Below are 230,686 nucleotides of genomic sequence, written 5' to 3' on the forward strand. Positions count from 1 at the left end.
CTCGATATCTCTTTGTTTGATCACAGTTTTCAGTGCCGATACTGCTGTAGTTGCATAGAAGATTGTTTGCTTTAGTTGTGTCAGTTTTTAGCATTCAGTCAATTGGTCTTTGTCAGGTTATTGAAGGCCACTCAGCAAAGTTACTATACGCCATGCTGAAACTACCCGGCTTGATTTGCAAAGTGTTCGCATCAAGTACCCTGTCACCGAAGGCAATCGACCGGAATCAAGCTTAAGGGTTTTGCCAAGTTATTAATATAATGTTGAGAAGCATTAGCACCGGTGTGATCAAGCCGACATTTCCGAGATATAGCCATCCCATAGGTTGAATGCTTCGGAAGGCGCGTGGCGGTTTGAGTTTGGAGTTAGTTGATATCGGCGGGGACGGAAGAACAGATTGATCTGTCATCCGCGGACAGGCACCTCTGTGCCTGATATTGAGATTTGAACCTGCCGAAATTTTTTTCTCGGTTGCGTGTCGGTGGATGCGATACTTTGATCGCGTTGTTTGGACTTTTGCGAGCACGATGTTCAGCGTCCGGTACCAGTTTTGCAATAGAGGACTCTGGCCATGGATGCCAGGGAACCGCATACTTTGTTGTTCCGGAAGTGGACTCGTTTCGTAGACTACTCCAAGGGCTCATGGAGGCCGCTCCGAATTCGCTAGCGAATGGGGGAGAATGACTTTCTATATCGCCACCGACTGATTGAGTGGGCAGGGCTCCCCTAGCTCTGAGGGCGAGTTAAGAAGCAACATATCGATTGGTTGCTGGATGTCTGGAATGGACCGATCTACGACAGCATCGACAAAACCTGTTGAGTTTCGGTTTTCTGTCTGGAGGCATCAGGGATTTGGTAAAAAAGAAAACGGCCGCTAAGGCATGAATGTTCGCTTGCCGGCCTAAGGGAATTATTGGCCAGCGCATCTTCGACTAGGCAGAGATGTCCCATCAATACGCCAGCGCCTGCCTTCGCCTCTTCTACGGCCAAACTATAGAGCGAAAACTGCGGGCCGTTTTGTGGTTCTTTCAGAGTAACGCCAGTTGCCTCTGACCAAATGCTCCAGTCATCGGCCCATGTCTGATCTTGAAGAAGGATCATTGTATCAAGCGCATCCCTGCGCTCCGAAAGTTCTGGTGCGCAAACGGGAACGATTTCATCGGCACAAATGGGGATTTGGGTGTCAGTTCCGTCAGGATCTCCGATGAAAATCGCCAGGTCGAACAGTTCCCGTGACAGGCTAGGCGGATGCTCCATCGCCGTGACCGAAAAGTTGATTTCGGGAAAATGCACCCTGACCCGGCTCAACCTTTTCGGCAACCAAAGCTGCGCGACAGATGGAAGGGCCGCAATATGAAAATCTGCTTTGGGCTTGAGGTCGCGCAGCGCGCGCGTGGCATCCGCCAGCCCGTCGAAGGCGGATGTGAAGCTTGCTTCCAAAGACGCGCCTGCCTTGGTCAACGCGATGCCCTGCGCGTTGCGGCGAAACAGCGGGGTGCCCGCCCAGCTTTCAAGTGTTTTGATATGCTGCGATATCGCGCCGGGCGTGACGTTCAACTCCTCTGCTGCGGCGACAAAGCTGACATGCCGCGCCGCGGCCTCAAAAGCACGCATGGCATTCAACGGAGGCCCTTTAGGGCGCTTGGGCACTACGCTCATTTTCCTAGCCTTAGTTTTTCTACGCCAAGAAATAGCAAATCTGATTTGCGCTGTCACGGTTTCACCGTCAAAACATCCTGAAAAGGAGGACGGCCAATGACACTTGCAGAACGACACTGGGTGCCAAGCACAAGCGAAACACTGGTTCAGGACATCGTACGGAAAACGTCAACTGCAACATCTGACGGTCTTCTGGCGCGGATCGAAGCACTGTCCGAACAGAACCGCATGATCCACGAGGATGAGTGCTTCAACCTCAACCCCGCAACCAACGTGATGAACCCCAAGGCCGAGGCGCTTTTGTCCTCAGGCATCGGATCACGCCCGTCTTTGGGCTATCCCGGTGACAAATACGAAATGGGGCTGGAGGCGATTGAGGAAATCGAAGTGATCGCCGCCCAGCTCTGCGCGGATGTCTTCGACGCCAAATATGCAGAGGTGCGTGTGCCTTCTGGCGCGATTGCAAACCTCTATGGCTTCATGGCGACTTGTAAACCAGGGGACACGATCATCGCTCCCCCCGCTTCGATCGGAGGCCATGTCACGCATCATGTTGCTGGCTGTGCGGGTCTCTATGGGCTACGCACTATCGAAGCTCCGGTCAACGCTGATGGCTATACCGTCGATCTAGAGCGGTTGCGGGCTTTTGCCTTGGCCGAGACGCCTAAGCTGATCACAATTGGTGGCAGTCTGAACCTGTTTGAACATCCTGTGGCTGAGGTACGTGCGATCGCGGATGAGGTTGGCGCCAAGGTCATGTTCGACGCCGCGCATCAATGCGGTATTATCGCGGGGCGCGCGTGGTCGAACCCTCTGACCGAGGGCGCGCATTTCATGACAATGAGCACCTACAAGAGCCTTGGCGGACCCGCGGGCGGGCTGATCGTGTCCAATGATCCCGCAATCGCACAAGCCTTGGATGCGATTGCCTTTCCCGGCATGACCGCAAATTTTGACGCAGCAAAAACCGCGGCATTGGCCGTCACGATGCTCGATTGGAAAGACTTTGGTGCGGCCTATGCGACGGAGATGATCGCCATGTCGCAAGCCTTGGCTGTCGCTCTGGATGCGCAAGATGTGCCTGTATTTGCGGGCGCCCAAGGGTTCACCAATTCTCACCAATTTGCAGTCCTGGCTGAGCCCTTTGGCGGCGGGCAGGCGGCCTCGAGGGTTCTGCGCCAAAACGGGTTTCTTGCTTGTGGAATCGGCTTGCCGTTGGCGCCGGTTGAGGGGGATATGAATGGTCTACGGATTGGCACACCAGAGCTTGTCCGCTGGGGTTTGACGTCGGCGGATGCCGAGCATCTGGCCGCTTTGATCAAACGCGGGTTGAGAAACGAGCAGGTGGGCGTTGATGTTGCGTCCTGGAGACGCGAATTTCGAAAGCTCTGCTTTGTCCATTAACAGCATCCGGGCACCGGAGCCGCCGCAGCAAGCATTAGAAAAGTCACAAATACATAGAATCGGAGCATGTCCAGATTTCGCATACGCGGCGAATGGCAGGTAAGCCGTCTGCAACCGCATCATTGAAATGATGTGGCCAATGTCCGGATTGGACCGGGCATGTCGATGGTTCAGGAGCGACAGGGTGGGGGAACCGCACTGCGGCGAATGTCTAATAGGAACCCATATTGCCAAATGCTGCTCAATGCAGGAATGACTGCTTGCGCGATCACCGCTAAACAATCAGAAATCAAACTGAGTGTTTCAAAGCTAATTCACCACAATTTCAAAGTAGCAGCCTTAATCGGAACTCCTCACGCATCAAACACATAGGCAAACCGGATATTGTCCGTTGCCAATTACATATGCAATGCCGGCTTGACCACGGCGCACATTTTTTAGTCAGAGTTTCAACCGGAAAACCAAGAAAACCATGTGCTGGGTGGCAACGGTCTTTGCGACCGGCCAACAGCGGTGAATTTTTTGATCATAAGCTCTGCCGTCTCAACGTTTTAAGGTCCCCTAAGAAGGGAATAACAGTGAAGGCGCCAAAATTTGGAATGCGATTTTGTAGAGTTTCAAGATTTTGAAGGGCAGCCGTATCACCCGCCCATTTTTGATGTCGGTCAGGTGCGTACTAAATTGATGAAGTACGCGGGCGTTCTTGAATGGTCTTGGGGAGCTATTCCGGTGAGGTGACGCGGAACACCATTTGATCATAAACCTGCCAGCGTGGTGTCGAAATTTAGAGAATCCTAGCATAGTAGACCGAGCTTTGCGCTGGAGGCGTTCGCTTATGTAGTAAGTTTTCGATGAAACAGATGCGTCGCTTACGCAAGGGACCATTGCCGCCCTTCTCTTGAAGGAAATACGTTTGCTAGTGAATGCGCACGGCCCCCCAGTTATTCACCAAGCGTTACTCTTCTAAAAGTTCCCGAATATTGGCATCTAACTGCGCCGTGAAACCTTTGTCATTGCCTGGGTTGGCAGCGCAATGGCCCCAAGGGGAATTGTAAGGGCGGAAGATGGCGCGAGGTATGTGGCGGGCCTCAATTTCATTGTCCACTGGTGGGAAATAGAGATCCTGAGTACAAGGCATCAGAATGGCACGAGCCTTGATGGCACCTAGCGCCAGTTTGTAATCCCCATTGTAAAGCGACCCGGTTGAGATGTCGCCTGCCTGCCATGTGGCAAGCTTTGCCAGTAAGTTGTTGGCATCCCAGCCCTGCACATGGTTCTGTTCCCAATCCTGCATCAGCTCTTCTATCGATTGGAATCCCAGCTGCTGATATAGCCCCTCGCGATAGAAGGTCTGAGAGAAGGCCCAGCCTGCATAAACTCGGCCAAAGGCGCTAAGTCCGGCCTCAGGGGGGCTGTCATAATTGCCGCCGTTCCAATTCTGATCCGCGCAAAGAGCAGCCTTGACCCCTTCGAGGAAGACAAAATTATGCGGCGAGGTTTTGGCCGAGGCGCAGAAAGGCAGGATCGCCTGGACCATGTCCGGGTATTGCGCCGCCCACTGGTAGGATTGGCAGCCCGCCATTGACCAGCCAGCGACTAGGGCGATTTTCTCGATCCCCAGGTGATCATGGATCAACCGATGCTGGGCAGCGATGTTGTCCCACATCTGCACCAGCGGAAATCGCGGGCCGTCCTGCGGCGCGGGCGTATTCGATGGCGACGATGAGCGACCATTACCGAACAGGTTCGGGCTGACGATAAAATGGCGGCTTGGATCAATCGCGCGACCCGGGCCAAAGAACCCCTCATTACGGGAATTAGTGCCGGTATAAAAGGTGGGCAGAACGATGACGTTGTCACGGGCGGCCGACATTGTACCGTAGGTCTGATAGGCAAGCTTGGCATCCTTCAATACCTCGCCCGACAAAAGCGGAAAGTCGCCCAGCTCGTAAATCTCAAAATCCGGCACCACCCGATCCTTTCCTGGCTTAGTATAGCCGCAGATATTCCTGCACTTCCCAATCGGTGACCGATTGGTGATACCGCTCCCACTCGTCGTTTTTGTATTCGAGATAGGAATTACGCATCACCGGGCCCATCACATGTTCCGCCATGGCATCGCCACGCAAAGCCTCAATCGCGTTATAGAGTGTTCGCGGCAATCGGCGGATTCCGAGCTCGGCAAGTTCAGCTTCGGTCTTTGAGTAGAGATCAAAATCCGTTGGTTCGCCCGGATCGGTCTTTTCTTTGATCCCCTTCACACTGCAGCTCAGATGCATCGCCATTGCCAGATAGACGTTCATGGTCATGTCGCAGGCACGGTTTTCGATGCAGTGACGGCTTTGCGGCAGGCGGAACTGGGCCGAGCGGTTGTTGAAGCCATATGTGATATTGGTCGGAGCCCAGGTGACGGTGCCGCCTTCAAAACCGCCAACGCGCGGCACCAACCCGTTATAGGAATTCACGGTCGGACAGGTGATCGCCGTGATTGCTTCGGCATGCTGCATCAGCCCGCCTACGGCCCAGCGGCTTTCGTCGCTCCAGTCGCCTTCAGGGGTCTCAAAAATGTTTTCGCCGGGGCGACTTTCATGCTGCATCGACATGTTGATATGCGCCCCGGACCGCCAGTCCCCCACAGTTGGCTTGGGCATGAAGGTCACAAACAACCCATGCTGTTTGGCCACCTCTTTCAACGTGATGCGCAGAAAAGCCAACCGGTCGGACATTTCCAGCAGGTTGGTATAGTGGAAATCAAGCTCAAACTGGGAATATGCGCCCTCGGCCACCACGTCATGCAGGTTCCATCCCAAACCTTCGATGATGTCGATCAGGGTTTTAAGGAATGGCATCGAGTCGATGGAATACTCAACATCATAGCCAAATGCCTGACGACGCGGACGAAGCCCATCTGCAGGGTCATCGTCAAATGCCTTTACCGGCTGCCCGGCGTCGTCATATTTCATCACGATAAACTCGGGTTCTACCCCGGCGTAACCAGTGTACCCTTCCAGCGCCGCCTCGTGCATGGCGCGTTTCAGGGCCTGACGCGGACAAACGTTGTAAGGAGCGTCTTCCCAGTAGAGATCCGAGAAGATGATCGCCATCGATGTGTCCCACGGACAGACGTAGACGGCATCGAGATCCGGAACCACCACCTGATCGCTGTCGGCGGGGCTTAGCTCGGGCACGTAAGAAATCGAATGCACCGCGAACTGTGGCCCTTTCCCAAGGCATAGCAGTTCAAAATCACTCATTGGTACGGGTTTGGTTTTTGGAATGCCGTGCAGGTCAATCCAGGCGGCCATCACGTATTTGACGCCGGCCTCTTCCAGACGCTGCCGTACTTCTGCGATACGCGGGCGGTTACGCTCAACAGCGTCGTGGAAAGTCTCGTAGTAGATGCGGGTGCTGGCATTATCCTTGGGCATTCGGCGTCCTCCCATCGAATGGCAATCAGATTTGGTTCACCGAGGGTGACCCCTCAGTGTTGGTACTGGTTTCGGGTTATTCTGTCGCTCAGCGGTTAAGATGTTCAGCCGGGGACAAAATCGTCAGGGTCGATGCCCGGAACCTGCGTGATCCCGGCAAGCTGTTTCCAGTTGTGGGGGTAGGCGGCATAGAAGATCACGCATTTGCCGTCCGACTCGTAGGAAATGTGGTTGTCCTTGGGGACAAACAGCACGTCACCACGATTGCAAACATAGCTTTTGCCATCGCAAACAAGTCGGAACGTGCCCTCAAGGCAATAAATGATCTCGTCGCAGGTCAGATCCCAAGGCACCTTGATGTTGTTCAGGACGTTGATGCCACCGCACATGGACTTGCTGAATTCGCTGGTGACCATCGGTTTGATGTAGGTGTCGCTGTCGCCCATCGAGTCGTAGCGATTTTGAACCAGATCGAATTTGAAAAGTTGAGGTGTGTCACCCATTTGGTCAGCCTTCCTGTGCCAGGTGTTTCAGTATGGATTCATTCAATTCGACCTTGTAACCATCGGGGTCCTCGCAAAAGGCGATGACCCTTGTGCCGTTTTTCATTGGCCCCGGTGGGCGGGTGATGTTTACCCCCGCCGCTGCCAGCTGTTCACACGCGGCATAAACATCCGGCGTTTCGATGCAGATGTGACCCCAGCCGTCGCCTTTGTCATACGGCGTGCCCTGATCCCAATTGGCGGTCAGCTCCAGCATAGGAAACTCGGCCTCAGGCCCATAGCCGATAAAGGTATTGGTGAATTTGCCTTCGGGATAATCCGTGCGCCGCTGCACTTCCATACCCAGAATTCCGCAATAGAAATCCAGTGACTTCTCCATGTCGGTGACCCGCATCATCGTATGGGCCAGACGAAACCCTTTGGATATGGACTTGTTCATCGATATTGTTCCTTCTTGCTTAAGCACCGGCCACGTCGCGCTCGATCAGATCCTGGAAGGCGCGCACGCTGTCCTCCCAAGCGGGCGACAACAGGCCCCCATCCTCGGCGACCGGGGATTTGCGGCCTTCAAACATGCGTTCAACCATCTCGTGATCTTCCTTGTGGACATCCCACCAAAGGTTTCTGAGGGCTTGTATTTCCTCGGCGCTCAGCTCCTGACCTTCTGTCGTGTAAAGTGCTCGGTACTGGCGCATCTTTCCGGGACCAATGGGCACGTTCAGATAGACGCCCAGCTGATCCGGAAAATAGCGGCCCAGAATGAAATTGGGGTACAGGGTCAGATAGCGAGAGCTGACACCCAGACTGCCGGATGTGCCCAATTCTTCGTTCAGATCCACGGCGCTGCCGATGCAGGTGCCATCGGTGATGGTATAGTGGTTCTCCAACGGCTGATCAGTGGTTGAGGCATGGACAAACTGAACGTGGTAGGGCTCGATAAAGTTCTCCATGATCAGCTTCCAGTTGGTGCCAATCTCACCAAAGTCGAGTAGGCCAATTGGTTCCACTCTGGTGAAATCCATCCCCTCCAGCCGGCTGATCAAAGGCGCGGCATAGTCTTCGAAATCAGGCGCGTTCCCATCCAGATTGACGAAAATCCAATCATGCCAGACATGGGTGCGTACAGGCTTGAGGCGATGATTTTTGATGTCAAAGCCGTCGAACTCCTGCTTACCAGTTCCGGCAAAATGAGGTGCAGCCCGCAGGCGGCCATCCAGGTCATAAGCCCAGGCATGATAGGGGCAGCGGATCAGCTTGCCGACGTTCTTAGGCTTGTCGACCAATGTCATGCACCGGTGCAGGCAAACATTGTGAAACACTTGGATGTCGCCATCACGACCGCGCACCGCCAGCAGTGGCAAGTTTGCGCAGGTGACCGGATGAGCGTCGCCGGGGTTTGCCATCTGATGCGCAAACCCGATGAATACCCAGTTCTTGGCCAGGACAGTCTGGCATTCCCGTTGCCAGAACTCTTCGCTGCGATACGCCCCGGCGGTCAGCCCGTGTTGAGGCCCTCCAACGGGCTGGGCTCTATCCTCGGCAATTGTCATTTGTCCTCCCTTCGACACTGCCACCTGTACCCGTCGGTCCAGCGACAGGCGCATGGTTTTTCCGTTTCTCGCGGTCTTCCTACTTGCCGGCTTTGTCCCGCCGCGCCGGGACTTGAGGTTTCGACTGCGAATATCGCATTTTTCGTCTAGCGATATTTCGATTTTCGCGACTAATTGGGATTTTGGGGCAAGAATCGGAAATGATCTGGTCAAAAAGCGGCATGATGGTACGAATTTCGAATAACGAGGTCGTGTGGATTGCGAGAGTCGCAATTCCAACGGGATTTTACAGAAAATATGGCAATAGGCCCGCGTCACCGTCCTTGGAAGCTGCGGTGTCCAGGGCAAAGGATGTCGTTTTCTGCACTTCCTGCCACAGAATTCACAGGGGAGAATTGCGGATTTCGATGTCCTCACCTAGTCTCAGCTACGAATGCAGCAATCGAGCATCGGGTATATGGCAGTCAAAAAGCAATCAAACATGCGCGCCACCGCACAGAGCATTAGGTCCCCAAAGGATGACTTGAACCAACAGATCATCCGGCTGTTGCAGCAAGATGGTCGGATGGCTTTTTCGGAAATTGCACAGCAGTTGAATGTGTCCGAAGGAACCATCCGCAACAGGGTGAGCGGTCTGCGAGACAATAACATGTTGCGGATCGTCGCGATGTCGGATCCCGTGGCCACAGAGTACACAACCGACGCGATGATTGGGTTGAATGTGGCCGTTGGCGTGACCCCACGCCAGGTGGCGGAGCGGCTTGAAAAGAACCCTCGGGTTGTTTTCATTCTGTGGGTCGCGGGTCGATATGACCTGATCATTGAATTGGTCAGCGACGATGATGACGCATTGAAGGAATTTTTGGAGCATGAAATCCACGCGAATGACGATATCGCCAATGCCGACGTTATGCCGGGGCTGAAGAACTTCAAGAATCAGTTCCTGCTAAAGCAGGATGTGAGGGAATGATTAGGGTCAGGATTCATAACCAATAGATGACGGTCTCAGCTAGCGCGATTGCTGACGGGAAGACCTCTGGGCATCTGTCGAAGTGTGCCGCCACACGGCGCCAATCTTTGAGCCTGCCGAACATGATCTAAATCCGATTACGCCGTTTGTGTCGGCGTTTGCCGTGCTTCACGGTTGTTTTGCGTTGCTTTCGACCCGTGATGCAGGCGCGCATACCTTTGTCTTTCTACGCGTCTTTGAACCTTCCGGCGTCATAGGCACGATTTCCAAGCAACCAGGCGACCTTCGGCGAGCTGCACAGCTGCGCTCTCGCGCGGATGTAGCCACTGACTTGGCCAGCGATGACGAAAAGGTTAAGCAGCCTCCTTAGTTGTCACAGATAGCTTGCAGTTTGGTGTTCATGCCACCGTTGGTTCGACCAATCAGGCAGCCACGTCCCCTTTTTTGCGGCCATGCTGGTCGCGGTATGGTGTGCCTTCAAATAGGCCGCATCAATCATCACGGTCTTTTCCTGGCCGTGTTCGGCAACCAGACCGTCGATCATTTGGGCACAGATGCCTTTCTCGCTCCAACGTTTCCACCGACTATAGAGCGTCTTGCGCTGGCCGTAGACCTCCGGTGCATCTCGCCATCGTAATACATTGCGATTGATGAATGTAATTCCGATCAGCACCCTTCAATCATCGTACCATGGCCTGCCGTACGACTCAGGGAAGAAAGCGGAAAGCTTGGCCATCTGTTCGTTGCTCAGCCAGAAAAAGTCGCTCTTGTTACCGGTCCCTTTTCCAAACCGTGAATCATGGTGCGCAAAAAAATTAATGTATCCTACCCTAACAGTTGCGTGAGATTTCGCGTCTGGGTCTAAGAAAACTTTGCTCTCTTAGCTGTCTCAATTCAATACTGAAACACGTGGCTTTTTGGCGGAGAGTTTATTGCGATTTAGTGTAGGCATTGCTGTGTCAATTCTGGTGGCTGTGTCTATCGGAGTGTCGACGTTTATTGTTCATTCCCTGTGGTGGACAACAGCGCGCGACAATAGCCGCATGCTTGCAGCAGAAATAAACGGCCAGATCGCAAACACGGTCCGTATCGAGGTGGGCGTGACACTCAGGTCGGCCGAAGCCGCCTGGGCGGCCGTTCGTACGATCTTTGTTCAGAACGTCATCGCGACGCGACAGGCCGACAAGCGGGAGTTTGTTTTTCTGTCACAATTGCAGGCACAGCCGAATATCTCATGGATGTTTTTCGGCTGGCCTGACGGGAATTTTTTTGCGTCACATCGCCTGGGTGACGGTGGGCTTGAGATGATTGAAATCGATGAGGGAATCCGCGACCGAATGCTGCGGAAAGACCGCTACATCTTCATTCCCGGTGACATACAGTTCGAAGAGCGGACCTTTACCAATACATCCTATGATCCGCGCGAACACGCCTGGTTTAAAAACTTCATGGGCCTCAATTCCTCTGGGTGGATCGAAGCGCGCGACCTTCCGGATAGTGACAGAACCGTTTACGCCTTTGCCGGTCCGATAGACGTCAATAGAGCGCGACAAGGCGTTCTGGCAGTTGCGATCGAAACGGATCGTTTGTCACGGTTTCTTGCCACGCTTGCGCCCGGCGAATTTGGCGCGGCGTTTATTCTGAACGCCGACGGAGAAGTTATTGCGGTCCCCGATGCCGAAGCAGATGAGGTTACTCCGGCGCGCATGGGCGAGGGCAAGCTTTATGAAGTCGCCATGATCTCGGGCGAAAGGCTGTTGGCGGACCCACAGGAAAATGCCTCCGGCACATTGACGCAACGTGTCGTCATTGACGGCGTGCCTTATGCGGTGGCGCTGACTCCCCTGGGGTTTTACGGCTGGCGCGTTGCCACAGTCATACCCGAAGCAGCCTTTCTTTCGGGGATCGACGAGACGCTGATCAATCTGATCTACGTTTTGATCATTGTGGTGATAGTGGCAACCGGATTAGCGATCTGGCTGATCCGCAAAGTTGTGGCAAATCCGCTGGCACGCATTGCCGAAGACCTCGGCAAAATTGAGCGCTTTGACGTGGAGCAGATTGAACGCAGACCGTCCAAACTGTCTGAGCTTTCCAATCTTTCTGCGGCCACCGCCAGCATGGCAGCTGGTTTGTCGGCATTCCGAAAATACGTACCCACAGATCTCGTGCGCATGCTGCTTGCTGAGGGTATCAAGATACAGCCAGGTGGAGAGGTGAAGCAGATCTCTGTATTGTTCTGCGACGTCACGGGTTTCACTGGGCTGTCCGAGAAACTTGGCCCCAAGATTGCCCAACTGATGGAGCCCTTCTTCAGCGCGGCCTCGACGGCTATCGCTCACAATGGTGGGACGATCGACAAATTCATGGGTGATGCTGTGATGGCGTTTTGGGGGGCGCCGCGCAAGGATGTGAACCACGCTGAAAACGCCTGCCGCGCGGCATTGGACCTTGTCGCTGCAGTGGACGCGTCCGGAATTGAAGATGATGACGGCACTCCCTTGCGAGTTAGGATCGGACTGAACAGCGGCGAGGCTTTGGTCGGAAATATCGGATCAGAGCAGCGGTTGAACTACACCGCGATTGGCGATGTTGTGAACGTTGCCAGCCGGTTGGAAGGAGCCAACAAAGATTATGGCACGCTGATCCTCATTGGGCCGGAAACGAGACAACAGGCGGCCGACACAATCGTGGTGCGGGAACTGGACACGCTTACCGTATTTGGACGCATTGAAGAGCTTGTGGTCTACGAACTGATAGCGATGTCAGATGGGCGTGGCGGATCATTTGCCTGGATAGAGACCTATGAACAAGGCCTTGCGCACTACCGGGCAGGGCGGTTTGAAGAGGCTCTTGCCGCATTTGAGGGTGCAGACCGAAAACGAAATGGAGATCCCGCCTCAGTCGCAATGATGGCCCGTGCCCAAAGCCTGTTAGACAAGCCTCCACCAGAAGACTGGCGCGCAATTACCAAAACCAAGAAAACGTAGCAGTCACACCCGATCAAGATAAGATGTTTAGGTCCCCGGGGCTTTCGCGGGCATGGTATCTACTGATTGCGGGCATGAGGACAGTGATTTGGGTAGCGTTTCGGGAAAGTCCGTCAGGTCGCGTGTTGAGTTATCTGATGTCGGCGCGTAATCAAACCAATCATATGAATCGAACACTCTCGTAGCTTACGCCGCGCTCGGTTCCAAAATCTCTGACGACGGACACATGGACGAAGCCGAAATCATGATCGGTGACAAAAAACAATGGCTGTGGCGAATGATCTACGACAATAGAGACGTGCTCGATTTTCTTGTCCCAACCCGCAGAAAACTAAAAGGGCAAAGCGCTTTGTCAAAAGACTGGTTGCCAGGTTTCGCGAGCCGGGCGTGGTCATAGCCAACAAATTCCGTAGCAATACTAAACCGGTCAAAGTACTTGCCTAAGTTACTGACCATCGCGCACACAAAGGCCTATACAACACGACCGAAGTCCCGCACCGGCCAAAAAAGGCGAGAAGAAGTATTTGGCTAGTTTAGATATCACAGACAGTCACAGAGGTTGCTATCCGCGCATGACCAGATCCAACTGATTTTACGTCCTCGCTGCCATCAACTTACCATGACTTCATACCGCCACGCCGCGGTCAGCCTCTGAGCCTAATACACCGCTGATATGGCCGCATGATCCAGCCATTTTCATTCAATCATAATCTAACGTCAACAACCTAGGAGTAAACTATAACTTGCATTTAGCAACGCAAATTGGGTCGAATGGCCAAGTTCCAATTCGAAATTATCAAACGGTCGAACTGATGGGGCTCAAAACCGTATCACTAGCCTTAAGATACGAAGTAAGATGTTATTTCTCCCACTCCTTTTACAAAATGAGTTTGCGCTTCCGCGTTAGGCAAATGGTCACCCAGCGCATCTTTGGTTTGGGCAGAGATGTGGATGTGCCCCGACCTGCCTGTAGCCTCGAGACGGCTGGCAAGGTTCACGGTTTCCCCCCAAACATCATAAATTGACCGTTTTCGCCCAATCAGACCAGCAATGACCGGTCCGGAATGGATACCTATGCGGATTTGCAAACCCGCGCTACTAACTGTGCTGTCAGACATCGTTCTAAGGATGTCACGTGCAAAGTTTACTGCCGCGTGGGCGTGGTCCTCGCGATGCAACGGAATACCCGATGCCGCCATGTAGGCGTCTCCAATCGTCTTGATCTTTTCGATACCGTGCAGGGTGGCCAGGTCGTCAAATGCAGTGAACAAGTTTGACAATTCCAGGATCAGGTCACCGGCGTCCATGCGGGCTACTAGTGGTGTAAATTCCACGATATCCGCGAATATTATGGTGGCGCCGACGAAACGATCAGCGATGTTTGTCTCGCCATCGTTTAGTCGTTTGATAACCGGCGCGGGCAGCATCGAGTGCAGCAATTTGTCTGCCCTGTCACGTTCGTAGGTGATCTCATTTGTGAACGCCAATTCCTTGGCGCGCCAGCGACTGCGTTCCATGCAAGCATCGACGCGCGCGTGCAACAACACAGGATCGATAGGTTTTGGCAAATAGTCTTCAGCGCCGACACTGATACATTTGGCGATAGCGTTTGTCTCGTTCAGACCTGAAATCATGACCACGGGTATTTCGCGCCAAGACGGATCTTTTTTCATTCTTTCGAGGACGTCGATGCCATTTACCACTGGCATTAGGATATCCAACAGAACAAGGTCGAAGCCCTCGCGATCTAGTGCTTCAAAAGTTTCGCTGGCCGAGTCGACCGATCGCACACTGTGTCCTCGGCGCTCTAGCAAACGAGTCAGGATTTCCCGATTGGCCGCCTCGTCATCGATTACCAAGATACGCCCGGTCAGAGCTTCGCGACCGGCATCTGAGCTCGCAAGGCTGCGTTCAAGGCTGGCCGCAATTTCCTGATCCCGGTCACTGTCCTCAGCGCTTGGCGGAATTTCCGCATCACTGATGGTGCTGTCGATCTGTAGCGCCAGCTTACGCGCTTCGCTCAGGATCGCGTTTATGTCGCTGCGAGCGGAAGGCTTCAGATCTGCCTCGAAATCATCCAGAACCATTTCCGAATACCCAATGATCGCATTGATCGGAGAGCGTAAATCATGCCGTAATTTTGCCTGCGCGTCTTTGTCGGCGGTGACTTGGTGCGCACTTTTCCCTAACAGTTCGACCAACTGAACAAGGTTGCTGGCGGCGGCGCCAATCTTTTGCAAATCCTCTAGCGCAGCCTCTGGTCCTGTTCTGCGTACTTCCTCGATCAGCAGATTATGAAACCCAACAATCGCTTCTGACGGCCCATTGAGGTTCTGGGAAATGCGGGTGGCTAATGCCAACTTGTCTTTTCGGGTCTCTGAATCCATGCCGCGCTACCCGTCCAGCAGTTTTTCAATAATTTCCAGTAACCCGGGCAGTTCGATCGGTTTGGTATAGAATTCGTCGCAACCGGCATCCATGGCCTTGTCACGATCACTCTGCATCGCATGGGCGGTCAAAGCGACAACTGGGATAGCGTTTGTATCTGGGTTTGCTTTTATCTGTCTGGTCGCCTCCCACCCGTCGATCACGGGCAGGCTCATGTCCATTAAAATCAGATCCGGTTTATCCGATAGGGCTTGTTCAACACCGGCCTGACCATCGCGGGCAGATACGGTTTCGTAGCCTTTTCTCTGCAGCCGGCGCGACAGCATATCGAGGTTCATATCGTTGTCTTCCACAATAAGTATCTTTGCCATCGCCTTAATCTTTCCGACTTATGAATAATCTTGTAACTGGCGTTTCAGTGCCGCAATCAGATCACCTCGACCGGTATCTCCTTTGCGGATGACCTCATCTGAATGGGCTTTCAACCAATCCAGTTCGTCCCGCGTCAGGTCCTTGGACGTGGCTACGATAACCGGCAAATCTGCAAGCTCATCAGTTGTGCGAACCGTTTTGAGAACATCGAAACCGTCCACATTCGGCATCATAATGTCCAATACCATCAGTGTCGGTCTTTTGGATTTCAATTGGCTGAGCGCGCCGTGACCGTCTGCCGCCTCGCGTACCGTCCATCCGTTGCGCGTTAGGATGCGGCGAAACAGGTTTCGCGTTGACATATCGTCGTCAACGATCAGCACGTCTTTGTCGCGTCCGGAGGCGATAGCATCCAACGTTGCGATCAGCCGCGCTGGATCAATTGGTTTAATTAGGTGTTCGATCGCTCCGAAGGCAAGGCCCATGTCGCGATCCGCGACAATCGTGGCTAGGACAACGGGCGTTTCGCACAGCTTCGAGTCTGCCTTGAGTTCCTTCAACATAGACCAGCCGTCGCGTTCAGGCATGATAACGTCCAGAAGAATGACGTCAGGCTTTTGCGAGCGCGCGATTTCCATGCCCGCCGCTGCGTTCGATGCCAGCAAGACATCATACCCTTCCTCGCGCACGATTTTTGCCACCGCGTTCCGTGCGTCTTCTTCATCATCCACTATCAGAACGCGGCCCAAAGCAGTGTCCGGTGACGTTTCGCTGTATTCGTTAGTCGACGTAGAAATGGTATCGTAGCGGGCTGGGATTTCGAAAGAGAAGGTCGATCCAACACCCTCTTTGCTATCGACAGTAATATGCCCGCCCATCATACGCGTAAATTCCTGCGCAATGGCGAGCCCTAGCCCAGTGCCTCCGAAATTCCGCGTAGTAGACTGATCAGCTTGCACGAACGCTTGGAACAGCTTGTCGCGTTGCTGCGGCGTCATTCCGATACCTTCATCTCGCACCGCAAATCGAAAGAAATCTGTATCATTTTTCCGGAGTTTAGAGACGAGAAGCTCAATCTTACCACCTTCGGTGAACTTCGCCGCGTTGGACAACAGGTTGAAAAGGTTCTGCCGGAGCTTGGTTTTATCAGTTTCGATCTCGTCAGTGTCTGCGAGATCACAAGAGAGAACCAGTTCATTTCTGTTCTTGCTCACCAAGGGAACCACCGTCGACGCGACTTCGTCCAACAAGGGCCGCAGTGCGAAGCGTTCCGGGTACATTTCCATTTTGCCCGCTTCGATCTTGGACAGATCAAGAACGTCATTGATGAGCGAGAGCAGATGTCGCCCGGATGCCATGATCTTCTCCAGATCATCGGTCGCTGTCTCGAACCCCATATCCTGCGCATCTTCGGACAGCATTTCGCTATAGCCGATGATTGCGTTCAACGGCGTACGCAACTCGTGGCTCATGGAAGCCAGGAACTGGCTTTTGGCTGAACTGGCCGCGATCGCCTGCGCGTTGGCTTCTTCAAGTTGTTCCTGTTTGGACTTAAGGTCAGAAATATCGCTGTAAACAGCGACCGTGCCCCCGTCGGGTGTCTGGCGTTTCGACACCTGAATCCATGCGCCACCCAGCAAGACTTCTTGGCGATCCCCGTCAGGTCTGCGATGTCGTGCAAGTCGGCTGCTAATCCACTCTTCGTCAGGCACACCATTGGTATCAACCGATTTTCGTTCCAGTTGTAGCCGCAAGATATCCTCGAACCGCGTGCCCGGCCCAAGTATGTCGTCCACATGTGCGAAAATGCTGCGGAACCGGTCATTGTAGAGTATGAGCTCATCTTCGTTGTCGAACAACGCAAACCCGTCTGGAATTGTTTCAATTGCTGTCAGAATCGTATTGCGCTGCGCACGCGCTTCTTCTTCTAGTTCGCGCCGCTTATCCTGACTGTCGCGAAGCGCTCTTAGCGCTTGGGACATTCGGCCTAACTCATCAGGACCTTCGGGCGGTAGCGCGACATCCCTTTCACCCCGGATTAGGCCTGAAATCGCAATGTTGATTGCATGCAGTGGCACAACGATCGACCTCAGAGCACGCCAAGTAAGAAGCGCTCCCAATATCACAATAACAACACATGCAATGATCGCGCGATTCATCGCTGCCTTTGCGGCAACCGTTGCTTCATTTCTGGTTTGGTCGGCGCTTTCAGATAGGTCATCGACCAATTGCGTCAGCGTCTTGTCGACGGCATCACTGGCCACTCGGGCCTGTGCAAGTAAAGTATTTCCCAGCACTCTGTTGCCGTCGGTGTAAGCATCGGCTGCTTGCATGGAAGTTTCGTAATAGGAGTTTGCCTGCTCCTGTACGCTGGCTGCGGACTCGGGTGCAAAATCGGAGAGCTGTTCGAGGCTGTTATTGAGCTTTGTACTTGCTTCGTTGGCTCGCCGCTCAGAAAGGGTCAGTAAGCTTACAGAAAGATCCGTCAGCCAATACCTCATCTCTCCAAATTGACGATCTGCCTGGCCTGCCACTTCCAGTCGGTGAAACTCAGTATTTGCGTCTTGTATGCGGGCTTGGTTGCGGGCCAGATCGTAGACCATCACGATGGTGCTCACGACCAAAGCAGCTAACAGTAGCGCCGACAGTGATCCTATGCGCACCGGAATAGTATTTTCGGACACCCACCGCCAATTGTTACTCACACCAGATTCTTGTTTCATCTAAAAAGGGTTATGCTAATTGCACCTGCCAGGTTACCAAGTTGCCCACCTTCCTTTGGGAAACCAGTCACATCCGTTTCACCCGCTGGCGATCCGTGGCATGAAAGACAGGACTCAGAGTAGTATTCTGGAATCAGCATACGGAAAGCAGGTGTTCCAGAAACGTTAGTTTCTTCGAAAAATGGCTGCCCTTCGGTCCAAGATGAGTCCTTGAACTTTTCTTCTATGACCGAGTTTTCCCAAGTATCCGGACGGGCCATGCGATTGCGGACAAGTTCCGAAGGCGCCGTTACCTTGACCATGGCAGACGTGCCAATTTCATCAGCGAACTGTTCATTTACTAACCGCGCAAAAACGGCTGGAATAAATCCTTTGAATGCCACCCCCTCGGCATTTATTAACTCTTGGTTTGCGTCGATTACCGTGACCATAGCGTCCAGCTGCGTTTCTGTAAGCTTGCGCTCCAGTGGGTCCAGCCCATCATGCAGCGGCGGTTCCCCATTGGCCTCCAAGTAGGCCGCAATAACTTGCTCGTAGAACACATCACCGGACAGCCCTTTGTCGGTGATATCCGGATTGTTGATTAGGTCTTGACTGTTCGACACGACACTTCTGCCGGCCCGTAGCACTGCCGCCAATCGGTTGCCCGTTTCAACTTCTTCTGCGGTTTGCGCCGCAACACCGTCCAGACTAAGCGGACAGATTGTACTCAGAACTACCGCTGCTTTCAAAATTAGTTTTTTCAATAGACCAACGCCCCCACGTAAAGACGAGTGCAGTGACAATAAGATAGACTAGCAAAAAATCGCCAAACTGTCTTATGAATTCGGCCCGAATGGAGTGTGCAGCCAAAAATGGCGTGTAGTTAATGACTGCTGAGCTAGTAATCACGCTGCTTGTGCGCCAAACAGCTTTGCCCGCATATCGGACGCCGAGCGAAGTTTCGTGAACGCCGGCTCCAAGCCCTTATCTACGACCTTCTCGCCGTGGCTCTTACGTGTTCCTGGTTTCTGTCTCATCTCCACTCCTTGGCAGTTACGACGTGCCAGAAACCCTCTCTTATCAAATCACCCTAAACTGTCTCATTGGCGCTGACGTCCGACAGGGATGACGTGTTGCCCTATTTCCTTAAAGCCGAGGATCACCATGCCGGGCCCGCAGACATGCATGGGCACGGAGGGGAATGGAAGGTTTCGAAACAGCGCTTGGAATGGGGCATTCTGAAAGCCGTGCAGGAAGGGGCCAAGGAATTCGGCATCCAACCGCGCGCAGATTTCAACGATGGCAGCAACGAAGGGACCGGGTTTTTTGAGGTCAATCAACGCAACGGTGTGCGTTGGAACACGGCCAAAGGCTTTTTGCGCCTGGCGATGAAACGGCCCAACTTGCGCGTTCTGACCCATGCTGAAGCCGAGACGCTGTTGTTCGATGGCAAGCAGGTGACGGGCGTACGCTACCTGCACAAGGGCGTTCAATATGACGCCTATGCCGGGTCCCAGGTCTTGTTGGCGGCGGGCGCGATCAACACGCCTAAAATTTTAGAATTGTCAGGCGTGGGCCAGGGCGATGTGCTGTCTGAACATGGCATCGTTTTGCAACGCGAAAGTCAAGGCGTGGGTGAGAACCTGCAGGACCATTTGCAAATCCGCACTGTGTTCAAGGTCCAGAACGCAAAAACCCTGAACACGATGGCGAATTCGCTGCTTGGGAAAGCAAAGATTGCATTGCAATACGGCCTGACGCAATCAGGGCCAATGTCGATGGCCCCCAGCCAATTTGGGATGTTCACAAAATCCAATCCCGATCTGGCCACACCCTACCTGGAATACCATGTGCAGCCGCTGTCCACCGACAAGTTGGGTGATCCGCTTCACCCTTTCCCTGCGATTGCTGTCTCGGTCTGCAACTTACGACCTGGAAGCGTGGGCACCTGCCATATTCAGTCGAAAGACATCGAAGAACAGCCTGATATTCGCCTGAACTACCTTTCGACTAAAAACGACAAACGTGTTGCAGCGATATCCGTGCGACAGGCGCGGAGAATTATGACGGCGAGCGCTCTGAAACCCTATCAGCCTGAAGAAATCTTGCCTGGCCCGGCGATGGAGTCAGAGGAAGACCTTGTGAAAGGTGTAGGTGATATCGCTACGACTATTTTCCACCCTGTCGGAACCTGCAAGATGGGCTCGGATGCATCTGCTGTGGTCGGCGCGGACCTCAGGGTGCATGGACTGTTGGGATTACGGGTGGTTGACGCATCTATCATGCCAAAAATCGTATCCGGCAATACGGCCTCCCCGGTTGTGATGATTGCGGAGAAAGCGGCAGATATGATCCGCGAAGGAACTTGATAAGTGACGTATTTGCGACGTTCATGCCTAGACTAGCTTTGCTAGTGGATGGCACTCCAACTCACACCCAAATCCGACAGATGCCTTTGAACCCGTCCGGGATAGTCAGACACGATTGCGTCCACGCCCAGATCAATCATCTTGTCGATGTCTTCGTGTTCATTGACAGTCCACACTGCGACGCACAGGCCCAGCTTCTTGGCAAGAACCACGTTTTCAGCAGTCACATCCGCAAAATACGGACACCAAAGCGCACCGCCCGCTTCTTTGACCAACTTTGGAATTTCATCGCGACGACCGCGAAAGTCCGGACAAACTGCTTTTGATGAGTCTTCGCCCACATCGTCCGCGTTATCGGGAAGCTGCGTCAGGTACGAAGACGGCATATCGGGGGCCTGTCGCTGACATTCTTCCAAGAGATTCCAGTCAAAGCTGTGCAGAACCGCACGCGACGACAAACCCTTGGCGCGAACGTCTTGAAGAACCCGGCCGACGAAGCTCTGTCTGTAAACCGCATCATGTGCCAAATCAGGATCTGACTTTAGTTCGAGCATCAGACAGGCATCGCGGTATTTTGGGTCATCGACCAATTTCAGCAGGTTCATCAGCGTTGGAACACGAACACCGTCCATTTGAGCCTGGTCTGGAAAGCGACGACCATAAGCCGAATGCCCGTCCAACCGCCCGATGTCGAATTGCTGAATCTGTTCGACGGTCAACGAAGAAACCTTTGGCTCTTCTCCGACCAAAAATCGACCATAGGCGTCACGAAATGTCGGCGCGTGCAGCCGGTGGTTATGGGTTATGACCGGAACGTCATCTGCCGTAAGCACGACGTCAAATTCCAGGAGCGGGACGCCGATGGACAGCGAAAAGTCAAAGCCAATCATACTGTTTTCTGGTAAAACGCCGCGTGCTCCCCGATGCCCCACAACCCGGATCAGGTTTTCACCGCCACGAAAGGCTTCAACCTGTGGAAACGTCATCAGTTTTGCAGCCTTTCACCGGTTGAATGGTCAAACAGGTGCATATTTTCTGAGGCGATCGAAAACCGCATGTTCGGATGCTGGCCTTCGATTGGGTGGACACCCGGAAGGCTTATCGTAATCGCGCTGCCAGAGCCTTTGAGCTGACCATGCAATAGTGTGTTTGCCCCCAACGGTTCCGCAATCTGAATCGTAGCTTCCAGCGGACCGTTTTCATCCAACAACAGATGCTCTGGCCGTATGCCCAACTTTACTGCGATATCAGGCCCCTGAGATGCGCCAACCTCAATTTCTCCGATCTTGACCGTCCCGTTTTCACGGCGGGCGTCAAACACGTTCATCGCAGGGCTGCCAATAAACTGCGCCGCGAAGAGAGTTCTGGGTGTTTCGTAAACTTCCAGTGGCGTTCCAATCTGCTCGGCGATACCGCCATTCATCACGATCATTCTGTCGGCCATCGTCATGGCCTCGACCTGGTCGTGCGTAACGTACAGGGAGGTGACTCCAAGCTTTTCCTGGAGCTCACGGATTTCCAGGCGCATCTGAACACGCAGTTTGGCATCGAGGTTCGAGAGCGGCTCATCAAACAGGAAGACTGCTGGTTCGCGGACAATGGCACGGCCCATGGCCACTCTTTGGCGTTGACCGCCCGACAGTTGTCTGGGCTTACGATCCAGCAAAGGTTCCAACTGCAATAGCTTGGCCGCGGCAGTCACCTTTTGATCGATCTGATCTTTGGGCAGTCCGGCAATTTTCAGACCGTAACCCATGTTCTGACGCACGGACATATGCGGGTAGAGCGCATAGTTCTGGAACACCATCGCGATGTCCCGATCCATAGGCTCTTTGTCGTTGGCCCGTTCCTCGCCGATCCGGATTTCCCCGGACGTAACCGTTTCCAACCCTGCCACCATTCGCAGCAGCGTGGATTTACCGCAGCCCGAGGGGCCGACGATCACGATGAACTCTCCGTCTGCGATATTGACATCAATACCGTGGATCACATCCGTCGGGCCAAAACTCTTTTTGACGTTCTCTAGGGTTACTGTTGCCATTTCCTATTTCTCGCTATCGACAAGGCCGCGGACAAAGAGCTTTTGCATCGACACCACCACGATGACTGGCGGGATCATCGCCAGAATTGAGGTCGCCATGATTGTGGGCCAATGCGCAAAATCGTCACCCGATGGGAACATCTGTTTGATACCCATCACGATGGTGTTCATTTCTGGATCAGTGGTGATCAGCAGCGGCCACAGGTATTGGTTCCAGCCGTAGATAAACAGGATCACAAACAGCGCCGCGATATTGGTTCGACTCATGGGCACTACAATGTCGATGAAGAACCGCATCGGTCGCGCGCCATCCACGCGGGCAGCTTCGGCCAGTTCATCAGGGATCGTCAGGAAGAACTGACGGAACAGAAAGGTCGCTGTTGCCGAGGCAATCAAGGGAAAGATCAGACCGTAGTAGCTATTGAGCATGCCAAACCCGGCCACTACCTCGAATGTTGGAACGATCCGCACTTCGACCGGCAGCATCAGGGTCAGAAAAATCAACCAAAAGAACGTCGTGCGGCCGGGAAACTTGAAGTAGACAATCGCAAAAGCGGACAGTAGCGAGATGATGATTTTACCCACCGCGATGCCAATGGCCATCACCAGACTGTTGAACAGCATCGTCGCAACCGGCACGTTTACCCCTGAGAACAGCGCCGCTTTGTAGTTCACCGAGAACTGATCACCCGGCACCACGGGCATGGGCGGCGAGACGATGTCGGCCTGGGTCACGGTCGAAGCCACAAAGGCCAGCCAGATCGGGAAAAAGATGATCAAAACGCCTAGGATCATGAATGCATGGGTAAACCAGATGCCTACGCCGCGTTTTTCGACCATTCCGTGTTGTTGGGCTGCCATCAGTAATGCACCCTCTTTTCCACGTATTTGAACTGAATGACGGTCAGCAGGCCGACAACAATCAGCAGGATGACAGATTGTGCCGATGATGACCCAAGATCCTGACCAACAAACCCATCTGAGAAGACCTTGTAGACTAGGATCGTCGTCGCCTGTTGTGGGCCTCCGCCAGTGATCGTGTGGATCACTCCGAAGGTCTCAAAGAAGGCATAGACAACATTCACCACCAGCAAGAAGAATGCAGTCGGAGACAGCAGCGGCAGCACAATCGTGAAGAACCGGCGCCAGAAATGCGCGCCGTCAATTGCCGCCGCTTCGATGACCGAGCGGGGAACGGATTGCAGCGCTGCAAAGAAGAACAGGAAGTTATAGCTGATGCGGCCCCAGGCCGAGGCGACAACAACCAACCCCATAGCTTCGGTGTCGTTAAGAACATGGTTCCAGTCATAGCCGAGCTGGCTGAGATACCACGCCACCACGCCAACACGTGTATTGAACATGAACAGCCACAGCACACCAGCCACGGCGGGGGCCACAGCATAAGGCCAGATCAGCAATGTGCGATAAACACCCGAACCTTTAATGAGCCTATCTGCGATAACTGCGAGAAATAGCGCCGGAATCATTGAACAGAGCGTCACAAGCGTCGAAAATACGGCGGTTGTGACGAAAGATGCGCGATAATACTTGTCGCTCAGCAGGAACTCAAAGTTGCCGAGCCCCACAAACTGCGACGACAGACCGAACGGGTCGGGAATGAACAGGGACTGCCACACCGCCTGACCGGCGGGATAAAAGAAGAAGACGGCGGAAATGATGACCTGTGGGGCGATCAGCGCCAATGGCAATAGCCAGCCGCGAAAGGTGACGCGTTTTTCCATCCTGAATTTCCACCGAAGAAAGATAATGCGGGCCCGAAAAGGACCCGCATGAAGTTATGACTTATTGATTGGCGGATTCGAATCGGCGCAGCAGCGCGTCACCACGTTCCTTCGCGCTATCCATCGCTTCCTGAGCAGTTTTCTCACCGGCCCAGACGGCCTCAAGCTCTTCGTCGATGATACCGCGGATCTGGTCGAATGATCCCAGACGCAGACCTTTGGAATTTGCGGTCGGCTCTTTCGCGGTCATCTGGATCACAGCGATGTCGGTGCCGGGGTTTTCGTCATAAAAACCTGCCGCACGGGTCGCATCACCCGCTTCGGCCGTGATCGGAAGGTAGCCGGTGTTCTGGTGCCAGGCCGACTGCACGTCGGACGATGACAGGAAGCTCAGGAACTCTCCGACGCCCTTGTACTCCTCAGGGTCATGACCTTCCATTACCCAAAGGGATGCGCCACCGATTATGGTGTTCTGCGGCTCACTTGTGACGGCTTCCCAGTAGGGCAGCGGACGGACGTCAAAGTCGAATTCGGCCTCTGCCTTGATGCCCGCGTAACCTGCCGAACTTTCAGTGAACAATGCGCATTCGCCTGACCGGAAGTTCGCGCCACCTTCGTTTCTGCGACCGGTATAGATGAACTTGCCATCCTTGGCCCAGTCACCCATCGCGGTCAGGTGTGCCACCTGCGCCGGACCGTTCAGCATCAGTTCGGTATCCAGACCGGCAAAACCGTTATCCTGCGATGCAAACGGAACGTCGTGATAGGCCGACATGTTTTCAAGATGGATCCAGCTTTGCCATGCGGTGACCAGCGGGCAGTCTTCGCCCCCGGCCTTGAGCTGTTCAAGTACGTCTCCAACCTTTTCCCACGTGGACAGATCCGTGTCTGGATCAACGCCAGCCGCTTCGAACGCGTCTCGGTTGACCCAAAGAACTGGCGTGGATGAGTTGAAGGGCAGCGAAAGCATGTCCCCGTCAGTGGTTGTATAATATCCTTTGACGGCACCGATATACGCGTCGGGATCAAAAGACGCGCCACTTTCAGCCATCACTTCGTAGACGGGCCGGATCGCACCTTCGGCTGACATCATCGTTGCCGTGCCGACCTCGAATACCATCAGGATTTGCGGCTGCTCACCGGCGCGGAAGGCAGCGATCCCCGCGTTCAGGGTTTCCGAGTAGTTGCCCTTATGGCTTTCAACCACGACATACTCGTCCTGACTGGCGTTGAATTCTTCCACTTGGGCTTTGACAAGCTCACCAAGGCGGCCGGTAAAGGCGTGCCAGAACTGAACCTCGGTTTGTGCCATTGCCGCCACTGGGGACAATGCAGTTGTTACGGCGAGAGCGCCGAGAAAATTCTTTTTCATGATTCCTCCCATGCATCAGGTTCGATGCTTCGTTGAATGCCGACCGCAACGGGTAAACGGCACACATGACGATTTCACGACGTTAACGTTACAGAAATATAATTCAAGCCCAATTTACTGGATAAAAAAATAACATAGTGTTATGAGGCGAGGGCGGCAGATTGGGATCGGTAATGAGTCAAATTCTTAGGGTCCGGCAGTTAGAAGCTCTTATGGCTGTAACAACCAACGGCTCTGTCACGGCGGCAGCGACCGACCTGGGGGTGAGCCAGCCAGCCGTCAGCAGGTTGCTTTCGGATCTTGAAAAGTCACTTGGGTTTCAGCTTTTCGATCGCCGCGAAGGCCGGTTGGTGCCGACGCAGGAGGTTCGGTATCTTTTGCCTAGCGTCGAGCGTGTTCTGGAACTTATGAGGCAAATCTCTGACGTCAGCCAGGACATCACACAGCGCAAAGCAGGGCACATCCGTGTTGCATGCCTGCCCGGGTTCGCCACCAGCCATTTGCCTGATGTTGTCGCCAGATTCTTGAAGGATCGACCCGGCGTCACCCTGACGATCGAACCTGACAGACCTGAGCGCATTCTTGAATGGATGATCGGCGAGCAGTATGATTTCGGGATCACCGACAGCTTTAACGGTCACCCCGCTGTCGAAAGCTGGGATATCGAGGTCCGGACGGTTTGTGTGTTCCCCACCGGAAGTGAATTGGAAAACCTCTCTGAGGTTACACCGACGGACCTTGTAAACAGCAAAATTATCCACACACGACGCGACAGCGACTTTTTCGGGCGGCTCTCAAAAGCGTTTCAAAGTGCCAATGTGGAGTTAAATTCCCATATTGAAGTCAGGCAGTTCACGGCGGCATGTGAATTGGCCGTGAAGGGCGTTGGCGTCTCCGTCGTGAGCGAACTTGACGCCGTCCAATACGCAGCGCACGGATTAAGCTATCGACCGTTCAAGCCATTCTTGCCGCATACTCTCTCGCTTGTTCGCCCAATTTTGAAACAACCTTCACTGGTGACCCTGGAATTCATCGAGCAGTTCCGAGACAGCCTTGAGCCTTTCAAAGCAGAATAGGGCCGTCGAAATTAATTCTTGCAACCGGTTGCAAAAATATTGATTGTGTCACCTGAGAATTGATTCGGGGGACCGTATGTTGAAGATCGGATTGCTGGGGGCCGGACGTATTGGTCGCGTGCATGCGGAAGCGATTTCGGCACACCCCCAAACCGAATTGACAGTTATTTCAGACGCGGTGAATGATGCCGCTGTCGGATTGGCTGCTGAGTACGGGGCCAGGGTGCAAAGCTCTGACGAGATTATCGGTGATTCCACGATTGATGCGGTTCTGATCGCAACGCCTACAGATACGCATTCCGACTTGATCGAAGCGGCAACGCAGGCCGGCAAAGCGGTCCTGTGCGAAAAACCAGTCGATCTGGACCTTGAGCGAGCAAAAATTTGCCAAAAAGCCGCGGGCGCGACTGGCCAACCGGTCATGCTTGGCTTCAACCGTCGCTTCGACCCAAATTTCCAGGCGCTCAAAGCCGCCTATGATGCGGGCGAGGTCGGTAAAGCTGAACTCTTGTCCATTACGTCGTTTGATCCGGCGCCGCCTCCGGTAAGTTATGTCAAGGTATCGGGCGGGTTGTTCCGGGACATGATGATTCATGATTTTGATATGGCCAACTACCTGACGGGGCAAATTCCTGTCACCATTTCAGCCGTGGGAACCTCGGTCGTCGATCCGGAAATAGGGCAGGCCGGTGACGTTGATACGGCTGTGGTAACAATGGCTTACGCGGATGGTAGCCTCGCTGTTATCAAGAACTCGCGGCGGGCAGCATACGGATATGATCAACGGGTCGAACTGCTAGGCTCAAGAGGCCTTTTGCAGGCGCATAATGTCCTTGAGAATTCAATTGTTAAATCAACGGCCGACGGTGTGACCGGAGCGAAGCCAACATACTTCTTTCTTGAACGCTACATGGCCGCTTACCGCGCCGAATGGGATGCGTTTACGCGTGCCATTCAGTCCGGCTCGGACGTGCCGGTAACACTTGAGGATGGTGTCGCGGCGTTGGCAATGGCCGAAGCCGCAACGCGCTCGGCGAAGTCCGGAAGGCCCGTGGCGATGGAGGAAGTTTTTTGAAACCGGTTGCAAAATGATCGGATTTCCGGAAACTGAAGGAAGCCCGGTCACCGATCGGAGCAGACGAGATTCGGTTTAGCCGAATGGCCGGGCAGACCCGGCACCAAGATTGAATTTTCTATTGGGAGGAATGGAAATGAAAAAAATCGTAAAAGGTGTGCTGATGGCCAGCGCAGTCGCATTTGCCGGCGCCACAGGCGTTGCGGCAGAAGGCGAGAAGTATATTCTGGTCAGCCATGCTCCGGACAGTGACAGCTGGTGGAACACCATCAAAAACGGTATTGCCTTGGCGGGCGATCAGATGGGTGTTGAGGTCGAATATCGCAACCCGCCTACCGGTGACCTTGCCGACATGGCGCGGATCATCGATCAAGCCGCAGCTTCGGGACCCAATGGTATCATCACTACGCTGGCCGACCCGGACATTTTGGAAGGTCCGATCAAAGCCGCCGTGGATTCCGGTATCGACGTCATCATCATGAACACTGGCACGCCGGAAAAGGCGCGCGAAGTTGGTGCGCTGATGTATGTCGGCCAGCCGGAATATGACGCTGGATTGGCCGCTGGCCAGCGCGCCAAAGACGATGGCATCGGCTCGTTCCTGTGCGTGAACCACTATATCGTGCAGCCATCCAGCCAAGAACGCTGCCAGGGCTTTGCAGACGGTCTGGGCATTGAACTGGGTGAGCAGATGATCGACGCGGGTCAAGACCCGGCCGAGATCAAGAACCGAGTTCTGGCCTACTTGTCGGCAAACCCCGAAACGGAAGCCGTTTTGACACTTGGCCCGACATCGGCTGACCCAACCATTCTGGCGCTGGAAGAAAATGGCATGGCCGGTGACATCTACTTCGGCACCTTCGATCTGGGTGGTGAAATCGTCAAAGGCATCAAAAGTGGTGTGATCCAGTGGGGCATCGACCAGCAGCCCTTCCTGCAGGCCTACCTGCCAGTTGTCGTGATGACGAACTACCACCGGTACGGCGTTCTGCCGGGCAACAACATCAACTCTGGCCCCGGTTTCGTGACCGCTGACGGGTTGGAAAAGATCGAAGAGTTCGCGGGCGAATACCGCTGATCTTCAAAACGGTGCGGACGCATGAAGTGTGTCCGCACCACCTGATGCACGCATTCAGACGAACGCGCCAAGGAGGCAACAATGGCTGAGTCAGCGCAATCCGCAGTCGGTGGTGACGAGCGGGTAAAAGAGATCTCACCCCTGCGCCAGGCCCTGATACGCCCCGAATTGGGCGGAATGGTCGGCACAGTCGCGGTATTCACGTTTTTCCTGCTGTTTGCTTTTGACAGCGGCATGTTCACCAGTCAGGGCGTGATGAACTGGTCCGTGGTTTCCGCGCAGTTCATGATCATCGCCGTTGGTGCCTGTTTGCTTATGATCGCGGGTGAGTTTGACCTTTCCGTCGGCTCAATGATCGGGTTCGCAGGCATGATGATCGCGATTTTCTCGGTCACTCTTAGCTGGCCGGTCTGGATTGCCATCATGGTGACCTTTGTGCTTTGCGTCTCGATTGGGGCGTTGAACGGCTTTATCGTCGTACGCACCGGGTTGCCCAGTTTTATCGTAACGCTGGCCTTCCTGTTCATCCTGCGTGGCTTTACCATTTTCCTGCCGCAAACCATCGAGCGGAAGACCATCATTGGCGGCATCCGGGATGTGGCCGAAGGTGACTGGCTGGCATCGGTGTTTGGCGGCAAGATCGGGCAGGGCTTTTTCGTCTGGTTGGGCGATAATGGCATAATAGAAACTTTCGAACGCGGTACGCGCGAGGGTCAACCGGTGGTTGATGGGATCCCCATGCTGATCATTTGGGCCATCGTGCTTATCATCTTCGGCCATGTGCTTCTGACCAAAACAAAGTTTGGCAACTGGATCTTCGCCTCTGGCGGTGACGCTGAGGCTGCCCGAAACTCGGGTGTTCCGGTCAACAGGGTCAAAGTTCTGATGTTCATGTTCACCGCCTTCTGCGCGACGGTTTTTGCGACTTGTCAGGTGATGGAATTCGGTTCCGCCGGCGCGGATCGTGGGTTGCTGAAGGAATTCGAGGCGATTATCGCCGTGGTGATCGGCGGTGCGTTGCTGACCGGCGGTTATGGCTCGGTTCTTGGGGCGGCACTTGGGGCCCTGATCTTTGGTGTGGTGCAGCAGGGGCTGTTTTTTGCCGGGGTCGAAAGCTCTCTGTTCCGGGTGTTCCTGGGCGTGATCCTGTTGGGTGCCGTGATCCTGAATACCTACATTCGTCGCATCATCACAGGAGAACGCTGAGATGACCGAAGATACCAATTTCCATCACGGTGATGTGCAGGGTCAGGATCCGATCATCCGGATGATCGACATTGAAAAGCACTTTGGCTCTGTGATTGCTCTGGCAGGGGTCAGCTTTGATCTGAAGCCGGGTGAGTGTCACTGCCTTCTGGGTGACAATGGTGCAGGTAAATCGACATTCATCAAGACGATGTCCGGGGTCCATAAGCCGACAGCTGGCGAGATCATCTTTGAAGACAAACCCATGCATTTTGAGGACCCGCGTGATGCCATTGAAGCCGGGATCGCAACAGTACACCAGCATCTGGCTATGATCCCGCTGATGAGCGTCAGCCGCAACTTCTTCATGGGCAATGAACCCACGCGCAAAGTCGCCGGGATCAGCTTTTTCGACAAGAAGTTGGCCGACGAAATCACCATGGAAGAGATGCGCAAAATGGGCATCAACTTGCGTGGTCCCGATCAGGCTGTTGGTACGTTGTCAGGCGGTGAACGTCAGACGGTTGCGATTGCACGGGCCGTGCATTTTGGCGCTAAAATCTTGATTTTGGACGAACCGACATCGGCTCTTGGCGTGCGCCAGACTTCGAACGTTTTGGCGACCATCGACAAAGTGCGCAGTCAGGGTGTGGGTGTGGTGTTTATCAGCCACAATGTTCGGCACGCGCTGGCGGTCGGCGATCGGTTTACAGTGTTGAACCGGGGTAAAACTCTGGGCACTGCCAAACGGGGTGAGATTTCGCCCGAAGAACTACAGGACCTGATGGCAGGTGGTCAGGAATTGGCCCAGCTGGAAGGGTCTTTGGGCGGAACGGTCTGACGCGGTCCCGCGCAGACCCAGCTTTCGAAAAACTGGTATTCAACGGACTGGCCGGGTGGCCTTGTGTTGAAAGGGATCAATATGGGCAAAACTATCAGACTGACCGCAGCGCAAGCTCTGGTTCGCTACCTGGGCGCGCAGATGAATGAGGCAGGAGAGCCGTTTATCGCAGGTGTCTGGGCTATTTTCGGCCACGGCAACGTGGCTGGCCTGGGTGAGGCACTGCATGCTGTGAAAGACAGCCTGCCGACCTATCGCGGCCATAACGAACAGACGATGGCACATTGTGCCATCGCGTATGCGAAGCAGATGCGGCGCACGCGTGCGATGGCGGTGACGTCGTCCATCGGACCGGGTGCGACCAACATGGTGACAGCCGCCGCCTTGGCGCATGTGAACCGGTTGCCGGTGCTGATCATCCCCGGCGATATCTTCGCGACGCGTGGTCCTGATCCTGTGTTGCAGCAGATTGAGAGCTTTGGGGACGGAACGGTCAGCGCAAACGACTGTTTTAAACCTGTCAGCCGTTACTTCGACCGCATCTCAAGGCCAGAGCACCTGCTAACCGCACTGCCAAGGGCTTTCCGCACGATGACGGACCCGGCCGACTGCGGACCGGCAACACTGGCCTTCTGTCAGGATGTTCAGGCCGAGGCCTACGACTATCCTGCAAGCTTCTTTGAGCCCCGCGTCTGGTATCAGCGTCGCATTCGCCCCGACGAAGGCGAACTGGCCCGCGCCGTCGCTGCCATCAAAGCGGCAAAGCGCCCGATCATCGTGGCCGGGGGCGGAGTTCACTATTCGGGCGCGACGGACGCGCTGCAGAGTTTCGTGGAAACGCACAATATCCCGATCACCGAGACACAAGCAGGCAAATCCGCCCTGGCATGGGATCATCCACTGAACCTTGGACCCGTGGGCGTGACCGGTGGCGAACCGGCAAACTCGGTCTGCGCTGAGGCTGATTTGGTATTGGCGGTTGGCTCTCGCCTGCAGGATTTCACGACCGGCTCGTGGGGTCTGTTTTCGAACCCACAGCGCGAAATGATTTGCCTGAATACCGCTGCCTATGATGCTGAAAAGCACGGCGCGATGCCCCTGCAGTCAGATGCGCGCGTTGGGCTTGAGGAGCTGGGTTCGGCTTTGCAAGGATACCGTGCCGAACCTGTGGCGGATACGCTTAAGGCGGATTGGTACGGCAAGGTCGACAAACTGACCGATGCCCCTGGCGACGGCAATGCGCTGCCGACCGATATGCAGGTGGTTGGTGCGGTTCAGCGAGCCTCGAACAACGATACTGTCGTCATGTGCGCGGCGGGCACCATGCCCGGAGAACTGCACAAGCTGTGGAAGGCCCCGCGTCCGGGTGCCTATCACATGGAATATGGTTTCAGTTGCATGGGGTATGAGATTGCTGGTGCGATGGGCATCAAGATGGCGCAACCGGATCGCGATGTGATCTGCTTTACCGGCGATGGCACCTATATGATGGCGAATTCGGAAATGGCTTCGGCTGCGATGATGGGCATCTCGTTCACCGTTGTCATTACCGACAATCGTGGCTTTGGCTGTATCAACCGTCTGCAGATGGGCACAGGTGGAGCCGAGTTTAACAATCTGCTGGATCATGCTGTGCACGAGAACCCCTCGGCCATCGATTTCGCGGCCCACGCCGCGGCAATGGGCGCGACTTCGGTCAAGGTCAGCTCGATTGCGGCACTGGAAGACGCGCTTGCCAAGCGTGGCGATGTCAAAGGGCCTTATGTGGTGGTCATCGACACCGATCCGTACCCCTCGACCGAATACGGCGGGACGTGGTGGGAAGTGGCGGTTCCGGAAGTCAGCATCCGCCCCGAAGTGAACGAAAAACGCGCGGCCTATGAGCTGGCGATCAAGGAAAGAAAGACGAAATGAGCGTGAAAATCGGGATTTCTCCGATCGCCTGGCAGAATGATGACCTGCCGGACCTGACCGCGGCGTATACGATGGAACAGGCGCTGAAAGAGGCGCGTGAGATCGGATACACCGGTGTGGAGCGTGGTCAGCGGATGCCCAGCGATACCGAAGGGTTGCGTGCCTATCTGGAAGGCAATGATATAGCGCTCTGTGGCGGGTGGTGCTCGGGTGCCTCGCTGGTCAACGATTTCGAGGCGGAACGTGAGGCTGTGCGGGAACAGGTTGAGCAGTTTGTCGCCCTGAACAGCCCGTGCATCGTCTATGCCGAATGCTCAAACACCGTTCAGGGCCAAGCGGGTACGCCGGTGAACAACCGACCCAGGCTGACCAAAGACGAAGTATTGGCCTATGCCGCCAAGATCACCGAGCTGGCCAAATGGATGGCCGATCAGGGGATGCCGATGGCCTATCACCATCACATGGGTACCATCATCGAGACCGAAGATGACGTGAACTGGTTGATGGAAGGTTCGGGCCCGGAGGTGAACCTGTGTTTTGACACAGGACACTTGTTGTTTGGCGGCGGCGATGTGATGGCGACCCTCAAACGCTGGGGCGATCGTGTGCATCACGTGCATTTCAAAGATATCCGCCCGGCTGTGGTGCAGGACGTAAAGGAGAATGATCGCAGCTTTCTCGATGCGGTCGTCGCCGGAGCATTCACCGTACCAGGTGACGGGTGTATCGACTTTCAGGCCGTGGCGAATGCGCTCAAATCCTTGGATTACAACGGATGGATCGTTGTGGAGGCCGAACAGGACCCGGCCAAGGCTCCGCCATACGAATATTCCAAGAAAGGCTACGAGCACATTCTCGACGTCTGTGGACAGGCAGGATTGGAGGTCCAGTCGTAACAAATCTCCATACGGGGTTAACACCGAAGCCATGAAAAGGAGAAGATCATGGTAAATCAGCAGCTAGGTTTTGTCGGCTATTTCGACCGGGAATCCTGTGATCTGGATGAATTCAAGGTGTTGACCTCGCAGAACCTTACAGCCGATGTCGTCCCGTACGCCGCCACGATCGAAAAGAACGTTCCAGTCTATGACATGGACGAGCTGCGCCCCTCGCTGGAAAACGTAGGTAAGCGCAAGGCTCTGCTGGCCGAGTGGGGACATGTGTTGGACAAATCGTCGGGCGTGATCGTTCTGAAACGTGCGTTCGCCGATACGTCCGTAATTGACCGCGCAACCGATGTCTTTCGCCAGATCATAGTTGACGAAAGACAAAGCGGCGCGGGAGAGGGTGACCACTTTGCGGCGTCCGGGGCCAATGATCGGATCTGGAACGCCCTGCAAAAGCAATGTCTGCGCGACCCCGAGGGCTTTGCCCTCTATTTCGGGAACACGGCTGTTGCTGCGGCCTGCGAGGCGTGGTTGGGGCCAAACTATCAGGTCACGGCACAGATCAATCAAGTGCGTCCAGGCGGTAAAGCGCAGCAGGCGCACAGGGATTACCACCTTGGATTTCAGAGCGCAGAAAGTGCTGCGCGCTATCCAGTGCACGCACATCTTGTTACGGCATCACTGACATTGCAGGGGGCGATTGCCCACTGCGACATGCCAGTCGAAAGCGGGCCAACCAAGCTGCTGCCGTTCTCGCAGATTTATCCGCCGGGCTACCTGGCGTTTCATGACGAGGGCCACCGCGCGCATTTCGAAGACTGCTATATCCAGCTGGCGCTGGACAAGGGGGATGCTGTGTTCTTCAACCCGGCACTGTTCCATGCGGCTGGTGAAAATCGCAGTGCGGATATCGACCGGATGGCGAACCTGCTGCAAATCTCATCCGCCTTTGGCCGCGCAATGGAAGTTGTTGACCGACGGTCTATGTCCGAGGTGGTGTTTCCATCGCTTGTTGCGTTGAAACAGCGCGGCGCGTTGGTCGCTTCCGAATTGGACGCGGCCATTGCTGCCACAGCCGAGGGGTATCCCTTCCCAACCAATCTGGATACGGACCCGCCCGTAGGTGGCAACGCCCCGGAAAGTCAGGCCGATATTCTGCGTCGTGCTGTGTCTGAAGGCTGGACCGAAACACAATTGGCCGAGACATTCTCGGCGCTGCAAACAAGGCAAGCTGCCTGAAGGAATACGGGCGGGTCTTCAAAGCCCGCCCCACACGGAGAAAAACACATGGCCGACTTGCTCAAAAAGCCCTTTGGGACCAGAGGTAAAGTGCATAACATCACTCCGGCAAGTGCCGGGTGGCGGTACGTCGGGTTTGCGCTTTACCACCTGCGGGCAGGCGATACAGTGGCCGAGGCAACGGGTGATCGCGAGGTCATTCTGGTCATGGTCGAGGGCAAGGCCCGCATCGCCGGAGCTGAGCGGGACTGGGGTGTTCTGGGCGATCGGATGAACGTTTTTGAGAAGACGCCGCCGCACTGTCTTTATCTGCCGGACGGCACAGAATGGACGGCCACAGCCGAAACGGATTGCGTGATTGCAGTGTGTACAGCCCCCGGAAAAGGTGGCCACGCGGCCCGCCGCATCGGCCCCGAAGGCATTACGTTGACCGAGCGCGGCAAGGGCGTAAATACGCGCTATATCAACAACATTGCGATGGAGAATGAGGACTATGCTGATAGCTTGCTGGTGACCGAAGTTTTTACGCCAAACGGGCATTGGTCATCGTATCCCAGCCATCGACATGATGAAGATGATTTTCCGCGGATCACCTATTTGGAAGAGACCTACTACCACCGTCTGAACCCGGCGAATGGGTTCGGGATTCAGCGTGTCTATACCGATGATGGGCACTTAGATGAGACTATGGCTGTATCCGATGGCGATGTTGTTTGCGTGCCCCGTGGTCATCACCCATGCGGCGCACCTTATGGGTTCGAGATGTATTATCTGAACGTTATGGCCGGACCGCTGCGCAAATGGCGCTTTGTTCCGGCCCCCGAAGTTGAATGGATCATGGAGCGCGACGCGTAACGCCCACGCCTACCTTTGCACAGGGGCACCAAAGGCCCGAATGACCATGCGGGCTGCCGCCTCAACCGGGTCGTGGGTCTCTTTCAGGATCGTCACGCGGTCAAATCTGTCAGGGTCTCGGTTGACTGCCTCGCGCAGCGCGTTGCCAAATGCCATGCGCAGTTCTGTCCCGATATTGAACTTGCAGATCGACGTTTCCCGCGCCAACCGGCTGCGTTGTTCCACAGGCACGCCAGAGCCGCCATGAATGACCAACGGAACACTTGTCGCAGCGTCGATTTCGGCAATGCGGACCTCATCCAAACCACCTTCTTTGTTCTGTTGCAGATGAACGTTTCCGACTGAGATGGCCATTGCGTCCACGCCGCTTTCACAAGCGAACTGCGCGGCCTCGTTTGGGTCTGTCCCGTTCGATCCTTCGCCGCCGGAATAGCCGACAAAGCCGATCTCACCTTCGCAGGAAATACCGGCCGCATGGGCCATTTCTGCAATGGCTGCTGTTTCGTCGATGTTTTGCTGCAATGGCTTACGCGATCCGTCGAACATCAACGACGTGAACCCGCTGTCCAATGCGATCTTGCAGTCCTCGAATGTATAACCGTGATCCAGGTGGGCCACGACCGGAACCGAGGCACTTTCCGCCAGGAAGCGAAACATCTTACCCAAAACAGGCAGGGGTGTGTGCTCGCGACAGCTTGGGCCGGCTTGTAGGATCACCGGCGCATTTTCAGCCTCGGCTGCGGCTACATAAGCGCGCATATCCTCCCATCCCAGCGTAACAAGCCCGCCAACAGCGTAGCCGTTTTCGTATGCGGGGGTGAGGACGTCTTTGAGCGTGGCGAGGGTCATTTGAATTTGGCAATCATGTCTTTGATGCCCGGAATGGTCTCGACCTGATAGGCATGGGTTGGTTGAAAGTACTGAACCAGCGAACGCTGAGTCAGACCGCCCAGGATGGTGAAATAGTACATCTCGTATCCCGGCAGAACACAGCAGGGGTGGTACCCCTTGTCGATGCAGATCGTTGAGCCGTCGACGATGTGGTACGCATCGCCCGGTTCGTTGTCCTCACGCTGCAACATCTGAAGGCCCGATCCCCAGTTGGGTTTGAAACGGAAATTGTAGGTCTCATCGTGCCGCGTCTCGTCGGGCAGACGGTTCGTGTCATGCTTGTGGCTGGGGAAGCCGGACCAACCGCCCTGACCCACGGTGAACAGCTCACTGATCAGCAGACGACCCACTTTGTCGTGCTGTTTCTGGCCGAGGATGTGTTTAATTTTGCGATGAGTTTTCGTGTCGTCGCTGCCGTATTGCACAAGGTCGTGTTCACGCACATCGAACGGAACCAGTACCTTGTCGTACTTGGCGCCCGCTATGAAGATTTCGGTTTCATCCGACACGCAGACCAGTTGGACCTTAGCGCCGACCGGCACATAAACGCCTTCCGGATCCCCATCCCAGACGTCTTCGCCCCGCTTGCCCAGCTTGGCGAACTGCTCGCCTTCTACATCGACATCGACACTGCCCGTGGCAGGTACGATACACGTCTCATAACCGGGCACCTGATACTCGAACGCTTCGCCTTTTTTCAGTTTGACGATGTTGAAGTAATTCAGCGGAACCGTTGGATCATCGGCGTCGACGATCGGTTTGTTCTGATTGTCAAAGGGAGCGATGTGCATGAGGGGTTCCTATGTCGTTGGGCCGGGATGGGCGGCAAGAAATGCGTCCAGTTCCGGAGTTGTTGGCATGGCCGGGGCGCAGCCGGGCTTGGACACGACGATTGAGGCGCAGGCTGAGCCGCGCATAACTGCTTCTTTAGGCTCGCTTCCAGCGGCGATCGAGGCCAGCAGGCCGGCCATGAAACTGTCGCCAGCACCGTTGGGTTTGACTGCTGTGACGGGATAGATGCCGGTTTCGATTTCCTGCCCATCCACCAGAGTTACCGCGCCTTTTTCGCCCATCTTGTAGATCACGATCCGGCCCGGTTTCGCCGCCAACTCCTTGGCTTTGGCGAAGCCTTTGTCGATGCCGCCTGCCATGAACCCAAATTCTTCGTCATTGCCGACGATTAGATCGCTTGCTTCGCCCGCGCGCGACAGGACTTCGGCGGCAACCTCGGGTGATGGCCAACTGTAGGGACGGTAGTCAATGTCAAAAATCACCGGCAACCCCGCCTTGCGGGCGTTGTCGAACGCGCGAAACGTGGCGCTGCGCGAGGGTTCAGCGGCAAACACCGTTCCGGCAGATATCACGGCTGAAAATTTGCCGTAGTCGACCTTGTCCATGTCATCCTCGGTCACCTGAAAGTCGACTGCGCCGTTGCGGTAGATGACATTTTGAAATTCTTCGATCCGGCTTTCGTAAACGGCCAGAGACATGCGGTATTCACCGCCGACGACGCGGATATAGGACGTGTCTACACCGTAGTGAGCAAGTTTATTCAGGCAGAAGCGGCCAACCGCATCATCTGAGACCGAAGTGATCAAGGATGCCTGGCTGCCCAGTTTGACCAGTCCGGCGCAGATATTTGCTGATGACCCGCCCAGATCGGCGTGAAACGTGTCGGCGTCTTCGCTTTTGACACCAACGGGATCGGCATACAGGTCCATGCCCGCGCGTCCAAAGACCGCGAACCGGTTTCCTTTGATACCGTCTATCAAAGCGCTCACGTCATGTCCTCCGGCAAAAATGGGCTGGCGAGGATCGTTGGTCCTTGCGTTGAATCGATTCACACGATACTGATTTTGCAACCGGTTGCAAATACATTGTTCGGAGCCGTTGCAGATGCCTGAAATCGGAATTGGAATTATTGGCGGCGGCTATATGGGCAAAGCTCATTCAGTCGCGATGTCAGCCGTAGGCGCAGTGTTCAACACAGCCTTGCGGCCACGACTTGAGATGATCTGCGCCTCCACGCCCGAAAGCGCCGAGCGATACCGCGCGGCTTACGGCTTTCGTCGCGCGACCTCGGATTGGTCTATGCTGGTCAATGATCCGGCAGTTGATGCCGTCGTGATTGCCTCGCCTCAAACAACGCACAGACAGATTGCAGAGGCCGCATTAGCCTTGGGCAAGCCTGTGTTGTGCGAAAAACCCCTCGGATCTTCTTTGGATGATGGGCGCGCAATGGTTGCCGCGGCCGAAGCCACGGGCGTCACCAATATGGTCGGGTTCAACTACGTCAGAACGCCCGCAACACAGTTTGCCCGTCAGTTGATCGCCAACGGTGAATTGGGGGACATAACCTGGTTTCGCGGCGAGCATACTGAGGACTTCTATGCCGACCCCGACGCCCCGGCTACATGGCGGACGTCCGGAATGGCCAACGGCACGATCGGGGATCTTGCCCCACATATGATCAACGGTGCTTTGGCCCTGATCGGTCCAATTGTCGAGGTTATGGCCGAAGTCGAAACGGTTCATAGTGAACGCCCAGGCGGCACTGTCACCAATGATGACCACGCGCAGATCATGTGCCGGTTTGCCAATGGTGCGATGGGCAATATCTATGTCAGCCGCATCGCGACGGGGCGAAAGATGGGCTATGCCTATGAAATTACAGGCACCAAAGGCGCAATCCGGTTCGATCAAGAAGATCAGAACGCCCTGTGGCTTTATCGGCGCGAAGGACCAGAGGAAGAAAGAGGTTTCACTAAGATCCTGACGGGTCCGGCGCACCCCGACTACGAGCCTTTCTGTCAGGGCCCTGGTCATGGAACAGGTTATCAGGACCAGATCATCATCGAGGCCAAAGATTTTCTTGAGGCCATTCACACGGGCAAATCAATCTGGCCCACATTCCGAGATGGGCATGAGGTCAACTGCGTCCTTGCTGCTGCGCTAATGTCGTCAGAGCAGCGGCAATGGCAGGACGTCAGCACCGTCTGAACACAAAAACTAAGAGATCATCTAAGAGAGACGAGAACCATGGCAAAGCTGAAATGGGGCATGATTGGTGGTGGTGAAGGCAGTCAGATCGGACCCGCACACCGGTTAGGAGCGTTGGCGGATGGGATGTTTGAATTCGCTGCGGGTGCTTTGGATCACCGACCCGATGTTGGGCGGGAATATGCGCAAAGACTTGGCGTGGCGGCGGATCGCGCCTATGGCGACTGGCAGGAACTGCTGGCCGGGGAAAAGGACCGTTCCGACCGGGTTGATCTGGTGACAATCGCCACTCCGAATTCCACCCACTTTGAGATTGCCAAAACGTTCCTTGAAGCCGGGTTCAATGTGCTTTGCGAAAAGCCAATGACAATGACCGTGGAAGAGGGCCAAGAGATCGTTCGCGTTGCAGAGGCCTCGGGCAAGATTTGTGCCGTGAACTATTGCTATTCCGCTTATCCGATGGTGCGCCAGGCGCGCGCGATGGTTCGCGCCGGGGATATTGGCAAGGTGCGTCTGGTTGTGACGAATTTCAGCCATGGCCACCATGGCGACGCGACTGACGCCGATAACCCGCGGGTGCGGTGGCGCTATGATCCAGCGATGGCGGGTGTGTCTGGCCAATTCGCCGATTGCGGTATCCATGCGCTGCACATGGCCAGTTTCATCAGTGACGATGAAGTCAAAACCTTGTCTGCAGATATGGCGTCTACGATTTCAAGCCGCGAACTTGAGGACGATGCCATGGTCAACTTCCGGACCGAAGGCGGAGCTGTCGGGCGGTTGTGGACCTCTTCGGTGGCAATTGGGCGTCAGCACGGGTTTGATATTCAGGTGTTTGGCGAAACCGGAGGCCTTCGCTGGACGTCCGAGCAACCCAATCAGTTGATTTATACGCCTGTAGGTGGCCGCACGCAGATCATCGAAAAGGGCGAGGGCGGTCTTCACGACGATGCGCAACGATTGTCCCGTGTGGCGATTGCCCATCCCGAAGGGTTCCCGCTGGCCGTTGCCAACATCTATTGCGATCTTGCCGACGCTATTCGCGGAGAGGCGCGTGATGGTCTGCCTACACCTGCCGACGGAGTGAGGTCGATCGCAGCCGTGCATGCCGCAGTGGCGTCGGCGAAAAAAAACGGGGCATGGACGGACGCGCGCCCACCGATGTATCGCTGATCAGGGTCGGGGCCGCAATGTGCCCCGCTCGATCACACGGCAGGGGAAAATACGGGCCTCGGGGTAACGCTCAGGGTCTTTCAGCATCTCTTCGACCAGATCGACGGATGCGGTAATGATTTGTTTGATCGGCTGATGAATCGTCGTCAGGTTCACGCTTTCCCAGCGCGACATCTCCATGTCGTTCAGGCCGATGATGCCGATGTCTTTGCCCGGTTTCAGCCCGTGATCGGATAATGCGGACAGGGCACCTATGGACAGAATGTCGTCGCCGCAAAAGTACCCTTCTGCAGGGCCTTCCGCCAGTTGCTGAAGCATTTCTTCTCGCCCGGCTTCAAATGAATAGGCGCCTGCGAAGCAATGCGTCACTTCGAGTTCCGGGTGCTTTTCAACTTCTTCCATGAAGCCGCGATACCGATCCATCGCCGATGTCGCATCTTTCGGGCCGCCCAGATAGCCGATACGACGATACCCCCGCGACGACAGCTCGCGCGCGGCCATGCGTCCGCATTCAACGTTGTCTATGCCTACAACATGCACCTCAGGTGAGGTCGCAGATCGACCGAAAGTGTGCACTACCGGAACACCTGCATCGTGGAACGCCTTGGCAAAGCTTGGGGGCAAGGTAGATGAGGCGACGATGGCAGCATCCACAGAATACTGCCGCAGCATTCGGACCGAATTTGTCGGCTCGGTTTCGTCGGTCAGGTTCACGATCAGCGGACGCAGGCCGCGTTCCTGCAAAGCGCGGGTGAACTGGTCAAAGACCTCAAGAAAAATGGGGTTGTGGAAGTTGTTAGAAATCAAACCGATCAACTTGGTGCGTCCGGTTGTCAGCGAAGAAGCCAACGCGTTCGGGCTGTACCCCAGTTCGGCTGCAGCCTTCTCCACCTTACTACGTGTCTTTGGTGATACGGACGCGCCTTCGGTAAAAGTCCGCGATACGGCAGAGCGAGATACACCGGCCAGTGCGGCCACTTCTTTGAGGGTCACACTCATGGCTGGCACCGATGGGTTCGGGGGTGGCTTTCAGTCAAATTCATGGGAAAATACTACGCCTTATTGCGTCGGGTTTGCAATCGGTTGCAACGCTGTACTGAAAAGACGTTGGGTTCCTTGCAAAGGGGCATGCCAAGGCTTTGGCACTCCGACTTGGTTGCAATCTGTGGGTCCAGGCGTTGTGTCGAAGGTGGTATCAGCAGGCGCACCTTACTTAACAACACTGACATTACGTGGCCAGCAACTTGAGAATACCCCTTTTCCGACCTCATTGAAGCAATGACCATTCAAGACGGTTATCTCCGCACACTTCAGCCCGAGCGCGCATTGCCCCGCCTTTGGTGGGCATAGTGACGATTGTGCCTTCTTTGACGGGCGACAAGGGTGTTGTCGTCCATTGCAGTCTTTGTTCCGGGGTAACATGCTTAAGAGGGCGCTGCAGGCTGGGTTCTTCGTAAAAAACGGGGCGATGAGGTGCATAAACGTTCAGGGAAGTCATCTTGTAGGCGGTGAACACATCAAACGGCTTGCTCCGTTTTATGGCCGCCCGCATGGAATACCGCCACGCATCCAAACCTGCTGGTGACACATAGAGAATAGCTATTGCACCGGCCATAGAATGCAGCCTCAGCCAATTACTGTTCTCAGTCGAAGCGAGTGCAAGGTTGTAATGCGCGCGGTGGCTGAAACGTTGAACATAGCGACGTGTCCAGGGAAAGCAGCCGAAGGGCGAAACCCCCAAATAAACGACGTCCGCATCTTTTGGAATTTCAGGAATGGTCAGGTCTTCGGTCAACGCGGAGACATCATCCTCCAGAACCAATGCCGGGAACGTTTTGAGTGACTCAAGCGCTGCAAGGTGGGCGCGGGCGCAGTTTAACGCATGGCTTTGTCCGGTGCTGCCTTCTGAAAATGAAAAACTGATGCCGTGCTTGTTCATCAAGTTGGTCATTTGAAGCCGCCTGCTTTTGTTATCGGGTAAATTGATGACCCGGCAGTCTGCAACGATTGCGCTCAACTTTTTCATTTTGGTGTCCGTCAGCTGCGCCACGCAATTCGCGCAGCCCATGAATGATCGTGGATCGGGGGTTTCAAGATGCTTGAGCATCGGCTCTGTTGCAATCGTTGCTTTGGCCTATGTATGGCATGGGACATGGGCCTGAACCCGCCTGGCAACGATTGTCAGGCAAGAGACAAAGTTGGGCTGTTCTTGCATAGCTCGGACGCCTGCCAAAACAGAACATCCTCAAAATCCTGAAGCGCCTGAGATTTCTCCTGCGTTGCGGGGTACAACAAACCAAAGGTCATCCAACGCTCTGGTACGATCGGAACCAGGGCCAAACGTTCTTTTGTTTCCTGTGCTGCGACCAACTCGTCAGCAATGGTTATACCGGCGCCTTCCGCGACAAGCGAACAGGCAAGTTGGGACGCCGCGACTTCGCAGGTATGTCTGGGATTGACGCCCGCAGACCGGAAGATGTCATCGAGCTGTTCGCGCAATAGAAGCCCGTTCATCAGCCGAATGACCGGCTCGCGGGCGAGATCAGTGGCGGTTACCGACTTGCGATCAGACAATGCATGCGCAACCGGCAAAACGGCCTGCGCCCGCACCCGCAGCAGGGGTTTTGTCCTGACGCCCGGATGCTCGACCGGCAATGCTCCGATGCCGATGTCATATTCACGTCCGGCAAGCCATTTGCTGGCCTCACGTCGTGCCCGGATGTCCAGGGTTACGTTTGTATCAGGGTGGGCTTGCAAAAACATCGCAAGTGCAGGCGCCGAAATTGCCCGTGCGATACGCGGCATCGTGACCACGCGCAGTGTTTCCGTACGTCCGGCTTTAATCTCTGCAGCGATGCGGGGCACTTCATCAAGGTTGTCCAGGATACGCCCGGCTTCGCGGTAGAATGCCAACCCTTCGCGTGTCGGAGTCAAGTTGCGGCCACTGCGGTCAAACAGGGTCAGGCCCAATTCTGCCTCAAGCCCGGAAATCAGTCGGCTGATTGCAGGCTGACTCAGGTGCAGGATTTCAGAGGCAGCAACCAGCGTTCCTTCGGAAAGGGTGGCACGAAAGGCGCGAAGGGCTTTGATGTTCATCAGGCAGACTCTTTACTATTTTGCAAGTTAAGATAACATCTTTGCATTTTTATTAACACTGAATTTAAGCTAATTTTGATCGCATCTTAGGGAGGATGCTATGAAGCGTAGAACAATTCTCACTGCTGTTCTGGCGGCAGTAACCGTGGCTGCAACAGCAACAGCAAGTTTCGCAACCGACTGGCCGAAGCGCCCGATCAACCTGGTCGTTCCTTACAAAGCTGGCGGCGGTACAGACGCTTATGCCCGCGCTATTTCGGCAGCAGCCGAAGGCATCCTGAACGTTCCAGTTGTCGTCGTGAACAAACCCGGCTCGGGCGGTCTGAATGGTGCGAACTCGGTCGTGGGTGCACGCCCCGACGGCTATACATTGATGATGACTTCGGGCGGTTCGTTCCTGTTGTCGACCATGACACGTGACACCGATATCGATGCACTGGACAGCTTTGAGTTTGTTGCTCAGGTCGGTCAGCTGCAAACGTCGCTGATGGTGCCGCTGAACAGCCCGTTCGAGTCCGTTCAGGACGTGATCGACGCGGCCAAAGCCAACCCCGGTCAATTGCGTTGGGCCCATTCGGGTCGCGGAGGCTTCCACCACGTTGGCGGCATGGGCTTCCTGGCCAGTAACGACATCGAAGCTCAGGACGTACCGTTCAAAGGTGGCGGACCGACCCGTGCTGCACTGATCGGTGAACAGGCGGACTTTGGTTTTCTGGGTGTTCAGCAGCTCGCAGGATTTGAAGAGCAGCTTCGCGCCCTGGCGGTCAACAGCCAAGAACGTGATGGCATCATGAAAGATGTGCCTGCGTTTGGCGAGCTGGGCATCCCGTTTGCCGCTGTATCTTCGCCGGTAATCGTTTTCGCTCCGAAAGGCACACCGGCCGAGGTCGTTGCCGCGATGGAAACCGCGCTGGAGCAGATCGCCGCGAAACCCGAATTTGCCGAATTGCTGGCCTCGCGCGGAACAGGCCCGGTCTATCAGAATGGTGCGGACGCAAAAGCAACGCTGTCCGCCATGAAAGAGGACGCCGCTCCCCTGGTCGAAAGTCTGACCAACTAAAGTCCTCGGGGCCGGGTGGATATTCTTCCCCCGGCCTTTTTTTATCTAACGCAATCAGGGAGGAACGATATGCGCGCCTATGCAGAAGGCCTTGTGCTTGCCCTTGTTTCCATCGTTGCCATTTGGGGCGCCTGGCAAGTGCCAGCAGCTTCGCCGGGGGATACCTGGGCTGGTATCGTACCATTTTCAGCATCCATCGCGCTGCTGTTTCTTTCCGGCCTGTTATTGTTAGGTGCGGTCCGTCAACCGGCTGGCGATACCGGTCAGGAACAGGATGACGGCGCAACCCTGCAGATCATCGGTCTGTTCATCATCGCCCTGATCTATCAGCAGTCATTCCGCTGGTTTGGCTATCTTTTGCCAACAGCGATTGCTGCGCCGGTCGTTTTGTACTTTTTCGGAGTTCGAAGCTGGATCGGTCTGGCGGTTTCCGTCGTTCTGTGCCCGTTGATCTTCCACCTCATCTTTTTTGTGCTGCTTGGTGTGTACCCGCCTTATGGCGAGGTCTTTGACCTGCTCAGCTGGATACAGGGGTAAATCGTCATGGAAATTTTTCCCGCACTTCTTTCGGTCATAACCGACCCCAGTTTGCTGTTTGCCATCGTGCTGGCTGCAGCTGTGGGCATGGTCGTTGGGGCCACGCCCGGTCTGACCGCATCGGCAGCGATTGCCATGCTGCTGCCCATTACCTTTTACATGTCGCCACTATTCGCGCTCGCCTTCTTGTATGTGATAGGTAAATCCGGTCGCTATGGTGGCTCGATCGCGGCTATTCTGTTCAACACGCCGGGCACTGCAGCCAGTGCCGCGACACAGATTGACGGTTATCCCCTTGCTCGCGCTGGTCAGGCAGGCAAGGCGATGAAGGTCGCGACCATATCATCAGTCATCGGTGATCTCATGGGGGATATCCTGCTGGTCGTCGGCGTCGGTTTTATTGCGGCTATCGCCCTAAAGCTTGGCCCGCCCGAAACCTTTGCAATCTACTTTGCAGCCTTCGTGGTCATCGGTTCGGTCATCGGCAGTTCAATCGTCAAAGGGTTGGCATCTGCCCTGATGGGTATTTTGATCGCTATGGTCGGATTGGACCCAATCTCAAGCGAAGAGCGTTATACCTTTGGCTCGTTCGACCTGTCCAACGGGATTGGCCTTGTGCCCCTGATGATCGGCGTATTCGTTCTGGGCGAGGTTTTTGCCCAATTGGAAACGCGCCGCAAGGCAACCGGTGAAACCAAAGAAAATGAAAGCACGGAAGACGGCAACAGCCTGACATGGGAAGAGTACAAACCTTGCTTGCCCCATGCGTTCCGTGGTGGCTTCATCGGTGCAGGTATCGGTGTGCTCCCAGGTTTGGGTTCGGCTATTGCGGCCTTCATTTCGTACGGTGAAGGCAAACGCCGCGCCAAAAACCCCGAGAAGTGGGGCAAGGGCGCGCTGGAAGGTGTCGCAGCACCCGAAGCCGCAAACAACGCGGTGTCCGGTCCGTCGATGGCCCCGCTGCTGACGCTGGGCATCCCGGGGTCTACGATTGGTGCGATCCTTTTGGGTGTTTTCCTGATCCACGGCATCCAGGTAGGGCCAACCCTGTTCCTGACTGACAAAGAGCTGGTCTACAAACTGTTCGCCTGCGGGATGCTGGGTATCGTGGCCTATGGTCTGATCGGTTACTTCGGTGCCACTCAGGTTGCACGAATTATCCTGAAGATTCCGATCAATGTCCTGTACCCGCTGATCTTCCTGACCGCGTTTGTCGCAGCTTATTCTGCACGTGGATCAATGTTTGACGTCACGGTCATGACCTGTGCGGGCTTTGCAGGCTGGCTGATGCGGAAATACGACTTCAACGTAGCGGCATTTGTCATTTCGTTCGTGCTGGCCAAAGGTGCTGAAGAGACATTCCGTCAGTCGTTGTTGATGTCGGATGGTGGCGCCCTGATCTTCGTTGAACGTCCAATCGCTTTGGCCTTTCTGGTCATCGGTGCTGGGGCAATTGCCTTCCGCATCCGCGGGATCATGAAAGAACGCAAGATCGCAAAGGGAGCGTTGGAAGATGCTTGAGCACTCCCTTTACCGCGACTGCTTTTCCAGCGCCGATATGCGGTCTGTCTGGTCGGAACACGCCACGATCTCGGCCTGGTTGAAAGTTGAACAGACGCTGGCCCGTCACCAAGCGCTGGAAAACCAGATCCCGCAAGAGGCTGCAGATGCATTGGACGCGGTGTCAGTCTGCAATCTGGACACCGAGCGGTTGCACGAAGACATGATGCTTGTCGGGCGCCCGATCGTTGGTCTGGTCGAACAATTGCGAAGACAGGTCGGCGACTATGCAGAAAAGGTCCACTATAGGGCAACCACGCAGGACATTATGGACACTGCACTGGCCCTGCAAATGAAGATCGGTCTGGAGCACATCCAGACCGGGCTGCAAAGACTAACCACCGCTATTGAGCAACACATCGATCAGCTTGGTGATACTATCATGATCGGCCGCACGAATGGACAGCATGCCTTGCCTATTCGGGCTGAAACCAAACTGACCGTCTGGAAAGTTGAACTGCAGCGGCGTGCACAAGCGTTGGAAGAAGCAGGCGTTCGCGGACTGAATGTCCAGATGGGTGGCCCTGTTGGCGATCTGCGCGGTTACGAAAACGGGACCGGACATCGCATCAAGGAAGGCGTTGCGGCCACTTTGGGTCTGAATGTAGTCGAACCCCATTGGCAAAACGCCCGTGACGGGCTTGCCGATGTTGTAACTGCACTGGGAGGGTTGTGTGCGACGCTGTGCAAGATCTCGCATAACGTCAATCTGTTGTCCTCATCGGAAATTTCCGAATGGTCCGAGGTACATGAAGCCGGTAAGGGTGCGTCGTCGGCCATGGCGCACAAACAGAACCAGCGCGCGTCAGAATTCGGAGAGGCCGTCGCCCGGCTTGGACGACAGCGGGCTGAACAGATCGGCGAATTCACCACCCATCAACACGAACGTTCGGGTGGTATGTGGATTGGCGAATGGATCGTTATTCCCGAGACGTTCTTGCTGACTTCGGGCGCATTGTCATGGGTCGAAACGATCTTTGCGAACCTGGTTGTGGATTCTGAATCCATGGCCCGCAAGGTTAACGACTTTGAGTATAGTACGGCTGGGAAATCGCACTGAAGCGATAAGACTGGTCATATCACCGCTCGTTTTCCGAGCGGTGATTGACGATGCGGGATATGATCACTGGGTCCTGCGCCTGAATTGGGGCTTTCGCTTTTCCAGAAAGGCATTCATGCCTTCTTGTTGGGCCGGCAATCCATAAAGCGCGTGATACATCTGCCGCTCGAACCGCACACCCGATTCAAGTGTGCTCTGGTCGGCCATGTTTACGCAAGTACGCGCCATACTGACGATATCATCAGCGTAATCTGCAATGGTTTCGGCCACCTCTTGCGCGGTGTCCAAAAGGGTGTCCTGCGGGACAACCCGACTGACCAAGCCCATCTGCAGGGCCTCTGACGCGTCGATCATGCGCCCGGTCAGGATCATGTCCATAGCTCTGGCACGGCCGATCAGCCGCGTAAGTCGCTGCGTGCCGCCAATGCCGGGAATGCAGCCGATTTTGATTTCGGGCTGGCCGAATTTGGCATTGTCCGAGGCCAGAATGACGTCACACATCAGCGCAACCTCGCACCCGCCGCCCAGGGCATAGCCACTGACCGCTGCCACCTTGGGCAGCCGAAGCGCCGCAAACCTGTCCCATTCGGCAAAGTAGTCACTTGCCTGCATGGTCGCGTAGGTTTGCACCGCAAGCTCGCCGATATCTGCCCCGGCGGCAAAAGCACGATCATTACCGTTTAGGATCAGGCAGCCGATGCCGGGGTCCTCGTCGAATTCGGTGGCGGCGGTCAGCACCTCGTGCATGAGTTGTGTATTCAATGCGTTCAGCTGATCGGGCCGATTGAGGCGGATCGTTGCGACCCGCCCCCGTGTTTCGGTTTCGATTGTCTCAAACATGATCAGCTATCCCAAATTGCGCCGTAAGCGGGAATGCCAAGGCTTTCCAAGTCATGTACAACCTTGCGGGTCAGCTTTTGGTTCGAGATCACGATAACCGCTTCGGCCCCGCTGTCGCGAACGGCTTGCAAGGCAAGGGCCGAAAGGTTTGGTTTGCCGTCTTCGTCGGTGTCCCAGATCAAAGGCTGCTCGGTATTTGCTTCGATATCGTCAACAAGCGCGTCACCATAGGTTTTGCGCGGGCTTCGGGTGGACCAGATCAGGCGGTTCGGCACCTCTTTGGCCAGCAGATGCGGCAGGATCGGCCCAATGCCCGAACCGGTGCCCACATAAACCACTTTTTTGAAAAGCACCTCGATCCGCGCCACACCAGATGTCGTGATACCCTTGACCCAAACCTTGTCTGGCGGGTTGTCGATAAAACGCCCGGTCCAGTCCCCGGCGCGGCTGATGGCCAATCGATAGCCCGACCGGTCCGGAGCGGGGATATTGGCGAAAGAGTGATACTCACCAAACGGGGTGTGGCTGATCGCGTTCGAGCTGCCGGGGAATGGCGTATCTCCATAGTCGAAATGCGCAATTACCGCATGGTTTGACGGCTTTTCGATCCGGACATTCACGCGTTTCAGGGTCAGCCAAGGGGACAGGATCGACAGGGTGATCAGGCAGAGCATCCAGAAGGCCGAGCTGTGCAACAACATGCCCCCCATTTCCTTTGTGATCGAGATCGTCTGCGCCCAAAACAATCCTAAAACCGTCCAGCCGACAAAGCGGTGCGTTTTCTCGAACGCATTGTGAAACCGCGCGCGGATCGGGCCGAGGGCCGAAATCACCATCAATGTCATCAAGACAACCATTGTGGCGCTCAGGCCCAGTGTCAGGTCTGAGGGCAAGGCGGCTCCGTTGGCGCGGTTCCAAATTACCGCAAAAAAAAGAAAGCCGAACCAGATGGTTCCAGTGACGGCGCCGCCGGAATGCAACCCGCCAAAGTGGAACACCTTGCCAGCCCCCCAACGGATCCATAGTGGCCATGATGTGGGAATGCGTGTGGCCAGCCAGAACAGGGCGTTGACCACCCGCTGTTGCCGGATCAGGATGCCGAGGCTGAGGTTGATCAGCGCCATATCCGCAATCGGGCCGAGCGTGAATGCATTCTCAGCGAACCAAGTCCCATCGCGCAATCCAACCACAAAGACGGCCAGATTCACCAATGCAACCAGCATCACCAGGCGGCGGTATTCCATCAGGGCCGGGTGGCGGGTCACCCGTCGCCAATTCAGGCCGCCTGTGTCTAGATTTGTCGTCTGCGTCGTCATCAGTTCAACTCCGCACCAGTTTTCGCGATATGGTTGCGCGCCAAATCCAGCAAAAGACGCTTGTCCAACTTGCCGCGCGGAGTGCGGGGCAGCGCGTCCATCGGGACCACAACGGCGGGGCTGCAGTAGTATGGCAGGCGATCCGAGACGGATTGCGCCGCCTGCTTGGGGCAGGCCGACGACGGTGAGATGAAGCTGACCAGATTGCGGCTGTCATATTGCAAGGTCACCGCCTGCTGACAGCAGGGCGAGGCCTCAAGCGCAGATGTAACGCCGTCCAGCTCAACCCGAAAGCCCCGTACTTTGACTAGGTCGTCAATGCGCCCGAAATGTTCTAACTCACCGGTCTTCGTCCAGCGTCCCAGATCACGGGTGCGGAACATCATATGTCCCGGTCGAAATGGGTCGGGTCGGTAACGCTCGGCCGTCAGTTTGGGGTTGGCGAGGTAACCGGCTGTGACGCAATCGCCGCCGGCCCACATCTCGCCCTTTTCGCCGATGGGCAAAGGGCGCAGGTTGTCGTTCAGAACATAGACCGTGTTGTTCGGTGTCGGGCGCCCGATCGACAGAACCGGTTTGTCGGGGTGATGCGGTTCGGCCGTATTGATGATGGTGGTCTCGGTCGGACCACAGGAATTGTAGAAAGTGCAAAAGGTTGACCAGCGATCGGCCAGCGGGCGGGGGCAAGGTTCGCCCGCTACGGCGACAGCTTTGACCTGCGTGCAGCGGGTCTGGTCCAGTGCATTCAGGATCGAAGGTGTGGCGATCAGTACATCCACCTTCTCGGCCGTTTCTTGAATCGATTTGCCACGGATCACCAATGTTGCGCCATTGGACAAAGCGCCAAGGATCTCCCACGCTGCCATGTCGAATGAGATCGACAGGATCTGTCCGACCCGCAAGCCCGGTCGCATCCCCAGATCCCCGGGGGCGGTCAGCAAGATATTGGCCAGGTTCCGATGGTTGACCTGTACTCCATTTGGAACGCCGGTTGTGCCGGACGTAAATAATATCATCGCCAAATCGTCGGCGCTGGCCAGATAGGCAGGGCCGGGGGCCGGTGCGTCCAGCATCGGGTCAAACATCGTCGTATCAATGGTGATCAGGGTCTGATCCAATCCAACGGGGACTTGGTCTGCCAGTTCGCTTAGGCTGAGGATTATTTTTGCACCTGTTACCTTCGCAACATGGCGTAAGGTTTCCGTTGGCGCGACACCAACATGCTGCGGAATATAGGCGGCCCCAAGCTTTATGGCGGCGACGATACCTACGACCATCTCGACCGAACGATGAAGGAACAGGCACACCGCGTCGCCGCGTTTCACGCCATGGGCGCGCATGACATTTGCCAATCGGTTCGAGGCTACGTCCAGCGCCCGGTAGCTAAGGTTATGGTCCGCGCATTCCACCGCGTTGGCATCGGGTTGGTCTCGCAACGATTGGCGCAGCGCGTCGGCGATAGTGGCATGGCGTGGCGGAACCTGCGGCCCCCAGCCAAAGGATAGAAACAGTTCTTGATCTTCGGGGCTGAGCGCGTCCAGCGCACCTGGTTTTTTTGTGCGAGTTAGATCTGTCTGAGATAGGGGGGGGTAGTTTGTCTGGGGATCGGGTGCGATGAGGTGCATGGCATTCTCCAGTTCAAGAAGGGGTCACACCTTAGTGATAATGGGAAAAATTCCCATTAAAGGTCACATTCGATCACATTTTGAACACGAAAGCGTTGAATTCGTTAATTCTAGGAAAATGTTATCAACTACCAATCCGTGACGAGTTCCCAAATGTCGAATGATCCCAAACCTCCTCTTGAAACCGCGCTGTCTGCGTTGCTGGTCCCACTGGCACAGGCAATGGTTGCGCATGGGGTCACGCTTGGCTCTGCGACCGAAGCTCTAAAACTGGCCTTGCTGACGGCAGCTGAGCAAAGCACAGATGGAAAGCTAAGCGACAGTCGCGCCAGTCTGTTGACGGGTCTGCATCGCAAGGATGTTAAAAGGCTACGCCACATCGACGATGATGCCCCGTTGAAGCGCAGTTGTAATGCGGCGGCACTGGTCATCAGCTATTGGTCGACGGCGCCCGAATTTCTGGACGACTTGGGCGCGCCTCGGATTCTAAGCCGTAAAGGCGACGAAACTGGGCCGGGATTTGATGATCTGGTGCGGCGCGCGCGTGTGGACATGGCCCCAGGTACCGTTCTGGAAACCTTGGTCGTTCAAAAGAATGTGGAACAGGTCGGAAAAGGCGAGCTTCGCCTGTTGTCCCAAGCCTTTCTTCCTTCTGCTGGAAGCACTGAACAAGTGGCGGCCTACGAGGCGACGCTGTCTGCGCATTTGGCAGTGGCAACACAGAACCTGCTGGCAGAAGCGGATGCCCTACGCAATTTTGACCGTGCGGTGCGGTATTCTCATCTGTCGTCAGAATCGATTGAAGAGTTGCGTCTATTCTCGTCAGACAGAGCGCAAAGGCTGCTGCAAGAGATCAATTCCTTGGCCCGCGAGCTGCAGGATAAAGACAGTAATGGCGATCACAGTGGTCGATTTGCAGCGGGCGCTTTTGTCCTGCCCTCGCCGCAAAATGCGCAAAGTAAAAACCCGATAGAGGATGAGTAAGTATGGGTGTTTTTTTTCGTGTGCTCGCGGCGTTTTTCATGGTGTCTTGGCTGCCTGCTCCGATTCAGGCCGAAGACAAAGGTGAAACTGATCGTGAAGGTGGCATTATCGGCACCGGTATCGTGGGAACAATCACCGATCTGGGCAGCATCCATGTAAATGGGCAGCATATTCTGTTCGATGACCAGATGCCGGTGGCCGACTCGGTTCCACTGATCTCTGCGGGTGATTTGAAACCGGGTCATACTGTTGCGGTTATTGTAGCGCAGGAAAATGGCGGGTGGCACGCAAAACATATCCGTCAGGTCCTGCCTCTGGTCGGACCAGTGTCCAGCGTGCAGGACGGCCAGATATCGGTTCTTGGAACCGAAGTTGCGTTTGAACGGCAGGCAGACATTCAAGTCGGCGATTGGGTCGCTATAAGCGGATTGTGGCAAGGTCAGTCAGTGCGCGCTTCACACATCGAAAAACTGACAAGCGTTGGGCATCGGGCGCGGTTGTCCGGCACATATCTTGGGTCTGACCCTCAGGCCCAAACAGTGATCGGGGCAAGCGTCGTCAGTGGGCTTGAGCCGCAACATCTGTCGCCGGGTGATCTTGTTCGAGTTGTCGGGCAGCCAACACGCGACGGGATTGTGGCCGAGCGTCTAGAAGCCGGGCTGTTCGCCGGTGCGGTCGGCGTTGTTCAGGTTCAGGGCTATTACTCGGAACCCCAGCCCAGTGGGTTGTATACGGTGCTGGGAAGTGGCTTGATCGCCTATAGCGATCAGCCCGAGATGATAGACCCGAACACCCTTGTTATCCGCTGCGGCAACGGCAGCGGGCTGGTGAATGCAGGCAGCATAGGTGCTTTCGCTCAGCTGGGATGCTGAAACGTGAACTCTGGTTTTGGCTTTCCGGCGACACGTTTGATCCGGGAGGGTTTAGTCGTGCCCTCAATCTAATCATAAGGTCTGATCCGTGTGGATCCGGCCGGAGTTTTGAAAGCACGAAAGCGTTTCAGAAATGAAACGCGAGGTGACTTGCCCCAAAGGCTAAGCTGAACTTATCGTCGCACGTAGGATAAGCACCCTGCGGGCAGCGCAGGGTAAAACTCTGGGAAAGCAAGTTTTCAAGAAGGTATGCCAGATGTCTGAAAGCACCCCAACGCGCGACGTCGTACTTAGCCAGGCGCAATCCGACAAATATTGGGGGGATGGGTTTCTTTTTCCGCTGACCATCTTTTCCGAAAAGGAGGCTGCCGAAACCCGCGCTGAGCTTGAGCGGATTGAGCGGGAGTGGCTTGACGCGGATTTGCCCTTGCCGTTGAACACCTATAAACGGGTCAACGCACATCTGGTGATGCCGCTTGCGGCGCGTGTCGCGACGGATCCCCGCGTATTGGATGTAGTTGAGGGTGTATTGGGGCCGGATATCATGGTCTGGTCAGCTGAATTCTTCATTAAAGAGCCGCACACAGCCCATACCGTCGGGATGCACCAGGATTTGACCTACTGGGGTATGGGTGAAACCCCGGATCAGGTCACCGCGTGGATTGCGTTGTCGCCGGCAACGGTTGAAAGTGGGTGTATGGATTTTGTGCGCGGCAGCCACAAGAACCCGATCCTTCCCCATAAGGACACTTATTCAGACACCAATCTTCTGTCGCGCGGACAAGAGGTTGCTGTGGATGTCGCCGAGAAAGACAAGACCCACATCGAATTGGCACCAGGGCAGATGTCTCTGCATCATGGGCTGACGATCCACGGTTCGGGTCCCAATCAATCGGGTGACCGGCGTATTGGTCTTGCGATCCGCTATCTTAACCCGAATGCCAAGCAACTGGTTGCCGAGCGAGACTATGCCATGCTGGCGCGCGGGCAGGACGGCCAAAGCAATTTTGTTCATGTCGAGCCACCAACCGAGTTGTTTTCTGCTGATGCGCTTGCGCTGTACGACAGGGTTCGCAGCGATCAAAGCGCAGCGCTGGCAGAAGGTGCAAAAGACTCAGTACCGTTATATGCGTCGTCCTGAAGCGCTTGCGCAAACGATGGTCAACTGCAGTTGAATCAAAGCCCGATCGTGGCGCAGGGTTGCATTCAGGGGTATATTGCTGTTTCTGAGGCGGCGAAAAGCAAATCAGATATTCTCGGATCGCGGCTATGACAAAAACAGCATTAGTGACTGGTATTACAGGGCAGGACGGATCTTATCTTGCTGAGCTATTGCTGGAAAAAGGGTATGAAGTCCATGGGATCAAGCGCCGTGCATCTTCGTTCAACACACAGCGTATTGACCACATTTATCAGGACCCGCATGTGCCCAATCCGCGCCTGCACCTGCATTACGGTGACCTAAGCGATACATCGAACCTGACGCGCATCATTCAAGAGGTTCAGCCGGACGAGGTGTATAACCTTGGCGCACAGTCCCACGTGGCGGTCAGTTTTGAATCGCCCGAGTATACCGCTGATGTCGACGCAATCGGTACGTTGCGCCTGCTCGAGGCGATCCGCTTTCTGGGTCTTGAGAAAAAGACACGCTTTTATCAGGCGTCCACGTCCGAACTGTACGGATTGGTCCAGGAAACACCGCAACGCGAGACAACGCCGTTTTATCCGCGTTCCCCTTACGCAGTGGCCAAGCTGTATTCCTATTGGATTACAGTGAACTACCGCGAAGCGTATGGCATGTATGCCTGCAACGGCATCCTGTTCAATCACGAAAGCCCACGCCGGGGCGAAACCTTTGTGACGCGCAAGATCACCCGTGGTCTCTCCAACATTGCACAAGGTCTGGAAAGCTGCCTTTACATGGGCAACATCGACAGCCTGCGCGACTGGGGGCACGCCAAGGATTACGTCCGGATGCAATGGTTGATGCTGCAACAGGACGCCCCCGAGGATTTTGTTATCGCAACGGGTGTGCAGTATTCAGTGCGGCAATTCATCGAATGGTCTGCCGCTGAACTGGGCGTGACGCTTGAATTCTCAGGTACAGGCGTCGATGAAATCGCTACGGTCAAATCCGTCGAGGGTGATAGTGCACCTGCGTTGAAGCCCGGCGATGTCATCATGCGCATCGATCCGCAATATTTCCGCCCGGCCGAAGTGGAAACATTGCTTGGCGATCCTTCGAACGCCAAAAACAAACTGGGCTGGGAGCCGGAACTGACGGTTCAGCAGATGTGCGTTGAAATGATCACCGAGGACCTGAAGACAGCCAAACGGCATGCCTTGCTGAAACAGCATGGTTATGAATTGCCGCTCACTCTGGAAAATGGCTGAGGCGGGGGGCATGCGCAAGATCTACGTCGCCGGGCATCGCGGCATGGTCGGCGGCGCAATCCTGCGTCGCTTGCAAGACCGTCAGGCATCAGGTGAGGCGCTGGAACTTGTAACACGGACCCATGCGGAACTTGATCTGACCAATCAAGCCGCTGTCGCCGATTTCATGCATGCCGAGCGCCCAGACGTTGTCATTCTGGCGGCGGCTAAAGTCGGCGGTATCCATGCCAACAACACCTACCCGGCTGATTTCATTTACAAAAACCTGATGATCGAGTGCAACGTGATCCATCAGGCGTTTGCCGCGGGGGTCAAAAACCTGCTGCAGTTGGGCAGTTCCTGCATCTATCCGCGCGCTGTGCCGCAGCCAATGCGCGAAGATGCCCTGCTGACAGGTGTGCTAGAGCCGACAAACGAACCCTATGCCGTGGCAAAGATTGCCGGAATCAAGCTGTGTGAAAGCTACAATCGGCAGCACGGCGTGGACTATCGTTCCGTGATGCCGACAAACCTGTACGGACCTGGCGATAATTTTCACCCTAAAAACAGTCACGTCCTACCCGCCCTGATCCGCCGATTTCACGAGGCACAGCGGAATGGGCTGGAAGAAGTTATCATCTGGGGCACAGGTAAGCCCCGGCGCGAGTTTCTGCATGTTGACGACATGGCTGAGGCGTCTTTGTTCGTAATGGACCTACCGAGTGCTGCATATGAGGCAAATACCCAACCCATGCTGAGCCATATCAATGTGGGATGTGGTGAAGATATATCAATCGCGGAACTGGCAGCGATGATTGCAAAGATCACCGGGTTCACCGGGCGGATTACGCAAGACGTCAGCAAGCCGGACGGTACCATGCGGAAGCTGATGGACGTTTCCCGGCTGGCAGATATGGGATGGCGCGCGACTATCGGGATCGAAGACGGTATTCGCGAAACCTATGTCTGGTTTCTGGAACAAGCCGAGGCAGAACTTCGCGCGAAGTGACCGCCCGGACAAAGATCCGGGCAGTCTGGCGGATCAGAACCAGTGGCCAATTGCTATGGCCGTTGGAGGTAAAGCGGTCGCGTCAGAAGCAGACGAAAGAACTTTGTACACGACCTGAGTTTCGGACGGTTCATCAAAGCCCATGAACCTGTTGATCGCGCCCCCACTGCCGCTGATTGCCGGGTTGGTGCCAGTAGCAAAGGCAGCCGGGAAAACCCATGTTGCAGACGAGCTCGCATACAGTGCACCTTCGGTGTTTGTGCAGGTCGTTGCATCCAGTGAAGCGGTGCAAATCTGGGTACCATCAGCAAACCGGACGAAATCACCACTCGGTGTGGCTCCTCGTTCAATCACGGCGCCGGTTGGGGTTCCGCCGCTTTGCGTGACCGCCCCCAAAAGATTTCCGGGCCCATAGCCATAGTCAGCCCGCATCAGACGGCCCGCAGTTGTATCTTCCGCGCTGTTTTGCACGGCCGTGCCAGAGGCCACCCCGGACGTTGGATCAAAGCTCAGCGCTTCGGACCAATTATTCCCATCCGGCGAGACCTTGATGGAAAAGCCTGTGCTACCGGACAGACCCATTTCCGCATGTCCGGTCCAGTTGGATTGAAACAAAAGGGATGCGGTCTCACCCGCATTTGCCTTGTTGATCTTCAGTTGATGCCCGGCACCTTCGTGGCTCAGCAAGGTTGCCGGCGCGCGCACCGAAAGACGGTTGGTCGTGTCATGCCCGGTGGCAATTCCGACGCCTGGCAGGTTCTGCGTCGTGGTAGGGGGTTCGACCCATGCCGACCCGTCCCAAATTGTCAGACGATTATTCTCTTGGTCCCACGCGCGCCAGCCCGATTTCGGCGTTATGAAATGCCAGCCATGGTCTAACCAAGCTGCAATTTCTCCCTCATGATCCGACCAATCGCCGGAGGGCGTCGACCCAAGGGCATAAAGCTCACCCTGTGCCGGAACTGCGGGCGGGGTCGAGGCATTAGTAGACTCAATGCAAAGCTGGACAACCAGATCAAGGCGTCTCAGGGCTTCATTATGCGTGACGTGCTTTTGCGCTTGCGACGGTTGCAGGAATGGCAGGTTCAATCTGGGCGAATTTTGGGACAAAGGGCATTCTCCGTTGGTTGTCGGATCGACAATTGCGTTGCGCGCCAGACTGCCGCGCCTCACATGAATCCCGCCTGACCTATGCGAACGCTCGGTTAATGCCGTGCCAATTTTTTGCCTGAGCGAAGGGCTGTCCAACCACCCCAGGGCTTTTGATCCACACCGAAAGAAAAAGGCAAACTGCAATGCCTGCAGTTTGCCCTTAATTCGATACCGTTTACCTCGTTTTCGAGGCCACAATCCCTGGTTACTGGGCTGCCTGACCCGTGGCGACAACGTCGTGCAGGTATTTTTGCAAATCCTCTCGAAGGTCATCGCGCGCCAGCGCAAACGCGACTGTTGCCTGCAAGAAGCCCGCTTTGGACCCGCAGTCAAACCGCTGGCCGTCGAATTTGTATCCGAAAACCGGGACACCGTTTCTGATATCTTCGGCGATTGCGTCCGTCAGTTGGATCTCGCCGCCACTGCCCAATTTGTTCTGGTTAAGGTTGTACAGAACCGATGGGCGCAGAATGTAACGACCGATTACCGCCAGATTGGACGGTGCTTCCTCGGGTTTCGGTTTCTCGACCATGCCGCGCGCGCGCACCGATGTTCCGATGTTATCGCCCACATCCAAAACGCCGTAAGAGCTTGTCTTTTCTGGGGGAACTTCCATGGTGGCAACCATATTGCCGCCGGTTTCTTCATAGGCTTCTATCATCTGCTGCAAGCAGGGCTTTTCCCCTGCGATGACGTCGTCGGGCAGCATGACCGCAAATGGTTCGTCTCCAATCAGGCGGCGTGCGCACCACACGGCGTGACCCAAGCCCAAAGCTTTGTGTTGCCGGATATAGGCGATAGCCCCGCTTTCCATGTTGGTCGCATTTAGCGTTTCCAACAGGTCGTCTTTGCCTTTTTCCTTAAGCGTTTGTTCAAGGATTTGGTTGTGGTCAAAATAGTCCTCAAGCGCTGACTTTCCGCGGGACGTTACAAAAATGAATTCGGTAATCCCGGCCGCCCGGGCTTCGTCGATTGCGTATTGAACCAGCGGGCGATCGACCAGGGTCATAATTTCTTTAGGTACCGATTTTGTCGCGGGCAGAAAGCGAGTACCAAGACCCGCAACCGGAAAAATCGCCTTTGTGACCTTACGTGCCATGCTACCTCTCAGCAAAAGTCTTGTCCGTATGAAAGTGTTTTGTCGACGCCACCTCATATTGCGCGCGGTTAGAACAATCAACGCAATTAGGCAAAGCCGGTCAACTCGGAGAGATCGTGCCACCGTTAAAAACGGAAGTCAAAATGCTCTGCTCATGCTGGCGGCAACTTAACCTTTGAAGTTGTCGATATTGGGGCAAAGTAGATGAATTTGCACGTATTGGGCGCAATGAGGAAACAAAAATGAGTCGCCAAAACGCCCAAAAAATTGAACTTGCCCCGAAGGCAATTACTTGCTTCGGGGCAAGCGGGTTTATGCCTTCGCCATGATCGCCTCGAGCGGGTCGTGTTCGGCTACAAAATGATTAGGCTTCACTTCACTCAGCCGAGGAACATAGTCATTCTCACCAGCCGCCAAACGACTTGGGAGGAAACGCAACGCAGCTTTCGGATCCATCGGTGAGGGCAGTTCGCCCGGCAGTTTCAGGCGCGTGCGGCTGCGCTCCACGTCCGGGTCCGGAATTGGCACGGCCGAGATCAGCGATTTGGTGTAGGGGTGGATCGGATCGGAACAGATCACTTCTCCGTCGCCCAGTTCCACGATCCGGCCCAGATACAGCACCATGATCCGGTTCGATACCGCCCGCACGACCGACAGGTCGTGACTGATAAAGATCATCGACAGGCCGAACTCTTTCTGCAATTCGCGAAGCAACTCCACGATCTGCGCCTGAATCGACACGTCCAGCGCCGACACAGCTTCGTCGCAGATGATCAGCTTGGGTTTGTTGATCATCGCTCGCGCAATGCCGACGCGCTGGTTCTGACCGCCCGAAAGCTCGTGCGGGTAGCGGTTGATCATGTTGGCCTTCAGGCCGACCCGTTCCATCATTTCGGCGACCAGCTTCTTGCGTTCCCGCTCCGTCAGGTCAGGGCGATAGGTCTTCAGCGGTTCCGCAATTGAGGCGGAGATGGTCATACGCGGATCAAGGCTGGCCAGCGGATCCTGGAACACGATCTGCAAGTCCTTGCGGTACTTGTTCAACTCGGCCCTTCTAAGTCCGACAATTGGATGGCCCAGCCAACTGACATTTCCCGCACTGGGTTCGATCAACTGCAGAACGGCCCGCGCCAGTGTTGACTTACCGCAACCGGACTCGCCCACAACTCCCAATGTTTCGCCCTTGCGGATGTCAAAACTGACACCATCGACGGCCTTCAAAGGTACTTTTTGCCCGAACAAACCGCCCGAGACGTGGATTGGGAAGTGCACTTTGACGTCGTCGACTTTCAGCAGCGGCTCATCGATTTTTTCCAGCGCCTTGGGTGCGTCACCGGCGTCGATGCGGGGCATCGCGGCCAGCAAAGTCTTGGTGTAGTCGTGTTTGGGCGCCCGGAAGATTTCACGCGTCTCGCCGGCCTCAACGAATTGACCCAGCCGCATGACCTGAACGCGGTCGCACATGCGTGCGACAACGCCCATGTCGTGCGTAATCAGCGCAATCGCGGTGCCTTCGTCCTTTTGCAGGCGTACCATCAGGTCCAGAATGTCGGCCTGAACGGTTACATCCAGCGCCGTTGTCGGTTCATCAGCGATCAACAGCTTTGGATTACACAACATGGACATGGCGATCATGACCCGCTGGCGCATACCGCCGGACAGCTCATGTGGATACTGATCCAAACGCCGTTTGGCTTCCGGGATGCGAACACGGTTCAGCCATTCCAGGCAACGTGCCCGAGCGGCCGATCCTTGCAGCCCCTCGTGAACCTGCAGAACTTCGCGCATCTGCTGACCGACCCGCAGGTGCGGGGTCAGGGCGGTCAGGGGATCCTGAAAGATCATGCCGACATCGTCGCCACGGATCTGGTTCAGCTTGTTGACCGGCAGGTTCAGAATTTCCTGACCGTTCAGCATGGCGGAACCGGTTGCCTGCCCGGCAGGTGGCAGCAGGCCCATCGCGGCCATGAATGTCTGGCTTTTGCCGGACCCACTTTCGCCCACGATGCCCAGGCATTCGCCTGGATTGATGTCAAAACTGATGCCTTTGACGGCCTCTACAACGCCGTCGGCGGTGTTGAACTGGACGCTCAGGTCTTTTACGGAAAACAGGCTCATATCAGCGATCCTTCGGGTCCAAAGCGTCGCGCAAGCCATCACCTATGAAGAACATGGTGATGATGATTGCGACGTAGAATGTCAGTGGGAACAACAACTGCCACAGCGTGCCATAGCCCATCGTCCCGGCCCCTTCGGCGATCAATCGACCCAGAGAGGTATAGGGTTCGGAAATCCCAAGGCCGAGGAACGAGATGAAACTTTCGGTCAGGATCATCTCAGGCACCAGCAGCGAAGCATACACAATCACCACGCCCAGAAGGTTGGGCAGGATATGGCGATACATGATGGTGAATTCGCTGACCCCAGCTGCGCGCGCGGCCTCGATGAACTCTCGGTTCTTCAGGGTCAGAGTTTGCCCCCGAACAATTCGTGCCATCGTCAGCCAGCCGACCGCGCCAAGAGCAATAAACAGCATGACGAATGATCGACCCGCGACAACCAGCAAAAGGATGATTACCAGAGTTGCCGGAATGGCCAGCAGGATATCGACGAAGCGCATCATAACACCATCGGTGCGGCCACCGATATACCCTGCGGCAATACCGTAACATGTACCGACGATCAGGGCGGTTGCGGCACCGATCAGACCCACCAGCAGCGATGTCGTCGTCGCCTGAATGATGCGGCTGTATAGATCGCGCCCCAGATCGTCGACGCCGAAGAAATGTCCAGTCTCTGCGGACGGCATTCCCATGCCGCGTACGTCGCCCATGACGTTCCAGTCGATTTCCTCGTTGCTCCAAACGGCAAAGTAGGGGCCAATGATCGTGAACAACACGATCATCGCCAGAATGAACAGGCTCGCCATGGCGGCTTTGTTGCGAACAAAACGCATCCGTGCGTCCTGCCAGAGTGAACGCCCCTGAATGACCGTGTAATCGGTGATGTCTTCGGCCAGGTGGGCGGCTTTTTGTGATTTACCAAGCATTGCCAGCCCCTCAGTAACGGATTTTCGGATCGAACCAGGCATAGGCCAGGTCGGTCAGCAGGTTTACGAGTACGGTCAGGACGCCATATAGGATCGTGACACCCAACAGCACCGCGTAATCACGCGATAGCGCGGACCCCACATAGGCCTGCCCCAGTCCACCGGTCGAAAAATAGATGTCCACAAAGACCGAACCCGTCAGTACGTAGACGAAAACCGGACCCAGATAGGACACGACGGGCAGCAAGGTTGGTTTCAGTGCATGGCGCCAGATCACGGTTCTTGTCGGCAGACCCTTGGCGCGAGCCGTGCGGATGAAGTTCGAGTTCAGAACTTCAAGCATCGATGACCGCGTGATCCGCGCAATGGATCCCATGTATGAAGTCGCAAGCGCGATAACGGGCATAATCAGGTACGGCCACTGGCCGCCATTCCAGCCACCGCCCGGCAGCCATCCCAGCCACAAGGTGAAGGTCAGGATCAGGATCGGACCCATGATGAAGTTCGGCAGCGCCTGCGCTGCGATACCCAAGCCAACAGCGAAATAGTCGATCCAGCTGTTGTGCTTGATCGCCGCGGCAATCCCCAGCGCGACTCCGACGGTTGTTGCCACCAGGAAGGACAGCGAACCGTAGGTCAGCGAGATCGGGAAACCCTGCGCGATGATGTCATTCACATCCCGGTCCTTGAACTTAAAGGACGGGCCGAAATCAAAATGCACGACGATGTTGTACAGATAGTCCCACAGCTGTTTCCACAGCGGTTGGTCCAAACCGTACCGCGCCTCGATATTGGCCAGCACAGCGGGCGGCAGTGGCCGTTCCGAGGTGAATGGTCCACCTGGCGCGAAGTGCATCAGAAAGAAACTTGCAACGATCAGCAAAAGGATCGTTGGGACGGCGATCAGCAATCGCCGGACGATATAGGCAAGCATTTCATGCCCCCATTATTGGCATTGCCCCGGAAAGAACTCCGGGGCAAAGCTTGGTCTAAGGAAGATTATTCGGCGGTTTTGTAGAGGTTCTTGGAATACCAGTTCTGCTCTACGTTTTTGACCGGCCAGTTACCGACATCGCTGTCCATCATGTAGACGCCAGCATAGTGATAGATAGGGATAACGGGCGTCTCTTGCGCGATGATACGCTCGACCTCGGTGTAGAGAGGAGCGGCATCGTCAGAGGTTTTGGCTTCGGACAGCAGTTCATCAACGCGGGCGTTGTTGTACTTGCCGTCGTTATAGCCGGAGTCCGACTGTAGCAGATCGAGGAAGGTCGACGCTTCGTTATAGTCGCCACACCATGCGCCACGGGCCAGATCGAAGTTCTGGTTTCCGCGTTCTTCCAGGAAGATCTTCCATTCCATGTTGGCCAGCTCGGCATTGACGCCCAGCTTTTGCTTCCACATCTGGCTCAGGGCCACGGCAACTTTTTTGTGCGCTTCCGAGGTGTTGTAAACCATCTCAAAGCTCAGTGGGTTGTCGGGACCATAACCAGCTGCGGCTAGCAGTTCCTTGGCCAGTTCGTCGCGCTCGGCCTGCGACATGGACGCCATTTCTACGTCTGGAACGTCAAAGCCTGCGGTTGCTGCCGGGGCAAAGGTATAAGCCTGCGGCTGCCCACCTGCCATGATGTTCTCGGTGATGATCTTACGATCAACTGCCAGCGACAGCGCCTGACGGACGTTCGGGTCCTTGAAGGCTTCGGGGCCACCATCGGACAGGTTGAACGTGTAATAATAGTTACACAGGCGCGGGAAGCTGATTGCTTCTTCCGGATGCTCTTTTTGCAAGCGTGGGAACTGACCTGCGGGAACTTCTGTGCGGTCCAGCTCACCTGCCAGGTAACGGGTCAGCGCGACGTTTTCGTCGTTGATGACCAGTGCCACGACTTTTTCGATGATCGTGTTGTCGTTGTCCCAGTAGTTTTCGTTCCGCTCACGAACCGAACGTTCCTGCGGCAGATGCTCGGTCAGGACGTATGCACCGTTCGATACGATGTTTTCAGGCTTGGTCCAGGCGTCGCCAAACTCTTTGATAACTTTCTGCGGGGCAGGGAATGTGGTCGAGTGTGTAGTCATTTGTGGGAAGTACGGCAGCGGTGCGCTGAGCGTCACTTCAAGCGTGTGGTCGTCGATGGCTTTGACGCCTAAGTCGTCAACCGACTTGTCACCTGCGATGATTTCAGATGCGTTCTCGATTGACATCAGTTCCATGAACCATGCATAGGGCGAGGACAGGGCGGGATCGACGGCACGTTTCCAGGCGAAAACAAAATCGCTGGCGGTTACCGGATCACCATTCGACCACTTCGCATTGTCGCGCAGGGTAAAGGTGTAAACGTCTTTGGAGTCGTTGGTGGTGTAACCGGTGGCAACACCGGGGACCAGATTGCCGTCTTCGTCCTGGTTCATCAGGCCTTCGAACAGGTCACGCACGATCTCGGCGCCGGAAACATCCTCAACAACTTGAGGATCGACCGAGCTGTGTTCGTCCAGAATACGATAGGTAAAGGTTTGGTCATCCGCCAACGCTTCGCCGGTAGTCGGATGGGTTCCGGCGGCAAATGCAGCACCGGTTATCATGGTCGAGGTCAATAGCCCCGCAAGAGATGTACGAATATACTTGTTCATGTTTTTCAACTCCCGTTTTTTATTCAGCAACCCACGCGCATCCCTTCAGGATGGCTGAGGGCCACCATGTTTGTCCGACCCAGAAAGAGACCGGGACTGGTTCGAATTTTGCTTTTTCAGATCGCAATGAACACCGCGTCGCAGTCTTTCGGTTTGCAGTCGGGAACGTGTTTGCAAAAGTCGCCTTTCACTGATGTCGAACGTGGCATTATTTCAAAAAAGGTTAAAGCCTTTGCCTTAAAATTGGGCAACCAGAGGTGGAATGTGAATGGAAAAGGGGGTGCAGTGGAAATTTTATGTTGAAACTCGGAGGCTTCGTGACATTTTCGTGAAGGGTACCGATTTTCGTTTGGTTGTTTCCGTCGGGTCAAACAGCTGAGTGGTATCTGGATCAGGGCGAATCGCTACTGTTTCAGGCTGGCCTTCATTCCCGCATCAGGAAAGCAGGTAGGAGCTTGGCCGATCGATTCTTGCCAGCGTCCGATCGAGCGACGGGTTTTGAAACCCGGTAGGCCATCTGCTCCGCCCACGTCGTGTCCTTGTTGTTCCAGTTTGCGCTGCATGGCAGCGATATCGGATCGGTACATGGCGTCGATCTTGCCCCAGCGACCAGAAAAATCGCCAACGCCATATTGAATGCGGTCTCCGACGTGTCCAACGAACAAGGCATACAGATCGCTTTTGTTGTATTCCTTGAGGACATAGAAGTTCGGCGTGACGACAAAGGCAGGTCCGTTCCGCCCTGCGGGCATCATCAAATACCCCTCTCCGGCCAGTTCATGTTTTGGAAACGGCTTGCCTGACACGCGTGCAATTCCCATTGCGGCCCAGTCCCTAATGGGTCTGCCTTGGTCAGGGCCTTCCAGCGCGCAGGATATGGTGTCAGGAACAACGACTTCGAACCCCCAATCGCGCCCGGCCCTCCAGCTATGCTGCGCCAGATAGTTCCCGATAGAGGCGATTGTATCTTCGGCTGAAGTCCAAATGTCAGCTTTCCCGTCCGCGTTCCCGTCGGCCGCATAGGTCAGGAAATTGGAGGGCATGAATTGCGGTTGGCCCAAAGCGCCCGCCCAGCTGCTTTTCATTGTGCCCGGCGGTGCATCGCCCGCTTCGGCGATTTGCAGCGCCGCGATCAGCTCTTTGGTAAAATAGTCAGCGCGGGTACTCATGAACCCTTTGGTGCCCAGCACCTCGAAAGTGTTGTGTCGAATGGGAACTTGCCCATAGCCGCTCTCACGACCCCAGATGGCCAGAATGATGCGGGCGGGCACGCCTGTTTCGGTCTCGACGCGCGCCAAGGCTGCGGCGTGTCGCCGGGCCATCTGCCGCCCGACGGATGTCGCGCCCTGAACGGAACCCGCGTTGAAGTATCGACCCGGAGAGCCAAATTCAGCCTGTTTTTGCCGTTTCGGGGTTTTGATCGGTTGCCCCGGAGGCACCAGATCCGGCAATTTCCAGTTCAGCGTCACACCGTCAAAGGCTTGTTGCATTGTACGCCTGGAAACACCCTTGGCTCTGGCCTTTGGCCAGATAGTTTCTTGCAGCCAGTACTGGAATTGTCTTTCAACCGCAGCATGATCTTGCGCGGTTGCACTTGTGGATAGGCACCAAAGACCCAGGACGAACATGATCCATCGCATCGCTTAAGGTCTGGCTTGGTCAAAGCCGCAAGTCAACAGCGGTTTTCCCGTGGTTTTGTCTGCGCCTATTCCCGCCGTTGATCAGGGTCGGCGGCAGAGCACCAACCTATTTGGGAAAAAGCCTTGAGAAATTTCATTTGTCTGCCGATAGTTGGCGCGAGAGATTGCTTTAGGAGGACAATCAGGCGTGGCCCTATTCCGAATGTCACCAAAGGCGATGCAGGTTGTGATTGTCGCTGCAGCTCTCTCTGCTACGGCGCAAGCTGCCGGCGCAAGTGACAGTTTCATGGACCCACAAGGTCCGATTGCCGCTGTCCAAAAAGTGCATCTTTTCCGCGCAACTGTCCTGATCCTGTTGGCGGTTGTTCCGGTTCTTGTTTTGGTGCCGCTGATTGCCTTTCGGTATCGGCGGCGCAAAGAAGGCGGAGCCATATACCGGCCCAAGTGGGATTTCTCCGGTCCGTTGGAGTTCGTTATGTGGGGCGTGCCGGTCCTAATTGTCGTGCTGCTGTCTTTCTATCTGTGGAAGGCGACGCACAGATTGGACCCATATTCGGATCGCTTTGGCGAAATGCCTGCGCTGAACGTTCAGGTCGTCGGCTTGGATTGGAAATGGCTGTTCATCTACCCCGATCTTGGCATCGCCAGCGTCGGAGAGCTTGGCATCCCCGTCAAACAGCAAGTCGCAATGACACTGACGACCGATACTGTGATGCAGTCCTTTATGATCCCTGCTTTGGCAGGCCAGATTTATGCAATGCCCGGTATGACTACGGAATTGCATGTCGTGTCGGATGTGGCTGCAACAATGCAGGGCGAGAACACCCAGTATAACGGGCGCGGGTTCACCAAACAGAAGTTCCAAACCGTTGCCATGTCCGTCGAGGAATTCAACGAATGGGTCGACAAGGTGCGCAGTAACGGCATTGCGCTGAATGACGAGACCTATCGCATTTTGGCCATGCGGACGGACCGGGACGAGGTGCAAGCCGCGTTGGGAACCGCGCAAATGCCAGATAACGCGTTGTATTTCACGCTGGAGGACAGCAACCTGTTTCATTCAATTGTGCATCGGTATCACGGCAACAATGCTCTGACCGCCGACCAGCAGCCAGGGACGGTAGAATTCGGGCAGGAGGCGCAGCAATGACCACCAATGGTTCTGGCTTCTTCGGCCGCCTGAATTGGGACGCGTTTCCGATTACAGGGCTTATTCAGAATCCCAACACGAACGAGATTGTCGCCAACACTGCCGCTGCGATAGTGATTGTCGGTGTCATCGTCGTCGTTGGATCATTAACGTGGTTTCGCCTTTGGGGACCATTGTGGCGCGATTGGCTAACCAGTGCGGATCACAAGAAGATCGGCATCATGTACATCGTCTTTGCAATCGTCATGCTTGCGCGCGGCGTTTTGGAAGGCGTGGTAATGCGGGCGCAGCAGGCGGCCGGTCCGGGCGATGGATTTCTTGAGGCCGAGCATTTCGCCGAGCTTTTTAGTACCCATGGCACGATCATGATCTTCTTTGTCGCCGTTCCTTTTGTGTTTGGGTTGGCAAATTTCCTGATCCCGCTGATGATCGGTGCGCGGGATGTGGCTTTCCCCGTGATGAACCAGATTAGCCTTGGGCTGACTGTCTCAGCCGGGATGATGCTGATGGTGTCGCTTGTGGTGGGCGAGTTTTCGACTGGCGGCTGGACAGCATACCCGCCGTACACTGGTGCGGCGTTCAACCCTGGTGTCGGTCCAGACTACTGGATCTGGGCGATCGTCGTCTCTGGTGTCGGAACAACACTGACGGGCATCAATTTTGCTGTCACGATCTATAAGTTGCGCGCACCTGGCATGAAATTCATGCGGCTGCCGATGTATTGCTGGACAATTATCTGTAGCTCAATCCTGATTGTCTTTGCCATGCCGCCTCTGGGTGTTGCCGCCCTGATGCTGGCAGCGGACCGGTATCTGGACTTTCATTTTTTCACCAACGACCTTGGCGGCAACATGATGAACTACGCCAATATGTTCTGGCTGTTCGGTCATCCCGAGGTCTATTTGCTGGTTCTGCCGGCCTACGGTATCTACTCTGAGGTCTTCGCAACCTTCTCGGCCAAGCGCCTGTATGGCTACAACTCGCTGGTAATCGCCACCATGTCGATCGCGGTGTTGTCATTCACTGTCTGGCTGCACCACTTCTTCACCATGGGTCAAAGCGCGCTGATCAACGCCGTGTTTGGCATCGCGACAATGCTGATCGCTATCCCGACCGGCGTGAAGGTCTATGACTGGATGGCTACCCTGTTCCGCGGGCGCATCCGGTTTTCGGTGCCGATGCTCTACGGGTTATCTTTCTTGATGCTATTTGTCATCGGCGGGCTTTCCGGTGTGATCCTTGCCAACCCAACAGTGGACTATCAGGTCCACAACACGTTATTTCTTGTCGCCCACTTCCACAATGTCCTGTTGCCGGGGGTGCTGTTCGGATTGCTTGCCGGATACAACTATTGGTTCCCCAAAGCTTTCGGGTTCCGCCTGAACGAATTCTGGGGCCGCGTCTCGGTTGCGTTGTGGACCGTCGGGTTCATGCTGACATTCCTGCCGCTGTATTTCGTCGGCCTGATGGGAATGCCACGCAGGTCTTTCAGTTGGGAGGACCCGAGCTTCCACCCGTACATGATCGTCGCCGTCGTCGGCGCGCTAATCATATTGGCGGCTTTGCTGTCGGTGATCGTGCAACTGTGGGTTAGTATCCGTGATCGGGAAAAGGCACGCGTTCCAGTCGGTGATCCGTGGGATGCGCATACGTTGGAATGGTCGATCCCGGCCCCGCCGCCTTCCTACAATTTTGCCATCATCCCCCATGTGACCGATCGAGACGATTTCGCCGCCGCGAAAGAGCGCGGCAACGCGTATCCGTCGCCTGATGCCTATGAGGATATCTCGGTTCCGTTAAACACTGGCATAGGGTTCAGTCTCTGCGTGCTCAGTGGGGTTTGGATGTTTGCGCTGGTCTGGTGGATTTGGTGGTTGGCAGCGTTGATGACAATCTTGATGCTTGCATCCTTTATCGCGTGGACGTTTAAGGCCGAAACAGAGCGGGTCATCCCGGCAGACGACGTGCGTAAGCAGCACGAAGCCTGGTTGGATCTGGTTCACAATTCTACGCCCGTTGACCGTGATCACGAAACTGCCCCGGAAAATCGCGGATTGGCCCGCTCTGATCTGGAGGCCGTGACATGAAACGCGCGCCCACCCACAGCTATCCCGGCCTGAACCTTGGACGGCGGCACGCAAGTGCCGACAAGGCAAGCGAAGTCGTCACCTTTGGGTTCTGGGTCTTTCTGATGAGCGATCTGGTCTATTTCGGGCTGATGTTCGCGATCTACATCACGATGATCGACGCACAGGCAGGCGGACCCGGGCCGCACGAGCTGTTCGACCTTAAAAGCATCTTTGCGCAGACACTGATCCTTTTGACCAGCAGCCTTACCGTGGGTCTGGCGTTGCTTGCGCTCAAATACAATCTTCCGCGGTGGCGGATCATATTCTGGTTCTTCGTGACTCTGGTTCTTGGTCTCAGTTTTCTGGTTCTGGAGATCCGCGATTTCATGGCGATGGCGGAAAAGGGCGGTATCCCTCAGCGTAGCGGTTTTCTGTCCGCGTTTTATGGCTTGGTACCCCTTCACGGCCTGCACGTTACAGCAGGGTGCATTTGGCTGATCGTGCTGGGCATTCAGCTAAGGGTCTTTGGCCTGACTGATCTCCTGATGTCACGCGTGGTGCGGCTGGCGTTGTTCTGGCACTTTCTGGACCTCATCTGGATCGGCATCATCACGATCGTTTATTTCGGAGGGCTGACTTATGGATAAACGTAGCGAAATGCATCGCCGCGAGCGCCGCCGTTATGTGATCGGCTATGGTGGGTCGCTTTTGTTGACCTTTGCAGTTTTCGGAATCGCTTATCGTTACGGCATTGAGACAAAGGGCGTTTACCTTGCAATCAGTCTGCTTGGGTTGGCTCAGCTGATCGTACAGCTGGTTTATTTCCTGCACATCGACCGACGTCGCAGCAGCCGCGAAGATCTGGACCTTATCCTGTTTTCCACGATGGTGCTGCTGATCATCATTCTTGGAACTGTTTGGATCATGGGTAATCTGGCGGTTCGGATGCACACGTTTCCAATGTGACGTTCGGCCAAGCCAAATGAAGGGGGCTGGTTCATGAAATCTCTTAAGGTCGTTGGCGCGGTGGTCATCTTGGGCGCAATTGCCGTCGGGCTGCTGTTGTACTGGCGCCATCAGGAACGATACCCTTCGACCGATGACGCCTATGTGGGGGCGAACATCATATACGTGGCACCACAAGTCACCGGTCAGGTTGCCGAAGTGCTTGTGATTGAGAACCAGCCGGTCAAAACCGGGGACTTGCTGTTCACAATCGACGATACGCAATTCAAAGCTTCGGTCGATCAGGCCAAGGCCAACCTCGACAGCGCGGTGCAGCAGGCGCAGTCTTACGGTACGCAGATCGCGGCTGCACAAGCAGTGGTCGACAGCACGCAGTCGGCCTACAATACGGCTCAGAGCAATCTGGAACGTGCTAAGGCGCTGTTTTCAGATGGTGATCTGGCGCAGGCGTCACTGGATCAGACCAGTTCGGAATTTGCGCGCGCCGCGGCGCAACTTACCACAAGCCAATCCGCCCTGTTGGCCTTACAAAGTGGTTTGGCGGCCAAACAGGACGATATACTGTCATCGCAAGCCCAAGTGGAAATTGCTCAGGCCAATCAAAATTGGACCAAGATCTTTGCATCGGCAGATGGGTGGATCGCCAACTTGACTCTCAGGCCCGGATCGTCGGTTTCAGCTAACGCGCCGCAGTTTTCGATCGTCGAGTCGTCTGATTGGTGGGTGGATGCCAATTTCAAAGAGACATCACTGCCGCGCATTCGTCCGGGTCAGCAGGTCACGGTAAAGATCGACATGATGCCGGGCGTCACCCTGACGGGCAAAGTTGCGTCAATCGGACGGGGGTCGGGGGATACGTTTTCGCTTCTGCCGTCCGAAAATGCCAGCGGCAATTGGGTCAAGGTGACGAGGCGCTTTCCGGTGCGGGTTGAACTTGATCCCACGGATGCCCCATTGCGCGTGGGCGGCAGTAGCAAGGTGACCGTGGATACCACACCGCAGGCCCAAAAATGACATCCCCGGCAGCAGGCCACATCAATCCGGTGATTGTGGTTGCTGTTGTCCTCAGCGCTATTCTTGAGGTGCTCGACAGCACTATCGTCAATGTCGCGCTGCCTCATATTCAGGCCGCTTTCGGCGCGACAACCGATCAAGCCACATGGATACTGACAAGCTATATCGTATCGGCCGTTGTGGTCATGCCGCTGACGGGCTTTGTCGCCCGCCGTGTTGGCCGTCGACGCCTGATCCTGACTGCTGTGACCGGGTTTGCGACGATGTCGGTCATGTGTGGCCTGTCCTGGAGCCTTGAGACCATTGTTGCCTTTCGCCTGGCGCAAGGCATGTTCGGGGCGTTTCTGATCCCGTTGTCCCAATCCATTCTATTCGACGCCTATCCCCGTGAAAAACGTGGGCAGGCGATGGCGGTCTTCGGTTTGGGAGTCGTCGTAGCACCGGTGTTGGGCCCCACAGTAGGGGCGATCCTGACCGAGTATTTCTCTTGGCGGATGGTATTTTTCGTGAACCTGCCGGTAGCCGCGATGGCGTTGCTTTTGTTGGCCGGAGAGTTGCCGGATGACGAAACCGAAGAGGTTCGCATCGATTGGAAAGGCCTTGCTCTTCTGGCCATTGGCATAGGCTGCCTGCAATTTGTTCTGGATCAGGGAGAGACCAAGGACTGGTTGTCATCACGGGTCATTCAGGTTGCCCTCATCGCGTCGGTTTTGGGCGCGGTTGGGTTTATCATCCATGTGCTGACCACGGAAAAGCCGGTTGTCGATTTGCGGTTTTTCGCGGATCGCAATTTTGCGCTGTGCAATCTGGTTATCGCCGGATTTGCCATTTCCCTGTTCGGAGGTATCGCGATCCTGCCGACTTTCGTTCAGAACTTGCTGGACTATCCAGTCATCACATCCGGACATCTGTTTATACCGCGAGGCGTCGCCGCCGGGCTGTCGATGGTGCTGACCGGCGCTGTTCTGGTTACGCGTTTCGATCCGCGTGTTCTGGCCGGGCTGGGTATGCTTTTGACGGCTGTCAGCAATTTCATGATGGGGGCGCTCAACATGGATGCTGGATTTTGGGAGCTTGCCTGGCCAGGGGCGGTAAGCGGTCTGGGAATGGGGCTGGTGTTTGTGCCGATGTCGATATTGGCGTTTGAAAGCATCTCCAAGTCGCGGCAGGACGAGGCATCCGGCCTGTTCAATGTGACCCGTCAGCTTGGATCATCAGTCGGAATTTCCTTGGTCGGAACTTGGGTCGTTCGGGGCCTTCAAACAAACACTGCAGTTCTCAGCCAAAACGTGACGCCTTATAACCCCGCCGCCCAAGCCTATCTTGCGCCACTGAACCTGACACCGGACAGTGCGCAGGGGGCGGCCATTCTGGGGCAGGAGATCGCGCAGCAGGCTGAACTGATTTCATATCTAACCGTCTTCAACAATCTGGGGCTTTTGGCTTTGGCGACCATTCCGCTGCTGTTCTTTTGCAAAGCACCTAAACCTGGAACGCAGGCGTCAGTGCCTGCACATTAACGCATCAGGAACAAGCCAAATGCCAGCGCCGCCCAGCAAAGACCCAGGCTGAGCAATATATTGGCCGCCGCCAGCGCGACGGTCCGTTCGCGTCTGAGTTCCAGCGACTGATAGGCAAAACTGGAAAACGTCGTGAAGCCGCCGCAAAAGCCAAAGACCAAGCGTTTTTGTTCTTCGCCCATCTCTATTGGTCCGCCGAGATAGCCGATCCACAAACCCAGCAGCAGGCTACCCAGAACGTTTACAATCAGGGTCGAAAACGGCAGGTCATGAACAATCCGCAGTGCGATCCAGTGGCGAAAAACGGCCCCTAAACCGCCGCCCAATCCGAACATGGCGTGCAGGAACAATTCGTTCATTCAGTCGCCCTCGGTGGATGAAAGCGCCTTCCGATTGCCTCACCCAGAATGGCTGCGGCCAGTCCCACCGCGATTTCAAACGCGGCGGCCGAAGCCGCAACCCAGATGTTAGACAAGGCCAACCGCTCCAATTCGGAAACAAAAGAGGAAAAGGTCGACAGGCCACCACAAAAGCCGACAGCACCAAGATGCAGAACATGGGCATGGACGCGGTTTCGCACCGAATACAGCCATCCCAGTATGAAGCAGGCCACTATATTGATGCCAAAGGTCTGAGTCAGAAATCCGGCATGCGGCATGCTCACCGAGAACAACTCGCGCAGCAGCGACCCAACTGCGCCACCAATGAACACGGCTCCGAACATCAATGCCGTGGTCCGAACATGCGTTCGTTTTTGTGTCACAGCCTGCTGTCCTGCCTCTATCCCGTTTCTTCGGGCATAATAGCTGATGTTGCCCGGATCAACCGTGACCAATGTCCGGACTACATTTCACATCTTCGCCCGTTTGCGTGAAGGCGGGCACAATCGCTTGCAATCTAACAGCGATTTGCCCCACGTTTGGCAAACACCTCGCCTGCTGCAGCAGGCTGGCAAGCACGCGACCCTGGGAGAGCACGAATGATTGTACGCAGACTCTATTACTTCATTGCATATGTGTGTCTGCCGCTGACCCTGTTGTGGGGTTTTTTCTGGCCGCCCGCCCATTGGTTGCTGGTGGTGCTTATTCCATATGCCGTGATCGGCCTCTATGACATGCTGACGACCAAACACAACGTGCTGAACAACTATCCGGTCCTGGGGCATTTCCGGTACATGCTGGAATTCGTCAGCCCGGAAATCCGGCAGTACTTTGTGGAAACCAACGAAAGCGGTCGCCCTTTTAATAGGATCGTACGATCGCTTGTCTACTCGCGGGCCAAAGGACAGGTGGATACGCAGGCGTTTGGTACGCAATACGACGTCCTGTCAGTCGGATATCATCGTGCTAACCACTCGCTTGCGCCCAAGCATGTGGATGAAAGCGAAGAACGGATCATGCTGGGTGGGCCGCAATGCACGCAGCCATACAGCGCGTCGCGGCTGAACGTCTCCGCCATGAGCTTTGGGGCACTCAGCGCCAATGCGATCCGGGCTTTGAATGGCGGCGCCAAGGACGGAGGATTTGCGCACAACACCGGGGAAGGCGGCCTGTCCCCGCATCATCTGGCCGAGGGTGGCGACATCATTTGGCAGATCGGAACAGGCTATTTCGGCTGCCGCACGCCCGAGGGTGGTTTTGACAAGGACCTGTTTGCCGAGAAGGCCAAAAAGGACGTTGTCAAAGCGATTGAAATCAAGCTGTCTCAGGGGGCCAAACCCTCGCATGGCGGCGTATTGCCTGCGGCAAAAGTGGATCAGGAGATCGCAGAAATCCGCGGCGTACCCGAACATCAGGACGTAATATCTCCGCCCGTTCACTCGGCCTTCGAAGGTCCGACAGGGCTGATCCATTTTGTGCAACATCTCCGGGAAATGTCTGGCGGCAAGCCGATCGGATTTAAGCTTTGTATTGGTAGACCGTCCGAGTTTATGGCGATTTGCAAGGCGATGCTGGAAACAGGAATCCTGCCGGATTTCATCACAATTGACGGTGCCGAAGGCGGTACCGGTGCTGCCCCGGTCGAATTCACCAACCGGTTGGGCATGCCGCTGAACGAGGCGCTGATTTTCGTAAACAACTGCCTGCGTGGCGTCGGTTTGCGCGACAAAGTCCGGATCATCTGTTCGGGTAAGGTGGCCACCGGCTACGATATGGTCGAAAAATTCGCGCTGGGGGCAGATATGTGCAACGCGGCGCGCGCGATGATGTTTGCCGTAGGATGCATTCAGGCGCTGCATTGCAATACGAACCGCTGCCCGTCCGGCGTGGCCACTCAGGACCCGATACGGGGCAGGGCGGTCAATGTTCCGCAAAAACGCCAGCGCGTACACCGCTTTCACGATGCGACATTGGAAAGCTTCCGCGAACTTTTGGGCGCTATGGGCAAAGACAAGGTGTCGGACCTTCACCCGGTAGATATCCGCCGTCGTACGGCAGACGAGCGGGAACGGTCTTATGCCGAACTCTATACCCTTATTGACGAAGGCGTTTTGTTGACCGACACAATTCCGCCCGACTACGCGGCCGATTGGAAACTCGCCTCGGCGGACCACTTTTAATTTTTTTGGCGACATCGCCAAGGATTGACGTTTTCGATCCGTCATACTCAGTGTGATGCGTATGAAAACATCGGATGAGGACTTGGCCAGGGCCGCTGCGGACGGGGACGCTGATGCGTTTGCGACCCTGTTGCAGCGCCACTATGACCGGATCTTTCGTCTGGCTTTTCGCCTGACCGGACGGGCTGATCAGGCCGAGGATCTGGCACAGGATATCTGTGCGGCGTTGCCCACCAAAATCGCGGGTTTTCGGGCGCAGGCCAAGTTCACAACCTGGCTTTATCGCGTTGTCGTCAACGCGGCCGAGGACGCCCGGCGTCGCCAAGCAAGTCACAGTCGCGCTGCCGCAGGGTGGGGTGATGTGGAGCAATTGCGACGGGCAGAAGCGACCGAGACGGCCCAAGCAATGGATTGGTTGCAGCGCGCCATGCGGTCTCTGCCACTCGATTTGCAAGATACTCTGGCCCTGACATTAGAGGATGAAATGACACACGCCGAAGCTGCTGCAGTTCTGGGTGTGTCCGAAGGCACCGTGTCCTGGCGCATGTCCGACATTCGCAAACGTCTGCGCGCCCTACGACAAGAGGAATTGGCACAATGACCGATGATCTTGATGACTTCAAAGCCTTGATGGATGCTGCGACGCCGGCACCAGATGCCGAACGGCGGGCGCAAAACTTAAAACGGGCTCAGAAAAATTTTGCACACAGCCAAGGATCGCATGCTGCGATGCGTCCGACTGTTAAGCGAGGCCCAATGGCCCGCATGACAGAAGGAGCGAAATCCATGTTGAATGCTTTGTCCCATCGCGGCGCCCTAACCGCGACAACCGCAATTGCCGCTGTTGCGCTGATTATGTTCGTGCCGCAATCCCGCGACATCGTTGTGCAGCCACTATCGCGCAGCGAAAGCCCTGCGCCCGCACCCGAAGCAGATTCTGCCGCATTGGAAGAACCCGTCGTTGAGGCCCCGGTCGTTGTTGAAGAGTATGCCGCGCCCGTGCGATCCAAAGCGGCCGCCCCTCAGCAAGGCGTTTCGGGCTTGGTTGCTGAAAACACTGCGCGACTTGGCGTCACTTCGGGCGATGCCACTCATATGATGGTTGAACCAGAGGTGGGAATTCTGCCCCTCTCGGATACCGAGGCGTTTTCAAACGCTGAAGCCAATCCTCTGAAAGTCACCAGTGAAGAGCCTGTTTCCACCTTTTCAATTGACGTTGATACGGCCTCATATTCGATCGTCCGGTCCTCTCTTATGCGCGGCCAGCTTCCACCCAAGGATGCCGTCCGTGTCGAAGAGATGGTAAATTATTTTCCTTACTCGTACCCCGCACCGGAAGGGGACGCGCCGTTCCGGCCGACGATCACAGTAACACCGACGCCTTGGAATGAGGGTACTCAGCTTGTGCATGTCGGTATCCAAGGGGCATTGCCGCAGATTGAGGACCGACCACCGCTGAATCTGATCTTTCTGATCGATACGTCGGGATCGATGCATGATGCCAACAAACTACCACTGTTAAAACAATCGTTCCGTTTGATGCTGTCAGAGTTGCGAGACGAGGACGAGGTCTCGATCGTGACCTATGCCGGAAGCGCGGGGCAAGTTCTGGAACCCACCGCGGCCGTGGAACGTGACAAAATCCTCGGCGCGCTCGACCAGTTGGAGGCAGGCGGTTCGACCGCAGGTCAGGCTGGGTTGCAACAGGCATATCAGGTAGCCGAAAGCATGAGCGCCGACGACGAGGTCACGCGCGTCATCCTGGCAACGGATGGCGACTTTAATGTTGGCTTGTCTGATCCTGATGCGCTGAAAGACTTCATAGCAAATAAGCGAGACAGCGGTACGTTTCTGAGTGTTTTGGGTTTTGGCCGGGGTAATCTGGATGATGCCACGATGCAGGCACTTGCCCAGAACGGAAACGGACAGGCCGCGTATATCGATACGCTGAGCGAGGCGCAAAAAGTCCTGGGCGACCAGTTGACCGGCGCATTGTTCCCAATCGCAAACGACGTCAAAATCCAGGTTGAGTTCAACCCGTCACAAATCGCCGAATATCGCCTTATCGGATACGAGACCCGCGCGTTGCGTCGGGAAGATTTCACCAATGACAAAGTTGACGCCGGTGATATTGGGGCAGGTCACTCGGTCACGGCGATTTACGAGGTCACGCCTGTTGGTTCAGACGCCATCCTGAACGACCCGTTGCGCTATGGTGCCCAATCGGTGCGCGATGGTTCGGATGAGATCGGGTTTTTCAAGCTGCGTTACAAAATGTCGGGATCTGACCAAAGTCAGTTGATCGAACAGCCCATTGCGGCGCTGCAGGGCGAGGCTACAGACGATGTCCGCTTTTCCTATGCCATCGCCGGATTCGGGCAGTTATTGCGCGGTGCAGAGTATCTGGGGAACTGGTCCTACGACGATGCGATCGGATTGGCAAACGCTGCGCGTGGCGAAGATCCCTTTGGGTACAGGGCCGAAGCTGCCACGCTCATGCGGCTTGCGCAAACGTTGTCAAGGTAACAGCGGGCAATGGGGCGCTGCGTTGGGCAGCGCCCGTGTCCTGTCAATACGATCTTTGGTTGTTGGCCGCATGTGTATTGATCCGGCGCACGCTCCACTCTACGGCGTCGCGCATGGTCCTGCCCAAAGCCTCGTCAAAGGCTTTCACAAGGTCAGGCGTCGCATCGCTGGCAGAGGCAACAACTTCCCGAAATGAACTGGACGCGATGATCTTGTCTTCGAATTCATCAATGATCTTAATGTTCATGCGCACTTCGACGCGAATGGTTTTTGTCCCCTCAACATCGCTGACGACGAACCCCTGAAATTCGCGCAGGTCCGGAACGATGACATAATCTGCGCGCAGACCCACGGTTGAGCGACCAACAGCGGCCACCTTGCCGCTGTTTTCATAGCTTTCGACCAACAGCGCCTGTACGATAAGCGGTGCACGGTCGACCCATCTGGCGCGCGGTAGATATTGCACCTGCAATGGGGTTGGCTGAACAGCGATCTGATCGGTATTGACCGCGGCCGTAGCCGTCGGTTCCTGTACAACGATTTGTTTTTGCACACGCGGTAACGAAGACGAAAAGGTGCTTTTGGGCGTCAAGAGATACAGGTCGTTTGGCTTGGAGGCCTGCCTCAGCGTACCCAACCCGGTGCATGCGCCCAGCGACACCAACGCCAGAACCAAAAGAAACAGCCTGATCATTGGCGAAACTCCGAAGCTTGGGTTCCCAGTAAGAACCTTGCTGGGTCACGTTCGACTTTGTCTACCAGCCGATCCAGGCTGATCACCAGTCGTTGCGACTCTTCTATGAAACGTGTGAATTGGGGCAGGCCGACGCGGAGGAAGTCGGACAATTGCCGCCGATTGTCCTGGACGATGCCGTCGATGGTCCCCAGTAACTCGGATGCCGATCGCGATGCATTGAGGATATCTGCCGAAATCTCGTCCAGCTTGCTTGTGACATTAGACACCGTCGAGGCGACCTGATTGGCCGCATTGCGGATATCGTCCATGACTGCGCCGACGTCTTTGTTGATGACCTCATTGGCCGAGTCAAAAGCGCGTTCCGCAGAAGCCAATGTGGTGTTTGCTGTATCCATCGCTGCCGTGATCGACCCCAGTGTTTTGTTTGCATTCACAAAGGTCTCGGTCGCGGTCGCCAAGGCAACGCTGCCTTCGTCGGACAGGCCGGTCAGGCGTTCTGCCAATGTTGAGGCCCGATCGATAAATGGTTTCACGTCGTCCTGTATTATGCGATCGACGGTTTCGATTGTAGTCTTGGCGCTGTTCAGTGTTTCTGTCGCGGACTCGGATGCAGTTTTTACGCTTTTGAGTGTGTCTGTCCCTGTCGTCAGCGTGGTTTCGGCTGTGTCGGCCAATTTATCAAGCCGCGTTGTAAAGTTGCCGAGTTGCTTGGCAGCGCCGCCAAGGTCGGTGGACAAGCTTTCGAAATCTGTCAGCGTTTTGTCCAGCCTGCCGGACGCAGAAGCCAGGTTGTCCAAAATTTTGCTGACGGATTGGCGATTCTTGTCGTCAACGACCGAATTCAGACTCTCAAGCAGGGTAACCGCCTCATCCAGAACTTTCGGGGCACCTTCGAACAAGGATTGAATCGCGCTGCGCTTGCTTTTGATTACGCTGTTTTCCGGCAAGGGTTTGTCGCCGCTTTTGCCGCCCGTCAGCTCAACATAACTGACGCCAGTAACACCCAGAGATTGTAGCTGCGCGATGGTATCTTCGGTGACAGGTATGTCGGCATCTACTTCAAGCTTAACGCGCACCTTTGAAGGATCGTCCTCGTCCAGGTTCAACGAAATCACCTGACCAACGGGCAAGCCGTTGAAGCTTACGCCGCCCGCAGAGGAGAGGCCCGATACGTTTTCGAACAGAACGTCGTAATATGCGTATTGGCGCGACACCTCGAATTTCGCGAGCCATAGGAAAAACCCGAAGGCACCAAGGATGCCCGCGATTGTGAACGCGCCAATCAGGATATAGTTTGCCCGGGTTTCCATAGCCTTTACCTGTCCTGCCCCTTCTCTTGCGCCGCGCGGGCCCGGGGGCCGGTGAAATACTCTTGAACCCAAGGATGGTCGACTTTGGTCATTTCTTCAATCGGACCTTCAACCAGAACCCGTTTTTCTGCGAGCACTGCGACCCTATCGCAAATGGCATAAAGACTATCGAGGTCATGTGTGACCATAAAGACGGTCAAGCCTAAAGCATGCTGCAATTCACCGATCAACTCGTCATACGCAGCCGCGCCGATTGGGTCGAGACCGGCGGTTGGCTCGTCCAGAAATACGATCTCGGGGTCCAAAGCCAAGGCGCGGGCAAGGGCGGCGCGTTTGCGCATCCCGCCGGACAATTCGGAAGGCAATTTCCCGCAACTCAGTTGCGGCAAACCGACAAGGCTGATCTTCAGGTTACCAAGCGCGCACATCAGGTTTTCGCTCAACCCCGTATGTTCGCGCAGTGGGGCCATCACGTTCTGCAAAACCGTCAGCGACGAAAACAGCGCCCCGTCCTGAAAGGCAACACCCCAGCGGCGCTCGATCCGGCGGCGTTCCTGCTCTGGGCCGTTCAATACGTCGACACCCAGCACTTCGATGCTGCCCGCCGCGGGTCTGTTCAAGCCCACAATCGTGCGCAGCAGAACCGATTTGCCAGTTCCTGATCCGCCGACAATGCCCAAAACTTCACCACGCCACACATCCAGATTTAGGTTCTGATGTACAACTTGCGGACCGAACTGGTTTGTAAGATTGCGAACGCGGATAACCGCTTCGCGTTGAGCGTCGGATTTAGAAGTTTGTTCCAGCGTCGTACCGTCCAACTCAGACCTCCATCACCGAAAAGAAGATCGAGAACAAAGCATCCAAAGCGATCACCAGAAAGATGGATTGCACAACCGAAGCCGTGGTTCGTTGCCCGACGGATTGGGCAGACCCCTTGACCTGCATGGCCTGCCAACAAGCAATTACGCCGATGACCAAAGCAAAGAAGGGGGCCTTGATCATGCCAATGGCGAATTGCCAAATACCGGTGTTCTCTTTCAGGCGTGTGACGAACATGCCCGGGCTAACACCCAGGTCAATCCAACTCATCAATCCGCCGCCGATAAGGGCGGCAAGGTCGGCGATGAAACCAAGGATCGGCAGCATGATCAACAGGGCAACAACACGCGGGATCACCAACACCTCGATTGGGTCCAAACCCAACGTGCGCATTGCGTCGATCTCTTCCTGAACCTTCATCGAGCCAATCGAGGCGGTAAAAGCCGATCCTGAACGCCCCGCAACGATTATCGCTGTCAGCAAAATGCCGAGCTCACGCAAAACTGAGATCGAAATCAATTCGACCACGAAAATCTCGGCGCCGAACTGCTTTAGCTGGGTTGCGCCCTGAAAGGCCAGTACGACGCCGATCAGGAACCCCATAAGGGCAACGATCGGGATGGCCTTGAGGCCGGTCTCTTCCATTTGCGAGACCAAGGCCGCTTTGCGCAGACGGCGCGGCATTAGAATTGTACGGACAAGGCGATGCAGCGTCAGACCCAGGAAGCCCAGCAGGGATAGCATGTCTTTTCCGGCCTGGGCGGTGCGTTTCCCGACACTTGCGACCCAGTCGGTAAAACTGCGCTTTTCAGTTGCCACACCGGGGTCGTCGGGAATGTTTTCCGCCACGGTCTCTAAAAGAGCGGAATGGGCGGGCTTTAACCCTTCATAATGTACGATCGCGCCACTTGCCTTTGCGCGCCGTGCAACATCGGCAATCAGCCATGCGCCACCGGTATCCAGTGCTCCGACCTTCGAAAGATCGACAGTTAGTTCGTTACTGTCTGCTCGAAACCCTTCAAACGCCTTTTCGACCATGTCCAGGGATTGAGTCACCAGATCACCCGAAACCCGCAGGTAAACGCCGTTGGCGTCACGGTCCGACTGTATCACTGGCTGCGTCATGAGCGTATGTGATGGCAAAGGACATTGACCTGCAACGGATTTTTGCGAACTGTGTTGTATTTATTGGCGCTCAATAGCGTCTAAGTGACATCTCCAGACACGAAGGTCGTGGTTGTGGTTGGTTTTGCGCTCAACTGGGCCGACCGGCGCAAGATCATTTCAAATAAATCTGTTGCTTCTGTTGCATGGGCGCGCCGGGCGAAAATCCGATGGGTCGTGACTCAGGTGTTGCGGGGTTCTGCGAACCAAGACAGAGTTCGCTATGGCGCCACTGACGTGGAATCAGGGAGAGCGAAATGCGGCACGCTAAGAATGTTTTGTTCATCATCATAGATCAGTTGCGCGCCGACTGTCTGAACGGCGCTTTAGCGGCCCATGTCGATCTGCCAAACCTGCGTGCATTCATGGACGAGGCGGTGACGTTTGACCGGCATTTTTCGGTGACCAACCCCTGTGGTCCATCGCGTGTGTCAATCCTCACCGGGCAATATGCGATGAACCACCGGTCGGTTCGCAATGGAACCCCGTTGCGGCATGATACCCCGAACATCGCGACCGAAATGCGCAAAGCCGGTTATCTGCCCATGCTGTTTGGATACACGGATACATCTGCCGACCCTCGGGTACATGACCATAACGATCCGATCCTGAAATCCTATGAACACCCAATGGCTGGGTTTCATGAGGTTCTCGAAATGCGGCTGGAGGAATCCTATCCTTGGCGCGGACATCTGATGCAAAAGGGCTATGCGTTCGAGGATTACTGGGATGTTCACAAGCCGGTCGCGCCGGATGGGGGTGAACCCCGGTTGAATGACCCGGCGATGTACCGGGCTGAAGACAGTGATACAGCCTTTCTGACGGACGTGTTCTTGAACAGTATGGCGCCTTATGTTGGCCAAGACTGGTTTGCCCATCTGACCTATATTCGACCACACCCGCCATTGGTCGCCCCGGCACCCTACAACGATATGTATGACCCAGCGACCCTGCCTCGGCCCGCAGGGTTCTCTGATCCGATGGATGAACGGGCGATGCATCCGTTTATTGGCCCGACAATTGACAATACGTCCGCCGGTGACTTTGTTTTGGGCTTTGAAGGGGTTGAGCCGACGCTTGAAAACATCCAAACGCTGCGCGCGGTTTATCTGGGTCTCGCAACCGAGGTTGACCATCACATCGGGCGTGTCGTCCAATTCCTGAAGGATAGTGGCCAATACGACAACACGATGGTTGTCATTACTGCGGACCACGGAGAGATGCTGGGCGACCGACACAGCTGGGGCAAGATGGCGGTCTTTGACGCCGCCTATAAAACGCCATTGATGATTAGGGACCCCAACAATCAATCGCATGCCGGGTCGGTGATCTCGGTACCGACGGAATCTATCGACATTACGCCGACTATTTTGGATTGGATCGGCCAGCCGATCCCAAATTCCATGGACGGTCGATCGTTGCTGCCGCTGATGCAAGGGCAAATCCCTGACGATTGGCGCAGCAATTCCTTCAGCGAGTTGGATTTTGCCGAACCAGAGCAACCTACGATCTGGCAGCAGGTTTTGGGGACGGGCAACAGCGACTCGTGCCTTGGCATCCTGAGGGATGATCGTTTCACTCTGGTCGAATTCGCCGCAGACCTTCCGCCCATGCTGTTTGATCAGCAGGATGGTGGAGAATTGCGAAACAAAGCAGATGATCCCGAATGTATGTCGGTCTTGATGCGCCTATCCAGACAAATGTTGCGCCATCGGATGCAAAATATGGATCATACGCTGTCCCTGGATTCCATTACGGCGGATGGTCCCAAGACCAAATCCAGGTATTGAACGCAAAATATGTGCGACCCGTTTTTCCAACCTGTCGCGCTGTTGCCCTCTACACCTGCAATAGATCCGGTGTTACGCATGTGTCGCGGGGAGGATGGATTTGGAAATAACCGAGCAACAGATAAAATCCATGACGACGGCTGGTCTGAACCTGATCGGCCAGGCCCTGTCGATCTATGACAGCCAGCTTCGGCTGGTTGTCAGCAATCGACCGTTTCAGACGATGTTCGATTTGCCGGACCATCTTGTCCAGCCTGGTGCGTTGTTCAGTGACACAATTCGACACCTCGCATCCAGTGGCGAATACGGCGATGTCGATGATGTCGAAGCGGCTGTCGATCTGCGTGTCAATCAAGCTCTGACCTTCGAATCTCACTATATTGAACGTGTTCGGGCCAATGGCCAGGTCATATCGGTCGAAGGGGCCCCTCTGCCCAAAGGCGGATGGGTGGCGGTCTACACAGACATCACCAATACCAAACAGGCTGAGGCCCTGTTGCGTGCCCGCTCCGAGGAGCTTTCTGGTCAGTTGCTCGACCGGGCTGAAGAACTGTCAGCAACGAACAGAAAACTGGCGGCAACAAATTCGGCGCTGGAAGAAGCCAAGCGTCAATTAACCGAGATCGAAGCGCGCACCCGTATGACGACCGAGATGATGCCGGCCCATATTGCACATCTGGATGCTGACGGCCGTTACGATTACTCCAACCGGCGGCTAAACTCGGTCATGCCAGGTCGCCCGTCCGAGATTTTGGGTATGCATATTTCTCAGGCGTTGGGATCTGCCGCTTTTACACGCGTCCAGACGCATCTGAAAAAGGCCTATGCCGGGGAAACCTCTGTTTTTGAATTTACCGAAGATCAGGATTCCAGGCGCATTCGCGTATCCTTCACACCTGATGGCGAAGGTGGTGTTTACATCATGTCCGTCGACATCACCGAGGAAACGCAGGCGCGTGTCGCGCTGCAACAAACCCGTCGCCGCGCGATGGCCGCACAGATGACAAGTGGGTTGGCACATGACTTCTCGAACCTGTTGACTATTATCCTGGGCATGCAGTCCCGATTGGAAAAGATGGATTTGCCGGAAGACGCCCGTGAGTTGATCGACGCGACCAAGCAGACAGCGCGCAGGGGCGGACAATTGCTGAACCGGATCGCCGACATGACGGGCAACAGGACACCTCAACCCAAAGCGACGGACATGCGCGGGTTGCTCGAGGATTTGCGGATTCTGGCCTCTCCATCCTTACCGCGCGGGGTTGGCTTGTCGGTGGTCAATGCGTTGCCGGACAATGCCCTTATGCTGGATCCTGGGATGGTTCAGGACGCCTTGCTGAACCTGGTTTTGAATGCGCGCGATGCTTGTGGTGAAACTGGTCAGATTACAATCAGCGCCCACACAATCGGTGAGATCTGGACGGAAATAGCAGTGTCAGACACGGGCCCCGGGTTTTCGAAAGATGCGTTGGATAAGGCGCTGAACCCATTTTTCACAACCAAAGGCGACAAAGGGTCGGGCCTTGGTCTGCCGATGGTCTACGACACCGTCAAGCTGGCCGGGGGCGACCTGAGTCTGCGCAACACCCCGTCAGGTGCGTCGGTCATTTTGCGATTGCCTTACCGTGCGGCGCCGCCTGTACAGGAGGGGTTGGTTCTGTTGGTCGAAGACAGCAACGATCTGCGCAGTCAATTCCGCGATATGTTGGTCGACATCGGGTTTGCAGTGATTGAGGCGACGTCTTGTGACGAAGCCATCGCCCTGGCAAAAGATGTCAAAGACATTGCTTTGGTGCTGTCCGATATTCGCCTTGAAGGGCAGGAGACGGGTTTGGATCTTTTGGCAAAACTGGAGCCCGCCTTGCCCCGTATCCTTATGACATCCTTGCCTTATTCCGATCCGTTGTATCGCGAGGCGCTGAAACGTGCGCCGGTGTTGCGGAAACCCTTTACCCGGGCACAACTGTCCGCCCTGATCCGTGACGAGGCTGCCTGATGACCCAACCGCTGGTGACCATCGTCGATGATGAGCCCGAGATCCGGCGCATTCTGACCGACGCGCTTGAAGAAGCAGGCTTTCGCACCCAGAGTTTTGCGCGCGCGCGGGAATTCGAAGCGTCGCTCAAACGGGTCACGCCCGACGTATGTCTGGTTGACTTGTCATTGCCGGATACGGACGGGTTGGCACTGGTCCATCGGTTGGCGCTGGAGCAGGGGGCTTCGGTCATTATCATATCCGGTCGTGCTCAGGTTCAGGATCGTGTCACCGGTTTGGAGCTGGGGGCGGATGACTATATTACCAAGCCATTCGACCCTGCCGAAGTTGTGGCGCGCATTCGGGCGCGGTTGCGGTCCCCCAAGGCGCAGACCACACAGTCTGACGTGGCGCGTTTCAACGGTTGGACAGCTTATTTTGATCGCTACATCCTAGAAGACGGATCCGGCGCCGAGACCCCGTTCAGTCATGCAGAGGGAGAAGTTCTGAGGCTGTTTCTGGAAAGTCCCAAGCGATTGATCAGCCGCACTCAGATGCAGGATGCCCTGGGTGGCGCTGCCGGCGACAGTTTCGATCGTGCGATGGATGTCAGAATTTCCAGGTTGCGGACCAAACTGGGCGAAGACCCCAAAAACCCTCGCCTGATCAAGACTATCTATGGTGCCGGATATATATTTTTGGGTGATGTTGAATGGTAAGCAATGGTCTAAACGACGTCCTGCCGCGTTAATACTTGGGGCACCAGTTTGTCGTTTGACGCTGCGCTGTATTATTCGCGCAGAGCGCGATCCTTGATCTTGATTACGGGTTTCAAAAGGTAGTCCATAACTGTTTTCTTGCCTGATAAGATATCCACTTCGGCAATCATCCCGGGTATGATCTCGACGGCAACGCCGCTTGCGTCCAGAATAGCGTGACGTGTCTGGATTTCGATGACGAATACCTCTTCATCATTACGTTCCGGCCTTGTCACCGTGTTCGCGCCTATACGGGTGATCTCACCATCCAGCGCGCCGTAACGCGCAAAGTCATAGGCCGTAATTTTTACCTTAACAGGCTGGCCTGCGTGCAAAAACGCGATATTTTCGGGGCGAACATAGGCCTCGACCAGAAGCCTATCGTCTAGTGGAACAATCTCGATCAGCTCTTCGCCGCTGCGTGCCAAACCGCCAATCGTTGTCCGGTGAACGCGATTTACGATTCCTCGTACCGGTGATCTGATCTGAGCGCGATCCGCGCGGTCTTGCAAGGCGGGCAAGGACGGCCGAAGTGCTGCGAGTTCGGCTGTTGAGACGGCAAGGTCGGTTAGAGCTGCGCTCCGGAACCTGCTATGCGCGGCTTGAATACGATCATCGATTTCTTCCAATCCGGTTTTCAACCTTTTGGTCACTGCAACTGCACGGACCTTGCGACCCTCCCATTCGGCGGAACTGCGGCGCAGCGACAAAAGCGTTGTCGCAGGCTCCATCCGTTTTTCCACCAAGGGGGTCATGATGGCGCGTTCTTCAGCCAGGATCCCAAGCGTCTCTTCGGCTGTTACCTGGTCTACCAATCCTTCCTCATACTCGCGGTGGCGCTGCTCACGCTGTCGCTCCAGAATGGCAACTTCAGCAGCCAGTTCCGCCTGACGACCCTGATACAAAGCAGTTTCGGATCTGACGACTTCTGGCGCGCCTTCGATCAGCTTTCCTGAGAAGGTAAGCTGGGTGCCGTCAATCTCTGCCTGCAATCGTTGGGCACGAGCCATCAATCCAAATGCACGCTGTTGTTCCTGGCTCAACTGACTGTCGATTTGCGTTGTGTCGAACTCCATCAACAGTGTTCCCTTGTTGACAACCAACCCTTCCGCGACGTGCAAGGATTGCAATACTCCGGGTTCTGTCGCCTCGATTAGTTGAACGTCTGCCGACGGCACAATCCGCCCGTCCACGCGGGTCACGTCGTCCAGTTCCGTCATATAGGCCCAAAGCCCGGTGGAGACGAGACAGGCAAGGATAACAAGCAACAGGAGAGACCCCCCCAACGGAGATTTTCCCCGCATTTCTCTTGCCATCATGGCAAGGTCAGGATGCCGCGACATTCAGATGCCTCCCTGTTGAGCGCGCGCGCTGGGTCAGCATGCTTTTTGGACCGTCTGCGCCGACCCGGCCACGTTCGATAACAATGACCCTGTCGACCAGATCAAGCAGGCTGCTCCGATGTGTGACGATAACCATTGTGGCGTCAATGGTTTCTTGCTTCAGACGCTTGATAACTTCGGCTTCGGTCTTCACGTCCATTGCACTGGTGGGTTCATCCAAAAGCAACACTGGTGGGCGTCCAATCAACGCGCGGGCAAGCGCGATGGCTTGACGCTGGCCGCCCGATATTCCTTCGCCACGTTCTGCCAGTTGTTGGTCATAGCCGTTGGGGCAATGCGCGATAAAATCTTCAACCCCGGCCACCTGGCCGGCTCTGATCAAATCTTGATCCCTGGCCCCGATCGCGCCGCTGGCAATGTTTTCGCGAATTGAGCCGGAAAAAAGCCAAACGTCCTGCAAAACTGAACCGACATTGCGACGTAAGTCGCCAGGGTCAATCTGACGGATATCGACCCCATCCAGCATTACCGAACCGGTCCTCGGCTCAAATAGACCGAGCATCAGACGCGCGATGGTGCTTTTGCCAGATCCGATCGCGCCCAGAATGGCAACTTTTTCACCCGGCTCTATGTCGAATGAGACACCAGAAAGGGCATCATCTGCCTGTTCAGGATAGGCAAAATGCACATCTTTAAAAGAGATGCGGCCTTCAACATGTGGTCGACTGATCCAGTTGCGCCCTTCGGGCCGCTCATTTTCCGCCTGCATCAAAGCGTTCAGATTTCGATACGCGCTGCGCGCCTGGTTCACACGTGTGAGTGTTTGGGCAAGCTGCCCCAATGGCGCCAGCGCGCGTCCAGTCAGCATTACAGACGCGATTAACGCACCCATACTTGCCTGCCCTTCAGTGATCAGGAACACGCCGAAGAAAACAATCAGGACTTGCGCCGCCTGTTGCGTGAATCCTGTCAGGTGCAATGCGAATTGGGTAACTGTCCGGCTGCGGATCCCATGCGAGGACTGCCGCTCGATAGCATCTTCCCATCGCGCCCGCATTTGTTTTGCCGCTGCGGTTGTTTTGATGGTTTCAAGACCAGATACCGTCTCGACCAGTACGGATTGTTTTGACTGACCGTCCGCAAAACTTTTTTCGGCCAAACGCGATAACATTGGTTGCACTACCAGGCCCGCAATCAAAACAATCGGAACGGCAAGGGCAGGTATCAGCGCCAGAGGTCCACCAACGAGGTGAATGACCAGTATAAAAAGGGCGATGAAGGGCAGGTCCACGAGGGCGACCAGAGTTGCTGATGTAAAAAACTCGCGCAGAGTTTCAAATTCGCGGATCGTGCTGGCCATAGCACCGGTCGATCCGATCCGCGATTTCATTTTGATGTTCAAAACCTGGTCAAAAACGCGCCGCCCCATAAACATGTCGGCCTTTTGCCCGGCCCGATCAATAAAGCCAGCGCGCAAGAGTTTGAGGGCGAAATCGAAGGAAAGGGCAAGACCAACCCCTGCGGTCAGTGCGAAAAGGGATTCCGTCGCCTCATTCGGAAGAACTCTGTCATAGACGACCATGATGAAAACGGATGTGGAAAGACCTAGGAAATTAGCTACCGCCGCGGCAAGCACCACTTGCGCATAGGACCAGCGGTTTGCCAACATGGCTGACCAAAACCAATGCCCGGATGCGGTCTTGTTTCGACCAGGTGTTTCCTCGTTGTGGCTGCGCCGAAACAAAAGTGCGTAACCGGTGTAGCGATTTCCTATAACTTTTTCTTCAACCTCTCCGACGCCCTCACCCATCTCGGGGTCGAAAATTAGAAGAAGGCCGCTCTTAGTACGCCCGTGAAACACAACTGCTTTGTCGTTCTCCAACAGAAAAATTGCTGGGACCAGTGTGTCATCGAAATCCGCAATTCTGCGCGACCCAAATCCCGCCTGCAACCCGGCATGGCGGGCAGCCTCAATTGCATCTCGCTGGGTCAAATGACCTGTTGTGCCGGATTGCGCCGCGTGAAGTGCCCCGACCGTAAGTGAGCGATCAAGATGCGCGGCGACGTGCAGCAGGCAGGTTTCTAACGGAGAAAGCTCTTGTTTAGGTGTCAAAGGTCTCAACGCGGCCATGAATCTTCACCTGTGTTTGCAATTGAAATACCGAGGTAATCCAGAATGTCCCCGGTCAGGCTGAGGGCGGCGTAGTTTGTGAGGAAGAAGCTTTGTTCCGCCAAAATCAGCCTTTGCTGCGCGTTCACATAGTCTCGCTGGGCATCCAATATCTCGACCAAGCTGCGTCGGCCGATGGTGAATTGAGCCCGCGCAGCTTCCACGCTTTCGGCGTTAGCCTGGGCAGCTAAACGAGCCGCCTGCAGGCGAACCGCTCCCGCGTCCTGATCTGACCGGATGAACTCTAACTCGCGGCGGATTTCTCGAATTAACGTCTCACGGGCGAATTCGGCCTCTTTTACCTGAGCTTGGGCTGCAGCTATGGCGGCCTTACGTTGACCGGTGCTGTCCAGTTCATAGTTAACGGACAGGTCGACACCGAAATTAGCATCATTGCTGTCATCGCGATCAGCAAAAGCCGCGATCTCTACACCTGGCTGCCGCCGCGCAATGGCTGCGGTCTGCTCGGCCTTTGCGGCGATCAAAGCGGCATTCGCACGTCGTATTTGTGGGCTGTCCAAAACGATTTGCGAATCCGTTCTGGCCAATTTGGGCGCAGCGACTGGAGCGGTAAGTGCCCCCGGTGGGCGTCCGAAGACTTCCTGGTATTGTGCCTCGGCCCTGTCTGTCCGGGCTTCTGCATCGGCAAGCTGCGTTCGCGCGTCTGCCATACGCGAGCGTGCGGTCAAAACGTCGGCATTTGAGCCCACGCCCTGCGTGCTGCGTTCCGTGATCTGGCGCACGATCTCGGCGTGCACCTCAACGTTCTGGGATGAGATTTCCAGGATCTTGCGCCGATCAAGGACCACAACATACGCTTCGATCGCGGCGAGGGCCAACGCCGCTGCGGTTTGCAGCTGACCGCCCCGGTTTTCGAGGACGCGAGCCTGAGCCGCAGCCAGTTCGCCCGACGCAGCGCCCCCGTCATAGACGAGTTGCGAAACGCGCAGATACGGGGTGAAGTCTGCAATATCGGAATTCACACGCTGTGATCGCGCATTGATTCCCATTGATACGCGAGGAAGGAAAGCACCCTTGGCCGCATTTTCATTGGCACCAGCGACTTCCAGCCGTGTCGCGCCTTGCGCGAGGTTTGGGTTCGTTTCGACAGCGGCCCGCACCTTTTGACCAAATTCGCTTTGCGTCAGACGTGGAAGGGGCCGCTGCGCGCCAGCCCCAACAGAACCTGCTGACAGTGAAACCTCTACGCCCGTAAGGTCAGGCGGAGGTGCGCAAGCCGCCATTAAAGGAATACACAGACAGGCAAGATACTTTAGGCCAGAGTTGCAGCAGATCAGAGGCATATTCACACCTCACCGGTCACTAAAAGTTCGTCATTATGCGCGTGTGCCATGGCGGTAAGGAAACGCGAAATGTCTGAATTTTCGGTGTATTGCTTTTGAAGTTTTGGCTTTGCCAGCTGCTCCTGTGCCTGCGACAGCCAAGAAATGTGTGATAGTGATACTTGGTGGGCGTGCAGCAATTGAATTGCACCGACATCAAACAACGCAAGCTTCTCTGTCTGCGAAAGAGCCTTCAGGCGTCGGACATCCAGGACCAGGTACCCCGTCGGCAAGGCGACGTTTTCGTAGCTGGTCATTTTTTCAAAAAGACCCATCTCTTGAATGACTTTACACACGGACCGAATGTCCTTTGCCGAAGCCTCTCGTGCTTGGATAAACCTGAGGACGTTTAAAAGTTCAGCGGTCAACTCACCAGCGTCGGTAAAGAACGGTTCGTCCTCCGGAGTGTCAGTGACCAGGCCAGAAGATTCATCGACCTGAAGTTGTGGCTCACAATCCGTTTTACTCGGCAAACCCGCTTGAAAGGGCGGGCACCGTAACGCGGACGGAATGTAGGTGGCCAACCATCGGCCTTCGTCGGACACAAAAGGGGTTGGCGCGTCCGTGTTAAATGACAAAAGCGCTACAGGTTCTATTTCCCCCTCGGATTCGCGAAACAATACCGGGTACGTGGCCGCGACGAACAGAATTTCTTTCTCGACAATCGAGCAAGCCTGCTGGGTTTCCGCAAAGTGGTAAGATGAAAAACGCTTCCAATATTTGCCACTGTGCCGCTCATATGTGACTGGAAACAGGCCGTTCTCTGCCATGTTTGATCCTTTGGTGTATGGAGTGGCTGCCGATTGAAAAGCCGGCAGTCCGTGTTTTGATCAAGCCGTTGCTCCGGTCGGGTCGGCGATCAGGATATTGTCCGCGCTCAATCCGCTAAGGTCGTCCAACCCCGAAAAATGCGCCATGGTTTCAACGGTGGCTGCAGTCGGGGATGAATAGTCGACCCTGACCAGAACGCTGTCGTCTCCATCTGTCGCGAGTACGTAGATCTCGTCACCGGCCTGAAGCCCGGTCAAACTTTCGACGGCAGTTTCGATGGTATTGATCGACAGGTCGGCCAGAGCTGTGGTCAAGCCGATGACGCCTATGTTGGCACCGACCGTGCCGCCTACATTTAATGTCTCAACGTCCGTGCCATCGCCGCGCAAAGTAGAGTGATCGAGGCCACTGAACATCAACGCATCTGACACATCCGCTGCCGCGCCGAGTGAAAAGCCGGTGATCGTGTCCACCCCGTTGGCCGCAGGGGCGGCTTCGAACACAACAACGTTGCGACCCGCGTCCGAGACATTGATGGCGTCGTCACCGCCATGACCACGAACAAAGCTGTCAACATCGCTGGCGACCAAAGTGTCATTTCCATCAGTGCCGATTATGACGGTCGTTGGACCCCCATCCGGGGTGGTAAGCGACAGTTCAACCGGTTTCCGGGGGTCCTGAACGGTCATATTGAATGTTACCAGAGGTTGGTTCAGATCCGTAAAGCTGGTCGCAACACCTGCAAAGTTGACCACGGAGCCCCCAACTGGGTTGGACAGATACAGACCGAAAGCCCCGTTCCCAACATCGGATCCTGCGTCGAAGGTCACAACGGACGGATCAAATCCCAACTCGATCGTCATCGCTAGCCCGCTGGAAACGTCGCGGTCAACGTCTGCGAAGATTTGGTACGTGATAGTTGAACCGCTCCGACCCGCTTCTGCAATGACATATGCGCCCGGTACATGCGCCGTCGTCTCACCGGTTGCCGGTAAAGGATCAGGGCCGCCGGAAACCGTGGCATGCGCCTGAAAGTTCAGGTCATCACCTGCTGAAATACCTGTGAAATCCGACGCCGGAACTGCAAGCGACCAGGTGCCATCAGCTGCGACAGTAGCGGTGCCGACAGAGTTACTATTGAGTGTTACGTTCACCGCTTGGCCAACGCCGAGGCCAACGGATGTTCCAGATACAACAACGCCAGAACTCTGCGCGTCGCCGAGTGAGATTGAGTTGTTCGCCCCTATAGAATTCAGGTCTAACAGCGGCCGGAAATCCGTAGCGAGCGTTGTGGTCGCCGGACTGGCGCTATTGCCGGCCTGATCACTGACCGTTGCAGAAATGGGGAAATTTGTACTGTCCGCCAATTCGGACAGATCCGCCGCAGGTACAATGACCGACCAAGTGCCACCAGTAGCGACACCGGTATATGATTGGCCATCCAGCATGACGGTGACTATTTGCCCTTCTTCCGCCGATGTCGCCCCGGAAATGGACAGATCGTTTCCCTTTTCGGAGACGTCCAAAACTGATCCTACAGCCAATGGGTTGATCGTCACAGTTGGTGCTGTGAAGTCTGATCCAAACCCATCACTCGCGCTGGCGCTGTTTCCGGCCGTGTCTGAAACCGTCGCATTCACACCGTAAATTTCGTCGTCTTGCAGGGCATTTAAGCCGGCCGCCGGCGAAACCAACGTCCAGGTGCCGCCACTGACCGTAGTGGTATTGCTCAGGTCTACAGTGCCATCTGCCCTGACGATTTCGACGGTGATGGTGGTGCCGTCCGGGGCATCCGATGTGCCTGAGACCGTCAGATCCGTGCCGCGTTCCGCCAAGTTCATGACCGGGCCGTCGGACAAATTGGTGATGGTGATGGAATGAGGCGAGAAATCAGTGTCAAAACTGCCGCTTGCCTGCAGCGCTGGGTTTCCGGCGGCATCTGTCACGTCTGCAGTCACCGGGGTTGTTGCGCCATCGGACAGTGCCGTCAAATCTGCCGCGGGTACAGTCGCGCTCCAGACGCCACCAGAGACGGTACCAGGATAATCCTGGCCGTTTAACGATACGGTTACGGTCTGTCCGTCCTCTGCATCAGTTGATCCGGTGATTGTCAGGTCTGTATCACGCTCAGCGGCATTCAGGACGGCACCATCAGAGTATCCGTCGATGGTCAAGGTTGGGGCGGTGACATCCTTGGATACGGGTGCATTCGCCTGGTTGGCTGCGAGCCCGTCCGTATTGGATACATCTGCGGTGATGGTGAATGTGCCCCCGTCTGCCAATGCTCCAAGGTCGGCCGCTGGGATGGTCACCGACCAGCTGTTGCCGGATACTGCGCCTGTGTAACTCTGGCCGTCCAGCACGACTGTTACTTGCTGGCCGTCTTCTACGTTCCCGGTAATTCCCGAAACCGTTAAATCCGAACCGACTTCAGCCGCGTTCACAGCGGATCCAACTGATAGCGGCGATATGGAAATTGCAGGGCCAGCCAGATCTACCGGAACGGAGGTCGTTGCCGGAACCGAAGTGTTTCCTGCTTCATCGCTGACAACGACCTTTATCGACACAGGAGTACCAGAGGGCAGATTTGCAAGATCAGCGGATGGAATAGTGACGCTCCAACTACCGTCAGAGGCGGTTGTCGAATAGGTCTGCCCCCCGAATTCGACAAATACTGCCTGGCCATCATCTGCTGTTGTCGATCCGCTCAGCTCCATATCGTTCTGAACGTCCACCAATTCGATTTTGTCGACGGGGAGAGGATCCAAGGTAACGGTCGGTGCCGTAAAGTCTGTCTCAATGCTGTCACTGATCTGTGCTGCCGGGTTCCCCGCCATATCTGAAACATCTGCGGTCAACACGATGGTTTCGCCATCCGGCAACGCGGCAAGATCGCTGGCAGGAACAGTGACGGCCCATTGACCGTCAGTTACAGTGCCAGAGTATGTTCCGCCGTTCAGAATAACCGTCACGGTCTGACCGTTTTCCGCGTTTGTCGTCCCGGAGACGGTCAGATCCGTTGCGCTTTCCGCCGCATTTATGACCGAACCGTCCGACAATCCGGCAATTGTCAGAGTAGGGGGTACTGTATCGATGTTGTAAGATACGGTCTCTACCGAAAGTTCTCGCCCGCCGCTGTCCAAGTGACGAACCGTGACGTTCTGAACGCCTTGTGGCAGACTGGCCGCTTCAACAGCTGTCAGCGAAATGCTCCAACTTCCATCGGGATTGAGTGGCACGGACTTGACCAAAGACCCGATCCTAAGTTCCACTGTTTCGGTTCCATCCGGAACCCTGATATTCGCCTCTGTACTGCTGAGCGCTGTGGATTGTGCTTGTGCGAGGTTCAAAACCTGAGGCGGTGCAGGCGGCGTGGGTTGAAAATCACCATCGTCTCCACCGCCGCCGCCGCCGGCCCCCGCAGCGGCGGCCCCCGCCAGGCCCAATCCGCCCAATGCAGCGCCTACGCCACTGATGCCGCCGCCCGCCGCAGCGGCACCACCTGCTTCGGCAGCCAGACTGAATTGCGCAATTTCACTCACGGTATTTTCGGCGATCATGATCGCGCCACTGTCCAGAACCTGAACGTTTTCCGCAGCGACAATCATTGTACTGCCATCTATCATCTTCAGCAGAACATCCCCGTTTTTCAGGAGCTTCACTGACTGAACGCCGGGAATCGTTTCTGCAAACTGATAGGCATAAAGCTCTTCTATCGTTGCCTGCGCCAAGGCGGGTAGCGCCATGAGAGTCGAGCCAAGCCCCCCAGCGATACCGCGTCCAATCCAGCGTCGCATCTTGCCATCAATCCACCGGCGAATGTGGTCCTTGCGACCATTGTCTGATCCGGGGTCTGCAGTTTTGGCCTTGGGATCATGTTCTTTGGTCATCTTACCCTCACATGTGATGTCTGTGTCCGCCTGGATGGGCCAGGTTTTGTTCATCAGTCTTTCGCGTTTGTGACTCATGCGGTCGGACCAGGAAAAATTGTGTTAAACTGAAACCGAACTCCTCGTTTTCACCACAATTCCGCTTTGGTATCGGGCCGGGCATCGGATCATCCTGCAGTCATTGCCAAGTTTGGCGTGGGGTGATGTAGTATGATGCTTCAGTTCGAAAGCGTGGTTGCAACAGGGAGCGCAGCGCTCGATTCAGGTATCCGTGATACGGCTTTAAAAACGCTTAACGGGGCCACGTATCTGTACAGTTTGACCGGCCCCGGCGGCGGTGTTGCGGTCTGGAAGCTTGTTGATGGCGCTGTGCCGCAACTGGTCGATACCGAATATTTCAGTGGTTCGATCACGTTTCAGGTGGGCAGCACCGGAACACCGGTTTCATTTGGTGGCGGTAATCAGCTCGTTTTGGATATCGACACTGCAAATGGGCTTGTGGGATATGATTTGAACGCGGATGGGACCGTTGGATCCTTGCGGGAAACCGGGACATTGACTGGCGGCGGTGACATTTCGGCCCTGGTGAAACTGTCGACCGGGTCCGGCGATCTGCTGATGATGGCGCATGAAGATACCGGGCGGATTGTCACCTATACCGTGAATGGGGACGGCACGTTGACGTCCTCGGGCGTGATCGTGGCACGATCTGATTCGATGCAGTCATTGAGCATTGGCGCAGACAACTTTGTTATTGCGGCCGACGAGGCCAGCAACACTGTCTCGACCTACAGGGTTGATGGGGGAACAGCAGCCATAGCAGTGGTAGACAACAGCGAGGTCCTGACGACTTTGGGAATTGCTGCGCCCACGGCGGTCGAAGTGATACAGGCATATGGCAAGTCCTGGGTGGTGGTCGCGGGGGCTGAAAGCAACTCTCTCAGTGTGATGGAATTGGCCGCCGATGGCCGTCTAATCCCAACCAATCATGTCCTGGATTCGCTGCACACACGGTTCGAGTCGGTTCAGGATCTTTCAGTGGTTGAGGTCAATGGGCATGTGTTTGTTGTCTCGGGCGGTGGCGATGATGGAATAACCTTGTTCGTCATGACGCCCGGCGGACAATTGGTGCATTTGGACAGTTTTGCCGATACGCTCCAAAGCGGTTTGCAGAATGTGGCGTCGTTCAGCGTCGCTGAGGTTGGTGATGAGCTGCAGATTCTGGTCGCGTCGCAACAGGATGCGGGGCTGACCCAACTTACGGTGGATGTCGCGGGTCTGGGCGTCGTGCGTAGTGGCCTGGGAACCGTTAACGGGACCGTCGGTAACGATATGCTCAGCGGCAATATCCTTCCGACGACCCTTATTGGTGGGGCAGGGGATGACATATTGATTGCGGGTTCGGCCGCGACCACAATGACGGGCGGGTCCGGTGCCGACATCTTTGTCATGCAATACGGAGCGGAAACCACCACGATCACGGACTTTCAGGCTGGTATCGACCGGTTGGACATGTTCGATTATCCGCTGCTCAGAACGCCTGGACAGTTGACCTTTACCGCGACGGCGCAGGGAGCCCGGATTGAGTACCTCAACGAGACGATAAACGTGATTTCCGCCACTGGTGGTCTGCTGACCAGTGCTCAGGTGTTTGGCGCGGGTTTTGGCGGCCCCGATCACATTCCTGTCGATTTTGGCGATTTCGGGGGGCTCGATCCGGGCAGTTCCGATGGGGTTTTGGGGGATGTCTCAATCAATTCAGAGACCGCCAACCCCAGCCTCAGTGACGCTGAAATCAGCTTCACCCCAAATGGCGGAGCCACAATCAGTGCTCGTGCAGACAGCAATGGGCGGTTCGATTTGAATTTACCGTCTGGCACTTTCGAGGGCGAGTTTGACGTCATCAAGACCTATTCCACTGCGAGCAAGGACATCAACGCATTGGACGCGCTGCAGGTTTTGCGAATTTCGGTCGGACTGGACCCGACATGGGGACCGGCCTCGCCTAAGAATTTGATAGCGGCAGATTTCAACCGGGATGGTTCGGTGAATGCGCTCGATGCATTGTCGATTCTGCAAGTAGCAGTCGGACAGCCGACAGCCGTTCGCCCGGGATGGGTTTTCATCGACAGTGACGCGGACCTTTCAGGGATCACGCGCACCGATGTTTCTTATGATACCGGGGCCAATGTAGTGGCTGTGGATGGCTTGATTGCTACCGACATGACCTCGATCCTGCTGGGCAACCTCGAAGCGCCTTAGTGCGGCCTGGCGGTCACTCTCGGAACGCTCGGTTGAAGTAATCTGCCAACGGTTTCACCAGATAGGACAGGGGCGTACGTTCATCCGTCTTGATCAATGTTTCCACTGGCATGCCGGGCAGCAATTCCTGCCCATTCAGACGATCGACTTGCCCGTCCTGTGGTACGACCTCGGCGCGATAGAATGTCTGGCCAGTGTTTTCGTCTGTAAATGTATCTGCCGAGACATTGATCACCTGTCCGTCAATTTCAGGCGTTTCACGCTGATTGAACGCGGGAAACCGCAACAAAACCGGCTGGCCAACATGCAACTGGTCCACGTGAATTGCATCGACGCGCGCGGCGACGACCAGGGGCGTATCCTGCGGTACCAGATACATCATAGGTTCCGCGGGTTGGATCACGGACTGCAGCGCAAAGACCTGACTGCCGTACACCGTTCCCGAAACTGGGGCGCGGATATCCAGTCGCGAAAGGCGGGTGTCCAGCGACAGACGGCGCTCGGCCAATTCGGCAATCTGGGACTGAATATCACGCAGGGTCGTTATGGCTTCTTCTCGCCGTGTTGCTTCAAGCTCAAGGATCGAGATTTCGGTCGCTGATATCTGGCCTCCTAGGCGCGCGGCGGCAGCTTCCAACCGACCGATATCCCCTGTGAGGCTGGCCTCTTCACGCTGTAGGGCCGAAACACGGCTGGCCTGGGTAAGGCCGCGCTGAAGCAAGCTTTGCTGATCGTCCAGTTCGGTTTGGATCAATTCAACCTGACGCCGCAGCGAGACAAGCTGCGCTTCGGTACCGTCGATTTCACTTTCGATTTGAACGGTCTGTTTGCCCAGTTGCTCAGTTTGCTGGTCCAATGTATTCAATCGCGCCTCAAACAGGCGTTGCTGACCGGCGATCAGATCAGGGTCTATGTTTTCCTGTTGCTGAATCTCAGCCAACCGGGTGGCCAAAGCTTCGGCATTTGCGCCATCGCGCTCGACTTCCAAACGGGCCCGGCGGGCCAGCAGTTCGAACAGCTGGGCTTCGACAATGGTCTTCTCGGACGACAGAAACGTATCATCCAACCGCAATAGTAATTCGCCGCTGGTGACGGCATCGCCATCGCGCACATAGATCTCACCAACAACGCCGCCGTCGGGGTGTTCAATCACCTGACGGTTGCTTTCGACCTCGATAATGCCCTGAGAGATAATGGCCCCGGCCAAACGCGTGTTGACTGCCCAAACACCCAAACCGCCAACAAGGATGCCAAGGGCCGCAAATCCGACCAGGGCAGGGATGGTAATGCGCCATACGGGGCGCTGTTTATTTGTTTTGTCCTGCATCAGTTGCCAGCCTTGCTGAGGTTGCGCTTGATCGATCCGGCGTTTTGAACGACTGCACCCAAAACCTCATCCCTTGGGCCGGATTTGACAACCTGCCCCCGTTCGACCACCGCAAGATCATCACATTCCGAGATCGCTTGGGGACGGTGAGTCATAATGATCGTAGACTTTCCTGCGGCCTTAAGATCGCGGACAGCGGCGTTCAGCGCCTCGGTTCCATCGGCATCCAACGCCGAGTTCGGTTCGTCCAGAATCAACAAAACGGGGTCTCCGTACAATGCGCGCGAGAGCGCGATCCGCTGCTTCTGACCGCCTGACAGCTGACTGTCATTGCCTTCCAGAATGGTATCGTAGCCTTTTTCCAGCGTCAGAATCAGCTCATGCGCATTGGCTTTTTTGGCGGCCGCTACAACGGCTTCCGGGTTTGGGTCTTCCGACATACGCGCGATGTTTTCGGCGACAGTTCCGTTGAACAACGTAACTTCTTGCGGAAGGTATCCGATATGTTGGCCCAGATCAGTTGGATCGTACTGATCCAGCGTTGCGCCTCCCAGACGGATCTCGCCTGCTGCAGGACGCCAAATACCCAGAAGCGCCTTGGCCAAAGTGGACTTTCCTGACCCGCTTTTTCCGATTACACCAAGTGCCCGCCCGGGCTCGAGGTTCAATGAGACGTTGCGGAGGGTTGGAGTATTCGCTCCAGGCGGGATGACCGTCAGACCCTTGGCCTTCAACCGGGCTTGGGGCACAGGCAGCTTGGTGCGCTGTTTTTCGGGCGGCGTGGCATCCAGAAACTGGCTCAACGAGTTCCACGCGGTTCGGGCGCGTTCAACGACAGCCCATTGCCCAACAACCTGCTCGACGGGTGCCAAAGCACGACCCAGCAGGATCGAACCTGCGATCATCGCGCCGGGGGTCAATTCATTGCGCAGAACAAGCAAAGCCCCAAGCGCCAGCATTGCAGATTGCAAAAACAGCCGCAGCGATTTCGTCACTGACGTAAAGCTGCCGGTCCAGTCACTGGCGGCGATTGTTTGTTGCAAGGCGTCTGTTCGTTGACGCTGCCATCTACGCGTGATGTCCTCTTGCATGCCTTGCGAGCGTACGACTTCGGCTGCTTGTCGGGCATGTTCGGAAAAGATGTTGGCTTTTGCCGACGCGGATTGTGCCAAGGCGACCTTGTGACGAGTCAGTAGTTGGTTCAGCAACGCGATCACAACCAAAAGCGAGCCACCGCCAACAGCCAACCAACCCAGAAGCGGATGGAACAGAAAAATTGCGGCAATAAAGATAGGCGTCCAAGGGATGTCCATGACGGCAAGCAGAACCGGAGAGGAACACAGGTTTTGGATGGACTCCAGATCGCGCAACGCTGTTGCTGGCGCAGCCCGGGTGTGCGGGTGCAGTGATCGGCGCAGGGTCGCATCAAAGACGCGTTCGTCCAACTGCGATTGAAACCGTGCGCCGAAACGCGCCACAATTCGCCCCCGCGCGAAATCGAGCATTGCCATAAGGCCGTACAAAAGCGCCACCAGAAGGAACAGCGCCGCCAACGTCTCGACTGCTCGGGACCCAAGGACGCGGTCATAGACCTGTAACATGAACAAGGGTCCGGTCAGCATCAGCAAGTTGACGAAGATACTGAACAGAAACGCCAGCACCAGGAATGTGATCCCTTGGTTGCGCGCTGATTGCATTTCATGTCTTGGCTGTGCGGCCGTGCGATTCTTAATATTCACGAACGGAGCTTCTCGTGTTTGTTGCTCGGGTTTCGAATGGGCTAGCATTCGCGCGCACCTTAGACTGATGTCCCAGCAGTGGAAACACATATCGTTGCGGATAGTCCATATGCCGCCGACCGAGTTTTGTAACCGGCGTTTAGGGTATGGTTTATTGACATCAAACTCGCGTATTGATTGAAAGGGTACTCTCTTGACCTTCATGTAACGCAATCGAGGCAGAGCCCACATGGCAAGTATCTTGTGCCCTACGTTGCGTTCTTGTCATGGTCGCGCCGAGCTTTAACCTTGCCGCTACAATGGGGACTATTGATCCATTTCGTGCGGTCAATTGTGTGGTTGGCATGCCCTAACAAAATGGCACTTCGGTTCCGAGACAAGCGGCTATTGTGTCAAAAGCAATGGTGCAGGGGTAAGCGTGGTTGCGCTTAATGATGTCGTTGTGGCCGACGCCCTAGTGGCTTCAACGAGTTGGATAACTGAACGGCATCTGAACCGGAAAGCGGACAGTACTCTGTGTCACAAGGCGGGCAGCGGTGCCACATTGGGTGCGCTGGACGCAGAGGATTTCATCTTGGGGCAAGCCGGACTGTTGAAGGCGTGGCGGACCACCGTCCACCATGAACATACTGACGCCTTTCACGAGCTTTGCACCGATATTGAAGTGGTCGAATATCTATTCATATTAAGCTGAAACCGGACATACTGATGTGGCGACAGCACCTCGGTGCGTATTGGATTGGAAATCGTGCAGGGAGTTTATAGCAGTGTTGTTCCCAACGTCGCCGCCAGAATTCGTTAATGGTTCAGGGAGCCTACGGGCATGCAGCATCCAGACGGCAGCTAAACTTTGAGCCCGACGGCTCCCGCCCAGCTCAGGGCGGCCATTTAGAATTTGGAAGATCCGAGGCCAGTGCCCGAGATCTGAAAGACAGCTAATGTAGCGTATTGCCGGACCGACGTTTGGAACTTACGTCAAGAAGACGCCCGTGTGGTACTTTCGGGATATCCGGTTGGATCTGGTAAGCCAAACCGAACGGGTAGTTGCATCCGAATTTGCCGTCAGAATCATTTCAGCCGCGCGACTAAGGAGAGTTTTGGTTTGCTCATCCGCTACCGGGTGGTGGGTCGGATGTCGTTTGAGTTTCGGGCATGGTCGATGTGCAGCAATCTCGCGGCGTATAAACGGGCAATTGCCGATCTGTGGACGTTTTACAAATAGTGGTAAGGAAAGTTTAGGAACTGCGCGCAATTGGTTGGAATACTTACGCTATGAGCCAAACAAAGGGTCGTTGTTTGCCTTCGGTCTGTGGAGATTCTGATGCGCGAACCGTCGCCCAAAGACCAATTCAAACTGAGTCCCCATGAATTCAGCCAGAACCTCTAAAACACGACTTCTCTGCCCCCCTTGGATAGAGACAAATGTTGATAGATAGTAAAACTACCTTGTTGGCCTGTGATCACGGTGGAAGCAGGGGCGCGCGTTTTTTGCATTCTGCGTGAAAGTGAGGGTCTATACAGTAGACCTGATGCCTTAAAGATCACTGGCGACCCATGGCGATGATGCCAGTATAATCGTGAAGCTCGGCGTCACTCGCGAAGAGAAATCAACCGCTGAGACAGAGTAGGTGGCCACGGGAGCAGGCCGGCTTAGCATCCTTGTGAACGCGGACGGGATTGAGATCGAACAGACCATTGAAGAATCCTTACATGGGGAATGGAACCTGTCCTTGACAGTCAATTTGATTGGGGCGTGTTTTACCTCGAAGCAACGCTTAATTTGATGCACAAAGCAGAGGTGCCTGGGACTTCGGCTTTGATCTTGAACTGTGGCAGCCTCGACGGCTACATCGCCGGCGCGGGCCTAGTCACTATTGCTCACCCAAAGGGGCGGTCCTCGCTTGGGCCAAGGTAATGACCTGCGATCGTGGGCCAGAAATCACCCGTGTGAACGCAATTTGCCCCGGCTATGTCAATACAGCAATGTTTCAGAGCTTTTTCCCCGGCGATGGGTAAGGCGTGGGCTCCAATTTGAGTAGATGCAGCTAGCGGTGCGTGATGTGCGCCTGATGCGCACCGGCGCACGGCGGAAGTTTTTCCCAATCTGGAGAACGGGTCGGATTCGGACAAAACGCGCTATGCCAGCGGGCGATCTATTTCTCTGCAATGGCATCAACTTGCGCTTTTGGCCAGGAAACCGGATTGGCACCGTGTACGACATGTAGGTCCATGCATTGGAGGCAAACACGCCTGTGGGTTATGTAGCAGAGGCGGGTCGCTAAATTCGGCTGGAAAAGAGCGGTGCCCACTGGCAGCCGGCAAGGGATTGCCGCGGGGATAAACCCTAAGGGCCGTCGGATGATATCATCTGGCTCCCGCTGGATGTCACAGACGTAGGCGCCTCAGAATAGCTGGCGGCAGCGACAGATGGTGCGGGCATCCTCGTCAACAAAGCGGCTGTTCGGGTCGAAATGGCTGTTGCCAATTATACGGATGCCGATCGGCAGGCCGTGATCAGAACAAACTTCCGGAGAGTGTCTAACTTCAACCGCGCCTAAGCCCCGCGAATGCCCGAGGGGATCTCGATCAACAACATTGGGCTATTCACGGGAAAAGTCGCGGACCCTTCGACGGTGCTTTGCAAAGCGTCCGAGGCATTCGTGGATAGTTTGGCGCGCTCGACTGCCGTCGGTCATGGCACTGAAATCTGGTTCAATATGATCTGCCCTGGCTGGATGGAAACCGAGATGTAGGATGTCTGGTTTGATCTAGCGTTGCACTCGGCGGCCGCTTTTCTGGATGCAGTGGTGAAGCATTACGCTCGGGGCTTTGGCTGTCTGCGGTTGATCCCGGTGATCAAAGCTATGGGTAACCGATGTAATACCCAAGGCTTGGATTGGGCGGAACATGGGCTGTGGTGTATCGCAGTAGGGTCGACAATGTTGTTCAACCTTGGCGAGGGCTTGCTTCTGGCTCTTTGTGATCGATTGCCCAAATGTTCAACAGATGGTGGGATGGCTTGGTAGATGTCCGTGTGACCGATGATGTAACCTGACAACAGGTTGACAGAGTTGCAGCAGGTGCGTGTGAAAAATTGCCGGCGGAACTGTCACGGCAACGCAATGTAAGGATCGTTGCTTGGCAGAAGACCATTGCAAGTTTGCGCTGGCATTTGGTGGGTGCGCAAGGTTTCACCACGGCCATCATCAAACTGACGCCAGTCGTGTCTTTGCTGCGAATCTGATGACGCTCGGATGCGCGGCTACAGGCCGTGCACTCGTATGTATTCACCAGTCTAGTCAGCGGTTTTCGCCCAATACCTTGACCGCCCCCAGAAGACGGGCGATTTCCTGCTCCGTGTTGTAGTGACAGAAGGAAATGCGGATGCAATCTGACAGGTCCAGCGGCGTAAGAACGTTGCCGGAATAGTGATCGGCCTTTCGCGTATGGGTGCGAATGCCCTGTTGATTCAATATTTCGACCACGTCTTCGGATGCATACCCCTCGACCACGATTGACACCAGTCCTTCGCGTGCCGGGTTATCGGCGCCCGCCAAAATTGTCACGTGGTCCATATCACGCAGTCCTGGCAGATTGCCTGTGCCGTTGATTGCAGTATTGGTCAGGTGGGTTTCATAGGCGTGAATGGCGCGACCTGCAGCCTCGATCCGCTTGCGCGGTTCGGTCTCATCCGAGACTTCGCTACCGAGCCAGTCAAAATACGCCACTACGTCCGAAACAGTTGCGTAAGATCCCGCGTCACGGGTCCCGAACTCCCACCCGGTTGCGGGTGCGTCGATCAACATGTCATGCGGCAAAGCGCTGAGTTTGTCAGAAATCCAGGCGATGCCATATCCGTGACGCGAAAACACTTTATAGGGCGAGATCGCGTAGCCATCGACATTATAGCCATCCAGGTCCAGTTGCCCGTGGGCCGCATGCTGAATGCCGTCGACGATGATCAAACAATCCGGTGCCACAGAACGGATCGCCGCGGAAATTGCAGCTACGTCCATACCCATGCCTGTCACGGGCGACGCATGCAGGATCGTTGCCACTACGACATCGGGCGTCATCAGCGCGGTATAGTCCTCGGCCGTAACCAACCCGGTGTCGTTGCCGTGGGGCACATTCACATACTCCAGCCCTGCGATTTCAGCCCAGCGGCGTGCTGCGCTTCGGGTGGCCGGATGCTCGATGGATGACCCTATCACTTTTGACCCTTTGGGGGCGACCAGGCACGCGGTGCGGATCATGCGAAATAGCAGCTCGGTTCCGCTTTCACCTGCGAAGAACTGCCCGGAAGATGCGTTCATGAACACGGCCAGGTCGTCCTTTGCCTTGTTAATAACGCCTTGGGTTCTCTGACCTGCCGGATTTATGCGCCCGGGATTGTCCGGGATTGCTGCATAAAAAGCCGAGGTTTCAGCGACGGATTTCAATGTCAGTGCTCCGCCCGCATTCTCGAAAAAGATGCGTTCGCCCTGAAACGGGCAAGTGCCGACATGGGCGAACCGGTCACGGATGGCGTCGATGAGGGCATGGTTGTCTTGGATCATAGATTTGTCCTGTGCATAGTCAGAGCGCGGTTCACGATCGTGCGGCGGAGCATGGCCACCGCGATAAGGCTTTGTTCGGAAAACCGTCGACAGAGTCATCGAAAATTCCGCGAACTGAATTGATCAGGTCGTATGCTGCCATCCTGTCAAGCGACAACGCGACATGATTGCGCTGCACCGGCGTTTTTTGTCGCTATCGAACTATTCTTTCATAAAAATTTTGCGCGTATTATCGGGAGATCCAGATGAGAATGGCGTCTTCTGTTGGCTCGTGTGTGTGGTGAAGTAGGCGATATGTTTCGTGAACGGTTTCATATCCTCGACAAAGGTTTTTGTCAGCTTTAGCATAATTCCCGCAGGATGTTTTTAACGATGATCGGGCACTATCTTGCCGTTGGGTGATGCGCTGGTTTTTGAAAATATATAATAAAGTCAACAAGTTGCTCAGAGATTATCTATTTACTAAAAATTTAGTTTGACAGGTGCGCAGAAAATCGCTGATGCTGTCTGCTATCCGGTTTGCGCCGGAAAACCATAATTTTTTGGGAGGAAAGAGATGCGGAGACATCTACTTTCCGCAGTGGCGGCTGTTGCCGTCATTGCGGGGCACGGTCCCGTTTGGGCCGACGAAGCCGCAGCACAACGTTGGATCGACGATGAATTCCAGCCATCGACCTTGTCGAAAGACGAACAGATGTCGGAAATGCAGTGGTTCATCGAAGCTGCACAGCCTTATGCTGGCATGGAAATCAACGTCCTGTCCGAGGGTATCCCGACTCATTCCTATGAATCCGAGGTCCTGACCAAGGCGTTCGAGGAAATCACCGGCATTAAGGTTAATCACCAGATCCTTGGTGAGGGCGAAGTGGTTCAGGCGGTTCAGACCCAGTTGCAGACAGGCCGGAACCTGTACGACGGCTATGTCAACGACAGTGACCTGATCGGCACGCATTCGCGTTTGCAGCTGGCCTATCCGCTGACCGACATGATGGGTGGCGACTGGGCCGGTACGACCTCACCGACGCTGGATCTGGAAGACTTCATGGGCATTCAGTTCACCACCGGTCCTGATGGCAAACTGTATCAGTTGCCGGACCAGCAGTTTGCCAACCTCTACTGGTTCCGCAAGGACTGGTTCGATGATGAGGCCAACAAAGCCGCGTTCAAAGAGAAGTACGGCTATGATCTGGGTGTTCCGGTCAACTGGTCAGCTTACGAGGACATCGCAGATTTCTTCACCAACGACGTAAAAGAAGTCGACGGCACCACGATCTATGGTCACATGGATTACGGCAAGCGTGCGCCCGACCTTGGCTGGCGTATGACTGATGCATGGCTGTCGATGGCTGGTGCAGGTGATAAAGGCGAGCCAAACGGTATCCCCGTCGACGAATGGGGCATCCGCATGGAAGCAGGTACCTGTAACCCTGTCGGCGCTTCGGTGTCACGCGGTGGTGCTGCGAACGGTCCAGCCGCGGTCTATGCGATCCGCAAGTGGGATGAATGGCTGCGGAACTATGCACCTCCGGGTGCGGCGTCTTATGACTTCTACCAGTCGCTGCCGGCGCTCAGCCAGGGCAACGTGGCCCAGCAGATCTTCTGGTACACAGCCTTTACCGCCGACATGGTGAAGCCGAAGTCCGAAGGCAACAACACCGTAGATGACGAAGGCACGCCGCTGTGGCGGATGGCGCCAAGCCCGCACGGCCCCTACTGGGAAGACGGTCAGAAGGTTGGTTATCAGGACGTGGGTTCCTGGACATTCCTGAAGTCGACCCCTGCGGATCGTGCTCAGGCGGCCTGGCTCTATGCCCAGTTCGTGACGTCCAAGACTGTCGATGTGAAGAAGTCCCATGTGGGTCTGACCTTCATCCGCGACAGCTCGGTCAACCACGAGTCGTTCACCGAACGTGCACCCAAGCTGGGTGGTCTGGTCGAGTTCTACCGCTCGCCTGACCGTGTGGCATGGTCGCCAACCGGCATCAACGTGCCGGATTATCCGAAGCTGGCCCAGATCTGGTGGCAGCAGATCGGTGACGTGAACTCGGGTGCCTTCACCCCGCAAGAGGCGATGGACCGTCTGGCCGAAGAGATGGACATCACCATGGCCCGCATGCAGGCCGCGGATGAAAGTGCCGGTGTCTACGGTGGCTGTGGTCCCCGCTTGAACGAACCGCAGGATGCGTCGTTCTGGTTGGAAAAAGCAGGTTCGCCCAAAGCCAAGCTCGAGAACGAAAAGCCGCAGGGCCAAACCGTCAACTACGACGAACTGGTTCAGCGCTGGCAGTCTCAGTAAGCCATTGGAACCCGGGGATGCCGTTTCAGGCATCCCCACCTCAAGACCAGTGCGACGCACTGAAGAACCGGAACCCACGGACATGATCGAACTACAAGATGCCACCAAACGCGTTGGCAACGTTATCCATATCAAGCCCACGACCCTGACGCTGCAAACCGGCCATTTCAATGTGCTGCTGGGCGCGACGGGATCGGGCAAAACCTCTCTGATCAAGATGATGGCCGGGTTAGACCCGATCGCTTCGGGCAAGGTGCTGATGGACGGGCAGGACGTCACAAGGCTCAACACGCAAAAGCGGCAGATCAGCCTCGTGCACCAGTTCTTCGTGAACTATCCGCATATGACTGTCTTTGACAACATCGCCTCGCCTTTGCGCGTGGCAGGGTTGGCGAAATCCGAAATTGAAGGACGCGTAGAAGAGGCCGCCGATTTGCTGCAGCTGCGCCCGATGTTGCATCGCCGACCGCATGAGCTGTCAGGCGGCCAACAACAACGTACCGCGTTGGCCCGTGCCATCGCAAAAGAAAGCCGAGCCGTGTTCCTCGATGAACCGTTGGCCAACCTGGATTACAAGCTGCGCGAAGAACTGCGCGAGCAGCTACCCGACCTGTTTGCCGGTCGTGGGGCGGTGGTGGTTTACGCCACCTCGGAACCCGAAGAGGCGCTGCTTTTGGGGGGATATACTGCCCTTATGGAAGACGGTCGCGTTACGCAATTCGGCCCGACTGCTGATATCTATCGCAACCCTGAGAATATTGCCGCTGCGCGCGTGTTCTCAGACCCGCCGATCAATGTGGCCCGCGTCACCGTGTCCGGTGCACGAGCGCGATTGGCGGGTGGAGGCGGCTGGCAGGTCGCGGATATGACCGATGGCGAGTACATGGTCGCAGTGCGGCCGCACCGAGTGACACCAATCCGCACCTCGGATGCGGATGTGGAACTGACCGGTCGGGTGATTGTAACCGAATTGTCAGGGTCGGATTCCAGCGCTCATTTCCAGCATGGGGACGATGCGTGGGTCTCTTTGGCAGCTGGTGTACACCCCTATCAGGTGGGCGAAGACCACCGTTTTTTCATGAACCCGGCCCATTGCCGGTATTTCGGCCAAGACGGCAAAAGGGTAGCCTGACATGGCACAGATCAAGCTTTCAAACCTTAAACACAGCTATATGCCGACGCCAAAAGGCCCGGATGACTACGCGCTGAAGGAAATTGACGTGACCTGGCGCGATGGCGGGGCGTATGCCCTGTTGGGGCCATCAGGTTGCGGGAAGTCCACGTTGCTGAACATCATTTCCGGTCTTCTGACACCGTCTGAAGGGCAGATCCTGTTCGATGACCGCGACGTGACGGCCTTGCCGCCAGATCAACGCAATATCGCGCAGGTGTTCCAGTTTCCGGTGATCTACGACACGATGACCGTGGGTGAAAACCTAGCTTTTCCGCTGAAAAACCGGGGTGTCGACGCCGCGACAATCAAACGCCGCGTCGATGAGATCGCCGAGATGCTGGACGTCACCGAGTTGCTAAAAACCCGCGCGTCGGGTCTTAGCCCGGACAACAAACAGAAGATCTCGATGGGGCGCGGTCTGGTCCGCGACGACGTGAATGCGGTGATGTTCGACGAACCGCTGACTGTGATCGACCCGCACCTGAAATGGAAACTGCGGTCGAAACTGAAGGAACTGCATCAGCGCGTCAAAGCCACGATGATCTACGTGACCCACGACCAGACCGAGGCGCTGACCTTCGCGGACGAAGTGGTCGTGATGCAAGACGGTGAAGTGGTTCAGATCGGCACACCTGTCGAACTGTTCGAACGTCCTCAGCACACGTTTGTTGGTCACTTCATCGGCTCACCCGGCATGAACGTGCTGCCCTGTGAAGCCAGGGGCGACCGCGCCGTTTTTGAAGGCCACGAAGTGATGTTGGAAGGTCCGATCCATGGTGATGGCGGTCGAACCGATTTGGGCATCCGCCCAGAATATGTGGGGTTCAATGACACCGGTATCCCGGCACATGTGACAAAGGTCTCGGATATTGGCCGTCACTACGTGGTCAGCGCCATGGTTGGTAACACGGCCCTGAAAGTAGTAACTGAACACAGTGTTCCGGAACCGGGATCACAAGTCTTCCTGCAATTCAAACCAGAACAATCGCGCGTCTACCGCGACGGCTGGATCGCAAGCGAGGAGCGGGCACAATGAGAACGGAAAACCAAAAGGCATGGTTCTTTGTCTTACCGGTTCTGGCCCTTGTCGCGTTCAACGCGCTGGTGCCGATGATGACGGTCGTCAACTACTCGGTGCAGGAAACCTTCGGCAACAACCAGTTCTTCTGGGAAGGGCTGGGTTGGTTCGAACAAATCCTGCGGTCCGACCGGTTCCAAGCCGCACTTGGACGGCAGTTCCTGTTCACTTTCCTGATCCTGCTGATTGAGGTGCCCCTGGGCATCATTGTGGCCCTGTCGATGCCGCGCAAAGGGTTCTGGGTTCCAGTTTGTCTGGTTCTCATGGCTCTGCCGATGCTGATCCCATGGAATGTAGTCGGGTCGATGTGGAATATCTTTACTCTGCCCAAGATCGGCTTGCTGGGCTATTTCCTGAATGACGTTTTGGGCATCAACTATGACATGACGCAGCAGCCGCTGTCGGCGTGGATCACGGTCGTCATCATGGATGTCTGGCACTGGACTTCATTGGTCGTACTACTCTGCTATGCAGGCCTCGTGTCGATCCCGGACGCCTATTATCAGGCCGCCAAGATTGACGGCGCCAGCCCGTGGTCGGTATTCCGCTATATCCAGCTGCCCAAGATGAAAACAGTCCTGACCATCGCAGTACTGCTGCGGTTCATGGACAGTTTCAACATCTATACCGAGCCCTTCGTTCTGACCGGCGGCGGCCCCGGCAATTCAACCACCTTGCTGTCGATCGACCTTGTGAAGATCGCTCTGGGACAGTTCGACCTTGGCCCTGCAGCCGCGATGAGCCTGATCTACTTCGCCATCACGCTGCTGGTTTCTTGGGTCTTCTACACTCTGATGACAAAGGATGACGCGCAATGAAGAAGCGGTCCCTTATCCCAATCCTCTATATCGCGTTTCTGATGCTGCCGATCTATTGGCTGGTAGCGATGTCCTTCAAGACCACGAACGAGATTCTGTCGGGCTTTTCCCTGTTCCCGCAGACCTTCACGCTGGAGAATTACATCACCATCTTCACAGATCCGACGTGGTATTGGGGCTACATAAATTCGATTGCCTACGTGACAATCAACACGGTGCTTTCCGTTTGTGTGGCCTTGCCCGCCGCTTATGCGTTCTCGCGCTATCGGTTCCTTGGTGACAAGCAGCTGTTCTTTTGGCTGCTGACCAACCGTATGGCGCCGGCTGCGGTGTTTGCGCTGCCTTTCTTCCAGCTGTACTCGTCTATCGGATTGTTCGACACATATCTGGCCGTGGCACTTGCCCATACACTGTTCAACGTGCCGTTGGCTGTTTGGATCCTGGAAGGTTTCATGCGCGGGATTCCCAAAGAGCTGGATGAAACGGCCTATGTTGACGGCTATTCGTTTCCACGCTTCTTCGTGACGATTTTCCTGCCGAACATCAAAGCGGGTGTCGGCGTCGCGGCCTTCTTCTGTTTCATGTTTTCGTGGGTCGAGATGCTGTTGGCCAAAACCCTGACTGCGGTAGAGGCTAAACCCATCGCGGCCGTCATGACGCGTACTGCCTCCAGCGCCGGGTACGAGCTGGGCCTGCTGGCCGCTGCCGGAACCCTGACCATCATCCCCGGAGCCATCGTCATTTGGTTTGTCCGCAACTACATCGCGCGCGGTTTCGCGATGGGTCGTGTGTGAGGTTCAATATGCGTAAACTTCTTCTCATCCTCCCCTTCCTACCCACGACGGCCTTGGCTCAGGCTCAGACCGGATGGGGCAACGTTGGCCAGCAAGAGGAAAAGGGATTTTCCTGGACCGACCCTTTGTGGCCCGATTTCTGGATGGCCTGGACGCCTGCGACACTTGCAGTTTTCGTTGGGATATTCTCAGCCATCGCGCTGATTGGCGTTCTCGAAGGCTTCAAATATCGCGACGGGATTGAGCGGCGCGGCGTATTGGGTCTGACCACTACGCTCGGCGATCGTCTCTTCATCACGCTTCTCGGGGCGGCCTACATCTTTCTGGCCTGGCTCGGATTGGTTGGACAACCGGTTTGGACGCCGCTGTTTTTGTCCATCGGTTGGGGCATCTTCGTCTTCTGGAAAGTTTAGGCTTTGCGAAACAGTGAAAGGATGCTTGTCTGTCAGGCATACTAAAAAATGGCGACACCGAGACTGATGCGAAAGAAAAAAACTACAAACTTGCTGACCGAAGTGGAACTTGAGTTCATGAATGAACTCTGGGCGCTGGGTCAGGGCTCGGTCCGAGATGTTCTTGATCGTTTGGCGCCAGATCGAAATCTGGCCTACACATCCGGCGCAACAATCTTGCGAATTCTCGATGAAAAGGGATTTGTAGAAAGCGAAAAGAACGGCAAGTCGTTGATTTATAGGCCACTTCTGGAAAAAGACAGGTATCAGTCGCGTTCGCTGCAAAATCTCTCCCGGACGTTATTCGACGACACCCCCGCAACTTTGGTTGCAAGGTTGGTCGACGATGCGGGGCTGACAGAAGATGATCTGGAGGAAATTCGAGCACTGGTAGAGAGGAGACTGCAAAATGACGGCGGTTAAACCGGTTCTCGACGCTTTTCTCGAGTTAAATGTTGTACTTGGATTGTCGGCACTTATCTGGCTGGCGGTGCGCGTCGTGTTCGCGCGATCGTCTATGCGATATGGGTTTGTTGCACAACTTCGATCGCTCAAAGCACTTTGTATTTGTGTTGTGCTGAGCCCGGTGCTGGCAATGGGTGTCTCGGCCTTTATCGGTTTTCTGTGGCCTGGACGCGCAGTCGCGCTGGGGGATCTGGCCGTGGCTGCCTACTTGCGTGGTGATATTGCCATGCCGGCTGCGCAGTTCGAAACCCTGCTGAACACGCGCGAACGTTGGCTTGATCACGTTCTTTCTGGTTCGTCTGTCCTTGTAACATGCGTTTTGATTGCATTCGCCCTGGTGTCGACTTTCCTGACAATTCGTGTGCTTCGCGATGCATGGGCAATTCGCAAAACCGTGAGATCCAGCTTTCTTTGGCGGCGGTCGTCGAAGGTAGACATCCGTTTGTCGGACCGGATAACCGTACCCTTCGCTGTGCGCGGCCTACGTCGCCGCCACGTCGTCTTACCCAGCCATTTGCTGAATACACCGCGTGAATTGCGGTTCGCTTTGGCACACGAATTTCAACACATCCGTGCCATGGATGTGGAGTGGGAGCTGGGCTTTGAGCTGATGCGCCCGCTACTGTTCTGGAACCCGGCATATCTGGTGATTAAGCACCAGTTTGACCGACTGCGCGAGTTGGCCTGTGACCAATCCGTTGTCTCGCGTAAGGGGATAGACGCCAAAGACTATACGGCCTGTTTGCTGGATTACTGTTCGCAATCTCTTACAATGAACTGCCCACGTATTCTTCATGTGGCCTTGGTGAACGGGACAAAAGCAAAGCATGTGTTGCGTTTGCGTGTGATTGCCTTGACCGAAGCGTCGACGGCAAGCCCTCCTCTGCCTGCCGTATTTCTTGGGATGACCCTAGCATTGGCAACCATTCTTGCCATCAGCTCGGCGTCAGTACGCCAGACTCAGGATTGGAGCCACGATCGCTTGATGCTGTCGACAGTTGTTAATCTGGAACGGCTTGAGGCTCGCACTCAGGGGAATTGATATGCGGTGATGCTCTCCGGCCAGGGTTGGAGAAGTTGTTTATCGTATTTTGCGCTCGCGCCTAGTGCCAATTTTTAGGTATTGAGGGTGCTCAACTAAACTGGCTTACCGGTGCTTTCAAATTCGAAGAGATGATCTAAGCAAACAAGCGCGTTTGGCTTGATCTCGTCTTCGTTTGCTATTGGGTTGACCAACGCGATGGTCGCCCTGCTGAGCGTCTCTTGTCTGCGCGACCAGCTGGATTCGCCAAACGGCTGTTGGCCAGTGCGACCGGAACGATCGTATTGCTATTCGCGCTGACTTTACTGGCCTGGCGCATCACCGCGTTTGCACAGGACCATCTGTTTTTCGGCCGAATAGCCTGGCGCAAGCAATTGCAATTTTAGTCCGTGGTTGCCACTAACATCTGGCGGAAAATGATGTGCGCCTTCATATCGCCGGCCACCAGCAATTTGCCGAAGCAGATGAGTATCGCTATCGTGAGGCGATGGGTTGACCGTGCGTGAGGTCCTGAAACAGCGCCAACGTGTCGCGCATTGATCTGGTGGAATTCGATCCGCCGATAACTGATCTGGGGCGCAATCTGGTTTCCATTGCACGCCTGACCGGGACCAGTGTGGAGGCCTCGATTCTGAACGTCTACAACACCGACGCATCAACTATGTTAAATCCACCGATCAATCATATGATCTGATCATCATAGACTTTCCCGATCCTCACAACGAAGCGCTGTAAAGCTCTATTAGATTGAATTTTATGCTATAGCCCAAAGCATTTTGACCTACGTTGGTGCTTTGGTCACCCAAAGCAGCTCGCCGTTCTTTTCGTCGCATACCTACGGGGCAATTTCCGAGACCTCGTCCGAGAAATTCCCGCAGGTAATGAACTATCAGGTTTCGATCCTGTCGTTTGGAGTTTAGGGGTACAACTTTGTGGCCAATGATCCAACTCGGATGCTTGGTGCGCTTCCGGAAGGCTTGTGCATTCTGATACTGGTTGTCTTTGAGGCCGCCCATGTGCTTTTCGAGGACCTGCTTCCCAAGCGTGAACTAGCAATCAATTCCATCATTGATCCGAGTATTTATCACGAATACATTCCTGATGTTTATGGCTACTGAGCCGAGCTGACCTCATGAGAGCATATTCCACAATCAAGGAAGTTCATCATGTCGTCGAACAATAGGTGTGAATCCTACGGGAGACGGGTTTCGTTGCCTACGTACTTGCTACGGCGAATGTCGGATCACCTAGATGGTGAGACTCAGGTTGCAACAAAATCATGCATCTACGTTTTCAATTTTTGAGGCTTAAGAGATCATGATTTTCTTGCTGAACCGTCTGGAAGCAACCATCAGTACTACTCGCGGAGAATTGCCCCGAAGGGCTCAGAATTGCCATTCTGCTGCGGTGCGTCCAACGTCCGCTTCACTTGGCCGGGTTAAGTCAGCCGAACCGATTGCGCCAATGCTCACAGCGTTCCGCGTCCCGTAGGTTATATGCCTACAACGCGTCGGCGGGCTCACAACGAATTGGCCTTCGCTGTCCTCGCCAAGAGCAGCCAAGCGCATAGAGTACCATGCAGTGACGCTCCCACGCGGCGGCGCAGCAAACATTGGAAACTCTGGATCGTCTCCAGTCTTCTGCAACCAGACATTTGCGAGCGACGGGTTCAGCGCCATTGCGCGAGCAAGATTAATGGCATCAGCAGAGCCATCTTTCAGAGCTTTTTCAGCCTGGTCCCTTATCTCAAAACCCCTGGTCAGCATGATCGGTATCGATGTGATCTCTTTCACCCGTTTGGCTAAATTGATGAAATGCGGCCCAGAGGAAGACGTGCTGTCGGACCTCGATGCGGTGCCGGGGAAATAAGTCCCTCCACTGATGTCTATCAGGTCAATTGATAAGTTGTCGATCATGTCCAAAATTTCCATCGTATCGTCAGGCGTAAGACCGCGCTCGAACTCGTTGGTCGAGTTGATTTTGATGCTTATCGGGTAAATCGGTCCAACTGCGCGTCGCACGGCATCGATCACCTCACCAATGACATAAAGACGCGCTTCAACTGTGCCGCCATAAGCATCTGTCTGATGAAGAAAACCTGGCGTCAGAAACTGACTGAATAGAAACCCGTGACCAGCGTGGATCTGAAATCCGCGGAAACCAGCTATTTGTGCGAGGACCGCCGCTTGCGTGTATGATTGCGGCAGTTTGTGTATTTCTTCCAAGAACATACGGTCACAACGCAACCCATCGACGTCGAGAGGAGACGGTCCCACCGGTATGCTGATCGGCCCTTGTGCTAGCGCCCCGGCGTGGCCATGCTGTGGCCAGATGTGCGCACCGTTTGCTGATCCACGTTTTGCCAATGCTTGCTATGCAACCAAATCTGCATCCGGTCCCAGAACGAGGTTGCCGGGTTTCTCCGGATAGTGCGGACTCACCTGCACCTGCACCTGCACCTGCACCTCACCGATCAGCGACAGCGCTGCACCACCGGCCGCCCATCGTTCAAGGAGTCGCAATTGAGAGGCGGTGAGGTTGCCAGCGCCATCGCCAAGGAAGTCTGACATTACCGACTTTATCAACCTGTTCTTCAGTCGCACGCCGCAGGGCAGATCCAAAGGTTGGGTCAATAAGTTTGTTGCTTCACGGTTTTTCAGAATCATCTCACCATCGGTATATTTCGATATTCCACTTCTATTATGCGAAACTCGGGGCGTATCTCCTGTCTTCTCGTTATGTTATGGTTTTAGAAGTTCGTCTTGGATGGCAGCAAGAAACGCTTGAATATTCTTTTCGTCGCGGCGGTAGAACGTCCACTGACCGTGGCGCTCTGCGTTCACAAACCCTGCTTTTTTCAGCAATCCCACGTAGTTCGAGATTGTAGATTGAGATAGCTTTGCCTTCTCTTGAATATACGCGACGCAAACGCCTTCCAGGTCGTCATGTCCGAGCAAAGCTGGCGGAAAGTTTGAGCGGTCTTTTAGCCACTCCAATATCCTTCGGCGAACAGGATTGTTTAGTGCTGATAATAATTTTTCAATGTAAATAAATTGAAAAATCTCGGTACAAGGCTTATTGTCAAACCTACTTCCAATTACTAAAGCGCGCATTCTGCCAACTGCCACTAACGTCAGCTTCGTTCGCAGAGCAGACGTTCAAGCCGACTTCAGCGAGGGACTGCATTGAGCCCTTAGCTCCAAATGCTGCGGCCTGAGCCAAAGGCTTCTTTTGGCACGGTTGCGTCTGGTGGGCGGGTATCCAGAAAGCAGCGAATAGTAATTTGAACACAGGCACCGTCGCTGCAGGCCAAGACTTCCCTAACTATGTGTGCGAGCTTTTTCAGGGTCGTAAATTGGGCTGGACACAATTGTTGCGTTTGTGGCGAAATCACTTCCTGAGACCTTTAGAGTGGACCCGATTTCAAGCCCTGGATGAACATGCGCAAGCGCAAGCGATTTGTTCAGGCGGCGAGAGTAACAGGGGCTGTTGATAACCCCAATATCTTCGCCGTCCAGGGACAGCCTCTCCCCACCTTCGACCATGTCGGAGTGATCGATGTCCAGACAGACATTGTTGACTTTTTCGGCGCCTTTTGAGGCCATGACCATCGACTTGCCTCGGAAGTCGCCCTTTGTCCTGCTGACGGTGAAGCCGAGGCCGACCTCCCACGGGGAGTTTTCATCGGTCATGTCGTAGCCATAAAACAACAGCCCGGCTTCGATACGCACCTTGTCAAGAGCAGTGAAAGAACAGGGCATGACGTCTGCATCCGCCAGTTTGTCCCAGATGTCGGTGATCACCGCACCACCCGCAAAAATCTCGTAGCCGCGTTCGCCCGAATATCCGGTACGCGAAATACGGCAGGGATGACCAAAGAGCACAGCAGGCGCATGTTCAAAGTAGCCCAGTTTGGCGAGATCGATGTTGACATGAGCGTTGAGGATATCCAGCGAGGCTGGCCCCTGCACGGACAGGTCATGCAAGTCTTCGGTAAATTCGACCTGAACGTCACGTCCTGCCGCCGAAGCTTCTAAGAACGCCATGGTGTCACCCGAACCATGTACGATCATCCAATCGTTGTCGCCGTTGTTGGACACGATAGCATCATCGGCGATCCCGCCGCTGTCAGTCAAAACGCAGAGATATGCTGCCTTCCCCGGTGCGAGTTTTGACAGATCCCGTGTGGTTAGGTGGTCAAGCACGGCAGGGGCGTCAGGACCACGTACGAACACCTTCTTCAAAGGAGACATATCAAACATGCCAGCGCGTTCACGGACTGCATCATGTTCATCATTGGGGTCAGTGTCATAGGTCCAGGCCGTGCCCATGCCATTCCAATCCTCCAGTCCCGAGCCAAGCGCGGTGTGGCGTGAGGCAAGGGCAGACGTGCGGCTGAGTTCCTTGGTCATGTTAATCCTTTCTAGTACCATTCGTCCGGCATTCGTGCTTTGCGATCTGACACGAAGTCTTCAAGCGCGGCTTGGATTTCGGGTTCCATTTCGGGGCATTGATAGTCGTTCAACATCTGACGCCACCGCCCGGTGGCGCGTTGATCTGTTGTAAGAGCACCATTTTCGGACCAGGTTTCGAAGGGTCCGGCGTCAGAAATCTGTGGCTCAAAATTCGCCGTCGCATAGTGCCGCAGCGTGTGACTGGTCGACAGGAAATTTTCGCCCGGGCCCGTTTCAAAATAGGCATCACGGCCAAAGGCCTCGTCATCCGTTTCGAAGCCCTGCAACAGTTTCAGCATCGCGCCACAGTGGTCGAGATCTAAGATAAATTTCTCGTAGGACATCACAAGCCCACCTTCGAGCCAGCCCGCCGCATGCCAAACCTGATGGGCCCCGGACAAAAGCGTGGACCACATTGCACCGGTGCTATCCTGCAACGCTTGCCCGTCGGGCGCATTTGAGGCGGTGATCTGTCCGCCGCCGGACCGCACAGGCACGCCAAGCCTTCGTCCCAATTGAGTAAGCGCCATCGTGGTCATGTTCGCCTCGGGCGATCCAAAGGTCAGAGCGCCCGTGCGCAAGTTCATTGTGGAATGGAACGAGCCGAAGACCACCGGACAACCGGGGCGCACCAGTTGCGCAAGCGCAATGCCAACCATTGCTTCTGCCAGAGTTTGCGCCGCTACCGCCGCCGGCGAAAGCGGCCCCATAGCGCCCGCGAAAATGGCAGGGGAGACGCAAACACATTGGCCTGCCTCCGCGTAGATACGCAGAGCTGACGACATGGTATCATCATAAACCAGCGGCGAATTGACGTTGATATTTGCCTGCATCACCGCGTGACACTTCATGAAGTCGCGCCCAAAGACTAAGCGAGCCACCTCGATACTATCCCGCGCACGCTCGGGTGCTGCGACAGATCCCATAAAGGGTTTGGTCGACAGCGTCAGATGCGCCAGCATCATGTCCAGATGTCGTTTGTTCACCGGTACATCTGTCGGCTCGACCACCGTGCCGCCGGAATGGTGCAGGGCAGGGGCAGTGTAGGCCAGCTTGACGAAATTGCGGAAGTCCTCCAGCGTCGCATAGCGGCGGCCGTTCACCAGATCGCTGACAAACGGAGAGCCATATCCCGGCATCAGCACAACGTTGTCGCCGCCAAGTGTCACGGTTTTGGCCGGGTCTCGGCCATGCAACTGAAATTCACTAGGAGCGGTAGCGCAAAGCGCGCGGACGTGACCCGGTTCAAACCGTACACGTTCGCCATCGATGCGTGCACCAGTTTGGGCGAAGTGATCCAGCGCGGTACGATCCCCCCGGAACTCGACACCAATATTGCTTAGAATCCAATCGGCTTGATCTTCGATCCGGGTCAGTGCCGTTTCGCTCAGAAGACTATATGCAGGTATCTTGCGCCCTGTGAACGGCGTGCTTTCAGAGGGCTCATTGTCACGGGCCAAGCGGCGTCGGCGCACGCGTCTGCGACGCCCCGCCGGTGTTGATGTGTCTGCTACGGCGTTCAAAGGGTCCAACGTCATCTTTTCGTTTCACGCAACTAGATGCAAATTTTGGGCTTAAAAAATTGCCTTGAAAATCGAAAATTTCTTTTCTCAGTGTTCAGAAAATTTGTACGCTGCACTCATGACTGCCCGCTTCTATCACCACGACTTGCTTAGGATATTTGCCGAGATCGCCCGCTATTCCAGCTTTTCGACGGCAGCGTCGGCGCTCAATATGACAAAGGGCGCGATCAGTTATCAGATCAAAACGCTTGAGGCCGATCTGGGGATGGCTTTGTTTCAGCGCACAACGCGCGGTGTCACACTCACCGGTGAAGGGCTGAAACTGCTCGCAATTTGCCAGACCCGATACGAAGAAATCGAAACCGAAATTCAGGCGTTGAAAGGGATTTCGTCGCGCTCTTTGACTGTTGGTGTCTCGACCTATTTCGCTGCGCGCTGGCTGTCGCCGCGCCTTATGTCATTCATGCAAAGCCACCCGGACGTGCAGCTTCGCATTCAGCCGATGGTCGAGTTTTCGCAGACAGAGATGCAGGAAGTGGACCTGGCAATCAGGTGGGGCAACGGGAATTGGAGCGACGGCACCGTTACACCGTTCATGCACTTTCCGCCTTTTCCTGTAGGCAACGTTGTAGTTGCGGGGCGGGTGGAAAGGCTGGGCATTGGCGGAACCATCTCAAACTTGGTATTGTTGCGCGATCGCGAAAACAGCAACGCCTGGTCTGAATGGTTGGAACTTGCCAATCTACCGCCGCAAACGCGTCGAGACGTGTTGATCGTGCCCGATCCTAATGTGCGGGTTCAGGCAGTGATCAATGGCCAAGGCGTCGCGCTAATGGATGATCTGGTTGGCGGCGAGTTGGAGGCGGGCATGCTGCATCGACTGTCGAATTTTGCGCTGCCGGACTATGGCTATTTCATCGTCCGGCCAGATAGGGCTGCAGCGTCGGAACCGGCGACAGTGTTCTCAGATTGGCTTCAGGATGTGGTTTCAACTCGCAACCAAGGTAGGAATGCATCCGCGCCTTGAGACTCTTCTACCTGCGAAAACGACAAAGTAACCCGCGTTTTTGTTTCTGAAGATTGGACAATTTGACAAGCGTTCCGTCGCCGAGTTTGGGCGCGACCAGATCATCCCAAAGGGCGATCCCCTGACCATCCACCACCGCCTGAACCCAGCTGCTTGAGGTTAGGATGGTCAAGCCGAACCGGCTCGACGGCCATGATCAATTCAAGCGATTGGCTTGGAGGATGACAACCCGGACGTTTTGTGTGGCTCACAGGTGGCCGCTTACCATCCATTGCATAGTATGCGATGATCGCGATGCCGAACCAGCAACCGTAAATGCCGGCAGCAATGTCGTTGTCGTATAGGCGGTGCGGGTGTGTGTTCTGCGGAACAACAAATTTAATAGTCTGCAACGCACAGAAAGCGGACTTTGCAAAGTCACGTGGAGCCCAAAGCGGAAGTTCACCCGGTTAAGGGGAAGCAAGTGGTTTTGGACGAATTTGTATTAGCCTACACCCAAGTAGCAAAGATAAGAATCCCAATGCCAATCCGATGGCGAGGGCATTGGCCACTACGAAACCGCCAAACAGTGACGCCGTTGTTATTCCCGCCTGTTCGATAGCCGTGTCTGTAACGATTGATACCCAGTCTTTTAGATATAGCGCGAACAGAACCGAAAGCCCCACGGGAGAAATGATTAGCGCGGTTCCGAGACAGGCCAATCCTCGCCCGAGGACTGCCCGCGATGTTGCCCCCTTAAGCACTATTGTCGCTGTGGAACCGAAAACGACTGGGGCGGAGAAGAGTACCAACAAAACGTCCACAATTGGGGCGAGGTCATTCCTAACAGCTCCTATCAGGGCTGAGGTGAAGGGCAACAAAACGAAGGTCACAAGCCCAGCAGCAATGAGACCTGTAAACAACTTTGGCAAAGAGCCCGAGGAAAGGCAGCTGCCCGGCTTACGTTGATTGAGTGGAGTGGGCAGGGCCGGATCAATCTGATCCCACCGCACAGCAATGTTCTTTGGACGAGAAAGCATGAAAGCCCCCCTAGAATTGTTGAAGATGAGACGCCCCCGCGGACCGTTTGTTTTTAGGAATTTGGTGGGAAGGAACCGAATTTCTTTTGGCGCCTGGACAAATAGTTGAGCGAGCTGGACAAGCTCACACGGGAGCAGTGGTTTCATTGGCGTTTCAGGTGATGAACAACCTGATCACGTACGCGACAGTGGTCAGGCACAAAACACTGCCGAACCAGATCGCGCCGAACCAGAAAACTTGTTTAAGCGTTTTCAATGGTAGTTCTCCTCTGGATCAATCTTCCCGCGGAAAACCCAGTAGGTGTAGGCGGTGTAAGCCAGGATCACTGGTAGCAGAATGACTGCTCCGACCAGAGCGAAAGCCAAACTGCTGTCTGGCGCGGCGGCTTCAGCAATCGTGAGGCTTGGAGGCAGCATATAGGGATAGAAGCTGATCCCGATACCAATGAAGCACACGACGAACAGGGCAATGGCGCAGACAAAGGGCTGATAGTTGCGCTGTTCCGTCAGGCCACGATCGAGCTTCCTTGCAATGGCAGTAACAAGAGCCGGCACAAGCACAGTGAAAACGACGCCGGGCCACGAAAACCATCTGACCATATAGATCGGGTCTTGGAATGGGGTTAAAAGACTGACGAGACCGATCAGCCCGAGTGTCATAAGCATCAACGGACGGACGTAGGAGCGCATCTGACGCTGAATCTTTCCAGTGGTTTTCATGTTGAGCCACGTCGCCCCCAGCAAGGCATACCCGATCACAAGGGCCACACCTGTCAGGACAGAGAACGGCGTCAGCCAATCCCACCATCCACCGGCATAATGCCGACCTTCGACCGGGATGCCCTGAACCAGCGCGCCAAGCGTGATACCCTGGCACAATGCGGCCACGGTTGAACCACCGTGAAACGCAACATCCCAAAGCCAGCGCCCGCGTACCGTTCGCCATCGGTATTCGAAGGCAACACCACGAAAAACAAGCGCAAGAAGCATGATTATGACAGGCACATAAAGCGCGGGCATCACTACAGAATAAGCCAAAGGGAAAACAGCGAACAAACCTCCGCCGCCCATGACCAGCCACGTCTCGTTTCCATCCCAAACCGGTGTGACCGAGTTCATCATGACATCACGATCTTTTTCGGTTTTCGCGAATGGAAAGAGGATCCCAATTCCAAGGTCGAACCCGTCCAGGATCACATAGGTCAGAACGGCAAAGGCAATGATGCCTGCCCAGATTGTCGAGAGTTCAAGCATCACGCTGCCTCCGCCAAGGTAAAGATTTCAATGGGTTTTTGAGTTTTCTGGAAATCTTCGACAGGCGGTTTTCCCATGAGACGCAGCATGTAGAACGTGCCTGCTCCGAACACCGCGAAATACACGACGATGAAGGCAATTAGAGACGCCGCAACTGCAGGCGCATCCACTTGGGAAAGGGAGTCCGATGTCCGCATCAGCCCGTACACCGTGTAAGGTTGGCGCCCCACTTCGGTGGTGATCCAACCGGCCAGTACCGCCACAAATCCGCTGGGCGCCAACAGGACGGATGCGCGGTGCAACCAGCGATCTTCGTTGAGGCGGCCCCGAACCCGCTGAACAAGCGACCACAACCCGACGCCCAGCATGGCAAAGCCGATGGCAAGCATGATGCGGAAGCTATAGAAAACGATCGCGACCGGGGGTTCTTCGTCGTCGGGAATGGTGTCCAGCCCGTCAAGCGGCGCGTTCAGATCATGTTTCAGGATCAGCGACGATAGCTTCGGAATTTCGATGGCGTAGTCCACGCGCTTTTCATCTTCGTTTGGAATGCCGAACAGGATTAGCGGTGCACCTTCGGGGTGGCTGTCAAAGTGACCTTCCATCGCCATTACTTTCTGCGGTTGATGCTCCAGCGTGTTCAATCCATGAAGGTCGCCCGCGACGATCTGCAGAGGAGTAACCAAAACAGCCATCCACATTGCCATCGAGAACATGCGGGTGATCTCGGCCGTTCGATTGCGGCGTAGCATGTGCCAAGCCGCAACCCCCGCCACCACAAAGGCAGTGGTGAGATATGCCGCCAGCACCATGTGTGTCAGGCGGTAGGGGAAAGACGGGTTAAAGACGATCGACCACCAATCCACTGGGATGAATTGCCCCAGCTCGTTGACGTCAAATCCGGCCGGGGTCTGCATCCAGGAATTGACCGAAAGAATCCACGTGGCCGATATCAGAGTGCCAAGGGCAACCATCGCCGTGGCAATCATGTGCAAGCCGGGACCCACGCGTTCGCGACCGAAAAGCATGATGCCTAGGAAGCCTGCCTCAAGGAAGAAGGCCGTCATCACCTCATAGGCCATCAAGGGCCCGATCACGGGCCCGGCGGTGTCCGAGAATGTGCTCCAATTCGTGCCAAATTGGTAAGACATCACAATGCCGGACACGACACCCATCGCGAAGCCGACAGCGAATATCTTTTTCCAGTAGTTGAAGAGATTGAGGTAAGCCTTGTCCTTGCGCCAAAGCCAAAGGCCATTGAGGACGGCCAGGAAGCTTGCCAGGCCGATGGAAAAGGCCGGGAAGATGATGTGGAACGACACAGTAAAGGCAAACTGGATGCGTGCCAGGGTCTCTGCGTCAAAGTTTGCTAGTAGGTTCATTGCCGTTTCCTTTGGCGTCGGATTGCAAAGAGCGGCAGTCACCTGGGTTGCTTCGGTTGCCAGCTCGTCGATGTTATTCAGATGAGCAGGATTTGGGGCAGAGGGCGTTTCAGTTCGTTTGGGTTCTGGACGGTTGTTTTTGGATTTTGGACAAAACCCAGGTCGAGAATGGCAAGAAAGGAAGCGGAATTTGAAACGCGAAGTCAGGGCACGGCCGGTATTCAAGTGCCCTAAACAAAGTTGCCACCCGGCTCGTTTGTGAGCCGGATGGCAACCTATCAGAAACTGTGCGAGTTCTGTTCGGGGTGGTCAGTCACGTTGCGTCTGGATGCTAACAGCGCAGGGCCGATGGACCTTATGCTGACCGGTCAGCTTTGTTCGGCTGTGTTTCCTCCTTTTTTCGTTGCGTTTGGTATGGCGTTTCAGTCCTCGTTCCAGTCTTTATGGTCATCTTTGAAGTCGTCGCGGCGTTCTTGTGCATCGTCCTGCGCGTCTTCGAAATTGTCCTTCTGGATCGCACCACCCACGGCACCAACCGCAGCGCCGGCGGCCGCGCCGCCTACGATGCTTTCGCCGGCAATGCCCGCGACAGTAGCGCCGACAACTGCGCCTTTGATGGCTTTATCGGTGACAAAATCAGCATGAGCTGTGGCTGCCATGGTGATCAGAAGTGCGCCGGAGATCGGGGCGATAAAGAATTTCTTCGAGGTTTTCATAGGGTTCATCCTTGTTCTGGGTCAGCAACCACCGCGGCTGCTGTGTGCCATTGAACTAGGTGACGCCATGGCCTGCTTTCTTTTGGGGACAGGACAAGGTTTTGTGGATCTTGGACATCTTATGGCCCTGCGCGCTGCAGAGGTCAGGAGACTTAGCGGCCAGCTTTACGAAACCTGGCTGGCGTTTCACCTGTCCATCGCTTGAACGCCACTGAAAAAGCCGCCTGATCCGCAAATCCAAGCATGAAGGCAACGCGGGCAACACCCTCCCCACTGCGAAGCATCCGTTTGGACAGGTCGCACAACACCCCCTCTAAAAGTGCTTTAAAGCTTGTTCCCTCGGCTGACAGGTGCCGGGTCATTGTGCGTCGCGTCAATCCAAGCTCTCCGGCTATTTGATCGCCGTTTGGTATTGGACCGGGAAGACGTTCCCCGAGCATCTCTACAATGCGATCGGACAGACTTCGGACCGCATCAGGTTGAGCCTTTAGCTGCTCTTCCCCATGCCGACGCAAATGCCCCAACAAAGTAGGGTCTGCAGTCGGGATCCGAAAACTCATACCGTTTGGGGGCAGAGCCAACGCGTATCCGGACTTGAACCCTTCTACGGCGCAACCGGCCAACTCGGCCAGCTGCTTACAATGCTCGACGTCGTCCGTTTCCAACTCGATTGAGATAGGGGCAAATCCGCCTGAGGTGATCTGCTGAACGCGCTTATAGAGACCGAAAACCAGCATCTCGCGATGGCGAGGATATTGATGCGCTGGGATCACGCTACTTTCCAGCGTGATCTTGGGTTCATCAGGCGCCCCTACAACATCCAGATGCAGGTCAGGGTCTTGCATTGCATAAAAGCGCTGTGTCAATGCCAGTGCGTCTTCGACCGTTTCTGCTGCCCGCACAATGTAAGCCAAAAGCGTTCCGGGACCTTGCGCCGAAAGCCCCACCCGCGCGGCAAAGGTCTTGTCTTCCAAAACACGACACACAGTTTCAACGGCGCCCGCTTCATGAAGCAGTTCGACAGTGGCGTCTGGGCTGTTGACGATATCCGAAGGTGCCCCCGCCATTTCCAGAATTTCAGGAAATGGAATGCGCGCACCGGGCTCTTGCGAATAACGCAAGCCGACACTTTGCAGTCTGTATGCACTGATCCGTGGCACTTTTGCTTTCTCCCCTGACTGGCACACACCGCCCTGTAATTCCCGCAATTGTCCAAAAGCCAACAACAAATGTCCAGAACCCTAAGGATCGCGGGGGCGATGACGGTTAGGTCCCGATCATCAGAAAGGACAAGGCAATGATCTACTTCGCAAGGTACTACCGCGTTTTTAAGGCAATCAACGACTCTGCCAGACAGGAATTGTCCAGAGGCAACATTTACGGCCTGCACGCTTCGTCGCTTGGCGAGAAAACACCGAGCGGGCGTCGCTGGGATCCCCCCTACGCCCCGCCGGAACAACCCTCAGAACCATCACAACAACCGACCGAGAACTGACGTTCTCAAGACACCGAAAATTTTCACGCACCGCGTGACTGCGTAAATCAAGGACCTGAAACATGAAACCACCCGCGTTCCTGATGGCGCCTGTACTTGGCATCATCTCAACTCCCGCCTTCGCCGCTGGCGGCGACCCCAGATGGTGGGTCGCGCCCAATCAGACTGACACCTATGCTTGGGTCGGCCTAATTGTCCTCTTCCTTGCGATCCTACTGGTCGTACACCTCTATGCCCGCTTTGAACGCTATACGGAGCGCAAATCAATCGGCACTCCGCTGCGCACAACCATTCCGGTGATGCTTACCATAGCCTTGGCATACGAATTGATGCCCGCGCTCAGCCACTTCAGCATTCTGCTGCCAGGCGCGTTGATCCTGACTGCAATCGCCCGCGACTTCATGTTGTGGTGGCGGCCTTCGAAAGAGGAGTTGGTATAATGATCGAATTGCTCGTCACTTCTTTTCCGTTTGCCCTGCGCGTGATCTACCTTAAATGGCGCGGGATTCCAGTCACCCTCTACAACGTTCACCGGGCGCTATTCATGTGGTTCGTTCTGGCCCTGATCGTGTTCTTTGCTGTGTTCTATTACTACCCCAAATCCTACACTGGCCTTGTGCCCTTCAGAACCGTTCCTGTCGTCGCCGAGAACGGCGGAACAGTGACCGATATCTATGTAAAAGGTGGAGATCGTGTCGAACCGGGCGACCCGCTTTTTGCAGTTGAGAACTCTTCCGAAGAGGCTGCCGTAAAATTCGCGATGCGAAAAGTTGAGGAAATTGAAAGCGCGAAACTTGCCGCTGAGCTGCAAGTCGAAACCGCCGAGGCTGTTCTGGATGCAGCGATAACATCAAGAGAGCAAGCTGAGCTCAGCCTGATGGATCATCGCGCACTTCAAGCCAAAAACTCCGCTGCATTCCAAGTGAGCCAGCTGGAACGCGCACAAGCCACCCTGGATACCCGATCAGCAGAAGTTGAGGCCGCGGAAACTCAATTGGGTGTGGCCCAAGTTCAAGCGACCGCCGTATTGCCTGCACAGCTTGCATCGGCGCGAGCATCGCTGGAACAAGCACAAGTGGAGTTGTCCAAAACTCTGACGCTCAGCTCCGTTGACGGAGTGGTAGAACAGGTCACTCTCAACGTCGGATCACGTGCCGCACAAGCCGCAATGAGCCCCGCAATGCTCATCGTGCCAGACAGGAAAGATGTTGAACGTGGACGTATCGTTGCCGGTTTCTCTCAGGTTTCACGCACGGAATTGTACGAGGGAATGGCGGCAGAAGTGGCATGCGAAAGCAACTTCAACATCTCGATGCGCAATACCGTTCTTCCCGCAAGGATCGTACGCATTCAAGAGTCGATTTCTTCCGGTCAGCTTGCGCCCAGCGGTCGCCTGATCGAGCCGAGTGAAAAGGCAAAACGGGGTCAGATCGTTGTTCATCTTGACCTGGTACACCCAGAGCACCGCGATCTTCTGGTACCAGGCAGTGGTTGCATCGTCCAATCCTACACCACTAATTTTGAAGGTGATATGGAAGGCACAATTGTCGCTCACGGGATCCAGGCCATGGGTATCATCAAGGCCGTCGGCTTGCGGGTCAAAGCTTGGTTCGGTCTGACTTCGGGTATCGGCTTGATCGGTGGTGGGCACGCCTGATATTCTAAATACCCTCATCTTCAACAACACGGCTTCCGACAAAAGTTGGGAGCCGTTTTGACTTTTTGCGCACAGAGAACACGCCAACTAAATAAGATCTTTGTTGCAAATTTCCGCTCCACGGCGAAAGGCCGGCACGTCCTCTCAGGCAGGCCATTTCAGGAACAAATCGGCCAAACACAGTAACCCTGAATGTCAGCTTTGTCCGCAGAGCAGACTTCGCACTGCTCTTTAAGGTTCACATCAAGCGGCTGAGGTGGGCAGGGGAACCACTTGGGCTTGGACTGATTAAGCAATGCTCCTTCGTTTGTGAGGTGTTTGCGTTACCTGCTTCGCGACCAGCTCGACGGCCATGATCAATTCATGCGGTTGGCTTGGAGGATAACAACCCGGACGTTTTGTGTGGCTCACAGGTGGCCGCTTACCACCCATTGCGGGGCATGTGATGATCGCGATGCCGAACCGGCAATCGTAATTAACGGCGGCAATGTCGTTCTCGACCGTCTTGGAGCTGCACGACTACCATAATGTGCAAACTGCTTGGAACGCAGCGATCGAACTGGAAGCGGCGCTTGAAATGAGCCTGTTGGCGCGCTCGAATATCAAGAACAATAGCGAATTCCGAGATTTCACTATGGCATTAGCAATTGTTCTGATGAAATCAATCCGGCTCGGCCACGCGCCTGTAGACCTCTTTGCCAGTGTCGTGTTTCCAGCGCAACCAAGTCCTCGCAACATCACACCAATGGATCGGCCTTACCGCGCTTCTCTGATTGCTGACCGCCGAAAAACCCTTGGTCTGATCGCAACCATTTTAAAAAGCCGAACGAATCTGTTTTTAATTGATGGCGTGCCCGCCGAGAGTTGGGGCAGGGAATCTTCAATGCAAGAACTATGGTCCAAGCTCGAGCCGGAGCAGAATGATGAACTCGATCGGCTGTCGCTGCGGTTCCCGGCAAAGTGGTTTTGAAAGTAATGGCAGGAAGCGAACCCTCGCTGCAGGTGCAAAATGCTATCAGTTTCGAATCTCAAGCGGACGATCCCGTCGTTAGAAATTCATAGACAATAGCGAGCTATTCGCAGTTGAGTTGAGAAACCATTTTGTCGTCGTACGAATTTGGTTGCGTCCTTTAGTGTTTCGCTGATGTCAAATGACGTTCAAATGTGTAAGGCAGCAGAGTTCGTACTATACCGCCAAAACACCCACAACGCCCTTAGTCTACTGCAAGTTCTGTAATTTCACGGCGGAAGGGCAGAGCGTCACCGATACCTTTACCATCGAATTCCCGTGCATAGCGGTGACCGGCATAGGTTGCCCAAGCGATCGGACCCGGTGCGTTGGCGTCGCCGATCAGTTTGACCGACTTGATGCCTGCATCTGCCCAGTCCGCTTCGCGTGCCTTCAGATTATTGAATACGCCGTTGTTTTCCAGACGGGATGCAACCATCACAACAGCATCCGCCTCGATCTTCCAGGTGCGTTCGGTGTAGATGCAGTTTGAGACCACATGACCCGGGTTGATTTCGGTGACGCCTTGGTTGAGCACGATCTCAACCCCCGCGTCGACCAGCCTTGGATGAATGGCGATCTGTTCCAACGTGTTGTTGGTCCAGTCACTGACATAAGCCGATGGTGTAACCAGCGTCACTTGCGCGCCGTTCTTGGCCAACAGTTCGGCAAGAACACCACCCATATAATAGTGGTCGTCGTCGTACACCACCACTCGGCCGGATGGGATTGTGCCATCCATCAGATCGTCCGGGGTATAGACCCTGGCGCCTTTAGCTATTGGCATCGGCACAACATGCTGACGCGAGACACCATCGTTGCGCCATGTCGCTCCTGTGGCGATACAGATGTTTTCGAAGCCGAACTCCAGAATGCTTTCAGCATCCAGCTCGCTTTCGCGATAGATTTCCACGTTTGGGCGCTGGCTGAGTTGATAGTCACGATAGTCCACTACCCGACCCCAGGCCGATAGGCCCGGCAACAGACGTTCGCGCGCCACACGGCCTCCGATAACGTCGCGGGCCTCGGCCACGGCAACGTCGTAGCCGCGGCGACACAGCGCCCACGCGGCCTCAAGCCCCGCAGGGCCCGAGCCCACGATCAGCACGTTCGAGCTATCACCTTTTTCGTTCATCTTCTCGGGGTGCCAGCCCTTGCGCCATTCCTCCATGAAGGTCGGGTTCTGGGTGCAACGACTGATCGACATGGTCATGTCGCCCGTGATGCAGATGTTGCAGCCGATGCATTCGCGGATGTCCTCAATCCGGCCTTCTTCGATCTTTTTGGGCAGGAACGGGTCGGCGATAGATGGACGGGCGCAGCCGATGAAATCCAGCGTACCGGACTTGACCATCTTGGCCATTACATCGGGTGAAGTGAACCGGCCCACGCCGACAATAGGCTTGTCGGTCAGATCGTGAATACCACGCACCAGTTCTTCCTGCGCGGCTTCTTCCTTGAAACGTGAAGGGCCAGAACAGTCTTCCCAAGTTCCTTGCGCCAAATCCCAAAGATCCGGCAGGTCCTTGTTCATTTCAATATAGTCACGCACCTCTGCGTTGGAAAAGCCAAGCTCACCGATGGTTTCATCCAGGCTGACCCGCAGCGTGATCGCCATCGTATCGCCGACCACGTCGCGCATGTCGGCGATGACCTCCTGACTGAAACGGGCGCGGTTCTCCAGACTGCCGCCATATTCGTCGCTGCGCTGGTTGGTGGCACGGCTGAGGAAGTGTTGGAAGATGCCAAACCCGTGTGCACCATAGAGACAGATCAAGTCAAATCCTGCGTTTTTCGATCGTTTGGCAGCGTTCACGAACCAACGGCGCAGGTCTTTGATGTCCTGCTTGTCCAGTGCGCGGGCTTGAACCGGGTCGTTTGTGAAAGTCCGAATGGGAAGGGCAGAAGGGGCCAGCGGCACTTCTTTGGTATAGAGGTTCGGCCCGTTGATGCCGGAGTATGCCAGCTGAATGCCCGCCAAAGCGCCATGTGTTTTCATCCGTTCCGACATCTTGCGCAGTTGCGGGATGTCCTTGTCCTCCCACAGACGCAGCTCGATAAAGGGTGTGATCTCAGACGTGTGGTGCATCTCGCACTGCTCGGTGAAGATCACACCCCAGCCGCCTTCAGCCTTGATCCCACGCATCGCAGCCGCCGCCGAGGGATCACGATATCCGCCGCCGTTACAATGGGGAACTTGATAGAACCGGTTCTTGGCGGTCAGAGGGCCGATCTGCATCGGCTCGAACAGAATATCATAGCGTGGATCGCGCATGGCTGGCTCCTTAAGGCTGGCTGATAGGGTTCACGGAGGGCCGTCATCCCCCAGTAAATCAAGATCTAAAGACCGGCGGCAACTTCTGTGATGGAGTCGCGCAGGATGGCTTCGATGCGATCAATCATGGGCTCGTCCATGATCAATGTCGGGGACAAGATCAGCACGTTTCCCAAGGGGCGTGCGATCAGGCCGCGTTTCTGGCAGGCTTGGGCTACTTTCAGCCCCACTTGCGCCTCATCCGGATAACTTTCCTTGCTGGCGCGGTCCTTGACGAATTCGATCCCCATCATGAAATGGCTACCACGCACTTCGCCGACCATTTCGATGTCGGTCAGACCGCGCAGGTTGGATTCGAACCGTGCACCGGTTGTTTGCACCCGTTGCGGGATCTGCTCGCGCTCCATAATCGCGATGTTGGTCAGACCTGCCGCCGCAGCCGCAGGGTGGCCCGAATAGGTCATGCCATGCAGGAACATACCGTCGGGCCCCGAGATCACTTCGTGAATATCATCCGAGACGATCGTGGCCGAAAGCGGTTGATAGCCTGAGGTCAAGCCCTTGGCCGTGGTGATGATGTCTGGCACCATGTCGAACACATCTTCCGAGGCAAAAAAGTGCCCAAGACGGCCAAAGGCGGTGACGACCTCATCGGCGACGTATTTGATATCGTTGGCCTTACAGACCTCCCACGCGCGCTTGTGATAACCTTTAGGTGCGGTCACAACACCGCCTGCGCCCTGGATCGGTTCGGCGATGAACGCACAAATGCTTTCTGCGCCAATCCGCTCAATACTGGCGGTCAGATCGTCGATCAGATCGTTAAGGAACTCACCCTCGGTCATCTCGCCGCCTTCGCGCCAATAGTGGGGTGAGCGCAGGTGATGCACGAGTTCGCTGGCCGCGTGCCAACCTTCGGAATAGCCAGGTGTGGTCATCGCCATCGCCAGATGAGTCGATCCGTGATAGGCGCCGTGCCGCGACAGAACCAGCTTCTTTTCTGGCTTTCCCTTGCGGATATTATAATGTTGCAGCATCCGAATGGCGCTGTCATTTGCGACCGAACCGGAATTGCTGAAATAGACCGAATTCAGATGACCCGGCGCAAGCTGAGCGATCTTCTCGGCCAGCGCCGCCGCTGCCGGGTGTGTAAAGTTGTAGAAGGTCGAGTAATAGTCCAGTGTTTTCAACTGATCCGATATCGCGGCAATCATCTCGTCATTGCCATGGCCGATATTGACGCACCATAAACCGCCAATTCCGTCGATCAGCTCTGTTCCTTCGCTGTCATAAACGTAGGCGCCCTTTGCCCGCGATATGACGGTGCGAGCGCCCTGCTTCTTTAGCGCGTCCAGATCGGCGAAAGACTGAATCAGGTGCTTATCCTGCGCAAGAATGTCGAGCGTATCTTTAGCCATGATCAACCCCTTTGTTTTCCTGTAGCAGTTCTGCTGATCCGGCGCGTCCCTTGTTCGGGCCATGATCGCGCCGGCGGATACATACCACCTATATTGAGTATTTACGTTACTTTGGCGATTTCAGGGGGTATATACCCCCAGGGGGGTACCCAAATATGTCACAAATTTCAGCACCAGACGCCTTGTCGACCGCAATTATGGCAATCGGATCAGAACGCTTCGGTGATGCGTTGCACCGTTGGCTGGATGCGACATGCTCATTCGATAACTTCGCGATCATCGCCTTTTTTAAGAATCGTGCGCCCCAGGTTCTGATGACCCACGCTCGCGACAGGCGCGTTTTTGAGCGCATCGACAGCCACTATGTCAAAGGAGCCTATCTGCTGGACCCGTTCTTTGGCCTACATCAAAGCCGCGCTGCGGATGGTCTTTATCGTTTAACCGATGTCGCCCCTGATCAGTTTCAGCGCAACGAGTACTTCAAATCCTACTACGCCAACACAACGCTGACAGATGAGCTTGCTTATTTCGCCTGCCTTACTCCAGTCAGTTCAATCACGGTCTGTATCGGCAGGGACGCAACCACCGCATCGCGGTTCTCGTCCAGAGATTACAGCGCGGCTAAACACATCGCGCCAGTGGTTAGTGCGCTGGTCAGAATGAACTGGCCAGACATCAAGCCCCCGATTGAAGGTGAGCCGGAAGATACCGTTGAACAACTGCGCCGGCGCATGTCCGCCGAGCAGGACATCAGCCTAAGCCCAAGACAGGCCCAGGTGGCGCTGTTGATCCTGCAAGGACATTCGTCGATTTCTATTGGCTTGACACTTGGCATTAGCCCCCAGACCGTAAAGGTCTTGCGCAAGCAACTTTACCGGAAATGCCAGATCTCTTCGCAGGGGGAACTGTATTACCTGATCGCGCCTTATCTGTCGGAGAATAGGCAACTGCCTGGGAGCTCAACATAAAACCCGACAAGTTAGCCAAAGCCTAATTAAGAGTAAGTTAGACAGTTATTTCACCTGTTTCGAACTTGTGAAACCTTAACCTGGAAACGTGCATAGCGTGCTGGAGTGGCACAGAATGCGGTAATCCAAAGCGGCCGATACCCAGGTATCGGCTAGCTCACCGGTTAGGTGCTGATGTCCGAATTCTGAAAGTGCAAGGCGTTCGGTCCATTGTGACCGCTCGTCCTCCAAGACCGGCATGTAATGAGCGATGGCAATGACCTTTCAGGGTCAATTCGAGATGCAGTTATAGGGAACCGACACATGTCCATTGAGAAAACGGATACGCTGGTTGTTGGCGGCGGACAGGCTGGTATCGCGCTGAGCGAGCACTTGGCAAACAACAATGTGCCCCACATCATTTTGGAAAAGAACCGCACTGCAGAAGCATGGCGTACCGGTCGTTGGGACGCATTGGTTGCCAATGGCCCGGCATGGCATGACCGTTTTCCCAGCCTGCAGTTCAACGGCGACGACCCCGATGCGTTCGTGCCTAAGGACCGGGTTGCCGAATATCTTGTCGAATACGCCGAAATGGTCAAAGCCCCCATTCGCGAAGGTGTAGAGGCGCTGAAAGCAGAACGTCTGGCGGGTGAAGGAGGCTTCAAGGTTGAAACCTCTGCCGGCGAGATTCATGCCAAACGCATTGTGGCCGCCACGGGCGCGTTCCAGCAACCGGTCATTCCACCGATCGTGCCGGCAACGGCTGGTGTCGAGCAAATCCACTCCTTCTACTACAAGAACCCCGACCAACTGCCAGAAGGTGCCGTGATGGTTGTCGGTGCCGGGTCGTCCGGCGCGCAGATCGCGGACGAGTTGAACCGCGCAGGCCGCAAGGTCTTTTTGTCGGTTGGTCCGCATGACCGCCCGCCGCGCCGATACCGTGGTCGCGACAATGTCTGGTGGCTGGGCGTGCTGGGACTTTGGGACATCGCTGCGCAAAAACCCGGAACCGAGCATGTCACCATCTCGGTCAGCGGGGCCCATGGTGGGCATACGATGGATTTTCGCAGACTTGGGAACGAGGGGGTCACCCTCACGGGCATGACCAACAGCTTCGAGAACGGCGTTCTCAGCTTCGCGGATGATCTACAGCGCAACGTAGCCGCAGGCGACGCCAATTATCTAGAGATGCTTGATCTTGCTGACGCCTATGTGGAGCGCACCGGAATTGATCTGCCGGAAGAGTCTGAGGCGCGCGAACCCTTTGAAGACCCGGACTGTTTGACCAATCCGCTTGGGTCAGTCGATTTTGCCAAAGAAGGTATTACCACAATCATCTGGGCCACGGGCTTCCGTCAGGACTTCAGTTGGATCAAGGCGGACGCATTTGACGCCAAAGGCGCGCCGATCCACCAGCGCGGCGTTTCGGTCGAACCTGACATATACTTCCTTGGCCTGCCTTGGCAGTCACGTCGTGGCTCCACCTTCATTTGGGGCGTTTGGCGCGATGCGAAATACATAGCCGATCAGATTGCGATCCAGCGCGCCTATGCCGATTACGATGGTCAGGCGGCTATCATCGCCCCAGCAGCCGCAGAATAAGACAACAGGACACCGAAATGGCGCACACACGCATTCGCAAATTCAACACCAAAGAAACCTACCCCGAGCAAAACCTCGATAACGACCTGTGTCAGGCCGTCGTAACGCAAGGTGGAAAAACCGTCTACCTGCGTGGCCAGTGCCCGCAGAACCTGGATGATGCGGTCAATATCGACAGCCACGATCCGGTCGAGCAGACCCACAAGGTCATGCAGAACATCAAGCAGCTGATCGAAGAGGCCGGCGGTTCAATGGAACATCTGGTCAAGGTCGTCGTCTACATCACTGATGTCCGCCACCGCGAGGCCGTCTATCGCACCATGGGCGAGTATATCAAAGGGGTCTACCCTTGCTCGACGGGGCTGGTGGTTCAGGCACTAGCACGCCCGGACTGGTTGGTTGAGATTGACGGCACCGCAGTCATTCCCGACTGATCTTGCCGATCATTTGAGGATACCGGGCTGCGCACTTACGCTCTCACCCCGCGCAGCCCGGTCTTTGTCGTTAAGGAGGTCTGTATGACTTTTTCACTGGTTGCCCGTTGTGCCGATACCGGCATGTTCGGGTTGGCGATTTCGTCGTCTTCACCCGCCGTGGCTGCCCGTTGTTCGTTTGCCCGCGCCAGTGTCGGTGCTGTCGCATCGCAGAACGTAACCGACCCCAGCCTTGGCCCGCTGACGCTGGACTTGATGGAACAGGGTAAAACCGCGCCTGAGGCCATCGCCGAGATGACGGCCCGCGCGAAATTCATTGAGTACCGTCAGGTTCTGGCAGTGGATACCGCTGGTCGCACGGCGATCCATTCCGGTCCCAACAGCCTTGGCATCTGGACACAAGCGCAGGCCGAAAACGTCGCCTCGGGTGGCAATCTTCTGGACAATGACGGCGTCCCGCAGGCCATCGTCGACGGGTTTCTGTCGGCCTCGGGTCATATCGGCGACCGCCTGATCGCAGCCATGCGCGCCGGTCTGGACGCAGGGGGCGAGGCCGGTCCGGTACATTCAGCAGGCATGAAGATCGTCGACAAGGTCAGCTGGCCGGTAGCCGATCTACGATGCGACTGGACCGAGGGTTGCCCGATTGAGGCCATCGCAACCGCCTGGGACATCTATAAACCGCAGCTGGACGCCTATGTTCAGCGCGCGCTCGACCCGAGAGAAGCGCCTTCTTATGGCGTACCCGGCGACGAATAATCAGCGAGAGAGACACCATGTTGGATTATACGCACGAAGATTGGAAAAGCCGCGCCGCCGGTCTGTCATTTCGTGGGCAGGCTTTCGTCGACGGCAAGTTTGTCGATGCCGCATCGGGCAAGACCTTTGATAGCATAAATCCCGCCACAGGCGCGGTGCTGACTCAGGTTGCCGAATGCGATGAAGAAGACATCAACCGTGCCGTCGCCGCAGGCCGCGCCGCATTCGAGGATGGCCGCTGGTCGCGCATGGCCCCCGGCGACCGCAAAGCGGTGATGCTGAAACTTGTCGACCTGATCCGCGACAATCTGGAAGAGATGGCGCTACTGGACAGTCTCGACATGGGCAAATTAGTGACGGATGCCGCCACTATCGATGCCCCCGGTTCGGCGCATTTCTTCCAGTGGTATGCCGAGACTATCGACAAGGTCTATGACGAAGTCGCCCCAACCGGGCCTGGCGATTTGGCGCTGGTCAAACGTGTGCCTCTGGGTGTGGTCGGAGCAGTGACACCGTGGAACTTTCCGCTGGACATGGCCACATGGAAAGCCGCCGCGGCGCTAGCGGCAGGCAACTCGGTTGTGCTGAAACCGGCCGAACAGTCGCCCCTGTCAGCGCTGAGACTGGCGGAACTGGCGGTTGAGGCTGGCGTTCCGGATGGTGTATTCAACGTCGTGCCTGGCTTTGGCGTGACTGCGGGCAAAGCGCTGGGTCTGCATATGGATGTGGACTGCCTTGCCTTCACCGGGTCGACCGCAATCGGCAAGATGTTCATGCAGTATTCGGGCCAGTCGAATCTGAAACAGGTCTGGCCGGAAACAGGTGGCAAAAGCCCCAATCTGATCTTTGCCGATTGCGAGGATCTGGACTCGGCCGCTGACATGGCCGCTTTTGGCATCTTCTTCAATCAGGGCGAGGTCTGCTCGGCCAATTCGCGGCTATACGTGGAACGCTCGGTCAAGGATGCGTTTGTCGAAAAGCTGATCGCCCGTGCGCAGGCGATGCAACCCGGCGACCCGCTGGACCCGGCGTCGAAAATGGGTGCCATCGTTGATGAAAAACAGACACAGGGGATCATGCGCTTTGTCGAGGAAGGAAAGAAAACCGCCAATCTTGTGACTGGGGGCGAACGGATCACATTGGATGGCAAGGGCTGCTTTGTCCAACCGACCATCTTCGACGACGTAGACCATGACAACCCGCTGGCGCGCGATGAGATCTTCGGCCCCGTCCTGTCGGTCATCCCCTTCGACACCGAAGACCAGGCCGTGACGATGGCAAATGACTCGGTCTATGGGCTGGCAGCGTCAGTCTGGACCGATAACCTGTCCCGCGCTTGCCGGGTGTCAGACAAGCTGATGGCAGGGACCGTTTCGGTGAATACGGTAGACGCGCTGTCTGCAATGACGCCGTTTGGAGGCATGAAGCAGTCAGGCTTTGGGCGCGATTTGTCATTGCACTCGCTTGAAAAGTATACTGCTTTGAAAACGACTTGGATCAAGTACAAGGCTTGATCCGCAAGACCGCGGAGATGCGCCTTTGCCTTTCAGATACACGCTGCGACAGCTTGAGTATTTTGTGGCCGTCGGAAAGGCAGGCAGCATCGCAGCCGCCAGCGACAAGCTGAACGTCTCGTCGCCGTCGATCTCGGCGGCGATCACCCAGTTGGAAGTGGAATTCGGCGTCGCCCTTTTTGTGCGCGAACACGCGCGTGGCCTGTCGCTGACCAAGGCCGGGCACAAAATCATGGAACGTACCGAGTTCGTTCTGCGCGAGGCCGAGTTGCTGGCCACACTGGCCGGGGAAATCACCGGAAAGGTACAGGGCATCCTGTCCGTGGGGTGTCTGGTAACATTTGCTCAGATCGTTCTGCCGGGGTTGCGACGCGACTTTGAGGACACCTATCCCGATGTACGTATCGAACAGCGTGAACTGAATCAGGCCGTTATTTTCAGCCAGTTGCGCCGGGCTGAACTGGACATCGCCCTGACTTACGATCTGGACATTCCCGCCGATCTCGAATTCCGGCCACTCCATGAACTGCCACCTTATGTAGTTCTGAGCGAAGGTCATCCGCTGGCAAATCGCAGCGAGCTGACGATCCCCGACCTGCAGGATAGCCCAATGGTCTTGCTGGACCTGCCATTCAGTGGTGAGTATTTTCTGTCCTTTTTCCGCGAAGCCAATATCAAACCGAATATCGCGGAGCGCACCGCAGATATGTCGGTCATGCGATCGTTGGTGGCCAACGGGTTCGGTTTTTCGATTGCCAATATCCGCCCGTTGAACGTTTTGTCGCCGGATGGCAAAAAGCTGATCTTTGTACCCTTGGCCGGGGAAATGCGCCCAATGCGTCTCGGCTTGCTGCGCACGCGGGCCGAGAATGAAACAAACACATCAAGAGCATTCATTGATCATTGTGCTCATGCCGTAGATTCAGGATCGCTTCCTGGTCTTTTTGCGCAAGACGAAGGGTGATTGCGGGACTTAGAGATCTCCTAACCTCTGCTTCGCCATTCCCAGATTTAAGTATTTTGCCCGTCGTATAGGCTTGGAGAGAATGACCCTCTCGCAGCCAAGAACAAAGCGGCTGTCAAACCAAAAACAGGTTCAATCCTATGACCTCTACCCTGGATATTCTCGACAGGCTCGTTAGCTTCGATACGGTCAGCAAAAACTCGAACCTTGAGCTTGCCGCTTATGTCGAAGAGTTTTTGGAGGCGCGCGGATTCACCGTTCATCGCATCACCGACCCTGGTGGCGACAAGACCGGGCTTTATGCCGAGAAAGGACCTGCGGGTGATGGCGTACTACTATCCGCGCATACTGATGTTGTCCCGGTCGAAGGCCAAAGTTGGACCAAGGACCCATTCCGCCTGACCCGTGAAGGCAATCGCGTCTATGGGCGTGGCACCACGGATATGAAGGGGTACGTGGCTTCTGTCATGGCGTTGGCGGTTCGTGCCGCCGGGGCTGATCTGCGCGAACCTCTCAAGATCGCGCTTTCTTATGATGAAGAGGTCGGCTGTGTCGGCATCCAGCACATGTTGGACCGGCTCGCCCCTATGCTGGGCCAGCCACGCGCCTGTTTTGTGGGTGAACCGACCGAGATGCAGGTGGCCGTAGGCCACAAAGGAAAAGCCGCGCTACGTGCCGTCTGCCACGGCCAAAGCGGGCATTCAGCTCTGGCCCCGAAATTCGTCAACGCGCTGCACCTGGCAACTGATTTTGTAGGTAAACTGCGCGCGTTGCAAGAAACCTATGCCAAAAGCGGCAACAGTGACCCGGCCTATTCGGTGCCCTACACCACGTTCCATGTGGGCATGATGTCTGGCGGCAAGGCGCTGAATATCGTGCCGGATCGCGCTGAACTGACATTTGAATACCGTCATCTCGCCTCGGATCGTGGCAAAGATATCTTGTCACAAATTCAGGAGGCGGCCATCAGGGTCGGTGCACAGTATCAGGACCTGTGTCCCGAGGCGCGTATCGAGGTTGAACAGTATAACGCCTATCCCGGACTGGAGGTCGCCGAGACTGAAGGAGTCATTGCCTATGCGCAGAAACTTGCGCAAAGTCACGCCACCACCAAAGTCGCCTTTGGCACCGAGGCCGGGTTTTTCAGCGAGTTGGGGATTCCGACTGTTGTCTGCGGGCCGGGTTCCATGGAACGTCAGGGACACAAGCCGGATGAATATCTTGAAATCGAACAGCTGAACACGTGCGACGCGATGATGGATCGCATCCTCGAAGACATCAGCCGCTAAACAACCCCCCCTTACTGAAACCGAAAAAGCCCCCGGAAAAACCGGGGGCTTTCGCGTTAGGAATAGGGCCTGAATTACTTCTTCAAATTGGTCCAGATCTGGTCATAGACCGCCTGGGTTTCCTCATCACATACTTCGATGAACACGCCCGAGCCTGCATTGGCATGGGGGTTCTTTTCGGGTTGTTCAGCCAGCGCCGGGTCGAGGAATTCACCCACACCGTTCACACCAGCGTTGTACTGCGCAAAGTTGGACACGGCTGCGATATTCTCGGGCTCCAACAGGAAGTCCATGAATATCAGCGCGTTCTGGCGGTTGGGGGCGTCTTTTAGCAGAACGACATTGTCCATCCAGGCGATGTAACCTTGTGTCGGAAAGGCGTATTCCACATTGGCGCCTTCCTCGCGTGCTTTGGCAGAGAACCCGTCATAGATCTGGCCTACGGCTGCGTCACCGGAAACCAGAACCTCTTTCGCGGTATCCGAATTGAACGACGCCCAGTGCTGCTTAGCTTCTTGCAGCATGGCATTCAGCGCCTTCAACTGCTCGCGGTCAGTGGAACATTGCGGGATACCCATATGCAGCGCAGCCATGGCCATCACTTCGCCCTGACTGTCCAGCATGTTGATGCGACCCTGCAATTCAGCCGGCGGGTTGAACAATATGTCGGTGGTTTGAATGTCACCGTCATAAGCATCGCGGTTAACTGCAAAACTGGTCGAGCCCCACTGATACGGGATCGAAGACTGCCGACCGGGATCAAAACCGGGATCGGCCCATTCCTCGGCGATGTTGCCCTTGTTCTTCAATTCACCGTCGGCGATTGTGTCCAACATGCCTTCGCCGGTCATGATCGACACCATGTAATCGCCAGGCACCGATACATCATAGGTCCCGATACCACCAGCCTTGAGCGAAGCCAACATGGACTCGTTCGAGTCGTATGTGTCCATGGTGACAGTGATACCGGTTTCTTTGGTGAACTTATCCAGCAGCTCTTGCGGGATGTATTCGAACCAGTGGTACAGAACCAACTCACCCTCGGCTGCGGCCGCGTTGGCACCAATGGCCAGAGCAAGGGCAGCGACGCTGCTTTTCATCATATGTTTCATGTGACTCTCCATCTGTTGGTTATTTTGTGTTGTCAGACTTGCTGACGAAATAGCTGATCGTGACCATGACGATGGACACACTCAGCAACATGGTCGAAATCGCCATGATATTCGGTTTGATCCCCTGCTTGACCGAGCCAAAGATCGCGGTAGGAAGCGTTTCGACGCCTGCACCCTTCACGAAATTGGTGATGATGAAATCATCCAGGCTGACGATGAACGCCAGTAGGAAGCCCGAGATGATGCCGGGCATCATCAATGGCAAAAGGATTTTGGTGAATGCCTGCCGTTTCGTGGCATAGAGATCCAGTGCCGCCTGTTCATAGCTGTCTTCGATCCCCTGCATGCGGGCCGAGATCGGCAGGTAGGCAAAGGGAATGCAGAACGCGATATGGGCCAGCAGGATCGTCAGAAGCCCGCGTTCGAAACCGATCGAATTGAAGAAGATCAGGGTCGCAACCGCCAGCACGATTTCCGGCACCATCAGCGGCAGGCTGATCAACCCGAAAGACACAGTGCGAAAACGGAACTTACCCCCGCGCACCATCCCCGTCGCCGCCAGGGTCGCGATGGTCGTCGCCGTAGTTGCCGCGATGATGGCGATGATAAAGCTGTTCTTCGCTGCCGTTTTGAACTTGCCGCTTTCTGGGCCGGTAAACACATCTGCATACCAGCGCAGCGATACACCTTCCCAGTTGGTCAGCGATTGTGAAGCGTTGAAGCTGTAGATCGTGACCACGACCAGCGGCGCATAAAGGATGACCAGACACAGCAGTGTAATACCCTTGAATCCGGGATATGACTTGATGTCGAATTGCTTGCTTGCCATTGATCAGCCCCCCGCCTTGTCGGCTTTGGCTTGTTGCCGGGCCGAGAACATCAGAATGATCAGCACCATCGTCAGCAAGACCATCGATGCCGCCGCTCCGAACGGCCAGTTGCCAGCATTGCCCTTGAACTGTTCTTCGATCAGCGAACCGATCATGAAATTCTTGGCGCCACCTAGAAGGTCAGGTGCAAGGAACGATCCCATCGAAGGGACAAAGACCAGAATGCAGCCCGCAAACACGCCAGGTTTGACCGCAGGAAGCAGGATCCGCCGCAGCGTCGTCCATTTCGACGCGTAAAGGTCCGCCGCTGCCTCGGACAGGGCAAAGTTATAGCGTTCCACCGCCGCATAAATCGGCAACACCATGAAGGGCAAGTACGAATAGAACAGGCCCAGCTGCACCGCGAAGTTCGTATTCACAATGTGCAGGGGGCTGTCAATCAGGCCGATATTCATCAGAAAATCATTGAGCGGCCCCTGATCCCGCAGCAAGAATTTCATCGACACGGTCCGGATCAGCAGGTTCACCCAATACGGGATGGTGATCAGGAATACCCAGACCGGACGCATGTTCTCGGACCGGGTCGCAATGAAATAGGCGGTTGGAAACCCGATCGCGAGGCTCAGCAGCGTTGCCGCCGCCGCCTGCCAGATCGAGCGCCAGAAAATAGTGATATAGGTCCACTCAATCTTGGGGGGCTCATCCCCGAACAAGCCGCGATCAAAGAAGAATTGATCGTAGGCAGCCAGAGAGAATTCCCAGACCACACCACCGCGGAACTCTTTCGTCAGGAAAGAGTAGATCAGCATCATGAGCACCGGAGCGAGCACCAAAATGGACAGTGTCACCCATGCAGGCAACAACAGCCACGTACGAGCCTCTTTGTAGGTGTCTGTCGTTGCTCTGCCGCCGCTTGCTGCACCCGCCGCCATCAGTCCACCAGGAGGCGCGCGGCCCCCAGCTCCATGTTGACAAACATTTCGGCACCCGGCTCGAAGATACGCTTGTTGCCGCGCTCTGAATTCGACGTACGCACGACAAAATCAGGACCCTCGTCCAGATGCACTATTGTGGTGATGTCGGTGCCGACAAAGATGTTGTCTTTGACGCGCCCGTGCAGGCCTTCGGTCTCAACCGGCTCGGCGGACATATACAAACGTTCGGGGCGGATCGACATGTGGACCTTGGACCCAACGCCGACCCCGTCGACGGCGTTGCAAGTCAACTCATGCCCACCGCCCAGATGGCAGGTTGCGCGGCCGTTATCAATACCATCGACAGAGACCTCCAAAAGGTTCGTTTCGCCGATAAAATCCGCCACGAACATGTTGTGCGGACGCTCATAGATATCGGTTGGTGCACCGAGCTGCTGCAACTCGCCTGCCGACATGACCGCGATCCTGTCAGACATTGTCAGGGCCTCTTCCTGATCGTGGGTGACAAAGATAAAGGTGATCCCGGTTTCGCGCTGCAGGTGCTTCAACTCCAGTTGCATCGCCTTGCGCAGTTTTAGGTCCAGCGCAGATAATGGTTCATCCAGCAATAGAACCTTGGGTTGCGGTGCCAGAGCCCGGGCAAGTGCAACACGCTGCTGCTGACCACCCGACAACTGGCTGGGCTTACGTGCCGAGAACTGGGAAAGCTGCACCAGTTCCAGCATCTCACCTGATTTCTTTCGTGCCTCGGATTTCGATTTGCCCCGCATTTCCAATCCGAACGCCACGTTGTCCAGAATGGTCATATGCGGAAATAGCGCATAGTTCTGGAAAACCGTATTCACTGGGCGTTTGTTGGGCGGCAGGTTCTCGATCTCATCACCATAGAGGTAGATGGCACCTTCGGTTACGGCCTCGAAACCGGCAATCATTCGCAGGAGAGTTGTCTTGCCGCACCCAGACGGGCCAAGGAGTGTAAAGAACTCATTGTCCATGATCGACAGCGAGATCGTCTTGAGCGCCGTAAAATCGCCGTAGCGTTTTACTGCATCCCGCACGTCGATCGCGATATTTACCTTGTCAGACAATTGCGCCTCCCCTAGCATTGCGAAATTCCACTCAGGTATATACGGGCAGCGCGATCCTTCTAATAACTGACTTCCTCACCAAACATTAGGATTAGCCTAATGTTTAATTTTTTAGATTATAAAATAGCATGTTATGGTGTATTCCTCCACTTTCTAAGCGCCGGGAAAATACTGAAATGCCTTTGGTTGTTTCTAATCTACACCGTAGGGAGGATCAGAGTGAAAAAAACTGGCTATCATTCTTACTTCTATCGAAACCAACACGGTGTTATTTCTTGGTAGCCTGTTATTTTTCCTCGTGGTGGAACATTTCACATCCACAAGTGTGGAATATTTCCACTAGAATGGTTCAGTAGCTTCCAGAACATTTTGCACCTAACCTAGTTTACTGAACCACTATCCCCATTGCAAAATCTTGCACTGCCGCGCGGTGGTGCTCTCAAGATGTTCAAATTGAACCATCCAGGGTGAAAACTAAGGTCGCCGTCGTGGTGATGCTGGACTGTTCATATACGCGTCTGATCTGAGCCGTTTGTTGGCCGTGCAATTTCTATCGCCCGCCCGATAGTACTACCTGCCCAGTAAGCGGCCGTAAATTGGGCCTTCAGCAGCTCTGAAATTTCATGGGCGAGGACGCCCACGTTCTCACGTGCGGATACTGGCGAACTGCCCTGGAGTTTCTTGGGAAGATCCATGTAGTCACCGCCAAAAGTCACCATGCTCTTGAAGATCGGCCGGTAGGCGAGCTGCACAGACATGATGGGTGCACCAGCCTCCTCCAAGATATTTTTGACCTCACCGGTGATCCGGAATTCGACCGCTCCAGCTTCCGTGAAAGTCATCAATACTCGTGCGGGGATATCCTTATTCAGCAGACGCGAACGGCGACGGACTTGTTTGAGTGTCTGGACGGCACCGAGAGCGTCCGGGCGGGATGCCTGGCTGGGCACGATCACCAGATCGGACACCATGATTGCATCAATGATCGAGGCATCGTCAGAGCCCTCCACATCAACAAGTACATAATCGGCGGCCTCTGCTGCATCCATTGCAGCCTCCGTCAGCTCGTCCTGTGCAGCCTGACGGACCTGAATGCCCTTGGGCAGCTCTTTGATGGCAGCCCATGAGCTGAGCCAGCCTTTGGGGTCACTGTCGATAATGATGACGGACAGGCCACGACGGGCGATTTCGAGAGCAAGAAGAATGCATGATGTGCTCTTCCCACACCCTCCTTTTGGTGAACAAAAACTGATGGTCGGCATAAAAATTTCCCTTCAAAAATAGACATCTGAGCAATCACTGGCTCTGAAAGGAAAGTATTCCAAAAGGTTTTCGGAAAAGTTTAATTTAGAAAGACTTTGGAAAATCTTATCTTCCCAAATGTTTTTGGAAGTATTTACTTTATAAAGACTTTACAGAAAAACCGGGGTAGGGGCCCCGGCTTCAAACACCGAATTATCCAGTAAATCAGGTCCGAGCCTGGTCCATGACCCGTTTGATTTCAGGGGTAGACTGACCTGGGATGGACACAACGGTGTCACACTGATCACAGACACCCGCAAGAATGCCCGGCACTGTCGCGGATTCATCATCGAGCGACACATCCCGGTGCGCAAAAGTGGTCGAAACAACCTCCTCGCACGTCGAGCAAATGCCCTTTGATTTGTCTCCAAGCTTATACTTGCTCATGGATTGCTCTCCAGCCAATTCACTATTGCGGCGGTCACAGATCGCTCGACTGCAGTTTGGTCTTTTTCTTTATCCCCAACAAGGGAAGCGTTGGCAATACAATCGCTGCCGTCAATTCCTGCGGCTATCACCGGCCGGTGTTAGGAGCCCTTTCCTGCCGTTCCCGTTCTATTTGACTGCTGCATTTGCATTCGTCGGGTTCGGGTCGATTGCAGACCTTCGAGGTTTTGTTGGCGAATTCACAGGACGCGGACAAACCGACCATTTCTTTCTCAACTCTTAACGTCCCCTTTACCCCTGAACGTCACAGAAACGCCCTTCTAGAATGTTGCTCTGTTCAATTAAAAGAAAATAGGCTGGCGAAGAACGCCAACTCTATACAATTAGTGCGAGGATCGGGTGGATTATCCAAGCGGTTTGTATACGACCGCATCGATCTCGACCTTGGCGTCTACCATAATTTGTGATCGGACTGTGGAGCGCGCCGGGCCTCCGTTGGGAAAATAGGTCGCATAGACCCGGTTGAACGTCCAAAAGTCGCGGGGATCATCCAGCCAGACACCAACTTTTGCTATGTCATCCAGGGTGCAGTCAGCCAGTGCAAGAGCTGCTATCAGGTTTTCCATCGTTTTCCTGGTTTGCGCCTCAATACCGCCCGCTTCGATTTCGCCGTTTTCTTTCATCGCAACCTGTCCGGATATGAATACAAAATCTCCGGCTCTTACCGCAGGTGCAAAGGGAAGCGGCTGCCCGCCTGCTCCGGTTCTGTCATCGCCCAAACGCGCGATCTTTTTCTCAGTCATTGAAGTGCCTTCCTACTGTTAGATTATTCCGTAAGGAATTGGATCCACGGCGCCATAGCCCGTGGTTGATCGAGCTGCTCCCCGGTTCGCAAGCTCAGCTGATTTCAGGACATCTTTGCTTTTCAGGTAGGCAGACAGGAATATTCCGTTGAAGCAATCTCCGGCACCGGTGGCGTCAACCGCTTGAACCACTACACCGGGAATAGTGTGTATGCCTTGCCCTTCAGACACGGATACGCCGTCCGCTCCAAGTGAAAGCGCCACAACGTCTGCACCCAGATCATGGTAGAAGCTGATGATTTCCTCAGGGCTGTGAATACCCGTTAATTGGCGGGCATCATCGAGCCCTGGCAAGGCAATGCTGCATTTGCGCATTGCTTCGTGGGTAATCTGTCGCGCCTTGTCCAACGGCCAAAGAGCCGTGCGTAAATTGGGGTCGAAGGCAATTGGAATACCTGACGCTTGCGCGGTTTGGATTGCATGTTGGGTCGCTGACTGTAATTCAGGACTTACCCCCAAGCTGATTCCAGAAGTATAGAACATCCCGGCATTGGGGATCACATCATCTGGAACCTGAGCCGGTAGCATCCGACTCGCGGCAGAGCCTTTCCTACGATAGACGAAATGGTGCCCGTCATCATTATGAAAAACAAAATACAGCCCGGTATCTTCGCCAGAAGCGGTTTCCACATGTTCGTGGTTTACACCCTCCCTGGACCACAGCCCCCTGAGCTTCTCACCAAATTGATCGCCACCGATGCGTGTGGTCAAAACAACTTTCGCCCCCTGTCTCGCGGCTGCGACGGCGACGTTGGAAACGTCGCCACCGAACCCACCCTTGAACGAGCCATCGGGGCAAGCGGTCAACTCGAACAGGGGTTCCCCTAAACATATGAGGTCAGTCATATCGCACCTTGTTGATACCCGTCGCCGTCATCAGTCATTGGCGAAGTCTACGCTGTTTACTGAATCTTGCCCCGTGCTGCGACGGGAACGGACCCCAGCGCGCTGTCTCCGCGAATGGTTTTGATCTGATCCACCATATTGGTGACCACACAGGCATGGTTTGGAATGATCCGGATACGATCTCCGACCCTCAGATTGATATTGGCAGCCTTCAGCACACCGTGTTCTTCTGATAGGCTCTGGACCAAAATGTCCGGTCGACCTAACACGTGTCCGTGGCCTTCCAATCCCAACAAGTCTGAAGTCAGCACTTTTGATCCCGCATCTATGACGGCACGATTGTCGGCGGGGACTGAGATCACCGTAGCAAGAACGCTCAACGCACAATCCTCCCAGGTACAGATACCCCGAGCCTGTAATGAACGGTCGTTATAGATGTAGGTGCCAATCCGATATTCCGTTGCAATCGGAACATCTTGGACCTGCCACATGCCCGGTGAACCACCGTGGGAAACGACGTGTACTGGCAGCCCGATCTCTTTAATTTCATGTTTGGCCTGGGTGAGCCATTCCTGAACCTTCGCCTCCTGTCCTACAGGAGGGTAGGTCATGAGACCGAGAAACGAGACGCCCGGTTGGACATCGATGTAGCGCGCGAGGTCCCTTGCCTGCTCAGGCGTGGTTACGCCACATCGTTCCGCGCCCGTGTCACATTCAACCAACACTCCGAGCGGGTTAGATGCATCCGCAAAAAACCGTGCTAAGCCGTCAACAATATCGGTGTTGTCCGCGACAACAGACAATCTCACCTTTTCCGAGAGGGCACGCAAACGAGCCAGCTTGGCCTTACCGAAGATGTTAAAGGTGATCAGCACATCATCAATGCCACCTTCAGCAATCATTGCCTCGGCCTCACTAATTTTCTGGCAGGTAATGCCAATGGCACCAGCCTCTAACTGCCGTCGCGCCAGCATGGGCAGTTTGTGTGTTTTGATGTGCGGTCGAACGCTAAGTCCGTGTTTCGCACAATACCCCTGAAAACGGTCGATGTTCGCCTCGGCGATATCCAGATCGACCAGGACAGCCGGTGTGTCGATATCGGGAAAAATCATTCCACAACCTCCTTGTGAGGGTTATTGACGATGGGCCAAATTGGACGTGTCAGGTTTTTGTAGGGTGTTTTGGTGGGATCATTCGGATAGGGGCCTTCGACGGCGGCATAGATAATTTTGGAAGCAACGTCGGAGAATGCGCCGTGGAAGTGGTTTGTGGACTTTACGACCAATATCTTTTTGTCGGTGATGTCGATGCCAAGGTTCGTGAACAGGTCTGGCGAAAATGCCTGACTGCGGTTTGAATTCAGAACAACCTCGATCCCACCCAAACGTATGACAGAGCAGTCCCCCATCGGAACAACGGATGCACCAAAACTCTGAACCGCATTGCGCTGGTTTCGAACTACCGTAACCGTAGCGTCAATTGGCTTCCCCGCCAGAGCCGATGTTTTACCGCCAAAGCGAAGGTCGAACACTGCGCCTTCACCGGCTGCATGGCAAAGGCGAACCGCCATAGGATCCCAAATCGTGCCGAATGCTACGGATGTGAGCTTCTGAGCAATAGCTTCCTCAATAATGAGCGTTGAATCCCCCGCCACGCCTCCACCGGGATTGTCCCAAACGTCCGCTACGACCACTGGCCCATGTATTGCTTTGTTTGCCTCTCTCAGTGCTTTATTGGGCGACAGGTAGTTTGGCTTTGTCTGCCCGCGGAAGGAAAACAGTTCAGCCCCCAGTTTCTGAGCCAAGCAATCCGCCTTGGGCTGGTCATCGTCGGTCAGAACGACAACCTTAGCGCCAAGGTCCGGAGAATCTCCGGCCATGAATCCATGAATGACGGAAGCAGAGAGAACCTCACCATTTGCCTCCATCTGCTTCAGTTGATCGACAAACCCGCGCATAGGTTCCTGACTGGTCGGCAGAATATCCAACATGCGCACGTCAAAAACCGAAGTGACGGGCCGGATTTCGCCCTTGATGGTTCTCAACGTCAGGTCGACACAGGCCTCTCCTGCTTCAACAAAGTCAGTATGTGGAAACTCTTTGAACACAGTGATCACGTCAGCATTGGTTACTCGTCTGTCGCTGAGGTGGCTGTGAGGATCGAAGCTCGCTCCGATAACAGATTCCGGCCCGACAATTGCTCGAATTGCTTCGATCAAATCGCCTTCGCAATCCAGACAATCCTCGGAGATCATCGCCCCATGCAGACCTAGAACAACGCCATCCAGAGGCATTGCAGCTGTCACCTGGTCCAGCACCTCTTGTTTCAAGCGTGCCCATGTCTCGCGATTCAACAATCCGCCTGGCTCTGCCCATGTGGCGGTTCCCTCAATCAACTCCAGCTCATTCGACTGCGCCCTTTTCCTCAATGCAGGAAATACGGCACTGCAAAGCGTTGGGGTTTCGGGGTGCTTGCCGGGAGGTGCATAAAAGCTCTGCTCAAAATCGGAAAAGTCCGTGCGCAGGGGAGAAAAAGTGTTCGTTTCGGTTGCGAGGGACGCACAGAAGACCCGCATGTTCAATCCAATTTGTTGCTGGGGTCGGAGACCAAAAGTTGGTCTCCGACGAGTTGTGCTGCCAGTTGGTTCTAGCAGTCAGGGAGGATCAATCGAGGTAGGACGCGTTGTTGGCGTTCTCCACCGCAGCTTTGAAGCTTGTCAGTAACTCTGCCGCCTTTTCATCCAGGTTCTCCTGAACATGTGCTTCAAATGCGGGCTGCGTTGCAGCTGCCATGGAGCTTCTCTGTTCGTCAGTTAGAGCAGTGACCTCAATCTGATCCATCAAACCCGCAAGGCCGCGATCTGACGCCTCAATGATACGCGACAAGCCACGGCTGGCCGTCACGCAGTTTTCGGCGGCTGTGCGGATCGTCGCTTGCTCTGCCTCTGACAGGCTTTCATAGAAGGCACGATTTAACATGAAGGTGTAGGGTGAGAACAAGTGATTGGTCAGCGTCATGTATTGCTGAACCTCTGCAAAATTAGCGAACGAAATGATCGGTACAGGATTCATCTGACCGTCAATCACTCCGGTTTGCAGCCCGGAATACACTTCACCCCAAGACAGTGGATAGGCTTCCGCACCCAACGCCTGAATAATCTTCTGATGTGACGGCAAGGTCATAGTGCGAATGCGAATGCCATCAAAATCCTTCAAGTCCGCGATGGGGCGTTGCGAGTTAGTTACCGCAAAGAAACCACCGGTGTCCGGGAAGCCCAGAACCACAACATCGCCCATCTCTGCCTCGATATCAGCGGCCAGCGCCTCACCGAATTCGCCATCAAAGACCTCGTAAGTTGATGCGTTGCCGTTAAAGGCAAAGGGCAGATTTAGCACGTCGATACGCGGGTAGTAGCTGGCCAACGCACCAGTTGAGGTCAAGGTTGCTTGAATGATCCCGTCCCGCATCTGTTGAACGTGTTCTGCTGCGGAGCCCAATTGGTTGGACCCGAAGACCTCAACCGAAACACTGCCATTGGTGCCTGAGTTTACAAGATTTGCAAAGACTGCCGTGCAGGCATGAGCTGGGTTTTCAAACGGGTCAGTTTTGTTGTCGTGGCCAAATTTTATCACCCCACCTTCGGCCAATGCGCTGCCAGCAAGCATGGTCGCGGTCAGCGCCGCACCTGTCAGAATTTTTTTCATAATACTTCTCCTGTTGGTTTGGTTTTTGTGGCGAAACTACTGGGCAAAGCCCAACATCCGGGGAAGCCAAAGCGCTGCGTTCTCCCAGAAAGCAAAGACGAAAAGGATCGCAATTTCTGCTATTAGAAACGGGAACAGTTTGATTGAAATCCGTTCCAGCTTTTCGCCGGTCACGGAGGACAGAACAAACAGGCAAGCACCCACCGGTGGCGTCATCAGTGAGATGTTCAGAGCCAGCACAAATATGATGCCGGCGTGAACCGGCTCCAGTCCGACTTGCTCTGTCAGCGGCACTAGGACAGGTGCAAGGATGATCAGAATGGCTGTGATGTCCATCACCATGCCGACAATCAGAAGCAAACCAATGATGATCGCGATTACGGCATACCGGTTGTCAGAAAGCCCAAGAACGGTTTCGGCAATCAGTTGCGGAATGCGTTCAAAGCTCATCCACCAACCAAGGATTCCGGCAAAGGCGATTATTACGAAGATTACCCCGGTGATACGCGCGGTACGCACCAGCATCGCGTAGAAACTTTTGAAGGTCAGGGAACGATAGACGAAAACCCCGATGAACATGGCATAGGCCACGGCAATCGATGCTGCCTCCGTCGGGGTGACGATACCGCCCAGGATGCCACCCAGAATGATCACAGGCATCGCTAGGGCGGTCAGAGAGGAAACGAACGTTTCCCAGATCTCGCTCGGGGTCGCTCCGCGCAACGCTTTGGGTAGGTTTTCCCGTTTGCCACCAATTGCGATCACCGCCATGCAGACCATGCAGATCACCAGGCCTGGCAGAACTCCGGCCGCGAACAGGCCGGCAATGGAAACGCCCATTAGAGACCCGTAGACAACCATTAGCCCCGATGGCGGAATGGTCGGGCCGATGATGGACCCCGCGGCCGTGACCGCGCAGGCATAGTCGCGCTTGTAGCCCTCTTTCACCATTGCTGGCACAAGCGTCCGGCCAAAGGCCGCCGCGTCCGCTGTCGCCGAGCCTGTTAATCCGGCAAAGAACACTGACGCCAACATGTTAGTATGGGCCAGCCCACCCCGAAACCGTCCGACCAAAACCTGCGCAAGTTTCACCAAACGACTGGTGATCCCGATATCATTCATGATCTCACCGGCCAGAATGAAGAACGGCATGGCGAGAAAGGGAAAGATGTTGAGGCCGTTGAATATCTTACTGGGACCAATCGCAAGAAACTGCGTTCCTCCCATTTCGATCAACCCAACAACGCCAGCAAGGCCAATAGCAAAACCAATAGGCATTCCAAACAGAATGAGTGCAACAAATACGATTGCGACAATCACAGTGTTTCCTCCGCCTTTACAGCAAAGGGCGGTTCGTCAATGTGCGTACCCAAGTCACGAAACAGGACAAGTATCAGCTGCACAGATGACAAGGCCGCTGCGACGGGAATGGCTGCATAGAACGGAGCAAGGCTTGCCCCAAATATCATTGCCTGCCTTGGCGCTCCGCTTTCCACGAAACTGATACCAAAGAACGCAACATATAAAAATAAAGCCAACGCCAATACATCCATCGCGATAAGAAGAGTTCGCCGCAAGCGAATTGGGAGCATCATGACGAATGCCGTGAGACCGATGTGATCTCTGCGCGCAATACCAGATGAGACCGCGAGCAACGCAGCCCAGATCATCAGATAGCGGGCCAACACTTCTGGCCACGGGAGTTGCCAGTGAAAATAATAACGGTCAATTACGCCAAGCCAGACATCCAGAACCAGAGACAGCATCAAAGCTGCGACAATGCCTTCAACGACTGAATTTATCCTTGAACTTGCGCTGGCGAACCAGTCCGACATTCGTATTCCTCCCCAGGATCCGAATCTGTAACTTGGTTACACAATGCGTGATGCTTGATGAGATATCAACGAAAAAATGTAACTTAGTTTCGTTAAGCGCCGTAAAGAGGGGATCTCACGACGAATTTCTTGCCCACATACATCAATGCATGTAACTAAGTTTCATGACCAGTCATAAGGAATCTACCGGCTTGCCGAACGAATCTCGCCCCATATCAGATGGTAGTGCCCCTCCACTTAAGGGCAGAATTGGAGCAGTCGATTTGATTCCGGCACTGCACAATTCAGAAACCAAACTGGCAGTTCAGGAGCAGAAGGTCGCCGATTATGTAAAGGACCACCTCAACGAAATCAGCGCCATGACCATCGGGGATCTCGCGCAACGCTGCTCGGTCAGCAAGCCAACCGTGGTTCGGTTCTGCCGCAGCCTCGGCTGCGAAGGATTTCGAGATTTCAAACTCCGCCTAGCCCAGAACGTCGCTGTCAGCGTACAATATCTGTATAGAAACGCCGATGACGAAAGCCCTGACGCAGATACCGCGATTGACCAAGTTCTTGGGGCTTTGTTTGCGACCCTAGATGTTATGCGCGGTCAAATCGATACGGCGAAACTCGAAGAAGCGAAGAACGCTTGCCTGGGTCGACGACAAATCCTGTTCTCAGGAATAGGCGGGGGCTCTTCGCTCGTCGCCCAGGAAGCTTCCAACCGGTTTTTTAGACTTGGGATTCCGTCATTCTTTGTAAATGACAGCTATGCTCTACAAATGCGTGCTGCCGCGCTCGGAACCGAAGACGTACTCTTCCTTGTTTCGGCGAGTGGTGAGGCCGACGCTATCGTAAGTGCGACCGAAGTCGCTAATGGTTATGGCGCGACCACAATCTGTATCACAAAGCCCAATACAAGGCTGTCCGGCATATCTAAAATTGCTCTTCTCACGGAGTTGCCTGAGGACAGTGACATCTACAAGCCTACAGCCTCGCGATATGCCCACCTCGCCATTGTTGACGCATTAGCCATGACCGTGGCGCAAGAGATGACTGACGAAACGAAAGAGAATCTCCGGCGAATTCGCGCATCATTGACGGCTTACCACGGCAGAACCGGCCCACAGCCATTGGGCGACTAATCTATGTACAAATAGACGAGTATCTATCAGCGCAGCGCTGATAGATTTGGGCTGGTATCAACAACCTCATCCGTTTCTTCAAAGTGAGCTCGAAGCGCTTCAGTTGCTGGACTAGAAAGCCTTGTGACAGCAATAACGATGCCGGAGAGCCTCCATTCGATACAATACCCAGCAAAGGATGGGTTTCGCGGAGTTTGGCGTGCTTCGATAGTCATGTCTTACCTCATGGTTTTTTGTTTTTCTTAGTATTGTACATCGCAAAAACGTATAAGCCGTCTTATGTTAAGAAAATTGTGTTGAAGTTGCCGCCAAGTTTCAAAACCGACGCCAGAAACCAGCAAGGTTGACCCACACGAATTCATCTACCATCCTATTTGCGTATAGCTTGTTTTATTGTGCGAACCTGCACGTTTGTTTTGGCAAGGTCGATGAAATGACCGATAGTTCACAAAAGACCTACGTGCATGACACTCATCGTCTGCGCGACCCCGCGCACACCCTGAGCATTGTGCAACCATTTCTTCGGGAAATGGGTATAACTCGGATCGCGAATCTGACCGGCCTGGATCGGATTGGTTTACCTACCGTCATGGTTGCTCGTCCCAATTCCCGATCTGTTGCGGTGTCACTTGGTAAGGGACTGTCGTTACAGGCAGCGCAAGCTTCGGGCGTTATGGAAGCGATCGAATCCTGGCATGCCGAACGTGTGCGACTTCCGCAGCGGCTTGCCAGATATACCGATTTGGCTGATGAAGCGACCGTTGTGGATGCGGAGCGATTGCCTAAAGTCACCGGCGCGCAATTTGATCCCAATAGCAACATGTTATGGGTCGAAGGCCGGGATTTGAAAAGCCAACGGGCCTGCTGGGTTCCGCTTGAGATGGTGGACACTGACTACACCACGGCTCCACTCGCTGGACAACGCGCATTTCCCAGAACAACGAATGGTTTGGCTTCGGGCAACAATGTCGCCGAAGCGAGTTGTCATGCGATTTGCGAATTGATTGAGCGGGATGCAACGACGCTGTGGTCTCATCAATCCACGACCGTGCGTATTGATCCCGGTACTGTCGATGATCAGCGATGTCGGGCAGCCATTGAAAAAATCACCGCCGCAAATCTGGAGATCGGGGTGTGGAACACCACGTCGGATATCGGAATTGCCAGTTTTCGCTGCGTGATCTGCGAGGCTGGCGGGCAGCCTGGTCACATCGGCATCGGCGACGGGTGCCATCCGGATCGAGCAATCGCGTTGCTGCGCGCGGTGACAGAGGCTGCTCAGACCCGGCTAACCTATATCTCGGGCGCGCGCGATGATCTGGATCCGGAAGAATTCACTGACCAGGCGCAAACAGATCGGTGTAGATATGTGCGGGATCTGATCGATCGTGCCCCTCCGACAGAGAACTTTCAGGACTGCTCGACGCATTCAACCAAGACATTCGAGGATGACCTGGCTTTACTGTTGAACAGGTTAGAGGCCGTCGGGATTTCTCAGGTGGTGATCGTGGACTTGTCTCGGTCTGAATATGATCTATCGGTTGTTCGGGCGGTCATACCGGGCTTGGAGGCGCCGCATGACGACGCGGATTATGTACCAGGCCTAAGAGCGCTGCAGATCAGGCAGGAAACCGCATGACCGTCGTTGTATTTGTGGGCCCTACCCTGCCAGCGCACGAAGTCACCGCACGGTTGAATGCTGCGATCCTACCCCCTGTTCAGCAGGGTGATGTCTATCGCGCAGCCAAGGATCAACCGCACGCCATTGGGATCATAGATGGGTTTTTTGAAGGTGTGCCGTCAGTTTGGCATAAGGAAATCTTGTGGGCGATGGAACAAGGGATACCGGTATTTGGCAGCGCCAGCATGGGCGCCCTGCGAGCAGCGGAACTTGCCGATTTTGGAATGATCGGTGTCGGCGGGATCTTTGAGGACTACCTCAGCGGCGTTTTGCAGGATGACGATGAGGTCGCGGTTCTGCACAGCCCGGCAGAGCTGGGGTTTAAACCGCTCAGTACACCGATGGTTTCCATCCGGGCCACTGTAAAAAAGGCACAGGCGCATGGGATTTTACCTGCTGAAAGTGCCGCCACAATCCTAGAGCATGCGAAATCCAGACACTATCGGCACCGCATTTGGCAGAACATCGGCAAAGAGTTAAGCGACTTGCCCGGAATAGCGGCCTTTTTAGATTGGCTACCCGGCGGCCAAATTGATGCCAAGGCAGATGACGCCCGGGCGATGCTGGCCCTTATGGCGGATTGCCTGTCGCTGGGAACCCTACCCCCAAGTCCCGTAACGCGGACCGAGCCAACCTTGGTGTGGAAACAGTTGCGCAACCGCATCGACACCAACGAGGCAAAGAACCACACTGTGATTGACGAGTTGCGGTTAGACCCGGAACTGTACGCCGAATTGCGCAACCGCGCAGTGCTGTGCGTGATGGCACAAGAAGAAGCCGCCGAGCTGGATCGGCAACCTGATCGTGACGCCCTGATCCGGCAGATGACGGACCACAGGGCCAAAGCTGGATTATCTCATAAAACGCATTTGATGGAATGGCTGGCGGCCAATGATCTGAACCTTGCGGAATACGAGGACATACTGGCGGATGCCGCCCGGGTCGAAGCGACGGTCGCCGCGCGTTTGACCCAGTTAGATGAGCCATTGCTGGCCGAACTGAAACGAACCGGAAAGTACACCGATCTACGGGAACGGGCGGTCGCCAAGGAAAAAGCTAAGATTGTGAATGGGCACCTCTCGGGCGCAGATCGTCTGCGAATGGTCGTGTGGTATTTTGAAACGCGCCTTGACCGGGACGTGCCGGATAACCTGGACAGCTACGCGACCTCGCTTGGCCTATCCGGGCGCGCAGAACTTGGTGAGTTGATCGAAGCAGAGTTTTTATTTTGCCACAGGAATTCCCGTGCGGACGTCCCAAAAAACAAGGTGGCTTCCGCCCGACACGAGGGGTCGATTGATGAACACACATGAGACTGTAAGCGACGAAGAACCCGGCACACGGTTCCTGCTGTATCCGCAATCACCTTTTCTGGAACCGGGCGCGCAACCGGAGCTTATCGAAATTTCGGCTCCGCAAGGTAGCATCGGGCCGGGGCCGTCCGGTCCGCGCATGTACACTGTAAATCCTGTCGGCAAAACCACACCTTACGGCGCCATTGTTCCCGGGCCAAATGGACCGGGTATGTATCTGCCTCCTTGGGATGGATACATCCAACCGCCCGCGATGCCTGATGATTTAGGGAACTTCTTTCATATTGCCCCGTCGGACCCCTCATTTGAGGCGGCGCATTTGTTCGGGTCAGCTCACTTTACAATGGATGTTTGGCAAGGGTATTTTGACCGGCCGATCCCATGGCATTTCTCACGCGATTTCAACCGGCTTGAACTGTCCCTGCTACCCAGTCTGGACAACGCACATATTGGTTGGGGGTTTCTGGAAACGGGCGGCACACACGAACATGGAGACGAGTACCGCCCATATAGCCTGAACTTTGACGTTGTCTCCCATGAAATTGGACATGCCATTATCTATAGCGTCATTGGTATGCCGTCAGACGGGGATGCGTCGGGAGAATATTACGGTTTTCACGAGTCCGCTGCCGATATGGTCGCCCTTCTTGCGTCGCTGCATTTTGGTTCTGTTGTTGACGCATTGTTGAAAAACACGCGGGGCAACCTGTACACCTTCAATCGTCTGAACCGGTTTGCCGAACTGGGGGAAAACGCGCAAATCCGAATTGCCGCCAACACACGGTCCATGTCAGAGTTTGCGGCCGGATGGACCAGCGAACACGATCTGTCCGAACCATTGACCGGAGCGATGTTCGACATTTTCGTAGATATTTATCACGAACGCCTGCTGCTGCATGGGCTGATCTCACCTGAAGAAGAACACCTGTCCGATCAACTGGAAGACTCTCCGGATTACAGCGAGGTTATGCAGGGTGTGTTCGATGCCCGTTATGCCGAAAACCCGGAAGGTTTCCGGATCGCTTTGCTTGAAGCGCGCGATTTTCTGGGAACCTATCTGGCCGACACATGGGAGCGGCTGGATGCCGATATCCTCAGCTATTTCGGCGTCGAAAAAGCACTGCTGGCGGTCGATCAGGAAATCACTGGCGGTGCGTTTCGCAACATCATCGAAGGCAACTTCCGCATGCGTGATATTGGTCTGACATCTGCCGGTCCACGTCTTCCCGATCCCGAAGAAGACAGCCACTCTGCTTCGGTTCGTACGCAGGTGCCGGAATGACGTGTAAAATCCTTTATTTTTAAGCGGTTTTATGGCATGCAATCGGAAGAAGATTATTGGAACGCATTTGCTCGAATATTGTTCGAGTTTATTTTGAGGGGGAGATGAGGGTTCTGGCTTCGTCGATCCCATAATTGGGAGAGAATGGTATGTCTGAATCCTTGCTCAGTTTTTCAGAAGTGTTGTTGTTTGGTAGAATTATTGAAGACATAAAAATTCAGTCACAAACCAAAGTGAAAGCAGCCACCATCCAGGACATGCCAACTCCCTTGAAGGGAGGTTCTGTCGACGGTGTGACATTGAAACCGCGTGACCGGGTCTTGGTAAAAAATCAAACCAAGCCGGAGCAAAACGGCATCTACACAGTGGCAGACGACACGGACAGTTCCTGGTTCAACAAAACGCAAGTCAGGCGCGGGACATTGATCAGAGTGCGGAAGGGCACGCAATTTGATCCGACTAAACCGTTCTGGGAGCAAACAGGCAGATTTGATCTTGGGCAACAACAGTTCGAGCAAGTCAGCAGACGCAGGAAACGGCGTGGAAACAACAATCATCTTGCGGAACAGCTGGATGATGATGCCCAGCTCGCCAGAATCTACGGTTTCGCGTATGAAGGCACGTATTATGAACTGCCCGAACCCACTATTTTCCTGGTACATGGTGAAGGCGACACGGCAACTGAAGCTAACGCGCCTGCGGGCCAGGGTTCTCGTGCGCCAGTAAATCCGACACTCTCTGGTGTTGCTTCTGCCGACTATCAGTATTCCAATGATATGCGCGTCTGGGACTATGACAAAGCTGATTTCACTTTGCGTATGGATGTGATGACCGGCCAGTTCGAACAGGTCCTGCTGGACATCTATTTCGGTTTTGACAGCCCGGCCATTAGCGGTGCCAAAGTCAGCGGCGCAAAGGTGAGTGGGGCCAAGGTCAGCGGTGCAAAAGTCAGTGGCGCAAAAGTAAGCGGTGCCAAGGTCAGCGGCGCAAAGGTACGCGGCGGCGACTAAATCCAGTTTTCGAAAGTAAGCTCAGGGGCACCGGAACGCGGTGCCCCTTTGCATTTTAGAACCCGGCCTTTTTCAGACCTTCCACAAAGTGCTGCGTGTCTTCCTCTAGCCGATCCGGTTGAACGGTTGTCCACCGGGCCAGCGAAAAGTTCGGATGCGCCTCGCGATGTTTTTCCCGGATCAAACGGGCCATATCCGTTTGACCAAGCTGCGCATAACTCGCGGCCAACATACGCTGCCCTTCGGTCGGATTGTTCATCTTGTTGACCGTCTCAATTACATCCTCATAGCGTCTGAGGTTGTAATACGCTCCGCCCAAGTGCCAAAGGTATTGATCCGGGAAATAGGGATTTAGACGCATTGCCTGCTGAAGATGTGTTATGGCCGTCTCGTTATCGCCCGAATGAGCCAGCGCATCAGCAAAGTCAGAATGCATATCCGCGTCGTTTGGGTTTAACGCCAACGCCCTCTGATAGGATTGGATGGCTGCGTCATGCTCTTTGCGGTAAAGATGCACATAGCCCAATTCGCCAAAACCACGCGCGTCGGTCGGGTCCAGCTCAATCGCGCGCTGCGCCAACATCAGCGCCTTTTCTAGCGATTGTGACGGCTCCTCGGCCCAGGAATAACGCCAGTCGATATTTAGAGTTCGCGACAGCGCTGCTGCAGCACGGGCATATCCTTCGTCCCGTTCAAGGGCTGATTGATAGAAATTCTGTGCCTTGCGGTTGTCGTTTCGGGTGTATTTGAAGATGTGGTGCTGACCTTGAAGGACCGAACCATAGGCCTCAAGATCGTTTGGAACCGCCTGAATCATGCGCTGTTTTTCATGCGACTCGATCATCACCGCAGTGGCCGCCACAATGCACTCTGTGACCTCATCAAGAATGTCGAAAATATCGTCAATCTTGCGATCGAACCGTTCGCCCCAGATCATGTGCTCGGTGTTGGCATCAATCAACTCGGCGGAAATCCTGATCCGACTGGCTGACCGACGTACACTGCCGCGCGCGACATAGCGGACATTCAGCTTTTGCGCCGCCTCTTTCGGAGGCATCGACTGTGTCCTGAAGAAAAATGACGAGTTCCGGGCGATGATAAAAAGGTTCCGGAACTTGGACAGATTCATGATGATGTCGTCTGTTAGACCTTCGGCGATCCAGCTGTCGGACTCATCGCCGCCAGAGCTGCTGAAGGGAAGAACGGCCACAGACGGCGTATCCGGCCGTTCGAATATGTCCCCTTTCAAATCCGGGCGCATCGTGCCAGCCATTGTTGCGCCGGCCACTTCGCTGCGGACGCAGTAGGTCGAGACAGGATTCATGATGTTCTTGAGCTGTTTTGGCCCCAGAAACTCGTACCCATATCGCAGGCGATTGCAGACCTGATCATACACGGCAGAGCTGACATAGACCCGCTCAGGCTCGGCTATCTCTTGCAACCGGGCCGCGATATTGACGTTGTCGCCGTGAATGCCACGTTCGTCTATCAGTATCTCACCAAGGTGAATCCCGGCCCGGAACTTGATTCGCTGATCCTGCGCGCGGGTTTTATTCTGATCGCTTGCGATTTGATGCAATTCGACCCCGAATTCTACTGCGCTGGTGGCAGTTTCGAACAGGGCCAAAATCCCGTCCCCACGTACCTCAACCACTCGGCCGTTGTACTTTGCGCACGATGCCTCAAGCAAAGAAATCAATGCTTTCAATTCATTATAGGTATCCAGCTCATTCTCGCTCATGAGCCGGGAGTATCCTACGACATCAGCGAACAATACTGCGCCAAGCCGTTGAGTAATTGGAATGTCAGAAATTGTCGTACTCACAAGTGTTACTCTTTTTTCGGATTCGTAGCGGACCCGTAACCAACATATATCAAAAAACGTTTTTGACGACCGAAGCAGTTTTGATCGGAACTGATCACACCTCTGCGATCCGAGGTGGCCATGACCAGTCGGCGCAATCATTCGGCCCCAAAGTCACGATCGTATTCGCATCCAGTTCCTGTGCCAAAACGTTTCGGCGAACCATCCACTCGGATTTCAGAATGCCCACAACAACCATATCTTGAAACTCACCTTCAGCGAACCACGCTTGACGCATCGTCCCTTCAATCCGGAATCCTATCTTGGCAACAAGATCACGGCTGTGATGATTGTCCTCACGATAATAAGACGTTATGCGGTTCAGCCCCAGCTGTCGAAATGCCAGATCCAACACCAAAGCAGATGCCCGGAGCCCGACGCCGGATCTGCGCATTGCCTTGTTGACGAAAACTGCAACCACTGCATCGCGATTGATGTTCGAGATAGACTCGAGCCCGGCCAGCCCAACGGCCTCACCTGTGGAGGACTCGACGACAAACCAACATTTGCGGCTGGCATCGGAAGACGTAAATGAATCTCTCCAAAATTCTTCGGCATGCGATGTATTGAGGGGCACGCGCGTTGTACGATCGAAACGCGCAAGGTCTTCAACGTCCTGAAACCAACTCAGAACGGAATCCAGATCTGCCCTTTCCATCGGGCGCAACCTGAACGTGTTTTGTGAATTGTTGCTCACGATAAATAGTACCTTTGAAAGAAATCAGTAAAATCTGCTCGGACACTAGCACAAAAAAATAAAAATTACGAAATGAGATTACAGTATCTCTGTCCTCTGTTTAATTCACCACAAGATTTGAGTTTTTGGTGCAGGGGGTCGATAAGTGTGCTGTCCGGTCAAATACAACGGAATTTCCCTTCCGCACCCCTGTTGGCTAATGATGGCCGCGGACGCTCTGAGCAAAGGGAACACTATCAATGAAATTACTGCGGTTCGGTCCCAAGGGCGCGGAAAAGCCCGGTCTTCTGGATGCCAAGGGCGCAATTCGTGATTTGTCGGGTGTGATTGATGATCTCACAGGCGAGTTGCTTGGCGATGAAGCCCTGGACCGATTGCGCAGGTTGGATACCGCAAGCCTGCCTCTAGTGGATGGTCAACCGCGGATTGGCGCTTGCGTCGGTCAGGTCGGCAAGTTCGTCTGCATAGGTCTGAACTACGCCGATCATGCAGCCGAGAGTGGGATGGAGCTGCCGCAGGAACCGGTAATCTTTTTTAAGGCAACTTCGGCCATTACTGGCCCCAACGACACGGTCGAAATCCCTCGTGGCTCGGTCAAAACCGATTGGGAGGTGGAACTGGGTGTGGTGATCGGGAAAGAGGCCAAATACCTCTCGGAAGCCGAAGCCTTGAACCATGTCGCCGGTTATTGCGTCATCAACGACATATCAGAACGCGATTTCCAACTGCACCGTTCGGGCCAGTGGGTCAAAGGCAAATCCGCCGACACGTTCGGTCCTATAGGTCCATGGCTTGTGACACGGGATGAGGTACCCAATCCGCAGGACCTGCAGATGTATCTTGAGGTGAACGGGCAACGGTTTCAGAATGGATCGACCCGAACGATGCATTTCGGCGTGGCGACAGCAATCTCTCATCTGTCGCAGTTCATGTCGCTACAGCCGGGAGATGTGATTTCGACAGGCACCCCTCCGGGTGTGGGCATGGGCCAAAATCCGCCGACCTATTTAAAACCCGGCGACAGGATGCAGTTGGGTATCAAAGGCTTGGGTGTGCAACGGCAGAACGTTGTGCAGGGTTGAGCCCCCTGTTTGTGCAATTGTCACAATTTCCCGCAACAGAAAAAGGGCTGAAAAGTCACTCGGGCCAGGGCAGTGAATAAGTTTTGACGTTGGTGAAAAATTTCATCGCCTCGATCACGCCTTCCTTGACGCCGTTGCCGCTGTCCTTGATGCCGCCAAAAGGAGACATTTCGATCCGGTAGCCGGGCTGTTCCCAGATGTTGCAGGTGCCAACGTTCAAACCGTTGATGTAGGTAATCGCCCGGTTCAGATCATTTGTACAGACACCCGCAGACAAACCAAATGCGGTGCCGTTTGAGATCTGCATGACTTGCGCATCATCATCTGGAACACGAACGATCGGCACGATTGGACCAAATGTTTCTTCCATCACCAACTCGCTGCCGTGGGGCACCTTGTCGACGACGATCGGCGGCAACAGTGCACCGTCGCGGCCGGGGTGATAGAGGATTTCTGCGCCCTCTTGCGCAGCCTTCAGCACGCGGTTTTCGAACAACTCGGCGGCTTGTGCGTGGATAACGCAACCCAATTGCGTTTCTGGGTCCTGAGGGTCACCAAACCGGATCGCTTTTGCCTTTTCCAGAACAAGTGGCACAAATCTATCTGCCACGCTTTCCTGAACCAGAATGCGTTTGATCGCGGTACAGCGTTGCCCCGAATTCCCTGTGGCCCCGGCCACAGCTATACTGGCGGCCTTGTCCAGATCGGCGTCATTCAGATCATTCAGCACGATCAGAGGATCGTTGCCGCCCAACTCCAGTGCCTGCCGTTTGTAACCCGCCTTGGACGCGATCATCTTGCCTACCGGCACACCGCCCGTGAAGGTGACTATGTCAATGTGTTCATTGGTGATCATCTCATCGCCGATATCTTTTGGCCAGCCAGTCACGACCTGAAACATTTCGGGCGGCAGCCCTGCCTCGTACAGTATGTCCGCCAGCGTCAGGGCCGTCAGTGGGGTCAGCTCGGTCGGTTTGCAGACCATGCTGTTATTGGTGGCAATGGACGGTGCAATCTTGTGGCTGACCATGTTCAGAGGGTGATTGAACGGTGTAATTGCGCTGATGGTTCTGACCGGCTCGCGTTTGGTGAAAATCTTGCGCGCCTTGCCGTTGTGGGTCAGATCGCACGAGAAAACCTCACCATCGTCCTTCAGGGCCTCGGAGGCAGCGAACTGAAAAACGTCCTGCGCGCGCCTGGTTTCATAGATCGAGTGCTGATGGCAGATGCCAAGCTCAAGCGTCAGCCATTTTGCGAGGTTTTCGCGATTTTCACCAATCAACGCGCCGGTGCGCCGCAAAATCTCGCTGCGTTCGTAACGCGTCAATTTGGGCGTGTAATTTGCGGCGATCTCAAAAGCTTTGCGTACATGTTCAGAAGTGCCGGCAGGGACGGTACCGACAACCTCACTCGTGTAGGGGTAGTGGACCGGGATTTTAGCATCGGTAAAGACAATCTCGCCGCCAATACGCATGCCTTCGTTGCGGATACCGGATGTGTTCATGATAACGTCCATGATAAAGAGGCCAACGCTATGCTGGCAAAAAGCGGTGCTTCAAAATTGCGCAATGGCAGGCGCAGCGAAGTGTCGATCACGCAATTGAAGATGAAGGGAACGCCCCGCTCGGTCAATCCACTGTGGCAGTCCAGAGCTGGATTGCACCTCGGTATCCAAGTCTCACCAACGGTCTTAGTTGCCACTTTCGTGCGACCACGATCTGCGGAAGTTATGCGGCGAGACATTGTACCGGCCTCGGAAATGAACTGAAAGCCTGTCCGTGCTGGAAAACCCGGATGCAAAGGCAATCTCGGATACGCTGAGGTCGGTTTCATTCAAAAGGGCGAAGGCACGATCTAGCCTGAGGTTGTTGTAATACTGGCCGGGCGACATCTTTGTGTGCTGCTGGAACAGCCGTTCCATATGGCGTCTGGACAGAGACGCCTGATCCGCTACCGCCTCAAGACTGAGCGGCGATTCAATGTTGTCCCGCATTATTTGGACAGCTTCGACCAGCTTGGCGTTGCGCGTCCCCAAAAGGGCCGAGACTGGCGAAACTTGATTGCTGCCACTTTCTCCGACGCGTCGGTGCAAGCACATCTCGGACACGTTGATGGCCAGGGCGTTGCCGAACAATTCCTCGATCACTTCCAGCATCATATCGGTGCTGGCGTGCCCTCCCCCGCAAGTGCGCAGCTTGCCGTCAATCTCGTACAGACTCTGGGTTGGCGTCATTGTCGGAAAATACTCGCAAAACCCGGGGCGGTTTTCCCAATGAACGGTGAACTTCTTGTCGCCGATCAGGCCTGCCTTGGCCAAGGCAAAGGCCCCGGTGCAGATACCGCCAAAATCGCATCCATGTGCCTTTTGCCGACGGATCCAATTCAAAACCCGGGTGTCAAACGAAGCCATCGGCTCAGTGCCGGAACACACGAAGGTATAAGCCCCCTGCTCCAGATCATGCATGGGTTGGTCGGCTTGAATGCGGATTCCGTTCGAACACGTGACCGGCGCGCCATCTGCTGACAGGACATACCATTCGAACAATTGCTTTCGGGCCAGTTGGTTTGAAATACGCAAGGGTTCAATCGCAGCGCTAAACGCCAACATCGTGGTATTAGGCAGTAACAGGAAATGAAAGGCCTTGGGCGGCCCATCAAAGGGAACGTTGACGGAAATCGCCCCCTTGGGCAGGAAACGTTGGCTGTCCACTACACCCCTCCTTCGCGTCCGAATGCCGCATCGTTGCTGGCCTGCTGGAACGCTCGAGCAACTTAAAGTTATCAATAGATGTAAGACCCTTGGAAATCGAACGCTCATTTTGTATTTTGGATACAACTTACACCGACCGAGACCACTCTTATGCCCAGAACCCGCGCGATCGCACGTCAAAGTCTTCCAGAAGTCATCACGAATGATCTGCGGGAACGTATCCTAAGTGGAGAGATGGCCGAAGGTGAAACCATCCGGCAAGAGGCCCTTGCCGAGGATTACGATGTTTCGCGTATGCCGATCCGCGAAGCCCTGAAACGGCTGGATGCCGAAGGTCTTGTGCAGCTAACTAACAACCGTGGTGCATCGGTGACTTCGCATTCGCTTTCGGAAATTGGCGAGATTTTTGACCTTCGCGTTCTTTTGGAAGTTGACCTGTTTAGACGGGCCATTCCGCAGATGACGGAAGCTGATTTTGCCAGATGCGAGAAGCTGCTCGACGACATGGAAAGGTCTTACGAAGCTTACAATGTCGGGCGATGGGGCAGCCTGAATTATGAATACCACAAAGCCCTTTATGCTGCTGCTGATCGTGGGTTGACCAATGAGATCCTGCAAAGGGTCAATCTGCAATCGGACCGCTATGTCCGTATGCATCTCAGCGTCATGGAACAGCGCGAGCCCGCCAAGCAAGATCACCGACAGCTTTTGTCGCTGGCACGCAAACGTCAGGTTGATGCCGCAGGTGAACTGCTAACCAAGCATATTCAACGGACCAAGGATCAGTTGTTGGCGATGGTAATTAAGACACGGAAAGGTGACACTGGCTGAAGGTCCCCCATCCCTACCCCAGTGGGTGCAGGCACGCCACTTTGTGGTCTGCCCCGCTCAGTTCTGGTGGCGCTGCGCGGCACTCTTCGGTTGCTAGCCAGCACCTTTGTGCAAAGGCACAGCCTTTGGGGATGTTCATCGGGGACGGAAGCTCGCCTTCTAGTTTGATCCGATCCTTGCGCGCGTCGGGGTCTGCGCGAGGTGTTGTCGACAAAAGAGCCTTGGAATAGGGATGCCTAGGGGCAGCAAACAGCTTTTCTTTCGGTGCCTTCTCAACCGCGCGGCCTAAATACATAACGATCACGTCGTCGGCAAAATGCTTCACCACCGACAAATCATGCGAAATGAACAGATAGGCAAGGTTCAGACGTTCCTGCAATTCGACCAGCAGGTTCAGAATTTGCGACTGGATCGAGACGTCCAGTGCTGAAACCGGCTCATCCAGCACCAGCACCTTGGGGTTCAGCATCAGGGCGCGGGCAATTGCTATCCGCTGCCGCTGCCCGCCCGAGAACATGTGTGGGTAGCGGTCGTAATGTTCGGGGCGCAGCCCCACGAGGTCGATCATTTCTCTCGCGCGCGCCTCTCGGTCGGCTGCGGACATCTCGCGGCGGTTTATGATCAATGGCTCTTGCAGGATTTGACCAATCCGTTGGCGCGGGTTGAGCGAGCCGTAGGGATCCTGAAACACAATTTGCACAGTTTCACGCATCTGGGCCCATTTCGATGGAGATATTTCAACGCCATCGATGGTCAGACTACCCGAGGTCGGTTCTTCGATCATCGTCACCACCCTTGCGAGGGTGGACTTCCCACAACCGGACTCTCCTACGATCGCCAACGTTTTGCCTGGCCGCAGTTCGAAATCCACACCAGACAATGCCTTGACCGTTGCGGCCTTCGACAACAACCCGCCTTTTACGGTATAAAACCTGGCCAATTCACTGGCCTGAACGATGGGGGCGGTCATGCCAGCTCTCCGGTTGTTATCTTTTCAACGTAATGGCAACGCGCCTTGCCGAATTCCGCACTGTGCGGGGTTGGGGGCAACGATCGGCACAGATCATCTGCATATTGGCATCTGGGGCTGAACAGACATCCTTTTGGCCGATCAAACTGCCCTGGAACGACGCCGGGAATGGTAGGCAGCATCTTCGACGTCGCCCGCTCCGGAAGCGCGTTAAGCAACGCAGTTGTGTAGGGGTGACGCGGGGTGCGAAACAGGTCTTTGACTGCCTGCTCCTCGACCTTTTGGCCAGCGTATTGGACCTGCACCCGCTCGGCGGTCTCGGCGACAACGCCCATATCATGAGTGATAAGGACCAAACCCATGCCCTGTTCGTCCCGTAGGCGAACCAACAGATCAAGGATTTGCGCCTGAATTGTCACGTCCAGCGCCGTTGTCGGCTCGTCCGCAATCAACAGCTTGGGTTTGCAGGCGATGGCCATTGCAATCATCACCCTCTGGTTCATGCCGCCGGACATCTGGTGCGGAAACGTGTTCAGGCGGCTTTCGGGTGCGGGGATGCCGACCTGATCAAACAGCTCGATGGCGCGCTGGTGGCGGTCCTTTCGGTTCAGACCCAGGTGGATGCGCAAGGCCTCCTTGATCTGGAAGCCAACCGTAAAACAAGGGTTAAGCGATGACATCGGTTCCTGAAAAATCATGGCAATGTCTTTGCCGATGATCTTGCGACGGTCACGGGCCGAGATTTTGGTCAGATCAATGCCTTCAAAGCTTAGTTGGTCGGCCGTAATTGTGGCCGTCCAGGGTAGCAGACCCATCAATGCCAGCATCGACACCGATTTGCCCGAGCCACTTTCGCCGACGATGGCCATCAACTCGCCCTTGTCGACGGACAGATCAACGCCATCCACGGCGCGGAACTGACCCGAGGCGGTTGCGAATTCGACAGTGAGGTTTCGGATATCCAACAGGCTCATGTCGTCAGCTCCGCTTTAGCTTAGGGTCCAGCGCATCGCGCAGACCGTCGCCCATCAGGTTGATGGCCAGCACCGTGACCAGGATGGCCAGACCGGGGAACGTCACCACCCACCACGCGCGCAGAATAAACTCACGCGCTTCGGCCAGCATGGTGCCCCATTCTGGCGTGGGCGGTTGCGCTCCCATGCCCAGAAAGCCAAGGGCTGCGGCATCCAGAATGGCGGTCGAAAACGACAGCGCCGCCTGAACGATAATCGGAGCCAGGCAATTCGGCAGCACAGTCTTGAACATCAGTCGGGCCTTGCTGGCACCGGCAACGCGAGCCGAGGTCACGTAATCCTTTTGCCGCTCTGCCAACACAGATGCCCGGGTCAAACGCACGTAATGCGGTTGAAACACAATGGCGATGGCGATCATCGCGTTGGTCAACGAGGGACCAAGGATCGCAACCAGAACCAGTGCAAGCAGCAGTGAGGGGAAGGACAGGATGATATCCATCACCCGCATGATCATCGTATCGATCCATTTGGGCGCGAAACCCGACAGCAGGCCGACAATCACCCCACCCGTCACGGCGACACAAACCACCACGATGCCGACAAAGAAGGAATAACGCGATCCCATGATCAGCCGCGACAGCATATCCCGACCCAGCGGATCGGTGCCCAACGGGAAGGCCCAGCTTCCGCCATCTTGCCACGCAGGAGGTTGCAGAATGTGATTGCGGAACTGTTCTGTCGGGTCGTAAGGCGCCAACAAAGGTGCAAAGGCCGCACAGAAAACAAAAGCGGCAAAGACCCAAAGGCCCATCACCGCACCGCGGTTTTCGCTGAAGTAATACCAGAACTCTCGCAGGGCGCTGGGGCGGTCTTCGGTTTTTGGTGGGGTCGCGGACAATTCAGCCATCATCGCCTCCGGATTTTGGGGTTGATGACGCCGTAAAGGACATCGACCAGCAGGTTTACCAGCATGACGATCACGGCGATCATCAGCAGGCCGCCCTGCACCACCGGGTAGTCGCGGCGGAAAATGCTATCGACCATCCACTTGCCGATGCCTGGCCAGCTAAAGATTGTCTCGGTCAGGATCGCCCCGGCCAGCAAAGTGCCGACCGACAGGCCGATCACTGTAATCACCGGGATCAGCGCATTGCGCAGCGCATGCAGCCCATTGATCCGCGCGGGGGCGAGGCCCTTGGCGCGGGCCGTGCGGATGTAATCCTCACCCAACACTTCCAACATGGCCGAACGGGTCTGACGTGCAATTACGGCCAAAGGGATCGTGCCCAAAACGATGGTCGGCAGAATTAGATGGCGTACAGCCGATCCAAACGCCCCCTTCTGCCCGGACAGCAGACTGTCGATCAACATGAAGCCAGTGACGCTTGGAAAGTAGTACAGCAAGTCGATCCGGCCTGAGACAGGCGTCCAACCAAGGTTGCCGGAAAACACGATGATCAACAACAGCGCCCACCAGAAGATCGGCATGGAATACCCGATCAGCGCGGACGACATCAGCGCCCGGTCGAAGAATTTGCCCCGATTCACAGCGGCAATAACGCCCGCAGGCAGCCCCAAAGCTACTGCAAAAATCATGGCGCAGATCGACAGTTCCAGCGTGGCCGGAAACAGGGCAAAGAACTCGTCCCAAACCGGCTTCTTGGTGACAAAGCTCTCGCCCAGATCACCATGCAACACGCCAACCAGATAGTCCCGGTATTGCTGCAGAACAGGTTTGTCGAAGCCCAGCTTCTCGACCATCTCCTGATAGCGTTCTTCGGACATTCCGCGTTCACCGGCCATGACGATGATCGGATCGCCTGGAAGCACCCGAATGAACATGAACGAGATCAGTGTTACGCCCAGAAATGTCGGAACGAACATGCCGAGGCGGGTAAGGAAATAGCCAAACATCAGCGGCCTATGATTGTTAGTTCTTTGGGAAAGCTGGTCAACGACCGGCAACCGTCTTCGGTCACCAGTACGTCATCTTCGATCCGAACGCCGAAATTGTCCAGGTCATAGAGGCCCGGCTCGTTTGTCCAAACCATGCCCGCGTGCATGATCTGGCCGTTGCCACGCATGATGTAGGGCGCTTCGTGCACATCGCGGCCCAGCCCATGACCGGTCTTGGTGCGGATCCGATCTGCATAGGGCGAAGCCTCGAGCACGCTGGTCACCGCGTCGTCGATATCGTGGGCAGTGACGCCAGGCCGGCAAGCTTCGAACCCGACAAGGTTGGCGCGCAAAACCGTATCATAAACCGCCCTGCCCTCATCCGAGGCTTCGGCGACAAAAAAGGTGCGTGTGATGTCGGCGGCAAACCCATGTTTGCGTGCGCCGAAATCGAACAGCAGCGCGTCGCCTGCTTTGATCTGGTAATCCGCACGCGCTTTACCATGTGGTTGAGCCGAGTTTCCTCCGGCCGTCACGATGGGCGAAAATGCCAGCGACGCGGCTCCTTCGGCGAACAGCGTTTGGATCAAAGCTTGTTCAATCTGTACTTCTGTCTGACCCACACGAACATCCGCAACGACCCGCTCCAGCGCTCGTTCCGAGATATCAATCGCCGCTTGCAGCGCTGCAATGTCATCGTCTGTCTTGATGATGCGCAGGCCGGATATCTCTCGTTCCGCGTCCACGATCCGCAGCTCGGGCAAGGCACGGGTAAAGGCCTTAGAGACAAAGACTCGCATCACCTGCCCTTCGACCGCGAGAGATCGCAGCGGCATGTGTTCAGCCAGCGCCGCGAAGGCATCGTCATAACCTGTCTGATCGCGCCAGTCGAAGACAGAGCCCTCAAACCCGACTAGTGCCCAAGAGCCCAGCTCAAGGTTTGGCACAATCGCCGCCGGGTCACCTTCGGCCGGGATGACGGCCACAAAGGGCCGTTCGTGGCTCATGAAGGGTTTTCCCAACGCGCGGGTAAAATTCGGGCCGGGCACCAGTGCCACGGCATCTACTGACATGTCCTTTGCCAGTTGACGGTACTCGGACAAATCCGGCATTTGCGCCGACCTCCCAATAAAGAAAACCGGAGCCGCCAATTGGGCGGCTCCGGTCGTTGAGTGGTGGTTTATTCGACGCTCACACCGTAGAAGATGTGGCCGCCCAGCGGGTGCACTTTATAGCCCTGAACCTTATTGCTCATCGGCATGTACACGACCGAGTGCGCAATGGTTGCCCACGGGGCCTGCTCTTTGAAGATGACCTGGGCATCTTCATACAGCTTGGTGCGTTCAGCCTGATCCGTGGACTGTTTGGCCTTCAGGATCAGATCTTCGAATGGCTCATGGCACCATTGTGCTCGGTTCGACGCTTCGCGTCCGTCACAGCCCAGCAGAACCGCCAGGAAGTTGTCTGGATCGCCATTGTCACCGGTCCAACCCAGAAGAACGGCGCCGTCACGGTCCAGATCTTTCGAACGCGACAGGTACTCACCCCATTCGTAAGACACAATCTCGACGTCCACGCCAACCTTCGCGAAATCCGCCTGGATCAGTTCGGCCATACGGCGCGCATTCGGGTTGTACGGACGCTGTACCGGCATTGCCCAAACCTTCATCGACAGGTCGGAAACACCTTCGGCTTCCAGCATCGCCTTGGCCGCTTCTGGATCATAGGCATCGTCGGTGATCGCGTCGTTATAGCCCCACATGGTCGGCGGGATCGGGTTCTTTGCAACCTGACCCGAGCCCTGGAACACCACGTCGATGATCGCGTTCTTGTCGATTGCCATGTTCAACGCCTTGCGGACGTTCGGGTTGTCGAAGGGCGCCATTGTGGTGTTATAGGCCAGATAGCCAACGTTCAGGCCTTCCTGCTCCAACATGTTGATGTCGGCATCATCCTGCATCGCCTGAATGTCAGCCGGGTTCGGATACGGCATGATGTGACATTCGCCCGCCTTCAGCTTCTGATAGCGCACGGATGCGTCCGGAGTGATCGCAAAGATCAGATTTTCAACATCCGCCGGATCCTTCCAGTAGTCGGCATTCTGGGCATAGCGGATCACGGCGTCTTTCTGGTACGCCAAGAACGAGAATGGGCCGGTGCCGATGGGTGCGGTGTTCAGCTTTTCAGGTGTTCCGGCTTCCATCATCGCATCTGCATATTCTGCAGACAGGATCGAAGCGAAATCCATCGCCATGTTGGCAACAAACGGCGCCTCAGGCTTGGTCAGAGTAAATTTGACGGTGTAGTCGTCGACCTTTTCAATGGACTCGACCAGATCGGGCATACCCATACCCTTGAAGTATTCCCACGTACCGCCAGACACCTGATTATAGGGATGGCTGTCATCCTTTTGGCGCATGAATGAGAAGATCACGTCATCCGCATTGAAATCGCGGGTCGGCGTGAACTCGTCATTCGAATGGAACTTCACACCCTGACGCAGCTTGAATGTGTACTCCAGGCCATCATCACTGGCTTCGACGCTTTCGGCCAGACCGGGGATAACGTTGGTCGTGCCGGTTTCGAATTCCAGCAGGCGGTTGTAGATCGGGTGCGATGAGGCGTCAAAGGTGGTTCCGGCCGTAAAAAGCGCCGGGTCAAACCCTTCGGGTGAACCTTCTGAACAATAAACCAGCGTGTTGGCCTGCGCGGCCGCGCTGGACAGGGCAATTGCCGCTGTTGCAGCTAATAACTTAAGTTTCATGATTGTCTCCCAGAAAAATTTTCAATCGGCTTTCGCGTTGCTTTTGTTGTCCAAGCAATTCCAGACGACTCTCATCGTCGCGAAATCTGTGCCCAATGTATCCAAAATACAAAATCCATTGTCAACTCACTTTGATAGCTCTTGCACAGCTTGACCAAATGCAAAGGAAGCAGCCGAAAGACTGCCTCTCTTCATTGCGTTGTCTGATCAAAGGGATCGACGGGTATTTATTGCGAGAATGTTGGGGTCACACCAACCGGTGGCCGGTCCTGAATATATGCCCCGACACGGTTCAGCACAGGGCTTCTGGGGCATCCCGGGCGGGTCGCGGCCCCAAGGTTGCGCAGATTTCCCGGGCCCTCAAACGGAACAAAACACAAGGGCCATTTGTCCCGCTTGAATTGCTCGGCCGCCAGAGCCGACACAATTGTGCAGTCGTCGGAATGACAAATGTGTCGGCAGATCGTTTCAAACCTCAGCGCGCTCAGATCAAACCGCTTGGCGACTCGGATCGCAGGATCAGCTTTGGGCAAACGGTCCTCAAGTTCATAGCCAAAACTATGAGGAAGCCGGATGAAGTCATGCGGAGGCACATCCTCTGGCGCAATAGAGGGAAGCATACAAAGTGGGTGCCCTTCACGCATGGCCAGAAACAATGGCTCGGCCCAAATTGACGTGAAAGCCAGAGCGTCGCTGTTGTTGACTTTGGCCACCAGCGCCATGTCCAATTGATGATCTTCCACCATCTGTAACATGTTTTGCGGAAGGTCCTCGATCATGGTCACACGCATCCGCGGGTACAAATCGCTGAACAACCCTGAGAAGTACTGCGTCAGGTAGGGTGCTAGCGTTGGTGTCATGCCAATCCGGTACGTGACGGCCTCGGGGTCGCGGTATTGGGTGGCAGTGTCGCGGATCTGTTGTGCATCAGACAGGATGGATTCAGCTATTTTTAGGATGTTTTGACCAAATGCTGTTGGGCGCACTTCGTTATTCAGTCGTAGAAACAGTTCAACACCCAGTTCCTGTTCCAGCTTCTTGATCTGGTTCGACAGCGCAGGTTGCGAAACGTTGCACGCAACCGCCGCCTGGCTGAACTTGCCATGTTTTGCAATGGCGAGCACATACTCCAAATCTCTAAAATTCATCCGCTCAGTCTCTCTGCGGTCATACACAAGCGGCTCGAAACCACCCCTTTATGTACCTTAAAGCGGGCAAAACTGCATGAAATCCCGATCAACTCCGCTGACAAAACTGTTAACCGGCGCATTCGAATAGAACATCACGCTCGGCAGGAAAATTGTAACGTGTTGATTTATTTGATGTGGCATTTCCGGATTCTCACGGAAACCGTGATTAATTGCGTTGGTTATACGGCCGATTTGCAGGATGAATTTCAGCTGACCCGGGGTGCCGTCTACCCCTTTGCTACGTGGAATGCCCGACACACAGGGCGGACTGCCAAACGTAACAATTTATGACGGAGTACCCCATGCTGTCCCAACTTCTGACAAGCCTGCGCGCTCGTCTCTTGACCACGTCTACAATAGCGCAAGAGACCACCCGCGACGGCCAAACCCTTTTCAAGAACTTCTTTCAAAGCACCGTTGTAGATGACACCCCGGCTTTCGTGCTGGCAAATGACTTCTCGCGTTTGCTGAACTTTGGTGAAATCATCACCAACAACGCCGTAGCTGCCGTTCAGGCGCAGGGGCAGGAAGTTGATGTGTTCAACTTCCGCTCTGGGCGGATCGAGGCGAACAACGGCCCCGACGCATTGGCCACCGGCGTTCAGGTCACCGGCAGCGCACAGGTTCGCAACTTTGGTGAGATCGCGGGTGAATTCAACGGCGTTCAGTTTGCAGGTGCTCAAAGTTCGGGTGGCTTGGACAACTTCCGCGGCGGCGTGATCAGCTCTGACAGCCGTTCAGTCGACATTCAGGGCCAAGGCATTGATGTTCGCAACTTCGGTGACATCATCGGCACCGGCGATCAGCGCAATGGTACGATCTACACCAACAGTACTGCCGAAGACATCTCGATCTCGAACTTTACGGGTGGCACGATTGACGCGGGCGAAGGCAACCAGGGCGCGGGCATCTCGTTGCAGATCGGCGATGAGGTCGGCGATCGCGTGGAAACCGACATCTTCAACGGTTTTGGCGCGACAATTCAAGGCCGTGGCCAAGGGGCCGCCAATACCGGGCTGGCCGGCGACGGCATTCGCATTGACGACGGTGCCGAAGGTGCCACGTTGGAAACCGAGATCGTCAACAGCGGCCTGATCTCGACCGAAAGCAACCAAGGCACGGCCGCCGGTATCCGCATCGCGGATGGGGTAAACGCCGAAGGCGAGATCCTGAACACGTCCACCGGCGTGATCGAAGGCCCGCGCAATGGTCTTTACATCGGCAATGGTGAACATGATCTGCACGTGCTGAACTTTGGCACCATCCAATCCGGAAGCCGGGCGGTGAACATCGATGGCTCGGGTATCGACCTGATCAACGGCGGCGACATTCTGGGAACCAACGACCAGCGTAACGGTACCGTTTATGCCGACGGCACCGCAGATGACTTTTCGGTCCGCAATCTGACTAATGGCACAATCGACGCGGGTGAGCACAACCAGGGTTCGGGTTTCGCAACAGAAATCGGTGGAGCCGCAGACGGTGCCAATACGTTCTCATTGGAAAACGATGGCCTAATCCAGGGTCGGGGCAACGGCGCAGCAGGCACTGGCCTGGCCGGAGATGGTATCCGCATCGGCAACCCCGGAAATCAGGGCATCGCCGAAGCGACCATTGTCAACCGTGGCGAGGTGCGTTCGGAAGGTGCCAACGGCACGGTAGCCGGTGCGCGTGTTGTGGATGGCGTGAGCTTTCAGGGCGAATTTACCAACGCCGGCACAATCTCGGGTGTCCAAAGCGGCGTCTACTTTGGCAACGCGGATCATACGGGTGGTCGTTTCGTCAACGAGGCAGGAGGCGTTGTGTCCTCGGACAGCCGGGCGTTCAACATTGATGGCACGGGGCTTGAGGTCGACAACCAAGGCAACATCCTTGGCACCGGAGATCAGCGCAACGGTACGGTTTATGCTGACGGAACAGCGGATGACTTCTCGGTACAGAACTCAGGGCTGATTGACGCTGGTGACGGCAATCAGGGTTCTGGCTTTGGTGTGGAAATCGGTGGTGCAGAAGATGGTGCCAACACATTCACACTGGAAAACACGGGCGTGATCAACGGGCGCGGAAACGCTGGTGCGGCCACGCCGCTTGCCGGTGATGGCGTTCGTATCGGCAACGTTGGCAACACCGGCACTACCGATGCGAGGATCTCCAACTTTGGCGGGATTTTCTCTGAAGGTGCCAACGGCACGGTCGCCGGCATCCGAGTTGTCAATGGCGTGAACTTCCAGGGCACATTGCTTAACGCGGGTGCCATCGAAGGTGTGCAAAACGGTGTCTACTTTGGCACTGGTGACCACTCGGGCGGGTCGTTTGTCAATAGCGGCACCGTTTCCTCGGACAGCCGGGCACTGAACATCGATGGTAACGGGCTTTCCGTTCAGAACCTGGGTGCCATCTTAGGTTCAGGCAATCAGCGCAACGGCTCAGTCTACGCTGATAGCACGGCAGACAACTACACCTTCACCAACACTGGTCTGGTGGACGCAGGCGAGGGCAATAACGGCTCGGCTGTTTCGCTGCAAACAGGTGACATTTCAGGCGATGTCGTCTCGGCGGCGATTGTAAACGAAGGTGTGTTGCAGGGCCGCGGCGATGCCACCGAGGGCAACCAGGTCGGCAATGGTCTGCGCCTGTTCACGGGTCAGGAAGACGCCTCCTTTGCCGGGGTTGTCATCAACGAAGGTCTCATTGCCGGGTCCGAACAGTCGGACGCTGCAGCCGGTATTCGTATCGACGGCGGTCTGAACCTTCTGGGTGCGATCCTAAACGAAGGCGAAATCCGCGGCACGGTCAATGCGATCGATGCATCGGATGCCGGTGACGTTACGATCGTCAACGACGACGAAGGTGTGATCAACGGCAACGTCCTGCTGGGCGATGGCAATGACATCTTTGTTGATCTGGGTACCACCAACGGTGACATCAACGGTGGCGCAGGTGATGACGTTTTGATCGCTGGCGATGCAGACAATGTGCTGACCAGTGGTCTGGGCAATGACTTCATCGACGGAGGAGACGGCATCGATACAGCCGATTTCTCGGATCTGGATGTCGCAGTCGAGGTCCGTCTGGACGCCAATGGCAACGGCACCGCCACGCGCGATACCGGGTTCAACGTCTCGATCGTGGATGCGGCTGTTGTGGCTCCGGACCAGTTTGGTGCGAATATCCCGGATGGAGGCTGGTTTGTAGAAGAGGCCGTTCTGGGCAATCTGTACTACAACATTCACACCTCCGACTTCCCTGCCGGGGAAATTCGCGGGCAGCTTCTGGTCGACGGCGACGTGACCGAGAACGGGATACGCACCGTCACGCTAAGCGGCGGTCTGGACGCGGCGCAAGAGCCTGGGCCGACATCGGACAGCGAGGCCTCTGGCAACGCAACCGTTGTCATCACTCAGAACCTTGCAACCGGCGAAGTCACCTACTCGAGCGAGCTGAGCGTTGTGGGCCTGAACGAAGCCGACCTAAACACGCCGATCCCCGGTGCTGTATCGGCAATCCATCTGCACAATGCACCAGCGGGCGTAAACGGCCCGGTCGTGCAGGACACGCTGGTGGATGCGAGCGCAACTCTGGATGTTGACGCAACAGGCGGTACCGGCGTTGTCGGGCTGGACGTGATCGACAATCAGGTCGAAACCGACGTGCTGGTCTCGATCGAGAATGTTATCGGCTCCAATGATGGTGACCTAATTGTCGGCAGCGATCTGGAGAACGTTCTGAACGGCGCGGATGGCGATGACCTGCTGAACGGCGCGGATGGCGATGACCTGCTGAACGGTGAGGGCGGCAATGACGTCCTGATCGGTGGCGAAGGCGCTGACACCTTCCTGTTCCAGGGCACCTTCGGTGACGACACAATCTCGGACTTTGAAACGGGCGTCGACAGAATTCAGATCAGAGATCTGGGCCCTGACTTCGACGGCGGTCCGAGTACCGTTCAGGATGGTGACGACGCCGTCATCAGCTTCGGCGACGCAGGCTCGATCCGTCTGGCCGGTGTCGACGCCGCGGACCTGACCGAGAACGACTTCATCGTTTAACCAATCAACAGCGGGGCGGCCTAGGTCGCCCCGTTTGCCAAACCGGAAAGGGTTCCCTGATGCCCCAGAAAACCAATCCCGTGAAAGCCGCCTGGGGGTCGCTGCGCAAGGGCTTTGTTGCAGTTGCCTTCTTCAGCTTGTTTCTGAACCTTCTGATGCTGGCTGGTCCACTTTATATGCTGCAGGTCTATGACCGCGTCCTGACCAGTCAAAATGTCGACACTTTGGTCGCGCTGTCTGCATTGTTGGCTGGTGTTTTCGTTGTGGTCGCCTGCCTTGACCTGATGCGGATGCGCATTTTGGGACGTCTGGCCGCCCGCTTTGAGCTGAACGTTGGTGCGCCGGTCCTCGGCGCTGCGATGCGCCGCCGTGTCCATGGCGAAGCCGAGGCTGGAGAAAACCTTGTCGAAGACGTGAACGGCTTTCGTGAATTCATCTCGGGAACCACGCTGACCGCGTTTTTCGACGCGCCGTGGATCCCGCTCTATTTGCTGGTCCTTTATGCCCTTCACCCCTATCTGGGTCTGCTTGGTCTCGCCGGGGCCGTCATGCTGACGATCATGGCCCTGATCAACAACTCGCGCGCCCGCGAACCGATGCGGTCAGCTTCGCAAGCGCGCGGTCGTTCAGATGCATTGTTCAGCATCAGTGACAAAAACGCCGAGCTTGTTCAGGCGCTTGGCATGAAATCCGATTTGCTGCGGCGCTGGACCTCGCTTCAGGCTGTGGCCCATCAGCACAAGACCCGTGCCGCTGACCGGGTTGCCAGCTTTTCTGTTGTGTCCAAGACCGTTCGGATGGGTTTGCAGTCGGCCATTCTGGGACTTGGCGCGGCGCTGGCCATCACCGGAGAATCCACGGCTGGCGTCATGATTGCGGCAACCATTGTGCTGGCCCGTGCACTGGCCCCAATTGACCAATTGATCGGTCAGTGGCGCAGCTTTCTGGCCGCGCGCGGATCGTACTCCAAGCTGGCAAAACTGACCGAAGAGTTTGCTGAAGCCCCACCCAATCTGCACCTGCCGCGCGCGTTCAAATCTCTGGACGTTAAGATTGCGCAGGCTGGCCCCCCGCGTGCCGTCAACGCCTCGCTCCGCCAGATCGACTTTGGCCTTGTGCCCGGAGATGTGTTGGCAGTTATCGGGCATAGCGGTTCGGGCAAGACCACCTTGGGCAAGATGATTGCCGGTATCTGGCACCCCCAACGGGGCGAGGTTCTGCTGGACGGCAGCCCGATGTCCAAATGGAACCACGAAGATCTGGGCAAGCAGATCGGATATCTGCCGCAGGATGTCGAACTGTTCGACGGTACGATCCGCGAAAACATCGGGCGCTTCTCGGTCGCCATGGATGATGCCGAAGTGCTGCGTGCCGCCCGCGAGGCCGGTGTCCACGAAATGATCAGCGCCCTTCCTGACGGATATGAAACGCGCATCGGTCGGGGTTTCTTCCTGTCAGGTGGTCAACGTCAGCGGCTGGCACTGGCCCGGGCGCTTTATGGCGATCCGTTTGTGTTGATTTTGGACGAGCCGAATTCGGATCTTGATGCCGAAGGCGAACAGGCCTTGCGCGATGCGATCACGGCGGCCCAGTCCCGTGGCGCAATCTGCATCGTCATGACCCATCGTCCTGCAACGCTGCAGGCTGCCAACAAAGTAATGGTCCTGCGAAACGGCGCCCAAACACAGTTCGGGGACAAAGAGGACGTCCTGAAGGTTAATCGCCGGAACGTTCTGGACAAACCGACCCAATCCGGAGCGCACGAACCCACCGCGCGCTCTGCCAATACAACTCAGATCAGCGGAGCTGCCCAATGACCCAGTTGATGAAACGCCCACAATCCCCGAATGTGCTTACTGCCCAGGATGTGCAAGTATTGGACATCACGACCGAAGCCTCTGGCATCAAACGCTATGTCCTGTTCGGGTTGTTTACCCTGATGGCCTTCGTTGGCGGCAGCGCCTATTGGGCCTTCGCATCGAAACTGGATGGGGCGGTGGTCGCGCCGGCCTCGTTTGTGGTGGAAGGTGACCGCAAGACGGTCGAACATCTGGATGGTGGGATCATTGAAACGATCCTTGTCACGGACGGTGAATTCGTTCAGGCAGGTCAGCCCCTCGTACGGCTTGACAGCTCGGATATCGACGTAGATCTGAGTGTCTTGGGCAGCCAATTGGGCGAGTTGTCGGTCCGGCGCGCCCGCTTGCTGGCGCAGATTAACGGCACGGACAGGTTTGACGAACCAACCGCTTTGGCCGGGTTCAGCGATGGAATGCAGCGGCTGCATTGGTTGTCGCCTTACCTGACGCAGAAACAACTATTTGACGCCGAAGCCCGCGCCCGCTGGACCGAGGCTCAAATCAACGCGCAACGCATTCAGGGGCTGCGCAATCAGATTGCCGGACTGAACGAACAACGCCTCTCGACCCAAAATCAGAAGGACATCACGCAGGTTGAGCTGTCCAATCTGAAATCTTTGCTGGACAAAGGGCTTGTCGCCGTCACGCGGGTCAGCGCGCGCCGGATCGAATTGGAACGTCTGGGCGGTGTCGATGCGTCGTTGCGCACCCAGATCGCGCAGGCCCAGGACCAGGTGCAAGAGTTGCAGCTGTCCCTGCTCAGCCAACAAAAGCTGCGCGACGAGGTGATCGCCGGAGAGCTTGCGGTTGTGGATGCCCAGCTTGATCTGATCCGGTCACAATATTCAGGGGCATCGGAACGGTTGAAACGAACACAGGTCCTGGCCCCTGCCAGCGGGCGGGTCGTTAATTTGGCAGTATCTACAACCGGCGGCGTCATTCGCCCCGGAGAGGCAATCATGGATATTGTTCCCGCCAATCAAGCCCTGATCGTCGAAGCACGTATCAAGACCGCCGACATCGACAAGTTGCAGATCGGTAAGGCAACGCGCATTCGCCTGTCAGCCTTTACGCAGACCGATGTGCCTGAAGCCAGCGGTCGGATTTTTGACATCTCAGCCGACGCGCTGGAGGACGATCGCACCGGCGAGCCTTATTACAAAGCCCGGGTGAAACTAGATGCCGATCAACCCACCGAAGTCGCCGCACTGGATCTGTTGCCAGGAATGCCCGCGGATCTGTTTGTGAAAACCGGCGAGCGCGCAGTAATCAGCTACCTGTCACAACCAATCAGTGACCGGCTCGCCAAGACTTTTATCGAGTGACTTGTTTTGCCCGCATCCGGCTTGCCGGGTGCGGGTCGTTCACGTCTTTCTCGTGATTAAATGCAGCAGGTTAGACGCCGTATCGCGCCATGAACATATCAACGGCCTGCGTCGCAATTGCATCCAACTCTGCTTTGGAAAAGCTCTTTTGAACGCCAATGGCAGCGCGGGTCCAAATCCGAACCTTGCATAGTTCACTGAACTGTTCGGCTGCCAATTGCAGGTCGTCGATGGCCAACTCTCCCTTGTTGACCGCCTTTTCCAGATACTCGACCATCTGGCGCTGACCGTTCTGCGGCCCGGCCTCATAAAATGTTTGGCCCAGCTCCGGGAACCGGTCACGCTCGGCGATGCAGATGCGGAACATCTGTTGCGAGAAGTCCGAGACCAAAAAACTCGTGAGCTCTGTTGCAGCGATTGTCAGAACTTCGCGTGCCGGTTTGCAATCGTCCACCATCGCCACGACGTTTTCCGCCATCCGTCTACACTCGACCTGCGCCACTTCCATGAAAAGCAGCCGCTTATCGGGGAAATAGCTGTATAGCGTGGCCTTAGAGACCCCGGCAGCACGGGCTATATCGTCGACGCTTGCACCTTCGAAACCATCCGCCATGAAAACCTCTCGGGCTCCGCGCAGGACCTGATCAAATTTTCGGCCTGTACGCAGAATGACGGCTGCTTCGGTCATGTACTCTCCTTCGGTCGATTGGGTGACAAATGTTTAAACCGTTCAGTTCAGATACAACAAATCGCACAATTAGCAGGCATCTGGCAACACAGATGACGTTAGGTTTTCGATTAACCAGTTAAGTTAATTTACAACGCGCGTCCCCAAAACCCTATAATTGGCCCGTCATATCTTGCAGCCTGTGTGTTACGTGCTACCACTTTGCACATGGTCGATATCTTTCTGCGCACACTGCCCTTTTTTGCGATCATCGGCTTGGGATACTGGGCTGGGCGCAGTCGATTTTTTTCTGAAGAAGCAACGGCGTACCTGACGAAATTCGTTTTCTATTTTGCGCTGTCGGCTATGCTGTTTCGCTTTGCCGCCACCCTGCCCTTTGCTGATATTTTCAATGCAAGGCTAGTCGTTGGATACTTGATCGGAACCGCCGCTGTGTACGTCTTGGCGACGGTTGTCGCATGGATACGTCGGCTTGATATCCCGACCGCAGCGGTAGAGGCGCAATGCGCGGCCATCGGCAATGTCGGTTTTCTGGGCCTGCCCATGCTGGCGCTGCTGTTTACCGAAGCCGCGATTGGCCCGGTTATGCTTGTTCTGACGGTTGATCTGGTGGTTTTTTCATCCCTGATCGTCATCTTGATAAATGGCGGGCGCGACGGGCGGTTGACGCCTGCAACCTTCCGACTGATCGGGATCGGGTTGATCAAGAATCCGATGATCGTTTCGATCTCGGCGGGAATGCTCTGGTCCGCGTTGCAGATTCCTGTTCCTGTCCCATTGAACGATTTCCTGACAATTCTGGGCGGGGCAGCCACACCGGGTGCCCTGTTCGCTATCGGAGCTTCTCTGGCCAGCAAATCCGCCGAACGCGTTCACATTGCAGGCTGGCTGAGCTTTTGCAAACTTGTCGTTCACCCAGTCTGCGTTGCCGTTGTGTTGATTTGGATTTTGCCCGTGGCTGCATTTCCTGCTTCTGTCGCAATCGCCGCCGCGGCACTGCCGGTGGCGGGTAACGTATATATGCTGGCCGCCCATTACAGGGTGGCCCCGCACCGTGCATCAGCTGCGATACTACTGTCCACAGCGGCCAGCATTGTGACGGTGCCATTGGTCATCGCCTGGGTCGGAACGCCCTGATCTAAGCCTTGTGAAAAATGGCACACCAAAGCCGCGCAGCCTTTACGTATCGAGCGTGTAAGGATAGCCATGTCGCAAACCTAACGTAAGGACAAAGCCAAATGGAAACCCTTTCGGAAAATGCATGTTTCGGAGGCGTTCAGGGCGTCTACCGCCACGCCTCGACTGCCTGCCAATGCGACATGACCTTTGGCTTATTCCTGCCGGCCGAGGCCAAAGACGGCCCGGTTCCGGTTTTGTGGTATCTGTCAGGCCTGACCTGCACCCATGAAAACGCAATGACAAAAGCAGGCGCGCAGGCCTGGGCGGCCGAACAAGGCATCGCTGTGGTCTTCCCGGACACCTCGCCGCGTGGTGAGGGTGTCGCCGATCACGATGATTACGATCTGGGCCAGGGCGCCGGGTTCTATCTGAACGCCACGCAGCAGCCTTGGGCGCCGCATTTCAATATGTGGGATTACGTGGCCGAAGAATTGCCTGTTTTGCTGACCGAAAACTTCGCAATCGACGCGGAGCGTCAGGCCATAACCGGACATTCGATGGGAGGGCACGGAGCGTTGACACTGGCTATGAACCTGCCGGGGCGCTTCCGGTCTGTGTCCGCTTTCGCACCCATTTCAAACCCGACGGGTGCGGATTGGGGTCGCAAGCAACTCAGCGCCTACCTAGGCGATGATCAGACGGCATGGGCCAAACACGATGCCTCGGTCATGATGAAAGAAATCGGCTTTGACGGCCCTATCCTGATTGACACTGGGGCCAGTGACCAATTCATCGACCTGTTGCGCCCCGAAACTTTGGCGCAGGCGATAGCGGAACGTCGTCAGCAAGCAATCTTCCGTCTTCAGCCAGGCTATGACCATTCGTATTTCTTCGTGTCGACCTTCATGGAAGACCACATCACATTCCACGCCGAGGCGCTGTACGGAGACTGAGGCATGAGCAAATACGACTATGACCTGATTATCATTGGGTCCGGCCCTTCGGGTCGATCGGCCGCAATTCAAGCGGGCAAGTTGCAACGGCGCGTATTGGTGATTGACCGCAAGGACCGGTTCGGCGGCGTATCCGTCCACACCGGCACGATCCCATCAAAGACGCTGCGTGAAACGGTACTGAACCTGTCTGGCTGGCGCGAGCGCAGCTTCTATGGCCGCTCGTACCGCGTCAAAGATCAGATCCGGGCCGAAGACCTCAAGGCGCGTCTGCATATGACGCTGGATCATGAAGTTGACGTGCTGGAACACCAATTCAACCGCAACCATGTGGAGACCCTGAACGGGTTGGCCAAATTCGTTGGGCCTCACGAGATTGAGGTTGCCACTGATGCCGGTGAAACCACGAGACTTACAGCGGCCAAGTTCCTGATCGCAACCGGAACAAAAACTTATCGCCCGGATTATGTGCCATTCAACGGAAAGACCGTTGTGGACGGTGACGATTTTCTTGAGATGGCAGAGATCCCACGCTCGCTGGTCGTGATAGGTGCCGGAGTGATTGGCGTGGAATACGCCACCATGTTCTCGGCATTGGACGTTCGGGTGACATTAATTGAACCTCGTGAAACCTTCTTAGATTTCATCGACACCCGCCTAATCCATGATTTCACCCATCAGATCCGCGAAAACGGCGTGGACCTACGTCTGGGCTCAGCCGTTCAAAAGATAGAAGACGCCGGGGGCCATGTCGAAGTGACTCTCGAGAATGGCCGCCACGTGCGAGCTGAGATGCTACTGTTCGCCGCCGGGCGCATGGGGGCGACATCGGCATTGAACCTGCAGGCCGTTGGCTTGGAAACCGATCATCGCAATCGGATCGACGTGGATCGCAAGACGTATCAAACTGCAGTGCCGCATATCTACGCGACTGGCGATGTGATTGGGCACCCATCATTGGCCTCAACCTCGCTGCAACAGGGCCGCGTGGCTGCATGCCACGCGCTGGAAACCCCTACTCTGCCGGAAAGTCCATGGTATCCTTACGGCATTTATTCGGTCCCCGAGATCTCAACTTGCGGCATGTCCGAAGAGGAACTGCAAGAACGCGGCATCCCATACGAAGTCGGCGTGGCGCGGTTCCGGGAGACTTCGCGCGGGCATATCATGGGGTTGGAGCACGGCATGCTGAAGATGCTGTTCTCACTGAAAACCCGCCGGGTGCTGGGCGTGCAGATCGTGGGTGAAGGCGCGACCGAGTTGATCCATATCGCGCAGGCAGTCCTGAATCTGAAAGGCACGGTGGATTACTTCGTGCAGAATACGTTCAACTATCCGACCCTGGCCGAGGCCTATAAGATCGCTGGTTTGGATGCTTTCAACCGGATGCCAATCCCGGACGAGTTCAAAGTGCGCAAGAAACCCGCTGAAAATACCGAGAAGAAGGCCAGGAAAGCGTGACGACGCTCTATATCGATGGCGATGCCTGCCCCGTGAAAGCCGAGGCTGAACGGGTTGCAACTCGGCACAAAGTTCCGATGGCACTGGTGTCAAACGGTGGCTTGCGGCCGTCTGCAAACCCATTGGTGCAGGTGGTCATCGTGTCTGAGGGTGCGGATGAGGCAGACAAATGGATCGCCGAACGATGCGGCGCAGGGGACGTAGTGGTAACCTCGGATATCCCGCTGGCCGCAAAATGTGTTGAGGCCGGCGCTCGGGTCCTCCGTCCAAACGGTGAAGCCTTTACCGCGGCCAATATCGGCCAGCAACTGGCCATGCGTGATTTGATGGCCGACTTGCGCGCATCCAACCCATTGGGCGCGGGTGGCGGCGGAAAACCCTTTGGCAAAGCTGACCGATCCCGGTTTTTGGACGCCCTGGAACGTGAGTTAAGGGCTGCGCAGCGGGGCTAATCCTCCCGCTTGCCAGCGACGCATCAAAGATGCGTCTTTGACAATTGGGCCGGGCAGCGCTGCGCGCTGCGGTTGTGCCTTGAACAATCCCGTCGCGCTTGGTTCAGTGGCACCAACTAAGGAACAAGAAGACAGGTACGTACATGTCGGTGAAAGCTGTTGTTTTTGACATCGGGAATGTTCTGATCGAATGGCAACCCGAACGCTATTACGACCAGGTCATCGGGGAAGAGCGCCGTCGTGCCATGTTCTCGGAAGTTGACCTGCACGGGATGAACGACTTGGTTGACGAGGGTCATCACTTCACTGACACAATCTATGATTGGGCCGAGAAATACCCGGAATGGCGGGATGAAATCCGCATGTGGCACGACAAGTGGATCGAGCTTGCCGCGCCCGAGATCCCCCACTCGGTCCGTCTGCAACGGGCCTTGCGGGCCAAAGGCGTGCCGGTTTTTGCTTTGACCAATTTCGGGGTGCAAAATTTCGACTATGCGACGACGGTTTACCCGTTCCTCAACGAGTTCGACAAACAATACGTGTCGGGACGGATGCAGACCGTCAAACCGCATGTTCCGATCTATGAAATGGTCGAAGCGGACTGTGGACTACCGCCCGAGGCGCTTTTGTTCACCGATGACCGACTAGAAAATATCGAAACGGCGCGCGCCCGTGGATGGCAGACGCACCACTTTACCGGCCCACAGGGTTGGGCGGACCGGCTGCTGCAAGAAGGTCTCCTGACGGTCGAAGAGGCGCTATAGCTCAGGCGGTGACGGGCGTTGGGCGGTTTTCGCGAATGGGCAGATGGACAATGGCACTGAACGCCCCAATCGCGACTCCGATCCACCAGACTATGGTGTAGTCGCCGTACTGGTCATACATGTGCCCGCCCAACCAGACGCCCAGGAAACTGCCGACCTGGTGGCTGAAAAATATGATCCCATACAGCGTTCCCATGTAGCGCAGCCCGTAGAGATGCGCGACCAACCCGGAAGTAAGCGGAACGGTGGCTAGCCAAAGCGAACCCATGACCAGCGAAAATACGATGACCGACAGGGGCGTGATCGGGAACACAATGAAGGCCGCCGCCGCAAGTGTGCGCGCCGTATAGACACCTGCCAGAAGGTATTTTTTGGGAAAGTGGTTCCCGGCCCAGCCCGCCAGCAGCGTGCCCCCTATATTGGCCAGACCAATCAATGAAATTGACACGGCCCCTAGTGCTGATGTGGTTGTGATGCCAATAGAATGCAGAACGCCACCGGGTTGTATGGGTCCGCACATCTCGGTTACGAAAGCGGGGAAATGTGCGGTGATGAAGCCAAGCTGATAACCGCAGCTAAAAAAGCCCAAAAAGATCAGCGTATAGGATGGATCGCGGAACGCTTTGGTCAGGATCTGGCTCATGCTTTCTTCGAGCTCTGCCTTGCTGGCGGCCTGCGGGGCGCGCATGAACGGCAGTGTCAGCACCAGTGCCAAGATCGCTGCGGCGAATACAATGAACACCTGCTGCCAAGGCATAAAACTTAGCATCCATTCGGCTGTAGGCGCCCCCAGAACCTGACCGAAACTGCCCGCAGCTGTGATAATCGCAAGCGACATAGAGCGGTTTTCGTCCGACGATGCCCGCGCCACCACGGCAAGCACCACGCCAAATCCTGTTCCCGCGATACCGAACCCCACAAGCCATGCGTACATTTGGTGCTCGAACGGAGTGACGGACCAGGCCGACAGAACCATACCCGCCGCGTAGGTCAGAGCCCCTAGAATAATTGCGCGCCTGTCGCCGACCTTTTCGGCGATGGCCCCGAAAACCGGCTGCCCAATGCCCCAGGCCAAATTCTGAATTGCGATTGCCATCGAGAAGTCCGAGCGCAGCCAGCCGAATTCATCTGCGATGGGGATCTGAAACACGCCAAACGATGCGCGCACGGCAAAACTGACGGTGATGATGATACATCCGACGATCAGGATGGGGTTCAGCAAGCGTGTGTGTTGGGGCATTAGGTCCTCGGGCGTTCAAGAACCAGACGTTACGGCGTTTAGGTTGTGCGTCAATTCAGGAGTTTTGCGGTCACGGATCAGCAAAATTGATGCGTCCGAGAAATGGCTGCTTTTCAACGGGCAAACCGGGCGCTATGCCTCAAAACATGACGGGTTTGATATCGCTTTATGACACGCAGGTGGCCGACGGCACCCTGACCAGAGACGACGCTCAAGAGGCCGTTCTTCCTCATTTCGAACGTATCCGGGCGGCATTGGCCGAACCTGTGAAACGGGGGTTCTTTCGAAAAGCCCCGCCGCCGCCCAAAGGTTTATACCTGTGGGGCGGAGTCGGGCGCGGAAAATCCATGCTGATGGATATGTTCGTCGACTCTTTGGCAGACATCCCCGCCCGCCGAGTGCATTTTCACGCCTTTATGCAGGAAATCCACGCAGGCATGCACAAGGCCCGTAAGGACGGGGTTGAAGACGCGCTGGCTCCTGTCGCCGCCTCGGTGATCAAGTCCGCGCGCGTACTGGCGTTTGACGAAATGCAAATTACCGATATCACGGACGCGATGATTGTTGGTCGTCTGTTCGATCTGCTGCATGAAGGTGGCACCGTGGTCGTGACGACATCGAACCGCCATCCGGATGACCTGTACAAGGACGGGCTGAACCGTCAGCTCTTTTTGCCCTTCATCGCACATATCAAAGAACAGCTTGAGGTGTGGGAGCTGATCTCACCGACGGATTACCGGCAAAACCGACTGGAAGGAGCGCCTGTTTATTTTACGCCCATAGGTCCCGAAGCGCGCGAGAGCATTCGCAGCGTCTGGAACGACCTGGCCGGAGGCGCGGCGGACCCGCTGATTCTGCAGGTCAACGGTCGTGCGGTAGAACTGCCCGCTTTTCGAAACGGCGTGGCGCGGGCCAGTTTTTATGACCTTTGTGGAAGGATGCTGGGCCCGGCAGACTATCTTGCCATCGCGGAAGAGGTCAAAGTTCTGGTGCTTGAGGACATCCCACGTCTGTCGCGCAATAATTTTAACGAAGCCAAACGGTTCGTAACGTTGATTGATGCTCTGTATGAGGGAAAAGTCCGCTTGATCTGTTCAGCTGCGGCAGAGCCCGAGATGCTGTATGTCGAAGGTGAAGGCACATTTGAGTTTGAACGCACCGCGTCGCGCCTGCGCGAGATGCAGGATCAGGATTGGGGGCAATAGGGGCGCTGCCCCCGCCGTGCTTTGCGCGACTCCCCCAGGATATTTGGCCAGATGAAGCTGTGCGGATGCGCCTTTTTCAGCCGTTCTCGCGCAGAATATTACCGGCCAGATATAGTGATCCACAGATCAAAACCCGCACCTGCGGGTCATCTTCAGTAATTTTTCTCAGGGCCTCGGCCACACTATTGGCAGTAGACGCTGCTAGCCCAACCCGAGAAGCGGCTTCAGCGGTGTCGTCAGCGCTCAGCGTATTTACCTCGCTCGGGATAGAGACTGCCGTCAGGCTTTGCGCCTGTGCGGCCAGCGGCGCCAGATACCCGGTGACGTCCTTTGTGTTCAACATCCCACAGATCATATGGGTTGGACGTGCAGGCAGCTTCGCCAGTAGATCGGCCAATGCCAAACCCGCGGCCGCGTTGTGACCGCCATCCAGCCAGAGCTCGGCCTCGGGGGCCTGTTCGACCAGAGGGCCGGTTTTCAATCGCTGCATGCGGGCTGGCCATTCAGCCTTGGTCACCGCAGCCTCATAGGCGTCTTCCCCAAGATCCAGATGACGCAATACCGCTAGCGCGGCGCCGGCGTTTTGATACTGATGTGCGCCCAACAGATTTGGCAGCGGTAGATCGCGCAGGCCAGTTTCGTCCTGATAGACGAGCCGCCCGTTTTCTTCGGTGACGTGCCAGTGTTGGCCATGCACCAACAAAGGTGCACCCAGACGCGCGGCGGTGTATTCAATGACCTCCAGCGCCTCGTCCTGTTGCGGGCCAACGATGCAGGGAACACCGGGTTTGATGATGCCGGCCTTTTCCGCGGCGATCTTACCCAAGGTATCGCCCAGAAATTGCTCATGGTCGATTGAAACCGGCGTGATGACCGTTACCGCTGGGTCGTGAATGACATTGGTCGCATCCAACCGGCCACCCAACCCGACCTCAAGCAACGTGTAGTCCGCCTTGGACCGGGCAAAAGCCAGCAGGGCCGCGCAGGTCGTGATCTCAAAATACGTGATGTTCTCGCCACCGTTGGCGGCATAACATTCGTCCAGAACCGCCGTCAGATCCGGTTCGGAAATGAGTTCACCCGCCAGACGAATACGCTCATGAAACCGGGCCAGGTGGGGCGAGGTATAGGCATGGGCGGTCAGCCCTGCCCCTTCCAGCCCCGCTCGGATCATGGCCTGGGTCGAGCCCTTGCCGTTGGTTCCCGCGATATGGATCACCGGCGGCAGTTTGTTTTGCGGATTGTCCAGCGCGGCCAGCAGACGCCAGACACGATCCAAGGTCAGGTCAATGATCTTGGGATGCAGCGCCATCATCCTTTCCAGGATGACGTCCGATGTCTGAGAGGTCATTTTTCTTCCACGTCTTCAGCCGGGGCTTCTGCCACTGCATCTTCAGATTCGGGCGCAGGCAGATCACCTTTGACCGCCGGAGGCTGGTTCATCAACATCCGCGTGATCGTGATCAGCTCATCGCGCATTTCGGTCCGCTTGGTCACACGGTCCAACATGCCGTGATCCAACAGGTATTCCGCGCGTTGGAAGCCTTCGGGCAGCTTTTCCCGGATCGTCTGTTCGATCACGCGTGGACCGGCAAAACAAATAAGCGCATTGGGCTCTGAGATATGGACATCACCCAGCATCGCGTACGAAGCCGTCACACCGCCCGTCGTTGGGTGAGTCAGCACTACGATGTAGGGCAGATTTGCCTCTTTCAGCATTTCTACTGCCACGGTTGTGCGGGGCATCTGCATCAGGCTTAGGATACCTTCCTGCATCCGTGCGCCGCCAGCGGCCGAAAACAGGATCAGCGGGCGCTTTAGCTTCACCGCCTCTTGCGCGGCCGCGATGATCGCGTTGCCGACATACATGCCCATGGATCCGCCCATGAACGAAAAGTCCTGCGCAGCTGCCACAATCGGGGTTCGGCCAATTTCACCCAGGGCGACCAACATCGCTTCTTTCTCGCCCGTTTTCTTTTGGGCGGCTTTCATCCGGTCGGGGTACTTTTTCTGATCGCGGAATTGCAGCGGATCGTCTTTGGGCGCGGGAACCTCGACCTCGGTAAAGATCCCACCATCAAACAGATGATCGAACCGCTCGCGCGGAGTGATCGCCATATGATGATCGCACTGGGTGCAGACATTCTGGTTTTCTGCCAACTCACGGTGAAACAGCATGGTTCCGCATTCATCGCATTTGTGCCAAAGATTCTCCGGCACTTCTCGGCGCGAGAAGATCGAGTTGATCCGTGGGCGGACGTAGTTTGTAATCCAGTTCATATCGGAACCTTGGCTTGTGCGGCTTTGACGTCAAATAAGACGCTACGGAAAGAAATGCAATCAACGCCTGAGCGCAACCCGCGCCGTTAGCCAACTGACGATCATCACAGCAAAATCCACATACAGCCATTGCCGCAGCGCCCCGGTATCCGACATGTCGTAAGGAAGCAGATACAATGCCAGACCACTTAAGCCATCGGGTAAGGAAACAAACAGCAAAGCGACCATATTATTGAACAGGTGCAATGCGATAGCAGGCCCCAACGTCCCTGACCGTGCCGTCAGATCCGCCGCCATCAGGCCGAACATCCCGGACCACACGGCAACCAATAGCGCGTTGTCTCCGGCCGCGCCAGGGGCATAGTGACCTGCCGCGAACAAAATCGACGGTACGCCCAACCAAATAACCGGCGATCGGAATCGCGCTGCCAGACTTTGCTGGATGTAACCCCGAAAAAGCACCTCTTCAGCGCTTGTCTGAATCAGCACTGCAAATAGCGAGAAAGGCAGAAACAACAGCCAGGTCGACAGTGCCAAATTCTGCGTCAGCGTTGCGCCCATGCCATATGGCGGCAAGATGGCCACGACGATCCCAACGATCAGCAATGCCTTAAATACATTCCAGAATTGCCCAATGCCCTCGCGCCATGGACCACAGATTGAGCTCAGAGTTCGATGTTGTAGGCGTTTTGCAGCGATGGACACGCCCAATGTGATGAAGCCAAAGCTTGCCAGTAGCACCAAAAGTGCAACCGGGGATGCGCCGGTCAGCAAACCTTGGGCCCATTCGACGGATCCAAAACCCGCAACCAATCCAAAAAGTAGAAAGTTCAGAAGGATGCCAACCACGCCAACAATCGTCAGCCCGACCAGCAGGCGCCAAAGCTCTGGCCGTGCGCGCGAAGGTGCAACAAGTCGTTCATGCGCTATGTATCTGCCGGGGCGGGCGTCAGGCATTGTCGGCCGTTTCCCGGTTCGGCGCGTCATCGTCGAAGATCAATGAGGTTGCATTGGCGGCGTTCAGCCTTTGGGAAATCGTAGTCAGATAGCCGGCAACCGTCTGCAGCAGCTGCATCGCAACACCTGCGTCACTTTCAATAACCGCGCGCAATTCCTCGGCCCCAATGCGCAGGAACGAACAATTCTTGACCGCGACCAAATCAAATTGCCGAATTTCACCCGTGATGATCGACAAGTCTCCGATCAGACGCCCCGGCTCGATGACCGAGATCGTACGCGCGGTTCCGTTCCCTTCATTCCAGATCAGGTCGGCTTCACCCGAAATACACAGATAAGCGGCATCTGGCGTTTGCCCTTCGGAAAAGATAATCTGCCCGGCTGCGGCATCGTACCATTGCGCCGAAAACGCCAGAAGGCGCTGGTTGCGACCGTCAATGCCAGAAAACAGCTCGGTCGACGAGATAATCTTGAGCTTGCGGCTCAGATCATCTGTTGAGCTGGCCTCTTCTTCTGGACGGGTTCGCGAGACGCCGTCAATTCGACCATCCTTGATCTCGACGAACAGATCATAGGCTTCGGGATGGGCAAAGTAATCCTCCATGAAGATCATGACGGAGTCCGGCAACAATTCCCGCAGTTTCAGCCGGGTTCTCAGCCTGCTCTCGGAATCATGGCTGGCCAGAGCTTTGTCCAGGATCAACACATCAGGACGCTTGATTCCAGCGCGCGAGAATGCGGCGCGTTCCTGAAATACCGTCGGCAGATTATTCCCACCCAGACCCGAGGGCAGGTCATAGATAATGGCCGCCGCCCGGCGGCGCAGACCAGCTTCGTTCATGGCTTCGGCGACGACATCTTCGATTTCATCTGTGTGCGCCCCGGCCATCAAAGAAACCCGCCCGAACAGGGCATTTTCCATGACAGTCATGCGTTCAATATATGCATCTGGCGTGACCGGAACGAACATCCCATCCATCGAGGCACGCAGCTGTTCCGCCTGCCCCCTTCGGATGGCCAAGATTTTATCTTTGTACTCGTCTGGAAAATCAGGCCCGATCTGTTCCGCCGTCAGCAGGAACGGAACGGTCAGCAACAAGGCACGCTCGCCCTCGCTGATTGCTTCATCCCCTTTGGCTTTGCGCCGGTCCTCGATATCAAGCAGACGGTGGAACATATCCTTGGCCATACCCAGACGAAGGAACAGTGGGTGATCTGCCCCGTCCCGCCCAAACGTCTGGTGCAGTGTTTCCAGCACCGCGCTTGCAATGCTCATTGCGTCATCGTCCAGATCGTGATGGCGCAGCATCCACATGAACCGATCATCGCCCGCCAGAATATCCGGTGAGATATCGCGGGACGGAGCGGCAAACAGCAGGTTGCCCCCCAGCGGAACAGCCGGGTTAAAGCGGTCCGGTTCGAACCGATAGACATACCGCGCCAGGTCTTTTTCTTCCAACCTCTGCGCGACCGTGTCGCGCAGATTTACGATATCACGCGCAAGGGCAGAATGTTGCACTGGATCGAACTGGGTACGTAATGTCCGGCGGAACATGAACTCGTCGATGCCCATCGCCTCGACCAGCTGGAACCACCAGTTGCGGATATCCTCGATGTCTTCCAACCCTGCCAGGCCGGGATCGATCCACTCATCCGACAGGGAATCCGGAGGGTTCCCGGCCCGCACCGCTTCGATTTGCCACCGGCTTGGGGCTTTCTTTGCGTCGGGTTCGTGTTGTGGATGGGTTCGCAGCGGCATCAAAAGGTTATCGCCCAAAGTCCCGTCAAACAGATAGGGTCGCGAATAGGCATAGCCGATCCGCGCCGCAATTACCGTCTGGTGGAGTTTTAGCAGATCGTGACCCGCAATTGTGACGCTGCCTTGTATCGGCAAAAGCTCTCGTGTCAGCAGTTGCGCCAACGCGCCGCGCTCGGCGGCGCTTGATGACTGAATAGCAACGCGGGCACCCTTGGGGATGGTCAGGTCGATATCTTCAAGGATGGTTTTCCCGTCATCATCGCGCACTGTTACATTGCGCAGTTCGATATCGCCGCTGAGATGCGGAATGGACTCCGGCTCACCTACAAACAGCTCTTCAGGGATCATGTTGTCCGGGGCAAAGCGTTCAATCACGATTTCCCAGCGCAACGACATATCCTGAACCTGGTTGTAATAGGTCAGCAAATCTTTCCATGGGCCGCTAAGGTCCTTGTATGCCCCAAGCGCTGCGACCAACGCACCCACTGTCACCTCACCCGTGATGGCCAGATAGCCACCGACCGAATAGAACAGGAACGGCGTCATCTGAGTAATCAGATTGTTGAGGAACTTCATAAAGAACTTCTTGTTGTAGATCTTGAACCGGATCTCGAACAAGGTTCCCAACCGATGGCTGAATTGTGCCAACCGATAGCGCCAGCCACCATTGGCCCGCAAATCGCTGATGCCCGCCGCGCTTTCGCCAATTTCCGAGCTGAGGTGGCGGACCTGCTGAATTCGTTCCTTGTTCAGCAGGTTGATCTGGCGCTGCAGTTTTGGGATCAGCCATGCCTGCAACGGAATCAGCGCGATGCTGGCCAGACCGAACCAAACGCTTTGCATGAACAGAAAGGTGACAATGGTCATCATCTGACCAAACTGGAACACCGGCTGGGCAATCGCATCACCCATCAGGCCGCCCATCGGTTCGGCCTCGGAGGTGATCATTGAAACAAGTTCACCCTGGCTGGTGGTGGCAAAATACGATTTCGGAAATCGCATCGCGCGGTGAATCAGCGTGAACCGCAGGCGGCGCAGCATACGTTCGGCCAATATGCCCTTCATCGTGTTGATGCGCATCTTCATCAAGCCGCTGGCGATTACAGTGGCCAAAAATGCAAAACAGAGGATAAGCAGATATTGGACCTGCGTGAAGGTGAACCCAAAAAGTGTAACGCTATCGTTGGGCGCACCGATTGCGTCGTTGATGATCTGCTTTGGCAGCTCTAGCGAGGCGTAGAGAAACGGAAACGACAATACCGTCAGAAACAACAGCACAAGCTGCTGCTTTTTTGAGTGTTTCCAGATGAACGAAAATAGTGTGGGTTCCATGCCCCGGCCTTGCCTCAAAGAATTTAGTACGCGGTTTTTCGGATAATCCAAAGCAATCAGGTGCCGGACGGTACGCACAGTCCCGGATGATTGCAAGAACGGCAATGGCGGCCTTAGCAGACACAACCAAGACCGCCCAGTCACAACCACGTTAGTGTCGGATAGTTTTATGCGGATTTCACCAATTCGGCCTTATCCTCGCCGTTGTCTTTGACTAAAGAAGGTCAAGTTCAGACGATGGGATCATGGGCAAACTTCTCGAACGATATCTACACCGCAAAACGATTGCGCGTTGGCAACGGGCCGTTCAAGACGCGGCCGGGGCCACGAACCCCCAATTGCGTCAACAGCGCGACGAGGCGCGCAAACTGCGTGCGCAATTGGACCGTTTGCTACGGGAAGCAAACGAAAGACTGACGCTGCCCCTGATTGGATCAAAGCAATTCCCCAAGCCGCTAGGTACTGACTGGTGCTGGCGACCTGATTTGTGGCGGGGTCCCTTGCCCCGGCCCGGTCTCGCCTCAATCCCGCGTAAGGTCGAGTTGGATCAACAGGTAAAGATATTCCATGACTGCGCTTTATACGAGATCAGTGTGCGACAGGCACGGAACATGGACGAAAAGGACCTGGCCGCTTTTGGACTTGGCGTCGAAGTGTTTGGCTTTGCGGGGTCATTCCTGTCCGTGTCGCTGGATTTGCCGCCCGAGGCTGTGCAAGGTCTGACGCGGCAGCACCTGATGCGGGTCGATGCCCAGATTGAAACAGAGCGTCCGCTGGACGTGACCGCGCGATTGAATATTCGGCACGGCCCAAACACTGATTCCGTTCCACGGTCTCTTGATTTGTCGACAAGTTCGAATGTTCTGGATTTCGATCTTGCCAATTTGCCGCTGAACGAACGGCGTATAGACAAGATCTGGCTGGATCTGGTTCTGACCAATCCGGCTATGAACCGCATAGTTCTGCGGGACCTGACCCTTTGTCGCCACCACCGCGCCGACATGTGAGAGCATTGGCCATGACACAACCAACCTTGACCCCAACCCTGTTCGAAAACGGCATCTGGCGCGGGTACCTACAGGCCGACACTGAACCGCATGTCGAAGTCCGTTACATGGGCCAGGCGCTGGAGGGTGTATTCATGACCGCCACCGATGGTGGTTGGGAGCTGAGTGTGCCAGTGCCATCAACCGCGATTGCCGACGGGGTTCATTGCTTTGTAATAGCCGATGCAAACACATCACAGAAGATCGGTGAATTCACAATTATTGCGGGCGCATCAGCCGCGGATGATTTGCGGACCGAAATCGCTTTGTTGCGGGGAGAACTGGACTTGTTGAAAAGGGCATTTAGACGGTCTCAGGCACCTTCGGACTGATCCGGGTTTTCTTCGTTTCCAAGGCTTTGTCTATCTTTCAGGCGGAATCCGTGCATCATAAATGGCATCCGAAGCAACCCGGGTGCGAAAATGGACCGCAGCAGTATCGTCAAGGTCATCGCTCTGATGGTGACAGGGTTCGGGATCGGTATCGACTTTACCGGCGCTCTTATTCTTGTCCCAGCCATCGAAAACAGCTTTGACGCTGATATTACCAGCACCCAGTGGGTTCTGAACATCTACGCCTTGTTTTTTGCCATGACCATGGTCGCCGGGGGGCGCATGGGGGACATGTTCGGGCATCGCAAGATGATGATCATCGGGCTGGCGATCTTTCTATTTGCGTCCGTCATGTGCTTTGTCTCTCCCAGTCTCGACTTCCTGATCGCCGCGCGTGCTTTGCAAGGGATTGGTTCGGGTTGCGTCTGGCCTTGCACGCTTGCTTTTGGCGCCACCAAAGTCTCGCGCCCCGAACACCGCGCCATGATCATGGGTATGATCCTTGCCGGTGTGACCAGCGGCAATGTCTTTGGTCCTCTCATCAGCGGCGCCGCAGTCAGCTTTGGCGACTGGCGCTTGTTCTTTCTTGCAAACGTGTTGTTTTCGTCCATTTCGATGGTTACGGCCCTGATCCTTATGGAGCGTGAAACTCAACACAAACAGGGCGAACATATCGATTTCGCCGGTATAGGTATTCTTTCGTTTGCTGTTCTTTTGCTTCTTTACGGGCTGGACGTCGGTGCGGACTGGGGCTGGACGTCTGTCCCTCTGCTGATGTTGTTTTTCGTCAGCGCCGCGCTGTTCTTCTTTTTCCCGCAAGTCGAAAAGCGCGTGAAAGAGCCTCTCTTGCTGCCACAAATGATGCAGAACCGCGAGTTTCGGATCACGCTAGGACTGAACATGTTCAACGTGTCGGCGGCCTTTGTCGGGCTGCTATACTTCCCTCAATACATGCAAAAGGTCCTTGATTGGTCGGTGTTTGAGTCGGCGATTGGTCTTGCCCCGCTGACACTCCTGCTGGCCGTCGGTTCGATTGTTTCGGGCACTCTTTATAATGATTTCGGGCCAAAGCGCCTGCTGTTCTGGGGATATTTGATCGCAACGACTGGCGCTCTCAGCATTATCATCTTACCGGCGGGGTTGGGCTATTTTCAGATTTTGCCCGGCATGGCGATGATCGGGCTGGGCGCAACGTTGACGGTTGGGCCATCAGGCACTGCAGCCGTGTGCGCTGTCAAACCTGAACGCGCCGGACTTGTCGGCGGGCTGAGCTTTATGACCCATCTGGTATACGGCGCTATATCCGTCGCCTTCGCGACCGCAATAATGTATGTCGTCAGCCTGTCCAGCCTCAGCAAACAGCTGGTTGCGGATGGGATCAACATGTCTGCAACCGATCAAAAGGCGATCAACGGTGGAACGCTTACGACCGGTACGGCCCGCGCTATCATGGAAAAGCTAAGCTCGGAAGAGGCCGATAAGGTAAAATCCGCCGTCGCTGCCGCATTCGATGCAGGTATGAACATGGCCTTTGTTTTTGCGGCCATCTCGGTCTCGATAGGCATTGTTCTGGCGATGATGCTTGACGAAGAAAAGCTGCACAAGGTAGAGGGCTGATCCCGGCCTTTGCAGAAAGGGCCGCCTGTATCGGCGGCCCTGTTTGTCTTACTGAGACGGTCCGTTGGGATTGAACGCCGACAAACCTTTGAGGATGTCGATGGCGTAGGCCAGCTGATAATCCTCTTCCCGCAATTCAGCCGTGGCTTCGGCTTTGGCGCGGTCTTCTTCGATCTGACGAATTTCATCTTCGCTGAGGCTGTCATTGTTCAGGCTACCGCGTAGATCAGCTTCGGACCGTGTCCGTGCGTTGGCTTCCTCTTCCTCAGCATCCGGCGCAGGGCGCGGCTGTTCAACGATGATGTCGGGGCTGACGCCAAGTGCCTGAATTGACCGGCCCGAGGGCGTGTAATAGCGCGACGTCGTCAGACGCATTGCGCCATCGCCACGCAGCGGCATGACCGTTTGCACCGACCCTTTGCCAAAGCTCTTGGTGCCGACAACGATCGCGCGACGGTGGTCTTGCAGCGCGCCGGCCACGATTTCCGATGCAGAGGCGGACCCGCCATTAATCAGGACAACGATTGGTTTACCTTCGGCCAGATCACCCGCTGTTGCATTGAAACGTTCACCGTCGCTTGGGTCACGACCACGGGTGGACACGATCTCGCCTTCGTTCAGGAACGCGTCCGAAACTTTGATCGCCTGGGTCAGCAACCCGCCGGGATTGTTCCGCAGATCAAGGACGACCCCGTTGACCTTGTCCAGACCACCGGCTTCCTCAATCTGCTCATTTAGGCCTTCTTGCAGGTTCGGGAATGTCTGATCGTTGAAGGTGGTGACGCGTAGGACTACGCTGGTGCCTTCGGTCCGGGCACGCACGGCTGTCAGTTTGATAGTGTCGCGAATGATGGTGATATCAAACGGCTCTTGCTCGCCTTCGCGGACGACCGTGATCACGATTTCCGACCCGACCGGGCCACGCATCAGATCGACGGCCTTGTCCAATGTCAGGCCAAGGATGCTTTCCCCATCGACATGAGTGATGAAATCACCTGCTTCGATACCAGCCTCATCCGCAGGTGTGTCGTCGATTGGCGAGACAACTTTGACATACCCTTCTTCTTGCGTGACCTCGATGCCCAATCCGCCAAATTCGCCCCGTGTCTGCACGCGCATCTGCTCGGCATCATCGGGTGAAAGGTAGCTGGAATGCGGGTCAAGCGACGTGAGCATGCCGTCAATGGCCGCCTCAATCAGCTCTTCCGGCTCAACGTCTTCGACATACTGGGCGCGGATACGTTCGAAAATATCGCCAAACAGATCCAATTGCTCGTACACGCTGGCCTTGCGGTCAGCTTCTTGCGCCAGCAAAGGACCAGCGATTTGTGTAGTTGCGATTACACCTGCCACGGTTCCGGCCAGACCGGCCATCAGAAATTTCTTCATACTCGTTTATCCATCCTTGTCGGTCCGAAACCATGATTCCGGGTCCACGGGGCTGTTATTCTGTCTTACCTCTATATAGAGCGTTTCTGACCGGTCAGTTCCAGTGCCATCACCGCTTGTTGACAAAATTGCGCCGATTTCGGGCGATTCACCCGGCATCAAACCCACCGGAGTGCCTTCGGGGATGACCTCGCCCATGTCTCCGTAAACGTCTTGCAGCCCGGCGAACACGAACAACAAGCCCGGTTGCGGCTCGAGGATCATGACGTTCCCAAGCTCCAGCAATGGTCCACGGTACCGGATCGTTGCCGCGGTTGGCGCTGTAACAATTGCCCGAGGACGGGTGGCCAAAACCACACCGGGGCGCGTCACACCAGCCGCGTCAGTCTCATCCGCGCGGTGCAAAACTACGCCTTGGGTCGGCAATTCAATCCGCCCCTTGCGGTCAGAGACATCCGCGTCTGTTTCAGCAATTTCGCCTTCCGGGATTTCGGACAATCCGCTGGCAAACCCATCCAGCGTCTCGGTTGATGAGATCAGGATGGCGGTGCGCACCGGATCTTCGACAAAGCGACGGGGCAAATCCGTGCGGTCAGCGATGGCCTCGCTTAGGCTGGTGCGCGCGTTTTGCACACCGGTTAACCCTTCGACCAGAGTGTCTGCAGCACTTTGCTGAAGTTTCCGAAGGGTCTGGACCTCTTGCAGATCATGGGCCAGTGCCTGCGCGCGCGCGTTCAGTCCGGGAGTAACTTCGGACAGCATCATGCCTGCCCGCGCGGAACCAAGGGGCCCGGACGGGTGCAGCATCAGAACGGGTGGTGCCGTGGTCTCAATGGTCTGCAATACACCCAGCAGCTGCGCGACCTCCTGTTCCCGCGACCGCAATTCTGCTGTCAGCTGTGCCTCGCGGGTCGCTGCCATGCGCAACCCGTCCCGCATCGCCGAAAGCCCGGCCTCATAAGCCTGGATAGTTTCGGTCAGGGCACGCACGCGGTCGCGGGCACCGTCGGCTTCAGTCAGGTTGATCGAGGCCTGTTCCAGCATGCGCGCCGCATTCAAGGCTGCTGTGGACGGATCTTTCTGCGCGCTGGCAGGCGACGCAAGACATATCGCAAAGATAAGCGCGCGCATCGTCATGACAGCAGGCTCTGCCCCGTCATCTCGGGCGGTTGCTCAAGACCCATCATGTCCAACAGCGTCGGGGCTAGATCGGAAAGGCGGCCGTTGCGCAACGAGACACCTTTTGGCCCACCGACCAGCGCCACGGGAACCGGGTTCAGAGTATGCGCGGTGTGCGGCCCGCCGGTTTCGGGGTCAACCATGACCTCGCAATTGCCGTGATCCGCAGTGATGATCATCGCACCACCAACCTTGTTCAGCGCCGCGACAACCTGCGACAAGCCCTGATCGACGGCCTCACATGCCTTGATTGCGGCTTGCAGATCGCCCGTGTGACCAACCATGTCCGGATTGGCATAGTTGGTGACGATGAGGTCATAGTCCGCCTCGATCGCCTCGACAAACTTCGCCGTCACTTCGGCCGAAGACATCTCGGGCTGCAGGTCGTAGGTGGCTACTTTGGGCGATTTCGGCATAAACCGGTCTTCGCCTTCCTCGGGCGTTTCCTTGCCGCCATTGAGGAAGAACGTGACATGGGGGTATTTTTCGGTCTCGGCCAGACGGAACTGGCGCAACCCCTTCTTGGCAACCCACTCACCCAAAGTGTTCACGATTTTCCGCTTGGGGAACACGGTTGTCATATAGGCATTGTGACCGTCGGAATATTCGACCATTCCCAACAGGGCGGAAAGCTGCGGGCGCGGGCCCGTATCGAAGTCCGAAAAGCCCGGTTTGCCAATCGCGCGCAAGATTTCACGGGCGCGGTCCGCTCGGAAATTCAAACAGAAAACCCCGTCACCATCCTGAATGCCGTCGTAACCTTCCAGAACAGTGGGAGCGATGAACTCATCGGTTTCAGACTGGTTATATGCGTGATCCACAGCGCTATGCGCGGTTGTGGCAGCCCGACCCTGGCCTTTAACCATCGCATCATAAGCCTCGCTGACGCGTTCCCAGCGATTGTCCCGATCCATTGCAAAATACCGACCACAGACCGTGACGATACGCGCCCCGTCGGGCAAACGATCTTCAAGCTCAGACAGGTAGGTGAATGCCGATTTCGGAGCGACGTCGCGCCCGTCCGTCATGGCGTGCAGCGCCACCGGAACGCCCGCATCGGTGATCGCCTTGGCAGCAGCGACGATGTGGTTCAAATGACCGTGGACACCACCGTCCGAGACCAAACCCATCAGATGCGCCGTTCCACCTGCTGTCTTCACCTTTGCTATGAAGGTCTGCAATGCGGCATTGTCGAAAAAGCTGCTGTCTTCAATCGCCAGGTCAATCTGCCCCAGATCCATCGCAACAACGCGGCCCGCCCCGATATTTGTGTGACCTACCTCGGAATTGCCCATCTGGCCGCTGGGCAAGCCAGCATCCGGGCCATGTGTAATAATGGTCGCGTGCGGCCCATTGGTCATGATCGCATCAAAGGTCGGAGTATTTGCAAGGTACGGCGCGTTAGACCGCGTGTCTTCGGACAGGCCCCAACCATCAAGAATGCACAGGACGACGGGTTTGGGGGCGTTCATTGCGGCTCTCCGGATTTCTGCTCTGGTCGGTCTTGTATCGCCTGCCCTCGGGCAATTGAACCTTATTTTGTGCGCGGTTGTGCAGATTTAATACTTAGTCCGCTCAACCCTTGTTTATCAAATCCGTATACGGACGCGCCGTGCGACCGCGATACTTAACGGTCAGGTCCAGCGGCGCATCGTTTTCATCATAGACCCCGACCACGATCCCCCTGCCCCGGCTTTTGCTCCGCATCTCAATCAGCTGTTGTTCCGACCGGGTCGTGCGCTGCGACTGGCGGCGTGTCCAAACGAACAGGTGGTCGTACATTGTGGCAACAATATCGGCGTGATCGGCACTGTTCCCCAGATCGACAAGCTCGTTAGGGTCATTTTCCAGATCAAACAGGATAGGCCGATGACCGCCTTCGCAGTGGATCAGCTTCCACTTTTTATTGGCTGCCATGAACATGACTGCGTCGCGAACCGAGGCGTTCAGCTTGTCTGCGATTGGCGATGCAGAATAGTCATATTCGCAGATCACCACATCGCGGAGCGTTTCCTTTTCCTGCCCGTGCAGGATCGGCAGCAAAGACTGCCCCTCAAGGATATGCCCTGCAATCTCACCGCCCGCCACATCCACAAATGTCGGAGCAAGGTCGATGGATTCGACCAGCGCATCGCTGACGGTTCCGCGTGTGCCATCCGCCTCAGGCGAGGGATCGTAGATGATCAGCGGCACCTTGGTCGAGGCATCCTGAAAGAACGTTTTCTCGCCCAACCAGTGATCGCCCAGAAAATCGCCGTGATCGGATGTCAGCACGATCATCGTGTCCTCCATCCGGCCGGTTTTCTCCATCCAATCGAACAGCCGCCCCATCTGATCATCGGCCTGTTTGATCAACCCCATATAGGCCGGGATCACCGCATCCCGCACATCCTGCCGCGAGAAAGTCTGCCCAACCTTAGTATCCATAAATGCCTTGAGCACCGGATGCGCACTCTGACGTTCCGCGCCGGAGCGCACGACCGGCAGAACATGTTCCGGCCCGTACATCGTGGCATAGGGTTCCGGCACGATGTATGGCCAATGCGGCTTGATAAAGCTCAGATGACAGCACCATGGGCCGTCATGGGTCTCCATGAATTCGATGCCACGACCGGTCAGATAGGGGGTTTCGCTGTCTTCTTCAGCGATGTTCGCAGGTTCATCCGAGTTTTTCAAAAACCAGCCGGACAGGACGTTGCCATCCGCATCCAGCCCCGAATTGGCAAAGTCGTGCCAGGGATTGTCACTCTCATACCCTTTTGCAGCCAGATGCTTATTGTATTCCTTTGCGCCATCCGGATCATTAAATCCGTCGGGTCCTTCAGGCAGCATACCGTCATCGCGTTCATACACATCAAACCCGCATTCCGCGACGCGCGCGCCGATCAGACTGTCAGGCTCCAACCCCAGCCGCTCCATGCCTTCCGCATCTGCGCGCATATGGGTCTTGCCGACCAGCCAGCAGTCCATCCCGGCCTTGCGCAGGTGATCCCCCATCGTGATTTCACCAACTTTCAGCAGAATGCCATTCCATGAGGCGCCGTGTGAATGCACGTAGCGGCCGGTATATGTCGACATGCGCGAGCTGCCGCAAATCGGAGACTGGATATAGGCCCGATCAAAGCGGACTCCGTCAGCAGCCAGCCGGTCAATGTTGGGGGTGTGCAAATGCGGATGCCCGTAACAGCTGAGGTAATCCCAGCGCAGCTGATCGAACACGATAAACAGGATGTTTTTGGCTTTGGCCAAACCCGCGCCCTCCCGCAAGATGCCTCAGGGGTTTATTTAGCCATTACCATCACTACAGCGAAGCGCAATCTGCGCTTAAGCCTGACGCTCCATCTGCTCAAGCATCTTTTTGGCACGTTTGCATTGCAACTGATCACGCAAGGGCGAATTGGGATCGACATCCTTTTTGCAGACCACACATTTGTCCGCGCCCGAGATTGCGTTCAGACCACCACAGCTGCCTTTGATCGTCTTGCCCATCAGCATGACGCCCAGCGACATGCCAACCACGATGATCAAAAGCAGAAAAAACGCTATGATAAAGGTGCTCATCCCGGTTCCTACCTATCAGTTGGTGCCCAGTGCGTCTTTGAACGCAGTGCTGTGAACCGTAATATAGGCATCGTCGCCGCCTGTCACATCCCGCGAGATGAAATACACGGCAAGTTTATGTTCTTCAGCCAGCTCCAGGCCCTTATCCTGACCCAGCGCGAGCATTGCCGTCGCCCAGGCATCCGCCATCATCGCATTTTCGGCCAGAACTGTGACCGAGGTCGTGCGATGCGTGATCGGACGACCTGTTGTTGGATCGATGATATGCGAATACCGCACGCCGTCCTGTTCAAAGAAATTCTTGTAGTCGCCAGAGGTCGCCATACCGAGGTCGTCCAACTGAACTACCAACTGCAGGTTTTGGGCCCCTGCTTCGGGCTTTTCGATCCCGATCCGCCAAGCCTCACCCTTGTCGTTCTGGCCCATGGTGACCAAATCACCGCCGATCTCGACCATATAGTTTTCGATCCCAGCGTCGCGCAGCGTCGCAGCCACGGCGTCGATGCCATATCCTTTGGCGATTGCTGACAGGTTGATACCCACGCCAGCATCTGATTTGGCCAAAGTTCCGTTGTCGCTGTCCAACATCAGCAAGCGTTCCTGACCAACGCTTTCCAACGCCGTCTGTATCTCGGCATCTGATGGCACCGGATCTTCTGGCTTGCGCGGACCAAAGCCCCACAGTTCGATCAGCGGGCCAAGCGTTACGTCGAACGTGCCGCCCGATTTTTCGTGCACGTCATTTGCTGCACCCAAAACCAGCGCAAATTCTTCGGAAACCTCGGTGGGTTCCGTGCTGGACGACGCCGAAAATGTCGAAACCTCTGAGTTGGGGTCCCAGTTGGACATCTTGGCGTTCACATCTGCCAACGTCTCTTCGACGGCAGAGCCCAATGCAGTCTCATCCACATCCGTGCCGATAGCGGTGATGTTGAATGTGGTACCCATGGTCTCACCGGACAGGCGCACAACCTCAGGTTCTTTGTCAAAGAGACATCCGGAAACAAGTGTTGCAACAGCCAGAACAGGCAAAAGGCGCATCGAGAGACCTCCAGAGGAAAACCGTGCCCGGCATATGCCAGCGGCCCCATGCAGAGTCAAACCGACTTCACAGCTTTAGCGGCAGGAAGCCCAACATAAGTAGCCCAATTCCGGCCGGCACACCGAACAACCAGGCTTTCTTTTGCCAGCCAACCGGCTGCTGTTTCCAGGCCATTCTAAAGTTATGCCCGCATACGACAACGGTAAAGAAAATCAGCACTGCGACGGGCGGGGTAAGGTACAAGTCAGACAAAAGGCCGGATATCCTTGTTTAGCGGCAGTTTTCCCCGGTTTGGGCATTTGCACCCTATACAGACCGCATTGCTGCGGTAAGGTGTAAGGGAAGCCATCTCAAAAATAAGAGGAGATTGCCAATGGCCCCAACCTCATATCAGCCCCCAACCCGCGGCGACAAGACCGATACAAGCACGCATAGCCAATCGGTTGAATCCAATCTGTCGCACTCGCAGACGACGGTGGCAAAATTGCTTGCGGGTAAAGGGGATGCTGTATTTGCGGTGCGCCCAAACGACACGATCCATTCGGTCGTGAATACCCTCAGTGAAAAGCGGATCGGTGCCGTGGTCGTGACCGATCAGAACGGCACTCTTCAAGGTATTCTGTCCGAACGCGACATCGTTCGGCGCATGGCTGACACGCCCGGGCAGACCCTGCCACAATCAGTCGAAGATCTGATGACGCGCGAGGTCAAGACATGTTCACCAGACGATTTTTTGAATGATGTCCTGAAAACAATGACCGAAGGACGTTTTCGCCACATGCCCGTTGTTGGCGACGGTAAACTGTGCGGCGTCGTCACAATCGGTGACGTTGTTCATTTCCGGCTGAAAGAGCTCGAGTATGAAGCGTTACGCATGAAACAAATGATCGTAGGCTGATCCTTCCGGCAGAAATCCCTTGACCTTGGCTGACTGACAGTATCCTTGATGCCAAAATTTGTTCGGTTATAGGTCGAGGGTAAATGAAGCACGTTCTGGTAACGGGTACAGCGGGATTCATTGGGTTCCATCTTGCAAAACTGTTGCTTTCGGAAGGATTCCGGGTGCACGGCTATGACGGGATGACCGATTACTATGATGTCGCGTTGAAAAACCGCCGGCATCAGATGCTGCTGCAAAACCCTGGGTTTTCCGTCACTGAGGACTTGCTGGAAAATCACGAAAAACTCAAACAGGTTGGAGATGACTTTAAGCCTGACGTGATTGTGCATCTCGCTGGTCAGGCAGGCGTGCGTTACAGCCTGGAGGATCCGCGCAGCTATATCGACTCGAATATTGTGGGCACATTCAACGTGATGGAGATTGCCCGCGAACATAAGGTTGAACACCTGTTGATGGCGTCCACCTCGTCGGTCTATGGCGCGAATGAGGTGATGCCCTTCACCGAGGTCGAAAAGGCCGACACGCCTCTGACCATCTATTCAGCTACCAAAAAGGCCAACGAGGCCATGGGCCATTCCTACGCGCATCTTTGGAACCTGCCCACAACTATGTTTCGGTTTTTTACCGTTTATGGCACTTGGGGGCGGCCGGACCTGGCGCTTTACAAGTTTGTGGATGCCATTCTGGATGACCGCCCGATCGATATTTACAATCATGGCGACATGTATCGCGATTTTACAAATGTGGATGATCTTGTCCGCGGAATCCGGCTGTTGATCGACAGCCCGCCCGTGCGCCCCGACAGCGCAGATGACATCGAAGAAGGCGACAGCCTTTCGCCCGTAGCGCCCTGGCGCGTGGTCAATATCGGAAATGGCGACAAAGTGCGCCTGTTGGATTTCGTCGAGGCGATCGAAGAAGCAGTCGGCAAGAAAGCAATCAGAAACTATATGCCCATACAGATGGGCGATGTCCCAGCCACTTGGGCCGATACCGATCTGTTGCAGCGATTAACCGGATATCGCCCACAAACCGATTTCAAGGTCGGGATTGCCCAGTTCGTGGAATGGTTCCGCGACTATCACGGAAAATGAACTGAGTGCCGCATGCTCGAAACAGACCCCAATTCTCGTAAAATTGCCGTCATCGGCCTGGGTTATGTCGGCCTGCCACTGGCAGTGGCGTTTGCCGGGGTGGGCCCGGTCATTGGGCTTGATATCAATGCCAAACGCATTGACGCGTTGCGCGCGGGGCAGGATAGCACTCAGGAAGTAGAACGCGAAGATCTGACCGCCGCGACAGGTTTGACCTTTAGTTCGGAACCTTCCGATCTGGCGGGATGTGATACCTTTATCGTGACGGTCCCAACGCCAATCACGGCGGGCAAACAACCGGATTTGTCGCCCTTGCTGAGTGCGTCCGAGACGGTCGGGCGTATTCTGAAAAAAGGTGACTTGGTGATTTACGAGTCCACGGTTTATCCAGGTGCAACCGAGGAAGACTGTGTGCCTGTCCTCGAGCGGGTTTCAGGACTTAAATTCAACATGGATTTCTTTGCCGGATACAGCCCAGAGCGGATTAACCCCGGTGATAAGGGCCATCGGATCTCGGACATTTGCAAGGTGACCTCGGGTTCAACCCCCGAAGTTGCCGATTTGGTAAATGCGCTTTATGGCCGGATTATCGCGGCGGGTACGCACAAAGCGGAAAGCATCCGCGTGGCGGAAGCCGCGAAAGTTATCGAAAACACTCAACGCGACCTGAACATCGCGCTGGTCAATGAATTGGCGATGATTTTTGGACGCCTGGGCATTGATACCGATGCGGTTTTGCGCGCAGCTGGCACCAAGTGGAATTTTTTGCCCTTCCGTCCTGGCCTGGTCGGCGGACACTGCATCGGCGTCGACCCTTATTACCTGACACATAAGGCAGAGGCGGTCGGCCATCATCCACAGATCATTCTGGCCGGGCGACGTCTGAACGACAGCATGGGCAGCTATGTGGTGTCGCAACTGGTGAAGCGGATGACTCGCGTCGGGATTGACGTCGGATCGGCGCGCGTGCTGGTCATGGGGCTGACATTCAAGGAAAACTGCCCGGATCTGCGCAACACCAGGGTCGTCGATATCATAGACGAACTGAAGGATTACGGTATTGAGGTAGATGTGCATGACCCGCACGCCGATGCCGCCGAAGCGTTGGTCGAGTATGGTATTTCCCTTGTCGCCGCCCCCAACGAACGCGCCTATGACGGCGTCGTTTTAGCCGTCGCACATCAGGAGTTCCTAGACGTCAAACCCGCGCAAATCAGAGCGTATGGAAAAGACACAAGCGTGGTCTTCGACGTCAAGTCGGTCCTACCGATAAAGGCCAGCGACCTTCGTCTTTGAGTACAAAAGAAAACCGGCGCTATAAGCGCCGGTTCTATGTTTCTTACCCACCGAAATCGTCGAGCATGATGTCTTCGCGGTCCACACCCAGATCCAGCAGCATGTTGATGACCGACTGGTTCATGATTGGTGGGCCACACATGTAGAACTCACAGTCCTCAGGTGCAGGGTGGTTCTTGAGATACTCTTCGAAAAGAACGTTGTGGATAAAGCCGGTGTAGCCTTTCCAATCGTCCTCTGGCTGCGCATCCGACAGGGCAACATGCCATTCGAAGTTGTCGAATTCCTCGGCCAGAGTGTCGAAATCCTCGACAAAAAACATCTCTTTCTTGGACCGTGCGCCGTACCAGAAGCTGATTTTGCGGTCGCGATTTTCCAGACGCTTGAGCTGGTCGAAGATGTGACTGCGCATGGGCGCCATACCGGCGCCACCGCCGATAAAGACCATCTCTTTTTGGGTGTCGCGGGCAAAGAATTCGCCAAAAGGGCCCGAGATGGTGACCTTATCACCCGGTTTCAGGTTGAAGATGTAGGACGACATCTGACCCGCTGGGATACCCTCGGAACCGGGAGGTGGCGAGGCAACACGGACGTTCAGCATGATCATGCCTTTTTCGTCCGGGTAGTTGGCCATTGAATACGCGCGCTCGATCGGTTCGTTCACAACCGATTCATACTGCCACAGATTGAAGCGGTCCCAATCTTCGCGGTATTCTTCTTCTACGTCGAAATCAGTGTATTTCAACGCATGCGCAGGGGCTTCGATCTGGATGTATCCGCCAGCGCGGAAATTCACGTCCTCGCCCTCTGGCAAATCCAGCGTCAGCGCTTTGATGAAGGTTGCCACGTTTTCGTTCGAGCGAACCGTGCATTCCCATTTCTTGACACCAAAGACCTCTTCAGGAACTTCGATGTCCATGTCCTGCTTGACCGCAACCTGACAGGACAGGCGATCGCCGCAAGAGGCTTCGCGCTTGGTGATATGGCTTTCTTCAGTCGGCAGGATCGAACCGCCACCTGAATGCACGCGCACACGGCACTGCGCACAGGTGCCACCACCACCGCAGGCAGAAGGCACGAACAACTTCTCAGCCGCCAATGTTTGCAGCAGTTTGCCACCTGCAGGAACGGAAATGGTTTTTTCACCGTTGATAGTGATGTTCACATCGCCGGTCGATACCAGTTTCGAACGGGCGGCCATGATGAGGGCCACCAAAGCGACAACGATCAGGGTGAAAAGGACGACGCCTAGGCTAAAAGTTTCCATTCGTCCCTCCTTACAGCTTCACGCCCGAGAAAGACATGAAGGCCATCGCCATCAGTCCCGCGGTGATGAAAGTGATGCCAAGGCCCTGCAAGCCATCCGGAATATCCGAGTACTTCAGCTTTTCACGAACGCCCGCCATAGCGGTGATCGCCAGTGCCCAGCCAAAGCCCGAAGACACACCATAAGTGGCTGCTTCGGCAAAGTTATAGTCACGCTCGACCATAAACAGCGATCCCCCCAGAATGGCGCAGTTCACTGTGATAAGCGGCAGGAAGATCCCCAGCGCGTTGTAGAGCGGCGGGAAGTACTTATCCAGAACCATCTCAAGGATCTGCACCATCGCCGCGATCACGCCAATGTAGGAGATCAGACCAAGGAAGGTCAGGTCCACATCAGGGAAACCCGCCCAAGCCAACGCACCGGGCTTCAGCAGATAACTGAGCAGCAGGTTGTTCGTGGGAACGGTGATCGCCTGAACGACCATGACCGAGATGCCCAGACCCAGCGCGGTCGAGATCTTCTTGGATACGGCGATGAATGTACACATCCCGAGGAAGAAGCTGAGCGCGAGGTTTTCAACAAAGATGGCCTTCACGGCCAGTGAAATCAGACCTTCCATCAGTGGGCCTCTACCTGCTGAATTTTGTATTCACGCTCTTCGACCTGGTTCGGCTTCCATGTGCGGAAGGCCCAGATGATCAAGCCGATGATAAAGAACGCGGACGGCGGCAGCAGCAGCATGCCGTTGGGCACGTACCAGCCACCATTGTTCACGGTTTCCAGAATGGTAACGCCAAACAGCGATCCGTTGCCGAACAGTTCGCGAATGAAGCCAACAAGCAGCAGGATCAGACCGTAGCCCATTCCGTTGCCCAAGCCGTCAATGAAGGATGCGACGGGCGGGTTCTTCATCGCAAATGCTTCGGCGCGGCCCATCACGATACAGTTGGTGATGATCAGGCCGACAAAAACCGACAAGGTTTTGGAAATCTCAAAGGCGTAAGCCTTGAGAACCTGATCCACCAGGATCACCAGCGAGGCGATGATCACCATCTGTACGATGATCCGGATCGAACCCGGGATCTGGTTGCGTAGGCAGGAGATGAAGAAGGACGAGAACGAGGTCACGAAGGTAACCGCCAGCGCCATCACGAAGGACACCTGCAGCGAAGAGGTCACCGCCAGCGCCGAACAGATACCCAGCACCTGCAGTGTGATCGGGTTGTTGTCGACAAGCGGGTCGACCAGCATCTCTCTCTTGGTCTGGGACATCAGAACTCTCCTGCTTGCAGTTTGGCCAGGAACGGAGCGAAGCCCGCATCACCCATCCAGAATTTCACCAGGTTATCAACGCCAACCGAGGTCAGCGTGGCACCGGCCAGCGCATCTACATAAAAGTCTGGGCCAGCGGCAGGTTGCGACTTGGATACTGTGATCTGCAGATCACCGGCATCATCCCGCAGCTTCTTGCCGTTCCACAATGCTTTCCAACGCGGATTGTCCACCTCGGCGCCAAGACCGGGGGTTTCGCCGTGCTGATAGAATTGAAGGCCGTAGATATCGTTGCCGTTGTTTTCCAGCGCGATAAAGCCATAGAGCGTCGACCACAGACCATAGCCGTGCAGCGGCAGGATCACCTTGTCCAACTCGCCGGATTCGTCGCGCAGCAGGTAGACAACACGGTACAACGCCTTGCGACCGATACCAGCCGGGTCATCGTCCAGCGCGACGCTCAGCTCTGGATCGCTTGCGGCGGCCAGATCGTCGAATGTTGCGGGATCGAACCGGTCGTCGACGAACTCACCCGTCGAAAGTTCAACAACGTGCGGCTCGAATGCGGCGAACGCCTCAGACACGTCGGTGCCGGGTTCATAAACACCAGCAACCTGCAGAACGTTGATCTGCTTGTCCTTCAGCGCGTTGGCTTCCTGGACCGGGCGCAGGCTAACGGCTGCGGCGGACACAACCATCGAGGCCACCAGACAAACGGCGACGGCGATAAAGATCGTTTTACCGACCGAGTCCGGCGAAGCCGCCAGAAACTTGGCAATCGCGCCCTTGGGTTCTGGGGATTGCGTATCAGACATGGCGACGCGCCCTCCGTTTGATGTTTGCCTGAACGACGAAGTAGTCGATCAGCGGTGCAAAGACGTTACCGAACAGGATTGCCAGCATCATGCCTTCGGGGAAAGCGGGGTTCACCACACGGATCAACACAACCATGATTCCGATCAGAGCACCGTAGATATAACGGCCCATGTTGGTATGGCTGGCTGAAACGGGCTCGGTCACCATGAAAGCCAGACCGAAAGCGTAACCGCCGACGACGACGTGCCAGTACCATGGCATCGCAAACATCGGGTTGGTATCCGACCCAATGAGGTTGAACAGCAGCGTCAGACCTATGGTCCCAGCCAGACACCCTACAATCAGGCGGAAATTGGCGATGCGCGTCATCAACAGAAATGCCAGACCGATCATACAAGCCAAGGTGGAGGTCTCTCCAAAACTGCCCTGCATCTGACCAAGAAACGCATTCCACCATGTCAGCCCCTCAGTGGCCAACGCCTGATATCCTTCTGAGGCGGATACCGACAGAGCTGTCGCGCCTGAAAAGCCATCAACCGGGGTCCAAACCGTGTCACCTGACATGTTCGCCGGATAGGCAAAGTACAGGAACGCACGACCGACGAGTGCTGGGTTCAGGAAGTTCTTGCCAGTGCCACCAAAGACTTCTTTACCAATCACCACCCCGAAGATGATGCCCAACGCAACCTGCCAAAGTGGCGTAGATGCGGGCAAGATTAGCGTGTAAAGCATGGAAGTTACAAGGAAACCCTCGTTCACTTCATGGCCGCGAACAGTCGCAAAGATGACCTCGAAGATACCGCCTGCAACCAGAGTGACGATGTAAATCGGCAGGAAATACATCATCCCGTGCATCACATTGGCAAAGATGCTGGCGGGGTTCAGCGAGATACCGAACATCTGCAGGATGGCGATCCGCCAGCCAGTGGCTGAATCGGGTCCAAGCGCGGCAATGGCCGAGTTTGCCTGAAAGCCGGTATTGTACATTCCCCACAGGATACAGGGGATCGTGGCGATCACGACATAGGTCATGATCCGCTTCATATCCACGTAGGACCGCGCATGGGGTGCAACGGAGGTTACCGTTTTCGGAGTGTAGACGAAGCTTTCGACCATCTCGTAGATGGGGAAATACTTCTCGTACTTGCCGCCCTTAGTAAAGTTCGGCTCGATCCGGTCAAAGAAGTTGCGCAAACCCATTCGGATCAGCCCTCCTTTTCAATCTTTGTCAGGCAGTCGCGCAGCGCCAGCCCATATTCATATTTCGCCGGACAGGCAAAGCCGATAAGGCCAAGGTCCTCTTCGTCCAGCTCCAGCGCACCTAGCGCCTGTGCAGTATCGGTATCCATTACCAGCAAAGCGCGTAGCAATTGCGTCGGCAAATAGTCCTGCGGCATCAACTGTTCGAATGTACCGGTCGGAACCATCGCACGGCGTCCACCATTCAGATTGGACGTGAATGCAAACAGCTTCTTGGCAAAGGCCGAGCCAAGAACCGGCTGAACCGCGTATTTCGACGGCATCGGAAGAATCCAGCCCAACGTATGCTGATCATGGTCTTCGCGGATGATGCTGATCTGACGCGCGAAACGGCCGAGGTAGGCTTGTGGCCCCTCTGCATGACGGCCCGAAAGGATCGAGCCCGAGATTACACGGGCCGTGCCGTCCACATTGATTTCGTCACGGGTAAGATCATCGGTCGATGCCCCCATGACGGTGCGGATCAGGCGGGGCTGGCGCGCGCCAGGGCCGGACAGGGCAACCACGATGTTCGGATCCAGATGACCCGTTTGCATCAGACGACCAATCGCGATGACATCCTGATAGCCGATTGTCCAAACCTGCTTTTCGCCGGCCAGCGGCTCAAGGAAGTGGATGTGGGTTCCAGCCAGGCCTGCGGGGTGCGGTCCGGAAAATGCTGCGGTTTCAACACCCGGAACGTGGGCGCCCGGCAGGGCTGCGCCCTCATTTTGGCACAGATACGTCTTGCCCTCGGTCAGCTTGGCAACTGCGCTCAGGCCGACAGCAAAGGCGTCACCTGCATCCTGGATAATGATCGCGGCATCAGCGGCCAGAGGCTCACTATCCATCGCTGTCACGAAAATTGCCGTGGGCTTGGTACCCGGTGCGGGCATCTTGGAATAGGGCCGCGTGCGGAAAGCGGTCCACAGGCCAGCCGCACATAGACGTTCGGTCACGCCCTCGGCGATATCGGCGTTGCCCACAGCCGAGAAATCCAGACCTGTGTCGTTGACGTCCGAGACTTCGATCACGACACTCTGCAATACCCGACGCGCACCACGGTTGATGGCCACGATCTTGCCGCTGAGCGGGGCGACCATCATCGCCTCGGGCACGTCCTTGTGGCAAAACAATGGTGTGCCCCGCTGAACCTCTTCACCCTCTTGAACCAGCATGCGCGGTTTCAGGCCCAGATAATCAGCCCCCAAAACCCCGACAGACCTGAATTCAGGACCCGGTTGGATCGTCTGCTCTGGCGCGCCTTGCACCGGCAGCTCCAACCCTTTTTTCAGTTTGAAAGTTTGCATGTCGCTACTGTCTTCCAAGCCTCTTTCCTGCAACACATCGTTCCCACCACTGCATAGTGGCACAAAACGATCTGTATGTGGGAGCCTGTGAGCAAAAAAGGCGCATAGCACCTGTTTTCATTCCAAGCTTCGTTTTGATCACGGTCCCTTTACGCGGGGATGTTGCCAAACGCAAACCCGTTGCCGCCTAAATTGCCGATATTTTGTCAAATTAACTTGAAGGGCTGCATTTTGGACCTGTTGAAATTGCATATCGCACCCGCAACACTTCCGGTGTAAGCACCCGGGATGGAACCAAACAACGATTTTGAGATTTTTCTGGTGGCAACACCGGGCCTTGAAGCCCCGCTGCATGCCGAAGCGGTCGAGCAGGGATTCGCAAGTGCAAAGCCCGTACCCGGCGGCGTCACCTGTCGCGGAGGCTGGCCTGAAGTCTGGCGCGCGAACCTGTGTCTGCGCGGCGCGAACAAAGTGCTGGTCCGACTGGGCGGGTTTCCCGCAGTTCATTTGGCACAACTGGATAAACGGGCCCGAAAATTTCCCTGGGCCGACTTTTTGCGCCCCGATGTGCCCGTCAAAGTCGAAGCGACAAGTCGCAAATCCCGAATCTACCATGCAGGGGCCGCCCGGCAACGTATCGAAGTGGCAATTACGGAAACTCTGGGCGCACCGGTTTCGTCCGATGCGGCCGTGCGCGTCCTGCTGCGCATCGAAAAGGACCTGTGCACCTTTTCGATCGACAGTTCCGGCGAGCCTTTGCACAAACGCGGCCACAAACCGGCTGTCGCCAAAGCCCCGATGCGCGAAACGATGGCGGCAATGTTTCTCCGAGAGTGCGGATTTGATGGGGCCGAGCCAGTTTTGGATCCGATGTGCGGCTCTGGCACCTTTGTTGTTGAAGCCGCTGAAATCGCGCTGGGGCTGCGCCCCGGCCGTTCCCGCAGCTTTGCCTTTGAAAATCTGCCAAGTTTTGACCCCAACGTCTGGTCCTCGATGCGCCAGCAACAACCTTTGGCCGAACCGGACGTGGTTTTTCATGGCTCAGACCGCAATAGCGGAGCGATTGAGGCCTCGACTAAAAACGCTGACAGGGCCGGGGTTGCCGATTTCACCATGTTTCAGACGCGCTCGGTCAGCGACATAAAACCCCCGTCGGATACCGCAGGTCTTGTTATTGTCAACCCACCCTATGGTGCCCGGATCGGGGATGAAAAACGCCTGCGATCCGTTTACGGCAGCTTGGGCAAGGTACTGCAAACCAAGTTCCAGGGCTGGCGTATCGGTATCGTGACCAGCAACGCAGGCCTGGCCCGATCCACCCGCCTGCCGCTGTTGCCCCCCGGGCCAATTGTGGACCACGGTGGCACCAAAATCCGACTGTATCAAACTGGTGTTCTGACCTGATCCTATGCCGGGGAACGACGAAGGCAATTCGCACAAACGACACGGAAACCCCCTTGCACATCCAAAAATGCAAGTATAGATCACGCGCCACGGTCGGAGTGTAGCTCAGCCTGGTAGAGCACTGTCTTCGGGAGGCAGGGGTCGGAGGTTCGAATCCTCTCACTCCGACCAATAAGACAAGGCGCCCAAGGGCGCCTTTGTTGTTTTCAGGACAGTGATCCAAAGTTCGCTGAACCTGAGCATTAGTCGGACCCTAACGCATTGGCAGCTTTACGCAGGTACGCGGCGTCGCATTCCAAAGCTTTCGCCACAGCCGCGCCGCGATCCAATGCCACCTTGGAACTAGCCGCAAGGCGGTTCGTAGAAACGTTCCGGGGCTTTCAATCCAGACCGGACCATTTGATGTCTACCAACCACTTTTTTGCGGCCAAAATCGACGCTCGCCCAGTTTGGTCGACATGTGACAACAGCCATACATCGCGGGCGACCGGATTTGTCTGATCATCAAATAAGAGGGCGCGGAGCCTTTTGTCGCCATCCGCGATTAACGATGGTAGCAGTGTTTTCCCTAGACCATTTGCCGTCGCTTCCAGTGCGGTTTCGACGTCCGCCACCCGGATATTGGCACGCCGCGTGCGTGAAGCAGAGATCGTTTTCTCAAGCCATTTGGCCTGCGGCAGACTGGCGTTGGCATCATCATAGGTGATCCAGCCGAGATTTTCCGCGTCATCTGCTGAGATCTTTCGATCTACATATACGCCAAATTGCAGCTCACCCAGTTTCTGGGCCTTAATGCGAAAGCCACCTTCGTATGGGCGGGCAAACCGCAGGGCCAGATCCGCCTCACGCCTAGAAAGGTCCAGATTGTCCGAGCTTGGAAACAGCTCGATCGTCAATTGAGGGTGCAACTGGCCAATCACGTCAATTTGGGGCACGAGAACGCGATTGATGATGATCGGTACAGCGGTGATCCGAACGACTCCTGACACGTGATCTGCCGTCCTGTTTGCACGTAATTGCAGCGCCCGGTTCGCGGACTCCATGGTTTCAGCGTAGCTGAGAATATCCAAGGCAGCATCGGTGGGTTCATACCGTCCCGCAGCGCTGCTTAGAAACAGGGATAGGCCAAGATCAGATTCAAGCGCCTTGACCCTGCGTGCCACTGTTGTTTCGTTCACCCCTGTCGCCTGAGCGGCGGCTTTTAGCTTGCCGCCGCGAAACAGGGCCAGGAAATATCTGAGATCATCCCAGTTTGTGCTCTGCATTTCTGCAGACTAGACTGGCAGATTATCCAATTCAATCGGCGAAAATGCTGTGCATAGATGATGGTGTTCCAAATAGGAGAGCAGCTTATGAATTTCATCATTCTCTTCGAAGATGCACCGCAGGCCGACCCTGACATCCGTAAAAACCATATGGCGCAGCATCTAAGTTTCCTTAAACGTCACGCAAGTAAGATTGAAGCGGCCGGTCCGTTGTCAGATCCCGAAAGACAAGGGCGCGATGGGCTTTGGCTGGTCGATGTGGACTCAATAGAAGACGCAGAAAGTCTGATCAGAGAAGATCCTTTCTGGGAGACAGGTTTACGTGCGTCATACTCAATAATCCCCTGGAGGCTGGTTTTTTCGGCAGGGTCGCGACTAATCTAGAAGCTGTATTGCTTTCGGCGACCAAGAAGAACAGTCGCCGGATAGCCCAACTGCAAAGATGGATTTTATCGACCTTTCTCGGCGCTGCACGAACGGTGGCCCCCGGAATTGTCACATCATAATTTTCGCAAATAGGCCCAGGACACATATCCCTTGAGCTGGCGCGCGCGATCAAGCGACACACGGCACCAACGGGTGCCACCAGTTTGCTCGCAACTGTGAACCCGCAGGGCGGTTCCATTTGGAAGCCCAACGATAACGATATACCCTGTTCCCGGCCCAGCACGCATTTTCAGCATGTCACCCTCTTCGACACCAAAAACCTCGTATCGTCCAAGTGAGGCCGCTTTTGCAGCCTCAGTGGTTATAAAGATCCCTAGAACAAATACCGCCAGGTGAAAGAAAATTGCGTTGCGCATCGGTTTTTCCTGCTTGTTGCCTCGGACATCATCTTAACGAACCGGATCGACAAGCGGAACGATTCCAAGCAATAACTTTAGGACGCCGACCGGTGTCCAAAGTGTGCTCAACCCGAAATAGCGCGTCGTAAGGGCAAAACGGATGTTTGGTTTATGGTGTTTCCCCGGCACCCAGCCTTCGGCTGCGTTGGTTCAAAACCCGTATGGGTTGTCCTCATCCGCTCGCCGGACGATCAGCGTCCGAATGCATGGCTGACGCAGGTCCGCACCTACATTGGGGGCATCGGTCTTACTTCATGGCCTAGCTTCCGGAACTGCCGGACCCGGTGGTGACTCGATCCGCAGGCCTCCATGTCGTTGTGACTGGGCTCGAGGTTTTCGAGAATTCTACTGCCGGATCTCAGTAAAATCGTCTTGAAGAAGGTTTCGACCGGCATTCAGAAATTGAACTGGGTACAGTGATTAAACAAAACCGGTAAATTTCCAAAGCGGTACCTTGAAACCTGGGCGGCAATTGTATACCGGTGCATACAAATATGATCGAGCGGGTTGCCCCACGCCCCTCAACAGCTGCAGATTCACACAAAGCGGAAACAGCCATGAGCCAGTATTCAGACTACTTGGATGAAATTGAAACGCGCAAAGAACAAGGGCTTAGCCCGAAACCCATCGACGATGGTGCGCTGGTCGAGGAAATCATCGAACAAATCAAAGATACCGGTCATCCGCATCGCGCAGATTCGCTGCACCACCTGATTTACAACACGTTGCCCGGCACAACCAGCGCTGCGGGTGCGAAGGCAACGTTCCTGAAGTCCATCATCGTCGGCGAGGTAACCGTCGAAGAAATCTCGCCCGAATTCGCTTTCGAACTGCTGTCCCACATGAAGGGCGGACCGTCGGTTGACGTGCTTTTGGATGTTGCACTGGGCGACAAGCAAGACATAGCGGTTCAGGCGGGCGAGGTTCTGAAAACTCAGGTCTTCCTGTACGAGGCTGACACGGACCGCCTGAAAGCTGCCTATGAGGCGGGCAACAAGATCGCTGCGGATCTCCTTGAGAGCTACTCCAAGGCCGAATTTTTTACCAAGCTGCCCGACGTGGACGAAGAAATCCAAGTTGTCACATATATTGCAGCCGAGGGTGACATCTCCACTGACCTTCTGTCGCCAGGCAATCAGGCGCATTCGCGTTCCGACCGCGAGCTGCATGGCAAATGCCTGATTTCCGAGGCCGCACAAAAAGAGATTGAAGCGCTGAAGCTGCAGCATCCAGACAAGCGCGTGATGCTGGTTGCGGAAAAAGGCACTATGGGCGTTGGTTCGTCGCGGATGTCGGGCGTCAACAACGTGGCGCTTTGGACCGGCAAGCAAGCCAGCCCGTACGTACCTTTCGTCAATTTTGCACCGGTCGTGGCCGGCACAAACGGCATTTCGCCCATCTTTCTGACAACCGTGGGCGTGACCGGAGGTATCGGTGTCGACCTGAAGAACTGGGTCAAAAAAGTGGACGAGGATGGCAAGGCGATCCTCAACAACGATGGCAACCCGATCTTGGAACAGCGCTATTCGGTTGAGACCGGCACCGTGTTGACCATCAACACGAAAAAGAAAAAGCTCTATAGCGCGGATGGCAGTGAAGAACTGGTCGACATGGCCGGTTCGTTCACGCCGCAAAAGATGGAGTTCATGAAAGCCGGCGGCTCTTATGCCATCGTTTTTGGCAAGAAACTGCAGACATTTGCATGTGAGACACTGGGCATCGAGCTGAAATCGGCCTTCGCCCCTGCGAAGGAAGTCAGCCATGAAGGTCAGGGACTGACGGCCGTCGAAAAGATCTTTAATGCCAATGCGCGCGGTGCGACCCCGGGCAAAGTGTTACATGCCGGCTCTGACGTGCGCGCCAAAGTCAATATCGTGGGCTCTCAGGACACCACCGGTCTGATGACCAGCCAGGAGCTTGAGGCCATGGCTGCCACCGTCCTGTCACCCAGTGTCGATGGTGCCTATCAGTCCGGCTGTCACACAGCTTCGGTCTGGGACCTCAAGGCGCAGGCCAACACCCCGCGCCTGATGGCGTTCATGCACAAATTCGGCCTGATTACTGCGCGTGATCCCAAGGACGTGTACCACGCGATGACAGACGTCATTCACAAGGTGCTCAACGACATCACCGTGGATGACTGGGCCATCATCATCGGCGGCGACAGCCATACGCGGATGTCCAAAGGCGTGGCCTTTGGTGCGGACTCGGGCACGGTTGCACTGGCGCTGGCCACGGGTGAGGCGACAATGCCTATCCCGGAATCCGTCAAGGTGACGTTCAAGGGCGAAATGGCACCGCACATGGATTTCCGTGACGTGGTGCACGCGACGCAAGCTCAGATGCTGGCGCAGCACGGCGACAACGTTTTCCAGGGCCGGATCATCGAAGTTCATATCGGTACGCTGCTGGCGGACCAAGCCTTTACCTTCACCGACTGGACGGCCGAGATGAAGGCCAAAGCGTCGATCTGTATCTCGAACGACGATACGCTGATTGAATCGCTGGAAATCGCCAAGTCGCGGATCAAGATCATGATCGAGAAGGGCATGGATAACGATGTTCAGATGCTGCAGGGCTTGATCGACATCGCGGACAAACGTATCGACGAAATTCGCTCGGGTGAAAAACCGGCCCTGCGCCCTGATGATAACGCCAAGTACTTTGCCGAAGTCGTCGTGGATCTGGATCAGATCGTCGAACCGATGATCGCCGACCCCGATGTGAACAATGCCGACGTGTCTAAGCGCTATACCCACGACACGATCCGCCCGATCTCATACTATGCGGCCGAAAAGAAGGTTGATCTGGGCTTTGTGGGCTCCTGCATGGTGCACAAGGGTGACATCAAGATCGTGGCCCAGATGTTGCGCAATCTTGAAGACGAGTATGGCAAAGTCGAGTTCAAGGCCCCGCTTGTTGTTGCTGCACCGACGTACAACATCGTTGATGAGCTGAAAGAAGAAGGCGATTGGGCAATTCTGCAGAAGTATTCGGGCTTTGAATTCGATGACCTGTTCCCCAAGCAAACCGCACGGACCGAGTACGAGAATATCCTCTATCTTGAGCGCCCGGGCTGTAACCTTTGCATGGGCAACCAGGAAAAAGCTGCCAAAGGCGACACCGTTCTGGCCACGTCCACCCGTCTGTTCCAAGGCCGTGTTGTAGCGGACAGTGAGACAAAGAAGGGTGAATCCCTTCTGGGTTCAACCCCGGTTGTTGTTCTGTCAGCCATTCTGGGTCGTACGCCGACGCTGGAGGAATATAAGGTTGCGGTCGAAGGCATCGACCTGACCAAATTTGCACCACCGATGGAAGTTCCCGGTACTGCCCGTTCTGTGCATTTCTAGTACAATAGGGGGCGCGGCGAATGTTGCCGCGCCCGTTTTACCCCAACCTGCCCGAAGCTTGGTAAAAACGACGCATTACAATGGGGGTCAGGTACATCGGGATCTGATAGGCCCCGATAAACACCAAAAGTGGCGCTGTCACGTCGGGTGGCAACGCAATCAGGAAAATTGCGACATTCCGGTTTCCGGCGACAATGGACAATGCGGTGGCTTTTTCGGCAGCCACTCGGTTGCGTGTCAGAAAATACATCACCAGTTGCGCGCCGAAATTGGCTAGGCATGCGAACCCCACCCAAAAGGCCGCAAGCCCGGGATCAACAAGCGCAGTCGCGGTTACAGACGGCATCAAGCCGATCACAAAGACAGCGAGGGTGATCGTTGCCAATCCTTCAAGATTTTTGAGGGTAGTTTGTGACGGGTTTCTCAGAAACGCGAGGCGCAACAACACGGCTGCAACAGTCGCCCCCGCAATTGTCAAAAACAGGCGCAAGACGGCGATCAGAACGGATTGAAAGTCTCCCAACTCGGGCATCAGAACGAAGATGGGAAACACCGTCAGCGGCAATACGGCGGTCCCTATCACCATCAGGCGCATAGCGTGCTCCGCCGGATGTCCCATCATCAGGCACATGTTGGCACTTCCCGAGATGGACGGAGCCGCGGCCATGATCAGCAGAGACAAAAAGACCGGCGTACCGGTCCACCCACCGATTATGCCAATAGTCACAACTAGTAGCGGTAAAACCAGCTGGAATGCGATCACTGTGTTTGCCACCTGGCGTAAATCGACCAAGGACCCCAACAACAAAACAGGCTCAATTCTAAGGACCGTCAGAAACAGCAGTAGTGCGACAAGCGGCGGCAATACTGCCCGCATCGGCTCGGCCAGCGCGGGCAGCAGCAATCCGGCGGCCAGCCCTGCGACCAGAACATAAGGACCGTTACGCGCCGCCAGATGAAGTGGGTTCAAAGCCCCCTACCCGCCCGGGCTTTGCCTAAGGTTTTCCGGCAACCATGTGGCCAGTTCCGGGAACCAGATCAGGACGAAGACCATCACCACCATGATCAGAAACATCGGAATTGCCGCGCGGGCGATATAGCTCATCTCATGGTTCGTCATGCCTTGCATCACAAACAGGTTGAAGCCGATCGGCGGCGTGATCTGCGCCATTTCAACGACAACCACGATAAAGATACCGAACCAGATCAAATCGATACCCGCGTCCCGGATCATCGGTTCCACCACGGCCATGGTCAAAACAACTGAGGAAATGCCGTCAAGGAAACAGCCCAGAATGATGTAAAAGACCAGCAAAACCATCAAAAGCTCAAACCGCGTCAGCTCCCACCCTGCGATCAGATCAGCCAGGCCCCGCGGCAGACCCGTGAACCCCATGGACAGAGACAGGAACGCAGCCCCAGCAAGGATTAGGGCGATCATCGCACTGGTCCGGGTGGCACCCATCAGGCTTTCGGTAAACGTCTTCCAGGTCAGCGACCCCTGCCCTGCCGCCAGCAACAGACCACCGATCACGCCAAAGGCGGCGGCTTCGGTTGCAGTGGCATAGCCCAGATACATCGACCCGATCACCACCATGATCAGCAGGATTACCGGCAACAGGAAGCGTGAGTTCTTGAGCTTTTCAGAAAAGCTCAGTTTGTTCTCCCTGTTTGGGTTCCAGTCTTTCCCGAATTTCGAATAAATCGCGACGTATCCCATGAACATCGTCGCCAGCACCAATCCGGGCAGAATACCTGCAAAGAACAGCTTAGTGATCGATTCATTGATGGTCACGCCATACACGATCAGCGTCAATGACGGTGGGATCATCAGGCCCAGTGTTGCCGCGCCGGTCAGTGTTCCGATGATCATTCGTTCGGGGTAATTGCGCTTACGCAGTTCAGGGATCGACATCTTGCCAACCGTCGTCAGGGTGGCGGCTGACGACCCGGAAACAGCGGCGAATACCGTGCAGCCGACAATGTTCGTGTGCACCAAACCACCGGGCAAAGGTGCCATCCATGGCGAAAGCCCCTTGAACATATCCTCGGATAATCGCGTTCGATACAGGATTTCGCCCATCCAGATGAACATCGGCAGCGCGGTCAGTGTCCATGACGATGAGGCGGACCAGATCGTCGTGATCATCACGTCTCCGACAGGGCGTGTCGTGAAAAGCTCCATCCCGACCCACGCGACGCCCATAAGGGCAAGGCCAACCCAGACACCGGTGCCAAGCAGAGTGAAAAGAACAAAGAGGAAGAGGATGATGACTGATACGTTTTCCATGCTCTCACTCCCCGTGGCTCTGATCGGCCAGATCACGGACGATGCGGTGATCGCCCTTAAAAACGACGTGAATCAGATGATCGGTCAGGGCGATTGCAAGGATGACTGCGCCAATCAGCATTGTTGACTGCGGAATCCAAAGCGCGGTTTTGTCCTGTCCCTGGCTGACATCGTTGAATTTCCAGCTCCAGTAAACAAATCGGTAGGCGTACCAGCAAAAGTACCACATTACTGCCGCGCCCACTGTAAAGCACCATATTTCAAGGATGCGACGCACCCGGTCGGGGACCGCATTCAGCAGGATCGACACACGAATGTGGCTGCCTCGGTTCAGCGCATTGGCAAAGGCCAGAAAGGACGCGGCAGCCATGGCATAGCCCGCATAGTCGGGCGCGCCCGGGAAAACCTCTCCGGTCCAGCGGGCCAGCATTTGCACAACGATCAGCACCAAAATAGCAATCAGGCTAAGTGCAGCCAGAACCCCTGCTGCCTGATAGATGAAATCCAATACGGACCTGAGCCCTCGTAGTGCCGCCATGCTGTCCCCACTATTAGTTATTCTATGGAAACGGGCGGCGGGTTGATCCGCCGCCCATCTCTGGCCAATTACTGAGACGAATTGAACGCATCGACGATGGCCTTGCCCTCGTCACCAGCGGCCTCAAGCCACTCATTGGTCATAGTGACACCGATCTCTTTCAACTCGTTGGTCATCTGCTCGGACGCCGGACCGACTGTCATGCCTCCATCACGCAGACCTTGCAGGGTAAAGCCGGTGTATTCCTTGGCGCGCCAATTGCCGGCATATTCGGCAAGCTCTGCACAGCCCTTGATGACGTTCTTGTTGGCATCAGAAACGCCAGCCCAGATGTCTGAGTTGACCATGACGTAGTTGCGCGGCAGCCACGCGTCCACCTCGTAGAAATAATTCAGGCTTTCCCATACTTTGCGGTCATACCCGGTCGATCCCGACGACACCATCGAGTCCGCGACACCAGTGGCAAAAGCCTGGCTGATTTCTGCAGCTTCGATTGTCACAGGCAACATGCCGGTCAGTTCCGCCAAACGCGACGTGGCATTGTTATAGGACCGGAATTTGATGCCTTCCATGTCGGCGACCGAGTTCACCTCGTCTTTAAAGTACAGTCCTTGCGGCGGCCACGGCACGGCATAAAGCAACGTCAAGTTCTGTTCAGCCAGCAGATTTTCAATCGAGGGTCTTGCAGCCTCCCATAGCTTGGCGCTGTCATCGAACGACGTTGCCAGGAATGGAATTGAGTCGAACCCAAACAGCGCGTTTTCATTCTGGTGACCGGACAACAGACGCTCGCCAATCGGTGCTTGACCGGTCTGAATGGCACGTTTGATGTCGGCGCCTTTGAACAGCGACCCGGACGGATGCGTGACGATTTCAACCTCGCCCCCGGTGCCTGTGGTAACGCATTTGGCAAATTCGGCACCCGTGGCCGAGTGGAAGTTCGATGCCGAATACGCCATGGGCATATCCCATTTCTCGGCCATCGCCGGTGCGGTTGCTGCGGCTGTCAAAGCGGTTGCCGCCAGAAGGCTTGTCAATTTCTTCATCTTTTTCTCCCTGTTTAATTTTGTTTTGCCGGCTTGTGTTACCGGACATTTCTTAAGTCGCGTAGCGAGACGGCGCATAGACGCTCATGTCTGCGTTTGGGGTCCTGCCCGCGATCATCTGCGCCAGCAGACGTCCTGTTTTTGGCCCGCCTGTCAGACCGATATGATGGTGGCCAAACCCCATAAATGCTCCGTCAATTCCCGGCACTTCGCCGATGATCGGGATCGAGTCTGCCGGTGCGGGCCGGTGCCCCATCCATTCTACTTCGTCCTTCCATGTCACGCCCGGAAAGGCCGCCCGGGCATTCTTGCGCATCAGTTCGAACGGCGCCCTCGAAGGCGGCGCGTCCAGCCCGCCGAATTCGACAATCCCGGCCAGCCGAATGCGGCCATCCATCGGCGTGGCGACGAACTTGCCCGAAGCAACCATAACCGGACTTTTTGGCATCGCGGAAGGTTCCACCAATTCAAGATGATAACCACGTTCTGTCTCCAGAGGAACAGAAACGCCCAATTTGCTGGCCAAAGGCCCGGACCAGACGCCCGCAGTGACAATGGCAGTGTCACAAGCAATTGTCTCACCAGCGGTGCGCACGCCGGTGACCTTGCCGTTATCGTGTACGACATCTTCAACAGCAGCACGGATGACCCTGCCGCTGTTGGCCTCAACATGTGCGGCGAGGTCTTTCACGTACCGCCCAGGATCGGTGATGTGTCCGTGATCAGAAAGCTTGGCAGCAAACCCGATGTCTTTGCTGTAGATCGGGTCGTAGGCGTGGAATGCGGCCCCCTCTAGTTCTTCCCATTTGAAACCGTGCTTGCGCCGAACACCCCAACCAAAGGCGTCGCCTTCGAAATGCTGGCGGTTTTCGTAGAGGAACAGGTAGTCGGATGGCACAATCCATTTCTCGGCGGCCGTACCCTGAGCCAGGGCCTGATGATCGTTCAGGCTGTCTCCGACAATGGGGGTTAGTGCGGCCGCGATACGTTCGACGTCATCTGCGTTTGCGTGTTTCAGATAGCGCGTCAACCATGGCAATAGCTTGGGTACATAGCCCCATTTCATGAACAAAGGCTGCGACGGGTCAAACAGCATCCTGGGCGCTTTCTTCAAAAGCCCCGGCACCGTGACCGGAATAATCGAGCAAGAGGCCAGCACACCCCCATTGCCATGCGAGGTGCCCTCTCCGGGGCCGGCCTTGTCGATCAGGATGACGTTATGTCCGTCACGTTGCAGCCAGACGGCGGTCGAGACACCAACGATACCAGCACCGATAATGGCAATGGTCTTTTTCTCGCTCATGCCGCCACCGCTTTGGAAACAGCATAGTGGTTCAGCTTTGCCTCGTCCGGCTTCCCTCCAAGACCCGGTGTGTCAGGGACTATGACCTGGCCCCTTTTCACCTCGAAAGGCTCCTCAAGAATGTCTTCTGCCAAGAAATAAGAGGCCTGATAAAACTCGCAGCCCAGCGTGATTTCCGGTGTGGCAGCGATCATGTGAGTGCCTGCCAGATGCGCCAGACCTGCCTCGAACATATCTCCGCCATAAGCACTCAGGCCGTGTGCGGCGGCCATGCGAGCGACTGTTTGCCCGCGCGTCAATCCTCCGGATTTCATGATTTTGACCGAGACACCGGCGCAGATCCCTTCCCCTGCAGCGCGTTCCATATCCTCGGGGCCAAAGACGCTTTCATCAGCTAGTAGCGGCACATCCGTCATTTGCCGCAGCTTCGCCATCATGCCGTAGTGATGTGCGCGTACCGGTTGTTCGATGAAATCGGGATTGAATGATGCCACATCCCGCACCTGCGCCGGAGCGTCCTCGATTGACAGGCCTTGATTGTAATCAACACGCACTGAGAACTGTGGGTAATGCTTCGCCAAATACTCAAGGCGCATGATATCAAAAGCATGATCCTTGAACCCAGTCTTCAACTTCACGATCGTCACGCCGTCGTCCTGCAAACGGCCCAGCAATTCGATATCCTGCGCAAAATCGGGATTGGCGATAGAGCAGCTGAGCGGGATCGCGTCGCGGCATTTCCCTCCCAACAGGGCCCAGACAGGAACGGCGCTAATCCTGCCCGTCAAATCAAGTAGAGCAGCTTCCAGTGCCGCTTTAGCCTCGGTGCAATGCGCAACCGCATATGCAGCACGCGCCATGATCGCCGCTCTGTCAGCAACTCTGGCCCCCACCACCAACGGGCGGAGGTAGCGATTCAGGGCGGCATAGGTCGCCTCGGGCGTTCCCGTGAACACCGACCAGGGTGAGGCTTCGCCATATCCCTGGCTGCCATCCTCGGACGTCAGGCGCAGGACAACGACCTCGCACACACCTTCGACAGATCCGATACCGTGGTCCCGGCGAGATGTGACGGGCAGTTCAAGATGCCACAGGTCGTAACCTATGATTTGTTGTGTCAGATCGCCCATTCGTCCTCCCCAGCGATAGGCGGAAGCCTGCCTTGACCGGCATATCATTTCAAATACTATGTTTTCGTAAGTCCATCATAAGAAATGATAGGGTAAGCTATGTCTCTGCGCTTTCGTCAGTTGCAGGCGTTCCACGCCATCATGGAAACGGGTACCGTAACTGGGGCCGCGTCGGTTCTGGGAATCTCGCAACCGGGTATCAGCAATCTATTGGCCCAGTTGGAACGTGAGGCTCGATTGCCCTTGTTCGAACGCAACAAAGGACGTCTTTTGCCGACGCCAGAGGCCGAGCTTTTGTATCGAGAGGTCGATACCGTGGTCCGCGGACTGGATCACGTCGCGCAGGCCGTGTCGGATCTTCAGAACAAACATCCCGGGCAGTTGCAGGTCGCGGCACCTCATTTGTTGTCGTTCGGTTTCATGCCGCGAGAGATTGCACGCTTTGCCAGGTCACGCCCCAATCTATCCGTCAGCTTCCAGTCCCAGTATTCTTCGAAAATACAGGAGTGGGTAACCTCGGGCTTGTTCGAGATCGGCATCGTCGAGATGCCAATACTCCACGATACGCTGAACTATCAGGTCTTCCATTTTGAAACGATGGCTACGTTCCCCGAGGGTAGCCATTTGGCGGCCCATGACGTTCTGACACCAGAGCTGTTGGAGAATGAGCCGTTCATCGTCATGGGCCCCGAGCACCAAACCCATCGCAGGACCCGCGACATTTTTCAGACTGCAGAGCGTACTTGGCAGACGCGAATACACACGCATTTGTCGGAAAACCTGCTGAGCTTTGTCAAACAGGGCATGGGCGTGGCGATGATTGATCCGTTCACAGTGACATTCGATGAAGAGGGCGGATATCAAACCCGCCCTTTCACACCAGCCGTCACGCTGGATCTTGCGATCATTACCGCAAAAGGACGCCCTTTATCAATGATTGCGCAGGAGTTTCTGGCCCAACTGACCCCGTCCATCGCGTCTTACGCCACCCATTCCGACACCGGTGCTGCAGCTTCGTGAAGCTGTTGTGAGTGGATGTCGACCAGCGTCGGGCCATCATGCTCAACGGCCTGCTTCAAAACTCTGCGCAGATCATCCGGGTCTTTCACTGTCCAGGATTTGACCCCAAATGCCGCCGCAACAGCGGCGTGATCGGTCCGATTGAAATCGACGTTGTAGTAACGCTGCCCAAAGCCTGCATCCTGACCCGCTTTGATCCAACCAAA

The 230,686-nt window shown here is 55.5% G+C and carries 198 protein-coding genes, 1 tRNA gene and 3 pseudogenes (2 of these 202 cut by a window edge); 89 read left to right on the forward strand and 113 right to left on the reverse strand.

Translation table 11 applies throughout. From position 1 onward, the window contains the following. From AC2FIB_RS07050 to AC2FIB_RS07060, 3 genes and pseudogenes are all read right to left on the reverse strand, one after another. Nucleotides 1–24 carry the beginning of a helix-turn-helix domain-containing protein gene (locus AC2FIB_RS07050; protein WP_282154130.1) on the reverse strand. Its footprint begins 555 nt before the window's first position, so only the first 24 of its 579 coding nucleotides appear in the window; its start codon is at nucleotides 22–24; its stop codon lies beyond the left edge, outside the window. A gap of 264 nt (nucleotides 25–288) precedes the next feature. Continuing rightward, nucleotides 289–557: pseudogene (locus tag AC2FIB_RS07055) on the reverse strand (transposase family protein); the annotation flags it as partial. Nucleotides 558–792: 235 nt separating this feature from the next. After that, nucleotides 793–1,659, reverse strand: a complete 867-nt coding sequence (locus AC2FIB_RS07060) for a LysR family transcriptional regulator (RefSeq protein ID WP_496841845.1) — start codon at nucleotides 1,657–1,659, stop codon at nucleotides 793–795. A 96-nt stretch (nucleotides 1,660–1,755) separates the two neighbouring features. Here AC2FIB_RS07060 and glyA point away from each other — a divergent pair, with 96 nt between their 5' ends. Continuing rightward, nucleotides 1,756–3,063, forward strand: coding sequence for a serine hydroxymethyltransferase (glyA, locus tag AC2FIB_RS07065; protein ID WP_496736119.1), 1,308 nt, complete (start codon nucleotides 1,756–1,758; stop codon nucleotides 3,061–3,063). 955 nt (nucleotides 3,064–4,018) lie between these two features. On the opposite strand, the gene AC2FIB_RS07070 is transcribed toward glyA, so the two are convergent. From AC2FIB_RS07070 to AC2FIB_RS07090, 5 genes are all read right to left on the reverse strand, one after another. Then, complete coding sequence (locus tag AC2FIB_RS07070; RefSeq protein ID WP_496736117.1) at nucleotides 4,019–5,032, reverse strand: alpha/beta fold hydrolase; 1,014 nt, start codon at nucleotides 5,030–5,032, stop codon at nucleotides 4,019–4,021. A gap of 19 nt (nucleotides 5,033–5,051) precedes the next feature. Further along, nucleotides 5,052–6,491: a glutamine synthetase family protein gene (locus tag AC2FIB_RS07075; RefSeq protein WP_496841846.1), complete on the reverse strand. Its 1,440-nt coding sequence runs from the start codon at nucleotides 6,489–6,491 to the stop codon at nucleotides 5,052–5,054. A gap of 104 nt (nucleotides 6,492–6,595) precedes the next feature. Continuing rightward, entirely contained in the window at nucleotides 6,596–6,994 is a 399-nt protein-coding gene (locus AC2FIB_RS07080) for a cupin domain-containing protein (RefSeq protein ID WP_108859955.1), read from the reverse strand. A 4-nt stretch (nucleotides 6,995–6,998) separates the two neighbouring features. After that, complete coding sequence (gene gloA / locus AC2FIB_RS07085; RefSeq protein WP_496841847.1) at nucleotides 6,999–7,433, reverse strand: lactoylglutathione lyase; 435 nt, start codon at nucleotides 7,431–7,433, stop codon at nucleotides 6,999–7,001. Between the two features lie 19 nt (nucleotides 7,434–7,452). Then, a complete protein-coding gene (locus tag AC2FIB_RS07090) occupies nucleotides 7,453–8,544 on the reverse strand; it encodes an aromatic ring-hydroxylating oxygenase subunit alpha (protein WP_496841848.1) in 1,092 nt (363 codons plus the stop codon). A 523-nt stretch (nucleotides 8,545–9,067) separates the two neighbouring features. Between AC2FIB_RS07090 and AC2FIB_RS07095 the strand changes: the two genes are divergently transcribed. Further along, nucleotides 9,068–9,514 carry an Lrp/AsnC family transcriptional regulator gene (locus tag AC2FIB_RS07095; protein ID WP_200833196.1) on the forward strand — a complete coding sequence of 149 codons (447 nt, stop codon included), beginning with the start codon at nucleotides 9,068–9,070 and terminating at the stop codon, nucleotides 9,512–9,514. Between the two features lie 13 nt (nucleotides 9,515–9,527). On the opposite strand, the pseudogene AC2FIB_RS07100 reads toward AC2FIB_RS07095, so the two are convergent. Then, nucleotides 9,528–10,250, reverse strand: a pseudogene (locus AC2FIB_RS07100) (IS5 family transposase). Nucleotides 10,251–10,446: 196 nt separating this feature from the next. On the opposite strand from AC2FIB_RS07100, the gene AC2FIB_RS07105 reads away from it, so the two are divergent. Together AC2FIB_RS07105 and AC2FIB_RS07110 are read left to right on the forward strand one after the other, a co-directional pair. Further along, entirely contained in the window at nucleotides 10,447–12,504 is a 2,058-nt protein-coding gene (locus tag AC2FIB_RS07105) for an adenylate/guanylate cyclase domain-containing protein (RefSeq protein ID WP_496736112.1), read from the forward strand. 226 nt (nucleotides 12,505–12,730) lie between these two features. Then, nucleotides 12,731–12,901 (forward strand): hypothetical protein, encoded by a 171-nt coding sequence (locus AC2FIB_RS07110; protein ID WP_496736111.1) that lies wholly within the window; start codon nucleotides 12,731–12,733, stop codon nucleotides 12,899–12,901. Nucleotides 12,902–13,343: 442 nt separating this feature from the next. On the opposite strand, the gene AC2FIB_RS07115 is transcribed toward AC2FIB_RS07110, so the two are convergent. The 5 genes from AC2FIB_RS07115 to AC2FIB_RS07135 all read right to left on the reverse strand — a co-directional run bounded on the left by AC2FIB_RS07115 (nucleotide 13,344) and on the right by AC2FIB_RS07135 (nucleotide 19,006). Then, nucleotides 13,344–14,891, reverse strand: a complete 1,548-nt coding sequence (locus AC2FIB_RS07115) for an adenylate/guanylate cyclase domain-containing protein (RefSeq protein ID WP_496736109.1) — start codon at nucleotides 14,889–14,891, stop codon at nucleotides 13,344–13,346. A 6-nt stretch (nucleotides 14,892–14,897) separates the two neighbouring features. Next, the gene (locus tag AC2FIB_RS07120; RefSeq protein WP_496725926.1) at nucleotides 14,898–15,263 is read right to left on the reverse strand and encodes a response regulator; all 366 of its coding nucleotides are present in this window, start codon (nucleotides 15,261–15,263) and stop codon (nucleotides 14,898–14,900) included. Nucleotides 15,264–15,281: 18 nt separating this feature from the next. Further along, nucleotides 15,282–17,969, reverse strand: coding sequence for a response regulator (locus AC2FIB_RS07125; protein WP_496736107.1), 2,688 nt, complete (start codon nucleotides 17,967–17,969; stop codon nucleotides 15,282–15,284). A gap of 14 nt (nucleotides 17,970–17,983) precedes the next feature. Continuing rightward, nucleotides 17,984–18,733, reverse strand: coding sequence for a Tll0287-like domain-containing protein (locus AC2FIB_RS07130; protein WP_496736105.1), 750 nt, complete (start codon nucleotides 18,731–18,733; stop codon nucleotides 17,984–17,986). Nucleotides 18,734–18,874: 141 nt separating this feature from the next. Next, complete coding sequence (locus AC2FIB_RS07135) at nucleotides 18,875–19,006, reverse strand: hypothetical protein (RefSeq protein ID WP_496736103.1); 132 nt, start codon at nucleotides 19,004–19,006, stop codon at nucleotides 18,875–18,877. A gap of 87 nt (nucleotides 19,007–19,093) precedes the next feature. Here AC2FIB_RS07135 and AC2FIB_RS07140 point away from each other — a divergent pair. Next, nucleotides 19,094–20,338: pseudogene (locus tag AC2FIB_RS07140) on the forward strand (GMC family oxidoreductase); the annotation flags it as partial. Nucleotides 20,339–20,379: 41 nt separating this feature from the next. On the opposite strand, the gene AC2FIB_RS07145 reads toward AC2FIB_RS07140, so the two are convergent. From AC2FIB_RS07145 to ugpB, 5 genes are all read right to left on the reverse strand, one after another. Continuing rightward, entirely contained in the window at nucleotides 20,380–21,324 is a 945-nt protein-coding gene (locus AC2FIB_RS07145) for a glycerophosphodiester phosphodiesterase family protein (RefSeq protein ID WP_496736102.1), read from the reverse strand. Then, nucleotides 21,324–22,379 carry a sn-glycerol-3-phosphate ABC transporter ATP-binding protein UgpC gene (ugpC, locus tag AC2FIB_RS07150; RefSeq protein ID WP_496736100.1) on the reverse strand — a complete coding sequence of 352 codons (1,056 nt, stop codon included), beginning with the start codon at nucleotides 22,377–22,379 and terminating at the stop codon, nucleotides 21,324–21,326. Before ugpC ends, AC2FIB_RS07145 begins: the two co-directional genes overlap by 1 nt. A gap of 3 nt (nucleotides 22,380–22,382) precedes the next feature. Then, on the reverse strand, nucleotides 22,383–23,219 hold the full coding sequence (gene ugpE, locus AC2FIB_RS07155) for a sn-glycerol-3-phosphate ABC transporter permease UgpE (protein ID WP_496736190.1): 837 nt from the start codon (nucleotides 23,217–23,219) through the stop codon (nucleotides 22,383–22,385). A 20-nt stretch (nucleotides 23,220–23,239) separates the two neighbouring features. Next, the gene (gene ugpA, locus AC2FIB_RS07160) at nucleotides 23,240–24,121 is read right to left on the reverse strand and encodes a sn-glycerol-3-phosphate ABC transporter permease UgpA (RefSeq protein WP_058274560.1); all 882 of its coding nucleotides are present in this window, start codon (nucleotides 24,119–24,121) and stop codon (nucleotides 23,240–23,242) included. A gap of 61 nt (nucleotides 24,122–24,182) precedes the next feature. Continuing rightward, entirely contained in the window at nucleotides 24,183–25,493 is a 1,311-nt protein-coding gene (gene ugpB / locus AC2FIB_RS07165; RefSeq protein ID WP_058277255.1) for a sn-glycerol-3-phosphate ABC transporter substrate-binding protein UgpB, read from the reverse strand. Nucleotides 25,494–25,666: 173 nt separating this feature from the next. On the opposite strand from ugpB, the gene AC2FIB_RS07170 reads away from it, so the two are divergent. From AC2FIB_RS07170 to iolB, 9 genes are all read left to right on the forward strand, one after another. Then, nucleotides 25,667–26,569, forward strand: a complete 903-nt coding sequence (locus AC2FIB_RS07170; protein WP_472725097.1) for a LysR substrate-binding domain-containing protein — start codon at nucleotides 25,667–25,669, stop codon at nucleotides 26,567–26,569. Between the two features lie 76 nt (nucleotides 26,570–26,645). Then, a complete protein-coding gene (iolG, locus tag AC2FIB_RS07175; protein WP_496736099.1) occupies nucleotides 26,646–27,644 on the forward strand; it encodes an inositol 2-dehydrogenase in 999 nt (332 codons plus the stop codon). A 136-nt stretch (nucleotides 27,645–27,780) separates the two neighbouring features. Further along, on the forward strand, nucleotides 27,781–28,722 hold the full coding sequence (locus AC2FIB_RS07180) for a sugar ABC transporter substrate-binding protein (protein ID WP_058274571.1): 942 nt from the start codon (nucleotides 27,781–27,783) through the stop codon (nucleotides 28,720–28,722). A gap of 81 nt (nucleotides 28,723–28,803) precedes the next feature. Beyond that, a complete protein-coding gene (locus AC2FIB_RS07185; RefSeq protein ID WP_496736097.1) occupies nucleotides 28,804–29,928 on the forward strand; it encodes an ABC transporter permease in 1,125 nt (374 codons plus the stop codon). A gap of 1 nt (nucleotide 29,929) precedes the next feature. After that, nucleotides 29,930–30,748: an ATP-binding cassette domain-containing protein gene (locus tag AC2FIB_RS07190; protein WP_058274555.1), complete on the forward strand. Its 819-nt coding sequence runs from the start codon at nucleotides 29,930–29,932 to the stop codon at nucleotides 30,746–30,748. 81 nt (nucleotides 30,749–30,829) lie between these two features. Further along, a complete protein-coding gene (gene iolD / locus AC2FIB_RS07195) occupies nucleotides 30,830–32,662 on the forward strand; it encodes a 3D-(3,5/4)-trihydroxycyclohexane-1,2-dione acylhydrolase (decyclizing) (RefSeq protein ID WP_496736095.1) in 1,833 nt (610 codons plus the stop codon). Continuing rightward, nucleotides 32,659–33,558: a myo-inosose-2 dehydratase gene (iolE, locus tag AC2FIB_RS07200; RefSeq protein ID WP_496736093.1), complete on the forward strand. Its 900-nt coding sequence runs from the start codon at nucleotides 32,659–32,661 to the stop codon at nucleotides 33,556–33,558. Before iolD ends, iolE begins: the two co-directional genes overlap by 4 nt. A gap of 48 nt (nucleotides 33,559–33,606) precedes the next feature. Next, nucleotides 33,607–34,788 carry a phytanoyl-CoA dioxygenase family protein gene (locus tag AC2FIB_RS07205; RefSeq protein WP_496841849.1) on the forward strand — a complete coding sequence of 394 codons (1,182 nt, stop codon included), beginning with the start codon at nucleotides 33,607–33,609 and terminating at the stop codon, nucleotides 34,786–34,788. Between the two features lie 48 nt (nucleotides 34,789–34,836). Beyond that, nucleotides 34,837–35,643, forward strand: coding sequence for a 5-deoxy-glucuronate isomerase (gene iolB / locus AC2FIB_RS07210; protein ID WP_496841850.1), 807 nt, complete (start codon nucleotides 34,837–34,839; stop codon nucleotides 35,641–35,643). A gap of 9 nt (nucleotides 35,644–35,652) precedes the next feature. Here the strand turns inward: iolB and AC2FIB_RS07215 are convergent, their stop codons facing one another. Genes AC2FIB_RS07215 through iolC form a run of 3 tightly spaced genes read right to left on the reverse strand, consistent with a single transcriptional unit; the run spans nucleotide 35,653 to nucleotide 38,315 of the window. After that, nucleotides 35,653–36,492, reverse strand: coding sequence for a class II fructose-bisphosphate aldolase (locus tag AC2FIB_RS07215; protein WP_496841851.1), 840 nt, complete (start codon nucleotides 36,490–36,492; stop codon nucleotides 35,653–35,655). Further along, nucleotides 36,489–37,325: a 5-deoxy-glucuronate isomerase gene (locus AC2FIB_RS07220; RefSeq protein ID WP_496841852.1), complete on the reverse strand. Its 837-nt coding sequence runs from the start codon at nucleotides 37,323–37,325 to the stop codon at nucleotides 36,489–36,491. Before AC2FIB_RS07220 ends, AC2FIB_RS07215 begins: the two co-directional genes overlap by 4 nt. 9 nt (nucleotides 37,326–37,334) lie before the next feature. After that, nucleotides 37,335–38,315, reverse strand: a complete 981-nt coding sequence (gene iolC / locus AC2FIB_RS07225) for a 5-dehydro-2-deoxygluconokinase (protein WP_496841853.1) — start codon at nucleotides 38,313–38,315, stop codon at nucleotides 37,335–37,337. A gap of 115 nt (nucleotides 38,316–38,430) precedes the next feature. Here iolC and AC2FIB_RS07230 point away from each other — a divergent pair, with 115 nt between their 5' ends. Both AC2FIB_RS07230 and AC2FIB_RS07235 read left to right on the forward strand, forming a co-directional pair. Next, nucleotides 38,431–39,534 carry a Gfo/Idh/MocA family protein gene (locus tag AC2FIB_RS07230; RefSeq protein ID WP_496841854.1) on the forward strand — a complete coding sequence of 368 codons (1,104 nt, stop codon included), beginning with the start codon at nucleotides 38,431–38,433 and terminating at the stop codon, nucleotides 39,532–39,534. Nucleotides 39,535–39,573: 39 nt separating this feature from the next. Beyond that, nucleotides 39,574–40,707: a Gfo/Idh/MocA family protein gene (locus AC2FIB_RS07235; protein ID WP_496736081.1), complete on the forward strand. Its 1,134-nt coding sequence runs from the start codon at nucleotides 39,574–39,576 to the stop codon at nucleotides 40,705–40,707. Here the strand turns inward: AC2FIB_RS07235 and AC2FIB_RS07240 are convergent, their stop codons facing one another. The 3 genes from AC2FIB_RS07240 to AC2FIB_RS07250 form a co-directional block, all read right to left on the reverse strand. Next, a complete protein-coding gene (locus tag AC2FIB_RS07240) occupies nucleotides 40,708–41,706 on the reverse strand; it encodes a LacI family DNA-binding transcriptional regulator (protein WP_282169436.1) in 999 nt (332 codons plus the stop codon). Between the two features lie 268 nt (nucleotides 41,707–41,974). Beyond that, entirely contained in the window at nucleotides 41,975–42,733 is a 759-nt protein-coding gene (locus tag AC2FIB_RS07245; RefSeq protein WP_496841855.1) for a hypothetical protein, read from the reverse strand. 155 nt (nucleotides 42,734–42,888) lie between these two features. Then, nucleotides 42,889–43,803 (reverse strand): LysR family transcriptional regulator, encoded by a 915-nt coding sequence (locus AC2FIB_RS07250; protein WP_109310955.1) that lies wholly within the window; start codon nucleotides 43,801–43,803, stop codon nucleotides 42,889–42,891. A 100-nt stretch (nucleotides 43,804–43,903) separates the two neighbouring features. On the opposite strand from AC2FIB_RS07250, the gene AC2FIB_RS07255 reads away from it, so the two are divergent. The 4 genes from AC2FIB_RS07255 to AC2FIB_RS07270 all read left to right on the forward strand — a co-directional run bounded on the left by AC2FIB_RS07255 (nucleotide 43,904) and on the right by AC2FIB_RS07270 (nucleotide 48,020). Next, nucleotides 43,904–44,863, forward strand: coding sequence for a tripartite tricarboxylate transporter substrate binding protein (locus tag AC2FIB_RS07255; RefSeq protein WP_496841856.1), 960 nt, complete (start codon nucleotides 43,904–43,906; stop codon nucleotides 44,861–44,863). Nucleotides 44,864–44,932: 69 nt separating this feature from the next. Continuing rightward, nucleotides 44,933–45,400 carry a tripartite tricarboxylate transporter TctB family protein gene (locus AC2FIB_RS07260; protein WP_496841857.1) on the forward strand — a complete coding sequence of 156 codons (468 nt, stop codon included), beginning with the start codon at nucleotides 44,933–44,935 and terminating at the stop codon, nucleotides 45,398–45,400. A gap of 6 nt (nucleotides 45,401–45,406) precedes the next feature. After that, a complete protein-coding gene (locus AC2FIB_RS07265; RefSeq protein ID WP_496841858.1) occupies nucleotides 45,407–46,921 on the forward strand; it encodes a tripartite tricarboxylate transporter permease in 1,515 nt (504 codons plus the stop codon). Next, nucleotides 46,914–48,020 (forward strand): lyase family protein, encoded by a 1,107-nt coding sequence (locus AC2FIB_RS07270; RefSeq protein WP_496841859.1) that lies wholly within the window; start codon nucleotides 46,914–46,916, stop codon nucleotides 48,018–48,020. The genes AC2FIB_RS07265 and AC2FIB_RS07270 overlap by 8 nt, the downstream gene beginning before the upstream one ends. A 63-nt stretch (nucleotides 48,021–48,083) precedes the next feature. Here AC2FIB_RS07270 and AC2FIB_RS07275 read toward each other — a convergent pair whose 3' ends face one another. From AC2FIB_RS07275 to AC2FIB_RS07285, 3 genes are read right to left on the reverse strand one after another with little or no spacing between them, the layout of a single operon-like run. Beyond that, on the reverse strand, nucleotides 48,084–48,860 hold the full coding sequence (locus AC2FIB_RS07275; RefSeq protein WP_496841860.1) for an enoyl-CoA hydratase-related protein: 777 nt from the start codon (nucleotides 48,858–48,860) through the stop codon (nucleotides 48,084–48,086). A 2-nt stretch (nucleotides 48,861–48,862) separates the two neighbouring features. Further along, nucleotides 48,863–50,176 (reverse strand): ferric reductase-like transmembrane domain-containing protein, encoded by a 1,314-nt coding sequence (locus AC2FIB_RS07280; RefSeq protein WP_496736071.1) that lies wholly within the window; start codon nucleotides 50,174–50,176, stop codon nucleotides 48,863–48,865. Continuing rightward, nucleotides 50,176–51,801, reverse strand: coding sequence for an amino acid adenylation domain-containing protein (locus tag AC2FIB_RS07285; protein ID WP_496736070.1), 1,626 nt, complete (start codon nucleotides 51,799–51,801; stop codon nucleotides 50,176–50,178). The genes AC2FIB_RS07280 and AC2FIB_RS07285 overlap by 1 nt, the downstream gene beginning before the upstream one ends. A gap of 153 nt (nucleotides 51,802–51,954) precedes the next feature. Here AC2FIB_RS07285 and AC2FIB_RS07290 point away from each other — a divergent pair, with 153 nt between their 5' ends. The 5 genes from AC2FIB_RS07290 (at nucleotide 51,955) to fcl (ending at nucleotide 57,039) form a co-directional block, all read left to right on the forward strand. Next, on the forward strand, nucleotides 51,955–52,785 hold the full coding sequence (locus AC2FIB_RS07290; protein WP_496736068.1) for a DUF6502 family protein: 831 nt from the start codon (nucleotides 51,955–51,957) through the stop codon (nucleotides 52,783–52,785). Between the two features lie 2 nt (nucleotides 52,786–52,787). Continuing rightward, the gene (locus AC2FIB_RS07295) at nucleotides 52,788–53,657 is read left to right on the forward strand and encodes a DUF5666 domain-containing protein (RefSeq protein ID WP_496736066.1); all 870 of its coding nucleotides are present in this window, start codon (nucleotides 52,788–52,790) and stop codon (nucleotides 53,655–53,657) included. Between the two features lie 256 nt (nucleotides 53,658–53,913). Continuing rightward, a complete protein-coding gene (locus tag AC2FIB_RS07300) occupies nucleotides 53,914–54,798 on the forward strand; it encodes a phytanoyl-CoA dioxygenase family protein (RefSeq protein WP_496736065.1) in 885 nt (294 codons plus the stop codon). A gap of 128 nt (nucleotides 54,799–54,926) precedes the next feature. After that, entirely contained in the window at nucleotides 54,927–56,051 is a 1,125-nt protein-coding gene (gmd, locus tag AC2FIB_RS07305) for a GDP-mannose 4,6-dehydratase (protein WP_496736063.1), read from the forward strand. A gap of 10 nt (nucleotides 56,052–56,061) precedes the next feature. Further along, complete coding sequence (gene fcl / locus AC2FIB_RS07310; protein WP_496736061.1) at nucleotides 56,062–57,039, forward strand: GDP-L-fucose synthase; 978 nt, start codon at nucleotides 56,062–56,064, stop codon at nucleotides 57,037–57,039. 33 nt (nucleotides 57,040–57,072) lie between these two features. Here the strand turns inward: fcl and AC2FIB_RS07315 are convergent, their stop codons facing one another. The 7 genes from AC2FIB_RS07315 to AC2FIB_RS07345 all read right to left on the reverse strand — a co-directional run bounded on the left by AC2FIB_RS07315 (nucleotide 57,073) and on the right by AC2FIB_RS07345 (nucleotide 66,607). Then, on the reverse strand, nucleotides 57,073–58,212 hold the full coding sequence (locus AC2FIB_RS07315) for a DUF2793 domain-containing protein (protein ID WP_496841861.1): 1,140 nt from the start codon (nucleotides 58,210–58,212) through the stop codon (nucleotides 57,073–57,075). Between the two features lie 184 nt (nucleotides 58,213–58,396). After that, on the reverse strand, nucleotides 58,397–59,290 hold the full coding sequence (gene galU, locus AC2FIB_RS07320) for a UTP--glucose-1-phosphate uridylyltransferase GalU (protein WP_058277213.1): 894 nt from the start codon (nucleotides 59,288–59,290) through the stop codon (nucleotides 58,397–58,399). A gap of 312 nt (nucleotides 59,291–59,602) precedes the next feature. After that, nucleotides 59,603–61,408: an ABC transporter ATP-binding protein gene (locus AC2FIB_RS07325; RefSeq protein WP_496736056.1), complete on the reverse strand. Its 1,806-nt coding sequence runs from the start codon at nucleotides 61,406–61,408 to the stop codon at nucleotides 59,603–59,605. A 1-nt stretch (nucleotide 61,409) separates the two neighbouring features. Beyond that, on the reverse strand, nucleotides 61,410–62,339 hold the full coding sequence (locus AC2FIB_RS07330) for an ABC transporter permease subunit (protein ID WP_058274595.1): 930 nt from the start codon (nucleotides 62,337–62,339) through the stop codon (nucleotides 61,410–61,412). A 10-nt stretch (nucleotides 62,340–62,349) separates the two neighbouring features. Then, the gene (oppB, locus tag AC2FIB_RS07335; protein WP_058277210.1) at nucleotides 62,350–63,273 is read right to left on the reverse strand and encodes an oligopeptide ABC transporter permease OppB; all 924 of its coding nucleotides are present in this window, start codon (nucleotides 63,271–63,273) and stop codon (nucleotides 62,350–62,352) included. 65 nt (nucleotides 63,274–63,338) lie between these two features. Then, nucleotides 63,339–64,967, reverse strand: a complete 1,629-nt coding sequence (locus AC2FIB_RS07340; RefSeq protein ID WP_496736055.1) for a peptide ABC transporter substrate-binding protein — start codon at nucleotides 64,965–64,967, stop codon at nucleotides 63,339–63,341. Nucleotides 64,968–65,371: 404 nt separating this feature from the next. Then, the gene (locus tag AC2FIB_RS07345) at nucleotides 65,372–66,607 is read right to left on the reverse strand and encodes a lytic murein transglycosylase (RefSeq protein WP_496739333.1); all 1,236 of its coding nucleotides are present in this window, start codon (nucleotides 66,605–66,607) and stop codon (nucleotides 65,372–65,374) included. Between the two features lie 187 nt (nucleotides 66,608–66,794). Here AC2FIB_RS07345 and AC2FIB_RS07350 point away from each other — a divergent pair, with 187 nt between their 5' ends. Genes AC2FIB_RS07350 through AC2FIB_RS07375 form a run of 6 tightly spaced genes read left to right on the forward strand, consistent with a single transcriptional unit; the run spans nucleotide 66,795 to nucleotide 73,326 of the window. Next, nucleotides 66,795–67,757, forward strand: a complete 963-nt coding sequence (locus tag AC2FIB_RS07350; RefSeq protein ID WP_496736051.1) for a ubiquinol oxidase subunit II — start codon at nucleotides 66,795–66,797, stop codon at nucleotides 67,755–67,757. Beyond that, nucleotides 67,754–69,844 carry a cbb3-type cytochrome c oxidase subunit I gene (locus AC2FIB_RS07355; protein WP_496736049.1) on the forward strand — a complete coding sequence of 697 codons (2,091 nt, stop codon included), beginning with the start codon at nucleotides 67,754–67,756 and terminating at the stop codon, nucleotides 69,842–69,844. The genes AC2FIB_RS07350 and AC2FIB_RS07355 overlap by 4 nt, the downstream gene beginning before the upstream one ends. Further along, nucleotides 69,841–70,473, forward strand: a complete 633-nt coding sequence (locus tag AC2FIB_RS07360; protein ID WP_496736047.1) for a cytochrome c oxidase subunit 3 — start codon at nucleotides 69,841–69,843, stop codon at nucleotides 70,471–70,473. Before AC2FIB_RS07355 ends, AC2FIB_RS07360 begins: the two co-directional genes overlap by 4 nt. Next, complete coding sequence (locus tag AC2FIB_RS07365; protein WP_113790775.1) at nucleotides 70,466–70,792, forward strand: cytochrome o ubiquinol oxidase subunit IV; 327 nt, start codon at nucleotides 70,466–70,468, stop codon at nucleotides 70,790–70,792. Before AC2FIB_RS07360 ends, AC2FIB_RS07365 begins: the two co-directional genes overlap by 8 nt. A 33-nt stretch (nucleotides 70,793–70,825) precedes the next feature. After that, the gene (locus AC2FIB_RS07370; protein WP_496723163.1) at nucleotides 70,826–71,806 is read left to right on the forward strand and encodes an HlyD family secretion protein; all 981 of its coding nucleotides are present in this window, start codon (nucleotides 70,826–70,828) and stop codon (nucleotides 71,804–71,806) included. Continuing rightward, nucleotides 71,803–73,326 carry a DHA2 family efflux MFS transporter permease subunit gene (locus tag AC2FIB_RS07375; RefSeq protein ID WP_058274603.1) on the forward strand — a complete coding sequence of 508 codons (1,524 nt, stop codon included), beginning with the start codon at nucleotides 71,803–71,805 and terminating at the stop codon, nucleotides 73,324–73,326. Before AC2FIB_RS07370 ends, AC2FIB_RS07375 begins: the two co-directional genes overlap by 4 nt. Here AC2FIB_RS07375 and AC2FIB_RS07380 read toward each other — a convergent pair. Both AC2FIB_RS07380 and AC2FIB_RS07385 read right to left on the reverse strand, forming a co-directional pair. After that, nucleotides 73,323–73,685 carry a fluoride efflux transporter FluC gene (locus tag AC2FIB_RS07380; RefSeq protein ID WP_496736043.1) on the reverse strand — a complete coding sequence of 121 codons (363 nt, stop codon included), beginning with the start codon at nucleotides 73,683–73,685 and terminating at the stop codon, nucleotides 73,323–73,325. The two genes, AC2FIB_RS07375 and AC2FIB_RS07380, sit on opposite strands and share 4 nt — an antisense overlap. Next, nucleotides 73,682–74,089, reverse strand: coding sequence for a fluoride efflux transporter FluC (locus AC2FIB_RS07385; RefSeq protein WP_496736042.1), 408 nt, complete (start codon nucleotides 74,087–74,089; stop codon nucleotides 73,682–73,684). The genes AC2FIB_RS07380 and AC2FIB_RS07385 overlap by 4 nt, the downstream gene beginning before the upstream one ends. A gap of 216 nt (nucleotides 74,090–74,305) precedes the next feature. On the opposite strand from AC2FIB_RS07385, the gene AC2FIB_RS07390 reads away from it, so the two are divergent. From AC2FIB_RS07390 to AC2FIB_RS07400, 3 genes are all read left to right on the forward strand, one after another. Continuing rightward, nucleotides 74,306–75,886 carry an FMN-binding glutamate synthase family protein gene (locus tag AC2FIB_RS07390; RefSeq protein WP_496736040.1) on the forward strand — a complete coding sequence of 527 codons (1,581 nt, stop codon included), beginning with the start codon at nucleotides 74,306–74,308 and terminating at the stop codon, nucleotides 75,884–75,886. A gap of 61 nt (nucleotides 75,887–75,947) precedes the next feature. Further along, entirely contained in the window at nucleotides 75,948–76,487 is a 540-nt protein-coding gene (locus AC2FIB_RS07395; protein WP_496736039.1) for an RNA polymerase sigma factor, read from the forward strand. Next, entirely contained in the window at nucleotides 76,484–78,412 is a 1,929-nt protein-coding gene (locus tag AC2FIB_RS07400) for a vWA domain-containing protein (protein WP_496736038.1), read from the forward strand. The genes AC2FIB_RS07395 and AC2FIB_RS07400 overlap by 4 nt, the downstream gene beginning before the upstream one ends. Nucleotides 78,413–78,455: 43 nt before the next feature. Here AC2FIB_RS07400 and AC2FIB_RS07405 read toward each other — a convergent pair whose 3' ends face one another. From AC2FIB_RS07405 to AC2FIB_RS07420, 4 genes are read right to left on the reverse strand one after another with little or no spacing between them, the layout of a single operon-like run. Beyond that, on the reverse strand, nucleotides 78,456–79,106 hold the full coding sequence (locus tag AC2FIB_RS07405; protein ID WP_496736037.1) for an ABC-type transport auxiliary lipoprotein family protein: 651 nt from the start codon (nucleotides 79,104–79,106) through the stop codon (nucleotides 78,456–78,458). Next, the gene (locus AC2FIB_RS07410; protein ID WP_496736036.1) at nucleotides 79,103–80,419 is read right to left on the reverse strand and encodes an MlaD family protein; all 1,317 of its coding nucleotides are present in this window, start codon (nucleotides 80,417–80,419) and stop codon (nucleotides 79,103–79,105) included. The genes AC2FIB_RS07405 and AC2FIB_RS07410 overlap by 4 nt, the downstream gene beginning before the upstream one ends. A 5-nt stretch (nucleotides 80,420–80,424) precedes the next feature. Beyond that, entirely contained in the window at nucleotides 80,425–81,240 is an 816-nt protein-coding gene (locus tag AC2FIB_RS07415; RefSeq protein WP_472725066.1) for an ABC transporter ATP-binding protein, read from the reverse strand. Nucleotide 81,241: 1 nt separating this feature from the next. Continuing rightward, the gene (locus tag AC2FIB_RS07420; protein ID WP_496736034.1) at nucleotides 81,242–82,366 is read right to left on the reverse strand and encodes an MlaE family lipid ABC transporter permease subunit; all 1,125 of its coding nucleotides are present in this window, start codon (nucleotides 82,364–82,366) and stop codon (nucleotides 81,242–81,244) included. Nucleotides 82,367–82,662: 296 nt separating this feature from the next. Here AC2FIB_RS07420 and AC2FIB_RS07425 point away from each other — a divergent pair, with 296 nt between their 5' ends. The 3 genes from AC2FIB_RS07425 (at nucleotide 82,663) to AC2FIB_RS07435 (ending at nucleotide 86,889) form a co-directional block, all read left to right on the forward strand. Beyond that, nucleotides 82,663–84,195, forward strand: a complete 1,533-nt coding sequence (locus AC2FIB_RS07425; protein WP_496736032.1) for a sulfatase-like hydrolase/transferase — start codon at nucleotides 82,663–82,665, stop codon at nucleotides 84,193–84,195. 94 nt (nucleotides 84,196–84,289) lie between these two features. After that, nucleotides 84,290–86,191, forward strand: coding sequence for a PAS-domain containing protein (locus AC2FIB_RS07430; RefSeq protein WP_496736030.1), 1,902 nt, complete (start codon nucleotides 84,290–84,292; stop codon nucleotides 86,189–86,191). After that, nucleotides 86,191–86,889: a response regulator transcription factor gene (locus tag AC2FIB_RS07435; protein ID WP_058274613.1), complete on the forward strand. Its 699-nt coding sequence runs from the start codon at nucleotides 86,191–86,193 to the stop codon at nucleotides 86,887–86,889. The genes AC2FIB_RS07430 and AC2FIB_RS07435 overlap by 1 nt, the downstream gene beginning before the upstream one ends. Before the next feature lie 71 nt (nucleotides 86,890–86,960). Here AC2FIB_RS07435 and AC2FIB_RS07440 read toward each other — a convergent pair whose 3' ends face one another. From AC2FIB_RS07440 to AC2FIB_RS07460, 5 genes are read right to left on the reverse strand one after another with little or no spacing between them, the layout of a single operon-like run. Beyond that, on the reverse strand, nucleotides 86,961–88,271 hold the full coding sequence (locus AC2FIB_RS07440) for an HlyD family type I secretion periplasmic adaptor subunit (protein ID WP_496736029.1): 1,311 nt from the start codon (nucleotides 88,269–88,271) through the stop codon (nucleotides 86,961–86,963). Further along, the gene (locus tag AC2FIB_RS07445) at nucleotides 88,255–90,402 is read right to left on the reverse strand and encodes a type I secretion system permease/ATPase (RefSeq protein ID WP_496736027.1); all 2,148 of its coding nucleotides are present in this window, start codon (nucleotides 90,400–90,402) and stop codon (nucleotides 88,255–88,257) included. Before AC2FIB_RS07445 ends, AC2FIB_RS07440 begins: the two co-directional genes overlap by 17 nt. Continuing rightward, complete coding sequence (locus tag AC2FIB_RS07450; protein ID WP_496736025.1) at nucleotides 90,390–91,745, reverse strand: TolC family protein; 1,356 nt, start codon at nucleotides 91,743–91,745, stop codon at nucleotides 90,390–90,392. The genes AC2FIB_RS07445 and AC2FIB_RS07450 overlap by 13 nt, the downstream gene beginning before the upstream one ends. A gap of 2 nt (nucleotides 91,746–91,747) precedes the next feature. Next, nucleotides 91,748–92,554, reverse strand: coding sequence for a SapC family protein (locus AC2FIB_RS07455; RefSeq protein WP_496736024.1), 807 nt, complete (start codon nucleotides 92,552–92,554; stop codon nucleotides 91,748–91,750). Between the two features lie 60 nt (nucleotides 92,555–92,614). Beyond that, nucleotides 92,615–96,445 (reverse strand): Ig-like domain-containing protein, encoded by a 3,831-nt coding sequence (locus AC2FIB_RS07460; protein ID WP_496736022.1) that lies wholly within the window; start codon nucleotides 96,443–96,445, stop codon nucleotides 92,615–92,617. Between the two features lie 210 nt (nucleotides 96,446–96,655). On the opposite strand from AC2FIB_RS07460, the gene AC2FIB_RS07465 reads away from it, so the two are divergent. Beyond that, nucleotides 96,656–98,707 (forward strand): dockerin type I domain-containing protein, encoded by a 2,052-nt coding sequence (locus AC2FIB_RS07465; RefSeq protein WP_496841862.1) that lies wholly within the window; start codon nucleotides 96,656–96,658, stop codon nucleotides 98,705–98,707. Between the two features lie 13 nt (nucleotides 98,708–98,720). Here AC2FIB_RS07465 and AC2FIB_RS07470 read toward each other — a convergent pair whose 3' ends face one another. Both AC2FIB_RS07470 and AC2FIB_RS07475 read right to left on the reverse strand, forming a co-directional pair. Beyond that, nucleotides 98,721–100,034 (reverse strand): HlyD family type I secretion periplasmic adaptor subunit, encoded by a 1,314-nt coding sequence (locus AC2FIB_RS07470; RefSeq protein WP_496736018.1) that lies wholly within the window; start codon nucleotides 100,032–100,034, stop codon nucleotides 98,721–98,723. Further along, on the reverse strand, nucleotides 100,034–101,731 hold the full coding sequence (locus AC2FIB_RS07475; protein ID WP_496736016.1) for a type I secretion system permease/ATPase: 1,698 nt from the start codon (nucleotides 101,729–101,731) through the stop codon (nucleotides 100,034–100,036). Before AC2FIB_RS07475 ends, AC2FIB_RS07470 begins: the two co-directional genes overlap by 1 nt. A gap of 460 nt (nucleotides 101,732–102,191) precedes the next feature. On the opposite strand from AC2FIB_RS07475, the gene AC2FIB_RS07480 reads away from it, so the two are divergent. The 3 genes from AC2FIB_RS07480 (at nucleotide 102,192) to AC2FIB_RS07490 (ending at nucleotide 104,526) form a co-directional block, all read left to right on the forward strand. Beyond that, nucleotides 102,192–102,467: a type 1 glutamine amidotransferase family protein gene (locus AC2FIB_RS07480; RefSeq protein WP_496736014.1), complete on the forward strand. Its 276-nt coding sequence runs from the start codon at nucleotides 102,192–102,194 to the stop codon at nucleotides 102,465–102,467. A gap of 1,220 nt (nucleotides 102,468–103,687) precedes the next feature. Beyond that, nucleotides 103,688–103,789 carry a hypothetical protein gene (locus AC2FIB_RS07485; protein ID WP_496841863.1) on the forward strand — a complete coding sequence of 34 codons (102 nt, stop codon included), beginning with the start codon at nucleotides 103,688–103,690 and terminating at the stop codon, nucleotides 103,787–103,789. Nucleotides 103,790–104,340: 551 nt separating this feature from the next. Then, nucleotides 104,341–104,526: a hypothetical protein gene (locus tag AC2FIB_RS07490; RefSeq protein WP_496736013.1), complete on the forward strand. Its 186-nt coding sequence runs from the start codon at nucleotides 104,341–104,343 to the stop codon at nucleotides 104,524–104,526. A 546-nt stretch (nucleotides 104,527–105,072) separates the two neighbouring features. On the opposite strand, the gene AC2FIB_RS07495 is transcribed toward AC2FIB_RS07490, so the two are convergent. Then, nucleotides 105,073–106,332 carry an aminotransferase class V-fold PLP-dependent enzyme gene (locus tag AC2FIB_RS07495; RefSeq protein ID WP_496736011.1) on the reverse strand — a complete coding sequence of 420 codons (1,260 nt, stop codon included), beginning with the start codon at nucleotides 106,330–106,332 and terminating at the stop codon, nucleotides 105,073–105,075. A gap of 556 nt (nucleotides 106,333–106,888) precedes the next feature. Here AC2FIB_RS07495 and AC2FIB_RS07500 point away from each other — a divergent pair. The 10 genes from AC2FIB_RS07500 (at nucleotide 106,889) to AC2FIB_RS07545 (ending at nucleotide 115,569) form a co-directional block, all read left to right on the forward strand. Further along, a complete protein-coding gene (locus AC2FIB_RS07500) occupies nucleotides 106,889–108,628 on the forward strand; it encodes an ABC transporter substrate-binding protein (RefSeq protein WP_496736009.1) in 1,740 nt (579 codons plus the stop codon). Nucleotides 108,629–108,710: 82 nt separating this feature from the next. After that, nucleotides 108,711–109,760, forward strand: a complete 1,050-nt coding sequence (locus tag AC2FIB_RS07505; RefSeq protein ID WP_496841864.1) for an ABC transporter ATP-binding protein — start codon at nucleotides 108,711–108,713, stop codon at nucleotides 109,758–109,760. 1 nt (nucleotide 109,761) lies between these two features. Then, nucleotides 109,762–110,838 (forward strand): ABC transporter ATP-binding protein, encoded by a 1,077-nt coding sequence (locus AC2FIB_RS07510; RefSeq protein ID WP_496736006.1) that lies wholly within the window; start codon nucleotides 109,762–109,764, stop codon nucleotides 110,836–110,838. Next, nucleotides 110,835–111,698, forward strand: coding sequence for a carbohydrate ABC transporter permease (locus AC2FIB_RS07515; protein WP_058274620.1), 864 nt, complete (start codon nucleotides 110,835–110,837; stop codon nucleotides 111,696–111,698). The genes AC2FIB_RS07510 and AC2FIB_RS07515 overlap by 4 nt, the downstream gene beginning before the upstream one ends. After that, on the forward strand, nucleotides 111,695–112,492 hold the full coding sequence (locus AC2FIB_RS07520; protein WP_058274621.1) for a carbohydrate ABC transporter permease: 798 nt from the start codon (nucleotides 111,695–111,697) through the stop codon (nucleotides 112,490–112,492). The genes AC2FIB_RS07515 and AC2FIB_RS07520 overlap by 4 nt, the downstream gene beginning before the upstream one ends. 8 nt (nucleotides 112,493–112,500) lie before the next feature. Continuing rightward, a complete protein-coding gene (locus AC2FIB_RS07525; RefSeq protein ID WP_058274638.1) occupies nucleotides 112,501–112,905 on the forward strand; it encodes a DUF2160 domain-containing protein in 405 nt (134 codons plus the stop codon). A 66-nt stretch (nucleotides 112,906–112,971) separates the two neighbouring features. Then, nucleotides 112,972–113,367 (forward strand): BlaI/MecI/CopY family transcriptional regulator, encoded by a 396-nt coding sequence (locus AC2FIB_RS07530; RefSeq protein ID WP_113790821.1) that lies wholly within the window; start codon nucleotides 112,972–112,974, stop codon nucleotides 113,365–113,367. Next, nucleotides 113,354–114,451: a M56 family metallopeptidase gene (locus AC2FIB_RS07535; protein WP_496736003.1), complete on the forward strand. Its 1,098-nt coding sequence runs from the start codon at nucleotides 113,354–113,356 to the stop codon at nucleotides 114,449–114,451. Before AC2FIB_RS07530 ends, AC2FIB_RS07535 begins: the two co-directional genes overlap by 14 nt. Nucleotides 114,452–114,977: 526 nt before the next feature. Continuing rightward, nucleotides 114,978–115,145: a hypothetical protein gene (locus tag AC2FIB_RS07540; protein WP_496736001.1), complete on the forward strand. Its 168-nt coding sequence runs from the start codon at nucleotides 114,978–114,980 to the stop codon at nucleotides 115,143–115,145. A 259-nt stretch (nucleotides 115,146–115,404) separates the two neighbouring features. Continuing rightward, the gene (locus tag AC2FIB_RS07545; protein WP_496841866.1) at nucleotides 115,405–115,569 is read left to right on the forward strand and encodes a hypothetical protein; all 165 of its coding nucleotides are present in this window, start codon (nucleotides 115,405–115,407) and stop codon (nucleotides 115,567–115,569) included. A 267-nt stretch (nucleotides 115,570–115,836) separates the two neighbouring features. Here AC2FIB_RS07545 and AC2FIB_RS07550 read toward each other — a convergent pair whose 3' ends face one another. The 5 genes from AC2FIB_RS07550 to AC2FIB_RS07570 form a co-directional block, all read right to left on the reverse strand. Beyond that, the gene (locus tag AC2FIB_RS07550; RefSeq protein WP_496735997.1) at nucleotides 115,837–116,682 is read right to left on the reverse strand and encodes an oxidoreductase; all 846 of its coding nucleotides are present in this window, start codon (nucleotides 116,680–116,682) and stop codon (nucleotides 115,837–115,839) included. A 141-nt stretch (nucleotides 116,683–116,823) separates the two neighbouring features. Then, nucleotides 116,824–117,117, reverse strand: coding sequence for a hypothetical protein (locus AC2FIB_RS07555; protein ID WP_496841867.1), 294 nt, complete (start codon nucleotides 117,115–117,117; stop codon nucleotides 116,824–116,826). A 75-nt stretch (nucleotides 117,118–117,192) separates the two neighbouring features. After that, on the reverse strand, nucleotides 117,193–117,564 hold the full coding sequence (locus AC2FIB_RS07560) for an ArsR/SmtB family transcription factor (protein ID WP_496841869.1): 372 nt from the start codon (nucleotides 117,562–117,564) through the stop codon (nucleotides 117,193–117,195). A gap of 207 nt (nucleotides 117,565–117,771) precedes the next feature. Beyond that, complete coding sequence (locus AC2FIB_RS07565; protein WP_496735992.1) at nucleotides 117,772–118,863, reverse strand: aminomethyl transferase family protein; 1,092 nt, start codon at nucleotides 118,861–118,863, stop codon at nucleotides 117,772–117,774. An 11-nt stretch (nucleotides 118,864–118,874) separates the two neighbouring features. Beyond that, nucleotides 118,875–120,443 carry a trimethylamine methyltransferase family protein gene (locus tag AC2FIB_RS07570; RefSeq protein ID WP_496735990.1) on the reverse strand — a complete coding sequence of 523 codons (1,569 nt, stop codon included), beginning with the start codon at nucleotides 120,441–120,443 and terminating at the stop codon, nucleotides 118,875–118,877. Nucleotides 120,444–120,546: 103 nt separating this feature from the next. Between AC2FIB_RS07570 and AC2FIB_RS07575 the strand changes: the two genes are divergently transcribed. Next, the gene (locus tag AC2FIB_RS07575) at nucleotides 120,547–121,455 is read left to right on the forward strand and encodes a LysR family transcriptional regulator (protein ID WP_496841871.1); all 909 of its coding nucleotides are present in this window, start codon (nucleotides 120,547–120,549) and stop codon (nucleotides 121,453–121,455) included. 1,173 nt (nucleotides 121,456–122,628) lie between these two features. Here the strand turns inward: AC2FIB_RS07575 and AC2FIB_RS07580 are convergent. The 5 genes from AC2FIB_RS07580 to AC2FIB_RS07600 form a co-directional block, all read right to left on the reverse strand. Further along, nucleotides 122,629–122,730, reverse strand: coding sequence for a DUF2474 family protein (locus AC2FIB_RS07580; protein ID WP_145975872.1), 102 nt, complete (start codon nucleotides 122,728–122,730; stop codon nucleotides 122,629–122,631). Further along, nucleotides 122,727–123,728, reverse strand: coding sequence for a cytochrome d ubiquinol oxidase subunit II (gene cydB, locus AC2FIB_RS07585; protein ID WP_496735987.1), 1,002 nt, complete (start codon nucleotides 123,726–123,728; stop codon nucleotides 122,727–122,729). The genes AC2FIB_RS07580 and cydB overlap by 4 nt, the downstream gene beginning before the upstream one ends. After that, entirely contained in the window at nucleotides 123,728–125,110 is a 1,383-nt protein-coding gene (locus tag AC2FIB_RS07590) for a cytochrome ubiquinol oxidase subunit I (RefSeq protein WP_496735986.1), read from the reverse strand. Before AC2FIB_RS07590 ends, cydB begins: the two co-directional genes overlap by 1 nt. 422 nt (nucleotides 125,111–125,532) lie before the next feature. Further along, a complete protein-coding gene (locus tag AC2FIB_RS07595) occupies nucleotides 125,533–125,826 on the reverse strand; it encodes a hypothetical protein (RefSeq protein WP_496735984.1) in 294 nt (97 codons plus the stop codon). 152 nt (nucleotides 125,827–125,978) lie between these two features. After that, nucleotides 125,979–126,986 carry a helix-turn-helix domain-containing protein gene (locus AC2FIB_RS07600; RefSeq protein ID WP_496841872.1) on the reverse strand — a complete coding sequence of 336 codons (1,008 nt, stop codon included), beginning with the start codon at nucleotides 126,984–126,986 and terminating at the stop codon, nucleotides 125,979–125,981. Nucleotides 126,987–127,383: 397 nt separating this feature from the next. On the opposite strand from AC2FIB_RS07600, the gene AC2FIB_RS07605 reads away from it, so the two are divergent. The 3 genes from AC2FIB_RS07605 (at nucleotide 127,384) to AC2FIB_RS07615 (ending at nucleotide 129,948) form a co-directional block, all read left to right on the forward strand. Beyond that, nucleotides 127,384–127,761: a hypothetical protein gene (locus AC2FIB_RS07605; RefSeq protein WP_058273728.1), complete on the forward strand. Its 378-nt coding sequence runs from the start codon at nucleotides 127,384–127,386 to the stop codon at nucleotides 127,759–127,761. Next, nucleotides 127,761–128,978 carry an HlyD family secretion protein gene (locus tag AC2FIB_RS07610; protein ID WP_496841873.1) on the forward strand — a complete coding sequence of 406 codons (1,218 nt, stop codon included), beginning with the start codon at nucleotides 127,761–127,763 and terminating at the stop codon, nucleotides 128,976–128,978. Before AC2FIB_RS07605 ends, AC2FIB_RS07610 begins: the two co-directional genes overlap by 1 nt. A 487-nt stretch (nucleotides 128,979–129,465) precedes the next feature. Next, nucleotides 129,466–129,948 (forward strand): hypothetical protein, encoded by a 483-nt coding sequence (locus AC2FIB_RS07615; RefSeq protein ID WP_496735980.1) that lies wholly within the window; start codon nucleotides 129,466–129,468, stop codon nucleotides 129,946–129,948. Nucleotides 129,949–130,192: 244 nt separating this feature from the next. Here AC2FIB_RS07615 and AC2FIB_RS07620 read toward each other — a convergent pair whose 3' ends face one another. Beyond that, nucleotides 130,193–132,262, reverse strand: a complete 2,070-nt coding sequence (locus AC2FIB_RS07620; protein WP_496735979.1) for an oxidoreductase — start codon at nucleotides 132,260–132,262, stop codon at nucleotides 130,193–130,195. Between the two features lie 65 nt (nucleotides 132,263–132,327). Next, nucleotides 132,328–133,680: an aminotransferase class III-fold pyridoxal phosphate-dependent enzyme gene (locus AC2FIB_RS07625; protein WP_496841875.1), complete on the reverse strand. Its 1,353-nt coding sequence runs from the start codon at nucleotides 133,678–133,680 to the stop codon at nucleotides 132,328–132,330. 155 nt (nucleotides 133,681–133,835) lie between these two features. Here AC2FIB_RS07625 and AC2FIB_RS07630 point away from each other — a divergent pair, with 155 nt between their 5' ends. From AC2FIB_RS07630 to argE, 7 genes are all read left to right on the forward strand, one after another. Then, nucleotides 133,836–134,648, forward strand: coding sequence for a helix-turn-helix transcriptional regulator (locus tag AC2FIB_RS07630; protein WP_496841876.1), 813 nt, complete (start codon nucleotides 133,836–133,838; stop codon nucleotides 134,646–134,648). Between the two features lie 303 nt (nucleotides 134,649–134,951). Continuing rightward, nucleotides 134,952–136,232, forward strand: coding sequence for a flavin-containing monooxygenase (locus AC2FIB_RS07635; protein WP_496841877.1), 1,281 nt, complete (start codon nucleotides 134,952–134,954; stop codon nucleotides 136,230–136,232). 17 nt (nucleotides 136,233–136,249) lie between these two features. Continuing rightward, nucleotides 136,250–136,666: a RidA family protein gene (locus tag AC2FIB_RS07640; protein WP_282120982.1), complete on the forward strand. Its 417-nt coding sequence runs from the start codon at nucleotides 136,250–136,252 to the stop codon at nucleotides 136,664–136,666. A gap of 84 nt (nucleotides 136,667–136,750) precedes the next feature. Continuing rightward, a complete protein-coding gene (locus AC2FIB_RS07645) occupies nucleotides 136,751–137,425 on the forward strand; it encodes a DUF1028 domain-containing protein (RefSeq protein ID WP_496841878.1) in 675 nt (224 codons plus the stop codon). A 17-nt stretch (nucleotides 137,426–137,442) separates the two neighbouring features. After that, on the forward strand, nucleotides 137,443–138,939 hold the full coding sequence (locus AC2FIB_RS07650) for an aldehyde dehydrogenase (protein ID WP_496841879.1): 1,497 nt from the start codon (nucleotides 137,443–137,445) through the stop codon (nucleotides 138,937–138,939). Nucleotides 138,940–138,964: 25 nt separating this feature from the next. Then, on the forward strand, nucleotides 138,965–139,903 hold the full coding sequence (locus AC2FIB_RS07655; RefSeq protein WP_496841880.1) for a LysR substrate-binding domain-containing protein: 939 nt from the start codon (nucleotides 138,965–138,967) through the stop codon (nucleotides 139,901–139,903). A gap of 140 nt (nucleotides 139,904–140,043) precedes the next feature. Continuing rightward, entirely contained in the window at nucleotides 140,044–141,192 is a 1,149-nt protein-coding gene (argE, locus tag AC2FIB_RS07660) for an acetylornithine deacetylase (RefSeq protein WP_496841881.1), read from the forward strand. Nucleotides 141,193–141,266: 74 nt separating this feature from the next. Here the strand turns inward: argE and AC2FIB_RS07665 are convergent, their stop codons facing one another. The 13 genes from AC2FIB_RS07665 to AC2FIB_RS07725 form a co-directional block, all read right to left on the reverse strand. After that, nucleotides 141,267–142,304, reverse strand: coding sequence for an extracellular solute-binding protein (locus AC2FIB_RS07665; protein ID WP_496841882.1), 1,038 nt, complete (start codon nucleotides 142,302–142,304; stop codon nucleotides 141,267–141,269). Nucleotides 142,305–142,323: 19 nt separating this feature from the next. After that, nucleotides 142,324–143,133 carry an ABC transporter permease gene (locus AC2FIB_RS07670; protein ID WP_282120977.1) on the reverse strand — a complete coding sequence of 270 codons (810 nt, stop codon included), beginning with the start codon at nucleotides 143,131–143,133 and terminating at the stop codon, nucleotides 142,324–142,326. Between the two features lie 3 nt (nucleotides 143,134–143,136). Next, nucleotides 143,137–144,066 (reverse strand): ABC transporter permease, encoded by a 930-nt coding sequence (locus tag AC2FIB_RS07675; protein WP_496841883.1) that lies wholly within the window; start codon nucleotides 144,064–144,066, stop codon nucleotides 143,137–143,139. Further along, on the reverse strand, nucleotides 144,066–145,175 hold the full coding sequence (locus tag AC2FIB_RS07680; protein WP_496841885.1) for an ABC transporter ATP-binding protein: 1,110 nt from the start codon (nucleotides 145,173–145,175) through the stop codon (nucleotides 144,066–144,068). The genes AC2FIB_RS07675 and AC2FIB_RS07680 overlap by 1 nt, the downstream gene beginning before the upstream one ends. Before the next feature lie 488 nt (nucleotides 145,176–145,663). Further along, nucleotides 145,664–146,419 (reverse strand): AAA family ATPase, encoded by a 756-nt coding sequence (locus AC2FIB_RS07685; protein ID WP_496841886.1) that lies wholly within the window; start codon nucleotides 146,417–146,419, stop codon nucleotides 145,664–145,666. A 205-nt stretch (nucleotides 146,420–146,624) separates the two neighbouring features. Beyond that, nucleotides 146,625–146,846: a hypothetical protein gene (locus tag AC2FIB_RS07690; protein ID WP_496841887.1), complete on the reverse strand. Its 222-nt coding sequence runs from the start codon at nucleotides 146,844–146,846 to the stop codon at nucleotides 146,625–146,627. Nucleotides 146,847–147,250: 404 nt separating this feature from the next. Continuing rightward, the gene (locus AC2FIB_RS07695) at nucleotides 147,251–147,649 is read right to left on the reverse strand and encodes a RidA family protein (RefSeq protein WP_496841888.1); all 399 of its coding nucleotides are present in this window, start codon (nucleotides 147,647–147,649) and stop codon (nucleotides 147,251–147,253) included. Nucleotides 147,650–147,667: 18 nt separating this feature from the next. Beyond that, complete coding sequence (locus tag AC2FIB_RS07700; protein WP_496841889.1) at nucleotides 147,668–148,555, reverse strand: sugar kinase; 888 nt, start codon at nucleotides 148,553–148,555, stop codon at nucleotides 147,668–147,670. Between the two features lie 56 nt (nucleotides 148,556–148,611). Continuing rightward, a complete protein-coding gene (locus AC2FIB_RS07705) occupies nucleotides 148,612–149,667 on the reverse strand; it encodes a D-TA family PLP-dependent enzyme (protein WP_496841890.1) in 1,056 nt (351 codons plus the stop codon). After that, a complete protein-coding gene (locus tag AC2FIB_RS07710; RefSeq protein ID WP_299888145.1) occupies nucleotides 149,664–151,130 on the reverse strand; it encodes a M81 family metallopeptidase in 1,467 nt (488 codons plus the stop codon). The genes AC2FIB_RS07705 and AC2FIB_RS07710 overlap by 4 nt, the downstream gene beginning before the upstream one ends. An 88-nt stretch (nucleotides 151,131–151,218) precedes the next feature. Next, complete coding sequence (locus tag AC2FIB_RS07715) at nucleotides 151,219–152,259, reverse strand: TRAP transporter substrate-binding protein (RefSeq protein ID WP_496841891.1); 1,041 nt, start codon at nucleotides 152,257–152,259, stop codon at nucleotides 151,219–151,221. Nucleotides 152,260–152,295: 36 nt separating this feature from the next. Continuing rightward, nucleotides 152,296–153,579, reverse strand: coding sequence for a TRAP transporter large permease (locus AC2FIB_RS07720; RefSeq protein ID WP_496841892.1), 1,284 nt, complete (start codon nucleotides 153,577–153,579; stop codon nucleotides 152,296–152,298). After that, nucleotides 153,576–154,094 (reverse strand): TRAP transporter small permease, encoded by a 519-nt coding sequence (locus AC2FIB_RS07725; protein WP_299888153.1) that lies wholly within the window; start codon nucleotides 154,092–154,094, stop codon nucleotides 153,576–153,578. Before AC2FIB_RS07725 ends, AC2FIB_RS07720 begins: the two co-directional genes overlap by 4 nt. 263 nt (nucleotides 154,095–154,357) lie before the next feature. Between AC2FIB_RS07725 and AC2FIB_RS07730 the strand changes: the two genes are divergently transcribed. Next, entirely contained in the window at nucleotides 154,358–155,221 is an 864-nt protein-coding gene (locus AC2FIB_RS07730) for a MurR/RpiR family transcriptional regulator (RefSeq protein ID WP_496841894.1), read from the forward strand. A gap of 26 nt (nucleotides 155,222–155,247) precedes the next feature. On the opposite strand, the gene AC2FIB_RS07735 is transcribed toward AC2FIB_RS07730, so the two are convergent. Beyond that, nucleotides 155,248–155,436, reverse strand: coding sequence for a hypothetical protein (locus AC2FIB_RS07735; RefSeq protein ID WP_496841895.1), 189 nt, complete (start codon nucleotides 155,434–155,436; stop codon nucleotides 155,248–155,250). Between the two features lie 218 nt (nucleotides 155,437–155,654). Between AC2FIB_RS07735 and AC2FIB_RS07740 the strand changes: the two genes are divergently transcribed. The 4 genes from AC2FIB_RS07740 (at nucleotide 155,655) to AC2FIB_RS07755 (ending at nucleotide 160,507) form a co-directional block, all read left to right on the forward strand. After that, nucleotides 155,655–156,860, forward strand: coding sequence for a YcaO-like family protein (locus AC2FIB_RS07740; protein ID WP_496841896.1), 1,206 nt, complete (start codon nucleotides 155,655–155,657; stop codon nucleotides 156,858–156,860). Then, a complete protein-coding gene (locus tag AC2FIB_RS07745; RefSeq protein ID WP_496734566.1) occupies nucleotides 156,857–158,215 on the forward strand; it encodes a TfuA-like protein in 1,359 nt (452 codons plus the stop codon). Before AC2FIB_RS07740 ends, AC2FIB_RS07745 begins: the two co-directional genes overlap by 4 nt. Next, on the forward strand, nucleotides 158,202–159,497 hold the full coding sequence (locus tag AC2FIB_RS07750) for a gluzincin family metallopeptidase (protein ID WP_496734568.1): 1,296 nt from the start codon (nucleotides 158,202–158,204) through the stop codon (nucleotides 159,495–159,497). Before AC2FIB_RS07745 ends, AC2FIB_RS07750 begins: the two co-directional genes overlap by 14 nt. Before the next feature lie 149 nt (nucleotides 159,498–159,646). Then, nucleotides 159,647–160,507 (forward strand): hypothetical protein, encoded by an 861-nt coding sequence (locus AC2FIB_RS07755; RefSeq protein WP_496734570.1) that lies wholly within the window; start codon nucleotides 159,647–159,649, stop codon nucleotides 160,505–160,507. Between the two features lie 55 nt (nucleotides 160,508–160,562). On the opposite strand, the gene AC2FIB_RS07760 is transcribed toward AC2FIB_RS07755, so the two are convergent. Continuing rightward, nucleotides 160,563–162,332, reverse strand: coding sequence for a tetratricopeptide repeat protein (locus tag AC2FIB_RS07760; RefSeq protein ID WP_496841898.1), 1,770 nt, complete (start codon nucleotides 162,330–162,332; stop codon nucleotides 160,563–160,565). 94 nt (nucleotides 162,333–162,426) lie between these two features. After that, nucleotides 162,427–163,029: a GNAT family N-acetyltransferase gene (locus AC2FIB_RS07765; protein WP_496841899.1), complete on the reverse strand. Its 603-nt coding sequence runs from the start codon at nucleotides 163,027–163,029 to the stop codon at nucleotides 162,427–162,429. 278 nt (nucleotides 163,030–163,307) lie between these two features. On the opposite strand from AC2FIB_RS07765, the gene AC2FIB_RS07770 reads away from it, so the two are divergent. Then, nucleotides 163,308–164,150 (forward strand): fumarylacetoacetate hydrolase family protein, encoded by an 843-nt coding sequence (locus AC2FIB_RS07770; protein ID WP_496841900.1) that lies wholly within the window; start codon nucleotides 163,308–163,310, stop codon nucleotides 164,148–164,150. Between the two features lie 55 nt (nucleotides 164,151–164,205). Here AC2FIB_RS07770 and phnY read toward each other — a convergent pair whose 3' ends face one another. Together phnY and AC2FIB_RS07780 are read right to left on the reverse strand one after the other, a co-directional pair. Beyond that, nucleotides 164,206–165,654 carry a phosphonoacetaldehyde dehydrogenase gene (phnY, locus tag AC2FIB_RS07775; RefSeq protein WP_282169487.1) on the reverse strand — a complete coding sequence of 483 codons (1,449 nt, stop codon included), beginning with the start codon at nucleotides 165,652–165,654 and terminating at the stop codon, nucleotides 164,206–164,208. A 186-nt stretch (nucleotides 165,655–165,840) separates the two neighbouring features. Next, nucleotides 165,841–166,860 carry a GlxA family transcriptional regulator gene (locus AC2FIB_RS07780; RefSeq protein ID WP_282169488.1) on the reverse strand — a complete coding sequence of 340 codons (1,020 nt, stop codon included), beginning with the start codon at nucleotides 166,858–166,860 and terminating at the stop codon, nucleotides 165,841–165,843. Between the two features lie 150 nt (nucleotides 166,861–167,010). Between AC2FIB_RS07780 and AC2FIB_RS07785 the strand changes: the two genes are divergently transcribed. Then, on the forward strand, nucleotides 167,011–167,691 hold the full coding sequence (locus AC2FIB_RS07785) for a GntR family transcriptional regulator (RefSeq protein WP_058274894.1): 681 nt from the start codon (nucleotides 167,011–167,013) through the stop codon (nucleotides 167,689–167,691). Nucleotides 167,692–167,704: 13 nt separating this feature from the next. Here AC2FIB_RS07785 and AC2FIB_RS07790 read toward each other — a convergent pair whose 3' ends face one another. From AC2FIB_RS07790 to AC2FIB_RS07820, 7 genes are all read right to left on the reverse strand, one after another. Beyond that, nucleotides 167,705–168,661: an ABC transporter ATP-binding protein gene (locus tag AC2FIB_RS07790; protein WP_496734580.1), complete on the reverse strand. Its 957-nt coding sequence runs from the start codon at nucleotides 168,659–168,661 to the stop codon at nucleotides 167,705–167,707. After that, the gene (locus AC2FIB_RS07795; protein ID WP_058277169.1) at nucleotides 168,658–169,635 is read right to left on the reverse strand and encodes an ABC transporter ATP-binding protein; all 978 of its coding nucleotides are present in this window, start codon (nucleotides 169,633–169,635) and stop codon (nucleotides 168,658–168,660) included. Before AC2FIB_RS07795 ends, AC2FIB_RS07790 begins: the two co-directional genes overlap by 4 nt. A gap of 4 nt (nucleotides 169,636–169,639) precedes the next feature. Further along, complete coding sequence (locus tag AC2FIB_RS07800; protein ID WP_496734581.1) at nucleotides 169,640–170,545, reverse strand: ABC transporter permease subunit; 906 nt, start codon at nucleotides 170,543–170,545, stop codon at nucleotides 169,640–169,642. Further along, the gene (locus tag AC2FIB_RS07805) at nucleotides 170,542–171,549 is read right to left on the reverse strand and encodes an ABC transporter permease subunit (RefSeq protein WP_496734582.1); all 1,008 of its coding nucleotides are present in this window, start codon (nucleotides 171,547–171,549) and stop codon (nucleotides 170,542–170,544) included. Before AC2FIB_RS07805 ends, AC2FIB_RS07800 begins: the two co-directional genes overlap by 4 nt. After that, complete coding sequence (locus AC2FIB_RS07810) at nucleotides 171,549–172,643, reverse strand: M24 family metallopeptidase (RefSeq protein WP_496734583.1); 1,095 nt, start codon at nucleotides 172,641–172,643, stop codon at nucleotides 171,549–171,551. Before AC2FIB_RS07810 ends, AC2FIB_RS07805 begins: the two co-directional genes overlap by 1 nt. A gap of 68 nt (nucleotides 172,644–172,711) precedes the next feature. After that, a complete protein-coding gene (locus AC2FIB_RS07815) occupies nucleotides 172,712–174,295 on the reverse strand; it encodes an ABC transporter substrate-binding protein (protein WP_496734585.1) in 1,584 nt (527 codons plus the stop codon). 227 nt (nucleotides 174,296–174,522) lie between these two features. Next, nucleotides 174,523–175,443 (reverse strand): LysR family transcriptional regulator, encoded by a 921-nt coding sequence (locus tag AC2FIB_RS07820; RefSeq protein WP_496841901.1) that lies wholly within the window; start codon nucleotides 175,441–175,443, stop codon nucleotides 174,523–174,525. A 344-nt stretch (nucleotides 175,444–175,787) separates the two neighbouring features. On the opposite strand from AC2FIB_RS07820, the gene AC2FIB_RS07825 reads away from it, so the two are divergent. From AC2FIB_RS07825 to AC2FIB_RS07835, 3 genes are read left to right on the forward strand one after another with little or no spacing between them, the layout of a single operon-like run. Then, nucleotides 175,788–179,534, forward strand: a complete 3,747-nt coding sequence (locus tag AC2FIB_RS07825; RefSeq protein ID WP_496841902.1) for a beta strand repeat-containing protein — start codon at nucleotides 175,788–175,790, stop codon at nucleotides 179,532–179,534. A 59-nt stretch (nucleotides 179,535–179,593) separates the two neighbouring features. Continuing rightward, nucleotides 179,594–181,351 carry a type I secretion system permease/ATPase gene (locus tag AC2FIB_RS07830; protein ID WP_496841903.1) on the forward strand — a complete coding sequence of 586 codons (1,758 nt, stop codon included), beginning with the start codon at nucleotides 179,594–179,596 and terminating at the stop codon, nucleotides 181,349–181,351. Then, a complete protein-coding gene (locus AC2FIB_RS07835; protein WP_496841904.1) occupies nucleotides 181,348–182,718 on the forward strand; it encodes an HlyD family type I secretion periplasmic adaptor subunit in 1,371 nt (456 codons plus the stop codon). The genes AC2FIB_RS07830 and AC2FIB_RS07835 overlap by 4 nt, the downstream gene beginning before the upstream one ends. A gap of 70 nt (nucleotides 182,719–182,788) precedes the next feature. Here the strand turns inward: AC2FIB_RS07835 and AC2FIB_RS07840 are convergent, their stop codons facing one another. Further along, entirely contained in the window at nucleotides 182,789–183,406 is a 618-nt protein-coding gene (locus tag AC2FIB_RS07840; protein ID WP_496734591.1) for a TetR/AcrR family transcriptional regulator, read from the reverse strand. A 207-nt stretch (nucleotides 183,407–183,613) separates the two neighbouring features. Here AC2FIB_RS07840 and AC2FIB_RS07845 point away from each other — a divergent pair, with 207 nt between their 5' ends. From AC2FIB_RS07845 to AC2FIB_RS07865, 5 genes are all read left to right on the forward strand, one after another. Then, a complete protein-coding gene (locus AC2FIB_RS07845) occupies nucleotides 183,614–184,543 on the forward strand; it encodes an AEC family transporter (protein WP_496734593.1) in 930 nt (309 codons plus the stop codon). Nucleotides 184,544–184,644: 101 nt separating this feature from the next. Then, the gene (gene fghA / locus AC2FIB_RS07850) at nucleotides 184,645–185,478 is read left to right on the forward strand and encodes an S-formylglutathione hydrolase (RefSeq protein WP_496734594.1); all 834 of its coding nucleotides are present in this window, start codon (nucleotides 184,645–184,647) and stop codon (nucleotides 185,476–185,478) included. Nucleotides 185,479–185,481: 3 nt separating this feature from the next. Beyond that, entirely contained in the window at nucleotides 185,482–186,939 is a 1,458-nt protein-coding gene (gene sthA / locus AC2FIB_RS07855; RefSeq protein ID WP_496734596.1) for a Si-specific NAD(P)(+) transhydrogenase, read from the forward strand. Then, the gene (locus tag AC2FIB_RS07860) at nucleotides 186,936–187,391 is read left to right on the forward strand and encodes a YaiI/YqxD family protein (protein ID WP_058272080.1); all 456 of its coding nucleotides are present in this window, start codon (nucleotides 186,936–186,938) and stop codon (nucleotides 187,389–187,391) included. The genes sthA and AC2FIB_RS07860 overlap by 4 nt, the downstream gene beginning before the upstream one ends. 143 nt (nucleotides 187,392–187,534) lie before the next feature. Further along, nucleotides 187,535–188,155, forward strand: coding sequence for an HAD family hydrolase (locus tag AC2FIB_RS07865; RefSeq protein ID WP_496734598.1), 621 nt, complete (start codon nucleotides 187,535–187,537; stop codon nucleotides 188,153–188,155). A 1-nt stretch (nucleotide 188,156) separates the two neighbouring features. Here the strand turns inward: AC2FIB_RS07865 and AC2FIB_RS07870 are convergent, their stop codons facing one another. Continuing rightward, the gene (locus AC2FIB_RS07870; protein WP_496841905.1) at nucleotides 188,157–189,395 is read right to left on the reverse strand and encodes an MFS transporter; all 1,239 of its coding nucleotides are present in this window, start codon (nucleotides 189,393–189,395) and stop codon (nucleotides 188,157–188,159) included. A gap of 146 nt (nucleotides 189,396–189,541) precedes the next feature. Between AC2FIB_RS07870 and zapE the strand changes: the two genes are divergently transcribed. Further along, complete coding sequence (gene zapE / locus AC2FIB_RS07875) at nucleotides 189,542–190,600, forward strand: cell division protein ZapE (RefSeq protein ID WP_282119425.1); 1,059 nt, start codon at nucleotides 189,542–189,544, stop codon at nucleotides 190,598–190,600. Nucleotides 190,601–190,676: 76 nt separating this feature from the next. Here zapE and AC2FIB_RS07880 read toward each other — a convergent pair whose 3' ends face one another. Genes AC2FIB_RS07880 through AC2FIB_RS07895 form a run of 4 tightly spaced genes read right to left on the reverse strand, consistent with a single transcriptional unit; the run spans nucleotide 190,677 to nucleotide 196,928 of the window. After that, nucleotides 190,677–191,951 carry a bifunctional folylpolyglutamate synthase/dihydrofolate synthase gene (locus AC2FIB_RS07880; RefSeq protein ID WP_496734602.1) on the reverse strand — a complete coding sequence of 425 codons (1,275 nt, stop codon included), beginning with the start codon at nucleotides 191,949–191,951 and terminating at the stop codon, nucleotides 190,677–190,679. Then, nucleotides 191,948–192,880, reverse strand: a complete 933-nt coding sequence (accD, locus tag AC2FIB_RS07885; protein ID WP_496734604.1) for an acetyl-CoA carboxylase, carboxyltransferase subunit beta — start codon at nucleotides 192,878–192,880, stop codon at nucleotides 191,948–191,950. Before accD ends, AC2FIB_RS07880 begins: the two co-directional genes overlap by 4 nt. 60 nt (nucleotides 192,881–192,940) lie before the next feature. Beyond that, entirely contained in the window at nucleotides 192,941–193,837 is an 897-nt protein-coding gene (locus AC2FIB_RS07890) for a CPBP family intramembrane glutamic endopeptidase (protein WP_496734606.1), read from the reverse strand. Further along, nucleotides 193,830–196,928 (reverse strand): ABC transporter transmembrane domain-containing protein, encoded by a 3,099-nt coding sequence (locus tag AC2FIB_RS07895; RefSeq protein WP_496734608.1) that lies wholly within the window; start codon nucleotides 196,926–196,928, stop codon nucleotides 193,830–193,832. The genes AC2FIB_RS07890 and AC2FIB_RS07895 overlap by 8 nt, the downstream gene beginning before the upstream one ends. Nucleotides 196,929–197,173: 245 nt before the next feature. On the opposite strand from AC2FIB_RS07895, the gene AC2FIB_RS07900 reads away from it, so the two are divergent. From AC2FIB_RS07900 to AC2FIB_RS07910, 3 genes are all read left to right on the forward strand, one after another. Next, complete coding sequence (locus tag AC2FIB_RS07900; RefSeq protein WP_496734610.1) at nucleotides 197,174–197,935, forward strand: DUF6478 family protein; 762 nt, start codon at nucleotides 197,174–197,176, stop codon at nucleotides 197,933–197,935. Nucleotides 197,936–197,946: 11 nt separating this feature from the next. Further along, nucleotides 197,947–198,306 carry a hypothetical protein gene (locus AC2FIB_RS07905; protein ID WP_282169507.1) on the forward strand — a complete coding sequence of 120 codons (360 nt, stop codon included), beginning with the start codon at nucleotides 197,947–197,949 and terminating at the stop codon, nucleotides 198,304–198,306. Between the two features lie 90 nt (nucleotides 198,307–198,396). Then, nucleotides 198,397–199,923, forward strand: coding sequence for an MFS transporter (locus AC2FIB_RS07910; RefSeq protein ID WP_496734612.1), 1,527 nt, complete (start codon nucleotides 198,397–198,399; stop codon nucleotides 199,921–199,923). Nucleotides 199,924–199,971: 48 nt separating this feature from the next. Here the strand turns inward: AC2FIB_RS07910 and AC2FIB_RS07915 are convergent, their stop codons facing one another. From AC2FIB_RS07915 to AC2FIB_RS07940, 6 genes are all read right to left on the reverse strand, one after another. Continuing rightward, on the reverse strand, nucleotides 199,972–201,312 hold the full coding sequence (locus tag AC2FIB_RS07915; protein ID WP_496734614.1) for a S41 family peptidase: 1,341 nt from the start codon (nucleotides 201,310–201,312) through the stop codon (nucleotides 199,972–199,974). 6 nt (nucleotides 201,313–201,318) lie between these two features. Next, entirely contained in the window at nucleotides 201,319–202,449 is a 1,131-nt protein-coding gene (locus AC2FIB_RS07920) for a murein hydrolase activator EnvC family protein (protein WP_496734616.1), read from the reverse strand. Beyond that, entirely contained in the window at nucleotides 202,446–203,963 is a 1,518-nt protein-coding gene (gene gpmI, locus AC2FIB_RS07925; RefSeq protein WP_496841907.1) for a 2,3-bisphosphoglycerate-independent phosphoglycerate mutase, read from the reverse strand. Before gpmI ends, AC2FIB_RS07920 begins: the two co-directional genes overlap by 4 nt. 103 nt (nucleotides 203,964–204,066) lie before the next feature. Next, nucleotides 204,067–205,740 (reverse strand): sulfatase-like hydrolase/transferase, encoded by a 1,674-nt coding sequence (locus AC2FIB_RS07930; protein ID WP_496841908.1) that lies wholly within the window; start codon nucleotides 205,738–205,740, stop codon nucleotides 204,067–204,069. Nucleotides 205,741–205,815: 75 nt separating this feature from the next. After that, the gene (gene nqrM, locus AC2FIB_RS07935) at nucleotides 205,816–206,052 is read right to left on the reverse strand and encodes a (Na+)-NQR maturation NqrM (protein WP_058272093.1); all 237 of its coding nucleotides are present in this window, start codon (nucleotides 206,050–206,052) and stop codon (nucleotides 205,816–205,818) included. A gap of 15 nt (nucleotides 206,053–206,067) precedes the next feature. Then, a complete protein-coding gene (locus AC2FIB_RS07940; RefSeq protein WP_496841909.1) occupies nucleotides 206,068–207,093 on the reverse strand; it encodes an FAD:protein FMN transferase in 1,026 nt (341 codons plus the stop codon). Nucleotides 207,094–207,467: 374 nt separating this feature from the next. On the opposite strand from AC2FIB_RS07940, the gene AC2FIB_RS07945 reads away from it, so the two are divergent. The 3 genes from AC2FIB_RS07945 (at nucleotide 207,468) to tviB (ending at nucleotide 210,385) form a co-directional block, all read left to right on the forward strand. After that, entirely contained in the window at nucleotides 207,468–207,992 is a 525-nt protein-coding gene (locus tag AC2FIB_RS07945) for a CBS domain-containing protein (protein WP_496841910.1), read from the forward strand. An 83-nt stretch (nucleotides 207,993–208,075) separates the two neighbouring features. Further along, the gene (locus tag AC2FIB_RS07950; RefSeq protein ID WP_496841911.1) at nucleotides 208,076–209,089 is read left to right on the forward strand and encodes an NAD-dependent epimerase/dehydratase family protein; all 1,014 of its coding nucleotides are present in this window, start codon (nucleotides 208,076–208,078) and stop codon (nucleotides 209,087–209,089) included. Between the two features lie 12 nt (nucleotides 209,090–209,101). Next, nucleotides 209,102–210,385: a Vi polysaccharide biosynthesis UDP-N-acetylglucosamine C-6 dehydrogenase TviB gene (gene tviB / locus AC2FIB_RS07955; RefSeq protein WP_496841912.1), complete on the forward strand. Its 1,284-nt coding sequence runs from the start codon at nucleotides 209,102–209,104 to the stop codon at nucleotides 210,383–210,385. A gap of 43 nt (nucleotides 210,386–210,428) precedes the next feature. Here the strand turns inward: tviB and nqrF are convergent, their stop codons facing one another. The 6 genes from nqrF to AC2FIB_RS07985 are packed head-to-tail and all read right to left on the reverse strand — an operon-like array spanning nucleotide 210,429 to nucleotide 216,289. After that, on the reverse strand, nucleotides 210,429–211,652 hold the full coding sequence (gene nqrF / locus AC2FIB_RS07960; RefSeq protein WP_058272099.1) for an NADH:ubiquinone reductase (Na(+)-transporting) subunit F: 1,224 nt from the start codon (nucleotides 211,650–211,652) through the stop codon (nucleotides 210,429–210,431). A 10-nt stretch (nucleotides 211,653–211,662) separates the two neighbouring features. After that, the gene (gene nqrE / locus AC2FIB_RS07965) at nucleotides 211,663–212,271 is read right to left on the reverse strand and encodes an NADH:ubiquinone reductase (Na(+)-transporting) subunit E (RefSeq protein ID WP_058272100.1); all 609 of its coding nucleotides are present in this window, start codon (nucleotides 212,269–212,271) and stop codon (nucleotides 211,663–211,665) included. After that, nucleotides 212,271–212,924 (reverse strand): NADH:ubiquinone reductase (Na(+)-transporting) subunit D, encoded by a 654-nt coding sequence (locus AC2FIB_RS07970; protein WP_058272101.1) that lies wholly within the window; start codon nucleotides 212,922–212,924, stop codon nucleotides 212,271–212,273. The genes nqrE and AC2FIB_RS07970 overlap by 1 nt, the downstream gene beginning before the upstream one ends. Continuing rightward, entirely contained in the window at nucleotides 212,924–213,739 is an 816-nt protein-coding gene (locus AC2FIB_RS07975) for a Na(+)-translocating NADH-quinone reductase subunit C (protein ID WP_496734630.1), read from the reverse strand. Before AC2FIB_RS07975 ends, AC2FIB_RS07970 begins: the two co-directional genes overlap by 1 nt. Further along, complete coding sequence (locus tag AC2FIB_RS07980) at nucleotides 213,732–214,940, reverse strand: NADH:ubiquinone reductase (Na(+)-transporting) subunit B (RefSeq protein WP_496734632.1); 1,209 nt, start codon at nucleotides 214,938–214,940, stop codon at nucleotides 213,732–213,734. Before AC2FIB_RS07980 ends, AC2FIB_RS07975 begins: the two co-directional genes overlap by 8 nt. Before the next feature lie 5 nt (nucleotides 214,941–214,945). Continuing rightward, nucleotides 214,946–216,289, reverse strand: a complete 1,344-nt coding sequence (locus tag AC2FIB_RS07985; RefSeq protein ID WP_496734870.1) for a Na(+)-translocating NADH-quinone reductase subunit A — start codon at nucleotides 216,287–216,289, stop codon at nucleotides 214,946–214,948. 288 nt (nucleotides 216,290–216,577) lie between these two features. On the opposite strand from AC2FIB_RS07985, the gene AC2FIB_RS07990 reads away from it, so the two are divergent. Both AC2FIB_RS07990 and AC2FIB_RS07995 read left to right on the forward strand, forming a co-directional pair. Continuing rightward, nucleotides 216,578–217,693, forward strand: a complete 1,116-nt coding sequence (locus AC2FIB_RS07990) for a THUMP domain-containing class I SAM-dependent RNA methyltransferase (RefSeq protein ID WP_496734633.1) — start codon at nucleotides 216,578–216,580, stop codon at nucleotides 217,691–217,693. Nucleotides 217,694–217,787: 94 nt separating this feature from the next. Continuing rightward, nucleotides 217,788–217,864 (forward strand) — tRNA-Pro (locus AC2FIB_RS07995). A 209-nt stretch (nucleotides 217,865–218,073) separates the two neighbouring features. Here AC2FIB_RS07995 and AC2FIB_RS08000 read toward each other — a convergent pair. Next, nucleotides 218,074–218,958, reverse strand: coding sequence for a LysR family transcriptional regulator (locus AC2FIB_RS08000; protein WP_496734643.1), 885 nt, complete (start codon nucleotides 218,956–218,958; stop codon nucleotides 218,074–218,076). Nucleotides 218,959–219,045: 87 nt separating this feature from the next. On the opposite strand from AC2FIB_RS08000, the gene AC2FIB_RS08005 reads away from it, so the two are divergent. Continuing rightward, the gene (locus AC2FIB_RS08005; protein WP_496734644.1) at nucleotides 219,046–219,342 is read left to right on the forward strand and encodes a YciI family protein; all 297 of its coding nucleotides are present in this window, start codon (nucleotides 219,046–219,048) and stop codon (nucleotides 219,340–219,342) included. Nucleotides 219,343–219,458: 116 nt separating this feature from the next. Here AC2FIB_RS08005 and AC2FIB_RS08010 read toward each other — a convergent pair whose 3' ends face one another. Continuing rightward, on the reverse strand, nucleotides 219,459–219,761 hold the full coding sequence (locus AC2FIB_RS08010) for an SH3 domain-containing protein (protein ID WP_282119409.1): 303 nt from the start codon (nucleotides 219,759–219,761) through the stop codon (nucleotides 219,459–219,461). A gap of 599 nt (nucleotides 219,762–220,360) precedes the next feature. On the opposite strand from AC2FIB_RS08010, the gene AC2FIB_RS08015 reads away from it, so the two are divergent. Next, nucleotides 220,361–223,153 (forward strand): bifunctional aconitate hydratase 2/2-methylisocitrate dehydratase, encoded by a 2,793-nt coding sequence (locus tag AC2FIB_RS08015; RefSeq protein ID WP_496734646.1) that lies wholly within the window; start codon nucleotides 220,361–220,363, stop codon nucleotides 223,151–223,153. A gap of 37 nt (nucleotides 223,154–223,190) precedes the next feature. Here AC2FIB_RS08015 and AC2FIB_RS08020 read toward each other — a convergent pair whose 3' ends face one another. The 6 genes from AC2FIB_RS08020 to AC2FIB_RS08045 all read right to left on the reverse strand — a co-directional run bounded on the left by AC2FIB_RS08020 (nucleotide 223,191) and on the right by AC2FIB_RS08045 (nucleotide 229,460). Further along, nucleotides 223,191–224,123: a hypothetical protein gene (locus AC2FIB_RS08020; RefSeq protein ID WP_496734647.1), complete on the reverse strand. Its 933-nt coding sequence runs from the start codon at nucleotides 224,121–224,123 to the stop codon at nucleotides 223,191–223,193. Nucleotides 224,124–224,129: 6 nt separating this feature from the next. Beyond that, complete coding sequence (locus tag AC2FIB_RS08025) at nucleotides 224,130–225,443, reverse strand: TRAP transporter large permease (protein WP_496734649.1); 1,314 nt, start codon at nucleotides 225,441–225,443, stop codon at nucleotides 224,130–224,132. A gap of 4 nt (nucleotides 225,444–225,447) precedes the next feature. After that, a complete protein-coding gene (locus AC2FIB_RS08030) occupies nucleotides 225,448–225,981 on the reverse strand; it encodes a TRAP transporter small permease (protein ID WP_496734651.1) in 534 nt (177 codons plus the stop codon). Between the two features lie 68 nt (nucleotides 225,982–226,049). After that, nucleotides 226,050–227,027, reverse strand: a complete 978-nt coding sequence (locus tag AC2FIB_RS08035; protein WP_109311038.1) for a TRAP transporter substrate-binding protein — start codon at nucleotides 227,025–227,027, stop codon at nucleotides 226,050–226,052. Between the two features lie 52 nt (nucleotides 227,028–227,079). Beyond that, nucleotides 227,080–228,330, reverse strand: coding sequence for an NAD(P)/FAD-dependent oxidoreductase (locus AC2FIB_RS08040; RefSeq protein WP_496734653.1), 1,251 nt, complete (start codon nucleotides 228,328–228,330; stop codon nucleotides 227,080–227,082). Beyond that, a complete protein-coding gene (locus AC2FIB_RS08045) occupies nucleotides 228,327–229,460 on the reverse strand; it encodes an enolase C-terminal domain-like protein (protein ID WP_496734655.1) in 1,134 nt (377 codons plus the stop codon). The genes AC2FIB_RS08040 and AC2FIB_RS08045 overlap by 4 nt, the downstream gene beginning before the upstream one ends. A gap of 99 nt (nucleotides 229,461–229,559) precedes the next feature. On the opposite strand from AC2FIB_RS08045, the gene AC2FIB_RS08050 reads away from it, so the two are divergent. Next, nucleotides 229,560–230,480 carry a LysR family transcriptional regulator gene (locus AC2FIB_RS08050; RefSeq protein ID WP_496734657.1) on the forward strand — a complete coding sequence of 307 codons (921 nt, stop codon included), beginning with the start codon at nucleotides 229,560–229,562 and terminating at the stop codon, nucleotides 230,478–230,480. On the opposite strand, the gene AC2FIB_RS08055 is transcribed toward AC2FIB_RS08050, so the two are convergent. Then, on the reverse strand, nucleotides 230,441–230,686 hold the 3' end of the coding sequence (locus tag AC2FIB_RS08055; RefSeq protein ID WP_496841917.1) for a thiamine pyrophosphate-binding protein. It continues 1,449 nt past the right edge of the window; the window shows 246 of its 1,695 coding nt (coding positions 1,450–1,695); its start codon lies off the right edge, out of view; it ends in the stop codon at nucleotides 230,441–230,443. The genes AC2FIB_RS08050 and AC2FIB_RS08055 overlap by 40 nt on opposite strands.

Source organism: Ruegeria sp. YTSA072 (genome assembly GCF_059610285.1).

Bases quoted from the DNA above. Each gene is read 5' to 3' on its own strand.
- AC2FIB_RS07665 (WP_496841882.1), bottom strand. From the start codon at position 142,304: ATGAAACATATGATGAAAAGCAGCGTCGCTGCCCTTGCTCTGGCCATT.
- tviB (WP_496841912.1), top strand. From the start codon at position 209,102: ATGCTCGAAACAGACCCCAATTCTCGTAAAATTGCCGTCATCGGCCTG.
- AC2FIB_RS07690 (WP_496841887.1), bottom strand. From the start codon at position 146,846: ATGAGCAAGTATAAGCTTGGAGACAAATCAAAGGGCATTTGCTCGACG.
- AC2FIB_RS08040 (WP_496734653.1), bottom strand. From the start codon at position 228,330: ATGAGCGAGAAAAAGACCATTGCCATTATCGGTGCTGGTATCGTTGGT.
- iolB (WP_496841850.1), top strand. From the start codon at position 34,837: ATGGCCGACTTGCTCAAAAAGCCCTTTGGGACCAGAGGTAAAGTGCAT.
- AC2FIB_RS07840 (WP_496734591.1), bottom strand. From the start codon at position 183,406: ATGACCGAAGCAGCCGTCATTCTGCGTACAGGCCGAAAATTTGATCAG.
- AC2FIB_RS07910 (WP_496734612.1), top strand. From the start codon at position 198,397: ATGGACCGCAGCAGTATCGTCAAGGTCATCGCTCTGATGGTGACAGGG.
- AC2FIB_RS07330 (WP_058274595.1), bottom strand. From the start codon at position 62,339: ATGCTTGGTAAATCACAAAAAGCCGCCCACCTGGCCGAAGACATCACC.
- AC2FIB_RS07405 (WP_496736037.1), bottom strand. From the start codon at position 79,106: ATGATCAGGCTGTTTCTTTTGGTTCTGGCGTTGGTGTCGCTGGGCGCA.
- AC2FIB_RS07830 (WP_496841903.1), top strand. From the start codon at position 179,594: ATGCCCCAGAAAACCAATCCCGTGAAAGCCGCCTGGGGGTCGCTGCGC.
- AC2FIB_RS08000 (WP_496734643.1), bottom strand. From the start codon at position 218,958: ATGCAGAGCACAAACTGGGATGATCTCAGATATTTCCTGGCCCTGTTT.
- AC2FIB_RS07800 (WP_496734581.1), bottom strand. From the start codon at position 170,545: ATGATGGCTGAATTGTCCGCGACCCCACCAAAAACCGAAGACCGCCCC.
- AC2FIB_RS07205 (WP_496841849.1), top strand. From the start codon at position 33,607: ATGGTAAATCAGCAGCTAGGTTTTGTCGGCTATTTCGACCGGGAATCC.
- AC2FIB_RS07475 (WP_496736016.1), bottom strand. From the start codon at position 101,731: ATGCAATCAGCGCGCAACCAAGGGATCACATTCCTGGTGCTGGCGTTT.
- AC2FIB_RS07820 (WP_496841901.1), bottom strand. From the start codon at position 175,443: ATGAATTTTAGAGATTTGGAGTATGTGCTCGCCATTGCAAAACATGGC.
- AC2FIB_RS07680 (WP_496841885.1), bottom strand. From the start codon at position 145,175: ATGCTAGGGGAGGCGCAATTGTCTGACAAGGTAAATATCGCGATCGAC.
- AC2FIB_RS07640 (WP_282120982.1), top strand. From the start codon at position 136,250: ATGGCGCACACACGCATTCGCAAATTCAACACCAAAGAAACCTACCCC.
- AC2FIB_RS08030 (WP_496734651.1), bottom strand. From the start codon at position 225,981: ATGGCGGCACTACGAGGGCTCAGGTCCGTATTGGATTTCATCTATCAG.
- AC2FIB_RS07695 (WP_496841888.1), bottom strand. From the start codon at position 147,649: ATGACTGAGAAAAAGATCGCGCGTTTGGGCGATGACAGAACCGGAGCA.
- AC2FIB_RS07890 (WP_496734606.1), bottom strand. From the start codon at position 193,837: ATGCCTGACGCCCGCCCCGGCAGATACATAGCGCATGAACGACTTGTT.
- AC2FIB_RS07410 (WP_496736036.1), bottom strand. From the start codon at position 80,419: ATGGAAACCCGGGCAAACTATATCCTGATTGGCGCGTTCACAATCGCG.
- AC2FIB_RS07985 (WP_496734870.1), bottom strand. From the start codon at position 216,289: ATGCAAACTTTCAAACTGAAAAAAGGGTTGGAGCTGCCGGTGCAAGGC.
- AC2FIB_RS07735 (WP_496841895.1), bottom strand. From the start codon at position 155,436: ATGACTATCGAAGCACGCCAAACTCCGCGAAACCCATCCTTTGCTGGG.
- AC2FIB_RS07060 (WP_496841845.1), bottom strand. From the start codon at position 1,659: ATGAGCGTAGTGCCCAAGCGCCCTAAAGGGCCTCCGTTGAATGCCATG.
- ugpE (WP_496736190.1), bottom strand. From the start codon at position 23,219: ATGGTCGAAAAACGCGGCGTAGGCATCTGGTTTACCCATGCATTCATG.
- AC2FIB_RS07870 (WP_496841905.1), bottom strand. From the start codon at position 189,395: ATGCCCCAACACACACGCTTGCTGAACCCCATCCTGATCGTCGGATGT.
- AC2FIB_RS07270 (WP_496841859.1), top strand. From the start codon at position 46,914: ATGCTTGAGCACTCCCTTTACCGCGACTGCTTTTCCAGCGCCGATATG.
- AC2FIB_RS07575 (WP_496841871.1), top strand. From the start codon at position 120,547: ATGACTGCCCGCTTCTATCACCACGACTTGCTTAGGATATTTGCCGAG.
- AC2FIB_RS07715 (WP_496841891.1), bottom strand. From the start codon at position 152,259: ATGAAAAAAATTCTGACAGGTGCGGCGCTGACCGCGACCATGCTTGCT.
- AC2FIB_RS08010 (WP_282119409.1), bottom strand. From the start codon at position 219,761: ATGCGCAACGCAATTTTCTTTCACCTGGCGGTATTTGTTCTAGGGATC.
- AC2FIB_RS07300 (WP_496736065.1), top strand. From the start codon at position 53,914: ATGTCTGAAAGCACCCCAACGCGCGACGTCGTACTTAGCCAGGCGCAA.
- AC2FIB_RS07280 (WP_496736071.1), bottom strand. From the start codon at position 50,176: ATGACGACGCAGACGACAAATCTAGACACAGGCGGCCTGAATTGGCGA.
- AC2FIB_RS07370 (WP_496723163.1), top strand. From the start codon at position 70,826: ATGAAATCTCTTAAGGTCGTTGGCGCGGTGGTCATCTTGGGCGCAATT.
- AC2FIB_RS07500 (WP_496736009.1), top strand. From the start codon at position 106,889: ATGCGGAGACATCTACTTTCCGCAGTGGCGGCTGTTGCCGTCATTGCG.
- glyA (WP_496736119.1), top strand. From the start codon at position 1,756: ATGACACTTGCAGAACGACACTGGGTGCCAAGCACAAGCGAAACACTG.
- AC2FIB_RS07710 (WP_299888145.1), bottom strand. From the start codon at position 151,130: ATGCGGGTCTTCTGTGCGTCCCTCGCAACCGAAACGAACACTTTTTCT.
- ugpC (WP_496736100.1), bottom strand. From the start codon at position 22,379: ATGGCAACAGTAACCCTAGAGAACGTCAAAAAGAGTTTTGGCCCGACG.
- AC2FIB_RS07635 (WP_496841877.1), top strand. From the start codon at position 134,952: ATGTCCATTGAGAAAACGGATACGCTGGTTGTTGGCGGCGGACAGGCT.
- AC2FIB_RS07990 (WP_496734633.1), top strand. From the start codon at position 216,578: ATGGAACCAAACAACGATTTTGAGATTTTTCTGGTGGCAACACCGGGC.
- AC2FIB_RS07145 (WP_496736102.1), bottom strand. From the start codon at position 21,324: ATGACGTTTCCACAGGTTGAAGCCTTTCGTGGCGGTGAAAACCTGATC.
- AC2FIB_RS07450 (WP_496736025.1), bottom strand. From the start codon at position 91,745: ATGCCTCTGATCTGCTGCAACTCTGGCCTAAAGTATCTTGCCTGTCTG.
- AC2FIB_RS07615 (WP_496735980.1), top strand. From the start codon at position 129,466: ATGTCGTTCTCGACCGTCTTGGAGCTGCACGACTACCATAATGTGCAA.
- AC2FIB_RS07620 (WP_496735979.1), bottom strand. From the start codon at position 132,262: ATGCGCGATCCACGCTATGATATTCTGTTCGAGCCGATGCAGATCGGC.
- AC2FIB_RS07975 (WP_496734630.1), bottom strand. From the start codon at position 213,739: ATGTCTGATACGCAATCCCCAGAACCCAAGGGCGCGATTGCCAAGTTT.
- AC2FIB_RS07750 (WP_496734568.1), top strand. From the start codon at position 158,202: ATGAACACACATGAGACTGTAAGCGACGAAGAACCCGGCACACGGTTC.
- AC2FIB_RS07630 (WP_496841876.1), top strand. From the start codon at position 133,836: ATGTCACAAATTTCAGCACCAGACGCCTTGTCGACCGCAATTATGGCA.
- AC2FIB_RS07465 (WP_496841862.1), top strand. From the start codon at position 96,656: ATGATGCTTCAGTTCGAAAGCGTGGTTGCAACAGGGAGCGCAGCGCTC.
- AC2FIB_RS07810 (WP_496734583.1), bottom strand. From the start codon at position 172,643: ATGCCGGATTTGTCCGAGTACCGTCAACTGGCAAAGGACATGTCAGTA.
- AC2FIB_RS07520 (WP_058274621.1), top strand. From the start codon at position 111,695: ATGAAGAAGCGGTCCCTTATCCCAATCCTCTATATCGCGTTTCTGATG.
- AC2FIB_RS07550 (WP_496735997.1), bottom strand. From the start codon at position 116,682: ATGTTCTTGGAAGAAATACACAAACTGCCGCAATCATACACGCAAGCG.
- AC2FIB_RS07920 (WP_496734616.1), bottom strand. From the start codon at position 202,449: ATGACGATGCGCGCGCTTATCTTTGCGATATGTCTTGCGTCGCCTGCC.
- AC2FIB_RS07120 (WP_496725926.1), bottom strand. From the start codon at position 15,263: ATGGCAAAGATACTTATTGTGGAAGACAACGATATGAACCTCGATATG.
- AC2FIB_RS07675 (WP_496841883.1), bottom strand. From the start codon at position 144,066: ATGGCGGCGGGTGCAGCAAGCGGCGGCAGAGCAACGACAGACACCTAC.
- argE (WP_496841881.1), top strand. From the start codon at position 140,044: ATGACCTCTACCCTGGATATTCTCGACAGGCTCGTTAGCTTCGATACG.
- oppB (WP_058277210.1), bottom strand. From the start codon at position 63,273: ATGCTTGCCTATATCGTCCGGCGATTGCTGATCGCCGTCCCAACGATC.
- gmd (WP_496736063.1), top strand. From the start codon at position 54,927: ATGACAAAAACAGCATTAGTGACTGGTATTACAGGGCAGGACGGATCT.
- AC2FIB_RS07265 (WP_496841858.1), top strand. From the start codon at position 45,407: ATGGAAATTTTTCCCGCACTTCTTTCGGTCATAACCGACCCCAGTTTG.
- AC2FIB_RS07705 (WP_496841890.1), bottom strand. From the start codon at position 149,667: ATGATTTTTCCCGATATCGACACACCGGCTGTCCTGGTCGATCTGGAT.
- AC2FIB_RS07805 (WP_496734582.1), bottom strand. From the start codon at position 171,549: ATGTTTGGCTATTTCCTTACCCGCCTCGGCATGTTCGTTCCGACATTT.
- AC2FIB_RS07395 (WP_496736039.1), top strand. From the start codon at position 75,948: ATGAAAACATCGGATGAGGACTTGGCCAGGGCCGCTGCGGACGGGGAC.
- AC2FIB_RS07795 (WP_058277169.1), bottom strand. From the start codon at position 169,635: ATGAGCCTGTTGGATATCCGAAACCTCACTGTCGAATTCGCAACCGCC.
- AC2FIB_RS07495 (WP_496736011.1), bottom strand. From the start codon at position 106,332: ATGATCCAAGACAACCATGCCCTCATCGACGCCATCCGTGACCGGTTC.
- AC2FIB_RS07445 (WP_496736027.1), bottom strand. From the start codon at position 90,402: ATGGCCGCGTTGAGACCTTTGACACCTAAACAAGAGCTTTCTCCGTTA.
- AC2FIB_RS07460 (WP_496736022.1), bottom strand. From the start codon at position 96,445: ATGACCAAAGAACATGATCCCAAGGCCAAAACTGCAGACCCCGGATCA.
- AC2FIB_RS07945 (WP_496841910.1), top strand. From the start codon at position 207,468: ATGGCCCCAACCTCATATCAGCCCCCAACCCGCGGCGACAAGACCGAT.
- AC2FIB_RS07815 (WP_496734585.1), bottom strand. From the start codon at position 174,295: ATGAAACTTAAGTTATTAGCTGCAACAGCGGCAATTGCCCTGTCCAGC.
- AC2FIB_RS07425 (WP_496736032.1), top strand. From the start codon at position 82,663: ATGCGGCACGCTAAGAATGTTTTGTTCATCATCATAGATCAGTTGCGC.
- AC2FIB_RS08015 (WP_496734646.1), top strand. From the start codon at position 220,361: ATGAGCCAGTATTCAGACTACTTGGATGAAATTGAAACGCGCAAAGAA.
- AC2FIB_RS07605 (WP_058273728.1), top strand. From the start codon at position 127,384: ATGAAACCACCCGCGTTCCTGATGGCGCCTGTACTTGGCATCATCTCA.
- AC2FIB_RS07285 (WP_496736070.1), bottom strand. From the start codon at position 51,801: ATGCACCTCATCGCACCCGATCCCCAGACAAACTACCCCCCCCTATCT.
- AC2FIB_RS07755 (WP_496734570.1), top strand. From the start codon at position 159,647: ATGTCTGAATCCTTGCTCAGTTTTTCAGAAGTGTTGTTGTTTGGTAGA.
- galU (WP_058277213.1), bottom strand. From the start codon at position 59,290: ATGGCACGTAAGGTCACAAAGGCGATTTTTCCGGTTGCGGGTCTTGGT.
- AC2FIB_RS07545 (WP_496841866.1), top strand. From the start codon at position 115,405: ATGCTTGGTGCGCTTCCGGAAGGCTTGTGCATTCTGATACTGGTTGTC.
- AC2FIB_RS07565 (WP_496735992.1), bottom strand. From the start codon at position 118,863: ATGACCAAGGAACTCAGCCGCACGTCTGCCCTTGCCTCACGCCACACC.
- AC2FIB_RS07380 (WP_496736043.1), bottom strand. From the start codon at position 73,685: ATGAACGAATTGTTCCTGCACGCCATGTTCGGATTGGGCGGCGGTTTA.
- AC2FIB_RS07090 (WP_496841848.1), bottom strand. From the start codon at position 8,544: ATGACAATTGCCGAGGATAGAGCCCAGCCCGTTGGAGGGCCTCAACAC.
- iolG (WP_496736099.1), top strand. From the start codon at position 26,646: ATGTTGAAGATCGGATTGCTGGGGGCCGGACGTATTGGTCGCGTGCAT.
- AC2FIB_RS07470 (WP_496736018.1), bottom strand. From the start codon at position 100,034: ATGCAGGACAAAACAAATAAACAGCGCCCCGTATGGCGCATTACCATC.
- AC2FIB_RS07970 (WP_058272101.1), bottom strand. From the start codon at position 212,924: ATGTCCCAGACCAAGAGAGAGATGCTGGTCGACCCGCTTGTCGACAAC.
- AC2FIB_RS07435 (WP_058274613.1), top strand. From the start codon at position 86,191: ATGACCCAACCGCTGGTGACCATCGTCGATGATGAGCCCGAGATCCGG.
- AC2FIB_RS07340 (WP_496736055.1), bottom strand. From the start codon at position 64,967: ATGAACAAGTATATTCGTACATCTCTTGCGGGGCTATTGACCTCGACC.
- accD (WP_496734604.1), bottom strand. From the start codon at position 192,880: ATGAACTGGATTACAAACTACGTCCGCCCACGGATCAACTCGATCTTC.
- AC2FIB_RS07185 (WP_496736097.1), top strand. From the start codon at position 28,804: ATGGCTGAGTCAGCGCAATCCGCAGTCGGTGGTGACGAGCGGGTAAAA.
- AC2FIB_RS07400 (WP_496736038.1), top strand. From the start codon at position 76,484: ATGACCGATGATCTTGATGACTTCAAAGCCTTGATGGATGCTGCGACG.
- phnY (WP_282169487.1), bottom strand. From the start codon at position 165,654: ATGAACACATCCGGTATCCGCAACGAAGGCATGCGTATTGGCGGCGAG.
- AC2FIB_RS07530 (WP_113790821.1), top strand. From the start codon at position 112,972: ATGCGAAAGAAAAAAACTACAAACTTGCTGACCGAAGTGGAACTTGAG.
- AC2FIB_RS07080 (WP_108859955.1), bottom strand. From the start codon at position 6,994: ATGGGTGACACACCTCAACTTTTCAAATTCGATCTGGTTCAAAATCGC.
- AC2FIB_RS07515 (WP_058274620.1), top strand. From the start codon at position 110,835: ATGAGAACGGAAAACCAAAAGGCATGGTTCTTTGTCTTACCGGTTCTG.
- AC2FIB_RS07845 (WP_496734593.1), top strand. From the start codon at position 183,614: ATGGTCGATATCTTTCTGCGCACACTGCCCTTTTTTGCGATCATCGGC.
- AC2FIB_RS07880 (WP_496734602.1), bottom strand. From the start codon at position 191,951: ATGACCTCTCAGACATCGGACGTCATCCTGGAAAGGATGATGGCGCTG.
- AC2FIB_RS07075 (WP_496841846.1), bottom strand. From the start codon at position 6,491: ATGCCCAAGGATAATGCCAGCACCCGCATCTACTACGAGACTTTCCAC.
- AC2FIB_RS07895 (WP_496734608.1), bottom strand. From the start codon at position 196,928: ATGGAACCCACACTATTTTCGTTCATCTGGAAACACTCAAAAAAGCAG.
- AC2FIB_RS07650 (WP_496841879.1), top strand. From the start codon at position 137,443: ATGTTGGATTATACGCACGAAGATTGGAAAAGCCGCGCCGCCGGTCTG.
- AC2FIB_RS07625 (WP_496841875.1), bottom strand. From the start codon at position 133,680: ATGGCTAAAGATACGCTCGACATTCTTGCGCAGGATAAGCACCTGATT.
- AC2FIB_RS07365 (WP_113790775.1), top strand. From the start codon at position 70,466: ATGGATAAACGTAGCGAAATGCATCGCCGCGAGCGCCGCCGTTATGTG.
- AC2FIB_RS07610 (WP_496841873.1), top strand. From the start codon at position 127,761: ATGATCGAATTGCTCGTCACTTCTTTTCCGTTTGCCCTGCGCGTGATC.
- ugpB (WP_058277255.1), bottom strand. From the start codon at position 25,493: ATGAAAAAGAATTTTCTCGGCGCTCTCGCCGTAACAACTGCATTGTCC.
- AC2FIB_RS07505 (WP_496841864.1), top strand. From the start codon at position 108,711: ATGATCGAACTACAAGATGCCACCAAACGCGTTGGCAACGTTATCCAT.
- AC2FIB_RS07825 (WP_496841902.1), top strand. From the start codon at position 175,788: ATGCTGTCCCAACTTCTGACAAGCCTGCGCGCTCGTCTCTTGACCACG.
- AC2FIB_RS07915 (WP_496734614.1), bottom strand. From the start codon at position 201,312: ATGAAGAAATTTCTGATGGCCGGTCTGGCCGGAACCGTGGCAGGTGTA.
- AC2FIB_RS07110 (WP_496736111.1), top strand. From the start codon at position 12,731: ATGGACGAAGCCGAAATCATGATCGGTGACAAAAAACAATGGCTGTGG.
- AC2FIB_RS07865 (WP_496734598.1), top strand. From the start codon at position 187,535: ATGTCGGTGAAAGCTGTTGTTTTTGACATCGGGAATGTTCTGATCGAA.
- AC2FIB_RS07950 (WP_496841911.1), top strand. From the start codon at position 208,076: ATGAAGCACGTTCTGGTAACGGGTACAGCGGGATTCATTGGGTTCCAT.
- AC2FIB_RS07570 (WP_496735990.1), bottom strand. From the start codon at position 120,443: ATGACGTTGGACCCTTTGAACGCCGTAGCAGACACATCAACACCGGCG.
- AC2FIB_RS07180 (WP_058274571.1), top strand. From the start codon at position 27,781: ATGAAAAAAATCGTAAAAGGTGTGCTGATGGCCAGCGCAGTCGCATTT.
- fcl (WP_496736061.1), top strand. From the start codon at position 56,062: ATGCGCAAGATCTACGTCGCCGGGCATCGCGGCATGGTCGGCGGCGCA.
- AC2FIB_RS07595 (WP_496735984.1), bottom strand. From the start codon at position 125,826: ATGAAAACCTCGAAGAAATTCTTTATCGCCCCGATCTCCGGCGCACTT.
- AC2FIB_RS07905 (WP_282169507.1), top strand. From the start codon at position 197,947: ATGACACAACCAACCTTGACCCCAACCCTGTTCGAAAACGGCATCTGG.
- AC2FIB_RS07765 (WP_496841899.1), bottom strand. From the start codon at position 163,029: ATGGAAAGGGCAGATCTGGATTCCGTTCTGAGTTGGTTTCAGGACGTT.
- AC2FIB_RS07980 (WP_496734632.1), bottom strand. From the start codon at position 214,940: ATGGGTTTGCGCAACTTCTTTGACCGGATCGAGCCGAACTTTACTAAG.
- AC2FIB_RS07535 (WP_496736003.1), top strand. From the start codon at position 113,354: ATGACGGCGGTTAAACCGGTTCTCGACGCTTTTCTCGAGTTAAATGTT.
- AC2FIB_RS07740 (WP_496841896.1), top strand. From the start codon at position 155,655: ATGACCGATAGTTCACAAAAGACCTACGTGCATGACACTCATCGTCTG.
- AC2FIB_RS07525 (WP_058274638.1), top strand. From the start codon at position 112,501: ATGCGTAAACTTCTTCTCATCCTCCCCTTCCTACCCACGACGGCCTTG.
- AC2FIB_RS07725 (WP_299888153.1), bottom strand. From the start codon at position 154,094: ATGTCGGACTGGTTCGCCAGCGCAAGTTCAAGGATAAATTCAGTCGTT.
- AC2FIB_RS07255 (WP_496841856.1), top strand. From the start codon at position 43,904: ATGAAGCGTAGAACAATTCTCACTGCTGTTCTGGCGGCAGTAACCGTG.
- AC2FIB_RS07745 (WP_496734566.1), top strand. From the start codon at position 156,857: ATGACCGTCGTTGTATTTGTGGGCCCTACCCTGCCAGCGCACGAAGTC.
- AC2FIB_RS07215 (WP_496841851.1), bottom strand. From the start codon at position 36,492: ATGACCCTCGCCACGCTCAAAGACGTCCTCACCCCCGCATACGAAAAC.
- zapE (WP_282119425.1), top strand. From the start codon at position 189,542: ATGACGGGTTTGATATCGCTTTATGACACGCAGGTGGCCGACGGCACC.
- AC2FIB_RS07485 (WP_496841863.1), top strand. From the start codon at position 103,688: ATGACCTGCGATCGTGGGCCAGAAATCACCCGTGTGAACGCAATTTGC.
- AC2FIB_RS07940 (WP_496841909.1), bottom strand. From the start codon at position 207,093: ATGCGCCTTTTGCCTGTTCTGGCTGTTGCAACACTTGTTTCCGGATGT.
- AC2FIB_RS07290 (WP_496736068.1), top strand. From the start codon at position 51,955: ATGTCGAATGATCCCAAACCTCCTCTTGAAACCGCGCTGTCTGCGTTG.
- AC2FIB_RS07455 (WP_496736024.1), bottom strand. From the start codon at position 92,554: ATGGCAGAGAACGGCCTGTTTCCAGTCACATATGAGCGGCACAGTGGC.
- AC2FIB_RS07220 (WP_496841852.1), bottom strand. From the start codon at position 37,325: ATGCACATCGCTCCCTTTGACAATCAGAACAAACCGATCGTCGACGCC.
- AC2FIB_RS07275 (WP_496841860.1), bottom strand. From the start codon at position 48,860: ATGTTTGAGACAATCGAAACCGAAACACGGGGGCGGGTCGCAACGATC.
- AC2FIB_RS07430 (WP_496736030.1), top strand. From the start codon at position 84,290: ATGGATTTGGAAATAACCGAGCAACAGATAAAATCCATGACGACGGCT.
- AC2FIB_RS07440 (WP_496736029.1), bottom strand. From the start codon at position 88,271: ATGTCGCGGCATCCTGACCTTGCCATGATGGCAAGAGAAATGCGGGGA.
- AC2FIB_RS07135 (WP_496736103.1), bottom strand. From the start codon at position 19,006: ATGAGACAGAAACCAGGAACACGTAAGAGCCACGGCGAGAAGGTCGTA.
- AC2FIB_RS08005 (WP_496734644.1), top strand. From the start codon at position 219,046: ATGAATTTCATCATTCTCTTCGAAGATGCACCGCAGGCCGACCCTGAC.
- AC2FIB_RS07230 (WP_496841854.1), top strand. From the start codon at position 38,431: ATGCCTGAAATCGGAATTGGAATTATTGGCGGCGGCTATATGGGCAAA.
- sthA (WP_496734596.1), top strand. From the start codon at position 185,482: ATGAGCAAATACGACTATGACCTGATTATCATTGGGTCCGGCCCTTCG.
- AC2FIB_RS07235 (WP_496736081.1), top strand. From the start codon at position 39,574: ATGGCAAAGCTGAAATGGGGCATGATTGGTGGTGGTGAAGGCAGTCAG.
- AC2FIB_RS07325 (WP_496736056.1), bottom strand. From the start codon at position 61,408: ATGAGCCTGTTTTCCGTAAAAGACCTGAGCGTCCAGTTCAACACCGCC.
- AC2FIB_RS07245 (WP_496841855.1), bottom strand. From the start codon at position 42,733: ATGAAAAAGTTGAGCGCAATCGTTGCAGACTGCCGGGTCATCAATTTA.
- AC2FIB_RS07295 (WP_496736066.1), top strand. From the start codon at position 52,788: ATGGGTGTTTTTTTTCGTGTGCTCGCGGCGTTTTTCATGGTGTCTTGG.
- nqrF (WP_058272099.1), bottom strand. From the start codon at position 211,652: ATGGAAACTTTTAGCCTAGGCGTCGTCCTTTTCACCCTGATCGTTGTC.
- AC2FIB_RS07790 (WP_496734580.1), bottom strand. From the start codon at position 168,661: ATGACCGCCCCCATCGTTCAGGCCAGTGAATTGGCCAGGTTTTATACC.
- iolD (WP_496736095.1), top strand. From the start codon at position 30,830: ATGGGCAAAACTATCAGACTGACCGCAGCGCAAGCTCTGGTTCGCTAC.
- AC2FIB_RS07115 (WP_496736109.1), bottom strand. From the start codon at position 14,891: ATGGATTCAGAGACCCGAAAAGACAAGTTGGCATTAGCCACCCGCATT.
- AC2FIB_RS07670 (WP_282120977.1), bottom strand. From the start codon at position 143,133: ATGGCAAGCAAGCAATTCGACATCAAGTCATATCCCGGATTCAAGGGT.
- AC2FIB_RS07490 (WP_496736013.1), top strand. From the start codon at position 104,341: ATGCCCGAGGGGATCTCGATCAACAACATTGGGCTATTCACGGGAAAA.
- AC2FIB_RS07420 (WP_496736034.1), bottom strand. From the start codon at position 82,366: ATGACGCAGCCAGTGATACAGTCGGACCGTGACGCCAACGGCGTTTAC.
- AC2FIB_RS07355 (WP_496736049.1), top strand. From the start codon at position 67,754: ATGACCACCAATGGTTCTGGCTTCTTCGGCCGCCTGAATTGGGACGCG.
- AC2FIB_RS07700 (WP_496841889.1), bottom strand. From the start codon at position 148,555: ATGACTGACCTCATATGTTTAGGGGAACCCCTGTTCGAGTTGACCGCT.
- AC2FIB_RS07240 (WP_282169436.1), bottom strand. From the start codon at position 41,706: ATGAGTGTGACCCTCAAAGAAGTGGCCGCACTGGCCGGTGTATCTCGC.
- AC2FIB_RS07835 (WP_496841904.1), top strand. From the start codon at position 181,348: ATGACCCAGTTGATGAAACGCCCACAATCCCCGAATGTGCTTACTGCC.
- gloA (WP_496841847.1), bottom strand. From the start codon at position 7,433: ATGAACAAGTCCATATCCAAAGGGTTTCGTCTGGCCCATACGATGATG.
- AC2FIB_RS07345 (WP_496739333.1), bottom strand. From the start codon at position 66,607: ATGCGATGGATCATGTTCGTCCTGGGTCTTTGGTGCCTATCCACAAGT.
- nqrE (WP_058272100.1), bottom strand. From the start codon at position 212,271: ATGGAAGGTCTGATTTCACTGGCCGTGAAGGCCATCTTTGTTGAAAAC.
- AC2FIB_RS07560 (WP_496841869.1), bottom strand. From the start codon at position 117,564: ATGCGCGCTTTAGTAATTGGAAGTAGGTTTGACAATAAGCCTTGTACC.
- AC2FIB_RS07360 (WP_496736047.1), top strand. From the start codon at position 69,841: ATGAAACGCGCGCCCACCCACAGCTATCCCGGCCTGAACCTTGGACGG.
- cydB (WP_496735987.1), bottom strand. From the start codon at position 123,728: ATGCTTGAACTCTCGACAATCTGGGCAGGCATCATTGCCTTTGCCGTT.
- AC2FIB_RS08025 (WP_496734649.1), bottom strand. From the start codon at position 225,443: ATGGAAAACGTATCAGTCATCATCCTCTTCCTCTTTGTTCTTTTCACT.
- AC2FIB_RS07900 (WP_496734610.1), top strand. From the start codon at position 197,174: ATGGGCAAACTTCTCGAACGATATCTACACCGCAAAACGATTGCGCGT.
- AC2FIB_RS08045 (WP_496734655.1), bottom strand. From the start codon at position 229,460: ATGGGCGATCTGACACAACAAATCATAGGTTACGACCTGTGGCATCTT.
- AC2FIB_RS07590 (WP_496735986.1), bottom strand. From the start codon at position 125,110: ATGAACCTACTAGCAAACTTTGACGCAGAGACCCTGGCACGCATCCAG.
- AC2FIB_RS07645 (WP_496841878.1), top strand. From the start codon at position 136,751: ATGACTTTTTCACTGGTTGCCCGTTGTGCCGATACCGGCATGTTCGGG.
- AC2FIB_RS08050 (WP_496734657.1), top strand. From the start codon at position 229,560: ATGTCTCTGCGCTTTCGTCAGTTGCAGGCGTTCCACGCCATCATGGAA.
- AC2FIB_RS07555 (WP_496841867.1), bottom strand. From the start codon at position 117,117: ATGATTCTGAAAAACCGTGAAGCAACAAACTTATTGACCCAACCTTTG.
- AC2FIB_RS07770 (WP_496841900.1), top strand. From the start codon at position 163,308: ATGAAATTACTGCGGTTCGGTCCCAAGGGCGCGGAAAAGCCCGGTCTT.
- AC2FIB_RS07260 (WP_496841857.1), top strand. From the start codon at position 44,933: ATGCGCGCCTATGCAGAAGGCCTTGTGCTTGCCCTTGTTTCCATCGTT.
- fghA (WP_496734594.1), top strand. From the start codon at position 184,645: ATGGAAACCCTTTCGGAAAATGCATGTTTCGGAGGCGTTCAGGGCGTC.
- AC2FIB_RS07685 (WP_496841886.1), bottom strand. From the start codon at position 146,419: ATGCCGACCATCAGTTTTTGTTCACCAAAAGGAGGGTGTGGGAAGAGC.
- AC2FIB_RS07510 (WP_496736006.1), top strand. From the start codon at position 109,762: ATGGCACAGATCAAGCTTTCAAACCTTAAACACAGCTATATGCCGACG.
- AC2FIB_RS07250 (WP_109310955.1), bottom strand. From the start codon at position 43,803: ATGAACATCAAAGCCCTTCGCGCCTTTCGTGCCACCCTTTCCGAAGGA.
- ugpA (WP_058274560.1), bottom strand. From the start codon at position 24,121: ATGGAAAAACGCGTCACCTTTCGCGGCTGGCTATTGCCATTGGCGCTG.
- gpmI (WP_496841907.1), bottom strand. From the start codon at position 203,963: ATGAACGCCCCCAAACCCGTCGTCCTGTGCATTCTTGATGGTTGGGGC.
- AC2FIB_RS07375 (WP_058274603.1), top strand. From the start codon at position 71,803: ATGACATCCCCGGCAGCAGGCCACATCAATCCGGTGATTGTGGTTGCT.
- AC2FIB_RS07190 (WP_058274555.1), top strand. From the start codon at position 29,930: ATGACCGAAGATACCAATTTCCATCACGGTGATGTGCAGGGTCAGGAT.
- AC2FIB_RS07170 (WP_472725097.1), top strand. From the start codon at position 25,667: ATGAGTCAAATTCTTAGGGTCCGGCAGTTAGAAGCTCTTATGGCTGTA.
- AC2FIB_RS08035 (WP_109311038.1), bottom strand. From the start codon at position 227,027: ATGAAGAAATTGACAAGCCTTCTGGCGGCAACCGCTTTGACAGCCGCA.
- AC2FIB_RS07785 (WP_058274894.1), top strand. From the start codon at position 167,011: ATGCCCAGAACCCGCGCGATCGCACGTCAAAGTCTTCCAGAAGTCATC.
- AC2FIB_RS07390 (WP_496736040.1), top strand. From the start codon at position 74,306: ATGATTGTACGCAGACTCTATTACTTCATTGCATATGTGTGTCTGCCG.
- nqrM (WP_058272093.1), bottom strand. From the start codon at position 206,052: ATGAGCACCTTTATCATAGCGTTTTTTCTGCTTTTGATCATCGTGGTT.
- iolE (WP_496736093.1), top strand. From the start codon at position 32,659: ATGAGCGTGAAAATCGGGATTTCTCCGATCGCCTGGCAGAATGATGAC.